Raw genomic sequence first — 227,336 nt, 5'->3', positions numbered from 1 at the left:
GTCAACGTGGCCAATCGTGCCAATGTTGACGTGCGGCTTGTTGCGCTCAAACTTACTCTTTCCCATTTGAATGCTTCCTGTGAACGAAAATGGTGGCCCCGGCGAACCGGTTTAGTGCCGCCGTTTAAGGCTTTCAGCGACATTGCGCAAGACTTAATTGCAGACGCCAAACTTGGCCTGACAGCGCATATGGGAGACAATTCGCCGCCTGCAAGGCGATTCGCCAAAGCCCCCTCGAAAATCGCTGAAATCTTAGAGAAAATCGCATTGACCGCCGGAGACGCGCTATAGACGTTCGGCGTAGAGCGCCCTTCCCCACCAGTCGATAATCGCAATCGTCAGCTTCTTCGCCAGCGCCGGAGATATCTCGGGGACTATCACAGCAGCGGTCGAATAAAGTAGCGTAACGGAAACTGGAGCGGGTAGCGGGAATCGAACCCGCGTATTCAGCTTGGAAGGCTGCTGCTCTACCATTGAGCTATACCCGCGGGGTGGTCCGATCCGATGACGAATGGTGGAGAGAGTTGGATTTGAACCAACGTAGGCTGAGCCAACGGATTTACAGTCCGTCCCCTTTAACCACTCGGGCATCTCTCCAGTTTTCGTCCGGATCGCAAGACCAAGTTCGTCAGACTTCGAAGCGTTGCTGCCCGTCGTCTGCGCCGCGTATATGACCGGAGCATTTCAGTCTGTCAACACGATGACAACGGAAAAAACACGAAAAATTTCATTCACCACCGAAAGCCGGCATATGAAAGAAAGCCTATGCGGCAGCGAGCGCCATGGCTATAAAGCTGCATGAGCAAAGACAACAAATCCGGCGGCAAGACCGCGACAGACCCATCTGCCAAGGATACGCATTACGCCACTCTGCGGCGCGCCCACCGCGACGCCAAGCGCGAACGCGGGGAGATTCCGACACCTCAGCCGCAGAAGCGAAAGCGCGGCGGCGAAGACTGGAAGCCGCCGGCGCTTGCGCCCGACCAGGTGCATCTCTATGGCCTGCATACGGTGCGCGCAGCGCTCGACAATCCCGAGCGCAAGAAGATCAAGCTGTTCGTGACTCAGAATGCGCTGGCGCGCCTCGAAGTCGACCTCGAGGCGCTCGGCATTCCCTTCGAGATCGTTTCGCCGCAGGAGATCGACAAGGTGCTCGGCCCCGAGGCGATCCATCAGGGCGTCATGCTGGAAACACGGCCGCTTCCGGTACGCCGGCTCGAAGCACTGAAGGAAAGTCCTCTCCTGCTCGTCCTCGATCAGGTGACCGATCCGCACAATGTCGGCGCGATCATGCGCTCGGCCGTCGCCTTCAATGCCGGCGCGGTAATCACCACGCAGCGACACAGCCCGACCGAATCGGGCGTGCTCGCCAAGTCCGCCTCCGGCGCGCTGGAACTGATACCTTATATACAGGTCACCAATCTCGCCGATGCACTCGGTGAATTGCACAAGCTCGGTTTCTCCACCATCGGCCTTGATTCGGAAGGGCCGGCGCCACTCGAAGGCACCTTCTCGGGCCAGAAGGTGGCGCTCGTGCTCGGCTCCGAGGGCAAGGGACTTCGGCAGAAGACGCGGGAAACCGTCAACGCACTTGCCCGTCTCGACATGCCGGGCTCGATCAAATCGCTCAACGTCTCGAATGCGGCAGCAATCGCGCTTTATGCGGCGCGGCTTCACCTGAAGGCATAGGCTGGCCCGCAGCAAGGGCAGCCGGTCGATCCGTCCATCGGCCTGCGCGCCGTATCGCCTGCATAGGCCACTTCGACGGGATAGACGATCATCCGTGACGTACAGCGCCGCGCGTCTTTTCAGACGCGCTATCGATTCGGATTTAAGGAATTATGCAGGAGTTCGATGCGGCGCGACAAATGGAAAAGGACACGGACAACGCTCGTGCAACGCCCGACCGATGCCGGAAAAATCCACTTTTGCCTTGGAATGACGCCCTGGAGCACTATGATCGGGCGACGACCGGTTGTTGCGACCGGCTCACAAGCAAGAAGGAACGATCCCTATCATGGCCATTCGACCGCTGATTTTCGGTATCCTCTTCATCGCGGTCTTCGTCGTGATTATCATCAGCATCATTTGGGTGGACACGTCGCACCCCATCCACCAGCCCGATCCTCTCTCGCCGACGGCGCCTGGCCCCGCGACGCCGGGCCAGGTGCAATAATACTTGCAGGAACGCGGACGGAGATCATGCGTTAATCCCGGAATCGAACGAGGATTGAACGCTTATGCGCATAATGATCGCCGTCGTCGCCTTCATGATCGCCTCCGTACTCAGCATCGCGATGATGTCGCCCTCCGGCGCCGGACAGACCGGCAATGGCGACAGGATCGAGGCGAGCGTCAACGAACCCCTCACTCATTAGAACAGGATGACTTTAGGCCGGCTCGGCCTAAAATCTGAATCCTGTTCTAAAAATAAATAGTGGGAGCATGATGTCGTCCGAAAACCGATCACACTTTTCGGCATCATGCTCTAAAATAACGGCCCGGATGATCCGGGCCGTTATCGTCAGCTGCGGTAGAGCCAGAACGGCATGCCGCGATCGCGATGGCGCCAGTCGCGGCGTTCCTGCCAACGCTCGGCACGCCACCGCCGCCCGTGACGGCGATCATCGCGCCAGTCGGACCGGCGCCAATCGCGCCCATCGCGCCAGCCACGATCATCCCGGTCGCGATCACGTCGCCAGCCACGGTCGTCGTGGTCGCGATCACCTCGCCAGCCATCACGAATTTGAACGATGTCGCCCTGCGCCGTCACCGCCGGCCGCTCGGCCGGCATGGCGGCCGCCGGTGCGACGGACGCGAAAGCCGCGCCGACGGAAATGGTTGCGGCGAGAAAGAGATGTGCGAGCTTCATGGCTATTTCCTCATTGATGATGAGGCGAAGATAAGCGGGCGCGGCTGAATTGGCGGTGAAGCAGCCCTTCACGCGCGGTTCATCGAGCGATATGAACCTTCTGAAAAGTCTGCTGGTGCGATTGAGCGCAACAGCGTCGAACCCAGACTATGGACTAGCAAACGGTATCGCGCGGAAAAGAATGGTGCCCCCGGCAAGGTTCGAACTCGCGACCCCCTGATTACAAATCAGGTGTGAAATCCTTATGTAACAGCGCTTCTGCGGCTTCATGCGCCATTTGTGCGCCATCGCCGAAAATGGACGTCGAAATCTGATCCATGATGTTACGGTGAGTATCGCTCGGAAACATGTGCCCATACCGGCTCATGGTGACGGCGAGTGAGGAATGACCGGCAAACGTTTGAACCGTCTTGGGCTGCATATCAGCTTCGATCCATGTGCTGATTGCGAAGTGGCGGAGCGCATGCCAATTGAACGGTTTGAACTTCCTGCCTTCATCTGTAGCCTTCTTGGCGGCAGCGATAAGCAGCGGCCGGAACTCGCGTTTCAGGATATTCTTATGATCGAGAAAACCGCCCTTGGCATTTGGGAAAATCAGATCTTCTGCTTCCGAGCTCTTGGCTGCTTCTTTCCATGCTCGCAACTCGGCCAACATAGCTGAGGAGAGTGGCACGCGCCGGATGCCTGCTGTTGACTTGGTGGTGTCCTCATTTTTGTAAGCGTCGACACGACCGTCGACGGTGAGCTCGCCAGCGTTGAACGCCGCGTGTTTCCAGCGAAGTGCATAGAGTTCCGAGGCGCGGACGCCGGATGAAGCCGAGAGCCGCATACGAACCCTCAAGCTTCCCGCCGCTTCGGCCAGCGCTGCGGCAAGATCCGCCTTGGATGGCGGTACAACCTTCTTAGACCCCTCGCCTCGCTTGCCGGTGACGCGGATGCTTGCCGCCGGATTGATCGCCATCAGGTCGTTGCCAACGGCGTTTTGTAGCGCGCGAGATAGACTTCCAAGAATGCGCCGAGTCGTCACCACGCCGACGCCAGCCGCCCGCAAACGATCGCGGAAATCCCCGATCACCTTCGCGGATGCTTGGGAAAGTTTCATGGCACCAATACCTCCATCGAAGATAATCCTGGTCTTCTCCGGTTGCTTTGCTCGGTGCTCTTCGGTCGGCGCCACATAATTGCGGAGCTGTCCTTCGACGGTTCGATAATAGTGCTCGGTCACATGCTCGCCACGGTCTCTCCTATCAGCCAGAAGCTTCAGATAGTCGGTTACGGCGTCATCTACGGTGGTGCTGGCCGCATCAGCTCGGAACGTGCCAACGGCGACCTGGTGCGTAACTTCGGTGCGGTGCGCTTCGGCATCCCGCTTTTTGTCGAACTGCTTCTTATGGCGCTTGCCGGATGCATCTGTCCAGGCGAGTACCCACGCCTCGTGGTCGCCGCTCTTGTTCGTCCATTTTCGTTTTGTGATAGTTGCCATTCATGACCCCCTGATTGGATGGAACATGAAAGCATGGCACGGGGCGGCAAGCAAGGTAAACCTTGCAAAAAATGTATGTTTACGCTATTGTGGGAATTGTCGATAGGGCACACCTATCCACGTTCAGAATTAGCATGTTTACAAATATTCTGTCAACCCTTGAGAGGAGAAAAAATGAAAGCAGATAACGACAACTTCAGCGGCGACCTCCTTATCGGCGCCAACGCCATTGCGAAATTCCTAGGGGTATCGAGTCGGCAAGTCTATCGACTCACCTACGACGGGATCATGCCGCATTTCAAACTAGGCGGAAGCGTTGCGGCTCGCCGCTCCTCTTTGACCAAATGGATGGTCGACGCGGAAAGGGCAGCAGCATGATCTTTTCGCCCGTTACGTAACGCTTAGCGCCCTCCCCTCAATCACAGACTTAACCACCTGCCGGCAGCGCCGGCAGGCGCGCGCCGCTGTGCGCGAGAAAGGAACCGATGAGAATCATTGACTTCGAAATGTCCGGCGGCTTCGCCGGAGAAGGCACCCACGTGCTTGCTCGCTTCAGCGTGCAGGTAACCGACGACCTCCGCCTGTGCGGCTTGAAGCTTGTCGACACACCAAAAGGGCGCCGGACCTTCTTTCCGTCCGTATCCGGCGGCGGACGGTCGGTGACCGCTTCTACTTCGCTTTCCCGCCAGATCACCGCAGCAGCTTCCATATTTTTCGAGGGGCACGAAATCGCCAATGACCGCAAAAAAGCAGCCTAAGCCAGATCCAAGACCACACCGCGATGCATTTTACGAGGTCAACAAGGCCGCCCTCTGGCAGCTGTCAGGCGACGTTGTACTGGTGCCGGACCCTGATAACCTCGCGGGCCTGACACGGGATGCACTCACGAAGATATCTCACTGGTCAGACATGACCGATGAAGACATCCCGCGGCTCGGTATCATCACCGACAGCTTCTTTCGATTCATCGAGGAAGGTCAGGATGCGACCGTCCTAACGCTCTGGCGCGGTGGAACTCCGATCGTCCAACAGATCGACGGCGAGCCGTGCGAAGCGGCCGTAGATCTAGTAATGGACGCGATCACCGCTATGAAGCCGTTGCAGGAGAAATGGCACGGCCTGCCGCCGCTTGAAGCCGAGATTGAGATCCTGGCGTACAGCAAAGGCTTCGTGGCCGGCCATCGCCCCAAGTGGCTTGAGCGCACGGCGCGCGCGAACCTTGCCGAGCGCGATATCGACGTGGAACAGTCCGAACCTGCGCCGGTCGCCACGAATGATAACGCGCAGCATGACGAGCGCCTAGTGCCCTATCTGGCCGCTTTCACCGGCCCGGACGCCTTCATCAGCGGCAACACGGTATTTGGCGCAGTCGTCGGCGGTCTCACTGGCAAAATCCAGATTCTCGCAGATGGTCGGGCCTTGTTCACGAGTCGACTTTCGAAGAAGTTTGTAGAGTTGCCTGTGCAGCCCAAGTCGCTGGCCGCGTCCCCCTTTACTCTAGGCGACCCTGCCAGCCTCCCAGAGCGGGACTGGCTATTCGGTCGGCACTACATCCGTCGTTACGCTACGGCGTCCGTGGGACCTGGCGGCGGTGGCAAGACCGCACACTCGATATCAGAGTCGCTCGCGATGGTAACTGGCCGTCCGCTGCTCGATCCTCAGGGCGCCCTGACCAAGCCACTTAAGGTATGGTGGGTCAACGCGGAGGATCCGCAGGATGAGATCAATCGGCGATTCCATGCCGCTGCGAAGCACTTCGCCGTTTCTAATGAGCAGATCGGCGGACGGCTCTTCACAGACTCTGGACGCGACCAGGAGTTCGTTATTGCACGACAGGAAGGGCGTGATCTGAAAATCGTCGAACCCTTCATAACCAATATGGTTGCCGAGATTCGTCGGCGCGAAATCGACGTTGTCATCGTCGATCCATTCGTCAGCACTCATGAGGCACAAGAGAACGACAACAGCGCGATGCAGCGTGTTGCGGCAGCGTGGGTCCGGGTTGCCGACGAAGCGAATTGTGGCATTGAGCTCGTCCACCATGTCGCAAAGAACCAAGGCGAGGTCACAGCGGATAGCGCGCGTGGCGGTGGCGCGTTCAAAGACAAGGTCCGCTCTATGCGCGTCTTCAATGTGATGACGCCGGCAGAAGCGGAGAAAGCTGGCGTCGATGATCCTCGCGCCTACTTCCGCGTCGACTTCGGAAAGGTGAACATGGTGGCGTCGGGCCAGTCGCAATGGCGCAGGTTCGTATCGGTGCCGCTGGGGAACGGCCGCGGTCTGGCCAAGACTGGCGATGAGATCGGCGTGGTTGAGCCTTGGCGCTGGCCGTCACGCGAAGCCATTGAGGAGCGGGCCGCCTCGGCTCGTGCTGCCGTTGTTGCGGATGTTCCGGCAGAAAACCTGGCTGGCGTCAAGGTCCGGCTCGAAGCCTCCGACTATAAGGCAGACCAACGCGCCAAGCATTGGGCTGGCAATCTATTGATCGAGACTGGAATTGCGGATGGCAGGGAGCAGGCCAAGGCAATGCTCGCCGCTTGGATTGACGCCGGTGAGCTCGAAATAGTCCGTATGAAGGACGCCAGCCGGCACGAAGCAGACTTCATAAAACCCATTGCGGGGGTCTAGTTTCAACCCCCGCAAACGGACTTCCGCACTCCCGCAAAACAGTGCGGCGGCGGGGGTTATTCCTTTTATGGAATACCCCCGCACCCTGCATGTGTTAAAAAATTAGACCCCCGCAGATGACGACCCCCGCAGGCAGAATGAACACTAGCCAACAAATTGTCCGAGTAAGGACTTCTGGTGCTGCTGGTTTTGATAGTTGGCGCCAAGGCCAAACAAGCCACCAAAAACAGCGGCACTGTTCTGACGATTGAGCGGAGCGTTGTGCCCATTCCGTAAATCGGTTTCTATTGCGAAACGCTCGGCCTCGGTTTTCGCCAGTAGGTGAACATGGAGTTCGTTGCCGCCGAGGCGAATGGCCTGCAGCACCTTATCATGCAGGTGTTCTTCCATCCGCCGCGCAGTGTCGGACGTCTGTCCAATGTACAATGGGTGGGCACGGCCAGTGTCATCTCTGCGAACCATCACGTAGACAGATGCGCCTGTGATGTGTGAGGAAAATAATGGAAAGACTGTAGTAATCCACCATTGGCCCGATCGTCCTTGCCAACGATGGAATTGATCGTGCGATGGTGCCGCGAGAAGTCCGAAGATGCCAGTGCTCATTTCAAGCTCCGATGGTTCGAATCAAACCCTCCGTAAAAGATGATGACAGAACATTAGGGAAGCACAATAGAAGGCGCTTTCCAGACTCTCATACTAGATGTAGAAGGCCGGCATTCGCGCCGGCCGACTTAGCTTCATTGCTATTGGTCTGTTCTACGACTACGCCGTTTGATCGCGGCATGTATCTTCAGAGACGTGTAGACGAAGGCAGCCGCCGCCGCAGCGGCCTGTAACCACTGAACCACATTGTCCATAAATACCGACCCTTGGCTTGCGCGAGATGGCCATCGGCGCTATCACGGTGTTGCTCAGACTACCGTTGCTGCGGTAGCAATCTTGCCTACGGGCCAGCCTAGCACCGCAACAATTCTTGCTACCGATGGGCTTCAGATTTGCATCTGGAGCCCTTCATTTATCCCATGGAATGATGCGGCCGGGAAGAGTATGCGGAAATGCATAGAATCGATTTCCGAGTTTTCCCCAACTTGCAACTGTGTTGTTGCATTCCTGCAATAACATCTGTGGACTGACCAGGGGTCGGCTAGTCGGTTATTACCAATATCCACAGGTCGATGCTGTTGACATCGCCACGTTCTTGAAAATCAACAGTTATCGTCTATCAGGGCGATCCATCACTTCGCCGGACACCACATTTTTCTCGCTAAGAACAATTCGTTTCCGGAGCGGCCGTTCTTACAATTGTTTCGTAAGGATGGCGTCCAAACGAGCCTGTTGCGCGGCAATCTCACTTGCTGAAGATGTTTTCCCAATCATAGCGCTACCGTTCTGTAAACCTAGTATGGCTAGTTCCACAATCCGCGGCACCGTCGTAGCTCCCTCCCACTTTAGGATGCTGTGCCGAGAAACGTCCAACTCCTCGGCAAGCTCCTTCTGAGTTTGCCCCCGCTCCTCGCGCCAGCGCTTGAGATCGCCACCCTTCATTTTAAAGCCGTCCGACTGAATAAAGCTTTCAGCCTACCCTTCCATAAATTGAGGTCGATCGCGAGAGACGTTCTCGAAACCAATTGCCCGGCGTTATCACTGCACGCTGGTAAATTGTCGGGCATGTCGATATCTGCGACCTCAATGATAGTTTTCTTTGTCATGTCTTGGACTCCTTTGCCTGTCGACCCAAGGAAGCGTAGCGATCAATTGTTAATAATTCGTTCTCGCGGCGTAGATTTTGACAACATCGAACAGGAGGGGAGCACCTCCAATCTCTCCGCCGCCCGCCACAGCGTACCGGCCGCCTCGCTTCGCACTAACGCTAACTCAGGAATTCTCAGGGGCGTGCGCAGTGCGCGCACGAGAAAACGTTGAGCTTTTTGGGATGCGGAGGGGCTTATCCAATAGCTAGAGACACCTCGCGGCGCTCAACCCGCGTCCCCCTCACGTGGGCACAATTTCGGATTCTTTGATTTTCGCGAAATCAAAATGCAGTGGATATTTTTGGTTGTTTACACTATATCTTGTTACTGCAGCCATCATCACCACACGGAAACTTTAGCCGACCGCGCAAGCGGTCAGACGTCCTCGATTCATGGGTGATAGCATGACGACGAGAATAACTTTCGCGCGCAAGAATACCGACGGCCAGATCTGGGAGGCGCCACCTAGGCTACACGCGCCGGCTAACGACAATTTCCGCCCGATCGCCACCGGCTGCGGCGATGAACTCGAATTCATCGATCGCGGCAAGGCTTGGTACTCCTCAAATTTCTACAGAGACCAGCACGCGAACGACCGACGGGACTGGCCGCTCGAGAAACTTTTGAATACCGAACAGAACGATCATTGCCTTCGACTGGCAAGGCGCTATCGGCACCTCCACGACACCGCCACCCTGCCCACCGAGCTCATCGGTACCGATGCGGCAGACAATGTGTACATCCTCCACAAAGAAGACGCGGAAGGGAAGCCGAAGGAGATCAAGATTGTTACGGGAAGGCGAGCGAACGTGGACACGGCTCCGACACGCGCCGCTGCAATGACCAGTGAAACGAAGAGGCGGGCCACTCCCGTACCCAAGAAGTGGCAAGGCGACATGCCACAAATTGCGAAGCTCGATGCTGGCCGCGAACTCGCATATCTCAGAGCGCGGCTATCCGTGACCGACAACATCATATCGGCATTCGAGATGGCCGTCTTAGACGGCGATACTCTTGAAGCAATCGGCCGGGCATTGGGTGCTGGAAGCAAGGGCGCGAAAGGCGCGGCGCGCGCGTGGATATTCGACGGTTTTCAGATCGTCGATCGCTTCTGGCTACGACGGGCTGCGTGAAGGGGTACCTCATTCTCGAATCCCAAGAGCTATAGGCAGGAATTAGGGTCGCTTCGGCGGCCCTTTTTGTTTGCAAGCCGCCTATCACCGGCTTGCCGGTGGGCTGCCCCGCGGGGTGTCTCACCGTCAAATCTCGGTGCTCTGCACCGATCGATCGAGCCGGTCACGCCATACCACGCGTGACCGGCTTACGCATTTGCCCCCATTGGTGCGGAAACCGCACAGATTAGGAAAACACATGGCCCTCTCCGGCCTTCATGTCGTCGCCGGCTATTCCGGCTCGTATCTTAGACACCGCACACAAGCATTGCTCGCCCGACCGGTATGGTCGGAAGCGCCGTCGTCCGGCGTCACCACGACTAATTCAGCTCCTGCCGATCTGGACAGTTACGGCCAGCCGCTCTTTCGAATTCGCGCCGCGGCCGACTCGTTCGTGTCAGTTGGCAAGTCTCCGAACGCAACGAGCGGCACGAGATTTTTCGTGCCAGCCGGATCTGACTACGATCTGTTCGTCGAGTTTGGCGACAAGCTCCAGTGGGTCGCCGCGTAATCCAGTTGGCGTGGCGCTCCGTCCTGCGCGCCTGCCATGGCCCGCGTCGTCGAGCCAAAGCTCCGACGCGGGCACCCCACCTAAGAGGAGATCATCATGCGCGAATCGCGCCACCTGGGGCAAATAGCCCGGCTATTTCACCAACCGATATCCAGGGTGCGCCAAACTTTACGCGCCCTCCGCGAGGCCGGAATGCTGCCTGGCAAACGTGGCGGAGACCTGCGGCCGAGCCACATCGCCGACGTCGTTTTCGGCTTGTGCGCCGAAGGTATTCAGGCCTCTCCGCGGTGCGTCCGCGAACTGCGCCTGGCTCGGCTTCAGGATGCTGCGGACCTGCCGGCAACCGCCGGCGAGATGTTGCGCGCCGTGATCGAAACGCTGCCGAAGTCGCCGGTGCTCGGCGATCTTGACCTCGACGATGGGTTCCTTTCCGTGTCCGACGAGAGCGTCATTCTCGAGTGCCTTTCCCTCTCGGGGAAGCGCGCGGTTGTTCGATACGGCACAGCCGACGAGACCGCTTCACCAACCTACCAATTCAAACTGAACGAGATCCGCGAACTGGCGGAGATCGTGGAGGCCTTCAACTGTGAAAATCGAAAAACTAAAACATACTGAGCGGCATGACGAACTCGCAGCCAAACGCAAGGAGATCGGCGAGCAGCTTGCAAAAACAATTGCCGATCAACTTGCGCTCGCCCGAAACGACGAGCCAGAATTCGGCACTGCAGTAGACAGTGCGGAGGCGCTCCGCGTCGCCGAGCTAATCGGACAGCCGCCTGCACAAACGCCACCGAGCAAGCGGGATAGACTTGCTGTCATGGCGAACGAGATTCGCGCCCTTCGGGCCGCAGGCGCCGTGCTTGACGGACAAATCGCCGTTGAGCGCCAGCGCGCCCAGAGCGCGTACAGGTCGGGAATTGCGCCGACGTATCGCGGCAAGCTACGGGCCGTGGTTGATGCCATGCGCAATGTGCACGCCGCGACACTCGATCTGCATGGTCTGGCGACGGTGGTGGAGGACCAGGGCATCTCCATCGAGTCGCTCGGGTTCTTCTCTCCTTCGCTTCTCGGCAGCCCGATCGATCCACATAGCTCGATGGCACGCTTCTTTCGTGAATCCGTCGAGATTGGCGTCATCGACAAGAAGGATATCCCGGCGGAGCTGCAGTACCGATGAGAGCGCCGGCAATTTACACAGGCGGCAGACCACGAAGCGTCGAGCGTTTCATCGATCGTGCTCGCGGTACGGCCCGGCAGCCCGCCGAGCCAAAGCCCAGATTCTACGGCAGTGACGGCCGAGAGCTCAAGCGGCCAGGCATCCAGGGTTTCGCCTGCCTGACGGAAAAAGCATTCGAGCACCAAGGGCGCCTCGTCTATTTCGAGGCCGCGGCATTCGTCGACACGCTTCACGACGGCAAGGATAAATCGCTGTTGTTCGATCACAATGCTTCCCGCCAATACGGCGGTATTGCCGGCGGTCTGGAGTTCGCGAACACAGTTCGCGGCCTTGCGTTCAGAATGCCTATTGCCAGCACGACCGATGGGCGTGCCGTATTTGACAACGTGAAGGACGGGCAACGGGCGTGCGTATCGGTCGGCGTCGCCATCGAGGACTTCAAGACTCAAACTGTCGGTGGATATGACGTCGACGTCATCGCTCGGGCGACACTGAAGGAAATCTCGCTCTGTCGGCAGGGTGCCGTTCCCGAAACCTTCGCGACCATTGTCGACCTGGAAGACGAGGAGCCCGACCTATGGCTGGCTGCGCGTGCGCCGCGGTTCGCTGCGATGAAAACGGCCAGCAACGTAGACGCGCGCGTGAAACGGATCACGGAAGCCTTGGCAAAGCTGAAGGCATAGCCCCGGGGCATCGAGATCGCTGGGGCGCCTAATCTCACGTAACGACGGCGGAAGCGACAGCGCTAGGCCGCCCGCCCTTCGATCCAACCGGAGGTAATCTTGCCCCGCAAAAGACGGAAATCAAAAGCCCACCCCGATGACATGATGGCGTGGGAAATGATCTTTCAGGCCGGTCGCGACTATTTCGACGATGCGAAAGACGCCGGCATTGAGGTGGATGAATACCGCCGAGCTGACGACGCAACCGTTGCGGAAGCCTGGCAACGCCTCGGCGCTGAATATCTAGAATCTTGGATCGACAAGCAGTCAGAGCCGTGGGCTCTGAAGGAATTCGGGCAGCCGGCCGTTCGGCATCGGAGGCGGCGACGCTAATTGGTGACCCCCGTCATTGCCAAGAACGTTCCTATCGATTCTCTCGCACCGTCCTCTTTACCGAAAGCTACGACACTTGCCATCGAACCCCGACCGGCATTTTCGCCGTAGCAACTCGCCAAGATCAGTGCTCCGTCCTTCTCCCCTGAGAACAGTTTTTCGCTCTTATCGAAGCGGGATAACTGCATGGCCTTTAGCGCTTCTCTAAGGTCGATCTCGCAACTTGCGTCCGTTTCCCAAACTCGATCGGGAGTTCTCCACTCGAAATAAGCGTTACGCAGATCGAGATTTGGGGCGTCGTTCGTCCCTTCATCCGTTTTACCGCTACCGCCGTCAGGTATCGCGCCGATGTCTAGCCCCCATACATTAATCGGGGCATTATTAGATCCTCGGTGAACCGCAATCAATAGTAAAGCGACCAAGTATACCACGAGTAGACTCAGAATAACTTGTATCGCGAACCGAAAGTAACGCCTGCCTTCTGGCGTTTCAAGAATTGCCGACATCGCATCTTTAATCATCAGCCCCACCCCAGAGATCGCATTAATCATGCGCGCTCATTCTAATCTTCGCAAGACAGCGAACACCCGCAAGCCAAAGGGTGGCTTTGAACAAGGAACTCCAATGACAATCACCATGGCGTCATCGGGCGCGCGGAGGCCTCTGCATGGCTGACAATACCGATGACCTGATTATCAGCATATCGACAGATCAGGCCACGCTCCGCCGCAGCATCAAGCGTATTGAACAAGATCTCGGCACACTTGCCGGAAGTGTCCAGAAGCAATTCTCAGCGGTCGGCAAGTCGATCGACAATTCCGTTTCTTCGACGCTGCAAAACCGCATCAACAATATGGTTGGCATCGGCAAGGCTGCTTCCAAGGAGTGGGCCGGCGCGCTTGCCGATCAGGGCAAGGAGCTAGAGCGCTTGCGCGCTCGCTACAGCCCGCTGTTCGCTGCTCAGCAGACGTACACGGCCAGTCTCAAGGAAATCAAAACTGCCCACGCCATCGGTGCAATCTCCTCCGCGGAGATGACGTCGGCGCTCGACCGGGAGAAGGCCGCGTACACGTCGCAGATTGCTGCCATCAAGGGTCGCAATGCAGCATTGGCTGCCACGCCGTCGCAGCGCAATGGCGGTGGCTTCCAGACCGCCAATATAGCGGCACAGTTTCAGGACATCGCAGTAACATCTGCGATGGGCATGAACCCGCTGCAGATCGCTCTGCAGCAGGGCACGCAGCTTTCATCTGTGCTCGCCACGATGGGCACCGGCAAGCAGGTAATCGGCGGCCTCGGCGCTGCATTCGCTTCGCTGCTATCACCCATCTCGCTGGTGACAATCGGCCTTGTCGCGGGGTCCGCGGCGCTGGTGCAATATTTCACAGCCGGCGAAGACGGCGCCAATAAAACCACGCCTCTGATCGAGAAGCAGAACGAGGTCATCAGGGATGCTGCGGCAGCCTGGGGTGATGCTCTTCCTTCCGTGACGAAGGTCGTCGATCAGCTCGACCGGGCGAAGCAGATCAGCACGGGCCGCGAAGCCGGCGACATTCTCGGCGCGAAGGCGCTTGATGGTCTCGGTGAGAAGCTTGAGGGCATCAACCGGCAATTCACCGAGGCCATGCGCGGTCTTCGCGGCATTCAGGCGGATCCGGCATTCATTCGTGATTTCGGCAAGGCGTTCAGTGACCTAAAGGAGCGGCTGGACAACGGCACGGCTTCGATCGCCGACATCAACGCCGCCCAGCAGATCCTCGCCAGCGCTGTCGACCAGTACGGCGTTAAGTCGGTTCTGGGCTTTCGCGACGCGTTCGACAAGATCACCGAATCTATCCAGAAGTCTATCGAGGCATCTAAGGCGGCGCGCGAGGAGTGGGTGAAAGCTTTGGCCGGTGCCACGAGCGTTCAGGACATCACCGCCGGCGCCACATTCCGCGATGAGAACGGCAAGACCCACCAGACCGGCACATTCACGCCGAGTGTAGGTCCGACTCCACAAAGACGCCCCCTCATCGAGCTCGAGGGGTTGCCGGGGGCCGACAAGGCCGAAAAGCAGACCGAAACAGCCGCCACGAAGGCCGCCAACGCCTACCGTGACCTGCTCAAATCGGCAGACGACCGTCTCGGCCAGATGCTGCAGGAGATCGACCTACAGGGCAAGTTCGGGGTCGCAGCCGATACGGCTCGCTTCCGCCTCGACCTGCTTCAGCAGGCGGAAGACAAGGGCAGATCGCTTTCAGCCACGCAACGTGCCGAGATCGAGAAGAAGGTTGAGCTCTACGGTAGATACGCAGACGTTCTGTCGAAAACGAAACTGCAGCAGGATCTAACTAACGAGGCGCGTTTCAACTCGCTGTCGAAGGAAGATCAGAAGATCACGACAACGCTCCGTCAATACGGCAGGCCGGATGATTTGAATAGCGAAGACGCGGGACAGATCCGCCAGTTCCTGCGGACTGAAGATCTGCGTGGCGACCTCAAGGACTTTGCTTCCGACTTCAAATCGGCCCTGCTCAACAATGGCGGCGATATCGGCAAGGCTTTTGCTGACTCTATTCAGCGCGTGCTCTGCGGCGTCGATCGCAACATCGATATCAATCTGGAGGGACTCGTGTGAGTGCTTTTTTCGCGATTAAGGCCGGCGATCGGTCTTTCATGTTCACAGATGGCGCCGGCTATACGGCCGATGGTGTCATTCGCAGTTTCGGGACGAAAGTGACTGTCGCCGCTACCGTGCCGTTTGCTGCTACAAGTTTGGGAAATGCCGATCTCGGCGAGCGCACCCGCACCTTCCTTTTGGCGCAGGCGGAGAAATTTGGTGTCGACAATTTCGTCGACGTTTTCATGCCGTCGTTTTTGGCCGAATTGAAGGAAACCTACCAAGCACTGCCAGGCAATCGCCATAACAACCTCATGGTGGCCATGGTGCTCTGGTCGGAAACGCGTGGAATTCAGCACCTGGGCTTCCAGACCGCAGCCGAGCAGGATCGCGACGACATCGTGCCATTCGCACTTCGCGACCTCGGCAATACCGCCATGCGCGGGCCGGAATTCCCGATCGAGCGAATGTCGACGGTCCGCCAGCCGCTCGTGGGTGAGAGCCAAGAGCAGTATCTGCGCCATGTTGGTCTCGAGGTCATGACGTTCATGCGCCAACGGGCCGACGTCACCCAAAACCGCCGAGGCACGGCAGACGAGCCGCAGTTTTTTGTCGGCGGGCACATCGATCTCACTACCGTCGATAGCGCAGGCGCCCGCATAGAGCGGATCCATGTCTGGCCGGATAAAATAGGCGAGCGGATCAACCCGTTTGCCGCGGTCGAGACAGTCGTTCCGTTCGGCAACCGCGCCCAGCGTCGTGCTGCCGGCAAGCTCCACTCGGCCGACTTCAGACGGCGGTTGGCGTGATGGCCGTTCGAAAAACAACGACAGGCAATAGGAAACCAATGACAACCGAAAACCCCAAACCGGTCGAAGACGAAACCGACTTCTTCGGCACCGACAGTTATTTCGGCAGAGATCGTTTTTTTAGCGATCAGCCAGCCGAGGACGACGAGAAGGAAGACAACGCATGACCCAGGCCACCACATGGTCGGTCCCTCTCGTCGGCCCGGCTTCGCCGACCGCCATGACACAGAGAATCGACGATTCATTCGACGCGCTGCTGTCTGGCCACTCTGGATCCTCGCGGCCGACCTACGCCGTCGCTGGGACGGTCTGGGAAGACACCTCGGTAGCAGGGGCAGTCAAATATTACCACTATGACGGTTCAGACGACATTCTGCTTTGGACCGTCAACACTTCTACGAATGTTGTGTCCTTCCCAGCCGCGACTGTTGGCTTGCAGAACGCTGGCGGCTTTCGCTGGCTCTTTGATGCGACAGCGCTCACGGCCAATCGCACGCTCAAGATGCCGGATGCCGATGTAGACTTGAGCAAGGTCGGCATCAAGGCGACGCAGACGTGGCGCTGTCCGGAACCAGCCAGGACATCACCGGCATCCCGGCGGGGGTGCGCCGCCTGACAATTACCCTAAACGAGGTGACGGTTAGCGCTGCGGCGCAGCTTTACATCCAGCTCGGAACGTCCGGCGGCATGGTAACAACCGGATACCTGGCCTCGAACGGTGCGGTATCGAGTGTCGGCGCCAACGCAGGCACATCAACGGTTGGCATCCCAATTGCCTACACCGCTACAGGCGCCGTTGGCCCGTATCGCGGGCACGTTATCCTGACGCGCTTCGGCTCGACTAACCGCTGGATCGCTTCAATCGTGGTCCAGTATGCGAGCGGCATTCTCGCATTGGCTGCGGTGGGCGTAACCCTGTCAGGAGCGCTCGACCGCATCCGGCTCACTACGGCGGCCGGAACCGCGACACTCGGCGGCGATGTCGAACTTATAAGGGAAATGGACGTCTGACATGGCGACACGATCAATCTTTAATATTGCGACAGGCGAGACCACGACAGAGGAATACGCGCCGGCGCCGTATACCCCTGCGATGGGTGACTATCAGGTCGCTATCCAGGCTGTTGTCGACGAGACGGCACGCTCCAAAGAATTCAACGACGGCGTGACACTCGCAAGCTATGTGGCTTCAACCGTCGGGTCTTGGGCAGCGCAGGCGCAGGCTTTCGTAGCGTGGCGCGACGCCGTCTGGTCGCATTGCTACAGCGAGCTCGCGAAAGTGCAGAGCGGTGTTCGGGAGCAGCCGACGGTCGATGCGTTCCTGCATGAACTTCCCGAGATAGTCTGGCCATGATCCTCCGCTATCTGCTCTATTGGTTGCCAAACATCATCCTCGTGTTTGCCTCCTATGCCCTGTCGCCTTTGCTGGCCGCTCTGTCGCTCATGACCGGCCCAAGGCTCCCCGGCATTCTGCAATGGTTTTCCACGCTCGACGCCAATCTTGACGGCGGCATATCGCAGCGCGTGAAAGGCTATCGCGCCGGCCTTTCTGGCTGGCGTCTCTGGTGGCAACGCACATGCTGGATCTGCCGAAACCCAGCACATGGCTGGCAGTCGGAACTTCTAGGCATGCCGGCTGCCGGCAGCATCATCGTCCGACAGGTGATCAGCGATACCCCTAAAAATCAATGGTACGTCATGGAGACGGCCAAAGGTGTCCGGTTCTTCTGCTTCAAGCGCGATCAGCCGCTGTTCGGCGGCTTCTACCTGAAGCTCTGGTTCGGCTGGGTCAACAAGGCCTACGACGGCCGCAACCATCACTACGCCTTTCAGATCGGCCCTAAGCGGGCCTAACCCCCAAAACAAACCGGAGCCCATCATGCTTCGCACGCTTTTCTCAGGCGCGCGTGACGCTGTCGCGCGCGTGCTGATCCCCGATGCGTCAGGGGTCGTTGCTTTCTCCGAGAAGTCCAAGGCGGCACTGGCGGCTTACCGGGACGCAAGGCGCCACTTTATGCGCGACTGGGAGGACGAGGGGCGGGCTTCGGCCCGCTCAATATTCCGGCGATTCGTTTCGCGGTACCGTCCGTCTGACCACAAAAAGAACGCAAACGGAACGAAACTGTGGATTTCTTGCAATGCAGCTATGTGTAAATGTAAATCATGATAAGCTGCTGTTTTCACGAGGAAATTCAAAATATTTTGTACTTGACTTTTTCTTACATCTGCGGATAATAAGGCATCCGCACGAGGGTAGATATTATAGCTATAGACAAAGGAAATTTTTCCATTAAAAAAGGGCGTGCTGATTGTCAGCACGCCCTTTCGTTGAAGTGGTCTTAGTTTTGAAGGCTGGGCCGCCAAAACCAGAGAATACACCTCGGTTGGCACTGGGTTTGTACCTCTGTGGGGCTTTTAACGCAACCCTATGAGGTTACCATGTCTACTCGTAAGACCCATGATGCATCCCGCAGCTCCGAGTCGGGGCGTTTTGTTACTCCCGAATATGCTGCCAAGCATCCTAAGACGACACAGAACGAACGTGTTCCCAATCCGGGCCGCGGTGATACCAAGGGTGAGCCGCCGCGCAAGAAGTAGCATGGCTCATAGTTTGGCGGCGCTCCGTAAGGGGCGCCGTTTCTGATATTGCGCTGCTTCAGTGGTCTGGATGCTCTCGCATCCACTTGTCGTACGGATCTTCCCTATCCGCCGGCCATCAGGCGGGGTTTGGCGCTCATTTCTTGACAAACCGGCGGTAGCTTTCATTGACGACATCGAATAAGTCGTCTGCTTCCGGCAGGTCGACCGCTTGAACTATGATGAACCAAGCAATCCACTCGGAATCGGAGGTCTCGTCGTAATGGCGCACAAAGTGGCGGCCGACGACCTCCATGATTGAGATGCCAACATCATGAATGGTAAGGGTGATGCGGTCTCCGATCGCGGGGATTGTGTTGCCGAGATCGGCCAATAGATGCTCGCCTTCGACCTGATACTTTCCGTCGCCTTGCCGCTCTAAAAAGTACAGCAACTCATCAATAATTTTCGGCATGAGGGGCTATCCCTGACCATCCCGGAGGCGAACGCCGGGGCCGCCAGAACCTGCATAGTCGCCATCGATGAACGCGATGCCGGCAGCCTCGAGCGCGCGGACGACAGCGGCCACGTTGTTTGTCATGCCCGGCACGGATCCAGATGCGCCCTCCATCCGTTTCAATGTCGGAATAGAGACGTTTGCAGCCTTGGCGACGTCGGCCTGGCTCAGTTCGGCAAGTGTCCTGGCAGCGGCCAGTTGCCGCCCGGTGATTGATGAGTGATCCATAAGTATCAAAGTTATCCAAAGGTGTTGACATAGGGTTCGCGGTGATCTAAAGGTATCACGTCGACCCTTTCGAAGCAACGAGGAGCACAACAATGACCATTCATGCACCGATAGGCCACGCCGATAGAAGCTTACTGCCACGCTCTTTGCTTGGCAGACGACAGACAAGAGTTTACCTCGCCACTGATTTCCAGTTCGCTCCAGGCGACACGGTCGCTTTCCACGACCACGTCGCGATCGTAATGACGCGCTCTCGGTCGGCGTTCGGAAGAGAAATCTACTGCATCCAACTCATAACAGGTGACATCGCTGGCCGCCCGTTTCGCACGGTCGAAGGAAGCCATCTCACCGCCTGCGAGAATCCATATGAAGACCGGGGTCAAACGCGAACTGCTTCGTAGGCTCTTCCAAAAGCAGGATGGGAAGTGCTGCTACTGTGATCGACCCATGGTCATCCTGCCTCGCGGCGGCGGCCGAAGCCGACCGGACGCCGCTACGATCGAGCATCTTCTGACGGGCCGCGTTCATGGCTGGACCAAGTGGGACAACATTGCCGTGGCTTGTCGCGAATGCAACGGAATGCGCGGATCCGGAATGGATTGGCTGACGTTCAAAACCTATCGCCGGGGCGAGTTCTGGGAGCTCATTGGCGGAGGAAAAGATTTCTAATCGGCCCGCCCTGGCCGATACGCGCTCGACCGCAGTCGCCGCATGATGCGGCTGGCCGCCACCAATTACCAAGACCACCACAGCGCGCCGCCGGCCTCACCAGCCGGCGGTTTCCTCACTTAACGGAACCTTATGTCTCGGGCCGGGTTTCCGTATCTCTAGGAAAGGAATAACCCGTGAAAAAAATTACGAAAATACTCTCCGCCGGTTCGCTTGCGGTGGCTATGAGCTTCACGTCTCTTACGACCGCATTCGCTCTTCCCGTCGCAACTCCAAATGTTCCCGTAGCCACCTCGCAGGTGGATCAGGTGCAGTATCGCGGCGATAATCGTGATCTCCGCCGCCATCGCAACGGTTACTACCACGGACAGCGCGGCTACCGGGATCGTCGACCGGGGTATCGCCGGCATTCTGACGGTTACTGGTATCCGCTAGCTGCGTTCGGCGCTGCTGCAATTATCGGGGGAGCAATAGCCAACCAACCCCGCGCCAACTACGGTGGCTCGCGCCACGTACAGTGGTGCGCGGACCGCTACCGATCATACCGCGCCTATGACAATACCTACGTCCCTCGGGCTGGGATGCGTGCGTACTGTAATTCTCCGTACAGCTGATTGTAGCTCATAAGCGATCCGCCAGCCTCATCAGCTGGCGGTTTTTTCGTGTTTAGATGGCGGTGCCTACGCGGAATTCGTCGGGCCGCTTCACGTAGTCGTCAGCAGTTAGCCAAAGGGTGCCAACTAAAAGCGGTGTCTTAGGACCAAGTCGATCGTCGTCGGTAGGATAACGGATTGGGAAGACCCTGGTCTCGGCATGCAATTCACCTAGCGCTGAGCGATATTCCTCGAATAGCTCACGCGGATTGTTGATGTTCTCGGCGCCAGGAAACATGCCCGATGCAACAGCCTCTCGGTGCGTGATGTCCGCATTACGCCCGGCGGCCAGTCTGAGTGGCTCAACGAGATCCACCGCCCACATCTCATTGATTCGGTGACCGAACCCTACTGCCCTGACCTTCGTTTGGCCGTTGTGAATAAGGCATCCCTTCAACAGCAGTTCAAGACCGTGCCCAGCGAGGTGAAGCGCAGGAGCAAAAAGCATATGGCTGCGCCCATCGACCATTTTGTTATCCAGGACACGGGCGGCTTCGAGGAAGCATTTCGCTCTACTAATAAACCTGCCCGCGTCGGTTTCCTGGAAATCCTCATTCATGCGCGCCCCCATACCATGCGCCATCCATGCTCCACGGAATCCCCGCTACTCTCGGTGAAAGCCCGGAAAACATGGTAATTCTGGCTAAACCAGCGGCGCATGAAAAGCCCGCCTCAAAGGGCGGACTCTTCTTTAAGTCGTTGACTTAACTGTGAAATTTTGGTGCCCCCGGCAAGGTTCGAACTCGCGACCCCCTGATTACAAATCAGGTGCTCTACCAACTGAGCTACAAGGGCAATAATTGCCCAACTAACAGATTCTGTGATTCTGTAAAGGGAAAATCCGCGTCTGCGTGGACTGGTCGGCTGCGGCTCAAAACGCTTCGCGATAGAAAACGTCCTTGTCGCACAAGGCCTTTATCCTTTAGCTAGGGCAGCATCATAAAGGGCATTGCATGGGCCGTTCATTTCAGACGCTTTCCTTTCTCGCCTCACCAACGACGGAGGCGCTTGCCGCGCGCGAGGAGTTGATTGGTCTCTATGGTGACGTACCGGCTGACGAAGCCGACGTCATCGTCGCGCTTGGCGGCGACGGTTTCATGCTGCAAACGCTGCACAACACCATGAACTCCGGCAAGCTGGTTTACGGCATGAATCGCGGCTCGGTCGGCTTCCTGATGAACGATTATCGTACCGATCGGCTTCAGGAGCGCATCTGTGTCGCCGTCGAAAACGTCTTCCGGCCATTGCAGATGACGACGGCCAACGCCGACGGCACCAACTCGACGGCGCTCGCCATTAACGAGGTCTATCTTTTTCGCCAGTCCTACCAAGCCGCGAATCTGAGGGTCATGGTGGATGGGCGCGTGCGTCTGGAGGAACTGATCTGCGACGGGCTGATGGTCGCGACACCCGCCGGATCGACGGCTTATAATCTTTCCGCCCATGGCCCGATCCTGCCGCTCGAGGCGCCGCTGCTCGCCATGACGCCGGTCAGCGCTTTCAGGCCGCGGCGCTGGAGGGGCGCTCTGCTGCCGAACAAGGTAACCGTCGATATCGACATTCTCGAGCCGGAGAAGCGGCCGGTGAATGCGGTGGCCGACAATACCGAGGTCAAGTCGGTGCTGCATATTCGCATCGCCCAGTCGGAGCATGTCACGGCGCGCATTCTGTCTGATCCCGACCGCTCCTGGTCCGACCGTATTCTCGCCGAGCAGTTCAAGGATTGAGACGATGGCAATGCGACGGATATTGATGACCAGCCTCCTGCTTGCGGGATGGAGCGTCACAGCAGAGGCCGCGCCGGCGCAGGATGCCCTCCTGCCGGCATCGGTGATTTTCGCGACCAGCACCGGCTATTGGGAGGACGACGGCAACGCACCTGATGTCGAGCGGGCGCCGACGGGCGCCGAGAGCGTTGCCAATCCCGAGGGAGAGGCCGCGCAGCGCCGCGGCTATTACAAGCTCTTTGCCGTGCGCCAGCCGGACAGGACCTCGAAGGTCTATCTGCAGCAGATTGCCCAGACCGAGACCGGCCCGGCGATCGCCTCGACCATCGAGTTGCAGGAGTTCAGCGACCTGAAACCTTACGTGACCGATATACGCCCCGAGAATTCGAACGGCATCATCAAGCAGCCGGGGCTCTTCGCCACAGTCTATCTGAAGACCGACCCTGCGGCGGAGCCGGATGGCTGGACCGTGCTGATCGACGAATTCGGCGACATCACCGTCGAGAAGGCGACGAATTAACGGCTGGGACGTGTTCAAAGGGGCATCCAAGAGATGACACTGGGCTTTCGCGACGGCGTCCTCTACGACGAGAAGAGGTCGAACTGGGACGCCGCCGGCCCCAGACCCATCCGTTGGTCCCTCTGGTATCCCGCCGCCGATGACGCGCAAAGCGACGTCCCGGAAAGAAGCTGGTTCCAGAAGGCGGCCGTCGCCCGCAATGCACCCATCCGATCGGAGGCCGAGCCCTATCCTCTCTTGCTGTTGTCGCATGGCACCGGCGGATCCGCGGCCGGACTGGAGTGGCTGGCGCGACGCCTGGTCGATCGCGGATTTGCGGCGCTCGGCGTCAGCCACCACGGCAATACCGGCATCGAGCCCTATCGCGCCGAAGGCTTTGCCTGCCTTTGGGAGCGGGCGCCTGATCTAAGCTACATGCTCGACCACCGCGACGAGTGGCTCAGCGATCTCTCTGGCCATATCGATACGAACAGCGTCTTCGCAGCCGGGTTTTCGGCCGGAGCTTATAGCGTGATGCTGCTTCTTGGGGCTGTCGCCCAGTTCTCGCAGTTCGAACCGTCCAGGATGAAACCGGGTGGCGCGCGCGGACCAAGGGAGTTTCCCGACCTTGCCGATCATATCCCGGCATTGCTGCGCACCAGCGATGTGTTTCGCGATTCGTGGGGCCGCATGTCGAAGTCCTACCGAGATGACAGAATCAAGGCCGCCCTCATCTGCGCGCCGGGCCGGTCCGTTCTCGGCTTCAGCGAGGAAAGCCTGAAAGCTGTCGATGCGCCTGCCCTTGTCCTGGTCGGCGATGCCGACACGGCGGCACCGGCCGAAGAATGTTCATCATGGCTGCATGCGCGGCTCCGGCGCAGCGCTCTTAAAATCTTCGGCGGCGGCCTTGGGCATTATGTCTTCGTGCCAGAGGGTACGGCGCTGGGCCTTGCCTTTGCGGCAGAACTTTTTACCGATCCCCCGGGCATCAAGCGCACAGCAGTTCATGACGAGATTGCCGATCTGTCGGCAGCGCTGTTTCAAGACAGCAGCCTCATCGCGGAAAAGGTCACGAATTGAGGATGCCCTCGGAACGAAGACGTATTTGCACCGCGCAGGTAACCCTGCATGTGAATCCTGTCGCCGCTCCTACTCTTTCACCCTGTCGCCGGCGAAGGTTTCCTTCATCGCGCGCAGGATGATGACTGCCGAGGCCGCGCCTGGATCGATGTGTCCGAGCGACCTCTCGCCGAGCCGGGCCGCCCTCCCCCGAGTTGCAACCATCGAACGGGTCGAATTCGCGCCGGTTTCGGCCGCCGCCAATATGCTGGTCCACATTTCGAGGCTACCGGCCGCCCGCGCCCGTGCAGTGACGGCGGCTTCCGTCGCGGGAATCCAGGCATCGAGCATCGTCTTGTCGCCGCGCTGGCCCTTTCCACGCTCCCTGATGCCGGCCGTCATCGCTTCGACGATCGCCGCCTGATCGGCAGTTGAAAGGTGTTCGTCCTCTTTCAGGACCTGGGCGGCCCTGCGAAATGCCGTGGCGTAAAGCGGTCCCGTGGATGCACCGACGGCATTCAGAAAGGCTGTCGCCGCCGACGTGAACACCTCTGATGGAAGCATGTGGTCGAGGTCGAGTTTCGCGAGTTCCCCGTTCACCGCCGTGAAGCCGAGCACCATGGTAATTCCATGATCGGCGTCACCGATAGCCCCGTCCAGATCCGAGAGACGGTCCTTCTCCGCTGCGATCGCAACGGAGATGCGATGAAACATCCTGCTGAGGTGGCGCGCCGCGCTTTCCGACATCATGATCCTCCCAGTTCGAGCAGGATGCGGCCCGTGTCAGCCGGGCGCATCTCTTATACCTTCAGTTCGCGACCCGCAGGAACGCGGTATCGCAAGGATGATGCAACAATTCCGTCAATTCCTGATCGAGGTGCAAGATCGATATGGATGCACCGACCATATCGAGCGAGGTGCAATAGTGTCCCACCCAATTCGCTTCTATCGCGATGCCTTTCGCACTCAGCCGCTGCTCGACACGCCGGAAGAGAATATAAAGCTCCATCAGCGGCGTTGCGCCGAAGGAATTGACCAATACTGCGACGCGGTCGCCCGATGCCGGCTTCATTTCCGCGAATATGCGATCCATCACCCGATCGGTGATTTCATCGGCGGTCATCATCTTTTCGCGAATGACGCCAGGTTCACCATGGATGCCCATGCCGATCTCGATGTGGTCGGGGCCAATTTCAAAGTTGTGGCGACGGGTCTGGGGAAGCGAGCACGGTTCCAATGCAACGCCCATCGTAAATGTCCGTGCGTTGGCCTTGCGCGTCGCCGTTTCGCAGGCGGCAAGCGACAGGCCGCGGTCGCAGGCCGCTCCGGCGACCTTGAAGATGAAGAAATTGCCGGCGACGCCGCGCCGGCCCTCCCTGTCTTCCAGCGGCGATGAGGCGATGTCGTCCGTCGTCACGACCGTGCGGACCGCGATGTTTTCCTCCGCCGCCATCTCGGCTGCCATTTCGAAATTCATGACGTCGCCGGCGTAGTTGCCGTAGACGAAAAGCACACCCTCTCCGCCGGACGCCGCCCTGGTGCATTGAAGGATCGGGCCGGGAGGCGGCGACGAGAAGATATTGCCGACAGCAACGGCATCGGCAAGACCCTTCCCGACATAGCCGAAGAACGCAGGCTCGTGTCCCGTGCCGCCGCCGATCACAAGACCGACCTTGCCGGCGCGCGGTCCCGTCCGGGCAACGAGCGCACGGCGAGAACTGTCGACCGGCTCGAGATAGGCAGCGTGCGCCTTCACTGCCCCGTCGAGCATTTCCTCGACGACCTCGTCGGGATTGTTCAGAAATTTCTTGATGTGAGTGCGAAAACCGGTCGCTGGCGGCGGCGTGCCAATTTCGACCCTCGGGCGTTGCAAAAGCTTCTGGTCGACCTCCGTCACACCGTCCGCATGCAGGATGCCACGGCCCGTCGCGGCATCGGTGATCAGCACGTTGACGTAGCCGCCGCGAAGGGCTGCCAGGATTGCCGGTACCTTGTCGAAACCGCCGGCGACAGCGATACGCAGACCGATCCTCTTCAGCATGTCGAGTGATATTCCGATCGTGCGGTCGTCAAGCGGCCCGGCGACCGGGCGGCCCTGCCCGTCGATGAAACGTCCGGCGACGATGCCTGCGGCATCCTTCGCCAGATATTGCTGCAACGATACCGACTCGAAGAATCCGCTGGTATGGATGGTCGAATTCGGGCGCATGGAGGCGATACCGAAAATCACCTTGTTGGCGCGTGAAAGCGCCTCGAACTGACTTTCGATCAATGGCTCACGCAACAGGATATTACGGACATCCGGAGCGGATACGATCGCTGGAGATGCGATATTGATCAGCCGCGCGTCCACGGCATCGGCAAAGGCCGCTGCGCAAAGTTCGGGTGTATAGGCGAATGTCGCACTGGTTCCGCCGGTTGCCTGGACCACCGTGACGTCCTGCAGGCCGCTTATCGAGGCCTGCTCACCGACCGCCATGACCGTGCGGCCCCAGACGACGGCCAGCGTATCACCGGATTTCAAAAGCCTCTGCAGCGCCTGAGCGCCTGCGCGCCCGAGACGGTCGATGAGCGGGCGGGTATTGTCGTCGCTCGGAACGACGAGACAGTCCTGCAGACCGAAATGCCGTTTCAACTCCTGAGCAATCGTCAGCGAACTCAGGCGCGACGGCTCGATGGAGATATTGACGATACCGCGGGCGCGCGCATCGGCGAGATAACTGTTCACGGTTGCCCGCGAAATCCCCATGGTATCGGCAATGTCGCCCTGCGTCATGCCGTCCTCATAATAGAGCCAGCAGGCCCAGACATAGGGATCATCGCCAAACCGCAGCGGGATGGGCTCAGACGCATCGTCGGCGCTGTTTCGCACGCTACCGTTCTTCCGCGCTGATGATGTCTTGACGGTCATCCTGTCTGGCTTCCCTGCGAGGTTCAAATCGCCCGCGAAGATGAGCGTAAAGGCTCCGGTTTTCAACATTCTCCCGCACAATGATTTCCGGCCGCCAAAGCGGCCGGAAGGTGATGCTCGGGAGGATCACGGGCTCTCACCAAAGCCCGCTGTTTTTATGCGGATGGCCGAAGCTTTGCCTCGACGCCAAGTGCGAGCGACTGGAGGATAAGCGCGCAGGAGGTGGCGCCAGCATCCAGAACGCCAAGCGAACGTTCGCCGAGCCTGCTTGCCCGGCCGATTCTGGCCACCAGGTCGCGGGTGCTGTCGCGGCCGGCCTCCGCGGCGGAAACGAGAATATTCAGCGATTCCGCAAACGACTTTCCATCGCTATTGGCCAGATCGAACGCCTCTATGGCGGGCACGAGCGTATCGAGAAGGGTCTTGTCGCCGACTTTCGCGGATCCGATCGCCTGAATACCTTCAAGACCATTGTGCAGCATTGCGCTGAACATCCCCGCATCGATCTGTACAGCCTTTTCAATCGTTTCAGCGAACTGAATGAACATGACGCCGTAGAGCGGTCCCATGGAGCCGCCGATTTCCGTCATCAGAACTGTGCCGAGCGTGTCGAGAGCTTCTGCGAGCGACATGTCTGCGCCCTTGATCCGTTCGGCTGCCATGCCAAATCCCTTGGCCATGTTAACCCCGTGATCGCCGTCGCCGATCTTGCCGTCGATCTCGCTGAGATAAGCGCGATGCTCGATGATCCGATCCGCGAGCGAGAAAACGATGTCGCCCGAGGACGCGTTGTCAAATTGCTGCATTCGCCTGTCTCCCATCAAGGCATTGCCGGGCAGTGGACATCGACGTCGAGTAGCGTCTTCAACTCATCGTCAAGCGCCATGACGGTCAGCGTCGCACCGACCATTTCCAACGAGGTGAAGTAATTTCCGATATAGGTCTTGTAGATTTTCAGTCCGCGCCCGGTAATCTCGGTTTCGATGGTGTCGTGAAGGATATAGAGCTCGTTCAAGGGCGTCGCGCCAAGGCCGGAGACGATGACGGCCACCTCGGTTCCGGATGCCAGGCCGTGATCGTCCAGAACGATCCTGGCCATTTCGCGTGCGACCTCGGCGGCAGGCTTCAGCGGCTCGACCCGGACCCCCGGCTCGCCGTGATGGCCAATGCCGACCTCCATCGTGCCCGGCGCAATCTGGAAGTTGGGATGCCCGACGGCGGGCAGCGTGCAGGGACCGAGGCCGATGCCGATGGAGCGGCAATTGTCGATCGCTCTTTGCGCTGTCGCCTGCACTTCCTCAATGCTAGCCCCCTGCTCAGCTTTGGCACCCGCGCACTTCCACATGAATATTTCGCCGGCGACGCCGCGTCGCTTCTCACGCTCATCGGGTCCGGCCGAACATACGTCGTCATTGGCGACGACGGTCGCGATCGTGATGCCTTCCTTGGCGGCGAGCTTGATCGCCATCTTCACATTCATGTTGTCACCGGCATAATTGCCGTAGAGGCAGACAACGCCGTTGCCGCCATTGGCTTCGCGCGCGGCATCGAGAAAACTCTTGGCCGTCGGCGACGAAAAGAGCTCACCCACCGCGACGGCATCCAGCATGTTGCGTCCGGTATAGCCGATAAAGGCAGGCTCATGGCCGGAACCGCCACCGGTGATGACGCCGACCTTGCCCGCGACGGGCGCATGGCGCGCAACGATGACGCGCGGATTGCCGTTGCCGAGCCTGACCATATCGGCATGCGCCTTGACGAAGCCCTTGACCGTATCCTCGACGACCTCGTCCGGATTGTTGATAAACCGCTGCATGGTTCCTCCTGTTTTCCGCGTGTCAGACAATGGTATAGCCGCCATCGACCAGAAGATCCGCGCCGTTGATCATCTCGGCGCCGCTCGATGCCAGAAACACCGCCGCCGCAGCAATCTCCTCGGGATAAGCGAAGCGTCCCGTCGGGATGCGCTTCTTCAGCTCCTCGCCGCGCGGGTTATCCCAGGCCTTTCTTCCGAGCTCGGTCAGAACCACCGTCGGCGAAATCGTATTGACGGTTATGCCGTGTTTGCCCCACTCGGCGGCGAGCGTCTTGGAAAGACCGATGACGCCGAATTTGGAGGCGCAGTAAGCCACGTGCTGATCGATCGCGACCGTGCCGGCCTGCGAGGCGATATTGATGATCCTACCGCCCTTGCCGGCCTTGAGCATGACCCGGCCTACAGCCTGAGAGACGAGGAACGTTCCCTTAAGATTGATGTCGATGGTTCTGTCCCAGGCCTCCAGGGTGAGATCCTCGGCGGGGGCGAGCATGGCGACACCGGCGCTGTTGACGACGATGTCGATATGGGCGAAGGCCGCCTGCGCCGCAGCGATGACGGCTTCCACCGATTGCGGGTTGGAAACGTCGCAGACGAAGGATTTCGCGCCATTTCCGAGGGCGTCGGCCTTGGATTTCGCGACCGTTTCATTGATGTCGATGACGCCGACGACCGCGCCCTTGGCGGCAAATGCCGATGCGATGGCATCGCCGATACCGGAGGCGCCGCCCGTTACCAGGGCGACCTTGCCGCCCAGCGAAAAATTCAGATCAATCTGTTTTGAATCGGTCATGGATCTTTTCCCGGCTTGTCTGAGAAATGGGGCGGGCGAACCCGCCCCACCAAATGGATTATTTACGTGTCGCGAGCAGCTTGTCGACGTTTTCGGCCGTCACCGGCGTCCACGGCACGTTGTAGTTCTTGTCCTTGCCGTCGTTCCACGGCATGTCCTTGTAGGTCGCCCAGATATCGGACTGCGGCTTGTAGTCGCCCTTCCTGGCGTGGAAGATGGCAAGATCGAGAGCGCCCTGAGCCTGTGCCCGTGCGTCCTGCAGGATCGACGTCATCTCGCCGGCCTTGACGGCGCGAAGAGCGTCGGTGATGCCGTCGATGCCCGCGATCGCAAAGCTCTTCTCATCGAGCCCCGCAGCCTTGATCGCCTCGATGGCGCCAAGCGCCATCTCGTCGTTCTGGCCGATCACGCCGTTGATCTGTTTCGGGTGCGCGGTCAACCAGTTCTCCATCAGCGTCTGCGCTTCGGCACGTGACCAGTTCGCCGTCTGGTCTTCGAGGACCTTCACGTCAGGGCATTCGGCGAGCGCCTTCTTATTGCCTTCCAGGCGCGAGATCTGAGCGGACTGACCGACCGGGCCTTCGAGGATGACGACATTGCCCTTGCAGCCAAGCTTGTCGAGGACGGTCTTGGCTTCCATATAGCCCGAGATGGTATCGTCGGAACCGACATAGGAGGTCAGCAGGTCGGAATTGACGCGGGTGTTCGAACCGATCACCGGAATGCCGGCATCCACCGCCGACTGTACGGCTGCTGCGCCCGCATCGACGTCGATCGGTGCAAAGATGATCGCATTGTATTTCTGCGTGACCATCGTCTTGAACTGATCCTGCTGAACCAGCGCGTCATAGCGACCGTCGAAAACAGTCAGCTCGACCTCGCCGCTCTTGACAGCCGGATGCTCCTGCATCGCTGCCGCCCAGATCTGCATGAACTCCGCATTGAGGCCGTAAGGAGCTGCCCCGATCTTGATCTTTTCCTGGGCCACGGCCGACGAGGCCAGCAAGGCAGTTGCCGAAGCAAGCGCAATCATAAGCTTTCTCATTTCAATCTCCTCCACTTTAAGTTTTAGCGGCCGACATGGCTCGCCTCTGCAACGGGCCGGCAAGGGCCGGCACGGTTTCCGATGGGGCTCAGGCCCCGTAAGTTCGCTTCTGGTCGAGCATCACGGCGCCGACGATCAGGGCACCTTTCAACACCTGCTGGTAGTAGGATTGGATCCCCATCAGATCGAGGCCGTTGTTCATGACGCCGATGATGAGCGCACCGATCAGCGTGCCCGTCACCCGGCCGACACCGCCCGACAGACTTGTGCCGCCGATGACGACCGCCGCAATCGCGTCCAGCTCATAGGCGATGCCCGCCTGCGGCAAGGCCGAGCCCGTACGGGCGCTGAGCAGCATGCCGGCCAGACCGGCAAGACCGCCGGAAATGACATAGACAGTGAAGCGGATGCGGCCGATGTCGATACCGGAGGTCTTCGCCGCATGCGGATTGCCTCCGACGGCATAGATGTAGCGGCCGAAGCGCGTCCGGCTGAGGATCCACCACGAAGCCGCGAAAACGACGGCGAGAATGATGACGGGTGCAGGGATGCCGAAGACATCGCCGGTGCCGATCCACCGGAAGGCCGGCGTCAGGGCGGGAACAGGGCGACCGCCGCCATAGATCAGCGTCAAGCCGCGCGCGGCCGAAAGCATGCCAAGGGTGGCGACGAAGGCCGGAACGGAAAATCGCGAGACGATCGCCCCCGATATCGCGCCGCAGGCAACGCCGACCAGGATGCCGACCGCAAGCCCGATGGCCACCGGATAGGGCGCACCGGCGATCGCCGCCGTGGCAGAGGTCGTCGAGAAGCTGGCGCTGACAATGCCGGCAAGCGCCACGACAGAACCGACCGAAAGATCGATGCCGCGGGTCAGGATCACGAAAGTCATGCCGATGGCAAGCACGCCGTTGATCGAAGTCTGCAGCAGCACATTGGAAATATTGCCGCCGGTCAGGAAGAACTCGTTCGAGAACGAAAGGACCACTACGAGAAGCAGAAAAGCGAGAAAGATACCGTATTCCTGAATCAACAGTCGCCGCCGATCCGAACTGAACCAGCCGCCGGCATTGCTATCGTCGCTCTCTGACACTCTTGCTTGCTCCTCTGGCGCCGTAAGGATGACCTGATCCTGATCAGGTCGATAGGTGGACGAGTGATTGGGCATCCGTTTCCTCCCGGCTGTAAATTCCCGCGCTCCTACCGGCGCGCATCACCATGATACGGTCCGACATGCCCAGAACTTCGTCGATTTCCGATGAGATCATCACGACCGTTCCGCCGGCCGCGGCAAAATCACAGATGATGCGGTAGATTTCGCGCTTGGCGCCGACATCGACGCCACGTGTCGGCTCATCAAGGAGCAGCACCTTCGGATTGCGCAGAAACCATTTTCCGAGCACCACCTTCTGCTGATTGCCGCCTGACAGTCCCGAGACCGGCATGGTGTCCCGGGCGGCCTTGATCTGAAATTGCGCCTGTATCCGGCGGCTGGCCTCGGCCTCGCGGCGGCGGCTCATGGCAAAGGAAGGGCTCATCTCCGGTAAGCTTGCCATGCAGATGTTGGCACGAACGGAGTCAGAGAGATTGAGGCCCGTGAGCTTGCGATCCTCCGTCACCAGCGCCAGGCCACTTGCCATCGCATCCGCCGGCTTCGACACCGAGATGCGGGCACCGTCGACGATGATCCTGCCGTCGGAAGATTTTTCGAGGCCAAAAAGGCAATTGAAGATCTCGGTTCGCCCCGAGCCCATCAGCCCGTAGATGCCGAAGATCTCGCCCTTGCGGGCGGAGAAGGAAATGTCCTCGATCTTGTTCGGGCAACTCAGCGCCGTAACCTCGAGGCCGGTTTCGGATGTCGGCGTGTTGGTCTTGACATATTCCTCGGCCAGTTCCCGGCCAACGATCATCCGGATGAGATCCGGACGGCTGATCTGCTTGAGATCTCCGCTGCCGACATAGGCGCCGTCGCGAAACACGGTATAGGAATCGGCGATCTGGAAGATTTCCGAAAGCCGGTGCGAGACATAGACGATGCCGCGTCCCTGCGCCTTCAGGCGCCGGATGGCCGCGAAGAGCTGCTGAGCCTCTTTCTCACCGATTGCCGAGGTTGGCTCATCCATGAAGATGACCTCAGCATCGTGGCTTAGCGCCTTGGCGATCTCCACGAGCTGCATCTGCGCAACGGAGAGGTTCATCATGTATTGGGTGGCGCGGATATCGAATTCGAGATCGTCGAGAAGCCCTTGGGCGGAGCGGTTCATCGTCCGGAAATCGATACCGCCGAAACGTGTCGAGGGCTCGCGGCCGAGATAGATGTTTTCCGCCACCGTCATGTGCGGAACCGGGCTCAGCTCCTGCTCGATGATGGCAATGCCGGAGGCGAGCGCGTCGGCGGGACCGGCAAAGTCCACGTCCTTGCCACGACGGCGGATCGAGCCAGCATCGCGATTATGGATACCCATGAGGATCTTGAGAAAGGTCGACTTGCCTGCGCCGTTACCGCCGCAAAGTGCGTGGACCGAGCCGGCGCGAAGTTCGAAGCGGCCGTCGCGCAATGCCGCGACACCACCAAAGGACTTCTTCAGCCCTTCCACATCCAGCAAAAGCTCCACCCTCTTCTCCTCCACACATGCACCGGCAACCGATTGGCGGGAGCCGATCGACATCGGTGATCTCCAGCCCCGATATCGACAATGACATTATTCGACGTCGACTCGACAAATGTCAAGTCAGTGTCAAACTTATAAATGCGAGGGCGGCTCAGCGGACCTTCCGCCGAAAACGTCAAGGCGATCGATCGTCTCGATGAGGTGAAATGATAAGTTCTTACGCCGAACCAGAGCTATGATCGCCTCGACGATCGAGCCGCTGAAGCGGGCAGGACTGCAGCCTTCCGAAACAAAAAAAGCCCCGTCTCCGGGGCTTTGTTATTTCAATCCATCGTCAATCCGATCAGTCGACATCCTCGACAACCGCGTCGGCGGCGCCGCTGATGCGGTGAGCGAGTGCTGCTTCCATGAACTCGTTCAGGTCGCCGTCGAGAACGTCGTCCGGTGCGCTGCTGGCGACGCCGGTGCGCAAGTCTTTGACCATCTGATAGGGCTGCAGCACGTAGGAGCGGATCTGGTGGCCCCAGCCGATCTCCGTTTTGGAAGCGGCTTCGGCGCTGGCAGCGTCCTCACGCTTCTTCAATTCGGCTTCATACATGCGGGCACGCAGCATGTCCCAGGCCTTGGCGCGGTTCTTGTGCTGCGAACGCTCCTGCTGGCACTGCACGACGATGCCCGTCGGGATATGCGTGATGCGCACGGCCGAGTCGGTGGTGTTGACGTGCTGGCCGCCGGCGCCCGACGAACGATAGGTATCGATGCGGCAGTCGCTTTCGTTGATCTCGATCTGGATCGAGTCGTCGACAACCGGATAGACCCAGATCGACGAGAAGGACGTATGGCGACGCGCATTGCTGTCGTAGGGCGAGATGCGCACTAGGCGGTGCACGCCCGATTCCGTCTTCAGCCAGCCATAGGCATTATGGCCCTTGACGAGCAGGGTCGCGGACTTGATGCCGGCCTCTTCGCCATCATGGACTTCGAGAAGCTCGACCTTGAAGCGCTGGCGTTCGGCCCAGCGGGTGTACATGCGCAAAAGCATGTTCGCCCAGTCCTGGCTTTCGGTGCCGCCGGCGCCGGAATGGACTTCGAGATAGGTGTCGTTGCCGTCAGCTTCGCCGGAGAGCATGGCTTCCACCTGGCGGCGCGCGGCCTCGGCCTTCAAGGCCTTCAGCGTATCCTCGGCTTCCTTGACGACGCTCTGGTCGCCCTCTTCCTCGCCAAGCTCGATCAGCTCGATATTGTCGTTCAGCTGCTGCTCAAGCTGCTTGACGCCGTTGATGCCGTCATCGAGCTGCTGGCGCTCGCGCATCAGCTTCTGCGCTTCGGAAGCGTCGTTCCAGAGGTTCGGATCCTCTGCCTTGTTGTTCAACCAGTCCAGCCGTCTTATCGCCTGGTCCCAGTCAAAGATGCCTCCTCAGCAGGGTGATAGCCTGCTTGGTTTCATCGACCACGTTTTCGATTTCCGCTCGCATTTTCCTGCTTCTCTGTCTCGGTCTTCTTCAGGTGCTGGTGACATAGAGACGCCCGCCGCGGATGTAAAGGGCCGCGGCGGGCGTGCAAAATTCAGGCCTCGGTCAGAACAGGCCGGGCGTGCCGGTCTGGACGGCCTGGTTCGCCTGCGGCGAGGTCTTCAGGATTTCCTCCGGCGCCATGGTGCTGTCCATGCCGATCACGGAGAAGCTGTCGGCCGGGCCGGTGCCGGGCTTGAAGGCCTCGATGATGGTGTTCGGATCGCCTTCGCCAGCCGCCATACCGGTCTTACGGTCGATCGAAATCAGGTTCATTCCTGATGGAATGACGAACTTCGATTCCGGCGTGTCCTTGACGGCAGCCTGCATGAATTCGTTGAAGATCGGGGCGGAGAGACCGCCGCCGGTGCCGCCGCGGCCGAGCGGGCCCGGCGTATCGAAGCCCATATAGAGGCCGGCGACCAGATCCGGGGTGAAGCCAACGAACCAGGCATCCTTCTCGTCATTGGTGGTGCCGGTCTTTCCGGCGACGTCGCGACCGCCGAGATCGATCTTGCCGGCAGCGGTGCCGCGCTGGATGACGCCCTGCATCATCGAGGTGATCTGGTACGCGGTCATCGGATCGAGAACGGTTTCGCGATTGTCGACGACATTCGGCTCTTCCTGGTTCTGCCAGTCACCGGCATTGCAGCCCTCGCAGAGACGCTCCTCATGCTTGAAGATCGTCTTGCCGTAGCGATCTTGGATGCGGTCGATCAATGTCGGCTTGATCTGCTTGCCGCCATTGGCGATGACCGAATAGGCCGAGACCATGCGCAGCACCGTCGTGTCGCCAGCGCCGAGCGACATGGAGAGAACCGGCATCATGTGATCGTAAATGCCGAAGCGCTCGGCATATTCCGCGACGATGTTCATGCCGAGGTCGTTGGCGAGGCGCACCGTCATCAGATTGCGCGAATGCTCGATGCCCGAACGCAGCGTCGACGGGCCGCCGGATTCGCCGCCGTAGTTTTCCGGCCTCCAGACTTGGCCGCCCGAAACGATTTCGATCGGCGCGTCCATGATGACCGAAGCCGGCGTATAACCATTGTCCATCGCCGCCGCGTAGACGAAAGGCTTGAACGAGGATCCCGGCTGGCGCATCGCCTGGGTGGCGCGGTTGAATTCGGACTGGGCGTAGGAGAAGCCGCCGACCATGGCGAGCACGCGGCCGGTCTTCGGATCCATGGCGACCAGGCCACCTTGCACCTTCGGCGGCTGCTGCAGGCGATAGGAGGTCGACGCGTCGTCACCGAGCTTTGCGACATAGACAACGTCACCGGGGGACACAGCGCCGACCGGCGATTTCGTGGTCTTGCGGGCGCCGTCGGCCGAACGGAAGGCCCACTGCATGTTCTTGGCGTCGATCGTGCCGCGTTGACGGTCGGCCGCAACCTTGCCGCTGCCATCCTTGGCCGGCTGCAGGCCGATGTCGACGGTGCTGTCTGACACGGCGAGTACCACGGCAAGCCGCCATTCCGGCACATCGGACAGTGCGGGAATATCGGCAAGCGCCTTGCCCCAATCACCGCTCGCATCGATCTGCTTGAGCGGGCCGTGGAAACCGCGGCGCTCGTCGTAAGTGACCAGACCGTCCTGCAGCGCCTTGCGGGCAGCGATCTGCATCTGCGGATCGAGCGACGTGCGCACCGAAAGGCCGCCCTCATAGAGGACCTTTTCGCCGTACTGGTCGATCAGCTGGCGGCGCACGGCTTCGGCGAAATAATCCGAAGCAAAGAGCGAGGGGCCGGTGGTGCGGGCGGTGACGCCGAGCGGCTGCTTCTTGGCTTCCTCGCCGTCAGGCTGGCTGACATAGCCGTTCTCGACCATCCGGTCGATCACCCAGTTGCGACGCTCGAGCGCAGCTTCCGGATGGCGGAAAGGATGGTAATTGGCAGGCCCCTTCGGCAGCGAGGCGAGATAGGCGGCCTCGGCGACGGTCAATTCTGTTACGGATTTGTTGAAATAGGTGAGTGCGGCGCCGGCGATGCCGTAGGAATTCATGCCGAAGAAGATCTCGTTCAGATAGAGCTCGAGGATCTTGTCCTTGCTGTAGGCCTGCTCGATGCGGAAGGAGAGGATCGCTTCCTTGATCTTGCGGTCGATCGTCTGGTCCGAGCTCAAAAGGAAGTTTTTGGCCACCTGCTGGGTGATTGTGGAGGCGCCGACCGGGCGGCGGCCGGAACCGAAATTCTGCAGGTTGACGAGGATTGCGCGGCCGAGACCGGTGAGATCAACACCCGGATGATTGTAGAAATTCTTGTCTTCGGCCGACAGGAACGCGGCCTTGACGCGGTCGGGGACGGCCTGGATCGGCAGGAAGAGACGCTTTTCCTTGGCGTATTCGGCCATCAGCGCGCCGTTGCCGGCATGGACACGGGTGGTCACCGGCGGCGCATAGCTGTTCAGAACGGCATAGTCCGGGAGATCCTTCGCGACGTTGGCGAGATAGATGGCAACACCCGCCGCCGCGACCAGAAACAGGACGCAGGCCATTCCGAAGAAATATCCAAAAAGTCTAACCATATTTCAGCTACCGGTCTTTTCGATCTTCAATCGGCGCAGCCGCAACGATTGCACAGATCAAGGCAATTTGCACGTTGCGCGGCTTACTCTATGAGCGCTACCGCCACAAGCCGATTCCGCGCTCAAGGCTTACGAAACATAAGCCGGAGTAACGGCGCGAATGTGAGCAAAATAGGGCTTCCTGCGCCGCATTCACCGCTGCGGCCGCGTTTCATTAGAACTGTCACATCCAAGCAACGCCCGTCGCCGCCGCCAATCTGAGGTATCTTGCTCAGAATTTGATTCATGCGGCGCACTTAAATATTTGTTTTTATGAATCTTTGTTTTTATGCGGCCGCCGTGCCGCAGCCGCTACAGATTTTTGGGCGGCCGTCAGCCGCCATTCGCCATGACTGCGGCGCGGTATCGCTTGACTGCGTCGGTCAAGAGACCGGCGATCTTGCCGCGCCAAGCCTCGTCGAGCAGCAGTTTCTCGTCCTCGGCATTCGAGAGGAACCCGATCTCGAGAAGGATCGACGGCACGTCGGGCGCCTGCAGCACGCGGAAGCCGGCATGACGGTGCGGATTGTTGATAGTGCCGACCTGATCCTTGAAAGAATTCAGCACACTCTCGGCCAGCGAGATAGAGAAGGCCTGGGTCTCGCGCCGCGTCAGATCGAGCAGGATGTCGGCAACCTCGGGCGGCTCGGCAACCGTCTCCTTGCCGGCGATCTGGTCGGAGAGGTTTTCGCGTTCGGCAAGGTCGGCGGCGAGCTTGTCGGATGCCTTGTCGGAGATCGTGTAGACGGTGGCGCCGCGGATATCCTTCTGCTTCAGCGTATCGGCATGCAGCGAAATGAAGAGGCCAGCATGGTTCTGGCGGGCGATCAGCACACGCTGCGAAAGCGACAGGAACTCGTCGTCCTCGCGCGTCAGGAAAGCCTTGATGCCCGGTTCCTTGTTCAAGCGGTCGGTCAAAGCCTTGGCGAAGGCAAGCGTCACCTGCTTTTCCTCGGTCTTGGTGTCGACGCCGATCGCGCCGGTGTCGATGCCGCCATGGCCGGCGTCGACGGCGATGACGAAATCGCCGGGAGCAGCCTTTTGCGGTGCCGGAATGGCGCTCGTCGTCTGCGCTGCCTCGGTCCGATCGCTCCAGGATTGCGTCTTCACCAGTTCGGCAAAGGCCTTCTTGTCGATCATCTCCGCATCGAGCACCAGGCGATGGCCGTTGCCCGTCTCATCGGCCTGCACCTTGGCAAGCGCCAGCTTCACCGGCCCTGCCGTCGTCAGCACGATGCGGGCGCTCTCTTCGTCCATCTTGCCGTAGCGGATATCCTTGAACAGGCCGCGGGCGGCAAGATCTTTCGCCGGAAAACCGAAGGCTGTCGCCGGCAGGTCAACAACGATGCGTTCCGGATTGGCGATATAGTGGACTGAGAAACGCGGCTCGCGATCGAAATCGATGACGATGCGGGTCCTTGCGTCGTCACCGACGATGCGCGCACCGTAGGCAAGCAGCGGATCCCTGGCTTCGACAGAGCTGGCAGCGGCCGGCAGCAGACTAGCGGCCAAAAGCGCCGCCAGAACCCGCCTTGCGAATGTCGATCGCCGCGCTGCGGATTTCGCCGCGATCCGAGCCCTCTTAAACAATAAACCGCCACATCCTATCTGTATTGCAATGGACCCGACGCGGCTGCGGCCAACGTCCTGTGACGAAACACCCGCTGCAGCCTGCCGAATCGCGATCACTTTATCCCCAGTTTGTATGCGTTGCGAAATCCATCAATATTATGGCACATTTGGCTTTTCCCTTGCTATTGTGACACAGAAAACATACAACGAATTTCAGGGTAAAGTGTTGACGGGATAGAGTCGCCGCAAAGGCTGCCAGCCAGATCAGGACCTGGCGCCACACCGGTCATCGTCCGCCGTCTCATGCGCTTAATCCTTAGAACTGGATCCTGATTTTCCGGCTTATTGTCGGAATTCATTGGTGGATCAGCCACCACGCTCTCAGGGAGCAAACTCATCGGACCCGAACGGGTCTTCGTATTTGTCGATCACGCTTGGTTGTTGATGGTTTCGCAGCAGGTTTTATCTGAAGTGTACAGGCCCCGGACCGAAATGGTTCCGGCTGCGGTCTGGCTGCTGCCCTCCCCCTCGCATCAGGCGCGACTTTCATTATCCGGCGCGGCCACAGTGGACCGCATTCTTTCTGTTTCAACAGCAGTCGGGAATGCGCTCTCGCGGCCACGCCGAGGAGCACAGCTTACATGGCAGACAAAATGCTTATCGATGCGTCTCACGAGGAAGAGACGCGCGTCGTTGTCGTTCGCGGGAACCGCATAGAAGAATTTGACTTCGAGTCCCAGCACAAGAAGCAGATCCGCGGCAACATCTATCTTGCAAAGGTAACGAGGGTTGAACCCTCGCTGCAGGCCGCCTTCGTCGATTACGGCGGCAACCGGCACGGCTTCCTAGCCTTCGCCGAAATCCATCCCGACTATTATCAGATACCGCTTGCCGACCGTCAGGCACTGCTTCGGGCCGAAGCCGAGGAGCATCGCCGCGACGAAGACGTCGAGCATGTCGAAACCGCGCCGATGGTCGATCTTTCCAAGCAGGATCAGCCGGATGTCGGCATCGTGCCGGCAGAGACCCCGGAAACGGCTGCCGTAACGGAAGAGACCGCAGCGGTAGAGGCCGCGGCATCACCCGAGGCCACCGAGGAAGCGCCGGCCAAGAAGGCCAGGCCGCGCCGCAGCCGCAAGAAGGTCGTAGAACCGGTTGCCGAGACGACCGCGACCGAGGACGCCGAAGCCGAAGGCGCTTCGAGCGTCGACAATGAGGATGACGGTTCGACCGGCGGCGCGATGGCCGCGATGGTGGAAACTGACTCGATCTCCGAGGACGTCGATACCAGCAAGCGTCGCCACGATGACGACGACGACGATGACGATCACGGTGAAGAGGAAGTCATCGAATCCGTCGGCGCCGAAGACGCGATGGAAGAAGTGCCGGACCGTGTGCAGCGCAAGCCGCGCAAGCAGTACCGCATTCAGGAAGTCATCAAGCGCCGCCAGATCCTGCTCGTGCAGGTCGCCAAGGAAGAGCGCGGCAACAAGGGTGCAGCCCTTACCACCTATCTCTCGCTCGCCGGCCGCTATTCCGTGCTGATGCCGAACACGGCGCGCGGCGGCGGCATTTCCCGCAAGATCACCAATCCTGCCGACCGCAAGCGCCTGAAGGAAATTGCGCGCCTGCTCGAGGTGCCGCAGGGCATGGGCGTCATCCTTCGCACCGCCGGTGCCAACCGCACCAAGGTCGAGGTCAAGCGCGACTTCGAATATCTGATGCGCCTCTGGGAGAATGTGCGCACGCTGACGCTGGCGTCCACCGCTCCCTGCCTCGTCTATGAGGAAGGCTCGCTGATCAAGCGTTCGATCCGCGACCTCTACAACAAGGATATCAGCGAAGTCATCGTTTCCGGCGAAGAAGGCTATCGTGAAGCGAAAGACTTCATGAAGATGCTGATGCCGAGCCATGCCAAGGTGGTGCAGCCCTACCGCGACATCCATCCGATCTTTTCGCGTTCCGGTATCGAGGCTCAGCTCGACCGCATGCTGCAGCCGCAGGTGACGCTGAAATCTGGCGGCTACTTGATCATGAACCAGACCGAAGCGCTGGTCTCGATCGACGTAAACTCCGGCCGCTCGACCCGCGAACATTCGATCGAGGACACCGCGCTGCAGACGAATCTGGAGGCTGCCGACGAAGTCGCCCGCCAGCTTCGCCTTCGCGACCTTGCCGGCCTGATCGTCATCGACTTCATCGACATGGAAGAGAAGCGCAACAACCGCGCCGTCGAGAAGAAGCTGAAGGAATGCCTGAAGAACGACCGTGCCCGCATCCAGGTCGGCCGGATCTCGCATTTCGGCCTGCTCGAAATGTCGCGCCAGCGCATCCGCGCTTCGGTTCTCGAATCGACCACGCAGGTCTGCTCGCATTGCGGCGGCAGCGGCCATGTGCGTTCGCAGTCCTCCGTCGCCCTGCATGTCCTGCGCGGCATCGAGGAATATCTGCTCAAGAACACCACGCACAACATCACCGTGCGCACCACACCTGACATCGCGCTCTACCTGCTCAACCACAAGCGCCAGACGATCGTCGATTATGAGAGCCGCTTCGGCGTCGCGATCATCATTGATGCGGACGGCTCGGTCGGCGCGCAACATTTCGCGATCGATCGCGGCGAGCCGGTGGAAAACCCGGTCAAGATCGAAACGCTCTTCAACTTCGCTGCCATTCCCGAGGATGATGACGACGACATCGTCATCGAAGTGGATGAGGAGGAAGACGAAGAGCTCGAGGAAAAGCCGGCCGTTGCCGAGCGGCCCGTCGCGGCACGCGCGGAAGGCGAAGCTGACGGCAACCGCAAGCGCAAGCGCCGCAGGCGCCGCCGCGGCCGCAACGGCAATGCCGAACAGCCGCTATCGGCGGCAGGCGAAGCCGGCGACGAGGATGAGGACGGCGACGACGAGGGCGGCGAAGGTGATGAAAACACCGAGGTCACGCCCGAGACACGCGCTGAAAGCGAGGAATCGCAGCGCCGCAAGCGCCGCCGTCGCGGCAAGCGTGGCGGCCGTCGCAATCGCGCCGAGGATGGTTCCGAACTGACGGCTGGCGAAGCCGGTGAAGACAATGGCGGCGACGAGGACGAAGGCGACGACGTTTCGAACGACGGCGCTCCGAGCGAAGCCGTAGCGGTCGAAGCGATTGCCGAACAGGCCGACGAAGGCCAGGCCGCGATGGCAGCCGTCGAGAGCGCGCCTGTCATAACCGAAGAAGTGAAGCCCGCCCGTGCCCGCGGCCGCCGCAAACCGGCCGCAGCGCCGGTCGAGGAACCGGTTGCAGAGACGGTACCTGTGGCCGAGGCCGAACCGGAATTGGTGGAAGCCTCCGCCGATCTCGAAACATCAGTTCAGGAAGAGGCAAAGCCGGTTCGCGCCAACCGCGAATCCAATATCTCCTCCTCCGAGCCGACGGTGAAATCCACCCGCGTCGAGAATGCCGAAGGCGACGACGGCAAGCCGAAGAAAGCTGGCTGGTGGCAACGCCGTGGCTTCTTCTGAACGCTGATATTCGGACGTAAACACTGAAATCCGGCCGTGGTGACGCGGCCGGATTTTTGTTTATGGGAACGATATCGTCAGTAGTCTTGAACCCCGTCGCGTTGATGTGTATATTTTACGAAGACTATACACATGGAGTAAAAATGCGGACTAATATCGATATCGATGATGCCTTGCTCAACGCGGCAATGACCGCCACGGGATTGGCGACGAAAAAGGCCACGGTCGAGCAGGCCTTGCGAAGCCTCGTTGAAAAGCATAGCCGGCGCAATGCGATCGCAAATCTTGCAGGAATAGGCTGGGAAGGTGACCTCGACGAGATGCGTAACGACCGGCCGGACGAAAAACGGTGATCGTTGTCGATAGTTCGGTCTGGATAGCGCATATGCGTGGGATAGAAAGCGCCGCCATGCGGCGCCTGCAGAACATCGAGGATCCATCAGATGTTATCGTCGGTGACCTGATCCTTCTGGAAGTGCTCCAAGGTGCGCGCAGCGAACGCCATGCAGCCATCATCGAACAGAGCCTGCGCAAGTTCACCATCCGCCCGATGCTTAACGATGACCTCGCGGTCCAGGCGGCTCGCAACTACCGCCTGCTACGGGAGCGTGACGTCACGGTGCGCAAGACCATCGATGTGATCATCGGCACCTTCTGCATCCATGAAGGCCATGCACTCCTGCATGACGATCGGGATTTCAATCCGATGGCCGAGCATCTCGGCCTCAGGATCGCCTGATCTCAAAGCGACCGGACGAACCAGACAGTCGTTTCGGATGGGGGAATGAGCGGCGGCTCCAAACGAACGCCCTCCGCGCCACCCAGGAGCGCAACCCACCCTGATTACCGACTGCGATCAAGCCGCCGGCGGGTAGAGCAGGTCGACGATGTAGCTGGCGTCGAAGCGGGAATCGAGCATGCCGTAGGTGGAGCGCCAGCCGCCGGCAAGACGCGTCTCGATGAAGGCATCGGCAATGCGCCCTGCCCCCAGGCGATAGAGCTCAGCGGCACCGGCGGCGAGCGCCAGCTGCTCGACGAGCAGGCGCGCGGCGCCCTCATCCTGTTCGCACAGCGCGATTGCGGCGCGCAGCACGTCGATGGTCTTCTTGCCGGCAGGGCCGAGATCGCGGGCAAGGCCGGCGAAGACCGTTTCGAACAGATCCTTGCCGCGGTTGAGCACGCGCAGCACGTCGAGCGCCATGACGTTGCCGGAGCCCTCCCAGATGGCGTTGACGGGAGCCTCGCGGTAATGGCGGGCGATCGGGCGCTCTTCGATGTAGCCGTTGCCGCCGATGCATTCCATCGCCTCGTAGATCAGCGCAGGCGCGATCTTGCAGCACCAGTATTTGGCGACCGGCGTCATGACGCGGGCATAGGCCGCCTCCTCGGCGTTGCCGCGCGCCTTGTCGAAGGCGTCGGCTAGACGGAAGGACAGTGCCGTCGCGGCGGCGACATCGAGTGCCATGTCGGCGAGCACGCGCGTCATGATCGGCTGGTTGACGAGCATCTTGCCGAAGACGCTGCGGCCGCGGGTGTGGTGCACGGCTTCGGCGAGCGAGGCGCGCATCATGCCTGACGAGGCCAGCGCGCAGTCGAGCCGGGTCAGCGTCACCATGTCGAGGATGGTGCGGATGCCGGCATCCGGCCCACCGAGCAGGAAACCGAACGTGTCTGTAAACTCGACCTCGGAAGAGGCGTTAGAGCGGTTGCCGACCTTGTCCTTCAGCCGCTGGAATTGCAGGCCGTTGGCGGAACCATCCTCCAGAAGGCGCGGCACGAGAAAGCAGCCCATGCCCTCCTTCGTCTGCGCCAGCATGATGAAGGCATCGCTCATCGGCGCCGACATGAACCACTTGTGCCCGGACAGCCGGTAGATGCCCTCGCTGACCTTTTCGGCAGCGCTCCTGTTGGCGCGCACATCCGTGCCGCCCTGCTTTTCCGTCATGCCCATGCCGATGGTCACGGCGGATTTCTGCATGGCGGGCTTGTTCGACGAATCATATTTGCGCGAGAGGATTTTCGGCGCCCAGTCCTTCTGGACCGCGGGCGAAGCCGAGAGCGCCGCAACGGAGGCGCTCGTCATCGTCAGCGGGCAGAGATGGCCGGATTCCAGCTGCGACGTCAGATAAAACCGCGCGGCACGAACCTTGTGGGCCTCGTCCTTGGCTTCCGTATCGGCCTGGGGATCCCAGACGGAGGAATGCAGGCCGACCGACATGGAGCGGCGCATGAGCGCATGCCAGGCGGGGTGAAACTCGACGACGTCGACGCGTTCACCACGCGGACCGTGGGTGCGCAGCTGCGGCGCGCCCTGGTTTGCCATGCGCGCCATCTCCTGCGCCTCCGGCGAGGTGACGTAGCGGCCCATGTTTTCCAGGTCTTCGCGGATGCCGCGCGGCAGGGCCGCCGTCAGGTCGACGATCAGCGGATCGGACCGATAGGCGTTGATGCCGGACCACAGGCTCGGCTGGTTGAGTTCTGCGAGTTTGTCGTCAGTCCGGTTGGCGGAGGTCATAATTCGCTTCTAGTGTAAGAGCCCGGCAAAGGGAAACCGGAAGTTATGATTCGGTTCATTCTGCTCTATCGGAATTCGGGCGAAAATGCATGGGGACATAAGCCTTTGCCCACAGCACATGCTTGCCCCGGCGGGCAGCACTCTTTATAGACCCGCCAGACACAGCAAGAGGCAGGGTCATGGTCTTTTTCCCCCACCGCCACCTCATCGGCATCAAGGGCCTCACCGAGCAGGATATCACCTATCTTCTCGACAAGGCGGACGAGGCCGTCAAGATCAGCCGCCAGAGAGAGAAGAAAACGTCGACGCTGCGCGGGCTGACGCAGATCAACCTCTTCTTCGAGGCATCAACCCGCACGCAGGCCTCCTTCGAGCTTGCCGGCAAGCGGCTCGGCGCCGACGTCATGAACATGTCGGTCGGCAACTCCTCTGTGAAGAAAGGCGAAACGCTGATCGATACGGCAATGACGCTGAATGCGATGCGCCCCGACGTGCTGGTGATCCGCCATTCGAGCGCCGGTGCGGCCGCCCTTCTTGCCCAGAAGGTCTCCTGCTCGGTCGTCAATGCCGGCGACGGGCAACACGAACATCCGACCCAGGCACTGCTCGACGCGCTGACGATCCGCCGCGCCAAGGGCAAGCTGTCGCGCATCATCGTGGCGATCTGCGGCGACGTGCTGCATTCGCGGGTGGCGCGCTCCAATATCCTGCTGCTCAACGCCATGGGCGCCCGCGTGCGTGTCGTTGCGCCCGCGACTCTCCTGCCTGCGGGCATCGCCGAGATGGGCGTCGAGGTCTTCCATTCGATGAAGGAAGGGCTGAAGGACGCCGACGTGGTGATGATGCTGCGGCTGCAGCGCGAGCGCATGTCCGGCGCCTTCGTGCCTTCAGTGCGCGAATACTATCACTTCTACGGGCTCGACGCCGAAACGCTGAAGGCGGCCAAGGAGGATGCGCTGGTCATGCATCCCGGCCCGATGAACCGCGGCGTCGAAATCGCTTCGGAAGTGGCGGACGGGCCGCAGAGCGTGATCGCCGAACAGGTGGAGATGGGGGTCGCGGTGCGCATGGCCGTCATGGAGACGCTGCTCGTCTCGCAGAACCAGGGTCCCCGAAGCGATGGAATGATGGCATGAGCAACCCGATCGTCCTCAAGAACGTCCGCATCATCGACCCGTCGCGCAATCTCGACGAGGTCGGGACGATCATTGCCGAAAACGGCGTGATTCTCGCCGCGGGCCACAAGGCGCAAAACCAGGGTGCACCTGATGGAGCCGTCATCCGCGACTGCACGGGCCTTGTCGCGACGCCCGGCCTTGTCGATGCGCGCGTCCATGTCGGCGAACCCGGCGGCGAGCACCGTGAGACGATCGCCTCGGCGAGCCGGGCGGCGGCGGCCGGCGGCGTCACCTCGATCATCATGATGCCGGACACCGATCCCATCATCGATGACATCGCGCTCGTCGAATTCGTCAAGAAGACGGCGCGGGATACGGCCGACGTCAACGTCTATCCAGCAGCCGCCATCACCAAGGGCCTTGCCGGCGAGGAGATGACGGAGATCGGCCTGTTGATGCAGGCGGGCGCCGTTGCCTTCACCGATGCCCATTCCAGCGTCCACGACACGCAGGTGCTGCGCCGGATCATGACCTATGCGCGCGAATTCGGCGCCGTCGTCTCCTGCGAGACGCGCGACAAATATCTCGGCGCCAACGGCGTCATGCATGAGGGGCTTTTTGCCAGCTGGCTCGGGCTCTCCGGCATTCCAAAGGAAGCCGAGCTCATCCCGCTCGAACGCGATCTCAGGATCGCGCAGCTGACGCGCGGCCGTTATCACGCCGCGATGATCTCGGTGCCGGAATCGGTCGAGGCGATCGAGCGTGCCCGCAGCCGCGGCGCCAAGGTGACCTGCGGCATCTCGATCAACAATCTGGCGCTCAACGAAAACGACATCGGCGAATACCGCACCTTCTTCAAGCTCTATCCGCCGCTGCGCCCGGAAGACGACCGGGTGGCGATGGCCGACGCCGTTGCGAGCGGTGCGATCGATATCATCGTCTCCTCACACGACCCGCAGGATGTCGATACGAAGCGCCTGCCCTTCGGCGAGGCAGAGGATGGCGCGATCGGCCTCGAAACCATGCTGGCGGCAGCGCTCAGACTTCATCATGGCGGCCAGGTGAGCCTAATGCGCCTGATCGACGCTATGTCGACCCGCCCCGCTCAGATTTTCGGCCTGAATGCCGGCACGCTGAAGCCGGGCGCTGCGGCCGATATCGCGCTGATCGATCTCGATGAGCCTTGGCTTGTCGCCAAAGACATGCTTCTCTCCCGCTCGAAGAATACGCCGTTCGAGGATGCGCGCTTCAGTGGGCGGGCGGTCGCGACATACGTCTCGGGAAAGCTTGTCCACGCAATTTAGAACCGACACGATCGCCGTCCATCCCGCAACGGGAGAAGGCTGACTCGAGGATAGGCCACGGAGAGGCTGAGGGGACATATGTTATCCAATCTCATGTCATGGCAGATCACGCTGCCGATCGCGCTTGCCGCCGCCGTTATCGGTTATCTCTTCGGCTCGATCCCGTTCGGACTGATCCTCACGCGCGCCGCCGGCCTCGGCGACGTGCGCAGCATCGGCTCCGGCAATATCGGCGCGACCAATGTGCTGAGAACAGGAAACCGAACGCTCGCCGCGGCGACGCTGCTGCTCGATGCGCTGAAGGCATCGGCCGCGGCCTGGGTCGTCGGCTATTTCCTCGGTGAGGAGGCCGCGATCATCGCCGGCTTCTTCGCCTTTATCGGCCATCTTTTCCCGGTCTGGATCGGCTTCAAGGGCGGCAAAGGTGTCGCCACCTATATCGGCACCCTGCTCGGCGTCGCGCCGATCATGGTCGTGCTCTTCGCCGCCGTCTGGCTGGCGGTCGCCTTCACCACCCGCTACTCCTCGCTTTCGGCGCTGGTTGCCATGCTTGTCATTCCAGTTGCCCTGTGGATATTGGGCAATGAAAAGGTTGCGGCTGTCATGGCGATCATGACCCTCATCTCCTACTGGAAGCACAAGGCGAATATTTCGCGCCTGATGGGCGGGACGGAAAGCAAGATCGGGGCAAAGGGATAATGGATACGCTGAGCGCCGGACCAAAAGGCGTCGTGCTGACCGAACGGCAAAGAATTGCCTGGCTGCGTCTCATCCGTTCCGACAATATCGGCCCTGCCACCTTTCGTGACCTCATCAATCATTTCGGTTCGGCCGAGGCAGCACTTGCCGCACTGCCGGAGCTTTCGGCGCGCGGCGGCGCCACGCGGGCAATCCGCATCGCCAGCGAGGCCGAAGCGCATCGGGAGCTGGAGGCGGCGCGTCGCTTCGGCGCCCGCTTCGTCGGCATCGGTGAACCGGACTATCCGCAAGCGCTGAAGCAGATCGACGGCGCGCCGCCGCTTCTGGCCGTCAAGGGCGCGCTGGCCGCTGCCAAACGACCGGCCGTCGGTATCGTCGGCTCGCGCAACGCCTCGATCGCAGGCGCGAAATTCGCAGCGATGGTGGCGCGTGACTGCGGCCGGGCGGGTTACACCGTGGTCTCCGGCCTGGCACGCGGCATAGACACCGCTGCCCAACGGGCAAGCCTTGACACGGGCACGATCGCAGCACTCGCCGGCGGTCTCGACCAGCCCTACCCGCCGGAGAATATCGGCCTGCTCGAAGAGATAACCGGTGGCAATGGCCTGGCGGTGAGCGAGATGCCCTTCGGCTGGGAACCCCGCGCCCGCGACTTCCCACGCCGAAACCGGCTGATCGCCGGCATCGGACTCGGCCTCGTCGTCATTGAAGCGGCGACGCGTTCGGGCTCGCTGATCACGGCGCGGCTTGCCGGCGAGTTCGGCCGCCTGGTGTTTGCCGTGCCCGGCTCGCCGCTCGATCCGCGCTGCCATGGCACCAACGGCCTGCTGAAGGACGGCGCTTCGATCGTCACCGCACCCGACGATGTCATCGAGGCCCTGGCGCCGCTTGCGCAATTCGAGCTGTTCCCGTCATCGATGGCGGAGGATCCGGCGCCTGACGGCAAGGCAATGTCGGTGCCACCCGGCGATTCCGATCGAAACAGCATCATCGATGCACTTGGGCCGACGCCGGTCGAGGTCGACGACGTCATCCGCCATACCGGCCTGTCGGCATCCGCGGTCTATCTCATCCTTCTGGAACTCGATATATCAGGCAGGCTGCACCGGCATCAGGGTGGCCTCGTCTCGCTTTCCGATTGAACCTGGGTACACATGAGGCGGCGGCTTTGCTAATTGCCGAACCCTGAGTCGACGACCTTCTGCAACCAATCTGGAATTGTATTTTCCAAGAACTCTCCCTTCGGCTGCAGCAGACGCAAGAGGTAAAATTGTAGCAAACCCCTTGACCGCGGCGATTTCCCTGTCCATGTCGGAGGGCCGATATCCATGTTGCGGTGTGTGTCGCGCTGGCTTCAACGCTGGCGTCGTTTCCTTTTTAGAGAATCATCATGAATGTTGTAGTGGTGGAATCGCCTGCCAAGGCCAAGACGATCAATAAGTATCTGGGTCCGGGATACAAAGTGCTCGCCTCCTTCGGCCATGTGCGCGATCTGCCTGCCAAGGACGGCTCAGTTCTTCCTGATCAGGACTTCGAAATGCTTTGGGAGGTCGACAGCGCCTCCGCCAAGCGCATGAAGGACATTGCCGACGCGTTGAAATCCTCGGACGGCCTCATTCTCGCGACCGACCCGGATCGCGAAGGCGAAGCGATTTCCTGGCATGTTCTCGACATGCTGAACAAGAAGCGCGCGCTCACCGGCAAGTCGGTCAAGCGCGTCGTCTTCAACGCGATCACCAAAAAGGCAGTGCTCGACGCGATGGCTGCGCCACGCGATCTCGATGTGCCTCTGGTCGACGCTTATCTCGCTCGGCGCGCACTCGACTACCTCGTCGGCTTCAACCTTTCACCGGTTCTCTGGCGCAAGCTGCCCGGCGCGCGTTCGGCCGGCCGCGTCCAGTCGGTGGCACTGCGCCTCGTTTGCGACCGCGAATCCGAGATCGAGCGCTTCATCTCGGAAGAATACTGGAACATCTCGGCGCTGCTGAAGACGCCGCGCGGCGACGAGTTCGAGGCGAGGCTGGTTTCGGCGAACGGCAAACGGCTGCAGCCGCGCGCAATCGGCAACGGCGAAGATGCCGGCCGGCTGAAGGCATTGCTCGAAGGTGCGAGCTACGTCGTCGACTCAGTCGAGGCGAAGCCGGTCAAGCGTAATCCCGGACCGCCCTTCACGACCTCGACGCTGCAACAGGCCGCCTCCTCCAACCTCGGCTTCTCGGCCTCGCGCACCATGCAGGTTGCCCAGAAGCTCTATGAGGGCGTCGATATCGGCGGCGAGACGGTCGGTCTCATCACCTATATGCGAACCGACGGCGTGCAGATGGCGCCCGAGGCGATCGACGCGGCGCGCAGCGCCATCGTCGACCAGTTCGGCGAGCGCTATATGCCGGAAAAGCCGCGCTTCTACTCGACCAAGGCGAAGAACGCCCAGGAGGCGCACGAGGCGATCCGACCGACTGATTTCTATCGTTCGCCCGACCGTGTGCGCAAATTCCTCGATGCCGACCAGATCCGGCTCTACGAGCTGATCTGGAAACGCGGCATCGCCAGCCAAATGGCGTCGGCCGAGATCGAGCGCACGACGGCTGAAATCACCGCCGACAACAAGGGCGAGAAGGCCGGTCTGCGCGCCGTCGGTTCGGTCATCCGCTTCGATGGTTTCATCGCCGCCTATACCGACCAGAAGGAAGATGGCGAGCAGAGCGACGACGGCGACGAGGATGGCCGCCTGCCGGAGATCAATGCGCGCGAGGCGCTCGCCAAGCAGAAGATCAATTCGACGCAGCATTTCACCGAACCGCCGCCGCGCTATTCGGAAGCCTCGCTGATCAAGAAGATGGAAGAGCTCGGCATCGGCCGCCCCTCCACCTATGCCGCGACGCTCGCGACACTGCGCGACCGCGACTATGTGACGATCGACAAGCGCAAGCTGATCCCGCAGGCCAAGGGCCGGCTGGTGACCGCTTTCCTCGAGAGCTTCTTCACCAAATATGTCGAATACGACTTCACCGCCGATCTCGAAGAGAAGCTTGACCGGATTTCCGCCGGCGAGCTGAACTGGAAGCAGGTGCTGCGCGATTTCTGGAAGGATTTCTTCGCCCAGATCGAGGACACCAAGGAACTGCGCGTCACCAACGTGCTCGATTCGCTGAACGAGGCGCTGGCACCCCTCGTCTTCCCGAAACGGGAGGACGGTAGCGATCCGCGCATCTGTCAGGTCTGCGGCACCGGCAACCTGTCGCTGAAGCTCGGCAAATACGGCGCCTTCGTCGGCTGCTCGAACTATCCGGACTGCAACTACACCCGCCAGCTCTCTTCCGAAAACGGCGGAGAAGCGGACGGTGCGGCACTCAACGAGCCGAAGAACCTCGGCACCGATCCGACGACAGGCGAGGAGCTGACGCTGCGTTCCGGCCGCTTCGGCCCCTATATCCAGCGCGGCGACGGCAAGGAAGCCAAGCGCGCTTCGCTGCCGAAGGGCTGGAAGCCCGAGGACATCGATTATGAAAAGGCGATGGCGCTGATCTCGCTGCCGCGCGATATCGGCAAACATCCCGAATCGGGCAAGATGATCTCGTCCGGCATCGGCCGCTATGGGCCGTTCCTCCTGCATGACGGCTCCTATGCCAATCTGGAAACCGTCGAGGACGTTTTCTCGGTCGGCCTCAACCGCGCCGTGACTGTTATCGCCGAAAAGGCGAAACAGGCCCCGGGCCGGGGTGCGCGCGGCACGCCGGCAGCGCTGAAGACGCTCGGCGATCATCCTGATGGCGGCGCCATCACCGTTCGCGACGGCAAGTACGGCCCTTATGTCAATTGGGGCAAGGTCAACGCTACACTGCCGAAGGGCAAGGATCCCCAGGCGATCACCGTCGAGGAGGCGCTTGCGCTGATCGCCGAGAAGGCCGGCAAGGCCCCTGCGGGCAAGGCGGCCAAGGCGAAAGCCAAGCCGAAGGCGGCCGCCGCCGAAGCCAAGAGCACCAAGACGGCTGCCAAGCCGAAGACAACGAAGGCGAAAGCGCCCGCGAAATCGAAAAAGGGCTGACGTGAGCAGAATACCGCGCGAGAGAACGAACCCTGCGGGCAAGCGCCCGGGCAAGACCGGCCGCGCCGGCAAGGATGCTCCCGCCGTCGAGCCGCTGAACATCGTCCACGGCGCGCTGCCTTCGCGCGAGGTGATCCTGCGCTTCATCGCCGATCATCCGCAGAAAGCGTCCAAGCGTGAACTCGCCAAGGCTTTCGGCCTGAAGGGCGACAACCGCGTTGAGCTCAAGCACATGCTGCAGGAGCTCGAGCAGGAAGGCATGCTGCAGAAGAACCGCAAGTCGCTGATCCGGCCCGGTGCGCTGCCGCCTGTCATCGTCCTCGATATCACCACGCGCGACAAGGACGGCGATCTGATCGGCCGGCCGGCGGAATGGCCGGAGGACCAGGGCGTGGCACCCGCCGTTTCCATCCGCCAGCAATCGCCGGCAGGCCGCCAGGGCAAGGGCAAGGCGCCCGTCGCCGGGCTCGGCGACCGCATCCTGGCGAAGATCTTCCCGGCTGTCGATCGCGGCGGGCCGGCCTATACGGCGCGGATCATCAAGGTGATCGACAGGCGCCGCGGCGCCTCGATGGGCGTTTTCCGCACTGCACCCGGCGGCGGCGGCCGGCTGCTGCCGATCGAACGGCGCGGCGAGGAGATGGTGATCGATCCCGACTTCACCGGCGGCGCCACGGACGGCGACCTGGTCGAAGTCGAAATCGCCCGTCTCGGCCGTTTCGGCCTGCCGCGCGCCAAGGTGCTTTCCGTCGTCGGTTCCGTCGGTTCGGAAAAGGCGATCTCGATGATCGCGATCCATGCGCACGGCATCCCGCATGTCTTCCCGCCGGCCGTCATCGCCGAAGCGGAGGCCGCAAAGGCTGCGACCATGTCGCATCGGGAGGATTGGCGCGACGTGCCGCTGATCACCATCGACCCGGCCGATGCCAAGGACCATGACGACGCCGTCTATGCCGAGCTCGACCCCTCGCCCGACAATCCCGGCGGCGTCATCGTCACTGTGGCGATTGCCGACGTCTCCTGGTATGTCCGCCCCAATTCACCGCTCGACCGCGAGGCGCTGAAGCGCGGCAACTCGGTCTATTTCCCGGATCGCGTCGTGCCGATGCTGCCGGAGCGCATCTCCAACGATCTCTGCTCGCTGAAGGAAGGCGTCGACCGTCTGGCGCTCGCCGTGCGCATGAGCTTTTCCGGGGAAGGCCGCAAGATCGGCCATACTTTCCATCGCATCATGATGAAGAGTGCCGCCAAGCTCTCCTACCAGCAGGCGCAGGCAGCCATCGACGGGAAACCGGACGATCAGACCGGACCGATGCTCGAGCCGATCCTGAAGCCGCTCTGGCACGCCTATGAGGTGATGAAGCGCGGGCGCGACCGGCGCCAGCCGCTGGAACTCGATATGCCGGAGCGCAAGATCCTGTTGAAGCCCGATGGCACGGTCGACCGGGTTGTCGTGCCGCCACGCCTCGATGCGCATAAGCTGATCGAAGAGATGATGATTCAGGCGAACGTCTGCGCCGCCGAGACCTTGGAAAAGAAGCGTCAGCCGCTGATCTACCGTATCCATGACGGCCCGACGCTTGCCAAGCAGGAGATCCTGCGCGAGTTCCTGGCCACGCTCGGCATCTCGCTTGCCAAGGGCGGCAACATGCGCGCCAACAACTTCAACGGCATTCTGGCGAAGGCGGACGGCACGCCGCATCAGACCATGGTGAGCGAGATGGTGCTGCGTTCGCAGAGCCAGGCGATCTACGGCCCGGAGAATATCGGCCATTTCGGCCTCAACCTGATGAAATACGCCCACTTCACCTCGCCGATCCGCCGCTATGCCGACCTCATCGTCCATCGAGCCCTTGTCGGCTCGCTCGGCTTCGGCGAAGGCGGCATCACGCCCGAAGAAGAGGCGGCACTCGACGATATCGCCGCCGAAATCTCGACCTTCGAGCGCCGGGCTATGGCAGCCGAGCGAGAGACCGTTGACCGGCTGATCGCGCATCACCTCAGCGGCCGTGTCGGTGAGGAATTTGCCGGGCGGGTCTCGGGCGTGACAAAATCGGGACTTTTTGTTTCCCTGCCGGACTATGGCGCCGACGGTTTCGTCCCTATATCTACGCTCGGCAGCGATTATTTCATCTATGACGAGGCGCATCAGGCACTCTCGGGTGAACGAACAGGGCTCGGCTATCGCCTGGGCGATAGCGTCACCGTGAAACTTGCCGAAGCGATCCCGCTTGCCGGTGCACTGCGTTTCGAGATGATTAGCGAGGGCCGAGAAATGCCGGCTGCGGTGCGTTCCTTCCACAAGGCGGGGCGCCGCGACAGGGGCCAGGTTCGTAAGAAGCCCGGAACGAGGCCGCCGCGCGGACGGCACTAAAGCGCGTCGCAATCTTTCAGATTGGCTCCCCCGCGCTGTAGGTCCTTGTTTTTACGCGTGTCGTTATCGCGAAACCGCTGCACAGTTTGCGCGACATGTTTTAGATCCGAAGAGGAACATGCGATGAGCACACCGACCGATCCGGCCGTCCGCTACGGCGATACGCCCGAGGTCGAGCGTCCGCTTGGGCGCTCCATCATGCGCGGGCTGATGAACCGCTGCCCGGCCTGCGGCAACGGCAAGCTCTTTCGTGCCTTCCTGAAGCCGGCCGATCATTGCGCGGCCTGCGGCGAGGCGATGCATCACCAACGCGCCGACGACCTGCCGCCCTATATCGTCATCCTGGTCCTCGGCCACGTCGTGGTCGGCGGCTATATGCTGACCGACCTAACTTTCGTGCTGCCGGTCTGGGTGCATCTCGCCATCTGGGCGCCGATCACCGTCATCACCGCGCTTGCCTCGATCCAGCCGATCAAGGGCGGCGTCATCGGCCTGCAATGGGCGCTGCGCATGCACGGCTTCGGTGGCGAGAGTGACGGTCCGGACGATTATGACATCCCCGGCCGGCCGAATTAGCGCCTTCACCTTCCAGACATATTTAACGTGTAGTGCCAGCCCTCCACCGACCACCACCCAAATGCGGGAGCCGACGATCCTCAAGACCTGACATGGTAAGCATTTCTTGCCCGAACGGGCTTTACATTCCGCAGATGGTCACTCACATCGGAAATACTGCGAAGCGGCATCCGTCACCTGGATTTGGCACGTCCGTGTCTATCTATCTGACGGGATCGGTCGATTCGTTCGCGCACCTCTCTAAGGATGGATAAATGTCTCAGCCGAGAACCGGCACACCGGGCGATGTCGAAGAAATCCATTGGCCTTCTCTGGTGGCAGCCATCTCGTCCATCTCAGCCGTTGGCATAGCAATCGGCCTCGGTCTGCCCCTCCTCAGCATCATCCTCGAAAAACGCGGTATCTCGTCCACCCTGATCGGGCTCAACACGGCGATGGCCGGGGTCGCGGCGATGGCCGCCGCACCGATCACCACCAAGCTCGCCCATAAATACGGCGTTGCGCCGACGATGATCTGGGCTGTGCTGATTTCGGCGCTGAGCGCGCTTGGTTTCTATTACGCCCAGGATTTCTGGATGTGGTTTCCGCTGCGTTTCGCCTTCCACGGCGCGACGACGACGCTGTTCATCCTCTCCGAATTCTGGATCAACGCCGCTTCGCCGCCTTCCAAGCGCGGCTTCGTACTCGGCATCTATGCGACGGTGCTTTCCCTTGGCTTCGCGGCCGGACCGCTGCTGTTTTCGATCCTCGGCAGCGACGGCATCTTCCCCTTCCTGATCGGCGCCGGCGCCATCCTGCTTGCCGCCATCCCGATCTACATCGCCCGCGACGAAAGCCCGGTGCTCGAGGAAAAACCGGAGCTGCATTTCATGCGCTACGTTTTCCTGGTGCCGACTGCGACGGCGGCGGTCTTCATCTTCGGCGCGGTCGAAGCCGGTGGGCTGTCGCTTTTTCCGATCTTTGCCGTGCGCGCCCATTTCACCGAATCGCAGGCAGCACTTCTGCTCACCATGATGGGCGTCGGCAACGTCATCTTTCAGATCCCGCTCGGCCTGCTTTCCGACCGCATCGCCGACAAGCGGCCGCTTCTGGCCGGCATGGCGCTGATGGGCTTCATCGGCTCGATGATGTTGCCGCTGTTGCTCGACAACTGGCTGCTGATGGCCGGGCTCCTGCTTTTCTGGGGCGGCTGCGTCTCAGGCCTCTATACGGTCGGCCTCAGCCATCTCGGCTCGCGGCTGACGGGCTCCGATCTTGCTGCGGCCAATGCTGCCTTTGTCTTCTGTTATGCGATGGGAACCGTGGCCGGGCCGCAGGCGATCGGCGCAGCGATCGATGTCGCTGGAAATAACGGTTTTGCCTGGGCGATTGCGGCTTTCTTCGGTCTTTACGCCCTACTTTCCGGCATCAGACTGATGTTCATTCGAAAACGGGCTTGACTTTTCGGGCGGGATTCGTAGTTTCGCGCCAGGATTTGCCGTGGAGCCCATCCGGCTTCCACGGCTTTCATTTTCTTAGAGGCAGGACGACCATGGCCAAGGCTACAACAATCAAGATCAAGCTGCTGTCGACGGCTGACACCGGTTTCTTCTACGTCACCACGAAGAACAGCCGCACGATGACGGACAAGATGACGAAGACGAAGTACGACCCGGTTGCGAAGAAGCATGTCGAGTTCAAGGAAACCAAGATCAAGTAATCACTTGGCCTGACGGATTTCAAAAAAGCGCGCGCCTTCGGGTTGCGCGTTTTTTATTGCCCGGATTAATCGTCTTTAAAAAATGATAGCGCAAACAGACAAAACGCCGCCCTTCCATCTTCGGGAAGTGGCGGCGTTTTCGTGAAAGGGGGTCGGCCAGCATGCAAAACGGCACGAGGAACCGCTATAACTTGCCTACTAGCCGACCGACCCCACGACCCAGGAGATGCGGCGGACCTGAGCATCATGGGGTATCGACAACTCCTCAACGGGAGCGCTTCTCTTATGAGCGATAATTTGCGCAAAAATGAAAGAAAATCAACAAATTCTTAATGATGAATTTTCTCATCTTGATTCTATGGTTAAAAGTCCAGATTTGGGACATACAAAGATTTGTCGCCTCTGCTTTGGATCGAAGCGTAGCGCCTGCTCTTTCCAAGAAATTCGACAATATAACTTAATAACTTACGCCACCCTTCCCCTTACGTGAGGTGACGCCGCCGCAATCTATTTGACCCCGTCGGCGATAGGCATTTTTTATAGTCTTCATTTCATATTGAGCTACGGCCTGCCGCTCTCAAGACTATCGCGCGGCAACACATCCGCGGCAACGCGGCGAGTCCAATTTTGGGCTATTGGGCTGCAATTTTTTCGCCCCGCAGTGCACAGGCGGAGATTAAAAATCGGTAACAATTCGCTTACCGCAGTGGAAAACCCGCAAATGGCGCCTAATGGCGGCAAATGATTCGTCACGCGGCCGCGGCGACCACGCGGTTGCGGCCGGTATTCTTTGCCTCGTAAAGGGCCAGATCCGCCTGTTTCATCAGTTGGTCCGGGGTCAGCACCGACGTAATGCGCGAGGCGATGCCGAAGGAAGCAGTGACGTTCAGTGCTTCCCCGGCGTGTTTCAGCATGAAGGGAGCGTTTTCGATTGCCGCACGAAGGCGCTCGGCGACGGCGGCGGCAATTTCCGGCGAGGTGTCGGGCATCACGACGACGAATTCTTCACCACCGTAGCGGCAGGCGAGATCGGCGCCGCGGATGGTCGAACGGACGCGATTTGAAAATTCCCGCAGCACTTCGTCGCCGCCATCATGGCCGTAGGTGTCGTTCACGTGCTTGAAGCGGTCGATATCGGTGATCAGCACCGAAAGCGGCCGGCCCCGCGCCATCGAACGGTTGAAGAGCACGTTCAGGTGGTTGTCGAGATAGCGCCGGTTATAAAGGCCGGTCAGCGCATCGGTCACGGCAAGCTCGATCGTCTGCTTGACGCTGGCGCGCAGCCGGTCGTTGTAACGCTTACGGCGGATCTGCGTCAGGCTGCGGGCAACCAGTTCGTTGGGATCGACCGGGCGGATGATGTAGTCGTTGACGCCGAGATCCAGCGCGCGCACGACCATTTCGTCAGCGCCCTGCTCGGTGATAATCAGGATCGGCAGAAAGCGGGTGCGCTCCAGCGAACGCAGCTGCGAGCAGAGGCGAAGCGGATCGTAATCGTCGAAGTTGGCGTTAACGATGACGAGATCGAACGCGCTTTCGGCCGCCTCGAAGAGGGCGGCCTGCGGATCGGAAAGGGCAAGCACGTCGGCGACGGGCTTCAGCGCCTTGATGATGCGCTCCTGCGAATTGGCGCGGCCGTCGACGAGCAACACTTGTGCGGTTTCGTCGGCGCGGCCCTCGCCTGCCCGTGTGAGGTCGTCAATGCCCATCGTATGGGCGGTGTCGGCGCGGATGCGCAGCTCATCGCTCAACGTCTTCAGCCGCAGCAGGCTCTTCACCCGGGAGATCAGTTGCAGATCGTTGACCGGCTTGGCGAGAAAATCGTCAGCGCCGGCCTTCAGGCCGCGCACGCGATCGGTCGGCTGGTCGAGCGCGGTGACCATGACGACTGGAATATGGGCGGTCTTCTGGCTGGCCTTCAGCCGCTCGCAGACCTCGAAACCGTCTATGCCGGGCATCATGATGTCGAGCAGGATGAGATCGACCTGGTTGCGCTCGCAGATCGCCAGTGCCGTGTAGCCGTCGGCTGCGGTCATCACGTCGAAATACTCCGCAAGCAGCCGCGCTTCGAGCAGCTTCACGTTGGCCGGAATATCGTCAACCACCAGTATTCGCGCAGTCATCAGCGTCTTTCCGATGCGTCAGGCATCGCCCAGATAGGTCTTGATCGTCTCGATGAATTTCGGAACCGAGATCGGCTTGGAAACATAGGCCTCGCAGCCGCCCTGGCGGATCCGCTCCTCGTCGCCCTTCATCGCGAAAGCCGTAACGGCGATGACGGGAATCACGTGCAACTCGTCGTCTTCCTTCAGCCATTTCGTGACTTCGAGGCCGGAGACTTCGGGAAGCTGAATATCCATCAGGATGAGGTCGGGGCGATGCTTGCGCGCCAGATCGAGCGCCTCCATACCGTTTCTGGTCTGGATCGTCGTATAACCGGACGCCTCGATGAGGTCGCGAAAGAGCTTCATGTTGAGCTCGTTATCTTCTACAATCATCACCTGTTTGGGCATGACAAGCTGTCCCTACGTCCGTTCGCGCAGCGGTTCGTCCCATGAGAAAGGCACATGCGGACAAATAGCTCGTGAAACCGATAGCGCACGCTACCGGTATTTGGTTGAAGAAAAGGTAACTTACCCAGCGAAATGCAAAGCAACTTCAAGACTTCGAAACAACAGGCCGCCGACCCGCACGAGACAGCGATCGCCGTGCTCGGCTGGCTTGCCGACGATCCCGACATGTTCGGCCGCTTTCTTTCCCTCACGGGTGTAGCGCCCGGCCAGGTGCGCAACGCCGTCAACGATCCCGGATTCCTCGCCGGCCTGATGGATTTCCTGATGAACCACGAACCGACGGCGATGGCCTTCTGCGCGGCGAGCGGGATCAGCCCGGAGACGGTGACCGCCGCCTGGCGGCATTTCTCGTCACCGGGCCTCGATTCCGGAGAATACTGACCGTGACCTCCGGGGAATTCGACATCTCGCATATCCGCCTCGGCGAACGGCCGTTGATCGTCTGCGACGTCGACGACGTCGTGCTGCAGTTCATCGGTCCCTTCCAGCTTTTCCTTCAGAGCCAGGGCCACGCGTTTCTGCCGCGATCGTTCCGGCTTCACGGCAACATCGTCTCGCAAGCGGACGGCGTGGAGATCGAGGATCAAGAGGTCAGCCGGCTGATCGAGGAATTCTTCGAGGCCCAAGAGCTGTGGCAGACGCCGCTCGACCGCGTGGTCGAAACGCTCGACCGACTTTCGGAAGAGGCCGATGTGCTTTTCCTGACAGCCATGCAGCCGCGGTTCCAGGACCAGCGCCGACGCCTGCTGGACAGGATGGGCCTCGTCTTTCCGCTGCTTGCCACCGAACAACCCAAGGGGCCGATCGTTCACGCATTGCATGCCAGCCGCTCCCTTCCCGTCGTCTTCATTGATGATATGGCGCGCAATCTGCATTCCGTTAGGGATCACGTCGCCGATTGCCTGCTGATTCACCTGATGCCGAACTCGCCCGTCCATCGTTTCGCACCGGCGGTTGCCGACGAGATCACCCGCGCCACCGACTGGACGCATGCGGCCGAGCTGATCGAGGCGCATTTTCTTTCCGGCACCTTCACGCACGCAGTTCCAGCCGCATGAGCGGCCGGCCGTCCTTGCGCCGTGCTATCGTCTCGAAACCGGCGGCATCGAAGATCGCCGTCGAGCCGATGCAGAGCGTCACGGATTTCGACTGCTTCACATGATCGATCGGACAGGCTTCGAGCAGCCGCGCTCCCTGGCGCCGCGCATGGTCGATCGCGCCGGCGAGCAGACGGTGGCTCATTCCCTTGCCGCGCAGTTTGGGCAGCAGGAAGAAGCAACTGACGGCCCAGATGGATGGATCATGCGCATCGCTCTCCTCCAGCGGCCGCGAGACGGTGCGCGGCGAATTGAACTGCGACACGTCGTGGCGCGGCCCGACCTGCACCCAGGCGACCGGCGCGCCGTCGGCATAACAGAGGATGCCAGGCGGCGGACCCGCCTTGATCCGCTCCCGCATATGCGCCTTGCGCTCGTTGGCCGCCATCTTGGTCCTCACCGCATGTGGCAGGCGCAACGCGACGCACCAGCAGTTATAGAAGCCACCCTGTGGCCCGAACACGATTTCGAAGTCATCCCAGCGTTCTGGCGTTACCGGCTCGAAACGAAGATCGTTATCCAAAGGCAAAGCTTCCACCCTATCTTGTGACTCGGAAGCTTAAGGCGTAACCTCACAATGTTCAATCTTTGTTCCCATGATGACGCCCACGCCTGACAAGACACCCGGCTTCTGTCGCGACTGCCTTGCCGAGCAGAAGGGCGAGGCGCGCCGTTGCGTTTCCTGCGGCAGCCCGCGCCTCGTGCGCCATCGCGAACTCTACGCGCTGACGCTCGCCCATATCGACTGCGACGCCTTCTACGCAGCCGTCGAGAAACGCGACAATCCCGAGCTTGCCGACAAGCCTGTCATTATCGGCGGCGGCAAACGCGGCGTCGTCTCCACCGCCTGCTATATCGCCCGTATCCATGGCGTGCGGTCGGCCATGCCGATGTTCAAGGCGCTGGAAGCATGCCCTCAAGCGATCGTCATCCGTCCCGACATGGAGAAATATGTCCGGGTCGGACGGCAGGTGCGCGCCATGATGCAGGATCTGACGCCACTGGTGCAGCCACTGTCGATCGACGAGGCCTTCCTGGAACTCGGCGGCACCGAGAGGCTGCATCACGATCCGCCGGCACGCACGCTCGCCAAATTCGCCCGTCGCATCGAAAGGGAGATCGGCATCACCGTTTCGGTTGGGCTTTCCTATTGCAAATTTCTCGCCAAGGTCGCCTCCGATCTGCAGAAGCCACGCGGCTTTTCGGTCATCGGCCGCGAGGAAGCGGTCGAGTTCCTGGCACCGCGTCCCGTCACCACGATCTGGGGCGTCGGCAAGGCCTTTGCGGCGACGCTGGAGGCGGACGGCATCCGCACCATCAGCCAGTTGCAGCAGATGGAGGAAAACGACCTGATGCGCCGCTACGGCAGCATCGGCCAGCGGCTCGCACGGCTGTCGCGCGGCATCGACGACCGCGAGGTGCATCTCAATGATGCCGCCAAGAGCGTATCGGCCGAGACGACCTTCTTCGACGACACCTCGCGCTACGACGATCTGGTGCCGATCCTGCGCAACCTTTCCGAAAAGGTGTCCTGGCGGCTGAAGAAAAACGGCATTGCCGGCCATACCGTCGTCCTGAAGATGAAGACCGCCGATTTCAAATCGCGCACCCGCAACCGCAAGCTCGAAGACCCGACCCAACTTGCCGACAGGATCTTCCGCACCGGGCTCGAACTTCTCGAAAAGGAAACGGACGGCACGAAATTCCGCTTGCTTGGCATCGGCGTCACCGATCTCGGCGATGCCGGCCGCGCCGATCCGCCCGATCTCATCGACCAGCAATCAGGGCGGCGAGCGGCTGCCGAAGCGGCGATGGACAAGCTGCGCGACAAGTTCGGCAAGAAGACGGTCGAGACCGGCTACACCTTCGGCAGCAAGCGCGATCACTAAGGCGTGAAACCTGCGGGTGATCCAGCCTATAAAATCTTCCTTAAACTTCGTCCCATAATGTGCCGGGCAAGTATTGCGTATGGTTGGGTATCATGTTCTCGCGTCTCGTCTTCGGCCTCGGCTTGCTGTCGGCCACCGCACTCGTGCACCCCGCTCTTGCCGCGGATGTGCGCACGCTGCAGATCATCGTCTCGAAGGACAAGCAGTCGCTTGCGGTCTATGATGGCACCGAGGTCGTCGCGACCTCGAAGGTCTCGACCGGCAAGGACGGCCACACGACGCCGAGCGGCATCTTTTCGGTGCTGGAAAAGCAGAAATACCACGAATCCAATCTCTATTCCAACGCCCCGATGCCGTTCATGCAAAGACTGACATGGTCAGGTATCGCGCTGCACGAATCCAATTCGGTGCCGCGTTATCCGGCATCGCATGGCTGCGTGCGTATGCCCGCCGCCTTCGCAAAAATGCTCTATGGGATGACCGACCGCGGTGTCCCCGTCATTATCAGCGACGGTGAACTGGCGCCGCAGCCGATCGAGCATCCGACACTTTTCCATCCGGATGCACCGGCGATGCCGCTGCTGTCAGACGTCGAACTGCGGCCCTCCATGCCCGACAGCCCCGAGAAGCCTGTGCAGGTGGCGATGAACGACACGGCTGCGATGCCGATGCCGGCAGCGCCGCCGATTGCAGCGCCCGAACCCGAGCCGCCGTCCGAGCCGATCAGCATGCTCGTTACGCGCCGGACCCTTCGCGAGACGGTGATCGACATCCAGACCCTCCTCAACCAGCTCGGCTTTTCCGCCGGCAATCCGGACGGCTTCCTCGGTCCGTCGACCGTGCAGGCGATCAAGGCTTTCAGGACATTGCGGCCGGCGGAATTCGCCGCCGACAGGAGCCTGGTCTCCGACACGCTCCTCAGGGAAGTCTATGCCGCGGCCGGCAAGGGCGAGCCGCCGAACGGCGTCATCATGGTGCGGCAGGCCTTCAAGCCCCTCTTCGAAGCGCCGGTGACGATCGCCGATCCGGGACTGGCGCTCGGCACGCATTTCTTCACGTTGCATGCCGTCGATGCAAAGGCCGGCAGAGCGGACTGGCTCAGCATCACCCTCGAGAACAATCTTTCCCGCGAAACGATGAAGCGGCTCGGCATCATCAATCAGGAAAGCTCGATCATCACAGGCAAGCCGATCGCCCGTTCGCTCAGCCGGATTACCATCCCAGATGAGACCCGTCGCAGGATCGACGCCCTCATCGCGCCGGGCTCGACGCTGACGATCTCCGATACCGGCCTCGGCCGGGAGACCGGCGAAGGCACGGATTTCATCACAATCACGCGGGGCTGATCAGACAAGCTCGACGTCGACGACGCCGGGGGCGGCGCGAAGGGCGGCGGCAATCTCCGGCGTGATGCGGTATTTCTCCGGCAGCGCCACTTCCACCTCGCGTTTGCCATCCTCCTTGATGACGATGAAGGAAACGAGGCCATCGCCCTTGGCGTTCAGATGGCCGGCAACCATTCTCAGCGGTCCTGAATCGCGGACATAGACGCGCAGCGCCTTCTGCATCTGCAGCGACTTTTCCTCCAGCGACTGGATCGTCTGGATGCGCAGGCCGATGCCCTCCGGCCGCTCCTCGCCCGTCGCGGTCAGCACGAAAGATTTTCCCGATTCGAGCACATCGCGATACTGGTTCAGCATTTCCGAAAACAGCACCGCTTCGAACTGGCCTGAAGAATCCGAAAAGACGATGATGCCCATCTTGTTGCCGGTGCGGGTCTTGCGCTCCTGCTTCGAGATGACGGTGCCGGCAAGGCGCGCATTGGCCGCGCCCTGTTTGATGGCGGCGGAAAACTCGGCAAAGGTTTGCACCCGCATCTTCTGCAGGATGTTGTTGTAGGAATCGAGCGGGTGGGCTGTCAGATAAAAGCCCAGCACCTGGAATTCCTTGAGCAGCCGCTCGGAGGGGAGCCAGGGCGAGAACGGCGGCAGGGAGATCTTCTCAGGCCCCGACGTCAGCGTGCTGCCGAAAATGTCTGACTGGCCGCTCAGCTTGTTCTCCTGGGCGCGCTGGGCATAACCGAGAACACGGTCGAGGCCGGCTGCCAGCTGGGCGCGGTCCATGTCGAAACAATCGAAGGCGCCGGCATAGATCAGGCTTTCGAGCACGCGACGATTGACCTGACGCGGATCGATGCGCAGGCAGAAATCCTCGATGCTGGCAAAGGGCTTGTCGCCACGCACCTCGACGATATGGTCGACGGCGGATTCCCCGACGCCCTTGAGGGCGGCGAGCGCGTAATAGATGCGGTTGTCGCCGGTCTCGAAATGGCGAAAGGAGCTCTGCACCGAGGGTGCGATCACCTCGATGCCGAGGCGCTTGGCATCCTGGCGGAAATCATTGACCTTTTCGGTGTTGGACATGTCGAGCGTCATCGAAGCGGCGAGGAATTCGACCGGATAATGCGCCTTCATGTAGGCCGTCTGGTAGGAGACGATGGCATAGGCGGCGGCATGCGACTTGTTGAAGCCGTAATTGGCGAACTTCGCCAGCAGTTCGAAGATATTGTCGGCCTGCGGTTTCGATACGCCGTTCTTGACGGCGCCAACGACGAAGCGTTCGCGCTGCTGGTCCATCTCGGCCTTGATCTTCTTACCCATGGCGCGGCGCAGAAGGTCGGCTTCGCCCAGCGAATAGCCGGATAGTACCTGGGCGATCTGCATCACCTGTTCCTGATAGACGATGACGCCCTGGGTTTCCTTGAGCAGGTGGTCGATCATCGGATGGATCGATTCCAGCTCTTCGTCGCCGTGCTTGCGGGCATTGTAGGTCGGGATGTTCTCCATCGGGCCGGGACGATAGAGCGCCACCAGCGCGATGATGTCCTCGATGCAGTCCGGCTTCATGCCGATCAGCGCCTTGCGCATGCCGGCACTTTCCACCTGGAACACGCCGACCGTCTCGCCGCGCGACAGCATCTCGTAGGTCTTCTTGTCGTCGAGAGGAATGGCTGCGAGATCGACCTTGATACCGAGCTTGGCGACGAAATCGACCGCGACCTTCAGCACGGTCAGCGTCTTCAGGCCGAGGAAGTCGAATTTGACCAAGCCCGCCTGCTCGACCCATTTCATGTTGAACTGGGTGACCGGCATATCGGAGCGCGGATCGCGATACATCGGCACCAGCTTGGAAAGCGGCCGGTCGCCGATGACGATACCGGCGGCATGGGTCGAGGCGTGGCGGTAAAGCCCCTCGATCTTCTGGGCGATATCGAGCAGCCGCGCGACAACCGGTTCCTTTGCCGCCTCCTCCTGCAGCTTCGGCTCCTCCTCGATCGCCTTGGACAGCGGCGTCGGATTGGCGGGATTGTTCGGCACGAGTTTGCAAATCTTGTCGACCTGGCCATAGGGCATCTCAAGCACACGGCCGACGTCGCGAAGGGCGGCGCGTGCCTGCAGCGAACCGAAAGTGATGATCTGCGCCACCTGCTCGCGACCATACTTGGCCTGGACGTAGCGGATCACCTCTTCGCGGCGGTCCTGGCAGAAGTCGATGTCGAAGTCCGGCATCGAGACGCGTTCCGGATTGAGGAAGCGCTCGAAGAGCAGCGAAAAACGCAAGGGATCGACATCGGTGATCGTCAAGGCATAGGCGACCAGCGAACCGGCGCCCGAACCACGGCCGGGACCGACCGGAATGTCATGCTGCTTGGCCCATTTGATGAAGTCGGCAACGATCAGGAAGTAGCCGGGGAAACGCATGCGCTCGATGACGCTGAGCTCGAAATCAAGCCGTTCGCGATAATCCTTTTCCTCGTAACCCGGCGACATGCCGAGCGTTGCAAGCCGCATGTCCAGCCCTTCGACCGCCTGGCGGCGCAGCTCGCTCGCCTCGGCGCGTTCGGCCTCCTCGGCATCATCGGTCGCACCGGTGAAGCGTGGCAGGATCGGCTTTCGCGTCTTCAGCACGAAGGAGCAGCGCGTGGCGATCTCGATCGTATTTTCCAGCGCTTCCGGCAGGTCGGCGAAGAGCTTGACCATCTCGGCCCGGCTCTTCAGATAGTGATCCGGCGTCAGGCGAAAGCGGCTGTCATCGGAGACGATGGCGTTGTGCGCGACCGCCATCAGCGCATCATGGGCGTCGTAATCGTCGCGTGTCGGAAAGAAAGCCTCATTGGTCGCAACCAGCGGTAGGTCGTGGGCATAGGCGAGCCCGATAATCTTCTGTTCGTGCCGCTTGTCGTAGGTGCCGTGCCGCTGCAGCTCGACATAAAGCCTGTCGCCGAAGAGACGCTTCAGCGTGAGCAGCCGGACTTCCGCCTGAGCGGGATGGCCTTCCTTGATCGCCACGTCGACCGGCCCGGTCAAGGCGCCGCTCAATGCGATCAGCCCTTCCGTGCCCGCCTCCTCCAGCCAGGAGGCGCTGATATGAACGGCCTGGTTGCTCTCGCCGCCGAGATAGGCCCGACTGACGAGATCGACCAGCCTTTCATAACCGGCATCCGTCGCGGCGAGAAGAACGATCGACGGCAGCTTGACCAGTGCCTGCTGGCCGCCGCGCTTCTCCGTTTCCAACCCATCTTCCATGTCGATCGAGACCTGGCAGCCGATGATCGGCTGCAGGCCGTCTTCCATCGCCTTCTGCGAGAATTCGAGGGCGACGAACAGATTGTTGGTGTCGGTAATCGCAATCGCCGGCTGACTGTCGCCGGTCGCCTTGTAGAGGATCTTCTTCAGTGGCAGGGCGCCCTCGAGAAGCGAATAGGCGGAATGGACCCTCAGGTGGATGAAGCCTGGCGTGCCGCCGGTCGCCTCACCCGTTGAACCCTTTGCCGTATCCGCCATGATATGCCTTTCCAATCACCCGAATGAATCGGACGCATTGTCGGCATAGAGGGCGATGATGTCCAGAAGAAGTCCCGCGTCCGGACCGCATGATTACCATGCGGTCCCCTGAAAACTTTAGAGCGCCATGACGATGAGCGAGAAGCTTGCAACGAACATTGCGATGGAGGTGAATGCTGCGATATCACGGATCATGTCAGTCATCGGGCTCTCCTTTACTCGTTATGTTTTCAATTTGTTCCATGTATGTTCCGTTGTCAACAGGAATCTTTTCCTCCTTTCTTGTGTTTGAAAATCCCAGGAAATAGGCGACGAATCGGCTAAAGGGCCGGCGCTCGATGTGATCGGCAGCAGCCTTGCCCTTTCCCGATCCGCCGCAGATTGGTCATGGTACTCAGGCGGCAGACCTCCTCAGGGCGACTCTTTATTTCCGGCATATGTTCTTTTTTTGTTCTTTACATGCCGCGGCATATTTGCCAGCATCGGGCCGAGAGGAGAATGACATGGTCGATATTGCGATGCTGAACGAATTCGTCGTGGAGGCGAAGGCTGCGACCTATGTCGGCGGCGGCGTGGCGCGCGTGCCCTGCCGGCCGGGTGCCCACGATATCGGTTTCGAACGCGGCGACTGGCGCTATCTCGACAGCTATTTCGGCGGGACCGATTTCGCCGGACAGGAAGTGGTGTGGCTTGCCGACGAGCCCGTCTGGGCGATGAATTATTTCGGCTGCATCATTGCGCCTGAGCTTATCGACGGCGCAGCAGCGGGAACGGTGATCAAGACGGCACTTTCTGCGATGTATCGCGAGGGCCGGTTTCTTGGCGGGATGGAATTCGACCATCCGTTCGGCCGCTATATCGACAGCAGCGAAGGCGGCTGCGAGCGGTTCAGCGGCCACGAATGCATCATGGTCGATGGCCAGAAGGCCTATGTGCTCGACTATCGCGGCGGGCTGGTCATCCCCTGATCGTGGCCCGCTACACCTTCCCCGCTCGCGGGGCGAAGGGACATGCCGCACCGGCTTTCTCTAACCTCGACGCTGCGTTTGGCACGTTCCCTCGCCCCGCTTTTACGGGGGTCCGAAGGACAGGGCGAGACGAGTGGCTCGACCCCGGTAGGTTAGGGTGAGGAGCAGCCATCGGCGTTAACCGGACAGCCATGGACCGCGGTCTCAGAAATCGACGATCTTGCCATCGGAGATCGTCACGCGCCGATCCATGCGGCGGGCGAGCTCGTGATTATGGGTGGCGATGAGGGCAGCAAGGCCGGATTGGCGCACCAGCGCTTCCAGCGCGTCGAAGACGTAGCTTGCCGTTTCGGGGTCGAGATTGCCGGTCGGCTCGTCGGCAAGAAGCAGGGTCGGCGCATTGGCGACGGCGCGAGCAATCGCAACGCGCTGCTGCTCGCCGCCGGAAAGCTCGCCGGGGCGATGCGAGCCACGATGGCCGATGCGCATATAATCGAGAAGCTGGCCGGCCCGCTCTCCGGCTTCCTTCCAGGAAAGCCCGGCGATCAGCTGCGGCATCATGATATTTTCAAGCGCCGAGAATTCCGGCAGCAAGTGGTGGAACTGATAGACGAAGCCGATTTCGCTGCGGCGGATGGCGGTGCGTTTCTCGTCGCTCAGGCCGTCGCAGGCATGGCCGTTGATGTTGACCTCACCGCCGTCCGGATGCTCCAGGAGGCCGGCGACATGCAGCAGTGTCGACTTGCCGGTGCCGGAAGGGGCGACGAGAGCGACAATCTCCCCCTTCGATATCGAAAAATCCGCGCCCTTCAGGATCGAGAGCAGCGTACCGCCCTGCCCGTAATGGCGCTCGACGCCGGTAAGCTGGAGAACGACGTTGCGTTTCATGAAGGCGGCATTCCTTATTCGTAGCGCAGGGCCTGCACCGGATCGAGCCTGGAGGCACGCCAGGCCGGGAAGATGGTCGCGATGAAGGAGAGCGTCAGCGCCATGACGACGATCGAGATCGTTTCGCTGAGATCCATCTCGGCCGGCAGCTGGCTGAGGAAATAGACCTGCGGATTGAACAGTACGGTGCCTGAAATCCACGAGAAGAACTGGCGGACGGATTCGATGTTGACGCAGACGAGAACGCCGAGCAGCACACCGGCAATGGTGCCGACGATGCCGATCGCCGCCCCAGTCATGAAGAAGATGCGCATGATCGCGCCGGCGCTGGCGCCCATGGTGCGCAGGATGGCGATATCGCTGCCCTTGTCCTTCACCAGCATGATGAGGCCGGAGATGATGTTCAGCGCCGCGACAAGCACGATCAGAGTCAGGATCATGAACATGACGTTGCGCTCGACCTGCAGCGCCGAGAAGAAGGTCTGGTTGCGCTGGCGCCAGTCGGTGATGGCGATCTGGCGGCCGGCCGCTTCCTCCACCTTGGGCCTCAGATCGTCGATATCGTCGGGGTTGTCGACGAAGAGCTCGATCGACTGCACCAGTCCCTCGGCATTGAAATAGAGCTGCGCTTCCTCGAGCGGCATGAAGATGATCGAGGAGTCATATTCCGACATGCCGATCTCGAAGAGACCGGAAATCTTGTAGGACTTGATACGCGGGCTGACGCCCATCGGCGTAATGTCGCCATCCGGTGACGTCAGCGTAATGAGATCGCCAACACGCAGACCGAGTTGGTCGGCCATGCGGGTGCCGATCAGCACGCCGTCGCCGGATGCATACCCCACCATATCGCCTGATTTGATGTTGTCGGAGACCGTCTTGAGCTTGGTCAGATCCTCGGCGCGGGCGCCGCGCACCAGAGCGCCGGTGCTGCCGCCGGCCTGGGCGGAGGCGAGCACCTGGCCTTCCACTAGCGGTAACGCCATCTTGACGCCGGGTACGGCGGCGAGTTTGCTGCTGAGGACCGGATAATCGGTGAAGGGGCCGTCGACCGGCTGGACGATCATGTGGCCGTTGATGCCGAGGATGCGCGAGACGAGTTCGGTGCGGAAGCCGTTCATCACGGCCATGACAATGATCAGCGTCGCAACGCCAAGCATGATGCCGACGAAGGAGAAGCCGGCGATGACCGATATGAAGGCTTCCTTACGGCGGGCGCGTAGATAACGCCACGCCACGAGGCGTTCAAAGGTGGAAAATGGCTTGCCAGCCGGACCCAAGCCGGATTTCGAACTCCGGTCCACTGCTGCCTCTGCCATTTCGCCTCCGTTTCCTTAAGCCACGAACCGATTGATCGCCGCTTCGATGGTCATCGTTTCGCGGGCGCCGGTCTTGCGGTCCTTCACTTCCACTTCGCCGTTTGCGACCGCACGCGGGCCGGCGATAATCTGTACGGGTACACCGATCAGATCGGCGGTCGCGAATTTCGTGCCGGCCCGGTCGTCGGTATCGTCATAGAGCACATCCTTGCCGGCCTTGCTCAGCGCGGCATAGATCAGCTCGCAGGTATCGTCACAGGCCTGATCGCCCGCCTTCATGTTGATCACAACGATATCGAAGGGCGCGACCGATGCCGGCCAGATGATTCCGTTATCATCATGCGATGCTTCGATGATGGCGGGAACAAGGCGTGTCGGGCCGATACCGTAGGAACCCATGTGAACGAAGTGTTCCTTGCCGTCAGGCCCCTGCACTTTCGCGCCCATCGGCTCGGAATATTTCGTGCCGAAATAGAAGATGTGGCCGACCTCGATACCGCGCGCCGACAGCCGGTCGCCCTCGGGAACGGCGTTGAAGGCCGCCTCGTCGTGCATTTCCGAGGTCGCCGCATAGAGCGAGGTCCAATTGTCGAAGATCGCCTGCAGGCCCTCGACACTGTCGAAATCGGTGTGTTCGCCAGGAATATCGAAGTCGACGAAATCCTTGTGACAGAAGACTTCGGATTCGCCGGTATCGGCGAGAATGATGAATTCATGGCTGAGCTTGCCGCCAATCGGGCCGGTATCGGCGCGCATCGGAATGGCGCGCAGGCCGAGCCGGTCGAAGGTTCTGAGATAGGCGGCGAACATCTTGTTATAGGAATGCTCCGCCGCTTCGCGCGTCAGATCGAAGGAGTAGGCATCCTTCATCATGAATTCGCGCGAGCGCATGGTGCCGAAGCGCGGACGGATCTCGTCACGGAACTTCAGCTGGATATGATAGAGATTGAGCGGCAGGTCCTTGTAGGACTTGACGGAGGAGCGGAAAATATCCGTCACCATCTCCTCGTTGGTGGGGCCGTAGAGCATCGGCCGATCCTGACGGTCCTTGATGCGCAGCATCTCCTTGCCGTAGGCGTCGTAGCGGCCGCTTTCCTGCCAGAGCTCGGCCGATTGCAGGGTCGGCATCGACAGCTCGATGGCACCGGCGCGGTTCTGCTCGTCGCGGATAATGGCGTTGACCTTGTCGAGCACACGCTTGCCGAGCGGCAGCCAGGAATAAATGCCCTGCGACTGCTGGCGGATCATGCCGGCGCGCAGCATCAGCCGGTGGGAGACGATTTCCGCCTCCTTGGGGTTTTCCTTGAGGATGGGCATGAAATAGCGGGACAGACGCATGGCGGATTCCGGAGCAGTTGAGATCCCGCAGCAGGCGGAATCGAAAGACCATTGTTAATGTCGGGAGCGTTCATAGCCGCTTCGCGGCAGGAAGGAAACCCGCAACGGATGCCGGCAACCTCCCGGAAGCGCATGTTCGCACCCGCAAAATGAAAGGGCATGAAAAAGCGCGTGTTTATAAGGGCTTGAACGAAAATCTTGTCAACAGAAAAATTTTGCTAGAGTGTAGCAAAAATGCAAAAAAAGCTGATGACAAAGCCCAATGTTTGAGCTAGTTTTAGCTCACAAAACAGGCAGGAAGTTAAATTCTTGCCGAATTCGCGGTCAAGTCTTGGGAGGATCAGATCTTAGGCGCGCTCGTCGCAGCCCCGGCAACGGTTACAGATCACGCGATACTTAAAACAAGGCTTTTAGCCTTGTTTTTTTTTGGCTTTTCGGCCTCCACCCCACCCAGAAATCCAACCGGCTTCCGTAAGGGGATGGCCATCATTCCGTTACGAGAGCTCTTTGCCGCAACAGTATGACGCTGGTATGACGAAATTCGCTTTCAATAGGGTTACATCTGCTCAAAGTTTGAGCAAAAGCCACACTCAATAGAAGCTGGGGCCGAGTTGCGGCAGGGCATCGAAGCCCCAGCCGAAATAGGTGTCGCAGAGGTACCAGAGGCCGTAGACCAGGGCCGAAATCAGCGTCGTCAGCGAAAACACGAAAGCGGCGCGAAACCGGGTGGGCGCGCTCGGAACGGTGCCGAGCACGACATCATTGTCGTCCGCCTGGGTGCGCAGGCCGATCGGCAGGACGGCGAAAAGCGTCATCCACCAGATGATGAAGTAGACGGCAAATCCCTGAAGAAAGATCTGGAGCATTCTGGTTCCCGTTGGTGTGGCGCTGCTGCATTCCTTAAATCGGAATCGATTTAAGGAATGCAGCAATTTAAATTGTTACAGCGTCCTTTGCGCGTCTTAGAAGACACGCGGCGCTGTAATATCGCGTCCTTATACGGTGGAATGGCGACCAACTCAAAGCGGACGAAAGGTTTTGCGGTCTTCGGGTCACTCTGCCGCAGCAGGGCTCAGGCCTGTTCGAGTTCGATCAGCGTGCCGAAGAAATCCTTGGGGTGCAGAAAGAGCACCGGCTTGCCGTGCGCGCCGGTCTTCGGCTGGCCATCGCCAAGCACCCTTGCGCCCGCCGTGACCAGCCGGTCACGGACGAGAAGGATATCGTCCACCTCGTAGCAGATGTGATGCATGCCGCCGGATGGGTTCTTTTCGAGGAAGGCTGCGATCGGCGAAGTATCGCCGAGCGGTTGCAGCAATTCGACCTTGGTGTTCGGCAATTCGACGAAGACGACGGTGACGCCGTGTTCCGGCAGAGCCTGCGGCTGCGATACGGCAGCACCCAGCGTATCGCGATAGGCCGCCGTCGCTGCGGCCAGATCGGGCACGGCGATGGCGATATGGTTGACCCGGCCGAGCATGGTCAGACCTTGGTGACGAAGGCGGTGACAAGAGGTTTCTTGCCCCAGGTGTTGTTCGCGGCCGAGCGGATGGCGCGGCGCACGGCCTCCTGCAGCATGTCGATATCCTTGCGGCGGGCGCGCGGAATGCTCTCGATGGCGCTGACCGCCGCGTCGAAGAGCGTATCCTCCATATCCTCGCCCTCATCATCGTAGGTCGGCAGGCCGATCGAAATGAGGTCGGGTTCGCCGACGATGTCATAGCGGGCGTCGAGCAAGACGTTGACCGCGACATGGCCGACATAGGAGAGCTTCTTGCGCTCGCCGATACCCATCTCGTCGAAATCGCCGATCAGCGTACCGTCCTTATAAATCCGGCCATGCGGCGCCTCGCCGATCACCTCGACGGGACCGGGCGCCAGCCGCAGGATATCGCCGTTGCGCACCCGCGGCACCAGTGCGATGCCGGATTGCTCGGCAAGTTCCTTATGCGCCGTCAGATGTGTTGCCTCGCCATGCACCGGCACGACGATCTTCGGCCGTGTCCACTCATACATCCGCTGCAACTCGTTGCGGCGCGGATGGCCGGAAACGTGGACCAATGCCTCGGTATCCGTGATGATGTGCACACCCTGCTCGACGAGGCCGTTCTTGATGTCCTGGATCGCCTTCTCGTTGCCGGGAATGGCGCGCGAGGAAAAGACGACGATATCGCCTGCCGTAAACGCCACATTGCGCATCTCATCGCGCGAGAGTTTGGCAAGGGCTGCCCGCGCCTCGCCCTGGCTGCCGGTCAGGATGACGACGACCTTGTCGCGCGGGATATAGCCGTATTCGTCCTCGGAGATGAAGGGCTTCACACCTTCCATCAGGCCGATGTCCTGGGCAACGTTCACGACGCGCTTCAGCGAACTGCCGAGCAGCAGCACTTCGCGGCCTGCCGCCTCTGCAGCCTCGGCAACAGTACGGATGCGCCCGACATTCGACGAGAAGGTGGTGATCGCCACCCGGCCCTCGGCATTCTCGATGATCTTACGCAGGCTTTCGGACACATCCTTCTCGGAGGGCGAAACACCGTCGCGCAGCGCATTGGTGGAATCGCACATCAGCGCCAGCACGCCCTCGTCGCCGAGTTGGCGGAAACGTGTCTCGTCGGTCAGGGGCCCGAGCGAAGGCTCGTGGTCGATCTTCCAGTCGCCTGTATGAATGACATTGCCGACCGGCGTGCGGATCATCAGCGACATCGGCTCGGGGATCGAATGGTTGACGGCGACACCTTCGATGCTGAACGGGCCGACATTGATCGTATCGCCGGCCTTGAACGGCGTCACCGGCACTTCGCCGATCGTCGCCTTCTCGAAATTGCGCTTGGCTTCGAGCAGACCTGCGGTAAAACCAGAGGCATAGACCGGCACGTTGAGGCCGGGCCAGAGATCGGCGAGCGCACCATAATGGTCTTCATGCGCATGGGTGATGATGATCGCCTTGAGGTTCTTTCGTTCGCTGGCGAGGAAGCGGATATCGGGCAATACGAGGTCGACGCCCGGCAGGTCAGGCCCGGGAAAAGTGACACCACAATCGACCATGATCCACTGGCGATGCTCGGGCGGGCCGTAGCCATAGAGAGCGAGATTCATGCCAATCTCACCGACACCGCCCAGAGGCAGGAATACCAGTTCGTCGTGTTTCGCCATAATTTTCGTTTTTTCCGCTATCCAAAAAACACATCACCGGCAGCAATGGGCATTATCCTGCCAGCGCCGGTATCGAGCATCAACAAGCCATTATCATCAATTCCGGCGAATTGTCCGGAAATCGATCGGTCCGGCAAATTGACCGTAATCTTTTCGCCGATGCCGCAGGCGATCGCGCGCCAGAGCGCCGTGATCTCGCCGATGCCGCGGCCCTCGTCCCATATTTCAAGCACTTCCGCCGTGGCGGCGAAGAGATGCGCGAAGAGTTCCTCCGGCGACGCCGCACTTCCCTGCTGGCGCAGGCAGGTGACCGGGTAGAGCGGATTGTCCGGCATGACAGAGATATTGATGCCGATGCCGACGATCAGCGCGTAACGGCCGTCCGGGAGCCCCTCGCCTTCGACGAGAATGCCGCAGGTCTTCTTTCGGCCGATGAGGATATCGTTCGGCCATTTGACCTCGAGCGGTTCGGCGCCCAGTGGCAGCACCCTGCGGATCGCCTGGTGCACCGCAACGGCGATCGCCAGCGGCAGAGAGCCCAGACGCTCCATCGGCGCCGGGTCGATCAGAAGAAGAGAAGCGTAGAGATTGCCGCGTTCGGAAACCCAGAGCCTACCACGGCGGCCGCGGCCGCCCGTCTGCCTTTCGGCGGTCACCCAGAGATTGCCGCCATCGCCCGCCCGAGCCCGGGCGAGGCATTCACTGTTGGTGGACGATGTTTCCGACAGAGCCTCGTGCCTGAAATCGCCGAGCGATATCCGGCGCCGTCCGTCGGAAGCCATCAAAAGAGCGTCGCAGCAGCTAGCTCTGCCGCACCGCCGATCGGGCCGCCGATGAGGACATAGGCGGTGACGAAGAGACCGGAGAGACCGAAGACCAGACGCAGAGAACCGGAGACACGGGCGAATTCGCCGGTCGCCTCATCGAACCACATCAGCTTGATGACACGCAGATAATAGTAAGCGCCGACGACCGAGGCGAGAACGCCGATGATGGCGAGCGCATAGAGCTTGGCCTCGATGGCGGCAACGAAGACGAAGTACTTCGCGAAGAAGCCGGCGAGCGGCGGGATGCCGGCGAGCGAGAACATCAGCGCCGTCAGCACCACGGCCATGAACGGGTTGGTTGTGGAGAGGCCGGCGAGATCGTCGACATTCTCGACGACGGTGCCGTCCTTGCGGCGCATCGACATGATGATCGCAAAGGTGCCGAGCGTCATGACCATGTAGATGACCATATAAAGCATGACGCCGGTGACGCCGGTCTGGTTGCCGGCGGCAAGGCCGACCAGCGCATAACCCATGTGGCCGATAGAGGAATAGGCCATCAGTCGCTTGATGTTCTTCTGGCCGATCGCGGCAAACGAACCGAGCAGCATCGAGGCGATCGAGATGAAGACGACGACCTGCTGCCAGTCCGCCAGAACCGGCTGGAAGGCGGTAATGACGATGCGGGTCATCATCGCCATGGCAGCAACCTTGGGTGCTGCGGCAAGGAAGGCGGTCACCGGCGTCGGCGCGCCCTCGTAAACATCCGGCGTCCACATATGGAAGGGAACAGCGGAGATCTTGAAGGCGATGCCCGCGAGGATGAAGACCAGGCCGAAGATCAAGCCGAGCGAACGCGCACCCTCAACGGACAGCGCCTGGGCGATTTCGGAGAAGTGGGTGTGGCCGGTGAAGCCGTAGACCAGCGACATGCCGTAGAGCAGCATGCCGGAGGAAAGCGCGCCGAGGACGAAATATTTCAGGCCGGCTTCGGTCGACTTCAGGCTGTCGCGGTTGATCGCGGCGACGACATAGAGCGCCAGCGACTGCAGTTCCAGCGCCAGATAGAGCGAGATCAGGTCATTGGCCGAAATCATCAGCAGGATGCCGAGGGTCGCAAGTACCAGGAGAACCGGGAACTCGAACTTGTCGAGCTGATTTTCGCGGGCGTGGCCAATCGACATGAACATGGCGACCAGCGAACCAATGAGCGCCACCAGCTTCATGAAGCGCGAGAAGCCGTCGGCCATGTAGACGCCGCCATAGGCAAGGCCTTCTGCGGGCACGAAGAGCAGCCACAGGCCGGAGGCCAGGAGCAGGACGATGGCCAAGCCGGTGACGACAAGGCCCGACCGCTCGCCTGAGAAGACGCCGACCATCAACAGGACAAGGGCGCCGACCGCGAGGATGAGCTCCGGCGCGGAAAGATGCAGACTGAGGAGAATTGTTTCAGCGGTCATGTCCAATAAGTCCCGTCATCATTTCATAGACAGCGCAACATTCTGCGCTGCGTGCACGGCGGCCGTGTAGTTGTTGACCAGCAGATCCACCGAGGCGGCCGTCGCATCGAAGACCGGAGCCGGATAAACGCCGAAGAAGATGGTCAGCGCGACTAGCGGGTAGAGGATCAGCTGTTCGCGTCTGGAAAGATCGAGCAGCGCCTTCAGCTTCTCCTTCTCCAGCGCACCGAAGATCACCCGGCGATAAAGCCAGAGCGCGTAGGCGGCCGAGAGGATGACGCCGGTGGCGGCAAAGAGCGCCACCCAGGTGTTGACCCGGAAGACACCGATCAGCGTCAGGAATTCGCCGACGAAGCCGGACGTGCCGGGAAGCCCGACATTGGCCATAGTGAAGACCATCATCGCCACGGCATATTTCGGCATGTTGTTGACGAGGCCGCCATAGGCGTTGATCTCGCGGGTGTGGGTGCGGTCGTAGACGACGCCGACGCAGAGGAAGAGCGCGCCGGAGACGATGCCGTGCGAGAGCATCTGGAAGATCGAGCCTTGGACGCCCTGCATATTGGCGGCAAAGATGCCCATGGTCACGTAGCCCATGTGGGCCACGGAGGAATAGGCGATCAGCTTCTTGATATCGTCCTGCATCATCGCCACCAGAGAAGTGTAGATGATGGCGATGACGGACATGGCAAAGACGAGCGGCGCGAAATAATCGGACGCGACCGGGAACATGCCGAGCGAGAAGCGGATGAGACCGTAGCCGCCGAGCTTCAGCAGTACGCCGGCCAGGATCACCGAGCCAGCCGTCGGCGCCTGAACGTGGGCATCGGGAAGCCAGGTATGGACCGGCCACATCGGCATCTTCACCGCAAAGGAGGCGAAGAAGGCAAGCCATAACCAGGTCTGCAGCGCCGGCGGGAACTTGTAGGCGAGCAGCGCGGTGATGTCGGTCGTGCCGGCCTGCCAGTACATCGCCATGATGGCGAGCAACATCAGCACCGAGCCGAGTAGCGTATAGAGGAAGAACTTATAGCTCGCATAGACGCGGTCCTTGCCGCCCCAGACGCCGATGATCAGGAACATCGGAATAAGGCCCGCCTCGAAGAAGACGTAGAAGAGCACGATATCGAGCGAGACGAAGACGCCGATCATCATCGTTTCGAGGATGAGGAAGGCGATCATGTATTCCTTCAGGCGCTTCTCGATCGAGAGCCAGCTCGCCAGCACGCAGAAGGGCATAAGGAAAGTCGACAGGATGACGAACAGCATCGAGATGCCGTCGATGCCGACGTGGTAGCCGATGCCGGTGCCGAGCCAGTTATGCTTCTCGACCATCTGGAAGCCGGGATTGGCATTGTCGAAGCCGATCCAGATGAAGAGCGAGACGACGAAGGTGAAGACGGTGGTGATCAGCGAGATCCACAGCACGTTCTTCCGGCCGGTTTCGCTCTCGCCGTTCATCAATAGCAGGAGCACCACGCCGACGAGCGGCAGAAAGGTGACCGTTGAAAGAATAGGCCAATCGGTCATCAGAAGGAACTCCCGAGCATCATCCAGGTAACGAGCGCCGCAACGCCGATCAGCATGGCGAAGGCGTAGTGATAGAGGTAACCGGTCTGCAGGCGGACCACGCGATCGGTGACGGCGACGACGCGAGCGGCGACGCCGTTCGGGCCGTAGGTGTCGATGACGCCAACATCACCCTTCTTCCACAGGAAGCGGCCGAGCGCCTTGGCGGAGCGGACGAAGAGGAAGTCGTAGAGTTCGTCGAAATACCACTTGTTCAACAGGAACTGGTAGAGCACGCGGTGCTGCTGCGCGAGGATGCGCGGCGTCTGCGGCGAGCGGATATACATGTACCAGGCAGTGACGAAGCCGAGCACCATGGCGATGAACGGGCTCAAAGCCACGAGCGCCGGAACATGGTGAAACTCTTCGACCAGTTCGTTCTCGGTGCCGGTAAAGAGCGCACCCTTCCAGAACTCGGCATATTCCTCGCCATAGAACCGGCCTTCGAAGATCACGCCTGCAAGCACCGCGCCGATCGCCAGGAGATAGAGCGGCACCAGCATGACCTGCGGCGACTCGTGGACATGGTGCATCACCTCATGGGAAGCGCGCGGCTTGCCGAAGAAGGTCATGAAGATCAGGCGCCAGGAATAGAAGCTGGTGAACAGAGCCGCAATGACCAGCAGCGAGAAGGCGAAGCCGGCGACCGGCGAATGCGATGCATAGGTCGCCTCGATGATCACGTCCTTGGAGAAGAAGCCGGCAAAACCGATCGGCGTGAAGGGAATGCCAAAACCGGTGATCGCCAGCGTGCCGATGATCATCAGCACGGCAGTAACTTTAATGTGCGGCCACAGGCCGCCCATGTAGCGCATGTCCTGCTCACCATCGACGGAGTGGATGACCGAGCCCGCGCAGAGGAAGAGCAGAGCCTTGAAGAAGGCATGGGTGAAGAGATGGAAGATGGCTGCGCCATAAGCCCCGGCTCCGAGTGCCACGAACATGTAGCCGAGCTGTGAGCAGGTGGAATAGGCGATGACACGCTTGATGTCGTTCTGCACGAGAGCGACGGTTGCCGCGAAGAAGGCGGTGATCGCGCCGATCACGGTGACGACAACCAGCGCATCCGGCGACAGTTCGAAGAGCGGCGACATGCGGGCGACGAGGAAGACGCCGGCGGTGACCATGGTGGCGGCATGGATCAGGGCCGAGACCGGGGTCGGGCCTTCCATCGCGTCCGGCAGCCAGGTGTGCAGCAGGAACTGCGCCGACTTGCCCATCGCGCCCATGAAGAGCAGCAGGCAGATACCCGTCAGCGCATGCGCCTTGTCGAGCTGCATGCCGAAGAGATTGAGGATCACCTCGCCCGCTTCGCCGGCGCCTTCATGCGGGGCGAAGTTCGAGGCATTGGCGAAGATCGTGTCGAGGTTGATCGAGCCGAACAGCACGAAGACGCCGGCAATGCCGAGCACGAAGCCGAAGTCGCCGACACGGTTGACGATGAAGGCCTTCATCGCCGCGGCCGTCGCCGACGGCTTCTTGAACCAGAAGCCGATCAGCAGATAGGAGGCGAGACCGACGCCTTCCCAGCCGAAGAACATCTGGGCAAGGTTGTCAGCGGTCACCAGCATCAGCATGGCGAAGGTGAAGAGCGAGAGATAGGCGAAGAAGCGCGGGCGATGCGGATCGGTATGCATGTAGCCGATCGAATAGACATGCACCAGCGTCGAGACCGTGTTGACGACGATCAGCATGACTGACGTCAGCGTATCCACGCGCAGCGACCAGGAGACGTCGATGCCGCCGGACTGGATCCAGCGCAGCACCTCGACCTTGATCGGACCGCCTTCGGCATGGCCCATGCCGACGGTGAAGAAGACGACCCAGGACAGGATGGCGGCGATGATCATCAGGCCGCTGGTGACATATTCCGAAGCCTTAGCGCCGATGGCGCGGCCGAAAAGGCCGGCGACGATCGCACCGATCAAGGGAAGAAAGACGATAGCCTTATAGAGGAACATGAGCCACTCAGCCCTTCATCATATTGACGTCTTCGACCGCGATCGAGCCGCGGTTGCGGTAGAAGACAACGAGAATTGCAAGACCGATCGCCGCTTCGGCAGCCGCGACCGTCAGGATGAACAGCGCGAAGACCTGGCCGACGATGTCGTTCAGGAAGGAGGAGAAGGCGACCATGTTGATGTTGACGGCGAGCAGGATCAGTTCGATCGACATCAGGATGACGATGACGTTCTTCCGGTTCAGGAAGATGCCGAAGACGCCAAGCGTGAAGAGGATGGCGCTGACCGTCAGGTAGTGGGAAAGTCCGATGACCATGTTCTTTGTTCCTTGACCTGCCTTTAGACGCCCTGCCCGGGCTTGACCGAAACCACCTCGACGGCGGTGGCGGGCGTGCGGGCAACCTGCCTGGGAATATTCTGCCGCTTGATGTTGGTGCGGTGTCTCAACGTCAGCACGATCGCGCCGATCATGGCGACCAGAAGCACCAGACCGGCGATCTGGAAGAAATAGACGTAGTTGGTGTAGAGCACGTCGCCGAGGGCGGCCGTATTGGTGCGCTCGCTCAGCGCCGGGATCGGCATGGCGACTGATTTGGCGATCTCAGGCGAGATGACGCTGCCGCCGATGACGACGATCAGTTCGGCTGCGAGGATCACCCCGATCAGCCCGCCGATCGGGGCATATTCGAGAACGCCGGCCCTCAGTTCGGTGAAATCGATATCGAGCATCATCACCACGAAGAGGAAGAGCACGGCGACGGCGCCGACATAGACGACAAGCAGGATCATCGCCAGGAATTCGGCACCGAGCAGCAGGAAGAGGCCGGCCGCATTGAAGAACACCAGGATCAAGAAGAGAACCGAGTGAACCGGGTTCTTCGCCCAGATGACCATGAACGCCGACGCCACCGCGACAAAGGCGAAAAGATAGAAAAATAGAGCCTGCAGACCCATGTTGGTGCCTTTTTCATCTTCCCCCGGGCAGCCGGGAGTTTCCCTGCCCGATGGAGCTCTCCCTGGCGTTAACCGGAAAAGCTCCTGTGCATATTGACCGCGACAGGAGCAACTGCGCTCCACCGCGGCATTTCAAAATCTCAATCAGCGGTACGGCGAGTCGATCGCGATGTTGCGGGCGATTTCGCGCTCCCACCGGTCTCCGTTATCCAGAAGCCGTGCCTTGTCGAAGTAGAGCTCTTCGCGGGTTTCCGTCGCAAATTCGAAATTCGGGCCTTCGACGATCGCGTCGACCGGGCAGGCTTCCTGGCAGAAGCCGCAATAGATGCACTTCACCATGTCGATGTCGTAGCGCACCGTACGGCGCGTGCCGTCATTGCGGCGCGGACCGGCCTCGATGGTGATCGCCTGGGCAGGACAGATCGCCTCGCAGAGCTTGCAGGCGATGCAACGTTCCTCGCCGTTCGGATAACGGCGCAACGCATGCTCGCCGCGGAAACGCGGGGAGACCGGACCCTTTTCGAATGGATAGTTGATCGTCGCCTTCTGGCGGAAGAAATAGCGCATCGATAGAAAGAACGCGCCGACGAATTCCTTGAGAAACAGCGAGCTGATGGAGCCGGACAAGCTTGCCATCTTCAACCTCCAATTTTGCCGAAAACGAGAGCGGGCACCATCATGCCCAACCCATCAGTTTCAGCACGAATGCAACGATGACGACCATGGCGAGCGACAGCGGCAGGAAGACCTTCCAGCCGAGGCGCATGAGCTGGTCGTAGCGGTAGCGCGGAACGAAGGCTTTTACCATCGCGAACATGAAGAACACGAAGCAGGCCTTCAGCGTGAACCAGATGATGCCTGGGACCCAGTTGAGGATCCAGATATCGACCGGGGGCAGCCAGCCGCCGAGGAAGAGGATCGTCGTCAGCGCGCACATCAGGCAGACGGCCGCATATTCGCCGAGCATGAACATCATGTATGGCGAGGAGCCGTATTCGACCATGAAGCCGGCGACGAGTTCCGATTCGGCTTCCGGAAGGTCGAAGGGCGGGCGGTTCGTTTCGGCGAGCGCCGAAATGAAGAAGATGATGAACATCGGGAACAGCGACAGCCAGTGCCAGTCGAGGAACGACGCCGGCAGGCCGAGCATGGTGCCGAGGCCGGTATGCTGCGCATTGACGATATCGGTCAGGTTCAGCGAACCCACACAGAGAAGCACGGTGACGATGACGAAGCCGATCGAGACTTCATAGGACACCATCTGCGCCGCCGAGCGCAGCGCGCCGAGGAACGGATACTTCGAGTTCGAAGCCCAGCCGCCCATGATGATGCCGTAAACCTCGAGCGAGGAGATGGCGAAAATATAGAGGATGCCGACATTGATGTTGGCGATCACCCATCCGTCGGCCAGCGGTACCACCGCCCAGGTCGACAGCGCCAGAAGCACCGTCACCAGCGGGGCAAGCAGGAACACCGCCTTGTTGGCGCCGGCCGGAATGATCGGCTCCTTGAAGACGAACTTCAGAAGGTCGGCGAAGGACTGGAACAGGCCGAAGGGACCGACGACGTTCGGGCCGCGGCGCAGCTGCACGGCCGCCCAGATCTTGCGGTCGGCGAGCAGCACGTAGGCGATGAAAACGAGCAGGCAGACGAGAAGCAGCAGCGACTGACCGATCATGATGATCGCCGGCCAGACATAGGTCGAAAAGAAAGAATCCATAGTCCCCTGCCCTTACTCTGCCGCGACTTTGAAGTTGTTGCGGGCCAATGCCGAGCACTCCGCCATGACAGCCGAGGCACGCGCTATCGGGTTCGTCAAATAGAAGTCTTTCACCGGCGACGCAAACCCGGATTTGTTCATCTTGCCGGCTTTTTTCGCAACTGCGGCAATTTGGGCGCTATCGGTTTCAGCGATCTCGTCGATGGCAGCGAAATGCGGGAAAGCGGCATAGAGCCGGACACGCAATTCGCTGAGCGAATCGAAGGGAAGCTTCTTGCCAAGCACGTCGGAAAGGGCACGGATGATCGCCCAGTCCTCGCGGGCATCACCCGGCGCAAAGCCTGCGCGGTTGCCCATCTGGACGCGGCCTTCGGTGTTGACCCAGGTGCCGGACTTTTCGGTATAGGCTGCCGCCGGCAGGATGACGTCGGCATGGTGCGCGCCGTTATCGCCATGCGAGCCGACATAGACCGTGAGCTTGGCCTTCTTGGCGGTGAAGTCGAGTTCGTCTGCGCCGAGCAGGAAGAGCACGTCCATCGCCGTCAGCATCTCGGCGGCATTGACGCCCTTGGCGCCCGGCACGAAACCGAGGTCGAGTCCGCCGACACGCGAGGCAGCGGTATGGAGGACGGCAAAGCCGTTCCAGCCTTCGGCGACCGCGCCGACCGAGCCGGCAAGCTTGGCAGCGCTGGCGAGAACGCCGGCGCCGTCGGTGCGCGACAGCGCGCCCTGGCCGATGATGATCATCGGCTTGGCGGCATTCTTCAGCACGTCGGCGAAGGCGTGGGTGCCGTCGACCAGATCCTTCAGCGTGTCGGGACCGCCGCCGAGGTAATCATAGCTGTAGCGCAGCTCGCCCGGCTCGCCGATCACGCCGATCGGGAACTTGCCGCGGCGCCAGCGCTTGCGTATGCGGGCGTTGAGGATGGCTGCCTCGAAGCGCGGATTGGCGCCGATGATCAACAGCGCGTCGGCCTGGTCGATGCCCGATATGGTCGGATTGAACAGGTAGCTTGCACGGCCGAGCGACGGATCGAGTGCCGCCCCATCCTGGCGACAGTCGAGATTGACCGACCCCAGCGACTTCACCAGTTCGGAGAGCGCATACATTTCCTCGACGGAAGCGAGGTCGCCAGCGATCGCGCCGATCTTGTCGCCCGAGGTGGCGCCGACGGCGGCCTTGATGGCGCCGAAGGCTTCGGCCCAGGTGGCCGGCTGCAGGCGGCCGTCGCGGCGGACGTAGGGCCGGTCGAGGCGCTGGGTCTTCAGGCCGTCCCAGATGAAGCGGCTCTTGTCGGAGATCCACTCTTCATTGATCGCCTCGTTGACACGCGGCAGGATGCGCATGACTTCGCGGCCGCGGGTATCGACGCGGATCGCCGAACCGACGGCATCCATGACGTCGATCGATTCGGTCTTGTTCAGCTCCCAGGGGCGCGCGGTGAAGGCGAAAGGCTTCGAGGTCAGCGCGCCGACCGGGCAAAGGTCGACGACGTTGCCCTGAAGCTCGGAGGTCATCGCCTGTTCGAGATAGGTGGTGATCTCGGCATCCTCACCACGGCCAATCAGGCCGAGTTCGGAAATGCCGGCGACCTCGGTCGTGAAGCGGACGCAGCGCGTGCAGTGGATGCAGCGGTTCATCACCGTCTTGACGAGCGGGCCGATATACTTGTCCTCGACGGCGCGCTTGTCTTCCTGATAGCGCGAGGTGTCGATGCCGAAGGCCATCGCCTGGTCCTGCAGGTCGCATTCGCCGCCCTGGTCGCAGATCGGGCAATCGAGCGGATGGTTGATCAGCAAGAATTCCATCACACCTTCGCGGGCCTTCTTGACCATCGGGGTGTTGGTGAAGACCTCGGGCAGTTCGCCGTTCGGGCCGCCGCGGATATCGCGCACGCTCATGGCGCAGGAAGCCTGTGGCTTCGGCGGGCCGCCCTTCACCTCGACAAGGCACATGCGGCAATTGCCGGCAACCGACAGGCGCTCATGGAAGCAGAAGCGCGGAACCTCGGCACCGGCATCCTCGCACGCCTGCAATAGCGTGAAATGATCCGGAACTTCGATCTCGTTGCCGTCAATCCTCAGTTTTGCCATCGTCGCTCAGTCCTGTTTCCCGTTTGCCTGATGACGGCAAACAAACCTATTTTTGCAGCACTCTCATTGCCAAGCCGGATCTTTCGTCCTGCCGACATCTGATGTCGCCCAAATTCTCTATCGCGCGTTCCAGACCCGGAACCCGCACCGGCATCTTCAGGCCCCCGCCCGTCCGCCGACCTGCCCATCTTTCCGGCCGATCGACACGGCCGGACAGTTCATTTCTTTCTGCGGCCCCGCCCTGCCAGAACGTTTGCCTGACCGGTCCAGTCGTCACGGCCGATGCGGCCATTGAAGCCGAGTTCAGCGTCGAACCGGGCGATTTCCTCGTCGGTCCAGGCAGCGATGTCGGCGAAGCTGCGAATGCCCTTGGCGTTCAGCACCTGCTCCAGCTTCGGGCCGATGCCGGCGATCAGCTTGAGGTCGTCGGTCTTCCCCCGCGCAACCGGTTTTGCCTTCACGGCCGGCTTTGGCTGGCTGGCCTTCGCTTGGCTGGCTGGCTTGGCTTGGCCGGCCGGCGTCGGCTCGCTGACCGGCTTGACGACAGTCAGTGTCGGCTTTGCCTTCTTCTCGGCCGGCGGCTTGGTGAAAGCCTTGACCTCCGAGCGAATATTCTCCGGCCGGATATCGACATCGGGCTTCAGTTCGTCCGGAGGCGTGTCATCGAGGGCGGCCGCGACCTTGCCGGTGGTTTCCAGGGCGCTCTGCCAGGCACCGAAGAAAGCGCCGGCCATCTGGGTCGAGAAACCAAAGCCGATCGCCGTTGCGGCGGCAAAGGCTGCCGCGGGCTGCGCCATCAGCGGATGCACCGGCATCGCCCGTGCATTTTCCAGCATCTCGGCGGCTAGACGGCCGAAACCGGCCGCGAAATCGGCGACTTCTTCCTTCTTCCCACTCTTGGATGCGTTGTCCGCCATGATTATTCAGCCGCCTCCAGAACCGCACCGTGATCAAGCGCGCTCGCGGTATACTGGTCGATGCGCTTTTCGATCTCGGGACGGAAGTTACGGATCAGACCCTGCACCGGCCACGCGGCGGCGTCGCCGAGCGCACAGATGGTATGGCCTTCGATCTGCTTCGTTACCTGGAACAGCATGTCGATTTCGCGCTTCTGGGCATTGCCCTTGGCCATGCGTTCCATGACGCGCCACATCCAGCCCGTGCCTTCGCGGCAGGGCGTGCACTGGCCGCAGCTCTCATGCTTGAAGAAGGCGGAGATGCGGGCAATCGCCTTGATGACGTCGGTGGACTTGTCCATGACGATAGCGGCGGCCGTACCGAAGGAAGAGCCGACGCCGCGCAGGCCGTCGAAATCCATCGGGCAATCGATGATGTCCTTGGCCGGAACGATCGGGCAAGATGCTCCGCCTGGAATGACGGCAAGCAGGTTGTCCCAGCCACCGCGGATGCCGCCGGCATGACGGTCGACCAGTTCGCGGAAGGTGATGCCCATTTCCTCTTCGACCGTGCACGGCTTGTTGACGTGGCCGGAGAGCATGAACAGCTTGGTGCCCACATTGTTCGGACGGCCGATGGCCGAGAACCAGCCGGCGCCGCGGCGCAGGATCGTCGGCGCGACAGCGATCGATTCGACGTTGTTGACCGTCGTCGGGCAGCCGTAAAGGCCCATATTGGCCGGGAACGGCGGCTTCAGGCGCGGCTGGCCCTTCTTGCCTTCGAGGCTTTCGAGCAGGGCAGTTTCCTCGCCGCAGATATAGGCACCGGCGCCGTGATGGACGAAGATGTCCATGTCCCAGCCGAGCTTGTTGTTCTTGCCGAGCAGGCCAAAATCATAGCATTCGTCGATCGCCGCCTGCAGCGCTTCGCGCTCGCGGATATATTCGCCGCGCACATAGATGTAGGCCGCATTGGCGCCCATCGCGAAGCTCGCGATGACACAGCCTTCGATCAGCGTATGCGGATCGTGGCGCATGATGTCGCGGTCTTTGCAGGTGCCGGGTTCCGATTCGTCGGCGTTGACGACGAGGTAATGCGGCCGCCCGTCGCTTTCCTTCGGCATGAAGGACCATTTGAGGCCGGTCGGGAAACCGGCGCCGCCGCGACCGCGAAGGCCAGACGCCTTCATCTCATTGATGATCCAGTCGCGGCCCTTTTCGAGGATCTGCTTGGTGCCGTCCCAGTGGCCGCGGCTCATCGCGCCCTTCAGGGATTTGTCCTTGAGGCCGTAGATGTTGGTAAAGATGCGGTCTTTATCTTGTAACATGCTTCACCTCTTACCGCGGCTTCTTGCCGAAGACCTTGATATATTCCGCTTCCCCGCCCTTGGCGAGCGCCTTGGCCTGCTTGACCCAGTCATCGCGCTCGATGCGGCCGCGGAAATTCAAATAGCCATCGACCCAATCGCGTTCGGCCTTCTTCCAGCCTGCGACCTGCGCGAAGGTGAAGATGCCGATTTCGTTCAACGTCGCCTCGATCTTCGGGCCGACACCCGAGATCATCTTCAGATCATCAGGTGCGGCAGGCTTTTCGATGCCGGCCGGCCGATTCTTGTCGGTCAGAGCAGGCTTTGCCGCCGGGGCGGCTTCAGCCTTGACGGCCGCTTTCGGCGCCGGTTCGGCAGCCGCAGTGCCTGATATCGGCTGCTGCTCGGCTGCCTTTGCGTTTTTCGCAGCCGCCTTCGGCGCCGTCGCCGGCGTCTTCAGGGCAGCATTGGTCTCGGCATCGGTGCTCTTCGGGCGGGCGGCCTCGGAGGGCGGAACCGGGGCGGCGTCGACTGGAGCCGATACGGTTTCGGCATCGGCCTTCTTGGCGCGGGTCCTTGCCTTCGGCTCTTCCGTCGTCAGCGAGGTCAGGCCGCCTTCGGGCGCCGAAAACACCCGGTCGATCTGGGTGCCGGGCTTGATGCTGGCGCCATTGCCGGCGGCAAAGACGTCGATGATCTCTTCGAGACGCGCGGGCGTCAGGTCTTCATAGGTGTCCTTGCCGATCATCACCATCGGGGCGTTGACGCAGGCCCCGAGACATTCGACCTCTTCCCAGGACAGAGTGCCTTCGGCATTGCGCTCGAAGGCATGGGCATGGATCTTGCTCTTGCAGACCGACATCAGCGCTTCCGAGCCGCGCAGCATGCAAGGCGTCGTGCCGCAGACCTGCACATGGGCGCGGGTGCCGACAGGATGCAGCTGAAACTGCGTATAGAAGGTCGCGACCTCGAGCACGCGGATATAGGCCATATCCAGCATGTCGGCGATCTTTTCGATCGCCGCGCGCGTGACCCAGCCGTCCTGCTCCTGCGCCCGCATCAACAGCGGAATGACCGCCGATTGCTGGCGGCCGGCGGGGTATTTCTGGATCGTCTTGTCCGCCCAGACCGCATTCTCATCGCTGAAGGCGAATGCGGCAGGCTGAAATTGATCTTCGGCTAATCGACGAACGGACATTCTTTCTCACGCCTTGTCAGTTTAGGGTTCCACACCGCGAAGCGGTCAAAGACTGCATTTCGCAGGCATAGGCCGACTGGTCTTTTTGCATAAACACTACGAATTTGCTGCCGTTCGGAATGGCAGCCTTGATCTGATAGCCCTTGGACAAAAGCTCACCCATGGACGATTGCTGCGCCGGCGGCGTCTCTTCCTTGTGGCCCAGCGGCGTGCCGAGGCTATCGGACTCCTGAGCCGAAACCCCGGATGCCGAAAGAAGAATAACGACGGCCAGCGGCAGAAGCTGCATCAGCGATCCACCTCGCCGAAGACGATGTCGAGCGAGCCGAGGACGGCCGCGACGTCGGCAAGCTGGTGGCCGCGGCACATGAAGTCCATCGCCTGCAGATGGGCATAACCGGGGGCGCGGATCTTGCAGCGATAGGGCTTGTTGGTGCCGTCGGAGACGAGATAGACGCCGAATTCGCCCTTCGGCGCCTCGACAGCGGCGTAAACCTCGCCGGCCGGCACATGGTAGCCTTCGGTATAGAGCTTGAAGTGGTGGATCAGCGCTTCCATCGAGCGCTTCATCTCGCCGCGCTTCGGCGGCACGACCTTGCCGTCGATCGACGAGAAAGGACCGGTCCTGGCATCCGAGAGCAGGCGGTTGACGCATTGCTTCATGATGCGGACCGATTCGCGCATCTCGATCATACGGATCAGATAGCGGTCGTAGTTGTCGCCATTCTTGCCGATCGGGATGTCGAATTCGAGATCGGAATAACATTCATAGGGCTGGGCGCGACGCAGATCCCAGGCCGCACCCGAACCGCGCACCATGACGCCGGAGAAGCCCCAGGCCCAGCATTCCTCCAGCGAGACGACGCCGATATCGACGTTGCGCTGCTTGAAGATGCGGTTGCCGGTCAACAGGTTGTCGATGTCATCGAGCGCCTTCAGGAACGGGTCGCACCAGGCGCCGATATCCTGCACGAGCTGTTCGGGCAGATCCTGGTGGACGCCGCCCGGACGGATATAAGCGGCATGCATGCGTGAGCCGCTGGCGCGCTCGTAGAACACCATCAGCTTTTCACGCTCTTCGAAGCCCCAGAGCGGCGGCGTCAGCGCGCCGACGTCCATGGCCTGCGTCGTGACGTTCAGAAGGTGCGACAGGATGCGGCCGATTTCAGAATAGAGAACGCGGATCAGCTGACCGCGAATCGGGATCTCGATGCCGAGCAGCTTTTCGACGGCCATCGCATAGGCATGTTCCTGGTTCATCGGCGCGACGTAGTCGAGGCGATCGAAATAGGGCACGGCCTGAAGATAGGTCTTGGTCTCGATCAGCTTCTCGGTGCCGCGATGCAAAAGGCCGATATGCGGATCGACACGCTCCACAATTTCGCCGTCAAGCTCCAGGACAAGACGAAGAACGCCGTGCGCCGCCGGATGCTGCGGTCCGAAATTGATATTGAAGTTGCGGACGTTATGTTCTGTCATGGCGATGGACTCGCGTTCTCAGATAACCAGTGAATGGCGGGCTAAGCCCACCAGCCGCCTTGAATTTATTGCTTCGCTTTTTCGTCGCCGGGCAGCACATACTCCGTGCCTTCCCAGGGCGACATAAAATCGAAGTTGCGGAATTCCTGCTTCAGCTCGACCGGCTCGTAGACGACGCGCTTTGCCGCGTCGTCGTAGCGAACCTCGACGAAGCCGGTGGTCGGGAAATCCTTGCGTAGCGGATGACCTTCGAAGCCGTAGTCGGTCAGGATACGGCGCAGGTCCGGATGGCCGGTGAAGAGCACGCCATACATGTCCCAGGTCTCGCGCTCGAACCAGTCGGCACCCGGATAGACGGGGCAGGCCGACGGAACCGGCGTATCCTCGTCGGTCGCGACCTTGACGCGGATGCGCAGGTTCTTCTCCGGCGACAGCAGGTGGTAGACGACGTCGAAACGCAGCTCGCGCTGCGGCCAGTCGACCCCGCAAATATCGATCAGGTTGACGAAGCCGCATTTGGCGTCGTCGCGCAGGAAGGTCAGAAGCGCAACCAGGTTTTCACCCGTCGTCGTCAGCGTCAGCTCGCCATACTTCATCTGCGATGCGGCGATCAAGTTGCCGCGCGCTTCGCCAAGGTAGGACGCAAGCTCAGTCAGGGCTTCACTCATATGCCTTGTCCTTAACCCTTAGCGTTCGATCGTGCCGGTACGCCGGATCTTCTTCTGCAGCAGAAGCACGCCATAAAGCAGCGCTTCGGCCGTGGGGGGACAGCCCGGCACGTAGATGTCGATCGGCACGATGCGGTCGCAACCGCGCACCACCGAATAGGAATAGTGATAATAGCCGCCGCCATTGGCGCAGGAGCCCATCGAGATGACATAACGCGGCTCGGGCATCTGGTCGTAGACCTTGCGCAGAGCGGGCGCCATCTTGTTGGTCAGAGTGCCGGCGACGATCATCACGTCGGACTGGCGCGGCGAAGCGCGCGGCGCAAAACCGAAGCGCTCGACGTCGTAACGCGGCATCGACAACTGCATCATTTCGACGGCGCAGCAGGCAAGACCGAAGGTCATCCACATCAGCGAGCCGGTGCGGGCCCAGTTGATCAACTCGTCGGTCGAGGTAACGAGGAAACCCTTATCAGCAAGCTCGTTGTTGATCTCACCGAAAAATGGGTCGTTGCTGCCGATCGGCTTGCCGGTCGAGGGATCGATGATCCCCTTCGGCTGCTGGGCGACGAGCGGCTGATTGCTCACAGGGGCTACTCCCATTCCAGGGCTCCCTTCTTCCATTCATAGATAAAGCCGATGGTCAGCACGAGAAGGAAGACCATCATGGACCAGAAGCCGAACCAGCCGATGGCGCCGAAAGATACGGCCCAGGGAAAGAGGAAGGCGACTTCGAGGTCGAAGATGATGAAGAGAATCGACACGAGATAGAAGCGGATGTCGAACTTCATGCGGGCGTCGTCGAAAGCGTTGAAGCCGCATTCGTAAGCCGAGAGCTTTTCCGAATCAGGCGCTTTGAAAGCCACGGCGAACGGCGCAATGAGCAGCGCCAGGCCGATAACGAGCGCAATAGCAATGAAGATAGCGATCGGAATATAAGAACTGAGCAGTTCAGTCATCATGTTCATCCCTGCTTGCCGGAGACGCCAGGGGGCGCATTTGGGCAAATGCCCGGCAAGCGAACGTGCGTTGCAACAAGCCGTGGTTAGCGCAGCCGAAGCCCCGGCGCAAGACTTTTACAGAGGCAATTCGACGCGTGTCGCGCGGACATTATCAAGCAGATGCAACGATGTCGCGACAAATCCGTGCAAGCCGTTTGAACCTGCATGCCTGACCATCGGAAACTGCATGGCTTTCGGAAGAAATGGCGCGAGTGACGGGGCTCGAACCCGCGACCTCCGGCGTGACAGGCCGGCACTCTAACCGACTGAGCTACACCCGCGCATTGATCGGCCATTTTGCGGCCGCGAGGATAAAGAGAACCGGACAAACGACAAATCGCATTTGCGTTTTACAAGACTTGAAATGGCGCGAGTGACGGGGCTCGAACCCGCGACCTCCGGCGTGACAGGCCGGCACTCTAACCAACTGAGCTACACCCGCAATTCATTTCAAGCAGTCCGGATGCCTTCGCACCCTCTCCAAAACGGCTGCCCGTTTCGATGAGCGGCTAACTACGGGGTTCGCCTTTTAGTGTCAAGCAGGTTTGGAGACAAAACCATGACAGTTCGTGAATTGTTTCGGCGACTTGGGCCCCGGACGAACAAAAGCCGGCACTTCCGTCTTCCGCAGCGATGCTCAGGCGCAGACGCAGCGCCTTCGAAACGGAGATGCTCGCCACCCTCCCCTCACTTTTCCACAGCCGAGCCGGAGCTAAGCGGCATCGCAAGACACGGGACCACCACCAAAAAAATCAAAAAATCTTCACAAACACTCTTGCGGTTTTGCCGCGATCCGCATAGATCACGGCCACCAACGCGGCAGGCCGATCCGGCTTCGTTTGCGATGGGCGATTAGCTCAGTTGGTAGAGCGCCTCGTTTACACCGAGGATGTCGGCGGTTCGAGTCCGTCATCGCCCACCATTACCAAACTTTCCCGCAACTTGTTCATCAGAGTTAGGCTCCCGAATTAGCTCGCTAATCCGGTCACGATCTGCGCAAGGTGTTTTGTCAGGAGACACCTCATGAAAACCGTTGCCATCATCTCTGCGCTGCTTCTCGCCAGCGTGGCTGCGCCGCCGTGCATTGCCAGAGAGCCGGCGCAAGAGGTGTTCCTGTCTACCGGGGATCAGGCTATTACAACCTCGGGAGAAACCCCGGCGCGTCAAGCCAGAACATATCTCCTGAGAATGCAGGCAGATCGGCCGATTGTCTTTTCGGTCGATGCCGACAATTCAGCCTGCAGCCTGGAAATCATGAAAACCAGCCAGCGCGGCGTCTTAAGCACAATCAGCCGATTCCCCGCATCTTTCAGAGACAGCGGTCAAAGTGGCGATGAATATACGTTTTCGTTTTTCCAAAACCGCGTTTCATTTATGAGCGGCGCCCGATGCGCCTTCTCATTTTCTCTCACTCAAATGTGACTGTGTGATGGGGGTAATGGTCACGCCTTGCCGTTTTGGAGGACGCCCATCGTCTGCCATTTCATGGTGATTACATCCACGCCGTAAACTCACCGCTGCCTATCGGTTCGTTACGACTCTTCGTATCCGGTGAACCGGCTGGCCGATGCCCCGCGCGGCGGCACACCACGATCCGAGTTGTGGGCAGGTCTGCGTTCTTCAGGTGGCATTCGGCGAAACGTTCCGGCGCAGCAAGGCGTTGCGCCCGGCGGCTTCAGCTGCGCGCCGTCCGAAAGCCAGCGCTCCATAAAACGGACTACTCCCAATCGCCGCGCCACCTCCTATTGGGCGAATGGATAGGGGCCGGCAAAAGTGGGAATATTCGTCGCCCGGAAAGTCTCCGCGCTTGAAGGTTCATCACGCCTGGAGGTGTCCCATGAGGACCCTGCGCTCCACATTGACGCTGTGCATCGCGATTGCACTTGGCACGCCAAGTGCCACATACATCGCCCTGCCCGGATATGCATTCAAGACGAATCCGCAATGCCAGCGCCACGAACCAAAGACGAAATTCGACAAGAGGTGCGACTGGCCGAGAGTGGGCTTCAAGGACTTTACGCCCCCGCTTGTGACCGTGCTTGGGATCTGAGGATCTTGGAACGGCGCCGGATGCGCTTTCTCATTTTCTCCGACTGAGATGTGAGAGCGTGATCGGGGTAATGAGCATCCCGCTGTCTGGTGGGTGCTCATCGCCCACCATTCATGCCTTCGCCAGTTCTTTATCCACAGCGGAAACCAGCCGCGAATCGTCCGCCGTCACATCGGGCGCGAATCGGGCGGCGACTTTTCCGTCGCGGCCGATCAGGAATTTTTCGAAGTTCCAGAGGATATCGTCCTCATCGCCGCCTGTCATGCCATGGGATTTCAGGCGTTCGCGCATCGGGCCGTCACCCGTCGTCGCGACACCCGACTTGGTCAGTTGCCGGTAAAGCGGGTGTTGGGCCTCGCCCTTGACCGAGATCTTCGAGAAGATCGGGAAGGTGACGTCGTAGGTGCTGGTGCAGAAATCGAGGATTTCGGCGTCGGTGCCGGGCTCCTGGCCCTTGAAGTCGTTGGCGGGAAAGGCGGCGATGACGAAGCCGCGCTCGCGCTTTTCCCCGTAGAGCTTTTCCAGCCCCCCATATTGGACGGTGAGCCCACATTTCGAGGCGACATTGACGACCAGGAGCACCCTGCCCTTGTATTCGTTGAGCGTGGTCTCACGACCATCCACAGTCTTGACCGGGATATCCAGCACATTGCCCGTCACGGGAACCTCCAATTCGTAAGGATATGTTTCGCCAAGCTTAGCGATATCGCCGCTGTTGTCATCAGCGTCGGGATCAACTTGGCTTCCACAGGACACCGGTGCGGCTTCCGGCCGCACCGGGCCTCAGCACCTCAGGCGGGAGACGTTTCCTTCACGTCGTCGAGCAGGAAGTGCACGACGAGATAATCCGTCTTGTAATGGCGGCCGCTGTCCGACTCGGAATCGACGCTGCCGCCGTCCTTCGGGTGCCAGGCGTGGTAATGGGGATTGGTGGTGATCAGCGTGATGGCCTTGCCATCTCTTTCGCCAAGCCGGAAGCGCATCTCGGCGAGCGGCCAGATCCGCTCGTAATCCTGCATGGTGATTCGCGCCTTCAGCGCCTTGCGCTGCAGCGGCGCTTCGCCGGCCTCGGCTGGTGTTTCCAACATCACCTCCTCAGCTCCGCTGATGATGGCGTTGAATTCTTCAGGCCACATGCGTCTCATGAAATCGCTCCTCCCGAGGCTTTTTCGTCAGTTCACAGATGGAACTTAGCGGTTTGTTCGAAAGAAGCAAATTCCTGTCATGCGGTTGTCATCGGTGCCGGCTGCTCCTACCTTCCCGTCAAACCGCATCAGGGCCGTCAGTCGCCCGCAATCCCGAGATCAGAGATGAAGACACGTGAAGAAAGGCAGGCGCTCCGGGCGAGCATGCCGCGCACCCCGCTCAGCGCCCACCACATGGAAAATGCCCGTCTGCTGCCGGATCGCGGCGAGCTGCTCTATCGGATTCCGAACGGCGGCATCGGCGTCGAGGTGGGAGCAGCCTTCGGCGAATATACGGCCGAGATCCTGGAAAAGAATCGCCCGGCAGAGCTCTACCTCATCGATCCCTGGTCGATGGATCGCTACAGCTCCGGGCTCGACTCGATCCACACGAATTTCGCGGCCGAGATCGAGGCAGGCCGGCTGCACCTGATGCAAGGCACATCACTCGAAAAGCTTGCCGAATTCGAAGACGATTTCCTCGACTGGGCCTATATCGATACCGATCATTCCTTCGAGCTCACCTGGCAGGAACTGCTGCTCTGCGAAAAGAAGGTGAAGCGGACGGGGCGCATTGCCGGGCATGATTTCTGCACCGGCAATACGGTCAAGCCGATCGTCTATGGCGTCGTCGAGGCGGTCACCAAGTTCTGCAAGGATTACGGCTGGCAATTCGAGTTCCTGACGGTCGAATCGCACGCGCATTTTTCCTATTGCCTGAAGCGGCTCTGATCAGGCCTTGCCGGAATATTGCTCGTCGCCGACCTTTTCCATCCAGTCGACGTGATTGCCGTCCAGCGCCTCATGAATGGCGATGTGCGTCATCGCCGTATCCGGGGCAGCACCATGCCAATGTTTTTCGCCCGGCGCGAACCAGACGGTATCGCCGGCACGGATCTCGCGGATGTCCCCACCCCAATTCTGGGCGAGGCCCTTGCCTGATGTCACGATCAGCGTCTGGCCGAGCGGATGCGTATGCCAGGCCGTGCGGGCGCCGGGTTCGAAGGTGACGGAGACCGCCCTCGCCCGTGCCGGCGCCGGCGTTTCCATCAGCGGATCCTGGCGAACGGCGCCGGTGAAATAGTCGGCCGGTGGCTTCGTTGACGGGCGAGAGCCGACGGGTTTGATCTCCATGATCTTTCCTTTTCCATCCATGCGGTTGAAGCCTTGTAGCAGAACGATATTTCATCGGGGCGACCAATCAAAGCCGGATCGACAATTGCCGCAAAGTCACTCGGCTGATAGTGCCAGTGTCTTTCATCAGCGCGTCGCATCTTGCTTGAATCATGCGACGCGCTTTGGCTTTTTGTTTTTATGCATGCCGTTGTCCCCGCACACTTCCGGGCGACATGCAGTAGGGAGGATTTTTCATGAAACACCACGCTTTTGGCCGCATGCCCTTCACCGTCACCAATGTCGGCTTCGGCGCCTGGCAGATCGGCGGCTCCTGGGGTGATATCAGCGAGGCGGACGGACGCGCGGCGCTGAATGCCGCGCTCGATGCCGGCATGACATTCATCGATACAGCGGATGTGTATGGCGACGGCCGCTCGGAAAAGATCATCGCCGACGTGCTGAAGACGCGTGGCGGCGAACGGCCGATGGTCGCCACCAAGGCCGGCCGCCGCCTCAACCCGCATGTCTCGGAAGGCTACACCAAGGCCAATCTCGAAGGCTTCATCGACCGCAGCCTGACGAATCTTGCCGTCGACAGCCTCGACCTCGTGCAGCTCCACTGCCCGCCGCGCGAGGTGCTTTACCAGCCTGAGGTCTTCGAGGGCCTGAACGCGCTGCAGAAGGCCGACAAGATCAAGGGTTACGGCGTCAGCGTCGAAAAGGTCGAAGACGGGCTGAAGGCGATCGAATATCCCGGCGTCGTCAGCATCCAGATCATCTACAACATCTTCCGCCAGCGCCCCGACCATCTGTTCTTCCAGGAAGCGCGCCGCAGGAATGTGGCGATCATCGCCCGCGTACCGCTCGCCAGCGGTCTTCTCTCCGGCAAGATCACCCGGGACACACATTTTGCCAGCGACGACCACCGCAATTTCAACCGCAACGGCGAAGCCTTCGATGTCGGCGAGACCTTTGCCGGCGTGCCCTTCGAGGTCGGTCTGCAGGCGGTGGAAGAGGTGCGCAAGCTGGTGCCCGAGGGCGCGACCATGGCTGCCTTCGCGCTCCGCTGGATCCTGATGAGCGATGCCGTCACCGTCGTCATCCCCGGCGCCCGCAATGGCGAGCAGGCCAGGGCCAACGCGGCTGCCGCCGACCTTGCGCCCCTTTCGGCCGATGTCATGGCGGCCACGCGCGAGATCTACGAGCGGCTGATCGCGCCGCATGTGCATCAGCGCTGGTAGGGATGGAACGCTGATTCTCCGTCCGACGCCGACCTTTCGCAGGGCACGTCCCCTCTCCCCGTTTTTACGGGGAGAGGGCTAGGGTGAGGGGCAGCTTTCAGTTTGTCGCGCTCAGCTCGACCGGGAAGAACAGGGTCTCGCCGGAGGAGTCGCTGACGCCGTCATTGTCGGTGACCGCGTAGGGTTTGCCCGACGCGTCGAAGGTGAAGCCTTCGAGCTTGTCCAGCACATAGCCATTGGTCGCGGTCTTGAGCTGACCGAGGAAGTCATGGGCTTCGGTTTTCTTGACGACCGGCAGCTCGCCGCCGAGCTTGGCGGGCTTCAGCTCCGATATCGCGACCTTGTAGAGCTTCTTCAGCCTGGCGGCATCGCCGACAAGGTTGTCGCGCTCGATGATGTAGACGCTGTCGCCCTGAGCCGATATTTCCGACAGACCGACCCAGCCGCTTTCCGTCTTGTCGAGCGGATAGCGAACGGCACCCCATTCCTTCTTCTTCGGATTGTAGGAGACGAGCTTGACGAAGCCCTTCTCGTCGTCGCTCCACTCGCGCTGGACCGCCATCCAGAGCGTGGTGTCGTCGCCGGTGCCGACAATGGTCACGCCTTCGAAGCCGTAGCGGATTTCGTTGGCGACGAGCTCCTTCGGCAGGGCGATCTCGGCTTTGATGTCACCCTTGGCATTGACGTTGTAGAGGGCGTGCGGAACGAGACGCTCGCTATAGCCCTCCGAGGCGAGCCAGAAGGAGCCGTCAGCGGCAGCCGCAATGCCTTCGATGTCGAGCTTCTGCGCCGGAGCGCCGTCACGCTTGACGACGAGGGCGTCGGTGATGACGGCCGGCTTCTTGCTGGCATCGATCGTGTAGATCGTCGGCTGTGAACCCAGAACGCTGTCGCTGACGGCGTAGAGCATGCCCGGCTTGCCCGGAACGGCAGCGAGACCCGAAAGGGCTGCGAAGCCGATCGGATTGCCGTCCTTCTCGGCGGAGACGATCTGCGGATAGGCCTTCTCGCCTTCCGAGCGCTCGTAGATCATCACATGGAGCGCGTGCCGCCGTCCTTGCCGAGATCGACCTCGTTGGCGGTCGCAAAGAGATTGCGGGCGGGAATGGCGATCGCGCCTTCCGGCGAAATGCCTGATGGCAGCAGTTGGACGAGTTCGGGATCGGCGCCGGTATCTTTGAAAACGCCGACCACCGAGGCGCGCTCGGCGAGCAGGAAGAAATACTTGATGTCACCGAACTTGGCGGCTTCGAGGCCTTCCGGCTCGACGCCCTTCGATCCCGAGCGGCTTTCCGGATAGTGGCCGATATGGGTGACGGCGCGTTCGAAGGAGGCGCCCGATTCGTAGAGAAGCTTGCCCGTCTTATCGAAGATGGTGAAGCCGCGCGAGCCGCCCTGGTAGTCGCCTTCATTGGCAACGACGAGGCGGTTGTCGTCCAGCCACTTCACGGCGTCGGGCTCGCGCAGCACACCTTTGGCTTCGCCTGAGAATTTCAGGGCGCCGTCACGCTTGGTGTCGATACCGGTGAGATCGACGCTGCCGGCGGAGAAATGCGTCTTCACTTCAGCCGTGTTGGCGTCGATGATGACGATCTCGTTGTTTTCCTGCAGCGTCAGGGCAATCTCGTTCAGGCCGTTGAAGGCGACGAATTCCGGCTCCGGATCCTCCGGGGCGACGCCGGTAAGCCCGGTCAGCGTCACGTGCTTGATGGTGCCGCAATCGACGGTGCCGTTCTTGACCTGGAAGACGACGAGATCGCCGGCCGGCATCTGCGGGATCTTGCCGTCATTGACGTCTTCGTCGCGCTCATTTTCGATTGCGATGGTGCCGAGCGTCTTGTCCTTGTTGAGGGCGATCGAATCCGGCTGACCACCGAGATCGCACGTGTTTTCGATCTTCTTGGTCGCCACGTCGACGATCGCCAGACGGCCCGAGGGCTTCGCCTTGCTTTCGGAGGTGTTGACGGCAACCAGCGCCTTGCCGGCGCTCGAGGTGACCGAAGTCGGCTCGCCGTCCATCATCAGCGCGCCGCCTGCCTTGGGGGCCTTGGCATCGGTAATGTCGATAAAGCCGATCGCGCCGAGCGGGCTGTCGCTATAGATCAGCGTGTTGCCGTCGTCGGTCGCGGTGATGATCTCGGCGGAGCTCACCGAAAGCTTGTCCTTGTCGGCCGGCAGGTTCTCTGCGACCGGGAAGGAAGCGATGCGGTTGAAAACCGGCTCGGCCGCGGCCGGAAAGGCTACCGATGCGAGAAGCACGGCAGCAAGCGCTGCGCTGCGCGATGAAATTGTCATGAAATCCCCCATGTGTCGAACATTCGAAACATGAGTTTTCTGCGGGAGCCGCATGACAGAGGCATGACAGATGCGGCATTTTGCGTCAAATCATGTCAGGCAAGTTTCCGCTCCCGGCGCATCTCGTTTCGCATGATGAACAGCGAAGCAGACAGGATGAGAGCCGCTCCCAGCCAGAGGTAACCCGCCGGCGCATAGCCGAAGAACAGCCAACCGGCCAGCACGTTCAACGGCAGCTTCAGATCGTCGAACGGCTGGACGTAGGCGGCATCCGCTGCGGCATAGGCAAGCGTCAGGAAATACTGCGCTACGGCAGTCAGCAGCCCCGCCAGCAGGAACAGAGCAAGGGTTGCGCCCGTCGGCACTGCAAAGCCTGCCGCAAGCGCCAGCCCGCCGTTTATCGGCGTCAGCAGAACGAGCAGCCAGACGGTGATCGTCTCCGGCCGTTCGATGCCTGTCAGGCTCTTGGTGATCAGCGACGAGGCGCCCCACAGCAGCGCCGAAAGCACAGGCAAGAGAGCCGCCCAGCCAAAACCATCAGACCATGGCTGCAGAATGATCATCGCTCCGGTGAAGCCCGCCGCCGTCGCTGCCCAGCGGGCCGGGCCGACGCGCTCACCCAGAAAAAGCCGGGCGCCCAGAATGATGAAGAAGGGCGAGGTCATCACCAGTGCGATCGCCTGCCAGATCGGCACCGCGGCAAGGCCGGCGACCCAAGCCTCGACGCCGAGCGCGGCAAGCACGACGCGCGCAAGGTGACGCCAGGGATAGCGCGTGCGCATCGCCGCAAGGCCGAGCCTCTTCAGGAACGGCAGCGAAAACAGGAAGGCGAAGCCATATTGCCAGAAGGCTGCCGACGCCGAGGGAAAGGCAAGCTTCATCGTCAGCCATTGGGTGACGACGTTGAGAAGCGAAAAGGCAATGCCGGCAAGGACCATCCAGAGTGCCCCGACAACGGCGCGGGATGGCTCGACGGCAACGGAAGTCTGATTCATGTCTTTCATCCATAAAAGGGACCAACATAAATCAGGACGCATGAACCCCGACAGGCGACACAGGGCAACCCCCGCCCTTCGCACGGCCGACGCTCATTCTCTTCCATCCGGACTTTAACCGTCGGCTCCGGAATCGCACCGGATCTGCTGACCCTTCCCCCGCTTGGACACGAGAGAAGGCGCTCGCGGGCTCAGGCCGAAACCCTCACCGCCGGTGGGGAGTTTCACCCCGCCCTGAGAACAGAAACGTCGTAGATTAAAGCCCGGGCGACAGCAAGGCCCGCCAAAGCAAAAGGGGTCCGGCAAAGCCGAACCCCTCTTAAATCCTGCACAACCGGTCTCGTTTCCGGCTGGTGGGATAATCTCAGATCAGCCGTTGACGGCGTCCTTCAGGCCCTTGCCGGGCGTGAATTTCGGCACGTTGCGAGCCGGAATGTCGACTTCAGCGCCCGTCGACGGGTTACGGCCCTTCGATGCGGCACGATGAGAAACGGTGAAGCTGCCGAAACCCGCGAGGCGAATGTCGCCCTTGTTCTTGAGTTCAGCCTGGACAACGTCGAAAACCGCGTCAACAGCGGAAGCCGCGTCAGACTTCGTCAGTCCTGCCTTTTCGGCTACTGCGGACACGAGTTCATTCTTGTTCATGTTTCCACCCCTTTCTAAATGGTATGAAACGACTCAAAAGTAAGCTAGGCGCAGAATAGGTTTCATCAGGCCCGCCGAAAACCCAAAAGCCCTGCAAATCAAGGAAAAGCAAGCGTCTACATGACGTTTTCACAAAAAAGGCTGGCGTTTCCGCCAGCCTTTTTCCGTGTTTTGGGCCAATTGGGCATAAATGTGGCAAAGGCCACTCAATGCGCTATGGTTGCGCCTGTCTCATCGAGGCCTTCGACCGATGTGATGACCGGCGTTTCCACCGTGCCATCCCATTCGATCGGCTCCGGCCGCCGGATCAGCGCATGCTTGATCACCTCGCCCATGCGGGATACCGGGATGATCTCCATGTTGTTCTTCACGTTGTCAGGAATCTCCGCCAGGTCCTTGGCGTTTTCCTCCGGAATCAACACCTTCTTGATGCCGCCGCGAAGCGCTGCGAGCAGCTTTTCCTTGAGACCACCGATCGGCAGCACACGGCCACGAAGGGTGATTTCGCCGGTCATGGCCACATGCCTGTCCACTGGAATGCCGGTCATGATCGAGACGATCGCGGTTGCCATGGCGACGCCTGCCGAGGGGCCATCCTTCGGCGTCGCGCCTTCCGGCACGTGCACGTGGATATCGCTCTTGTCGAAGCGCGGCGGCTCGATGCCGAAATCGACAGCGCGCGAGCGGACATAGGAGGCCGCTGCCGAGATCGATTCCTTCATGACTTCCTTCAGATTGCCGGTGACGGTCATGCGGCCCTTGCCCGGCATCATCACGCCTTCGATGGTCAGCAGTTCGCCACCGACTTCCGTCCAGGCAAGACCGGTCACGACGCCGACCTGATCCTCGCCCTCTGCTTCGCCATGGCGGAAGCGCGGGACGCCCAGATAGTCGGAGATGTTGGCAGCCGTCACGTGAACGGCCTTCGTCTTGCCCTTGATGATCTCGGTGACCGCCTTGCGGGCGAGTTTCATCAGCTCGCGCTCGAAGTTGCGGACGCCGGCTTCGCGGGTATACTGCTGGCTGATCGACATCAGGGCGTCGTCGCTGACCGAGAATTCTTCCGGCTGCAACGCATGTTCCTTGATGGCCTTCGGCAGCAGGTGCCGCTTGGCGATTTCGCGCTTTTCATCCTCGGTGTAGCCGGCGATACGGATAATCTCCATGCGATCCATCAGAGGCGCTGGAATATTCAGCGTATTTGCCGTCGTGATGAACATCACATCCGACAGGTCGTATTCGACTTCCAGATAGTGGTCCATAAAGGTCATGTTCTGGGCCGGATCGAGCACTTCGAGCAGGGCCGAGGACGGATCACCGCGATAGTCCTGGCCGAGTTTGTCGATCTCGTCGAGAAGGAAGAGCGGGTTGGACTTCTTCGCCTTCTTCATCGACTGGATGACCTTGCCGGGCATCGAGCCAATATAGGTGCGGCGGTGACCGCGGATTTCGGCTTCGTCGCGAACGCCGCCAAGCGCCATGCGGACATACTCACGGCCGGTCGCCTTGGCGATCGACTGGGCGAGCGAGGTCTTGCCGACGCCCGGAGGACCGACGAGGCAGAGGATCGGGCCTTTGATCTTGGTGGCACGGGCCTGCACGGCCAGATATTCGACGATGCGCTCCTTGACCTTGTCGAGACCGAAGTGATCGGCTTCGAGGATCTTCTCGGCATTGTTGAGATCGGCCTTGATCTTCGACTTCTTGCCCCAGGGAATGCCGAGCAGCCAGTCCAGATAATTGCGCACGACGGTGGCTTCCGCCGACATCGGGCTCATCTGGCGCAGCTTCTTCAGTTCCGCATCGGCCTTTTCACGGGCTTCCTTGGACAGCTTGGTCTTGGAGATGCGCTCTTCCAGTTCGCTCATCTCGTCGCGGCCTTCCTCGCCGTCGCCGAGTTCCTTCTGGATCGCCTTCATCTGTTCATTGAGGTAGTATTCGCGCTGGGTCTTCTCCATCTGGCGCTTGACGCGCGAGCGGATGCGCTTTTCGACCTGCAGGACCGAGATCTCGCCTTCCATGAAGCCGAGGGCCTTTTCGAGGCGCTGTTTGACGCTGGTGGTCTCCAGCATCTCCTGCTTCTCGGTGATCTTGATCGACAGATGCGAGGCGACCGTATCGGCGAGCTTGGAATAGTCGTCGATCTGGCTTGCGGCGCCGACCACTTCGGGCGAAATCTTCTTGTTGAGCTTCACGTAGCTCTCGAATTCGGAGACGACCGAACGCGACAGGGCTTCCAGTTCGACCGGATCGTCATGCGGCTCCTCGAGCACATGGCCGAGCGCCTCGTAAAAATCCTCGCGGCTGGTATAAGTGTCGATCTCGGCGCGGGCGCGGCCTTCGACCAGAACCTTCACGGTGCCGTCGGGCAGCTTCAGGAGCTGCAGCACGTTCGCCACGGTGCCTACATTGTGGATCGCGGAAGGATCCGGATCGTCGTCGCTGGCGTTGATCTGCGTCACCAGCATGATCTGCTTGTCGGAACCCATGACCTCTTCGAGCGCACGGATCGACTTTTCCCGTCCGACGAACAGCGGCACGATCATATGCGGGAAAACCACGATGTCGCGCAGGGGCAGAACAGGGTAGGCAGTGCTGCTCGCTACAGACGTTTTCTTCGTCATTTTATGTCCTTTCCATCGTCCCGTTGCCGGGCTCTCTGCACGGCCGCTTGGGACCGGCCGGCAATCTCACTTGTTGCTACAAGTGGAGGTTCTGACTACGCTTTTCAAGCCACGCTAACGCCCGCGTCCCTCGGATGTGACAGCTTTATTACAACGGAACGCCAACACTATGAAGCGCGTGGCTGGACCGGCGCTTACCACTTCCGACCCGGCTAAAATGCAAACGCCAGCAAGAGGCTTACGGATCATTGCATCATTGCCAAGCACTACCCCTTGCGCAACATCGGCAAAGGCAATTTCGGTTCCCACCGGCAAATACTAACAGCGCTTCGCATGGTTTTTCAAATAGAAAGGGGCCTGCCTATGGCAAGCCCCCAAAATAATCACACGAAAGCCTAAGCTCACGCCGAAGCGTTGGCCTTTTCTTCCTGGCGATCGGCATAGATGTAAAGCGGACGGGCCGAACCGCGCACCACTTCCTCGGAGATAACGACCTCGCGAACGCCTTCCAGCGTCGGCAGTTCGAACATCGTGTCGAGCAGGATCTTCTCCATGATCGAGCGAAGGCCGCGGGCGCCGGTCTTGCGCACGATCGCCTTGCGGGCGATTTCGCGAAGAGCGTCCTCGTGGAAATTCAGTTCCACATCCTCCATCTCGAACAGGCGCTGATACTGCTTGATCAGCGCATTCTTCGGCTCGGACAGGATCTGGATCAGCGCGTCCTCATCGAGGTCCTCGAGCGTCGCCAGAACCGGCAGACGGCCGATGAACTCGGGGATGAGGCCGAACTTGACCAGGTCTTCCGGCTCCAGTTCGCGCAGGACCTCGCCGACGCGGCGGTCATCCTGCGACTTGACGCTAGCGCCAAAGCCGATCGAGGTCTTCTCGCCACGGGCAGAGATGATCTTGTCGAGGCCGGCAAAAGCGCCGCCGCAGATGAACAGGATGTTCGTGGTGTCGACCTGCAGGAATTCCTGCTGCGGGTGCTTGCGGCCGCCCTGCGGCGGAACGGAAGCGACCGTGCCTTCCATGATCTTCAGCAGCGCCTGCTGCACGCCCTCGCCCGAGACGTCGCGGGTGATCGACGGGTTGTCGGACTTGCGCGAAATCTTGTCGACTTCGTCGATGTAGACGATGCCGCGTTGCGCACGCTCGACATTGTAGTCGGCCGACTGCAGCAGCTTCAGGATGATGTTTTCGACATCCTCGCCGACATAACCGGCCTCGGTCAGCGTCGTCGCATCGGCCATGGTGAAGGGAACGTCGATGATGCGGGCGAGCGTCTGGGCAAGATAGGTCTTGCCGCAGCCGGTCGGGCCGACGAGCATGATGTTCGACTTCGCCAGCTCGACTTCGCCGTTCTTGGAGGCGTGCGCCAGGCGCTTGTAGTGGTTGTGAACGGCAACCGACAGGATCTTCTTCGCCTGCCGCTGGCCGATGACGTATTCGTCGAGGACCTTGATGATGTCCTGGGGCGTCGGAACGCCGTCGCGGGACTTGACCATCGAGGACTTGTTCTCCTCGCGGATGATGTCCATGCACAATTCGACGCATTCATCGCAGATGAAGACGGTCGGTCCGGCAATCAGTTTCCGGACTTCGTGCTGGCTCTTTCCACAGAACGAACAATACAGAGTGTTCTTGGAGTCGCCGCCGTTGCTGCCGCTGACCTTGCTCATATCACTTTCCTTCCAGCACGCCGCATTTCAAGGCGAAATCGCGGTCCACTCTATCAGCTCCTGGCGGCACTCCGTTTCCGGAGCCTTTGCCGAGAAGGGCTTCAGGGGCTACGAACCGGGCCCAACCAATCATGTCCTGGCCCCGGCGGCAACGAATTCCCCTTCGAATGCCGAATGCTATGTCACAAAAATTCAACATAGCATTAATAGTTACTATTAGCGTCTTCGTCGCCGGATGAAAGCCCTTGTTCAATCACAAATGGGATAGAACTGTGGCGAGGAAAACACCATCCCTATTAATTACTAGGCCTGTTCGCCTTCCATTTCGAGGCGCGACGTCAGAACCTTGTCGATCACGCCCCAGCTCTGGGCTTCGTCCGCATCCATGAAATGGTCACGATCGAGCGTCTTTTCAACTTCCTCGTAGGTGCGGCCGGTGTGCTTGACGTAGACCTCGTTCAGGCGGCGCTTCATCTTGAGGATGTCGCGGGCGTGGCGCTCGATGTCCGAAGCCTGGCCCTGGAAGCCGCCCGAGGGCTGGTGCACCATGATGCGGGAATTCGGCGTGGCAAAGCGCATGTCCTTGTGGCCGGCCGCGAGAAGTAGCGAGCCCATGGATGCGGCCTGGCCGATGCAGAGCGTCGAAACCGCGGGCTTGATGAACTGCATCGTATCGTAGATCGCCATGCCGGCGGTGACGACGCCACCGGGCGAATTGATGTAGAGGGCGATTTCCTTTTTCGGGTTTTCGGCCTCGAGGAAGAGCAGCTGGGCGCAGACGAGCGTCGCCATGTGGTCCTCGACAGCACCTGTCAGGAAGATGATGCGTTCCTTCAACAGGCGGGAATAGATGTCGTAGGAGCGTTCACCGCGGTTGGTCTGTTCCACGACCATCGGAACGAGGGCCATTGCGGTATCGACTGGGTTTCTCATGTGCGTCCTTTGTCAACGTCTCGCCGGCCGGCGCCGGGAATCAAAGAAAAATGTCTTACCCCTACATAGAGTGTCCCGGCCCTCCTCTTCAAGACACGCATGAGGATAACGTTAAGAAGGCGGGGCAAGGCGGCTCCTGGTAGCCTCTTTCCCCCAAACGCCTGTTAACGGCGAGCCCTTGGTACGGTCTCCCCCGGCTTTTCTCCATGACAGGATGAAGGAAGGCTTACTCTATTCGACTGTGCTCATACACGTTTACCCAACGGAAAGCCTACCGGCAGATATCGGCCTGAAACAATGCCGCGGCGCAGCAACATTAAGGAAGTGGCGAGCTTCCTCGGCAAGGATGTGAACGGACAGACAAGGGGTTGCTGCCGTGTTCAATTTCGCTACAGGTCTCGCCATCTGGTGTTCCGAGGCCATGACGCTCGCTTTGGTGCTGTTCGTCGCCTGGCGCCACAACGTCAGGAACGAGGCCTATCTCTATTGGGGCCTGGGCTTCCTGCTGACCGGCATCGGCTTTGCGATGGTCGCGCTACGCGGCGAAATCCCCAGCGTGCTTTCAGTAGAGACGGGCAATGCCATCGCCCTGCTCGGCCAGAGCGCCTGGGTGGCGGGTTTTCTGGCACTCGACCGCAAGCGGATCGAATGGTGGGCACTGCTGCCGCCGGCAATCTGGCTCGCCGGTGTCTTCCTGCCCTGGGTCAACAGCGATTATTCCAACCGGGTGGTGCTCTACAACCTTGCTTCGGCGACGGGTGCGACGGCACTTGCCATGGCGGTCGCCGCCGGCGACATGCGCCGTGAGCGTACCCGCATCAAGCTGATGGGTGTGTTCATCCTCCAGGGCTGCCTGTGCTTCGGCTCGGCGCTGACGATGGCATTGACGATGCCAAGCGATATCGAGGCGACCAATCTCGGCGGTGCCTCCGCCATGGCCAGCGCCTTCCTGCTGACCATCGCCTTTGCGTTCACCTGCCGTCTGATCATGGAGCGCTCTGAACGGCACCTGCGTGCCCTCACCCTGACTGACTCGCTGACCGGCGTGCTCAACCGCCGCGGCCTGCTCGGCTATTTCGACGGCATCCAGGAACGGGCTCATAACGAGCAGCGCCAGGTCGCGGTGATCCTTTTCGATCTTGACCATTTCAAGCGCGTCAACGACCGTTTCGGCCACCAGTCCGGCGATGCCGTGCTGACCGCCTTCGCGCGCATGGCCCGCCAGTATATTCCGAACAACATCTTCGGCCGCATGGGCGGCGAGGAATTCGCCGCCTTCGCCGCCGTCGCGGACCAGACGGAAGCCGAGGCGATCGCCGAAGCGATCCGCACCGAATTCTGCCGTCTTCCCGTCAGCACCGGCGAAGCGATCGTTCCGGTCACCGTCAGCATCGGCATCGCGCTCGCCTCCTCGATCGAAGCCAATATCGACAAGCTGATCTCGGCCGCCGACCGGGCGCTCTATGCGGCGAAGGCCGCCGGCCGCAACTGCACGGTCACCTTCGGCGAAGCGGAGGCCGCAGCCCCTGCACCGGCCACGCCGAGCGGCAATGCCGGCGAACTCGTGCCGACGGTCGACGACCAGGTCGACGCGCTGCGACGCATGGGTACGCTGTCACGAGCCGGGTAGTCCGGGATCGCTTGCCCCGCATCTTCCCGAGGCCCGGCAAATCCGCTAAGCCTCGGGGCATGATGATCCCATCCTTTCTCTCGATCGACCGCGCCAACCGTCATGTCTCGCTGGACGGCCGCAACCCGGCCTTCTACGGCGACCCGAATGCCGTCTATGCCGCACTTCATGCCCATTGCCCGACCTTCTACTGGAGCGAGCAGAAGCAGTGGTTCTTTACGGGTTACGACCATGTGAACGGCCTGCTCCGCGACCGCCGCTTCGGCCGGCAGATCCTGCATATCGCCAGCCGCGAGGAGCTCGGCCTTGCCGAGCCGATGCCGCATCTTGCCAGTTTCGATCTCTCGGAACGTTATTCCCTGCTCGAACTCGAACCGCCGGAGCACACGCGGCTGCGCACGCTCGTCAACCGCGCCTTCGTTTCCCGCCATGTCGAGAAGATGAAACCTGAGCTTGCCGAACTCGCCAACCGGCTGATCGACGGCTTCGCGGAGAAGCGCGAGATCGAGCTGCTCTCGGCCTTTGCCGACATCATCCCGGTGACGATGATCGCCCGGATGATCGGCATTCCCGAAGAGATGGGGCCACAACTGCTCGCCTGGTCGCACGCCTATGTCCGCATGTACATGTTCGGCCGTACGCGCGAGCAGGAGGAAGAGGCCGAACGGGCGGCGAAGGAATTTTCCGACTACGTCAAGACGGTGATCGCCGAACGCCGTGCGACCCCACGCGACGACCTGCTCACCCACATGATCCATACCGAACACAAGGGCCAGTATCTGACCGAAGAGGAGCTGGTTTCGACGACGATCGTGCTGCTCAATGCCGGGCATGAGGCGACCGTGCACCAGATCGGCAACTCCGTGCGCACCATTCTCGACAGCGGCTGCGATCCGGCGGACCTCTTCCGGGACGAAGCGACGACGGGACGCACCGTCGAGGAAACCCTGCGCATCTGCGCGCCTGTCCACATCTTCCAGCGCTGGGCCCTGGAGCCTGCCGAAATCGACGGCGTCTCCTTCAAGCGCGGCGACAAGGTCAGTCTCATCCTCGCCGCCGCCAATCTCGATCCGGCGAAATTCGCCGATCCCCTCACCTTCAAGCCCGACCGCAACGAGGCGGCGAACCTCTCCTTCGGCGCCGGCATCCATTTCTGCATCGGCGCGCCACTGGCGCGGCTGGAGCTCAACGTCGTGCTGCCGATCCTGTTCGAGCGGCTGGCCGGCCTCAAGCTGGCAAAGACACCCGTGGTCAAGGATGTCTACCATTTCCACGGGCTGGACCGGCTGGATTTGCAGTGGTGATCCATTCCTCTCCGGCGTCGCAGATCAGCCGTAGCGGCCGGTGATGTAGTCTTCCGTGCGCTTGACCTTCGGCGACTGAAAAATCTCGGCTGTCGGGCCGTATTCGACCAGTTCGCCCAAATACATGAAGGCGGTGTTGTCGGAGATGCGGCTTGCCTGCTGCATGTTGTGGGTGACGATGACGATGGTGAAATCCGTCTTCAGCCGGGCGACCAGCTCTTCCACCTTGGCAGTCGAGATCGGGTCCAGGGCGGAGGTCGGCTCGTCGAGCAGAAGCACCTCGGGGCGAAGTGCTACGGCACGCGCGATGCAGAGACGTTGCTGCTGACCGCCGGAAAGGCCGAGGCCACTGCCCTTCAGCTTGTCCTTGACCTCTTCCCAGAGCGCTGCCGAGCGCAGCGCCTGCTCGACGCGGACATCCATCTCGGCCTTGGAGATGCGCTCGTGGTGACGGATACCGTAGGCGATGTTGTCGTAGATCGACATCGGGAACGGCACCGGCTTCTGGAAGACCATGCCGACCCGGGCGCGCAGTTCGTTCATCGAATAGCCGGGGTCAAGGATATTCTGGCCGTCGAGCGTGACGGAGCCGGTGGCACGCATCTTCGGGTAGAGCATGTAGATGCGGTTCAAGATGCGCAACAGCGTGGACTTGCCGCAGCCGGACGGACCGATGAGAGCCGAGACCTGGCGCTCGGGAAAGCTCAGGGTGACGTCGCGGATCGCGTGGGCATCGCCGTAGTAGAAGTTGACGCCGGTCAGCGCCATCTTGTCGACTGTTATGGCCGAGTGGGCCGGGCGAGGTTCGAAGGCTTTGTTCTCAAGCATCATTTCGCATTCCTGCGGTTGAGGATGGCGCGGGAGCCCACGCTGAGGAGAAGCACGATCGCCGTCATGACGAAGGCGCCGGCCCAGGCGAGATTCTGCCATTGCTCATAGGGGCTCATAGCGAACTGGAAGATGACGACGGGAATATTCGCCATCGGCTGCGACATGTCCAAGCTCCAATACTGGTTGTTCAGAGCCGTAAAAAGGAGTGGCGCGGTTTCGCCCGAAATGCGGGCGATCGCAAGCAGGATACCCGTCAAGATGCCTGCGGAGGCGGCGCGGTAGAGTATGTTGACCGTTACCTTCCAGCGCGGGATGCCCAGCGAAAGTGCTGCCTCCCGCATGACGTCCGGAACCAGCCGCAACATCTCGTCGGTGGTGCGCACCACGACCGGCAGGAAGATGAAGGCGAGCGCGATGCCGCCGGCAAAGCCGGAAAAGCGTGACGTCGGGCGGACGACCAGCTCATAGACAAACAAGCCGATGATGATCGACGGCGCCGAAAGCAGGATATCGTTGACGAAGCGGATTGCTTCGCCGATCTTCTTGCCGCGGCTGAACTCCGACAGGAAGGTGCCGGCCAGTACGCCGATCGGCGTGGCGATGATAACAGCCAGAACGACCATCAGCAGGCTGCCCATGAAGGCGTTAGCGAGACCGCCGCCATCTTCGCCGGGCGGCGGCGTCATTTCCGTGACGAGACTAGGGCTGAGCGCAGACAGGCCGTGTATCAGCGTCGTCCAGAGGATCCAAACCAGAAAGACCAGGCCGACCACGGTCGCGATGCCACAGAGCGACAGCGCGATCATGCTGCCGATCTGGCGGCGGCGGTAAATGGAACCCGAATGGGTGGCCATGACTACTCTCCCCTCTGTCTTGCCATGCGCACCAGCATGAGCTTGGCGGCCGCCAGAACGATGAAGGTGACAACGAAGAGGATGAGACCGAGCGCCGAGAGCGACGACCTGTAGAGATCATCCGAAGCTTCGGCAAACTCGTTGGCGAGCGTCGCAGCGATCGACGTGCCGGGCTCCATCAACGACACAGCGATGTTATGGGTGTTGCCGAGTACGAAGGTGACCGCCATGGTCTCTCCGAGCGCGCGGCCGAGACCAAGGAAGATGCCGCCGACGACAGCGGTGCGGGTGTGCGGAATGACGATGTCGCGCACCACTTCCCACTTGGTCGAACCAAGCGCATAGGCCGATTCCTTCAACTGCGCCGGGACGACCAGGAAGACGTCGCGCATGACCGAGGAGACGAAGGGGATAATCATGATCGCCAGCACGATGCCTGACGTCAGCATGCCGATGCCGAGCGGGGCGCCGGTGAACAATGCGCCGATTATCGGGATCGGGCCTAGCCAGTCGATCAGCACCGGCTGAACGTAGTCCGACATGAAGGGAGCAAACGTGAAGAGACCCCACATGCCGTAGATGATCGAGGGAATACCGGCGAGAAGCTCGATGGCGCCGCCGATCGGACCGCGAATGGAGCGCGGCGCAACTTCGGTAATGAAAACGGCGATACCGAGGCTCACGGGAACGCCGATGATCATGGCGAGCGCCGAGGTGACCAGCGTGCCGTAAATCGGCACAAGGCCCGAGAACCGCTGGGCAACCGGATCCCATTCCATGCCGGTCAGGAAGCCAAAGCCGAAGGTCCGGAACGCGAGAAACCCGTCCCAGACCATGGAGAACGCCGCTGCGAACAGTGCGACCAGAACAAACAGGCCGCAGCCCAAAACTATCCAATAAAAAATACGATCGCCTGCCGCGCCGTCGCGGCGCTTGACGCCCGCGGTTGTGGCGGGCAGCGATGCCATTGCTTCGCTCATATCCGTCCGCTCTGCTGCTTTGAGGATGTCAAAGGATTCGGGGCGGAAAGCTTGGCTTGCCGCCCCGGCCGCAGTTTCGTCAGGATCAGCCCTTGAAGGAGGCCGTCCAGTAATCTTCGATCTGCTTCACCAGAGTTTCCGGAAGCGGAACGTAGTCGAGCGAGGAAGCTTCCTTCTGGCCGTTTTCGAGCGCCCATTTGAAGAAGGCGAAGGCGGCCTTGGAGCGCGCCGCATCCTTCGGCTCCTTGTACATGATCGCCCAGGTCGTGGCAGTCACCGGCCAGGCCTTTTCGCCCGGAGCATTGGTCATGATCAGGTAGAAGTCCTGAGCCTTGGTCCATTCGGCGCTCGCAGCTGCAGCCGAGAAGCTTTCGGCATTCGGCTTCGGATACTGGCCTGCGGCGTTCTGGATCAGCACGTAAGGCAGCTTGTTCTGCAGGGCGTAGGCGTATTCGACATAACCGATCGAATCCTTGACGCGGGTGACGTATGCGGCAACGCCCTCATTGCCCTTGCCGCCGATGCCGACCGGCCAGTTGACGGCCGTGCCTTCGCCGACCTTGCTCTTCCAGTCTTCGTTGACCTTGGAGAAGTAGTTGGTCCAGTTGAAGGAGGTGCCCGAACCGTCCGAACGGTGGACGACGGCGATCTGGCTGTCGGGCAGTTTCAAACCGCGGTTCAGATCGGCGATGGCCTTGTCGTTCCACTTGGTGACGTTGCCGAGGTAGATGTCGGCGAGAACCTTGCCCGTGAGCTTCAGTTCGCCCGACTTGATGCCCTTGACGTTGATGACGGGCACGATGCCGCCGACGACGAGCGGGAACTGACCGAAGCCGCCAGTCGTCAGGTCTTCCGGCTTCATCGGGGCGTCGGACGCGCCGAAGTCAACCGTTGCAGCCTTGATCTGGGCGATGCCGCCGCCCGAACCGATCGACTGGTAGTTCAGCTTGTCGCCGGTCTGCTTGTTGTAGTCCGCAGACCACTTGGACAGGACGGGGTAGACGAAGGTGGAGCCGGCGCCGGTGATATCGGCGGCGGAGGCCGAAACCGCCAGCGCGGCGACCAGGCCCGCACCGAGGCAGGCCGAAAGAAGTTTCTTGGTGAGCATATGAGCGCTTCCCTAATGGATTTGAAAAACAATGAGGCCAGCGCCATGGAGGGGGTGTCCATTGTCGGGGCGCTGAAATTCTCGTCACATCAGGCGGGCTAGGCGCGTTTTATTACAGTTTGATGACGGTTTTTGACCGCCGAAACCGAATGCAGGGCCGTGCGTCAAACGCGGCAGTTACGGCCTTTCGATTGAATCGCGGATTTAACAAAGCCTTAGCAAAAACATTGGGATAGATTGACGCATGGCTGTGGTGGATTGCCGCAGCGATGCCTGCAAATGTCGTTTTCAGGATTTCGAAATACCGGGCGGCTCGTGGCCGATACCGAATTCGTGCGATGGCCTTTACGAGATCACGCGGCCGACTCTTCTCGCAGCCTGCTGGATATGTCGCATGCCGACATGGGTTTTCCGAGCATATACCCTTGAAGCTGGTCGCAGCCGGCGTCTCGCAAGATCGCCGCCTGACGGGTATTCTCAATACCTTCGGCGGTCACGGGTATCTGCAGAGCAGTCGCCAGGGAGATGGTTGCCCGAAGAATATCGGCGCCATTTGCGGTTACATCGAGAGCGGACACGAGCGAGCGGTCGATCTTCATGCGATCAAACCCAAACTGCCGCAATGCACCGATGCTGGCGTAGCCGCAGCCAAAATCATCAAGAGCAAACTTTATGCCGACGCGCTTGAGTTGGTCTATCGACCGACGGGCCTGATCCGGATTTGTCATCAGAACGCCTTCGGTGATTTCCAGTGTCAGGCGGTTTGGATCGAAATCCAACTCCTGCAGGATCGCGATCACCTGGGCAGCAAATTCCGGATTGCAGAGCTGGATCGGCGAAACGTTCACCGACAAAGTCAGACCGGGCCAGCTCTTGGCATGCCCGATCGACGTTCTCAGCATATGGACGCCAAGGGCATCGATGAGGCCACACCTTTCAGCAAGCGGGATGAATATTTCCGGGCTGACGTTTCCCGTTGCAGTTTTCCAGCGCGCCAGTGCTTCAAGACCGGTGACAGCGCCGGTCGAAGCAGAGACGAGAGGCTGGAAAACAGCTTCGATTGCGCCGCTGCCGATGGCGTTTTTCAAGAGACCTTCCAGCTCGGCGACCCGTATGCGTTCCCGGTCCAGTTCGGGATCGTATTCAACCGCCTGACCTTTACCATTTGCCTTGGCTCGATAGAGGGCCATGTCGGCTCTGCGAAGAAGCTCCAAAGGCGATATGTCTCCATCGTGCGCCGCAGCTCCGATGCTTGCGCCAACTTCGATCGTTCGCCCGTCAATTTTGAAGGGCTCGGCAAACAGCGCCAGAATCGCCTCTTCCATCTCTTCGCGTGCAGTGGCTCCAACGTGCACCAACGCGAATTCGTCGCCTCCCAGCCGGGCCGCGGCTAGGACTTCGGGATGACTGGTCATCAGCGCGTTCGAGACGATCCGGATCAAATCATCCCCAACCGCATGCCCCCAAGCATCGTTGACCGCCTTGAAGCCGTCGAGATCAACCAAGTAAAGCCGCGGTGACGAAGGTTCCGGGCTCTCCAGATCCTCCAGCAGGCGGAGAAGACCCTGTCTGTTCAACAAGCCACTCAAGCTGTCATGGCTCGCTTCGAAGCGAGCTGTTTGCGCCAGTTGGCGCAGGCGCCGCGCTTCGGATGCGCCAACCAACAGAACGCCGATCAAGAATAGCGAAAGAACGACGGTAGAAGCTGCAAGATAAGGATAGACCTGCTGAAACACGGCACTTCCGGGCGCTTTGCTCGGCCAAACGAGGTAGCCGATCACGCCTCCCTTGATGTCGGTGATCGGCGTGTTCAGGAATCCCGGCTTGGGCGTCGTCTCAAGGCTCAGCCCCTCGAGTTCATGTTCGTTGGAGAGAGTGTCGAGTACCTCCGACGTAAAGGCCTTGTAGAAACTCAGCACGCTGAACTTCGGAACCTCGGCGGCGGCCTCGAACGGCTGGATCGCCTGCGAGGCGATGAGTGCCATACCGCTTTCGGTCTTGATGAAATTGACCACCGGCGCCTTGGCCGGAGCTGCAGCCGCATTGATCTGCTGATAAAAGGCTTCCCCGAAAAACGTGCCCGGCTGGAAGGGCTTGCCTTTGGCGTAGGCCGAGACGATCGAAGACCCGTCAGGGCCGGTCACGATCGCGCCGTCATAAAGCGCATAATCCTCGCTGGTTTTTCCCCAATTCTCATAGGCCCAATCCGCAGCGGTCGGAGATGAGACAGCACTGTAGGCATCGTCCCATATGGCATTGTCCGTCGTTGTCCCGCTCAAGCGAGCCACAAAGGCTGCGACCGCCGCGCGGGCGGCGCGACTGGCCCTGGCATCGTCGATCTCGTTCGCCGACCGGGTCATCGTGGCGACGACATGTGCCATAAGGCCGGTCAATACGAGAGCGACGACAAGGAAGCAGACGGTTGTCGCAATGATGGAAGACGTTTGAGTCCGAACGTGCCCGGCTGCAAGATTCGACGACATGCAAATTCCGCAAAGATTAATTGCAAGGCCATGTCTGGGGGACGGCAGGAGACATCATGTCCGCAATGCGCTGCAGATAAGGGTTTAGCATTTGCCGATGTAGGCACGATTAATGGGATTGGTTAAAAGCATTCAAATCCGGGATATGAGGCCACAAGCACCGTCTTTGCCCGCTTGCCGTTTCGGATCATCGCTGCGACTGCGACGACAAAAGGCGAAGCCGAAAACGGGGAAAGGCCCGGCTTCGTCGCGCCCCATTTGCCGGCCCGCTCAAACCTTGATCACGTAGTCCTTGCGATTCGTTTCAACGACTTCCCACGTTCCCTTGAAGCCGGGTCTGAGGATCATCCGGTCACCTGCCTTCAGATGAACCGGCTCACCGCCGTCCTCCGTCACGATCGAATGGCCGGCCAGCAGGCTGAAATATTCCCATTCCTCGTAGACGATCCGCCACTTGCCGGGTGTCGCCTCCCAGACGCCGGAATAAAGGCCACCTTCTCTCTCCTCTAGGTTCCACGTACGGAATTGCGGATCGCCGGAGATGATCCGGCCGGGCTCCGGGGCGCCGAACTCGGGTTCGACGCCGTCGATGCTGAAGGTGATGAAATTTGCCATCGTCGTCATGGACCTCTCTGATGTCAGTCTCCTTCGCAGCCAATGCCTGCGTGGGATTATTTGAAATCATTAGCGATTTTGTATCCCGTCGCATAGATCTTCGTGCTGGTGTTGCCGTGCTCCCCGTTTTCGCCGATAAAAATGCATGCCGGAGTATTTCTCGTGGAATCTCTAATGCAAACTCGTTGACCCCTGTTCGAGCCGCTTCAGTTGCCTTCTACTTTCCTGGAGCAAAATCCGCCTCCGACAGGTCCGGACGCGGACCCTATTTCCTCGAATTCGCAAAACGCGCGCGCTATGACTGCCAAGCCTCTTATGCTGACAGGCTGCTTCAAGGAGCGCGCTCAGGCCGAAGACGCTGTGGCAAGCGGTGCAGTCGACATCGTCGGCCTCGCACGTGCGCTCGTCCTTGAGCCTTCACTTCCCAATCTCTGGAAAGACGATCAGAAACCCAAGGTTCTCGCAAGCCCCCGAGGGTGGGATCACCGCGTGGTACACGATGCAGCTGGCAGAGATCGGCGCGGACGAGGACAGCCCCGTTTTCGGCGACCTCGCACAGGCAATTCACGACTACGCAGCACGCGACAAATTGCGGACGAAGGTCTGGCTATCTCACTTCGCTGGTAATGCCCTCATGCGTGACCGCACAGTCTCGTTTCAGACTAACCGCGATCCATCGTTGAAAGGAGCGCCGTTGCCATTCGTTTAGCCTGACCGGCAGGCTCCGCTGAGCGAACCATTTGGGCTACCGCCGTTGCTCCTTCATGGAGAAGATTGATTTCATCCGCCACACGCCGAGGGTCGCGGAATCGCACAGCATGAGCCAGTTCTTCGAAGTAGGCGAGCGCCAAGCGTTTGTGCATCTCCGCCGCTCGGAACACGGGATCAGCGATGTCCTTGTGTTCTCCAGCAGCAGCCATAAATCCACAGCCTCTAAAATCCTTGTCCTTGAACCAGAGTTCCAGAAAATCGAACGTCGACAGAATTCGCTCCATCGGATCGGTCGCACGCTTCTCGACAAACTCGCGCATCTTACGGCGATCCTCTTCGTCGCGCCGCTCGAGCGCCTTGAGGATCAGGTCCTCCTTTGTCTCGAAGTGTCGGTATAGGGTCGTTTTCGCTACGCCACTTTCCGCGATAATCAAGTCAATGCCAGTCGCATGGTAACCATGCTTGTTGAACAGGCGCAAAGATGTTTCGAGCAGATGGTCCCTGATTTCCGATCGCCGCATTATCCCTCACCGAAAAATACTGATCTGTAGTGATACTTAATCACTCGTCGGATGGTAAGCAATGGCTTGTTGGCTGGGAACAGAATACGGCTGCAGCTGACAGTTACGCGCAAGTCGCCATGCTGCACCGTCAATCGGAAGCGACATGGATCGCGATTTCGTGATTTGAAAACGATACAGATCAGCAGTATTAACTCAACATCGATACAGATCTGTATCGTTCTGGATTTGGGTCGTCGAACTGACCGCAAAGGCCAGACATCAATGGGAGAAGGAAATGACCCAATTTATCGATCATGTCGGCATCCAGCCGAAATCGAAACGCATCGCAGGCATCCTGCATCTAGCAGAGACCTATGGCCGCACGGCAACCACCGGTGGCCTCTATGTATCAATCATCGTGATCTATGCCTGGTTTGGCGGCATGAAATTCACAGCCTACGAGGCCCAAGGACTGGTCGATCTGGTCAGCAACAATCCTCTTGTAAGCTGGATGTACTCCATCTTGAGCGTGCGAGGCTTTTCGAGCTTCCTGGGAGTCCTCGAACTCAGCATCGGCGCACTTATAGCCGCAAGACTTGTCAACCCGATTTATTCGCTTGTGGGAGGCGTCCTGTCGTCCGGACTGTTTGTCACCACTATCAGCTTCATGATTACGACCCCTGGCGTGATTGTTCCCGAACTCGGGTTCCCGGCCATCTCGGTCGCTCCTGGCCAGTTCCTGCTCAAAGACGTCGGCCTTCTGGCGCTATCACTCTGGATTGCAATGGATTCCCTTACCGCAATCCGCTTCACGAGAACCTAAATCCGGAAGCTCGGCACATCTGCCATTCGTGCGAACGCCCCGATCCAAGCCTGGATCGGGGCGTTCGCCATTCACTAAGTTCCAAACTCGTGTCATTGTGCCCGCGATCTTCTTCACTGAACGTACGGAGGATTGGTGCCGTGAACGGGTTCTCCCACGGCATTGGGGTGGCAGACTTCGAGACGTGGGCCAGTTTCGGTTTGATTGGAGGGCTGGGCTTCGTCCTCGGCTTCGCGATGAACCACGGGTCGATCTGCACCTTCATCGCTACGACGGAATTGATTTCCGAACGCAGACCCGCGCGATTTCTCGCTCTGGCCGAATGCGCAGTGTGGGCCGCGATCGCCTATATCATCCTCGACAAGTTGCCGACCATGAATGGTGGATGGTCGCCTTTGGTTCACATGGTCGGCGCAGCCATCCTTTTTGGTGTCGGCGTATATGTAAACGGTGCCTGCATTTTTGGATCGGTAGGGCACTTTGGTAACGGAGAGATGGATTTCGGTTTCACCTTCCTCGGGATTCTTGTGATCCTGTCCCTCGATTCTGTGTTCAATCTGCGCGCGGAGCCGATGCCAATCAGCGCTTCACCGCCGCTTGCGCTAGAAGCCTTGTTGGTGGTTTTGTTCGTGTTCCTACTCCTGAGACTCGGCGTCTCGATCAAATCGGAGACCAACTTCCGTCGGCTGACATTGGCAATGGGTACTATTGGCATAACTTCGGCCACCTTATCGGCGTTCGCCCCTCGCTTCTCAGTCACGACCTCGGTCGGATCGATGCTTTCGATCCCGGTGACGAGTTCACTCATCTTTGTCTGCATGTTTAGCGGCAGTCTCGTCTCGGCGAGAATTCGCCGGCATCAGTTTTCACTGAGCTGGCCGCCGACATGGAAGAGCGTGTCGCGAAGAACAATTGGAGGCTTGCTGATGGGCTTTGGGGCGCTCCTTATCCCAGGTGGAAATGACACTCTCCTGCTTGTCGGTCTCCCAATGGGAGCGTGGCAGGCCTTCGTCGCCTATCTTATCATGGTGGCAGCGCTTGCCGTGCTGATCGCTAGATTTGGTTCAACAGCGCGATCGTGGTCTTGAACCCTTCCCCAAAGTCCGAGCGCGCTCACGCTTGATCGTTACGACCGTATGGCTGCGCGATCGTCGCCTCGGCGCTGATTTTATGGCTGTATGCCGACAAACATCATCTGCGAAATTAAAAAACGTTTGTTGCGAACCACATCAGATCTTCGAGAGTGCCTGTTCGAGATCGGCGATGATGTCCTTGACGTCCTCGATGCCGACGGAGAGGCGCACCACGTCAGGGCCTGCGCCGGCAGCGATCCTCTGCTCGTCTGTCAACTGCCGGTGCGTCGTCGAGGCCGGATGGATGACGAGCGAACGGGTGTCGCCGATATTGGCAAGATGGGAGAAGAGCTCCAGCCCCTCGACCAGCGTCTTGCCCGCCTCATAGCCGCCCTTGACGCCGAAGGTGAAGACGGAGCCGGCGCCCTTCGGCGAGTAGCGCTGCTGCAGGGCGTGGTTCGGGTCGTCGTCGAGGCCGGCATAGTTCACCCAGGCAATCTTGCTGTGCGCCTTCAGCCACTTCGCGACGGCGATCGCATTGTCGCTGTGGCGCTGCATCCTGAGCGGCAGCGTCTCGATGCCGGTCAGGATCAGGAAAGCGTTGAAGGGCGAGATCGCCGGCCCGAGGTCGCGCAGGCCGAGCACACGGGCAGCAATCGCAAAGGCGAAATTGCCGAAAGTCGCGTGCAGGACCATACCGTTATATTCCGGCCGCGGGCTCGACAGCATCGGATAATTGCCGGATTTCGACCAGTCGAAGGTGCCGCCGTCGACGATGAGGCCGCCCATGGAATTGCCGTGGCCGCCAAGAAACTTCGTCAGTGAATGCACGACGATGTCGGCGCCGTGCTCGATCGGACGGATGATATAAGGCGTTGCCATCGTATTGTCGACGATCAGCGGCAGGCCGTTGCGATGCGCGACGTCGGCGATGGCGGCGATATCGACGAAAGTGCCGCCGGGATTGGCGAGGCTCTCGATGAAGATGCCGCGCGTCTTGTCGTCGATCTGGCTTTCGAAGCTTGCCGGATCGGCGGCATCGGCCCAGCGCACCTGCCAGCCAAAATTCTCGAAGGCATGGCCGAACTGGTTGATCGAGCCGCCGTAGAGCTGGCGGGCAGCGATGAAATTCTCGCCGGGGCGCATGATATTGTTGAAGACGATCACCTGCGCCGCATGGCCGGAGGCGACGGCAAGGGCTGCGGTGCCGCCCTCGAGCGCTGCGACACGCTCCTCGAGCACGGCCTGCGTCGGGTTCATGATGCGGGTGTAGATGTTGCCGAAGGCCTGCAGGCCGAAAAGGGCGGCGGCATGATCGGAATCACTGAAGACGAAAGCGGTCGTCTGGTAGATCGGCGTTACCCGCGCCCCAGTCGTCGGGTCGGGCTGCGCACCGGCATGGATCGCCAACGTGTTAAATCCCGGATCGTTCTTGGCCATGTCGTCCTCCAGTTGTTGCTGACGGGCAGGATCATAGCCGGTCGCTTGCGAAAGTTAATCGCGATCCGTTTCAACCCGTGGGCGTTCGGTGGAAAATCCGTCTCAGTGCACCGCAACTCAGGCAATAAGACGGGGATACTCGATCGCCGGGCAGCGGTTCATCACCACCTGGATGCCGGCGGCCTCCGCCTTTGCCGCAGCCGCATCGTCGCGCACACCAAGCTGAGACCAGATGATCTTCGGCAGCGGCCTCAGCGCCAGCGCCTCCTCGACGACCCCGTCCAGATATTCGGAGGCGCGAAAGACGTCGACCATGTCGATCGGCACGGGAATGTCGGCGAGCCGGGCATACACGGTACGGCCCTGGATCTGTTTGCCCGCCTGCCCCGGATTGACAGGAATGACCTCGTAGCCGCGCGACAGCAGATAGCCCATGACGCCGTTGCTCGGCCGGGCCGGATTGGGCGAAGCGCCGGTCAGCGCGATGGTCTTTACAGAATGCAGGATTCCGGCGAGGTAATCATCCGTGTAGGCGTCGTGATTCATGTCCATTTCTCCACTCCCGAAAGCCCTTCGGCGCGGCCGGCATATTTTTTTGCGTGTCCGTGAAACCGACTGGGCATCTTTTCCGTATATATGAATTGGATACTCCCTGAGGATGATTCGATGAAAAAAGTCGCTCTTGCCCTCATGCTCGTGCTGGCCGCATCGCCGGCGCTGGCGATCTCGCGCTACAATCCGCTCACCATGAGCTGTGCCAGCGTGCGTGCCGCCATCCACAATCAGGGCGCGGTCATCTTCCGCTACCAGTCTCCCCGTGGCTTGCCGCTCTACGATCGCTATGTCCGCAACAGCAATTATTGCGACGCGACCGATTATGCGGAATGGACATATATCCCTTCAAAAGACACTCCCCGCTGCCAAGTGCTGAACTGCCAGAACATCGACAACCTTGACGGGATGCTCTTCGTTCCGCATCATCAGCTCTGATGTTTTTCGCCGTCATGTCGGGCGCAGGAACAGTACGCCTTTCGCGGTTGCGAAAGGTTTGAGATCAATCCCGCGCTGCGATTTCGCGATGATTGCACAATCAGAAGCTTTAATTTTCCCTTATGTCAAAGTTATAGAATAATATCTATATTTCAGCACCATAGAATAATCAGTTGTCGAATTCCTGCAGGTATTTTCTCTTTTTGTTCTCGATAACGCCACGATTTGTTCCCGCATCCATTAGAAACATCTCATAGTTGAAAGGATCGCGTGGATTGAACGCATGTCGCGCGCACGTAAAAATTGCTCCAATGGGTCGCCATTGTTCACCTCCTGAAAGGATGCTATTCGTCATATGGACACGTAAGCGACCGCCGCCATGCAATTTCGTGCAAATCCCAGTTGTCTTTTCACGAATTTGAAACGCCGAAGGCGAGGCGTGTTCCGCTTCCTCTCATCCTTTCCGGATTACTCCCTTGCCTCTCGACGTCATCCTGCTCGTTCTCTTCGGCGCACTGCTGCACGCGACATGGAACGCCATCATCAAGGCGGGGAGCGATAAGTCCCTCGATGCGGCGCTGATCTCGGCCGGCGGCGCGGTTTCGGCATTGCCGTTCCTGCCATTCCTGCCGTTGCCGCACGCCTCGGCCTGGCCGTTCATCGGCGCCTCTGCCATCCTGCAGTTCGCCTATTTCCAGCTGGTCGCCGCCGCCTACCGGGCCGGCGATATCGGCCTTGTCTATCCGCTGATGCGTGGCTGCGCGCCGCTGCTGATCGCTGCGACAAGCGGTTTCATCCTGAAGGAAAATCTTTCCGGCGGCGCCCTTGCCGGCACGATGACGATCTCGGCCGGCGTGCTGACACTCGCCCTCGAGGCGCGGCGCGGCAGCAGCCGCGCCGTCATCCTCTCGCTTGCCAATGCCTGCGTCATCGCCAGCTACACCTATGTCGACGGAATCGGCGCGCGCATCTCCGGCAATGCGGTTTCCTACACTTTGTGGATGTCGCTGCTGCCGCCGCTGCTGCTGTTTTCCTGGGCAGCATCCCAGCGCGGCGCTTTCGCGGTCGTGCGTCACGTTCGCCGCAACTGGTGGCGCGGCCTTATCGGCGGCGCCGGCTCGATCGCTTCCTACGGGCTGGCACTCTGGGCGATGACGAAAGCCCCGGTCGCGACCGTCGCAGCCTTGCGCGAAACCGCAATCCTGTTTGCACTGGTGATCTCGATCACCGTCTTCAAGGAAAAAGCCAGCATCTGGCGCTACGTCGCCGGCGTCGTCATCGCGATCGGCGGGCTGCTTCTGAAACTGGCGTGATCACTCACCTGTCCATTCGGCCTTGCGCTTGCCGAGGAAGGCGCCGATCCCTTCCTGCGCATCCTCAGTCAGCATGTTCTCGACCATCACCCTGGCGGCATAATCATATGCCGCCTCCACCGGCAGTTCGAGCTGCCGGTTGAAGGCTTCCTTGCCGATCTTCAGTGTCAGTGGCGACTTGCTGGCGATCACAGCCGCATATTTGGAAACCACCTGCGCCAGATACTGCTTTGGCACGATACGGTTGACGAGGCCGAAGTCCTTGGCGGTCGAGGCGTCGATCGTCTCGCCGGTCAGCAGCATCTCCATCGCCTGCTTGCGGTGCGCGGCACGGGAAACGGCCACCATCGGCGTCGAACAGAACAGGCCGATGTTGACGCCCGGCGTACAGAATGTCGAATTGTCCGTGCAAATCGCCAGATCGCAGGAGGCAACGAGCTGGCAGCCCGCAGCCGTTGCAAGCCCGTCGATCTCGGCGATGACAGGCTTCGGCAGATGCGCGATCTTCAGCATCAGATCGGCGCAGAGCCGGAAGGACCTTTCGAAGAAACCGCCCCCCTGATCTTCATCGGCGCGATGGGCGGTGAGTTCCTTGAGATCATGCCCGGCGGAAAAGACATTGCCGGTCGACGCGATGACGACGACGCGCACATCCGGCTCCGCCCCGGCCGTCTCGAGTTCTTGCATCAGCGCTTCGAGAAGCGCGATCGAAAGCACATTGGCCGGTGGGTTGTTGAGCACGAGCCGCAGCACGCCGTCGCGCAGCGAGCGGGTCAGCATGCCGCCCTCTTCCGCTCCGGCGGCGTCCTTCCGGAAGGATACGATTTCGGCCATGATGCTGCTCCCTGCGCTCGATTCCAGGCAGACGTTTTGCCACAAGGCGCCGGAAATTTCGAGCAGGATCCACACTCCCCGCAGAGACCGTTGCCGTCAGGACCAGAACCACGACTTCGATGTTTCTGCGCTCGCCTGCGCACGGGTCAGACCGACATCGCAAAGCTCGTCGTCGGTGAGTTCCAAAAGCGTGCGGCGGCTGCGGCGCTTTTCGAGGTGATGTTCGATCGTCATCAGCAGCCGCAGGCTCCAGCGCGCCATGCCGCGAAGTCTCGACCGAACGATATCGCGAGGTGTGTCAAGGATCCCGCTTAATTCCAGGGCCATCTCTTCTTCCTTTCTTCAACGGATGAAAGATGCGCTGGAAGATGCCGCGAAAGAAGCTTATGGATATTATGATATGCATAAGGATCTCTTTTGTATGCCTCTCCACCTCGATCAGCTTGCCGCCTTCGTCAATGTCGCCGATCTCGGAAGCTTTACGGCTGCGGCCGACAAGGAGGGCCTGACGCAGCCGGCCGTCAGCCTGCAGGTGAAGGGGCTCGAACAGCGGCTTGGCGTCCGGCTGATCGAGCGTGTCGGGCGGCGGGCGCAGCCGACCGCGGCAGGCCTCGACCTGCTCGTGCATGCAAGGCGACTGCTTCAGGAATCGGCCGCCGCGGAAGAAGCGATGATGCCGTATAGAGATGGCGCCAGCGGCCGTGTGCGCATCGGCAGCGGCGGCACGGCGTCGATCCATCTGCTTCCTCGCGCCATCGCCGTTGCTAGAAAATCCATGCCCGGCCTCGAAATCACCGTGCGCATCGGCGATGCCGATGACATTCTGCGCGATCTGGAGGCCAACAGCCTCGATATCGCCGTCGTCGCCCTGCCGGCATCGGGACGGAACTTCGAGATCGAGCCGTTCTACGAGGAGGAATTGCTGGCCGTCGCGCCTGCGGGCAGCCTGATGCCCGAAGGCGGGCCGGACGCCGCCTTCATGCGCGACAGGACGCTGCTGCTTTATGAGGGCGGCAATACCAGGCGGGCGATCGACGCGTGGCTGGCTGCACCGGATACCAGGATCCGACCTGCGATGGAGTTCGGCAGCATCGAGGCGATCAAGGAGCTGGTGGCCGTGGGGCTCGGCTGGTCGATCCTGCCGGGGCTGGCGCTGAAGCGCGACCGCGCCGGCCTGGTGACGACTTCATCGCTAAACCCGCGGCTCACGCGCCGCCTCGGCATGGTTCTGCGCCGGGACAAACATCTGACACGCGGCCTTCGCGAAATGATGAAATGCCTGCGCGCGTTCAAAGGTTGAGAACCGCTTTGGACCAGGGGACGCGATTTCAAACCGGCAGAAATGACGTGAAAAACGTCAGACGCAACAGTTCGCGACCGCAGAAATATGAGGTATCCAAATACCACATATCTAAGTATTTGTTTTTGCTTCAAAATTTTTCCAAACCTTCGGGAAATCGATATTGACCCAGTGTCACATTGCCTTTATACACCGCCCCAGAACGCAGCCTGTCCGGGCTGCTTTCTTTTTGGCATGCCTAAAGCCTGCCAATCCAAGCAACAAGAAACGCCCTTCAAGCCCTCGGGCCAAGGGTCCCAAAAGAGAGTATTCACTATGGCAACCTTCTCCCAGAAGCCTGCAGAGGTGGAGAAGAAGTGGGTGATCATCGACGCCGAAGGGCTGGTCGTTGGCCGTCTCGCTTCCATCATCGCTATGCGCCTGCGCGGCAAGCACAAGGCAACCTTCACGCCTCACGTTGACGACGGCGACAACGTCATCGTCATCAATGCCGAAAAGGTCGTTTTCACCGGCAAGAAGTATTCCGACAAGGTCTACTACTGGCACACCGGTTATGCCGGCGGCATCAAGGAACGCAGCGCACGCCAGATCATCGAAGGCCGCTTCCCGGAGCGCGTCCTCGAAAAGGCCGTCGAACGCATGGTTCCGCGTGGCCCGCTCGGCCGTCGCCAGATGAAGAACCTGCGCGTTTACGCCGGCTCCAACCATCCCCATGAAGCCCAGCAGCCGGTCGCCCTCGACGTTGCCGCGCTCAACAAAAAGAACGTAAGGAGCGCCTGATATGGCTGACCTCTCCTCCCTGAAGGATCTCGGCACGGTTTCCGAAGCTGCTGCTCCGGCCCACGTCCGCAAGGTCGATTCGCTCGGCCGCTCCTACGCGACCGGCAAGCGCAAGAACGCCGTCGCCCGCGTCTGGGTCAAGCCGGGCTCCGGCAAGATCACCGTCAACGGCAAGGAATTCGCGGAATATTTCGCCCGTCCGGTGCTGCAGATGATCCTGCGCCAGCCGATCGTTGCGGCTGCCCGTGACGGCCAGTTTGACATCGTCGCAACCGTTGCCGGCGGCGGCCTCTCCGGCCAGGCCGGTGCCGTTCGCCATGGCGTGTCCAAGGCGCTTACCTACTTCGAACCGGGCCTGCGCGCGGTACTGAAGAAGGGCGGCTTCCTGACCCGCGACAGCCGCGTCGTCGAACGCAAGAAGTACGGCAAGGCAAAGGCCCGCCGCTCGTTCCAGTTCTCCAAGCGTTAATCGCTTCGGACAGATGGAATTTACGAAGGCCGGGGCAACCCGGCCTTTTTTGCGCTGTTTAAACCAATCGGAAGCGTGCCGGTATGCCATTGTCGCATTCCCGCTCTGCTGGTAGAAACTTGGCAAAGCGCTTCGGAAATGAGCAAAGCCGCAGTCAGGGTCGAATCATGGGAACAACCAAGTCCGCAGACAAATAAGCCGCAACAACTCTGCCCTGTTGTTGCGGCGTCTGTCCGGTCAATCCCGATACTGATGAAGAGACAGATCGCCGCCGAATGAAATCATTTGAGCGGGTTCTTTCCCATGTCTTATCCCAAAATCCAGCAATGGACCTATCCCCTGCCGGCAGCCTTGCTGCTGATGGCACCGTTCGACATCCTGGCCTCGCTCGCCATGGATATCTATCTGCCGATCGTGCCGGTCATGCCGGAGGCGCTCGGCACTTCGCCGGCGGTCATCCAACTGACCCTCAGCCTCTACATGCTCGTGCTCGGTGTCGGCCAGATCGTCTTCGGCCCAATTTCCGATACTGCCGGACGACGGCCTGTCCTGCTTGGAGGTGCTGCACTCTTTGCCGCTTCATCCTTCCTGCTTGCCGGCTCCTCGTCGGCGCCGATCTTCGTGGTCTTGAGATTGCTGCAGGCAGTCGGCGCGTCGGCGACCCTCGTTGCAACTTTCGCAACCGTGCGTGACGTCTACGCCGGGCGTCCCGAAAGCAGCACGATCTATAGCCTTCTCGGATCCATCCTCTCCTTCGTGCCCGCACTCGGCCCGATCATCGGAGCCTTGATCGCGGATCGCTTCGGCTGGCGCGCCATCTTCCTCGTCATCGGCCTCCTTGCGGTTGCCGCCCTTTTCAACGCCGGCATGCGATGGCACGAAACCCGCCCTGCCGTTACCGCGAAGATCGCTCTCCGCCCGATCCTTACAAGCCTTCCCTTCTGGGTTTATACGGGCGGCTTCAGCACGGCGATGGGCGCCTTCTTCGTCTTCTTCTCGACGGCACCCCGTATCCTGATCGACAAAGCCGGTTTTTCCGGCATCGCCTTCAGCTTCATCTTTGCCACGGTGGCGCTGGTGATGATCGTGACGGCGCGTTTCGCCAAGCGTTTCGTCATGCGCTGGGGCATTGCAGGCAGCCTTGCCAGAGGCATGGCAATGCTGCTTCTCGGCGCCGTGCTGCTTACCTTTGGACAGCTGTTTCTGCAGCCTTCCCTCGTCAGCTTCGTCGTGCCGATGTGGATCATCGCGATCGGTATCGTCGTTGCGACGGCGGTCACCGCCAACGGCGCGCTCGACGCCTTTGGCGATACGGCCGGGACGGCGGTCGCGCCCTATTCCTGCGTCGCGAGCATCATCGTCGGCTTTGCCGGAACCTTCTTCGTGATTCTGCTCGGCAGTGACAGCGCCTGGCCGCTCGCGGGCTATGTCTCAGCGACCGCGCTGACAACGCTGGCTGGATTGTGGTGCCTGCGGGAGCCGGCCGGATAGGCAGCGGACAAATGACGGTCGCTCGACGATAACGAGCGGCCGTCGTCCGAACGATTGCTTGAAATCCGTCCGCACCTCGCCTACCCCTTTCTGCGCGCGGGGGATCGGCCAATTCCTTCGCGAGAGACCCGCCGCCCGACGCTCTGGCATCGTGCGGAGATCCTACAATGCAGCGTCCGTATCGAACGCGACTATGATTTTGCGACCGAAAAAGGAGCATGATTTGGCGAACAGATCGATTGACCACGCCTTCACGGCGACCAGCCTCACCTCCGCTGCCAGCGATCCGACCTTTGCCGGCGCGCTGTCCTTCATGCGCCGCCGCTTCACCAAGGAGCTCGCCGGCGTCGACGTCGCCGTCTGGGGCATTCCCTTCGATGCTGCGACATCGAACAGGCCGGGCACACGCTTCGGGCCGCAGGCGATCCGGCGTGCCTCGGCGATCTTCGACAATGATGCGCAATATCCCTTCAACCGCGAACTCTTCGCCGAAATGGCCGTGATCGACTACGGCGATTGCCTGCTCGACTATGGCAATCATCAGGACACGCCAGCCGCCATCGAACGACAGGCGAATGTCATCCTCGACAGCGGTGCCTTCCTGCTGACGCTGGGCGGCGATCATTACGTCACCTGGCCGCTGCTGAAAGCCCATGTGGCAAAACATGGCCCACTCGCGCTCGTGCAGTTCGACGCGCACCAGGATACCTGGTTCGACGAGGAACGGCGCATCGACCACGGCTCTTTCGTGGCGCGGGCAGCGCGCGAAGGTATCATCGATCCCGACCGCTCCATTCAGATCGCCATCCGCACCCATGCGCCTGAGGATTGCGGCGTCAATATTCTCTACGGTCATCAAGTCGAGGAGATGAGCGCCAGCGATATCGCCTCGGCGATCATCTCCCATACGCGCGGGGCGCCGGCCTATCTCACCTTCGATATCGATTGCCTCGATCCAGCCTTTGCGCCGGGCACCGGCACGCCGGTTTCAGGCGGACCATCGAGCGCCAAGATCCTCTCGGTGCTGCAGCGTCTGCACCAGCTCGATATCCGCGGCGCCGACGTCGTCGAGGTATCGCCGCCCTACGATCATGCCGATATCACCGCCATTGCGGGGGCAACAGTGGCGATGTATATGCTGGGGCTTCATGCCGAGAGACGCGCCATCGCCGTGTCACAAGGCTGACCTATCATCTTCAAACTGAATCCGGAAACCTTCAGAACCCATTGAAAGCGCAGGTTTAACATGGCACCGAAAATCTTCATCGACGGCGAACACGGCACGACGGGTCTGCAGATCCGCACGCGCATGGCAGGCCGCCGCGATGTCGAACTTCTGTCCATACCCGAAGCCGAGCGGCGCAACGCCGCCATGCGCGAGGACATGCTGAACGGCGCCGACATCGCCATTCTCTGCCTGCCCGACGATGCGTCGAAGGAAGCGGTGCAGATGGTTTCGGCCAACAACAATGTGCGCGTCATCGACACCTCGACCGCCTTCCGCGTCAATCCCGGCTGGGCCTATGGTTTTGCCGAAATGGACAAGCAGCAGGCCGACAAGATCGCTGCCGCCCGGTTCGTCGCCAATCCCGGCTGCTATCCCACTGGAGCGATCGGCCTCATCCGGCCGCTGCGCGCCGCCGGCATTCTGCCGGACGGCTATCCGATTACGGTCAACGCGGTCTCCGGCTATACCGGCGGCGGCAAGCAGATGATTGCGCAGATGGAAAATCCGGATCACCCGGATGCGATCACCGCACCGCATTTCCTCTACGGCCTGCCGCTCACCCACAAACACGTGCCCGAGATGACCGTGCATGGCCTGCTCGACCGCGCGCCGATCTTCTCGCCGTCGGTCGGCAAGTTCGCGCAAGGGATGATCGTGCAGGTGCCGCTGCATCTCGACGATCTCGCCGAGGGCACGACGATGGAGAGCATCCATGCCGCCCTCGTCGCTCATTATGCCGGCCAGGATATCGTCAGTGTCGTACTACTGGCCGAAAGCAAGACCCTGCCCCGTATCAACGCCGTCGAACTCGAAGGCAAAGACACGATGAAGCTCTTCGTCTTCGGCACCCCGGGCGCTTCGCAGGTCAATTTGGTGGCGCTGCTCGACAATCTCGGCAAGGGCGCCTCGGGCGCTGCGGTGCAGAACATGGACCTGATGCTCGCCTCGTAAGGCGTGAGCGGCGGCATCGACCTGATGCCGCTCAAGCTTCGTGTCGATCTCATCATCATGATCTCGCGGCCGCCTGCCTCGGCGGCCGCAGCATCGCTTTCGCGCTCGATCATCGATGGCGATTGGGCTATGAAACCGCATCCTTTCTCGCTGCCCATCCCGAATCACGGAGCCGATGTCATGACGCTGGATGCACTTATCGCTGGCGTCGGCGTATGGTTTGCCGCCGCCTTGCCCGATCATGGCATCTATGCGCTGATGGCATTTGCCTTCATCGCCGGGCTTGCCCGCGGCTTTTCAGGTTTCGGCGCCGCATTGATCTTCATTCCGCTCGGCGGCGCGATCGTCGGGCCGAAGCTGATCTCACCGATCCTGCTCGTCATTGACGGCATTGCCACACTCGGGATGATTCCGCCGGCCTGGCGCGGCGCCAATCGACCCGAGGTTTTCGTCATGGCGGCGGGTGCGGCGCTCGGCGTCCCGGCCGGCACGGCGATGCTGGCGCTGCTCGACCCGCTGCTCTTGCGCTGGAGCATCACGATCATCGCTATCTCCTTGCTTGCGCTGCTGGTATCGGGATGGCGCTATCACGGGGAGGCGTCCGCACCGCTCACCAGCGGAGTCGGGCTGATCGCCGGGCTTTTCAGCGGCGCTGCGCAGCTCGGCGGGCCGCCGGTCGTCGCCTACTGGCTCGGCGGCAAGAGCGACTTCATCCGTGTCCGGGCGAATGTGGTGCTCTATTTCTCGATTTCGTCCGTCTTCAGCGCTATCAGCTACTATTTCGGCGGACTGTTCGTGCCTGCCGTCTTTGCGCTCACAGTCGTCATTCTGCCGAGTTATGCGGTCGGGCTCTATGGCAGCTCGAAACTGTTCGGGCTTGCCGAGGAGCGGACCTTCCGCATCGCCTGCTACGTCCTGATCGCCGCCGCCGCGATCATCGGCATGCCGCTGCTCGATGGGGTGTTGCGCTAGTTCCGTCCCGAAGCCTCGGCCGCTCGCTTCAATCGCGTTCCGCGATCATCGTCCCGTGCGGATATTCGCCGTAAAAGCCGCGCCAGTTGGCGACGGCGAAGCCGAAAACCACCAGCGCGCCGGCTTGATGCAGCAGGCCCCAGTGAAGCGGCACCTGCATCAACAGCGTCGCTATGCCGATCGCCGCCTGCAGCGTCACCAGCACGAAAAGCAGGATCGCGCGACGTGCATGGGTGGTCCAAGGTGCTGCGCGAAGGGCGATCACCATGTTGATCAGCGTCAATGCGAAGAGCGTATAGGCGCCGATGCGGTGAATGAACTGCACCGTCTTCGGGTTCTCGAAGGCATTGATCCAGAAGGGCTGCTGGATCAGCAGATCGGAAGGGATAACGGCGCCATCCATCAGCGGCCAGGTATTGTAGGAGAAACCGGCATCAAGCCCCGCTACCAGCGCGCCGAGATAGATCTGGAACAGCGCGAAAATGGCGATCGCGGCGGCAAAACCGCGCGAGCTTCGTGCCGGCGGCGCATCGTCGGAATGCGGTGAGAGACCACGCATGATCCACATGCAGCCGGCAAAGATCAGGCAGGCCATGACGAGATGCGTCGCCAGCCTGTACTGGCTGACGTCGGTGCGGACGGAAAGGCCCGAGGACACCATCCACCAACCAATAAACCCCTGCAGGCCGCCGAGCGCCAGGATGCCGACGAGCGGCCAGCGCAGACGCTTCTCGATCCGGCCCGTCAGCCAGAAATAGATGAGCGGCAGCGCGAAAATTACGCCAATGGCACGCGCGATCAGCCGGTGCGCCCATTCCCACCAGAAGATGCCCTTGAACTCATCGACGGTCATGGAACTGTTCAGCTGCTGAAATTCGGGAATGCGCTGGTAGAGGCGGAATTCCTCCTCCCATTCGGCAGCCGACAACGGCGGGATGACGCCGTGGATCGGCTTCCACTCGGTGATCGACAGGCCGGAATTGGTCAGCCGCGTGGCGCCGCCGACGAGTACGAGACAGAAGAGCGCCAAAAGCACGAAGCCGAGCCAGAAGCGCAAGGCGCGGCGGTCGCGATTCTGCTTGCGCATTTCGCTCAGGATCGCCTGTTCCGTGGTCGGGTTTGCGACGGCCATGATGTCTCCTTCTATCCGGCAGTTGATTTGCCCCACCGGCTCATGCAAAACAAGCCCCGAACCTTTGCGGCATGCCGTCGCGCCGGTTCGTCCCCTCCATGCCGAGAGATAACCGATGCCCGTCCGCCTCCGCAAATTCATCGGCACGATCCTCATCATCGTGCTCGTGGTCGTCTATGCGCTAGTGGCGAATACGATCGCGGTGGCAACGCTCGGCAACGCGCCCTGGTGGGGACATCTGCTCTACTTCCTGCTCACCGGCCTGCTCTGGGTCTTGCCGGCAATGGTGATCATCAAATGGATGGCCGGACCGCGGCAGCAATAGGCCATTAACGGCCGAATAACCGTGATACGCGGAAAACCTCGCCCATCACCTGCGGTTAAACCAAATATACGTCTGCCATACCTACCTTCCCGTTCAGCATTCTTGACCGGAGAAAACCGTGCAGACGCAACCACTCGATGTCCATGAACAGCCGTCCGACGACGTGGCGCTGGCCGATACGGCCATTTCGCGCCTGCGCCAGCTGAGCATGAAACTCGCCATGACCCAACTCGACATCGAAGTCTTCGACGCGATGCAGCCGCTGGAGGATGAATGGCGGGCGCTGGAGCGCGACAACCTCCAGTCCCTGCATCAGAGCTACGACTGGTGCGCCGCCTGGGCGAGCGCCTTCCAGCGGCCGCTTGCGATCCTCAAAGCCACTCATGCGGGGCAGACCGCCTTCATTCTGCCGATCGAGATCGTCAAGTCTCGCGGCCTCAGGACGGCGAAATTCATTGCCGCCGATCACAGCAATATCAATACCGGCCTGTTCGCCGAGAGCTTTGCCGAAGCCGGCAGGACCATCGCCCCCCATGAGTTCGCCGGCCAGCTCCGGCATGCGCTGAAGGGCCGCGCCGATCTGCTGCTGCTGCAGAACATCCCGCTCGAATGGCGCGGGCGAGAGAGCCCGCTCGCCGGGCTGCCGATGGTGCAGAACCAGAATCATGCCTATCAGCTGCCGTTCCTTCCCGCTTTCGAGGACACGCTGAAGCAGCTCAACGCCAAGAACCGACGCAAGAAATTCCGTGTTCAGTCGAAGCGCCTCGAGGCGGCCGGCGGCTTCGAATACGTCATTCCCGGGACATCGGCAGAACAGCACGGCCTGCTCGATATCTTCTTCCGCCTGAAAAGCGCCCGCTTCGCCAGCCTCGGCCTGCCCGACGTCTTTGCCGACGGGGAAACGCAGACCTTCCTGCATGGTCTCATCGACAAGCAGGACGACAGCAGGCAGTACTTCGGGCTGCAGATGCATATGCTCCGGCTCAAGGGCGAGCATGAGGGTAAGATCGCCGCGATTTCAGGGATTTCGCGCAAGGGCGACCATATAATCTGCCAGTTCGGCGCGATCGATGAAGAGCTCGTGCCGGATACGAGCCCCGGCGAATTCCTCTATTGGCAGACCATCTCAGGATTGCATGGCAAGGGCGTCGAGCTGTTCGATTTCGGCCTCGGCGACCAGACCTACAAGCGTTCCTGGGCGCCGGTCGAGACCGCGCATTACGACGTGGTGCTGCCGGTATCGCCGTTCGGCGTCGTCGCCGGCGCCGCCCACCGGCTCGTCACCCGCGGCAAGGCGCACATCAAGGTGCGCCCGAAGCTCTATAAATTCGCCCAGGGCATCCGGGCACGGGTCGGTTAAAGCGCGTCGCGATCTTTCAGATTCGCTCCTTGCGCTTTAGCTTTTTGTTACGCATGTCGTTGCCGCAAAACCGCTGCACACGTTTGCGCGACATGCTTTAACCGTTCAAGCGGCCCGGCCGAGCGTCTGCTCGGCCCCTTCGCCGCCCGACATCAGCACGACGCGCTCATAGCCGGCCGCCTGGAATTCCGTCATCAATGCAACGAAAATGGTCTCCTCGACCTCAGGCAGCGAGAGGATGATCTCGACGTCCCGGCTGCGCGTCAGCCGCGAGACGCCGGCGACATCGGCCGAACCGCATTCGACCACCACGAGATCGTAGGCGGCGGCGAGCGCATCGAGCAGCAACGACAGCCGGTCGACACCGCGCATGGCGCGGCGCACGTCGCTCTGGCCCTGGGGAATGAGATGGGCGTCGGAAAGGCGGTCGCCGTGGATCGTGTCGCCGAAGGCGGCCTCGCCGCAAAGCAGATCGGTGACGCCAAGGGCGGCCGGGTCCTCGGCCATCAGTTCCGTGGGGTAGCCGGAGCCGGTCATATCGATCAGGATGACGCGGTGGCCGGCATCGGCGAGCATGCGGGTCAGCGAAACCGTCGCCATCGAGCCATTGTCACCAGTCGGAGATATGGCGATTGCCAGCGGCGCGCGGCTGCCGGTGAGATAATCCGCAACTGAGGCGACGGAGAATTCATTGTCATCCTCCGGCTCGTCCTCTGGCCCCTCATCGGCAACCTTCACGTCCTCGATCGTATCCTCTTCGTCCGCGACGACGGCGAGCATGCTCGGCTGAACGGGTTTTCCGGCGGCGGCGGCGATCGGAGCGGCCTGCGGCACATGTTTCTCCTCGACGACTGCTTCTGCCTCGATTGTCTCTGAAGCCGCATCTGTCGGGCGGAGCGCCCGGCCACTGAAGAGTTCGGCCAGCATGATGACGATGGCGCTCATGATCAGCGTCGCGACGGCAGCGACGACGACGATCGGCACCACCTTCGGGAAATAGGGATCGACCGGCTCAACGGCCCTGGAAACGATACGGGCATCGGCCGGGCTCGAATTGCTGTCGGCGCGGGACGCGGCTTCGCGGTAGCGCACCAGATAGGTTTCGAGCAGTTGGCGCTGGGCGTTCGCCTCGCGCTCCAGCGCATTGAGACCGACCTCGTCCTCACCGGCGCGGGCGCTGTTGGCCTGCACCGTCTCCGACTGGCGCTCGAGCTCGCTCGCCCGCAGATCCGCGACCTTCGACTCGTTCTCGATGCTCGCCAGGATCTTCTGCGTTTCCTGGCGGATCTGGCTGCGGATATCGGAGAGCTGGGCACGCAGGCTTTTCAGCCGCGGATGGCTGTTGAGAAGGCTGGTCTGCAGATCGGAGATCTGCGACTGCAGGCCGGATTCCGTCGCCTTCAGCCGCTGGATCGCCTGGGAGGACATGATGTCAGGCAGCGTATCGGAGGCTTCGCCCGAAGACAGTGCATTGCGCACCGCCTGCGCCCTCGCCTCGGCATTGGCCTTGTCGCCCCGCACGCGGGTCAGCTCAGCGGAAATATCGTTCAGTTGCTGGGCCGGAAAAGTCGTCGTGCCGTTCGTCTGCAGCAGCCCGTGCGAGGTGCGGTATTCGGCGACCTTCTTCTCGGCTTCGCTGACCTTCTGGCGCAGACCTTCGATCTCCGGCTCCAGCCAGCGGGTCGCTTCGGAATTGGAATCGAGCTTGGCGCCGCTCTGGGTTGAAAGATAGACATTCGCCATGGCGTTCGGAATGGCGGCGGCGAGCTTCGGGTCCTTGGAGGTGAAATTGATGCCGATGACGCGTGAACCCGGCACCTGATAGACCTGCAGGCGTTCGACGAAGGCGTCGATGACGCGCTCTTCTGGCGGATTTTCCAGCGGGTTCTTCTTCAGGTGAAGCTTCACCAGGATACTGCTCATCGCCGAGCCGCTGGCGGCATCGTCGAATTCCGGCAGGTTATAAAGCTTGAGGTCGTTGATGACCTTCTTGAGGAGATCGGCCGATTGCAGGAGCTGCACCTGGCTGGCGATGTTCAGTTCATCCATCAGCGGGCCGGCGCTGGCGTCATTGATCTGCTGCGTACTGGCGAAGGCCGGCGCCCGGGGTTCGATGAGGATGCGTGTTTCGGTGCGATATTGCGGCGACATGATCTTGGCGCCGACAAAGGCGACGCCCGCCCCCACGAGGGTGATTGTCAAAATCCGCAGACGGCGCGCCCAGACCGCACGGACCAACTGGCCGAGGTCGATGTCCACATCCTGATCACGAGCTACGCCGGACATGCTCTTACTCCACAACAAAGGTGCCGTAAGCGTAAACGACCATGGTAACTCAACGGTTAATGGCGATCTCGCCGAGAAATGAGTGACGATCGATGAAGGAACCAGGAAATTGCAAGCGCCCTTTACCGGGCATTAACCCTAACGGATCGATAACGACTGCACCGAGTTCATTTTTGTGAGCACAAGCGGATGTCTGTCGTCCAGCCCAAGATCCTTTTGGCCCTGAGCCTTGCAGCCATGACGGCAGCATTGGGCGGCTGCACGACGTACAGGCCGGCGCCGAAGGCCTTCAACGAGGCGACCATTCAGCCTTATACGCTGGACAGCGGCGATCGACTGCGCATCACCGTCTTCGACCAGCAGAGCCTGACCAACACCTATACGGTGGATCAGGCCGGCTATGTCGCCTTCCCGCTCATCGGCCAGGTCCCTGCCCGCGGCCGAACTCTGCAGCAACTCTCGGGGCAGATCGCCCAGAAGCTGCAGCAAGGCTATCTTCGCGATCCCGACGTCACCATCGATGTCGATCGCTACCGCTCGGTCTTCATCATGGGTGAAGTCGGCCAGCCCGGCCAGTATGCCTATGTTCCCGGCATGACGGTGCAGAATGCCATCGCGGTTGCCGGCGGCTTCACCAGCCGCGCCAACCAACGCATGGTCGATGTGACCCGCAAGATTAATGGGCAGGTGCTGACCGGCCGCATCAATATATCGGGGCCGATCATCGCAGGTGATACGATCTACGTTCGCGAACGGCTCTTCTGAGCGATGGCTGAACAGAAGCCTCTCCGCATTCTTCATTGCTTCAGGTCGCCGGTCGGCGGAATCTTCCGTCATGTCCGCGATCTCGTCGAGGAGCACAGCAAGGCCGGCCATGAAATCGGCATCCTCTGCGACAGCTCGACCGGCGGCGAATACGAGGACAGACTGTTCGACGATATAAGACCCTATCTCTCGCTCGGCCTGACACGCGTGCCGATCCGGCGCTCGATCAGCCCGTCCGATATTGCGACGATGTGGGATACATATAAGAAAATCAAAAGTTTGCGGCCGGATGTGCTGCACGGACACGGCGCCAAGGGCGGCGTGCTCGCGCGACTTGCCGGCTCAGCGTTGCGGGTGAACAGGTATCGCGTAGCCCGCCTCTATACCGCGCATGGCGGAAGCCTGCATTATTCGCGCTCCTCGCTCAGCGGACAGTTCGTCCTCCGGATGGAGCGCCTGCAGGAATATTTCACCGATGCGCTGGTCTTCATCTGCGAATATGAGCGCGACACCTATGCGCGCAAGGTCGGCCGCCCCAGGACGAAGACGAGACTGATCTACAACGGCATCGGCGAGCGCGATTTCGAGCCGATCCCCACCCGCTCGGATGCCGTGCATTTCATCTATGTCGGAATGCTCCGGGACCTCAAGGGTCCCGATCTGTTTGTCGATGCCTTCGCCAAGACCGAACGGCTGCTCGGCAGGCCGCTGTCGGCACTGATGATCGGCGACGGTCCGGATCGCGACCGCTACCGTGAAATGATGGTGGAACGCGGCCTTGGCAAACGCATCGGCATGCTGCCGGCCATGCGGGTCCACGAAGCCTTCTCCATGGCGCAGAACCTCGTCGTTCCCTCGCGCGCCGAAGCCATGCCCTATATCGTGCTCGAGGGGCTCGGCGCCGGCAAGACGATCATTGCAAGCCGTGTCGGCGGCATTCCCGAGGTGCTCGGTGCGGACAGCGCAGCACTGGTGGAGCCCGGCAATTCCGAGGATCTCGCCCGCGTCATGGCGGAAACGCTGAGCACGCCCGGCTGGCACGCCCGGACGATGCCGCAGCCCGAGGCGGTGAAGGCGGTGTTTTCTTCCGCCGTCATGGCACGGGATGTCCTGAAATTGTACCATGAACTCGTCAATCCCGCTGCCGGCCAAGCAATGCCCGTCGCCTCGTAAATATTTCTTAGGGGCTTTCTGGTAATCGCTTGGTGACAACGAGCGAAAAGCCCCCATGAACAAGCTGGAAAAAGGCGATCAATTCGACGTGGAAGCCCTGCGCAAGCAGGTCTCCGACATCGAGGCGCGCGGCGGCGCGGGTCAGGAGAAGCCTTCCGACCCGACCGAAATCAACCCCTATGCCCGGCAGATCGCCGAACAGTTCCGCGACGGAACCAATTCGCCGGTGATCATCATCGGGCAATTGCGGCTGCTGGAATTCCTGGCGCTCTTCGCGATCGCCCTGATCGTCCACTATTTCTGGCCCGGTGACGGCAGCGATTCCACCTGGATGCGGACGGGCATGGCAGCGATCGCTTCGGCTCTCACCGTCATCGGCCTGCAGCTTGCCGACACCTACACCATTCCCGCCCTGCGGGCGAAGCTCCGGCCGATGCCGCGCATCGTCGCCGCATGGACGATCGCGCTTCTCCTGACCGTCGGCCTGTTCGCGCTCATTCGCGGCACCACATGGGCGATGGTCGATGCCTATATCCCGTGGTTCGTCGCAGGCGCGCTCTTCCTTGCGGCAGAGCGCTTCCTCGTCGCCTATGGCATCCGCAACTGGGCGCGCAACGGCATCATGGAACGCCGCGCCGTCATCGTCGGCGGCGGCGAGCCGGCCAAGGACCTGATCCGCATCCTAGAACAGCAGGCCGACAACGACATCCGCATCTGCGGCATCTTCGACGACCGCGGCGAGAAACGCTCGCCGATCATGGTCGCCGGTTATCCGAAGCTCGGCACTGTCGCCGAACTCGTCGAATTCGTGCGGCTGACGCGCATCGATATGCTGATCATCGCCCTGCCGCTGTCGGCCGAGGCCCGTATCTACGACCTTTTGAAGAAGCTCTGGGTTCTGCCGGTCGATATCCGCCTTGCCGCGCATGCCAACCGGCTGCGTTTCCGGCCGCGCGCCTACTCGCATGTCGGCTCGGTGCCGATGCTCGATATTTTCAAGAAGCCGATCCGCGACTGGGATTCCGTCGCCAAGCGCGGCTTCGACATCTTCTTCACTTTGGTTGCGCTCGCGCTGCTCTGGCCGCTGATGATCGCAACCGCGATCGCCATCAAGGCGACTTCAGAAGGCCCGGTCTTCTTCATGCAGAAGCGCCACGGCTTCAACAACGAAATCATCAACGTCTTCAAGTTCCGCTCGATGTACACCAACATGGCCGACCCCACCGGCAAGGCCGCGGTGACCAAGGGCGATCCGCGCGTCACCCGCATCGGCCGCTTCATCCGCAAGACTTCGATCGACGAATTGCCGCAGCTTTTCAACGTTTTGAGGGGCGAGCTCTCGCTGGTCGGCCCACGCCCGCATGCCGTTCTCGCCCAGGCGCGCGATCGCGCCTTCGCCGATGTCGTCGAGGGTTATTTCGCCCGCCACCGCGTCAAGCCCGGTGTCACCGGCTGGGCGCAGATCAACGGCTGGCGTGGCGAAGTAGACAATGACGAGAAGATCAAGTTCCGCACGGCCTACGACCTCTATTACATCGAGAACTGGTCGCTCTGGTTCGATCTCAAGATCCTGTTCCTGACGCCGATCCGGCTGCTCAACACGGAAAACGCCTATTGACCGCGATCGAGGCGACATATCCGCGTGTCGCCCAACCGCAGCGGATGACGCTGCGCCTGATCGGCTCGGCCTTCGTCGCCTTCGGCGTCTTTCTTTCCGGTTTCGTGATCGACGAGCCGGCGCCATATGAACTCTGGATGGCGGGGCTGATCGGCCTCTGGTTCATCCTGGGCCTCAGGATTTCGCGCAGCGTGGCGCCGCTGCTCGCCCTGCTGCTGACCTTCAATATCGGCGGCATGCTGTCGCTGACGCAGATGAAGGACCTGGCAACGGCGCCGATGTATATCGCGGTGTCGACCTTCCTGGCGCTGACGGCGGTCTTCTACGCGGCAATCATCGAGGACAGCCACAAGCGGCTGCCGCTGATCTTCAACGCCTGGACCTTCGCCGCCGTCGCCACCTCCGCGCTCGGCATACTCGGCTATTTCCACGCCTTCCCGGGCGCGGAAATCTTCACGCTCTACGACCGCGCCAAAGGCGCCTTCCAGGATCCGAATGTTTTCGGCCCCTTCCTGGTGCCGCCATCGCTCTATCTGGTCCACGGTATCCTGGTCGGCGACCTGAAGAAATCGCCGCTGAAGGCCGCCGCCCTGCTCGTGCTTGCGCTCGGCATTTTCCTCTCCTTTTCCCGCGCCGCCTGGGGGCTCTTCGCGCTCGGCGTGGTGCTGCTGATCTTCATCATGCTGCTGAAGGAGCGCAGCGGCGCCTTTCGCTTGCGCGTCCTGGTCCTGTCGCTGGCGGCGATCATCATGTTGGTCGCGTCGCTGCTGGTGGCGCTGCAGATCCCAAAGGTCGCCGAACTGTTTTCGGCGCGCGCCCAGCTTGTGCAGCAATATGACGGTGAACATCTCGGCCGCTTCGAGCGCCACCGGATCGGCTTCACGATGATGATGGAGCGCCCGCTCGGCATCGGCCCGCTGGTGTTCGGCACGATGTTTCCCGAGGACGAGCACAATATCTGGCTGAAATCGCTCACCTCCTATGGCTGGCTCGGCTTTGTCAGCTATGTCGGCATGCTTCTCTGGACGCTGGCTCTCGGTTTCCGAAACCTGCTGCTCGACCGGCCGTGGCAGCCCTTCCTGATGATCGCCTGGATCTCGGTTCTCGGCCATGCGACAATCGGAAACGTCATCGACATCGACCACTGGCGCCATGTCTATCTGCTGCTCGGCACGGTCTGGGGCTGCGCGGCGCTGGAAGTGCGCCACAAGCGCGAGCGAAGACTGAGGCGCGCGGCGTGAGGTCTTGCCGCCGACCGCATCGGCTGTCTATTTCGTCGCTCCTGCCGTCAAGCCAGCAATAAACCGCCGCTGGAAAATGAGATAGGTCACGATGAGCGGGAAAATGACAATCACCGCGCCGGCGGTCAAAACGGGCGTGTTGACGGTATAGCGCCCTTGGAAAAACAGCATGCCGAGGGGCAGCGTCCGATAGTCGTCGTCGTTGACCAGGATGAACGGAATCAGAAACTCGTTCCAGGTCCATATGAACAGGAACAGCGCCAGTGTCGACATTGCCGGCACCATGAGCGGGATAACGATCTTGCGCAGGATATGGAAGCGTCCGGCGCCATCGAGAACCGCCGCTTCGAGAACTTCTTCCGGCAGTTGCTGCATCGCGCTGGCGAGGAAGATCGTCGAGAACGGTATCGACATCGCGATCTGCGGCAAAATCAGAGCCGCATAGGTATTGATCAATCCCAGATACCGCATTTCGTAATAAAGCGGGATGATGAAGGCTTCCGCCGGCACCATCATGCCGAGCGTCAGGATAGCGAACAGCGTGCGCCGGAACGGAAACGACAGGTAGGCGAAGGCAAAACCAGTCAGCAGGCCCAAAAAGACGCTTGCAGCAACGACGGGTATGACAACGATGATCGAATTCCAGAAGTAAATGTTGAAATGTCCGGCATTCCAAGCATCGACGTAATTTTCGAAATGCGGATATGCCGGCAGCGCGAATGCACCCTGCAGAACGTCGGCCTTGCTCTTTATCGAGGTTAGAAGCAGAAGCAGGAACGGCGTGATCGTTACGAAAGCAAGAAGCCAGAGGACAAGGCGAAGGAATAGCGTACCGGGGGAGATGTTAGACCAACGGCTCATCAAGCCCGTCCTTTGTTCTGCGATCCCACAAATCGGTGAATTGCATAGTTGATGACAAACGTGAGGACCGCGCCGACAATGGCGATGGCCGCTGCGGCGCCGAATCGATTAAGCTCGAAGCCGAGCTGATACATGTAGATGTTCGGCACGAGCGTCGCGTTGGCGGGTCCGCCCCTGGTCATTGTAAAAATCAGGTCGAAGCTTTTGATTGACGCTATCACCGTCAGGAGCAAAACCACCCTTATTTCAGGTAAGAGAAGCGGCAGCGTTATCCAGAAAAAGGTTTTTCGCGCCGAAGCGCCATCGACCTTGGCAGCGTCGAAAAGAGACGGGTCGATACGCTGAATTCCGGTCAGGAAGATGACCATGCAAAAACCGAAGAAATACCAGGTGGCAACGATCCCGACCGCGGGAAGCACAAAATTGAAATTTCCCAGCCACGGGAGTGCGAAGGCGCCCAACCCCACTGCTCTCAGAAACTGATTGAACGGGCCAAATGCAGGATTGTAGAGCCATGCCCAGATGATGCCCAACACGGCGGTCGGCATGATGTAAGGCAGGAACAAGAAGGTGCGCAGTGCAAGTTGTTCGCGCTGCTTCAGATTCCAGACGCAAGCGGCGAGAGTTATGCCGAGCACGAGCGGCAGGACACAGTAGAAGATCATGAGCTCGGCATTGTTACGCAAGGCAATATAAAAACGGCTGTCAGAAAAGAGATCGACGTAATTGCCGAGACCAACCCACTTGGGCATGCTCAGGCCGTCCCAGCTGGTCAGGCTCAAACCCAAAGCCGCGACGATCGGTCCAAAGACAAAAGCCGCGTAGAACAGCAATCCAGGCAATAAATAGATAAAATTGGTCTGTTGCGAGCCATCAAGTGCGGAGCGTTTCATCCATTACTCCATAAAGCTAAAGCTGTGGTCGTCGCGCAGCAAGCCGATCGCAGTGCTCATTTATTTGGATCGACGAGACTGAGTTCACGGCCGCAGGGGACGGCCGTGACCAGCGCCTGCAGTCTTTATTTCTTATCCTTCAGGTACGCCTGATAATCCTTGTCCATAGCATCGACAAAGGCTTCGGGCGTGATATTGCCGGACAGAAGAAGCGGCGTGTTGTCGTCTATTGTCTTCAGCATCGTCGGGCTCGACCAGTCGGGGTAATGGCCGAGAGCGTCGTTTGCGTTGAGTGTCTTCCACATTTCGATGCCGGAGCTGAGGAGCGGCGTGAGCTTTGGCTTTGCGTCAGCCGCGAGCGAAGTTGCCGGAAGATAGCCGGCATTGGCCCAGGTTTCAGCAGCCTTTTCCGAGACCATATAATCGATATATGCGCCGGCTACGTCCTGTGTCGGCTTCGTTTTGGCAAGGCTCGTTATCGCCCAGGCAAGATCCACGCCCCCGACACTCATGGGCTTGGAAATACCTTTCGGGGCGGGAATTGCCATGAAGCCGATATCCGGATTGTGTTGCATGTCACCGAAATACCAGGTCCCGGAGATCAGGAACGCGCCCTGCCCGGAAATGAAAAGCTGAACGGCGTCGTCACCCGAGATGCCTTCGTAACCGGGGAAAAAATAACCGCCCTGTGCCCACTGCTGCACGAGTTTGGCGGATTCGATGTTCCCCTTGGTGTTCCAGGAGCCGCCCCGGCCGTAGATCAGATCGTCAAGCTCGGCACGATTGCTCGCGTCGATATGAGCCTGCTCGATGGCGCCGATCATGTGCAGGGCCAGATGCTGTTTTGCCGAGCCCATCATGAAGGGCGGGACGCCCTTTTCCTTCAGCTTGTCGAGATCGGCTAGAAGCTCCTCGAAGGTTTGCGGCAGCGCTACTCCTGCATCGCTGAGGATCTTTTTATTGTAGAAGAGGCCAACGATCTCGCCGAGGCCGGATATGCCGTAGGTCTTACCGACCCCAAATTTTCCATCCTCCCAGCGGTCTCGAGCAAGCACGGAATCCGACTGGCGCTTCTCCCAGCCATATTGTTTGATGTAGTCGTCGACCGGCAGGAGCAATCCTTCCTTGACCATCGCCCCCATGTCACCGGCACCCTGATTGACTTTCGTGATGACAGGGCCATCGCCTGCCGAAACCGCAAGCTTCAGCGTCAGCTTCATGTCATCAAAAGTGCGGGCGGTGCGTTTGATCGTGACGCCGGGATGGGCAGCTTCGAAGTCCTTGTTGAGCTGCTCTATGACCGCACTCTGGCCTTCATAGGTTTGGTCATCCCACACAGCCAGGTCGTCGGCGCGCGCGGCTGCCGAAAGGCCAAAACAAAAAAGCGCCGCGCCAGCAAACGCGACAGCTGCTTTCAATCCGTATGCCGGCAGTATGCTGATCGATTTCATAGTTCTTGTCATCTGCTCCACCTCATCTGGTTTATTCTCACTCCCCGCTCAGGCCATGCGCCAAGCACCGGCCGAACGTTTTCTTCCCCCAGAGCTTTGCCTGGCTGGCGAATCTGAGGTAATCGTCAATGCATCCGCTCCTCTCGCGACCTAAAAAGACAAAGCGCCACGCTGGAGGTGGCAAAGTGATGGACACCAGCTGCTTCATCCGCCCCGCGATTGAAGCGGATATCGACGCCCTTTTCGACATCTGCCTGAAAACCGCAAATGGCGGTGAGGATGCCAGCGCGCTTTATAGCGACCCGCATCTGCCCGGCTACATCTGGTCGGTACCCTACCTCAAATTCGCCAAGGACTTTGCCTTTGTTCTCGTTCAGGACGACCGGCCGGTCGGCTACGTTGTAGGGGTGCCGGACACCGGCGGGTTCGACAGAGACTTGCAGATGAACTGGTGGCCGTTCGTCCGCCAGCAGATTACAGGACTGGCACCCAGCCGCCCGCGCGACGCCGACGTGATGGAACGAATTCAAAATCCGCGCAGCGGAACGGGGTGGCTTCAAGACCAGTACCCGGCGCATCTCCACATCAACATCCTTCCCGGACTTCAGGCAAGCGGTTGGGGACGCAGGATGATCGGCACGGAGCTTCAGGCGCTTCGAAATCACGGGGTCGGCGGCGTGCATCTCGGGGTTGACCCAAACAACGAACGCGCCAAGGGTTTCTACCGTCACCTTGGCTTTTCCGAATTCGAGCAGGATGGCTCCGTCGCCTTCGCAATGCGGATCCATGCGGGATTGGGTTGAAGCATTTCCTGGCTTCTCCGAGGCAGGGAAAGGCCTTGCCTCATCGGTATAAGAACCCTTGATTGGAGAAAATCTCACACGCCCAGAGCTGCCTGCTCCCCACGAGGCGAGATCAGCGTGCCCATCCGGATGAACGTCCGCCTGAAGGCGTAGTGCTATTGTCGGCAGTAAAACAGATTGCTCGGCGGAAAGCTGTCCATCAATCGAGGGCTTCATCATGAGCAAATCCTCGGCAGCCAGGTTCAAGGGATCGGCGGGGCGCAAAAAAGGAAATAGCCAGGGAAGCCTAGGCCGGTTCCTCTTTGGGCGATCTTGGCGAGCGCACGGCTAACCAGACGATACGTATGGCGCATACTTCTACTCGACCCTCTTTATTTCATCGCGCATTTTTATCGCGCGTTGATCCAAAGCCTACAGCTGGCCTCCCATTTGTCAAGGACATAGACAAATTGCGTGCTTCAGTGTATTGAATTCCAGTTAGTCGCGATAGTTGTGAACCCAATATCGCCCTATTAAGTATGCGCTCCGAACTAATTGACTGAGCTCGCCGGATGGCAATGACATCTTCTGTCGCACAGACTCCGATCGCACGAAAAATTTCAACCAATGCCGTCATTCGAACCGTGTTCGCGAATGGATCAATCTCTCGCGCCGATATTGCCAAGCTAACCGGCTTGTCAAAGCAGACGATTTCCGATGTCGTGCGCGACCTTGAGGATGACGGATGGCTGAAACCAGTCGGGCAGACCGATGGTCGCCCGGGCCGGAATGCGATCACCTATGAAATCAATGCCAAGGCGGGACTGGCCGTCTCCATCGATCTCGGGAGCACCAAGATTGCTGCGGCTATCTGCGATCTGTTAGGGAACGTGGTTGCTGAAACCAAAGTATCCACCGATCCGCGCGGCGGAATGCATCTCGTCAATCAGTTCAGTGATCTTATCGTGGAACTCGCGCTTGCGGCCGGGACGACTGCCGACAAACTCCGTCTGGTCGTTCTGGGCAGTCCCGGTGTGCTCGATCCGGCCACCGGACATATCAACGTAGCGCCAAGCATCCCCGGCATCGACGCAATAAATCTGCGGCAAGTCTTCAGCGACAGAATGGGGATACCGGTGATCGTTGAAAATGACGTCAACCTGGCCGCCCAAGGGGAGAGATGGCGGGGACACGGTGTCGAAACCAGCAATTTTGCTTTCGTTGCTCTCGGCACGGGCGTCGGCATGGGCATCATCGCCAACGGAACTCTGTTGCGCGGCGCGCGTGGGGCGGCCGGCGAAATCGCCTATCTTCCGATCGGCGGAGATGCTTTTGATCCTGGCGGATTTACGCTTGGAACCTTTGAGAGTGCGGTCGGCAGCGTCGCGATGTTGCGCCGCTACGTCGGTTTCGGCGGCCGCAACGCATCCACCGTGGCCGATCTCTTCGCCGCGTTTAATGCAGGAGAAACAAGTGCTGCGGCTGCCATCGAAGAGACGGCAAGGCTGGTCGCAGTCGCTATCGCTGCAATCGGAGCGGCTCTCGATCCTGAACTGGTGATCACCGGCGGCAGCATCGGCGCAAGACCGGAACTCGTAAACGCCATCCGCGGTTTCCTGCCGCGTTGTACGCCTTACCCGCCGCGCATCGAGATCAGTCGCTTTGGGAACCGGGCCGCCCTGATGGGAGGAATGGGGATCGCGGTCGAGCGCATGCATGACGATCTATTTGGTGTCAAATTGAGGGAAGTTTGAAGAGCGCATACCATAGGGCGAACGTGCAGCGTCGCCACTTGAGAAGCGCTGGAAATGCGCTAGATTTTCCATCATGATAACAGCAACGCAGATCCGCGGCGCGCGCGCCATGATTGGAATGAGCATCGAAGAGCTCGCCGCCGCCAGCGGCCTGCCGGTCGAGACCCTGATGGCGCTGGAAAATGGCGAATTCGCCGGCGAGCCGCACGCGCTGTTCGACGTACGCAGCACGCTCGAGGCGAACGGCATCATCTTCCTGTCCAGCGGCAATCAGGATGAAGGCGGCCCCGGCATCCGGTTACGGGCACGCACCTCCAGCGATGACGGCATCCGGCCGGAAAACCTCAACGCCGCCAACGACGACTGACGGAACCAATCGCTCGCCCGGGCGTTTCGCTGTCCCAGAACATATCGGGGCCCATAACATATCGGGGGCAGTCTCTTGAACCGCAGCAATGGTCTCTACGTTATCATCGGCGTTCTTGTCGTCGCCGTCATCGGCCTCGGCGCCTATATCTTCCACGAGGAAAGCAAGCCGCAAGGCATCGAGATGAGCATCGGTAAGAACGGTGTCTCGATCGAGCAGAACTGATCTTTATAAATAGGTTTTTGCAAGGTCGGCAAGTTTGCCGCCGTCCTTCACGCCCTGTCTGTAGAGCTGAATGATGACCGCACCGATCCGTTCGGCCTCCGGCGTCGTCCTGGCGAGGCCGCGTTCGTCGCAGACCTTGTCGAGGACCTGCGAAAGCAGATCGAGATCTTCCGAAAATAACGGCAAATCATGCGGATGAATTGATGATCGTAACATCACGCCGCATCTCCTCCGAGGGCAAACGCATCCACGCTTGCATCGCCGGCCGCCCTCCGCAACCGACCATAAAGTGATTATGCGCGAGGGTCTGAACTTTAGCAACTACGCAAATTCTTGTGGAACAAAATTATGGAACAAAATTTTATCCTGCGCGTTCTGGCCGCGTTTGGTAGCAGGAATCAGTGAGTGCAGACGTGAGTGAAAAACGCTTTCCCTCCCCCGTTCGGGTCGTTTCTCCAAACAGCAGCCTGATCGTTTCCACCGTCTGGGAGGCCGTCGAATATCTGAAGCGGTGGCCGAGCAAGCGTGGGCGCGATTATCGCGTTGCGCGCCAGCACTGCCTGGATGCGCTCGATGGACTGCGCAGCCCGCGTGCAGCACAGGCTTCCTTCATCACGGCAGCGAAAACGGCGGGATTGCTGGTGTAAGATCGTCAGCTGTTGCGTCCACCGCCGGCAGCGATGAGCTGAGGATGGACGGAGCCTTCCATGATCACCTTGGCGGTAACCTCGATCACCTGCTCCTCGGCGAGCTCGGCAAGCGCGAGAGCGACATCGCCTTCCGACCAGCCGGCTTTGACGGCCTCGTCCGACAGAGCCTGGAACGCGCTGGCGAGACTCTGCCTGCAAGTTAGATTGTGCTTCATATCCGCCATGCTCGACTAGGCTATCTGTGACAGGGATAATGTTAATCTACACATATTCACGAGAATGCGAAGAGGCTTCAGGTTTTTTTCAATCCAAATTTGGGTTGTTAACTTCCAAACTGGGTATAACCTCAACAAAAGACAACAAATACCACCTCTCCCAACTGAGGCAGTACCAAAAAGAACTAAAGGATTTATTTGCGATGCACCTTCAAAGTGTATTTCATCGCGTTATTTAGTTTAAATGGTCGAACCGGTCGGAGCCGGATGCAGCGGCCCTTTGAACCACGAGAATGCGGCAAACCTGAACGCGGGCCGTTTTCAGCATCTTCAGGGCACCCTGTCAATCAGCTTCGGGATCCGGCGGGCGAGCGTCGGGCGTGCTGGAGAATGTCTCGCGCTGTCGGTGCTGCCAATCGGCAGTGACGCTTAGTCGCCACGAACGCCTTCGGCGTTAATCACCGTAATACCACAACGACACCACACTCCCGTCAAAGTCCGCCGTACCATTGGCGGCTCACTTCTTCAGGTTTTCAGGAGGTAAAATGTCTATCGAACTGGACGCTACTACATATATACACGCCAAACCGGCGACCGCCCATTCCTATATTCTGCCGGCCGTTGTCGATGTTCTCGAGAACAGTTTCCAGGAGGCAAAAGAAACGGCGGTCTTCGACCTCGGTTGCGGCACCGGCGGTGCTGCCGCCGTGCTTGCCGAAAAAGGGTATGACGTCGTCGGCGTCGATCCCTCGAAGGACGGCATCGCCAAAGCGAGAACGGCCCACCCCGATCTTCCATTGGAAATCGGTTCCGGTTACGAAGATCTTTCCAGTCGGTACGGGACCTTCGATGCGGTGATCAGCCTCGAAGTGGTGGAACATGTCTATGATCCCAAGGCTTTCTCGACGACTATTTTCGACCTGGTGAAGCCTGGCGGCATCGCGGTCGTATCGACGCCTTTCCACGGCTACTGGAAAAATCTGGCTTTGGCCGTGAGCGGAAAGATGGACGACCACTTTATGCCTCTGAAAGACCATGGCCATATCAAATTCTGGTCTCCCGAAACGCTCAGCACGCTGCTCGTCGAAACAGGCTTCGAAGACGTCGACTTCGAATATGTCGGGAGGATTCCGCTGCTGGCGAAATCGATGATCGCGATCGCTCAGAAACCGCACTGAAAGCGGTCGAAGGACCACCATCCCTTTGCAACGGCGGCGCTATAGCTCGCCTGCAACATTAACAATGACATTTTCGTTCGGGACGTTCGGCTCCCGCTTCAGCATTGCTGCCAATGCCTCGTTCCGTTTTCCGCCGCTAGCGGGACGAAGAAAACTGACATTCTGACTGGGATTTCAAGGGGATAAATGGTCGGGGCGACTGGACTCGAACCAGCGACCCCTTGACCCCCAGTCAAGTGCGCTACCGGGCTGCGCTACGCCCCGACCTGCCGAAACGGCTTGTTTCGTTTAGTTTTTCAGCGCGTGCAATGCAAGCGGAAAAACCTTACCTTCAACAAAAAGGAGGCGGTTTGCGCGAATGGTCAGATCGCCGCGAGCGTCAACCGGCCTTCGGCGGTTTGACTCGGCTGCCAGGCCTGGTAGTTGGCGATCGAAAAATGCGGTGTTTCGAAGGGCGTAGCGTGGGTTTCGGTGATGACGGTGACGTCGGCGCCGGCGGCCTCGCTGGCGAGGATGCCGGCGACCGCATCTTCGAAGACCAGGCATTTTTTCGGATCGACGCCGAGGCGACTTGCGCCGAGCAGATAACCTTCGGGGCTGGGCTTGCCTGATTTGACCTCTTGGCCGCTGACGATGACCCTCGGCATCGGGATGCCGGCGGCTTCCATGCGGCGCCTGGCGAGCTCGATCGGCGCCGAAGTGACGATTGCCCATCGGCCCTCAGCGATGGCGGAGAGGAAGCGGACGGCGCCGGGGATCTCGACGATGCCGGAGACATCCTCCATTTCCTCGGCGAGCAGCAGATCCGCCTCATGGGCAGGATCGACGCCGGGCAGGCCGAGCCCGCGGATCACATCGGAGGCGCGGATGCCGTGGATCGTCTTCAGGAAGACCTCCGGCTCGAAGCCGTGGCGCCTTGCCCATTCGCTCCAGACGCGTTCGACGACCGCAATGGAATTCAAGAGCGTTCCATCCATGTCGAAAAGGAAGGCGTCATAGGATCTGTCGAGGATGTTATGGAGAGCGGGCACGGGCGTTTCCTTGCGTGTCCACAGCGCCGCGCGTCTTTAAAGACGCACAAAGGGACGCTGCGGTATTTTGAAGCTACGCAGGCGACTAGCGGAGAGCGGAAGCGGCGTCAACGTCAGTTGTTGGTGTCTGGATGCGTGACGTTGCGGACGTCGGCAAGACCGCGGGCCGCGTCGCGGCTGCCGGTCGCGGCAGCGGCTTCGAAGATACGGGTCGCATCGCCGTACATTTTGAGATTGAGGTAGCAGTAGCCGCGCAGAACCATCAGGTCGATGCGTTCCTGCTGCAGCTGGGCGCGCTGATCGAGATAGATGAGGGTTTCGCGGTAACGTCCGGCGTCGAATGCTGAAAGCGCCCGGTCGGCGAGGATCGCCACCTGAAGCTCGGCGGCCCGCTGGCGGTTCTGCGGCGCCTTGGTGGCCGCGACGGCGGCATTGCCGGAGAGGCCGGCGCGGAGATAGGCAAGGCTCTGGCCGTAGGCTGCATCTTCACGGACCTTGCGGGCCGGGCTCTGCAATGCCGCCTCGAAGGCCGAGATCGCCTCCATCGGCCGGTTGATATCCATCAGGCACCAGCCGCGCGACAGCGCGTCGGCCGGCTTAAGCTGCCCCGCATCGATGGTCGTCGAGCAGCCGCGCGTCTGGCGTGGACCGCGCGGGACGGTCACCGTGTCCATCGCCGGTCTCGCCGCACGAACGACCACTTCCGCACCCGGCTGCAGGGTCACGCGGCGTTCTGCCGGAAGCGGCTCGGCCGGGGGACGCTGCGTCGGCTGAGCCGCCGGTTGCGGTGCGGTAAGCGCCCCCTTCTCCGGCGGCGGCGTAACGGCATTCGGTATCAGGGAGGACGTGTCTTCGAGATTGGTGATTCGGCTCGACCGGCCGGCCCAGGCGCGCTGGAGGTCGAGCACGCCCTTGCGGTCGCTCAGTTGCTCGCGGGTGATGACAAGGCCATAGGCGGACGGTTCGTCGTCGGGTTTCCAGGCAAGCGCCGTCTCGAACCAGCGCGCGGCGGTCTGGAACTGGTTGAGGGAGCGGGCATACCAGCCGAATTGCTGCGCCGTCGGCACATATTTCCGGGCGATGACCTCGCCAGCGATGCGGTGCAGTACGTCTTCGGCCAGATCGGCCGGCGGCTGCAGCGCCATCAGGTTGGCGGTGGCGGCGAGATAGGTTGATGTCGCATCCTCGGAATCTGTGCGCCAGCGAAACATCACCTCTTCGGCTTCCTCAGGCGCCTTGCGGGCGATCAGCGCCAGCGCCAGCCCCTGCGAGGCGGCCGCCGAATCTTGCTTGGCTCGGGCGGCGCGGAACCATTTCTCGGCATCGGCATCATTGTTGCGGCGAAGCTGGTACCAGCCGAGCAGCAGCGCATCGGAGGCAAGCCCTTCCGTCTCGGCGAGTTTTTCGAGGCGGGCGAGATAATCTGGCGCGATGGCGAGATTCGGATCGTCATCGCCCTCGGCCATGAAGCGTCGGGCGAGGTTGTCGCGGATCGCGTCGAATTCCTTGCTGCCGTCTGCGGCAGGCCTTTCCAGCGCGAGCAGCGCCTGCATCGGCTGGTAGGCAAGCAGCGTCGAAGCCTTCTCGACCGTCGCCTGCCGCTCGGCCGGATTGGTGCAGTTCTTCAGGATATAAGTGTAGGCGTCCTGGCCGCGCTGCGCCCTCTCCGTCTGGATGAAGGCTTCGGCGACGCGCCAGAGAACATCGACCTCGCTGCAGGTCAGCAGGCTCGGTGTTGCAGCAGCGATATCGACCACAGTCGCATATTGCTTGAGGTCCGAAGCATTGACGAGGCGGGCACGGCCCTCGGCGACGTCAAGCCGGTCGAGCAGATCGGCCGGCGGCTGCCATCCGGCATCGGCTGCCTGGCGGTCGGCGACAACCTTGCGCAGTTCCGCATAGCGGCCATCGGAATAGAGCTGCCACATGGCCTCGAGCTGCTTGTCGCCATTCTGCGGCACGGCGAGCGGATCGGCCGGGGGAACCCAGTTAGGATAGAGCGCCTGAAGGCGGGAGATCTCGGCCTGCAGGCGCACCTTGTCGCCGCGGCGGGCGAAATAACGAAGCGCACTTTCATCGACGGCAGGCTGCGGCGCCGCGGCCGCCTGTTGTGGTGCCGGCGGCTCGGAAACGATGGGGGGTGTGACTGGTGCCGGCTGAGCGACCGTCTGAGCCGGCGGAGCAGCCGTCTGAGGTGCCGCAAGCTGCGGTGCTGCAGGCTGCGATGCAGCGGCATCCGGCTCGGACGTGTCCGGTGTTGGCGGCGGCGGGGAAGTGATCGCCTCTATCTTGTCGGCGACGAGTTGCGCATTGAATTCGGGATTGCCGGTAGGAGCATCGGCCGGCTTGATGCGGCCCATCATCATCAGCTCCGGCGCCGGCTTGCCGGCGGCCCCAAGGCCGAACTTTTCCTGCAGAGCGGCGCGATCTTTCAGCCCGGTGACGAGGGTCGCCACCACGACTGCCGCTGAAACCGCCACGAGAGAAGACTTCACAGACACTCCGGATGCTTCTCCCCGATATAGGCCAGCCCCAGCAGCTGGAGCGTGGACGGATAATAGAGTGCGGGCGCAAATTGCAGGGCCGAGCCCGGCAGCTTGGTCCCATCGACAACACAGGCCACAACATCGTTAACAATTCGATAACCGGGATCCTGCAACACAGTCTTCGGCCGGCCGGTGGTCAGATCGATGGTGGCGGGAACACCGTCTTGCGACATCCCTTGTTGCAGGCGGGTCAACAGCGCCTTGTCGGTGACGCCGCCACGAGCGAGATAGAGCGGGATACGGATGGCGTTGTAGGCAAACTCGGCGTCGAAACCCTGCGCCGGCTGCGGCTGGCCGCTAAGACTCACCCATTCGGCGGGAAGCTTGCGCGGGCCGAACTGCATCGTCTTCAACAGCGTTAGGCCATCGTCCGACAGTTTTTGCCAGGCATCCGACGGAGCGAGCGCAGCCATCACCGGGATCGCCTCATAAATCCAGTAGGACGGGTTGACGACGGGACCGTCCTCACGGTCGCCAGCGGCAAAACCCTGGCTCCCTGGCAACAGGAGCGTGTGGCCGGCCGAGTGCACAACGGTTTCGGCAAGCAGCGCCTGCGCCATGCGGGAGGCGGCGAGGATATAGTCGTTGCGTTTCCACGCCGTGCCGGCAAGCGCCAGCGCATAGGCGATCAGCATGTCGCCATCCGAGGCGTTGTTGGTGTCCGTGACGTGCGGCTTGCCGTTCGGATCCCACTTCCAGACGGCCAGGCCATCGTCGCGCAGCAGCAGCTCGGTGCGGGTAAAATACCAGATCTGTTCGAAGTCGGCGGGGCTGGCTGCGAGATAGGCGAGCAGCATGCCATAGCCCTGCCCTTCGCTGTGGCTGATATTGCCGTTGCCGTTATCGATGATGCGGCCGGTCCCATCGAGAAACTTCGCCTTGTAGGCACTCCATGCGCCGGCATTGATCATCGGCTGCTGCGCAACGGCGGGCGCTCCCCCGGGAGCGAGCGCGACCGATGCCGCAAGCAGGAGTGCGCGCCACCGCCTCATTTCGACCGACCCAGTCTTCTGAGCATGCTTGACGTGGTGACCCCGATCAGCAGCACGAAGACGACCAGCAGGGAGGCATAGGAGAGGATATTCGTCGACAGCCAGTTGGCGGCGATCAGGCGGTAATTGGAGATCGACCAGGGTGTGGACGGCACAAAATCGAAACGGGTGACGGGCACGGTCTCGATCTTGCCTGTCTTGCTCGAATAGGTGGTGATGTGGCCTGATATCTGTGGCCAGTTCAGCTGCGCGGTCAGAACCTCCAGCCCTTCGCGCAAATCCTTTGCCGACGGCGCCGTCACCACCGTCCATGCACCGGCTCCCGCAGGGCTGGAGCCCTGGGCAACCAAGATCGTGTCGACATTGGACGGCGTGAAAACCTCCTCCGCGCCGGGCACGAATTGCAGCGAACTGCGGGAGATATCGAAATTGCGCGACACCCACTCGCGGAAGGCAGTGATCCGGTTGCGCAAGACACCGCCGCTGACCTTGGAATTCCACTCCTCGAAGGCCGTACCGGTATCGACGACGCCCGCCTGCGTATCCGCAACGGGACGCCACGAGGCCTGGCTCGCCGTGGCGATATTGGTCTGCGTCAACGCGGTTGCCGGCATCTGCGAGACGGAGCCGATGAAGATGGCATCGCGATCGCCGATCATATTCGGCGAGGCGACGGTTTCGACGTCGATCGGATGGCCGGCGGTGATCGCCATCTGGCCGAGCAGCGTGGCGGCGGCTGAAAGCGTATCGGCATCGACGCGGTCGATGAAGAGCGGCGTCGGCTCCGTGGCCCGGCCATAGGGATAGGCGGTGCCGGCCATTGCGGCCAGGTTCGGACGCTGACCGACGCGGGCGAAATCCGGAATCTGCAATTCGGACGTATCGAACAGGGCAAAGCGCGGGGTCGCGCCGGCGGTCGCGCCCGGCGCGCAAGCCGCATCATCCTTGGTCATCAGGATCGCCTCGATCGCCACCGAATTGAGACCGGGCTTGAAGTGCCGCATCGTCACGCGGATCGGCAGATGACGGAGAATGCCGCCTGATGTCGTGGTGATCGGCACGGTGGAGGCGATGTTGTCGTTGACGTAGATATCGATGTGGCTGCCGGGCATCACGTTATCGGTATAGGCGGCGTCGAGCAGCACCTTCGCCTCGCCATAGGCATTGGCATAAAAATCGGCCGGCACGGCGATATTGAAACTGGTCCGCAGCCGCCGGCCGGAGAATTCGGTGGTCTTCACGCCGAGTTGAGACAAGGCGATGTTGGTATCGGAAAAGACCAGCGGCGCGTTCGGCGCGCTCCAGCGCTCGGTGGTCAACACGTCGCGGCGGATATCTGAGGACCGGTCTGTCGGCGAGACGATGGTATCGATCGCCGAGGAGACCGCCTGCCAGGAGGGGCCGCTGATCAGAAGCACCGGCGAGCCGCTGCGCGGATCGGTGGCGAAAGCGGCGAATGCCGCGCTTTCGGCACCGGGCGGCAGGCCGGGAAAGAGCGGCCGCAATTCCGCTGCGGTACCGACGAGCACGCTGAGCTTGCCGGGCCTGACGGCCGGAAGCGAGGTGGTGCTGAAGGCAAAGATCTGGTTCGGCATACTGCTCAGCACCGACAGGCCCTGCGCCAGTCGCAACAGCGGCTTGGTGGTTCCCGGCTGCTCCAGCGCCGGGACGACGATGTCGAACTCGGTCTTGCCAGCGCCGTCAACGCCGATGGCGCGGATTGCATCGGCGCTCGACAGCTGCGCGGCATCGCTGCCGGCAAAGCTCAGATAGGTTCCGGCCGGATCAATGTTCGACCACAGCTCATAAGTGGACTGGATGCTGCAATCGGTGCGGTGGCGCTGGTTGGCTTCAAAGGTGACAAGATTGGCGCCGGGCTGCAGCAAACCGGACGGAACCTCGAAGGTGACGGTCGATGGGCCATCCGGCGAGCCGACACGCTGCTGGCCGATCGGGCGGTTGTTGAGATAGACGGTCAGCGCCGAGGCCTCAGGCGCGACGACGATCGCATTCTGGTAGGCGAAGGTAAAGCTTGCCTTGGCCGCCGCCTGTTCCGGCGTCAGATAGACCGACCATGACCGGCGATCGTATTCGCCGCCGAGACCAAGTTTCGAAAAGGGCACGACATAGCGACGGACATCGCCGGAGCGCGGCGGCGCAGCGGTATTTGCCGCCGCGGCTGGCTGGAGCGGGGGCGCCGCCGGTTGCGGCTGGACGGCGATCGTCGGAGGAACAGGAGCAGCCGGAGCTGCAGGTGCGGGTTTGACGGAAACCGGAGGCGTGATGGGAGCCGGCGCAGGGGCTGTCGGCGGCGTCGGTGGTGTCAACCTCGGGGTAACGGATGCCCCGGGCGGCCGCTCGCCGGACATGTCGAAGGGCGCCGTCTGCGCCTGGGCGAAGGCGGAGGCATTCAACAGGAGAAGCGAGGCAGCGACGATCTTTCTCATCCGGCGTTGACCTTTGCCGCCTTCTGCTGGGCTTCCCTCTCCGGCCGCATGCTGCGGAAGAAGTAAATGAGGCCGCGGCTCGTCTGGTAGAGCGACAGGCCGAGGAACCAGATGGTGCCGCGGATCAGGCCCGGATTGCGACGGCGCGAGGCCTGGAACTCTGTCCACTGATCGGAATTGGCAAACATCAGGTCGGCGATCAGGCGATGGTCGAGCGCGCTTTTCGGCACGTACTGGCAGCCGACATTGCTGATGTCGCCCGACGGCTCGATGTTGCGGACGATGAGCGGCAGGGTTTCCAGTTCCGCGCCGCTATAGGGCCGGAAGCGGATCTCTCCGAGTGCGCCAACCAGCATCTCGTCGAGCTGCTTGTTGAAGATGTGAAGCCTCGCACCGTGGACGGAAACGTCCTCGATCGAGGCCGCGTACCACTTGCCGCTGACGCCGAATTCGCAGCGCCGGTTGACGCGGACGCGGCGGGACAAGGCGCGCTCGCCGCGCTCCGACACGACGCCCAGCGCGCAACCGGCCATGATCAGGTTGATGACATTCCATCCGCCGACGACGAGCGTGACGTCGGCCTTATAGGGCTCTGCATAGATCTTGTAGATGGTGATGATGAGCGCGACGATCTGCACTGCAAAGATGACGAAGAACGGACGGCTGATTTCCGACAGACGGCTGACGGCGATCGATTCGTCCTTGGCGGTGACCTTGAAGGTCGGTTTCCTCGGATTGAGCATGACGGAGACGACGGCCGGCAGCAGATGCACGGTCTGGACATATTCGTAGAGCTCGGAAATCCAGGGCCAGCGGAACGACCCGTAGAGGTAGTTCTGCATCATCAGATTCACCAGCATATAGGCCAGCGTATAAGCGAGGAACTCACCGCCCGAGGCGGTGAAGATTTCCAGATCGAAGAACAGGTAGAAGAGCGGCGCAAACAGGAAGATCGTGCGCGGGAATGGGAAGAGCCAGAAAAGCGTGGAGGACATGTAGCAAAAGCGCTGCGGGATCGTCAGGCCGCGCTTGAGAAGCGGAAAGCGGAAGCGCAGGATCTGCATCATGCCCTGCGCCCAGCGGCTGCGCTGGCCGATGAAGCTTGCGAAAGTGGCTGGCTGCAGGCCGGCGATCAGCGGCTTGTCGACATAGATGCTGTTCCAGCCGCTGCCGTGGAGCGCCAGCGCCGTCTCGCAATCCTCGGTGATGCTGATGCCGGAAAAGCCGTTCTGCGATTCGAGCGCCTTGCGGCTCAAAACTGCGGCCGAGCCGCAGAAGAAGGCGGCGTTCCATTTATCGAGGCCGCGCTGGATGATGCCGTAGAACATCTCGTTCTCGCTCGGCATCTTGTCGAAGGTGCGCAGGTTGCGCTCCAGCGGATCGGGATTGATGAAGAAATGCGGCGTCTGGACGAGGAAGAGCTTCGGATCGTCTTCGAAGTAACCGACGGTCTCCAGCAGGAAATCGCGGGCCGGCGCGTGGTCGGCATCGAAGACGGCGATGAGTTCGCCGGTCGAATGTTTCATGCCGTTGTTGAGATTGCCGGCCTTGGCGTGCTCGTTGCGGTCGCGCGTGAGGTAGTGGACATCGAGATCGTCGCAGAGCTGCTTCAGCTCGATATGGCGGGCAGCCGCCGCCTGGGCTTCGAGCAGCTTGCCGGAATTGCGCTTCTGCAAGGTGCCGCCGTCGTCGAGCAGCCAGACATGCAGCTTCTCGGCCGGATAATCCATGGCCTTGGCGGCGGCCAGCGTGTTTCCCAGCAGGCCGGCATCCTCGTTGTAGGATGGGACGAAGACATCGACATGAGGAAGGCGCCCGGGATTGGCGGCACGCGAGGGGCGCGACGGCAACGGTGTGGCGACGATGAACAGGCTGAGCGCCAGCATCGCGACGCTATACATTTCGGCAAGATAGAGCAGCAGGCCGGGAATGAAGTTTTCCAACTGATTCAGAGGCGGCAGCGTATTGGTGGTGCGCCAGTAAACATAGCGCAGCACGATCGACGTGCCGAAGGCGAGCGCCACCAGGCGCCAGGTCCCCTCGCCCTTCAGAATCTTGATCAGCGCCATGACAGTCACGACCGTGATGCTGGTGATGAGCTGAGTCTGCAGGTTAACCGGCAGCGTGATCAGCACGATCATGCAGAGCGAAACCACGGCCCATATGATGACACTGCGGGCTTTGCGCATCGACGTTCCTTCGAAATTGCTCAACCGGTGCCAATCAGGCCCCGGGTATGCTCACTAGAACAGGATGATTTTAGGCCGGGTCGGCCTAAAATCTGAATCCTGTTCTAAATTAAAGAGTTAAAGCATGATGTCGTCCGAAAACCGCTCACACTTTTCGGCATCATGCTCTATCTCCGGCAGGCGGCCGTCATGGCCGCGTCGCCTACGCAGTCGGGCGAAGGCACGGTGACGCCGATCGCCCTTACCGATTGTTCGATTGGCGCAGCGGCCACAGCCGGCCTTGCGCTCGTCTGTGGCGCCTCACCCGGCAGCGGCACGCGCGGGCCGATGGGTGCCGGCACCGCTGCCACACCTTGAGCCGGTTGCGCGGCCGAGGCGCTGCGAACGGCAGCGGCCCGCGGCCGGCTGACAATGGCAGGCGCCGGCTCGTAGCCGATCGGCATCGGGCTGGCGCGGTAACCGCCCTCGTCGGGATAGATCGGCACACCGGTGCGCCCGAGTGCAGCATCGGCGGGCGGCGGATTGCCGTAAGGGTTCCAGATCTCGCCGTCGAAGGTGCCGGTGACGGTGTAGCCATAGACGATGCCAAGCAGCTGGCGCTCGCTCGCTCTCGCATCGCAAAGGCGCAGACGCAGCTGGATCATGCCGAAATTACGCGCCTGGGTATTGGCGTTGGTGCTCGAGCGGATCTGCTGCCAGGCATAGAGGCAGGTGTCGCCGGCACGGCTGCGGCCGGAGGCATAGCCGAAGGGGCCATAGGCGTTCTGCAGGAAGGTCGCCGAGGTCGCCATCGGCACGCCCGGGGCCGAACGGGCCACCTCGCGGGCAATACCGCTCTCGTTGATCATGCTGAAGCCGGCATTGCCAGCGCCGGGATTGGCTCCGGAACCGCCGAAGAACTGGACCTTCAGCGAATTCTGACCGGGCACGGAGGATGAGGTAAACAGCGAGATCGTCTGCTCGACGCCGTTGCCACGTTTGCGCTCGACGACGCTGACGATCGACGGGCCGCCCGGCGGCGGCAGGACCAGCGCCTTTTCAGGTGCCACGGTTTCCGGCGCGGAAGGCTGGCGCACACCGCCTGTCGATGTGCAGCCGGCCATCATGCCCGCCACGGCCACCAGCAATATCGTCTTTCGCAAGCGCATGTATCGAGCCGCCGCAATCGTCTTTCTAGAGATCCATTCGCAAGCCGAAACGCGACGGATCGTCGAATCAACGACCGGTTGGTCGTCCGTTCAGAATAAACGTCCAACATGGTTAGCGAAAAGTAAACAAGCGAGCTCTAACATCGCCATCTGGACTCTTTTCGAACGCTGTTCAGACAGCTCAACCGTATGATGCAAAAATTAATTTAGTAACAACTTAAATGCTCTCATTGCGTCTGTTACTGCTGTCGCGAAAAGCCCGCGGGGAACTATGCCGCATGGCCAGCGTTGCCTTGATGTCTCAGGTAGGAAAAGGAGAAATCCCATGCGCAAGACCATGCTGGCTGCGGCCGCCATGCTGACCATCAGCTCCGCCGCCTTCGCGCAGAGCACCGTCATCATCACCGATCCCGCACCGACCGGCTCCGTCGTATTGCCCGGCGAGGTGCGCACCTATGTGATGGAGCAAAACACACCTTCCGTCGTCTATGATGGCGATATCGCGGTCGGCGCGACGCTGCCCGATACCGTCGAAGTGCATACCGTGCCTGATATCGACGGCTACGGCTATACGGTCGTCAATGAGCGGCGCGTGATCGTCGAACCGAAAACCCATCGCATAATCCAGGTCCTGGAATAACGCGGATAGAGAATTGCGGACGTGCGGCTGTATCCCGGCTTCACGTCCGCTCGTCTCCCACCCTCACCGCGACATTCAGAAGTTCGCGGATCTTGTGAGCGAGCTGCTCCAGGCTGAAGGGCTTGGCAAGCAGGGAAACGCCGTGATCGAGCACACCATTATGGACGATGGCGTTGCGGGTGTAGCCCGTCGTATAGAGGATCCGGATCGCCGGCCATTTTTCCTGGACGATATCGGCAAGCTGGCGTCCGCTCATCTGCGGCATGACGATATCGGTGAAGATCAGGTCGACTGCCGCATTCTGCTCCAGAAGCATAAGCGCCTCCATGCCGCTAGCCGCCTGCAATACTGTGTAACCGAGTTCATGCAGGCTTTCGGCAGTCATGGTGCGGACGTTCTCATCGTCCTCCACCACCAGGATCGTATCTTTGACGCTACCCTGAGGGAGCGGCTGGGCGCCAGCGGCGTTCAACCGGGCATCCGCCATGCCGACATGACGGGGAAGATAGATCTTCAACGTCGTGCCCCTGTCGATCTCTGAATAGATCTTGATGTGGCCGCCGCTCTGCTTGATGTAGCCGTAGACCTGGCTGAGGCCGAGACCGGTGCCTTTGCCGGGTCCCTTGGTCGTGTAGAACGGGTCGAAGGCGCGGTCGATCACCTCCGGCGACATGCCGGTGCCGGTGTCGGTGATGCTGATCATCACATATTGGCCTGCCTCGACCTCCGAATGCATGCGCGAATATCGCTCGTCGAGTTCGGTATTGGCGGTCTCGATCGTCAGATTTCCACCGCCCGGCATGGCATCGCGAGCGTTGACGGCAAGGTTCAGGATGGCATTCTCGAGCTGGCTCAAATCGGCAAAGCTCGGCCAGAGACCGCCGGCAAGCACGGTCTCGATCCGGATGTGCTCGCCGAGCGTGCGCCGCAGCAGCTCCGACATACCGCCGACCAGTTTGTTGAGGTCGACCACCTCCGGGGCGAGCGGCTGCTGGCGCGAGAAGGCGAGAAGACGCGCAGTCAGTACCGCCGCTCTCTGCGCACCATCTCTGGCGTTCTGGATGGAGTATAGCAGGCGAGGATCCTCGCTGCCGGTCAGGCGTCGCTGGGCGAGATCGAGATTGCCGATGATGATTGCCAGCATGTTGTTGAAATCATGGGCGACGCCGCCGGTCAGCTGGCCGATCGTCTCCATCTTTTGCAACTGGCGGACCTGCGCCTGAGCGGCGGCATTCTCTTCCATCTCGTGCCTGAGCTCGGCAGTACGCTGGACCACTGTCTGTTCGAGGCGCGTGTTGAAGCTGTTCAGCTCGCTGCGAAGGCGGCTCTGTCTGCCATGGGCGATGATGATCATCTCCATCAGGCCGACGATGATCACGGCATTGATGAGATAGGTGGAAAGGCCGACCCATTGGCCGGCGCTGGCCGGCCAGAAAACATTGTGCGGCTCGACAAAAAACTGCTGGACAATGAAACCGGCAACCAAGGTCGCGACAAATCCCGGCCCGGCGCCGCCTATGAAACTCGCGAGCAATATCGCCGGAAGGAAGCTCAGGAAGGGAAACCCGGAGAGAGTGTCGCTGGCGGCAAGCCTCAGAAGAAACGTCAGGCCAACGAAGGCAATGGCCAGCGGATATGTATAACCCGGCCTGTGACGCAGCCAATCCGTGGCACTCAGCAAATCCATTCGACACCCCTTCTTACAGCGCCGCGCGTCTTTCGAGAGCCGCAAAAGACGCTGCAACACTTTGAATTGCTGCATAATTTTTTCCATAAATCGATTCCGATTTAAGGAATTATCCAGGAGCCGTTGCAAAGACGGCATTCCAGCTTTTGCACATCGAATTTCAACCGGCAATATGCTGTTTCTCGCACTGCCGACCACGACGTCTTGACGAGCCGTGCAAGCAGTCCACATAAACCTCCATGCCTAAAGCGTGTCGCAATCTTTCAGATTCGCTCCTTGCGCTTTAGGTCTTTGTTTTTACGCATGTCGTTATCGCAAAACCGCGGCACACTTTTGCGCGACGTGCTTTAGCAAGGGGGCAATGGGTGAACCGGATCATGAAAGACATATTCATCGTCGAAGACGACGCGCTGATTGCCATGCTGCTCGAGGACATGCTCGCCGATCTGGGCTACCGGGTCTGCGCCAGCGCGCCCGACTTGGAACGGGCGCTGAAAGCCGCCAGGGATACGGAGTTCGATGCTGCCATACTCGATGTCTCGCTTGCCGGGCAGAGTTCGCTGCCGGTCGCAAAGCTGCTCGACGAACGCGGAAAACCCTATCTCTATGCGACGGGATACGGTACCGCACCTGATGGCAGCAGCCCAAGCACGCTGCCCGTGCTGCAAAAACCCTTCCAGCTCAGCGAACTTGAACAGGCGATGAAGCGGCTTACCGAAGCCTGATTTTCCTATTCAGCGCACCTGATCGAGCAGACGCTTGCATTCCAGGAGGTCGTAGAGCGCCTCCTGCAGCAGCGCCCTGTCTTCCTTGCCAACGCTCGATTTGCCGATCGAGACTTCCTGCTCGTCGTCTCCGGCGACAAAATTGAAGAACCGGCGGGTGATCGGCGGCTTGGCGCGGCCGACGATCTGGTCTTCATCGGCCATGCCGACGCGCGGTTCCCCGGCACCCATGTCCTGCACGCCCGACGCAAGCGCCTCGACGCTGGCGAGATCGCCATGACCGACCGATATGACGAACTTGTTGCCGTTGGTCTTCAGAAGCTTCTGCACACCCTTGATCGTATAGCCATGATCATAGAGCAAATGCCGGATTCCCTTGAGGAGATCCACATCCTCCGGCCGATAGTAGCGACGGCCGCCGCCGCGCTTCATCGGCTTTATCTGGGGGAAACGCGTCTCCCAGAAGCGCAGCACATGCTGCGGCAGATCAAGATCGTCTGCGACTTCGCTGATGGTGCGAAAGGCATCGGGGCTCTTGTCCAACGTCATACTGCTACGCGACCTCGCGGCTCGATCCTACGGCGACTCATCATATTTCAACGGTTTGGCGCCGACAATTCAAGTCATGTCTTGACGTTGCGCACAAGGATGGAGAGCGCGAGGGAGAAAAAAAGCCGTTTCCGAAACGGGAAGCCGATTATCAGGGAGCCGGATTCAGCGGCTTCAGCTTGATCTTGCGAGCGACATGCGACTTGAGGATGCGTGTCTTCAACACGTTCGACGCCTTGAAGGTCATGACCCGGCGGGGGGAAATCGGAACCTCCTCGCCGGTCTTCGGGTTGCGGCCGATCCGCTCGTTCTTGTCGCGCACCTGGAAGGTGGCGAAGGAGGAAAGCTTGACGGTTTCGCCACGCACGATGGCGTTGCAGATCTCGTCGATGACGGTTTCGACCAGTTCCGCAGATTCGGTCCGGGAAAGCCCAACCTTTCGGAAAACGGATTCCGCCAGGTCTGCTCGCGTCACTGTTTTTCCGGTCATGGTTTCCCCGCCCATACAAAATATTTTGTGAAATCGCACGAAGAGTATTTGTCTTGCGCCTTACGGTCAAGCTCTTGTTCGCCGCCAGTTTTTTAGGATTCGTGCCTACCAGCGCAGCAGAACCGCACCCCAGGTAAAGCCGCCACCCATCGCTTCGAGCATCACTAGGTCGCCCTTCTTGATGCGGCCGTCACCGGCAGCGGTCGCAAGTGCCAACGGGATCGAGGCAGCCGACGTATTGCCGTGCAGGTCGACGGTGATAACGACTTTCGCGGCATCGATGTTCAGCTTCTTCGCCGAACCGTCGATGATGCGGCGATTGGCCTGGTGCGGTACCAGCCAGTCGAGGTCATCGGCTGTAGTGCCGGTCGAATCGAAAGCCGCCTGAATGACATCGGTGATCATGCCGACGGCATATTTGAAGACCTCGCGGCCCTCCATGCGCAGCTTGCCGACAGTGCCCGTCGTCGACGGCCCGCCATCGACATAAAGCTTTTCCTTGTGCGAGCCGTCGGAACGCAGATGTGCGGTCAGCACGCCGCGATCGGCAGTGGTGCCCTCGCCTTCGGTCGCTTCGAGTATGATCGCGCCGGCGCCGTCGCCGAAAAGCACGCAGGTGGTGCGGTCGTTCCAGTCGAGAATGCGCGAAAAAGTTTCGGCGCCGATGACGAGAACGCGCTTGGCAAGCCCGCCGCGGATATAGGCATCCGCGGTCGTCACCGCATAGACGAAACCGGTGCAGACAGCCTGGACGTCGAAGGCGAAGCCGTGGCTCATGCCGAGCCGGTTCTGGATGTTGACCGACGTCGCCGGAAACGTGTTGTCAGGCGTCGAGGTGGCACAGATGACAAGATCGATATCGGCAGGCGTCAGGCCGCCATTGGCAAGCGCTGCGCGCGCGGCCGCCTCGCCCAGCGACGCCGTCGTTTCATCATCACCGGCGACATAACGCTGGCGGATACCGGTGCGCTGGACGATCCATTCGTCTGATGTGTCGACGATGGCCTCCATGTCACGATTGGTCATCACGCGCTTCGGAAGTGCGGCTCCGAACCCGCGAACCACTGAACGGATCATCTTTGATTGAACCCCATCGCTCATGCTGCTTCCGGGCCCATCGGGGGCAGCCGCTTGGCATGATATTTCTTAAGATCGTTTTCTATTTTCTGATTGAGGCCGTTCTTGGCCATGTCGTAGCCGACCTCGATGGCGGCTGCGATGCCTTCGGCATTCGCCCCGCCATGGCTCTTGATGACGATGCCGTTCAGGCCGAGAAACACGCCGCCATTGACCTTGCTCGGATCGAGCTTCTCGCGAAGCATGTCGAAGGCGCTTTTGGCGAAGAGGTAGCCGATACGGGCGAGCAGCGTGCGCGACATGGCGGCACGCAGATATTCGCCGATCTGCTTGGCGGTGCCTTCGGCGGTCTTGAGCGCGATATTGCCGGAAAATCCCTCGGTGACGACGACGTCGACCGTGCCCTTGCCAAGGTCGTTGCCCTCGACGAAGCCGGAATATTCGAGCGAATCGATGTTCGCCTCGCGCAACAGACGGCCCGCCTCCTTGACCTCTTCCTGGCCTTTCATCTCCTCGACGCCGACGTTGAGAAGGCCGACCGTCGGACGTTCGACCTCGAAAAGCGCGCGCGCCATGGCGCCGCCCATCAGGGCAAAATCCATCAACTGCTGCGCATCGGCGCCGATCGTTGCCCCGACATCGAGCACGATGCTTTCACCCTTCAGCGTCGGCCAGATCGCGGCGATCGCCGGACGCTCGATATTGGCCATGGTCCGCAGACAGAATTTCGCCATCGCCATCAGCGCGCCGGTATTGCCGGCCGAGACCGCGACATCGGCGTCACCCGTCTTCACCGCCGCGATCGAGCGCCACATGGTGGAGATGTAGCGGCCACGGCGTAGCGCCTGGCTCGGCTTCTCATCCATGGCGACGGCAAGCTCGCAGTCGTGAAAGATCGATTTTTCCCTGAGCTTCGGAAACTTGGCGAGAACCGGATCGCACTGTTCCTTGAGACCGTAGAGAACGAAGGAAATATCCGGATGCCGATCCAACGCCTTGGCGGCGCCGGGGATGACAACCTGGGGACCAAAGTCGCCACCCATGAGGTCGAGAGATATTCTGATCACGCGTCCCTGATCCTTCTTTTCGCCGAGGGCGAAATTTCGGCCAAAATACCGGTTTTGGCGTCGCTTACAACTGAATTGTGTCAAATGCCAGAGGGGCTTCAGTCCTTTTTCCAGTCCTTGAGGGCTGCGAAAGCGGAGGGCTTTTTGTCGTCCTCGCCGCTGTCTTCGACATGGCCTGAGAATTCGATACCCTGCTTGCGCGGATAGGGATCGATCGCCAGAGCGGCGAATTCGGCAACCACCTCGCCGGCGTCGATCGTATCGCCGACAAAGTTCTCGGGCAGATCAGGACCGTCGGGATCGAGCAGCATCTCGCCGGCGTCGTTGCCGGCCTGGCGGGCAAGCTTGGAGCCTTCCGGCACGAAGATCTGCTCGAAGCTCTCGTCGATGGCGGATTCGACCGGTTCCAGCGTCACGACGCAGGACTGGACGATCTTCGCCTGCACGCGGCCCTTGATGCGCACGCCGTCGCGCTTCCAGCGGGCAATCTGCAGATCGGCGCTGAGATCATCGACGGAGACGACGTTCCAGGTCCGGGCCAACGCCTTCAGTTCGCTGGCGTCGGCCTCGACATGGACCTCGACGGGGTTGGCCGAGATGTGGCCGACCTTGACGTGATAGGAGAAGGGAACATCGTCCCGATCATTCTGCATCGTTTCCTCCTTCAGATGACCGGTGGGCAGGCGACCGGCGGGAGCGTTGCCGAACCGGTGGCGATTACCTCTTCGGCAACGGCGGACAGATGCGATTCTGCGGCCATCATCCATCCGGCGAGACCGGACATATCGGCCGGCGTCGCGGTTTCGGGGTAAATATTGCGCTGAAGGGCAAGAGCGAGGGCTTCGGCATCGCCCGTGTCCATCGCCTTCGAATAGGCTTCGAGCCGGCCGTAAAACATACCGGCGAGCTTTTTCATGCGCTTTGGCACGCTGTTGTCGCCGATGCCGAGTTCACGGATCGAATAGTCGATATCCTGGAAGAAAGCGTCGACGATCTCCTGGGCGATTTCCTGGCCGCTGGTGGCGGAAGCACGGGTGCGGCGAAAAAACAGAATCATGGCGATCGAGAGCATCTCGAAACGGCCCATGACCGTATCCGGCACATTGAGCCCCTCGTAGAGTTCCGGCATGCGCGCAGCCGCCGCCAACGCCGCATATTGCCTGTCGACGATCGCCTGATTGTTGTTTTTCTTGCGGAAGAGCCCGAGGATCATTGTTTTTTCCGGAAATGCCTCATTCTTCATGCCGGCTGGCGTATGGCCTTGTTGCATGATTTCGAAAGCTGGTTTACCGAAGCAGGCGCGAATTGCAATGCCGATCATGGCCAGTTTCGGGACGACGCCTTCGATGCGTCAGCGAAGCGAATTCGGGAAATTCGACCCGGAATGGCCACAATGGTTTTGCAGGAGGAAAGCGTGCAAGGCCCAGAATGGCTGCTATCGACACTCACAGGGAGTAGATGTCGTTGAAGAAACGGTATTTCAAGTCTGACATGAAATTCTTCAGCAGTGCGGCCATTGCCCTCATAATTGCCTCCACTACCGCTCTCTCCGGTTGCCAGACCAGCACCGTTCTCAACGGCGGCTACGTCGCCGACCAGCAGTCGCTGAACCTCGTTCCGGAAGGCTCCAGCCGCGAGCAGGTGCTGCTTTCGCTCGGCACCCCGTCGACGACGGCGACCTTCGACGGCGAAGTCTTCTATTACATCTCGCAGCGGCGCACGCGTGCGGTCGCCTTCCAGAAACTGAAGGTCGTCGATCAGAGCGTTCTGGCGATCTATTTCGACAAGGACGGCGTCGTCAGCCGCCGCGCCAACTATGCGCTGCAGGACGGCAAGGTGTTCGACACGATCGGACGCGTCACGCCGACCGGCGGCAAGGAACTCACCTTCCTGCAACAGATGCTTTCCGGCGGCAGCGCCGCGAGTGCTGCCCGCAGCCTGTTCGGCGGCGGCGCCGGCGGCACGCCGCAGAACCCAAGCAGCCTGCGCTGATCGGACACGCCTTATACGAGGAACCCGCCGGATCGCTCCGGCGGGTTTTTTAATGGTCGCTGCGTCAGCTTGAAGTGTGCCAAGCCGGCGCCGTTGTTTATCCGGCGAGAACGGCCAGCAGCAGAAGTGCGACGATATTGGTGATCTTGATCGCCGGGTTGACGGCGGGGCCGGCGGTATCCTTGTAGGGATCGCCGACGGTATCGCCGGTGACGGAGGCCTTGTGCGCATCCGAACCCTTCATGTGACGCACGCCGTCCTTGTCGACAAAACCGTCCTCGAAGCTCTTCTTGGCATTGTCCCATGCGCCACCGCCCGATGTCATCGAGATGGCGACGAAGAGGCCGTTGATGATGACGCCGAGCAGCGATGCGCCGAGGGCGGCAAAGGCGGAGGCCTTGGAGCCGGAGATGAGAAGCACGCCGAAATAGACGACGATCGGCGCCAGCACCGGCAGCAGCGACGGCACGATCATCTCGCGGATGGCGGCCTTGGTCAGAAGGTCGACCGCCCTGCCGTAATCCGGCTTTTCCGTGCCCTGCATGATGCCGGGCTTTTCCTTGAACTGACGGCGGACTTCCTCGACGATCGCGCCGGCCGCACGGCCGACGGCGGTCATCGCGATGCCGCCGAAGAGGTAGGGAATGAGACCTCCGAAGATCAATCCCGCCACTACATAAGGGTTGGAAAGATCGAAGGAAATTTCGCCGATACCGGCGAAATAAGGGAACTTGTCGCCATTCGCCGCAAAATATTTGAGGTCGTAGGAGTAGGCAGCGAAGAGAACCAGTGCGCCGAGACCGGCAGAACCGATGGCGTAGCCCTTGGTCACGGCCTTGGTCGTATTGCCGACGGCATCGAGCGCATCGGTGGATTTGCGCACCTCCGGCGGCAGATGCGCCATTTCGGCGATACCGCCGGCATTGTCCGTCACCGGTCCGAACGCGTCGAGCGCGACGATCATTCCGGCGATGCCGAGCATGGCCGTGACCGCAATACCGGTGCCGAACAGGCCGCCGAGCTGGTAGGTGGCGAGAATGCCGCCAACGATGACGATCGCCGGCAGTGCCGTCGATTCCAGTGAAACGGCCAGGCCCTGGATGACGTTGGTGCCGTGACCGGTGACCGAGGCCTGGGCGATCGAGACGACCGGGCGCTTGCCCGTGCCGGTATAATATTCAGTGATCACGACGATCAGCGCGGTGACGACGAGGCCGATGATGCCGCAGAAGAAGAGGTTCGCGCCTGATATGTCGGCGCCTCCAACGGAGCCGATCGACCCCCAGCCGATGGTGAGCGAAGTGGCAGCGCCAAGACCGACGATCGACAGCAGGCCGGTGACGATGAGGCCCTTGTAGAGAGCGCCCATGATCGAGCCGTTTGAGCCGAGCTTGACGAAGAAGGTGCCGATGATCGAGGTGATGATGCAGGCACCGCAGATTGCCAGCGGATAGACCATCGCAGACTGGAGGATCGGCGCCCCGGCAAAGAAGATCGCGGCGAGAACCATGGTGGCGACGACCGAGACCGCATAGGTTTCGAAGAGGTCGGCCGCCATGCCGGCGCAGTCGCCGACATTGTCGCCGACATTGTCGGCGATCGTTGCCGGGTTGCGCGGATCGTCTTCGGGAATGCCGGCTTCCACCTTGCCGACCAGATCGCCGCCGACATCGGCGCCCTTGGTGAAGATGCCGCCGCCAAGACGGGCGAATATCGAGATCAGTGACGCGCCGAAGCCGAGCGCCACCAGCGCATCGATGACTTCGCGCGAGCCGCTCTCATGGCCGAGCCCGACGGTCAAGATCGTATAATAGATGGAGACGCCGAGCAGCGCCAGGCCAGCCACCAGCATGCCGGTGATCGCACCCGACTTGAAGGCGATGTCGAGGCCGGCGGAAAGGCTGACGGAAGCCGCCTGAGCGGTGCGCACATTGGCGCGGACGGAGACGTGCATGCCGATGAAACCAGCAGCACCGGAAAGCACGGCGCCAATCAGGAAGCCGATCGCGGCCTCGCCGGAAAGAAGCAGCCAGGCTAAAATGAAAACAACAACGCCGACAATGGCAATGGTTCTGTACTGGCGCGTCAGATAGGCTTGCGCACCCTCGCGGATATAGCCCGCGATCTCCTGCATGCGGCTGTTGCCCTGATCGGCGGCAAGCACCGACCGGGTTGCCCAGGCGGCATAAACCACCGAGAGCAGACCGCATGCGATTACGCATAAAAGAATCGTCATTTCGCTCTTTCCTCCCATAGGCCGGAGCTCACTCCTTCTCCGGCAGATACGCCGCCGAATCGCCTTCCTCTCCACAGAAATGCCACAGCTAAGCGGTGCGGAGATTGCTTGGTCGATCACGTGGCGTCAAGACCGCAACGGGCGAAAACCATTGCGGTACGAAGAAAGACGTAGGGGGATTGTTTGGCGGCTAAAGACTTATTTCTTCGCCTCGCCGCGAACCTGCTTTGCGATGCGGTCGAGCACGGCGTTGACGAGCTTCGGCTCGTCGTCATCGAAGAACGCCTGGGCGATCTCGACATATTCGGTGACGATGACCGCCACCGGAACGTCCTTGCGGTCGGTGATCTCGAAAACGCCGGCGCGCAGGATGGCGCGCACTGTGCTGTCGAGGCGCGACAAGGCCCAATCATCCTGCAGAGCTGCGGCAATCAGCGGATCGAGGCGGACCTGATCGCGCACGACACCGGAGACGATGGAACGGAACCAGGCGGCATCGGCTTTCAGATAAGTCTCGCCATCGATTTCCTGACCAAGACGGTGCGCCTCGTATTCAGCCACGATCTCCAGAACGCCCGTGCCGCCGACATCCATCTGATACAGTGCCTGAACGGCAGCAAGACGGGCAGCGCCCCGCTGGTTCGCAGTCTTGACCGGCCGTTCCGTCTTGTCGTCGTTCATTCGTTATGCACCCAGTTTCTGCTTCAGCTCGATCATGGTCAGAGCTGCACGAGCGGCAAATCCGCCCTTGTCCTTTTCCGAGCGGCGCACGCGCGCCCAAGCCTGCTCGTCGTTTTCGACGGTCAGGATGCCATTGCCGATGGCAAGGGACTCGCTAACCGCAAGATCCATCAAGGCACGCGAGGATTCGTTCGACACGATATCGAAGTGATAGGTCTCGCCGCGAATGACCATGCCAAGGGCGACATAGCCGTCATAATGCGTTCCGCCATTGTCGTCTCCATCGAGCGACATGGCAATCGCCGCCGGAATTTCCAGTGCGCCGGGAACGGTGACGACCTCGAAGGTGGCGCCGGCCTCCGTCAATGCGAAGGTCGCGCCTTCGAGCAGGGCGTCGGCCATGTCGTCGTAGAAGCGGGCCTCAACGATCAAAATATGGGGAGCGGTCTCTCTCGACATGGTTCACCTTCGGTTGGCGGGACATTTACCCGCTCGGCAGCCCGCGGTCAAAACATGCCTTCGTCCGAATGGCAAGCAATTTCGCCCGATGCCGCAATGGGAAAGAGGAAATATCTGCAAGGGGATAGCCGCGCCCTGTATGCACGGCTGGGCAGGCCTCTGAAATCAGCTTTCCCGGACGCCTGGAAAGCGGCAATTCGAAGGCAGTTTTCATGAACAATTCTTAATGGATTTTCAGTGGCTTAACCCATTGAATCGCGAATGGGAGAACGCCAATTCCAGGTCGTGACGCAGACGATCCCCTGCAACGACAGCCGACCGTCTAAGCAGATGAAAGGATACAAATCATGCACCGCGTTCTCACCATCACTATCGCTGCAACCCTCTCCTCCCTCGCCTTTGCCGGCGTCAGCCGGGCCGAAAGCCTTGGGATGAACACCCCTCAAGGCATCGAGCAGACGCTCAGGAGCTACCAGGGCAATGACTTCAATGTCCAGGAGGTTTACAACTGGCGCAACTTCGACGACGAGACGAGCGGCCCACACTCCGCACCGCAACGCTCCGGCCAGGCTATCCGCGGCATCCAGGCCTCGATCGACGCCAACAAGTCGCTTGCCCACCGGCTCAACAATGAGGGTGTCAATATTCGCAATGTCGTCAATGCCGAGCAGGCGGCCGATGGGAGCTTCACCTTCTACGTTCGTTGACGGCTCCAGCGCATACCCCGAAAATCGGATCGATTTTTGGGCTATGCGTGGGATTGGAAGCGATAGAGCGTCTTAGCGTATTGCACGCTCGGCGCTCAAAGCATGGGCGGCGGGCTCCTCTCCGCCCATGCCGGGGATTTCCGAGATAAGCATTGAATTTTCCGGCGCGATGATAGTTTCTCCTCCTGCAACAGGAGGACCATCATGACGACGGAAGCAAAAGCGGTGATCAATACCGCCGATCTCAAGCTCGACCACTGGAAACAGGGCGAATTTTATGAAAGCGCCGACACCTCGTTCGGCAAGCTTCTAAGCCTTGCCGGCCTTGGCATCAGCTACAACGAAGTGCCATCAGGCAAATCGAGCTGCCCCTTCCACAATCACCATGTTGAAGACGAGCTTTTCTATGTGATCGCAGGCGCCGGCGAATACCGCTTCGGCGATGCGCGCCATGCGATCAAGGCGGGCGACGTGCTCGGCGCGCCGGCGGGCGGACCGGAAACGGCGCACCAGATCATCAACACCGGCACGGCCACACTCGTCTATCTCGGCATCTCGACCATGGCGAAGACCGAGATCGTCGAATATCCCGATTCCGGAAAGTTCCTTGCCAAGACGAATAGAGACGGTACAGAAGCCAGGCGCTTCCGCCACATCGGGCGACCGGAAGGCGACCTCGACTATTGGGACGGCGAGCCCGGCGCCTGAGGACGCGTTTATTTCACAAGGACCCATCGTGATCGACATTCCGACCCTCGAAACGGCGCGTCTGACGCTTCGCCCTCACCGCCTCGACGATTTCGACGCGCATGCAGCGCTGTGGGCGGACGAGGATGTCGTGCGCTTCATCACCGGCGCCCCATCGACGCGCGAGCAGAGCTGGAGCCGCATGCTGCGCGTTGCCGGCATGTGGCACCATATGGGCTTCGGCTTTCTGGCGATCGTGGAAAAGGACAGCGAACGGTTCATCGGCGAAGCGGGCTTCCTCGAAGCCCGCCGCGAGATGGAACCGTCTATCGAGGGGACGATGGAGGTCGGCTGGGCGCTGATGCCTTCGGCACACGGCCGCGGTTATGCCACCGAGGCGCTGACCGTCCTGATCGGCTGGGCGGAAACGCATTTTCCCGGAAAACCGATGAGCTGCATCATCAGCCCCGAGAACCAGGCCTCGCTGCGGGTCGCAGCCAAGCTCGGCTTCCGCGAGACGGCACGCACGCAGTACAACGGCGAGATCATTCAGTTTTCGCGGTAGGGGCCCGTGCGTCCGACAGGTCGCGCCATCACTTTCAACCCACGCATAACCTTTTCCGAAATCGACCGCGATTCTCTGTGTTATGCGTTCGGGGATTCAGCCAGCCGGGAGCGTGCCACTTTTCTCCCAGAAATTCATCTATCTATCGGGCCAGATCAGCGGCCTTCTGCACAAGCCTCGCGTAACGTCCGCGCTCTATGATCATGGCAAGTAGTCTGCTTCGGTCGTTCGGAGCGCCGATCACCGCTCTCGCCGACGGAGGCTGGAGGGGCGTCTCAAGGGGAGAAACATTTGCCGCGCGTATCGATCTGTATACCGGCCTACAAGCCCGATTTCTTTGAGCTCGCCCTGAAGAGCGCAATCGCGCAAAGTTTCGATGACACGGAAATCATTGTCTCTGACGATTGCCCGACGGATGCAATCGAGAAAATCTGCGAGAGATACTCAGGCGTTATCCAGTACAGCCGCAATCCGGATCCTGCCGAGTACAAAAACGTCATACGGCTCGCCGGGCTCGCCAGCGGCGAGTACATCAAATATCTCTTCGACGACGACGTCCTTAATCCGTTCTGCATCCAGTATCTGCTCCAGGCGCTTGAAGCCACACAGAACAGAGGAACGAAACTCGCGTTTTCCCCGCGCTATTTCATTGACGAGCGGAACCAGGTTACAAATCTCGGCAACGGATTGATGGTCGAAGGCTCGCTGAAGGTGATCGAGGGCCGCGACTTCATACGCATCACCGCCGTCAAGCATCATAATCTGCTTGGCGAGTTCTCATCGGCGCTCTTGAGAACGGCCGATTGCTTTGATGAATCCGGCCGTTTCAGTCTTTTCAAGGTCGTGGACGGCATCATTTCCGGACCGCTCGATCTTTCATCTTGGGTTGGGCTCTCCCTCCGCGGAGCGATCGTCGGGCATCCCATGCCCCTCTCCTATTTCCGCCAGCATTCCAATTCGCAGTCCAATCCAGCGGCCAACCGCTATTTCATCTACTCGATCACCTACTACGAGGAAGTGCTCGATCTCGCGATCGAGAATGGCTACCTGCAGCCCTCCGATCTGCCCATCGCCTATCGGAACCTCATCAATCACTATTCCTACTGGAGAGGATCGTTCCCGGAACTGGATGAACGGATCGCCCGCATCAGCACACGTCTCTAAGTCCCATGCAGGCGCAATAGAAATCGCAAAGGATTAAATCACGATGGACGGAATCACGGGATCAGAGATGCAGAAGCTCATTGAAAGTGCCGCGGCGTTGCGCTCCGCGCGTGTCGCGAAATCGGGAATTTACGAACTGAAATTGCGAGCGCTTTTGGAACTCGCCGACGAATTGAAAATTGCGAAAGAGTACACTGCCAGTCTGCCGCCGATTGATATCGGCAGCATCACGCTTGTCGACCAGGTTGTCCTGGTGTTGCTCGCCAAGATCGTGAAGCCCCGAAAGATCATCGAGATCGGCACGTACAAAGGTTTCACCACACGCCTCTTCATCGAAAACACGCCGGAACACTGCGACGTGGTCTCCATCGACCTGCCGAAGGGGCTCACGGCGCATCTAGCCGAGACTGACGAGCGCAGCGCTTTGTCGTCCGCCGAGCAGAATGACGACTATCTCCGCAAGCGCCAGGAAATCGATGGCGAGGCCTATCTGGCGTCGATCACCGAGGCGCAAAGGAAGCGCCTCACACTCGTCAAGGAAGACTCGACGACGATCAATTTCAAGGAGGCCTTCCAATCGGCCGAGATGATCTTCATCGATGGCGGACATGAGCACCAGATCGTCCGGGCGGATACGGAAAACGCATTCGGCATCGTCAAGCGCGGCGTCATCGTCTGGCATGACTACAATTCCAAGATCCACGGGGACGTCACCGAGTATTTGGCGGAGTTCTCGAAATCGCAGGTGGTCTTCCATGTCGCAAACAGCCTTGTGGCCTTTGCGTTGGTTAACATAGAGCTCTGATCATGGGTGCTAGCGAGATCAGAATCGGCAGCCTGTTGACGAAGGACGAATTCCGGGAACTCACGGCATCGAACGACCGGATCGCTTACTCCCACCTCGTGCTCAGGATCGGCATCCACGCCGGCCTGCTTTTCGCTATGGTCCGCGCATGGGAAGGCGGCTATCCCGCGCTTGCTTTCGCAGCCTTTTATCTTAACGCCGTCCTATGGCAGTTCGCCGGCTATGCCGGCATCGGCCATGAGCTGTTTCACAAGAAGGTCTTCAGCAGGAAATGGCCGAACACTCTGTTCTTCAAGCTGTTTTCCTATGTGACCTGGAACAATCCGAGCTTTTTCGAAAAAAGCCATCAGTTCCACCACGCTTCCACTTTCCATGAGGATGACAGCGAAATCTATCGCGATTTTCCGCTCGACTTGCTGGGTGCAGCGCGTCTCGTCCTGCTTGATTATCAAAGCCTTTGCAGGCGGATCCTCTATGCGCTCTGCAATGCCTTCGGCTACGAAGCGTATTTCGGCAAGGGCATCCGATTGAAACTGATGCCCGCCGAACGACGCGCGGCCCAATCCGATGCGATCTTCATGCTTGCGCTGAACGCCATCTGCCTGGCGCTGTTTTTCCTTGCGACGCGGTCGCCTGTCCTGACGTTCATGTTTTTCATCACACCTTTCGTCGGATCGCTCCCAAATCGTGTTCTGGCGCTGGCGCAGCACGTCGGCCTCGAAGATCACAAGGACGAAAGCGCGCTTCTTTTTTCAAGAACGGTCAATCTGCCGACACCGATTGCATTCTTCTATGCCAACATGAATTATCACGCCGAGCACCACCTGCTGCCGTCGGTTCCCTATTACAATTTGCCGAAGCTGCACGATATCTTGAATGCCAAACTCAAGGTGGAGCGCGAGGAAAAGGAATTCGGCTACCTCTTCACCCGGGACTTCTGGAGCTCGGTGGGAATATCGGCAAGATTGGAAGGCAATGCGGTGCCTGAATGACAGGCTGGAGCGCTTGTGTGCGCACCAACCTGTCGACGCAATCAGCCTTTGGGCGTCAAGAGCATGAAGCGCATAATATTTGGCCGACCCTCGGAGCAAATGAGGTAGCGGTTGTCGTCGGTGAAATCGTTCAATTCCGGAAATTGCGTCAGATCTCTGATGGCGGGCGCAATGAATTCGACATTGAATAACGCTGAAGCCGAGGTGAGGAGACGGGTGTACTTGTCCCAGAAACCCTCGACCCAGTTGTGAATCTCGATGACAATCGTCGCCTGTTTCAATGCCGATAAGGAGCCATCGTCAAGGATTTCGAACTCCGCACCCTCGGCGTCAACGAGGACGACTGTTTTCGCCAGATCAAGATGGCTGAGCTTTTCATAAAACAGCCTGTCTGCGGCGCCGAATATTTCGATCCTGTCCGACGCGGAATTCGCCTCGGCGTTCGATGCAATGGTGCGCTGCCCTTCCTCGCTCAGTTCAAAGCAGACGGCGTTTTTCGCCCGACCCGACCGAACCATGCCGATCGCGTAATATCCGTCGGCGGCGCCGACATCGACGAAGCTCTCAACGGCATCCAATCTTTCGGAGAACAGGAAATCCAGTACTTCCTTCTCATAGAGGCCCAAGAACATCGACCCGAAGTCGCCACCGCCCCACCAATTGTTCTTCGCAAGCGACAGCCCCTTGAACGGACCGTATTTCACGACCCCACCAAGCAGATCGTAGATCTCAGACGACACGCGTCTTCTGCGCTGAAGAATCGTTTCCGCGCGCCATTGCTCCCGCATCTCCATTGTCGCGCGGGACTGCCGTTCGAACACCTTTTGGAAGAAAATACGCTCGCCTTCAATCAGATCAGGCAGTTTTTCGTTCATTGCGCGGTGTCTCTTTTTGCAGCTGCAGTCTGCATCTTTGTCCGATGCCGACGTTGGAATCACAGCCGAAAGCGTATGAGATGGTACTCGGCTTAACAAGGCGGCCGGTCTGCTTCCCACAAGCAAGGCAGCGGCGCGGGGATGAACACAGACGCCGCCCAGACCTCCAGGCGGCAAGCCTCGGGTAACGCCCGCATCCTATGACTCTCGCTATCGCGTCCGTTTCGGTCTTTCGCATATCGAAAACGGACGAAGTGGGACTGCACACCCTGTTTCGGGCTGTGCCGTTCCAACAGGCCAGCCCGGGATGCATGGAATGGACTTGAGAATGACCAAGAGAGCATTGCTCGTCGGCAGTAACTTCAGCGCAGTTCCCCTTCTATTCGCTTTGAAAAGGCGCGGCCTGCAAATTTCCGTTTGCGGAAACCGGCCGGATGAACCCTGCCATGCGCATGCGGATCAATCGCATTTCATTGACTACAGCGATCCGAACGCGCTGCTTGCCCTCGTCGAGAACGGTGATTTCGATTTCATCGTGCCGACGGGCAATGATGTTGCCTATATGTCGACCAGCTTCGTTGCCGAAAAACTCGGATTCCCACGCTTCGATTCGATGGAAACTGCGACCATCATTCACACGAAGCAGGCATTCCGTCGCTTTACCGAGCAGCACGATATCCCTGCCCCGCGTTCGGTGCGCCTGCATGGCGACTCGCCGGTCGAGACCGGGGCGCTGCGTTATCCGCTGTTGGTGAAGCCGAGCGACAGTTTCAGCGGCCGCGGCGTCACGAAGGTTTTCGACCGGACTGAACTTGCCGGCGCCATAGCCGATGCCCGGCGAAACTCGCGCGCGGTGGAGATCGTTATCGAGGAATTCATCGAAGGCAGCCTGCACAGCCATTCCGCCTTCATCAAGGACCAGGAGATCGTCTTCGACGTCTTCGTCGACGAATATTGCACGGTCTATCCATACCAGGTCGACTCATCGAACCATCCCTCGCGCCTTTCCGAAACTGTCCGCTCGAAGACGCGGGCCATTATGGCGCGCGTCGTCAAGCTGCTCGGACTGCAGGACGGTCTCATTCACACGCAGTTCCTGTCGAATGGCGACGATGTCTGGATCGTCGAATGCATGCGGCGCTGCCCGGGCGATCTTTACGGCTCACTTGTCGATCAGTCTCTCGGCATCGATTATGCCGACCTCGTCATAACGCTGCTGCTGGGTGAGGAATTTTCGGCCAAACCGCGCTTCGATCCGCCGCTGTTCTTCGGGCGGCACACCATCACCTCCGACACGCCCTCGACGCCGTTTTCCTTCTCGCATTCCATTCCATCATCCGATGTCCGCATCGCGCAGCTCAAGACCACCGGCAAACCAATGAATGCGGCACCGCTCGACAAGCTCGCCATCCTCTACGCCCGTTTCGAGTCGCGGGAGGAGATGCTGCAGGTGGCGCCGGATTTCAAAACGTTCATTTCGCTCCAAACGATGCAAGGAGATCTCGCATGATCCGCTCAAGCCAGGAAGTACCGGAGAAGCTGCGCCTCGCCTTTCTAGGCGGTGCCGTCAATTCCGCTGTGGGTCGCGCTCATCGCGATGCAATCGAGCTTGATCAGAAATTCGATCTTGTCGCCGGCTGCTTCAGCCGCCATGACGACATCAATCGCGAAACTGCGGGGCAGTACCGCATTTTGCCGGAGCGCTGCCACGCCGACTTCGATACCTTGCTCTCGAAAGAGGCCGGCAACATCGACGCTCTCGTCGTGCTGACGCCGACGCAGCAGCATACGAAACAGGTTGTCGCCGCACTCGAGGCAGGTGTTTCGGTGATCTCGGAAAAGGCGCTCGCCGGTTCGAGCGCCGAGACGCGCATGATCGGCAATGCGCGCAGTAGCGGGGCCTTTTTGGCCGTAACCTACAACTACACGGGATATCCCATGCTTCGCGAAATCCGCAGCATGGTCGAGCATGGTGTTTTTGGCGAATTGCAGCAGATCCATATTGAGATGCCGCAGGAGACCTTCCTCCGTTTCCGCCGTGACGGAACGCCGATGACGCCGCAGGACTGGCGCCTACACGACGGCGCCGTGCCGACAGTTTCGCTCGATCTCGGCGTTCATGTGCACTCGCTGCTTCATTTCCTCACGCAGCGGGAACTGGAAGAAGTCTGCGCAACCAGCCAGAGTTTCGGTCACTTTCCGCAGGTGCTCGACAATGTGCAGGCGCTCGTGCGCTGCGCCGGCGGCCTGCATTGCAGCATGTGGTATGGCAAGACCGCGCTTGGGCAACGCAATGGCCTGCGTGTGCGGCTCTATGGCTCCAAGGCATCGATCGAATGGCTTCAGGAAACCCCCGAGCTTGCCTATTTCTATGACTGCAACGGCCGCAAGCAGATCCTCGATCGCGCCAGCCCGGATATCATGATCGCTAACAATACCCGCTACGAGCGGTTCAAGGCAGGCCATCCGTCGGGCTTCATCGAAGCCTTCGCGAATTATTATGCCGACCTTGCCGACGCCCTGCTGCAACGCAAGATCAATACCGCACGCCTGCCCCATCCCTACGTGCTTGGGCTCGAGGAGGCGGAGGAAGGACTACGGCTGCTGGAAGCGATCGAATGCTCGCGGCTTGAAAACCGCTGGGTCGAGATTGAGCCGCGAGGCGTACAGCGCCCGGTGACGGAGCGGCTCGAAATCCGACCTCCGCAACTGGCGCTTTAAATCTGGCGTCTATGAGATGACGAAAGCGGCGTGATCGATGGTCACGCGGCTTTCGTATGAGCAGCCAGCTGCAACGCGCCGGCTCGCGATTTCTTATCTGGCAGGCAGAGCTCGCGCTTCAAGTCTTTGCTGACAAGTGAGGCGGCTAGAACAGGATGTCGCCCGAAAACCGCTTATACTTTTCGGCATCATGCTCTGACCGGCCTATTGGCGCACGATCTCGTACCGCAGATACTTTCGATCTGCGGTACGAGATGACAGTCGAAATACCTTTTTTTAAGCCGACTCGATCAGCGCGCAGACCTTGTCGACGATCTCCATCTCCATGTCCGGATAGATGGGAAGGCAGAGCACCTGTTGTGCGGCTTCGGTTGCGACCGGCAGATTCGAGGGCTGCGAGGAAGGCAGGCTGCGGTACATCGAGAAGCTTGAAATCAGCGGATAAAAATAACGGCGCGGATGAATGCTGTTTTCCTTCAGCCGTTCATAGAGCCCATCGCGTGAAATGGGATAGCCAGGGCGGACGAGGATCGGGAAATAAGAGAAGTTGGAGACGGTCTCGCCGGAACGGTCCAGGCATTCTATGCCCGCAACGCCGCGGAGCCGCTCACGGTATGCACCGTCGATGAACTCACGCCTTTCGATCGCGAACTTGATGTATTTCAGCTGCAACAGGCCGAGCGCAGCGTTGAACTCGCTCATCTTGCCATTCGTGCCTGGCGCCACCACGGTCACTTCGTCGACGTAACCGAAGTTCTTCAGCTGGTCGATGCGGGCCTTCGTCTTAACATCCGGGCAGATGATGGCCCCGCCTTCGAATGTGTTGAAAACCTTCGTCGCATGGAAGCTCAGGATGGAAAGGTCGCCGTGATTGAGAACGCTTCCCCGCTCGTCTTCCACGCCGAAGGCATGGGCAGCGTCATAAATAACCTTGAGATTGTAGAGATCGGCGATCTTCTGGATCGCATCGACGTCGCAAGGGTGGCCGTAGCAATGCACCGGCATGATCGCCGTCGTCTGCTGCGTGATCGCCGCCTCGATCTTCGCTGGATCGAGATTGAGCGTCACCGGGTCGACGTCGACGAAGACGGGCTTTAAGCCGTTCCAGAGAAGCGAATGAGAAGTGGCCACGAAGGAATAAGGCGTGGTGATGACTTCGCCCGTGATGCGGAGCGCCTGAAGCGCCGTCAGCAGCGCGACGGTGGCGTTGGAAAAGAGGCTGATGTGCTTCACGCCGAGATGGTTGCAGAGCTCCTGCTCCAGCTGCTGGTGGAATGGCCCGCCATTGGTCAGGATGCGATTGTTCCAGATTGCTTCCAGCGAAGGAATGAATTCTTCGAGCGGCGGCAGGCTGGGCTTCGTTACATAGATCTTTTCGTTTTTCATGACGCCGTCCGGAGGTTGGGCACTATCGCGCAATTAGGCCTGGTGCGAACATCCCGGCTTAACCTGTTCCCAGGCTGACCAGCGAAACTCCCGCCAACAGTGTGGCGCAAGCTTCACGTCCAATAGTCGGCACCCAAACAAGCCCGAATGCCGTTTCGTGAATCACGGAGTCGGCGACCATGTGCACGAAGGACGATGCCTTGACGATCAATCAGCTCATTTCCGCTCTGCCGGCCGGTCTTCCTGATCTGGCGCTTCTCACGGAGAAAGCTGCCGGCACGGGGTCCGTCATCATCTATCAGCCTTATCTCGATCCTTCGCAGCGCAGCCAGCTCGACGCGGCTGCCGTGCCGCTCGACATCTCGTTCAACACGCAGGCTGCGACCCGCGAATACGAGCTCTTCCGCATCCTGCATGCGCATCACGAGGCGATCGGCCTCGGCGAGGACGTGTTCTGGGGGCTGCTCTCCAGCAAATTCGAGATGAAGTCGGTGACGAGTTTTCCGTCTTTTGTCACGGAGGCGGAAAAGGCCAGGGCAGAAGGTGCGGACGCCTATCTTTACAACCCGCTGATCGGCCACGCGGCGATCTACAGCAACGTCTGGGAACATTCGCTGCTTGGCGGTCATCCCGGCATGGACCCGATCTTCCTGCATATCCAAGAGCTCGGCTATCCGATCGCGCCGCCGCAAGACAAAACCGCCTTCGCGTTCTGCAACTATTTCTGCGGCAACAGGAAGTTCTGGTCCGGATATTTCGCCTTCTGCGAACGCATTCTGGAATCGCTGGAAACTGAAGCGCGCATCGGGACGCCGGCGGGCATTGCCTATGCCGGTGCGGCGCAGTATTCACGCGACGCCAACGCGACGATGCGCCCCTTCGTGATCGAGCGTCTGCTTGGGCTCTATGTCCAGCAGGCTGCTGCCAACGGATTGAAGATCGCCGCCTTCGTGCCTGCGCCTGCCGATTTCGAGTGGAAGTTCGGCGTCCGCCTCGGCCGGATGTTGCATGGTCTTTTCGCCGCCAAGGAGGCTTTTCTTCAGAGCCGCGACCAGGCCCACTTGACCTCCTGGCAGGAGGGCCGTCAACCACTGATCAAGCAGCCGCACCTTATCTGGGGCACCGATGACCCGCCGGCCTGGATGCCGCGCAGCCAGTTCACGGGCGGCCGCGAACTGATGCGTGCCTATGCTCCGCAGGCTTTCGGCGCCTCCCCGGCGCCGCAGCAGGCTGTACGTACCGAGATACCCGCCGCCCAGAAGGTCGAGCAGCCGCTTCGCAACGCATTGCAGCCCTTTGCCGGCGGATGGCAGGCCCACAAGGATCGCCATTGCATCTGGATCGTGACGCCCGACAACTACAATCACAGCCACGCCTTCGACGAAGTCGCGCTTGGCCTACAGGGTGCCTTCGAGGAACTCGGCGGCTCGGCACCGATCACCCGGGACATTGACGCATTCGCCGGCCGTGCGCCGATCATCTATGGCGGCAATCTTCTGGCCCCGGAAGTCCTCCGTCATCTGCCGAAGGATAGCGTCGTCATCAATCTCGAGCAGGTGTCCGAAGAAAGCGTCTGGATCAATTCGCGCTACACCTCGATCCTGAAGTCGCTTCCGGTTCTCGACTACAGCCCGCGCAACCGCGAAAACCTTGCCGCCAAGGGTATCGATCACGCCGGTGTGCTCGAAATCGGTTATAACAGTTGCCTGAGCCAGATCCAGCATGCCGTCGTCAAGGATATAGACGTGCTCTTCTATGGCTCGTTGCCCGAACGCCGCCACCATATCCTGAATACGCTTGAACAGGGCGGGCTCAAGGTCGTGCATCTCTTCAACGTTTATGGTGCGGAACGCGACGCGGTGATTGCCCGCGCCAAGATCGTCATAAACATCCATCATTATGCGAGCGGCGTCTTCGAAATCGTCCGCATTTCCTATCTGCTTGCCAATCGCGTTTGCGTGCTGACGGAAGGCGACATCCGCGATCCGGACCTCCAGCCCTTCATCGGCGGCTTGGCAATTGAGCCCTATGACGACATGATCGAGCGCTGCTACAAGCTGATCGCAGATGCCGACGAGCGCGATGCCATTGCCGCGAAGGGCCTTGCGGCCATGCAGAGCCGCTCGCAGGCGGACATGCTGATGAGCGTCATGAGGGCGGGCGCTTGATAAAAGCCGCAAAAAGGTAAGTCATGCGTATTGAGACCACGGCCATCGAGGGCATCGTTGCGATCACGCCGCCACGCTTCGGCGATCACCGCGGCTACTTCTCCGAGGTATTCAAGGATGCCTGGTTCCGGGAAAATGTGGCCGACGTCACGTTCATCCAGGACAATGAATCGCTTTCGGCGCAGACCGGCACCGTCCGGGGGCTGCATTTCCAGATACCACCCTTTGCACAGGGCAAGCTGGTGCGCTGCCTTGCCGGCCGGATCATGGATGTCGTCGTCGATATCCGCGAGGAATCACCGAGCTTCGGCAAATGGCTCTCTCAGGAGCTCTCGCCGGAAAATGGCATGCAGCTCTGGGTACCGGCCGGTTTCGCACACGGATTCGCAACGCTCGAGCCGAACAGCGTCATCAGCTACAAGGTAACCGCACCCTACAGCCCGCAGCATGATCGAGGCATCGCGTGGAACGATCCGACGATCGGTATCCGCTGGCCCTTCTATGAGAGAGACATGGTATTGTCCGACAAGGACAAGACGCTGCCGCGGCTCGCCGATCTGCCAGGCCATTTTTCCTGTTCAGCACAGCAACCCAGGGATTGATCGATGATGCGCATACTGGTCACGGGCGGAGCGGGCTTCATCGGATCTGCATTGGTGCGCCATCTCGTCAGCGAGATCGGCGCCGAGGTGCTGAATGTCGACACGCTGACCTATGCAGGCAATCTGGCATCGCTGAAATCCGTCGAATCGGCGCCGAACTATCAATTCCTGCAGGCCGACATCTGCGACCGCGCCAGGATGCAGGAAGCATTCGCGTCCTTCCGCCCTGATATCGTCATGCATCTCGCGGCAGAGAGCCATGTCGACCGCTCGATCTCGGGCGCAGCCGATTTCATTCAGACCAACATCGTCGGCACATTCAGCCTGCTGGATACCGCACGGCACTATTGGGATGAGCTTGACGCTCGCCGCAAGAGCGCCTTCCGCTTTCTGCATGTCTCGACGGACGAGGTCTACGGCTCGCTCGGCGACGAGGGCCTCTTCGAGGAAACGACGCCTTACGATCCGTCCTCGCCCTACTCTGCCTCCAAGGCCGCCAGCGACCATCTGGTGATCGCCTGGCACCGAACCTACGGTCTGCCCGTCGTCGTCTCCAATTGCTCCAACAACTACGGCCCGTTCCATTTCCCCGAAAAGCTCATTCCGCTAATGATCCTGAACGCACTGGAGGGCAAGCCTCTTCCGGTTTACGGCAATGGCGCGAATGTCCGCGACTGGCTCTATGTCGAAGACCACGCCCGCGCGCTCTTCACGATCGCATCCAGAGGGCGCCCCGGCGAAAAATACAATGTGGGCGGCCGCAATGAGCGCAGGAACATCGATGTCGTTCATCGCATCTGCGTTATTCTCGACGGCGTCTACAGTGACAAGGGACCGCATGCACGTCTGATCACCAACGTCACGGACCGCCCCGGACACGACGCACGCTATGCGATCGACGCCTCCAAGCTCGAAAGCGAACTCGGCTGGAAGGCGCAAGAGACCTTCGAAACCGGCATCGAGAAGACAGTGCACTGGTACTTGGAAAACGAATGGTGGTGGAGGCCGCTGCGCGAAAACGTCTACTCCGGCGAACGCCTCGGCGTTTTCAAGGGACGATAAACGATGCGCATTGCCGTCACCGGCAAACAGGGCCAGGTCGTTCAGTCGTTGCTCAGACGTGGCGCCGAAATGGGCGTCGAAATCAGCGCGGTCGGGCGTCCGGAAATGGACCTCGCGGATCCTGCAAGCATCGCAGCCGCCTTCTCGGCTCTGCGGCCGGATGTGATCGTCTCGGCGGCGGCCTATACGGCGGTCGACAAGGCCGAGAGCGAACCCGGGCTTGCTTTTTCCGTCAACGCAGCAGGCGCCGGGGCGGTTGCCGAGGCTGCTGCGCGGATCGGGGCCCCGGTCATCCACATTTCGACCGACTACGTCTTCAGCGGCGACAAGGCCTCCGCCTATTCCGAAGAGGATGCGACGGCGCCGATCTCCGTCTATGGGCGCTCGAAGCTCGCGGGCGAGAAGGCCGTTGCGGCGGCGAACCCGAACCATGTCATCTTACGCACCGCCTGGGTCTATTCGCCCTTTGGCACCAATTTCCTGAAAACGATGCTGCGGCTTTCCGAGACGCGCGATCATCTTCGCGTTGTCGCCGATCAGACAGGATGCCCGACCTCTGCACTCGACATCGCCGACGCGATTCTTGCGATCGCATCCCGTATCGTAGCGGACCCTGAGCCATCGCTCCGCGGGACCTTTCACCTGACCGGCAGCGGCGAAGCAAGCTGGGCTGACTTCGCCGAAGAGATATTCACAGAGCTTCCTAAATCCGGAGGCAGAAACGTCGGCGTCGAGCGCATCCCGACGGCGGACTATCCGACACCGGCGAAGCGTCCCGCCAATTCACGTCTCAACGGCAACAAGCTCGCCAGAACATATGGAATCCGGCTGCCGGAGTGGAAGCAGTCAATGAAGATTGTCATGCAAGACCTTTTGAATAAGGGTCTTTAGGGAGATGGGCATGAAGGGGATTATTCTCGCCGGCGGCACGGGCACGCGTCTGCATCCGATCACGCAGGCCGTCTCGAAACAGTTGATGCCGGTCTACGACAAGCCGATGATCTACTATCCGCTGACGACGCTCATGCTCGCCGGCATCAGGGAGTTGCTGATCATCACCACGCCTCACGACGTCGAAGCCTTCAAGCGCCTTCTCGGCGACGGCTCGCAATGGGGAATTTCGCTGACCTATGCCGTGCAGCCGAGCCCAGACGGCCTCGCCCAGGCCTTCATCATCGGCGCCGAGTTCCTGCACGGCGACAGCTCAGCACTCGTTCTCGGCGACAACATTTTCTACGGGCACGGACTGCCTGAAATCATGAAATCCGGCACGAATCGGCGGGAAGGCGCGACAGTATTCGCCTATCATGTCACCGATCCGGAACGCTATGGCGTTGTCGGCTTTGACAAAAAGATGAACGCGCTGTCGATCGAGGAGAAGCCGAAGAAGCCAAAATCGAACTGGGCGGTGACCGGCCTCTATTTCTACGACCAGCAGGTGGTCGATATCGCCGCCAACCTGAAGCCGTCGCCGCGCGGTGAATTGGAAATCACCGATGTCAACCGCACCTATCTTGAGCGCGGCCAGCTTTTCGTGGAGCTGATGGGCCGGGGCTATGCCTGGCTCGACACCGGCACGCCGGACAGCCTGCTCGATGCAGCAGGTTTCGTCAGCACGTTGGAGAAACGCCAGGGCTTCAAGATTGCCTGCCCCGAAGAGGTCGCCTGGCGCATGGGTTACATCTCGCAGGACGACCTCGCCAAGCTCGCGGAGAAGCTCGGCAAGAGCGCCTACGGCCAGTATCTGACGAAGCTGTCCCCGGATTGGTGAGCTATTGGGCCGCGCCGCGTCACAGACGTACAGTTGGATGCATCGACGAGCGCCTGAGGATGTTTCGCGCCCAGCATGCCAGTCGTGGTGTGACCGTGGAAACCGTTACAGGTTTTTGATTCAGGTGCTCGGGAATTCCGCCAGCCGGGCGGCGTAACGCGCCATGGTGTCGACTTCGAAATTGACGAAATCGCCGGTCTTGCGATCGCCCCAGGTGGTGACCTCGAGCGTGTGGCGGATGAGCAGCACGTCGAAATCCGTGCCATTGACGGCATTGACCGTCAGCGAGGTGCCGTCGAGTGCGATCGAACCCTTGGGGGCGACGAATTTCGCCAGATGTTCGGGCGCGCGCAGGCGGTAGCGCGTGGCGTCGCCCTCTGCTGTCACCGAGAGGATTTCCGCCTTGCCGTCGACATGGCCGGAAACGATGTGGCCGCCGAGTTCATCGCCGATCTTCAGCGACCGTTCGAGATTGATGCGGCTGCCCTCCTGCCAGGCACCGATCGTCGTCAGCCGCAACGCCTCTTCCCAGGCCTCGACCTCGAACCAGCGACCATTGCTGCCTTCCTGCGGCAGGCCGGTGACGGTGAGGCAGATGCCGGAGTGAGCGATGGATGCGCCCATATCGATGGTCGCCGGGTCGTAACTCGTCGCAACGCGGAGCTTGATGCCCTCCTTCAGAGGCGAAACGGATTCGATCGTACCGATATCGGTGACTATTCCGGTGAACATCAAAGCCCTCTTTCGTATTCGTCCAGGCGATCTTCGCCGAACATCAGCGTGCCCGTATGGGCAAAACCCGATGGTATGTCGGTTGCATCAAGCGGGGATTCAATACCGCCCTCGCCGATCACAACAGGCGCCTGATAAAGCTGGATGCGGTCGACGAGGCCAGCTTCGAGAAAAAGCCGTGCCGTCTTTGCGCCACCCTCGACCAGAAGCGAGGAAATACCGCGCGTCGCGAGTGCCGGCAACAGGACTTCCGGATGATAGGGATTGCAATGGACGACCTCGACGCCGGCGGCTTCGAGGGCTGCGCGGCGGGAGTCCATGTCGGTGGCGTCGGCGGGTAGGTTACCCCCCTCTGCCCTGCCGGGCATCTCCCCCAGAATGGGGGAGATTGGGTCGGAGCCAGCGCCCTGCGCTGCATTTACCGAAGGCGATTTATTGCTAACAGAAACGGGGGAATTCGGACCGCGCTCCTTGCCGATCTCCCCCCTTGTGGGAGGTCCGAAGGACGGGTCGAGACCCGTGGCTCGACCCCGGTAGTCCGGCAGGGCAGAGGGGGGTAACCCCTCCGCATCTGCCGACAAAGGCCAAACTTCCTCGCTCGCCACCACGATGATCGGCACTTGCCGCGCCGTCTCGACGAGCTTGCTGGTCAATCGCAAAGCCAGCGAGGGATCAAGTACGATGCGGATCGGCGATTGCGATTCAAGACCTGGCGAACGCACAGTCAGAAGCGGATCATCCGCAATCGCGGTACCGATGCCGACCAGGATGGCATCGGTTTCAGCACGCAGCGCCTGTACCTGGGCGCGGGCCTCCGGGCCTGTTATCGCCACCTGCCCTGCCCCCTCGCGGCCGATCATGCCATCGGCGGAAACGGCAAGTTTGAGAGTCACATAGGGCCGGTTCTTCGTCTGGCGGGTGAGATAGGCGGCAAGCGAATGCCGGCCCTCGGCCTCCAGCACGCCGGCATCCACTTCTATGCCGGCTTCGCGCAGAATGGCGATGCCGCGGCCGGAGACCCGCGGATCGGGATCGGTGACGCTGATCACGACGCGGGCAACGCCATAAGCGATCAGCGCCTCGGCGCAGGGCGGCGTCCTGCCGTGATGCGAGCAGGGTTCGAGCGTCACATAGACGGTGGCGCCACGGGCGAGCACGCCTGCTTCAGCGAGCGCCTGCGTCTCGGCATGCGGGCGGCCACTGAGCGCCGTCACCGCACGGCCGACGATGACGCCGTCCCTGACGATCAGGCAGCCGACGGAGGGGTTGGTGGCGGTGCGGCCGAGATGCCAGCGCGACAGGCGGATCGCCGCTGCCATGAAACGTTCGTCATGCGGCGTGATGGTCATGGCTCACCTGTCCAGCGGGTCGCGGGCGATCTTGGCGTTGATTTCGGAAATGACCTTCTCGAAATCCTCGGCAAGCGAGAAATCCCGATAGACCGAGGCGTAGCGCACGAAGCCGACATCATCGAGGCTCTTCATGGCTTCCAGCACCTGCAGGCCGATCTGCTCGGAGGAGATCTCGGTTTCGCCGGAGCTTTCAAGCCGCCGGACGATGCCCGAGACGGCGCGCTCGATGCGATCCCGCTCGACCGGGCGTTTGCGCAGCGCCACTTCGAAGGAGCGCACCAGCTTGTCGCGGTCGAAGGGCACCTTGCGGCCGGTCTTCTTGATGACCATCAGCTCGCGCAGCTGCACACGCTCGAACGTGGTGAAGCGGCCGCCGCAATCCGGGCAGATGCGCCGCCGGCGGATGGACGTGTTGTCCTCCGCCGGGCGCGAATCCTTGACCTGAGTATCTTCCGAACCGCAATAGGGGCAGCGCATCCCTACTCCTTATCCCATGTAGCCGTACATGGGGAAGCGGTCGGTGAGGCTGACCACCTTGCCGCGCACAGCGGCTTCGACGGCGGCGTTGCCTTCATCGGAATTGGCGACCTTCAGACCGTCGAGGACCTCGACGATCAGATTGCCGATCTCGCGGAATTCCGCTTCCTTGAAGCCGCGGGTCGTGCCGGCCGGCGCGCCGAGGCGCACACCCGACGTGACGAAGGGCTTTTCCGGATCGAAGGGAATGCCGTTCTTGTTGCAGGTGACGTAGGCGCGGCCAAGCGCTGCCTCGGCGCGCTTGCCGGTGGCATTCTTCTTGCGCAGGTCGACCAGCATCAGGTGGTTGTCGGTGCCGCCGGAGACGACATCGAGGCCGCCGGCGACAAGCGTTTCAGCCAGTGCCTTGGCATTCTTGACGACCTGTGCGGCGTATTCCTTGAATTCCGGCTGCAGCGCCTCGCCGAAGGCAACGGCCTTGGCGGCGATGATGTGCATCAGCGGGCCGCCCTGCAGGCCGGGGAAGACAGCCGAATTGAACTTCTTCGCCAGATCCTCGTCATTCGTCAGAATGACGCCGCCGCGCGGGCCGCGCAACGACTTGTGGGTCGTCGTCGTGGCAACATGGCAATGCGGGAACGGCGACGGATGCACGCCACCGGCGACAAGGCCGGCGATGTGGGCCATGTCGACCATCAGGTAGGCGCCGACGCTGTCGGCGATCTCGCGGAAGCGCTTCCAGTCCCAGATGCGGGAATAAGCAGTGCCCCCGGCGATGATGAGCTTCGGCTTGGTTTCCTCGGCCTTGCGGGCGACTTCATCCATGTCGAGCAGGTTGTCGCCTTCGCGCACGCCGTAGGAGACGACGTTGAACCATTTGCCGGACATGTTGACCGGCGAACCATGCGTGAGGTGGCCGCCCGAATTCAGGTCGAGCCCCATGAAGGTATCACCCGGCTGCAGCAGCGCCAGGAACACGGCCTGGTTCATCTGCGAGCCGGAATTCGGCTGAACGTTGGCGAAATTGACGCCGAACAGCTTCTTGGCGCGCTCGATCGCCAGTTCCTCAGCGATATCGACGAATTGGCAGCCGCCGTAATAACGCTTGCCGGGATAACCCTCGGCATATTTGTTGGTCATGATGGAGCCCTGGGCTTCCAGCACGGCGCGGGAGACGATGTTCTCAGAAGCGATCAGTTCGATCTCGTGCCGTTGGCGACCGAGTTCCTTTCCGATCGCGCCGAAAATGTCCGGATCGACGTCCGCAAGCGAGCGATTGAAGAAGGATTCGGTGGAAGCATTGGTCATGGGCGGGCTCCTCAACTGGAATGCGCTGAGGTATTAGCCTTCCGCCGTGGCGAGGGCAATACGAAGAACGACATTTGCTGAGCAAAGCGCGCGCTCACGCTCTTTTGCGGTCGCGCCGCGCAGCATCTCCGACATAAAAAAACCGCGCCGGAAAAAGCGCGGTTTTCAAATAGCAATGCAGAGGTCGCCGCTTACTGGACCGGCTGTTCCATTCCCGCCGTGGTGTCGAGCGCCAGCTCGGCATTGCCGTCCATCTGATAGATGTCGTCGCGGAACTGGACGATGCCGTCGGGCATGCCCCAGGCAGAGATGTAGACGAAATAGACCGGAACTTCCGTGGCGAGCTTGACCGGCGTGTTGACGCCGGTTGCGATCACCTGCTCCATCTGCTGGCGGTTCCAGCCGGGGGTCTCGCGCAACAGCCAGTTCGACAAGTCGCGCACGTTCTGGACGCGGACACAGCCCGACGATTCAAAGCGCATCAGCTTGTTGAACAGGCCCTGCTGCGGCGTGTCGTGCATGTACTCGCCGTTTTTATTGTAGAAGTTGATCTTCGTCGACGCCATGGCGTTGGTCTTGCCGGGGTCCTGACGGAACATCAGGTTCGGCGCCTCGCCGTTCCAGTCGATGGTCTCGGGGGCGACTTCATTGCCCTTGCCGTCGAGCAGACGAATGGCATTCTTTTCGAGATAGGTCGGATCCTTGCGCATCAGCGGCATGATGTCCTTCTCGACGATCGAGCGCGGCGCAGTCCAATAAGGATTGAGGATGACCTCGTAAATCTTCGAATTGACGAGATGCGTCGGGCGGCTGAGACGGCCGACAACCGCGGTGTGGCGCGTGGCGACACTGCCGTCTTCAACAGCCTCCACATAGGCTGCCGGGATGTTGACCATCAGGTGACGGCGGCCCAAGTCTTCAGGGAAGGTCTGCAAACGGACGACATTGGTGTTCAGCTGCTGCAGGCGGACATCGGCGGGGATGTTCATCGCCTTCAGCGTGAATTCGCCGAGAACGCCATCGGCCGGCAGGCCGTGACGCGCCTGGAAGCGCTTGACGGCGCCGTCGACATAGGAATCGAAGGCGTTGGACAGGCCGGCCTCGCGCGGCAGATCGCCGGTGATCGCAAGGCGCTGGCGCAGCGCCTGAACGGCGGGAGAGCTGACGCCGAGCTGCAGACGCTGGTCACCGGGATTGACCTCAGGCCAGCCACCGGCTGCGGCGATCTGCTGATACTGCATGATTGCCTGCTGGGCGCTTGCGACCGATTGGGGCCCAAGGATCGGCGTGTTGGAAACCATGGCGGTCGCCGTGCGCGACGCCGCCTTGGCGTCGAACTGGTCGTCCCAGTTGCCGCGGCGCGGCGCGTTGATCAGCGTATCGAGCGCCGATTGCGCGAATGCCGGCGCGGCAAGCGCGCTGGCGCCAACCGTTGCCGCGGACGCAAGGAAGGCGCGGCGCGAGAGAGCTTCAATTCCGTTTTTCTTCGACATAGTCCCAACCACTGAATGCCGCTATAAAGAGAACCTGCGGCCTTTTGCGATATCACTGCGCTTTAACGCAGATCCCAGTCCATTCGTTGTCCGGCGCATCAAAAAATTCCGCTTGCCCCATCACAAGATTGCGATGCGGCAGCCTGAACATTCCTGGTCGGTCTATTGAAAGCGCCGGTTGTTAAGCCTTCCGCTGCCACACCAATATGGCCAATTCGTGTTGCCGGGCCGGAAGACGGACTTGCCGACTGCGGGAAACAGGACACAACGAACCATATGACGGGGTAAAGCGTGCCGGTTAATAACGGCTAAAAAACGGCTTGAATACCGGGCTTTGCGCTTGCCTGCCATGCGTTGCAAAGATGCCACGCGAGAGCAAACGGCAAAAACCGGACGCGCAGGGACGCATCCGGTTTTGATCAACCCTGAAATGAGGTCAGGGGTCTCAGAGGCGATACAGGATCTGGTCGTTCCAGAAACGGTCCAGGCGCTGGAGCAGTTTGTTCATCTGCGTGAACTCGTCGGTGCCGATGCCGCCGACCTTGTCGATCGAGGCGATGTGGCGTTCGTAGAGCTTGGCCACCGTTTCGGCGATGTCCTGGCCGGTTTCGGTCAGGCTGATGCGGACCGAGCGGCGGTCGATGCGCGAGCGCTGGTGGTTGATGAAGCCGAGATCGACCAACTTCTTGACGTTGTAGGAGACGTTGGAGCCGAGATAGTAGCCACGCGAGCGCAGCTCGCCGGCGGTCAGCTCGGAATTGCCGATGTTGAAAAGGAGCAGCGCCTGGATGGCGTTGACATCGCTGCGACCCTGGCGGTCGAATTCGTCCTTGATGACGTCGAGAAGACGACGGTGCAGACGTTCAACGAGATGAAGGGATTCCATGTAAAGATCACGGATGTCGTGGTCCTGCTGGTCACGGAAGGTCGATACCGCCTGCGGCTTGATTTTCGTGTTCATGTTAACTGCCTCACTGTTTGTTTGGCGGTGTGTTTTCTTCCCGCCTTGAGTGAGACCCTATCGAATACATATAAAATTCGACTTAAACCGCAGGCTTAACGGAGCCTTACCGGTAACTCCACGTTGTCTCAGGGTAAATCAACACTTACCTGGCGGCGATGCCGGCGCTTTTCCAGCCAGAGCAGCAGGCGGAAAATCAAGTAGACCACGGCGACAATGACATGCAGCAGGATGATCAACTGGTTGGGGCCGAAAATATTCGGCAGCAGGCCATACATGAGGATTTGTCCGCCGGCGGCCAGCACCCAGATGACCGGTCCCCAGGAGACGGTGAGCCAGAGGCCGAGGGAGGCGACGGGGAAGAGCACGGCGAGGCTGGTGCTCGCCACTTTCCATGGCAGGCTCAAAAGATCGAAGCGGCCGGCGCCGACCAGCGAATAGCCGACGAGCATGGCCCAATATTGCAGGCCGAACCAGAAGCAGGATAAGGCAACCAGTCTCAAGAAGAGAATGAAGAGGATATCCGCCAGTGTGCGTTTCGGTATCGTCGGGGATTCGGTTTCCATAGCGCAGACATCGGTTTGGGGTTGCATCTTCGCAAAAGCGCTACGCGTCGGACAAGACGCGCCAAGGACGCTCTATAACATTGCGTTTGCGCATTACCTCGAAAATCGATTCCAGATTCGGGATTATGCGCCACCGGTTTTCCGCCGCGGCCAATCGTCCGGTTTGGATTTTCCAGGCGCCATGATAATGAGCGCTCCGATAAATGGAATGGGCCAGGGACAGATATCATGCAGGACAGGACTCATCTCGTCGACGAGATCACCGGCCATCGCCGCATGCGGCGCAACCGCAAGGCGGATTGGACACGCCGGCTGGTGCAGGAGAACCGGCTGACGGTCGACGACCTGATCTGGCCGATCTTCATCGTGCCAGGTTCCGGCATCATCGATCCGATCCCGGCCATGCCGGGCGTCAACCGGATGAGCATAGACAAGGCCGTCGAAGCCGCGCGGGAAGCGGCCGGCCTCGGCATTCCGGCCCTTGCCACCTTTCCGAATATCGAGATGGAGCTGCGCGACGAGACCGGCTCCAACAGCCTCGAAGCCAACAACCTGATCAATCAGGCGACGGCGGCGATCAAGAAGGCGGTGCCTAATATCGGTATCATTACCGATGTCGCGCTCGATCCCTTCACCAGCCACGGCCATGACGGCATTCTCAGAGGCGGCGAGATCGTCAATGACGAGACGGTCGACCAGGTGGCGCGCGCCGCCGTGATGCAGGCAGATGCCGGCGCCGATATCATCGCGCCGTCTGAGATGATGGATGGACGCATCGGCGCGATCCGCATGGCGCTCGATGCGGCCGGCCACCAGAGCGTCGGCATCATGAGCTATGCGACGAAATTCGCCTCCGCCTTCTACGGTCCCTATCGCGAGGCGATCTCGACGGGCGGGCTGCTGAAAGGCGACAAGAAGACCTATTATATCGACCCCGCCAACGGCACCGAAGCAATCCGCGACGCGGCCCTCGACGTCGAGGAAGGCGCCGACATGCTGATGGTCAAGCCCGGCCTGCCCTATCTCGATATCTGCTGGCGGATGAAGGAGGCCTTTGGCCTGCCGACCTTCGCCTACCAGGTGTCCGGCGAATATACGCAGATCAAGGCGGCGGCGATGAATGGCTGGATCGATGGCGAACGGGCGATGCTCGAAACGCTGCTGTCGTTCAAGCGGGCGGGATGCGACGGTGTCCTCACCTATTTTGCGGTCGAAGTGGCGAAAATTCTCGCAAAGCGGTGACTGCATAATTCCTTAAATCGGAATCGATTTAAGGATAAAATTATGCAGCGATTCAAAGTGCTACAGCGTCCTTTGCGCATCTCAAAAGACGCGCGGCGCTGTAGTGCATGATGCCGAAAAGTGTCCGCGGTTTTCGGACGACATCATGCTCCATTTCTTTGATTTAGATGCGGGTGGCTTTAGGCCGATCCGGCCTAAAACCACCCGCATCTGGGGCAGATTATTGCATTTTGCCCTGCCGATACCATATCAGCGGCATCGCTTTTCCTGAGGAGATTGAGATGAGCTACAACCCCAATCCGCTTTATGCCGCACCGGAGGACTGGCGCGCCTATAGCGGCGTGTTGAGCCGCCGGGTCTTCGCCTTCATCCTCGATTACGTCATCGTGGCGCTGCTCTGCATTCCCGCGGCGATCGTGCTGTTCTTCCTGTCGATCGTTACGCTGGGGCTTGGCTTCTTTCTCTACCCTGCCCTCTTCGTCATCGTCGCCGGCATTTACTTCGGCCTGACGGTGGGCGGGCCGAGCCAGGCCTCGCTCGGCATGCGCGCCATGGGGATCGCAATCGTGCGCGTCGATGGACGGCCGATGGATTTCATGACAGCGATCGTGCATCTGGCACTGTTCTGGATCCTCAACTCGGTGCTGACGCCGCTCATTCTGCTTGCCGGCCTGTTTATCGAACGCAGCCGTCTCGTTCACGACCTGCTGGTCGGCACGGCGACGGTGCGCACGGCCTGAGACTTTGGCTGAGACCTTGGCTGAAATCCTAACTGCGATCCTGGGCGGAGACGAAATAAAGTCTCCGCCTTCTCTTTGCCGGCGGGCGCCAGCGCTCCATATCTAAAATTAGAAGACTGATATGAAGGGCGAAAAGCGCCCCGCTGTTGACGTTTTTTATTCTTAGGTCATGCTGTCAGGAAACGGCACGGTCTCGACAAGGAAATTTCCGCGACAAATGAATACGCAGACGACGCCATCACCGCAGTTTTATCTGACGGCTCCGGCTGCGTGTCCGTACCTGCCGCATGAGATGGAGCGAAAGGTGTTCACCCATCTGGTCGGCCCGCGCGCCGCCGAGATGAACGACATCCTGACGCAGGGCGGTTTCCGCCGCTCGCAGAACATCGCTTATCGCCCGGCCTGCGAATCCTGTCGCGCCTGCGTTTCCGTGCGAATTCTCGCCCAGGAATTCGAGCCGACGAAGTCGATGAAGCGGGTGCTTGCCGAGAATTCCGACGTCATCGCCACCGAATTCGCAGCCCAGCCTTCCAGCGAGCAATATTCGCTGTTCCGACGCTATCTCGATTTTCGCCACCAGCAGGGCGGTATGTCCGACATGACCGTGCTCGACTATGCCATCATGGTGGAAGACACGCATGTGAATACGAGAATCATCGAATACCGCCGGCGTGAGGAAGGCTCAGGACTGGAGCAGCGTCCGAAGGGCGAGCTGCTCGCCGCCGCGCTCACCGACACGATGAGCGACGGGTTGTCGATGGTCTATTCCTATTTCAATCCGGCGCTTGAACGGCGTTCGCTCGGCACCTTCATGATTCTCGATCATGTCAGACGCACGAAAGCTCTGGGACTGCCGCATGTCTACCTCGGCTACTGGGTTCAAGGGTCGCGGAAAATGGACTACAAGACGCGCTTCCAGCCGCAGGAGCATCTGACCCCGCGCGGCTGGGAACGCTTCGATCCCTCGTCCATGCCCGAGAGCACCCACGACTGAATGTTCCCCACCGCACTTTCCGACCATCGGAAGGGCCTGCTGCTGACGGCGATCGGCGGGCTGGCGCTTTCCGTGGATATCCCCCTGATGAGGCTCGCTGACGGCGAGCTTTGGTCGATCCTTGCCGCGAGAAGCATCGCGACCCTTGGCGTGACGCTGCTGGTGGCAACGGCGCTCAGGATCGCCAAGGGGCGATGGCCAGTGCTCGTGCCGGGCTGGCCTGGCCTCGTCACCGGTCTGCTTTACGGCCTGACCACGGTGGTCTTCCTTCTCGCCGTTTTCAACACGTCGACAGCCAATGTCGTTTTTATCGTCGCCTTCAATCCGATGTTCGCCGCGCTTCTTTCCTGGATTTTCCTCAAGGAGCGGCCGGCGCTGGCAACGCTGATCGCCATGGCGGCGATGATCTTCGGCGTCGGCCTGATCGTCCGGGACGGGCTTTCGGGCGGCCATCTCTTCGGCGATACCATGGCGCTGCTTACCGCCTTCATCATTGCCGCCGCCATCACCATCAGCCGCGCCTCTCGCCGGGAGATGGGCTTCGTCTCGCTGCTTTCGACGGTGCTGCCGGCGGCGGTCGGCCTGATCTCGGTCATGCCGGCAGGCGGTTTTTCGATCGAGCATCCGGCCTGGATCCTCTTCAACGGCGCGGTGATGATGCCACTTGCCTTCTGGTGCCTGGCGACCGGGCCGCGTTACCTCTCCGCGCCGGAGGTGGGCATGTTCTACCTGCTCGAAACCGTGCTCGCACCGATCTGGGTCTGGCTGATCTTTGCGGAAACACCGGCGCCGATGACGCTGGTCGGCGGCGGCATCCTGGTGGCGGCGATCGCAGCCCATTCCGTCTGGATCGTGCGGAGGAAAAGCATCGTTCAAATGGCAGGCTAGGACATTGTCGCCTGCTCGACCTCATGTTATAACTCCGTTACCACAGAGGACAAAACGATGAACGTCACAATCCGCAAGATCGGAAATTCCGAGGGTGTAATCATCCCTAAAGAGGTGCTGCAGCGGTTGGGCCTGAGCAGCGGCGACAGCCTGGAACTGCGAGAGATCGAGGGTAATATTCAGCTTGTACCGGAATCGGCCGATCTTGCCGAGCAAATGCGGGCAGCCCGCATCGGCATGGAAAAATATCGGGTGGCGCTCCGCGAACTCGCGAAATGATACGGCTTAAGTGGCTAAGCCGCCAAGCAATTGAAAATATGCACGATGAGCAAATTGCCGAGCATGGCGGTCTGGCTGGCCTGCGGGATGCCAATGCATTGGAAACCAGCTTGGCATGCCCGCTTAACAAGGCTGCATACGGCGAGACAGACATCTTCGTACTCGCCGCAGCCTCTCTCTATGCCATTGTCAGAAACCACCCATTCGTGGATGAAAACAAGCGTACCGGCTATCTTGCGGCGTTTACCTTTCTCTACATCAACCGCTACGTCATCAATGCCGACAACGCGCAGGTCATTGCATTTGTACTAGACGTAGCCGCCGGCGAGATCGACGAAGAAGGTGCAACCCGCTTCCTGCGGGATTTCAGCATACCCCTCAGCCCGTAGCCTTGAACTGCTGCTGCTCCAATTCCCTGCCAAGACCTTCGACCACATGCGCCCAGCCTTGCCGGGTCTTTTCCTCGTGTTCGGCCCATTCGGCGCACATTTCATGGGTCAGCGTCAGACGGCTGCCGCCGCCGAGAGGCTCGATGTTGATCTCGACGCGGTCGCAATTGTGATCGTGCTCCTCGACGGAGAAACTGAAGACCATACGTTGCGGGCGCTTCAGTTCCAGGAAGACGCCCTGATGAAAAGCGTCGCCGGTCGGGCGGCGGTCGACGACGAAGAAACGGCCGCCGACATGCGGATCGATTTCGGCGCGAATGACATGACCGTCATCGGTCGCAAACAGGAAGCGGCGGGCGATTTCGGGGTTGAGCCAGGCGTCGTACACGGCAGCGGGCGGCACCCTATAGGTGTGGCTGACATGCAGTTTGATGGTGCTGGCGGGCATCGATTTTCCTCCGTTAAGGGCGCGCGCACTTTCCCCAAGCACACGGGCCGCGGCCATTCCGTCCGCCTCGGAGCCGGCCTGTTCATATTTTTGGTAACAGGGAAGAGATAGAGGAGTTGTCGCGCCCGCCAAGAGTCGGGCGCGGAATTTACTGGATAATTCCTTCAAACAGAATCGATTGAAGGATAAATTATCCAGCAATTCAAAGTGTTACAGCGTCTTTGCGCGTCTGAAAGGACGCGGGACGCTGTTATGCTTTAGCCGGCGAATTTGCCGCTGCGCGGGAAGCCCTTCGGCACGGTGCGACCGGCAGTGGCGCGATCGGCCAGCCACTCGGCGAGTTCGTCCTTGTTCTTCGTGAAGGTGCGGCCGGCGCTGTCTTCCCAGATGAGGCCGTCTGATATCGCGAAGCAGCGGACGTCGGAAATGCCGCCATCCTTGTAACGCTGGAGACGCACGCCCTTGCCGCGCGACATTTCCGGCACCTGCGCCAGCGGGAAGACCAGCAGTTTGCGGTTTTCGCCGACGACGGCGACATGGTCGCCGCTGACGGGCACGAGCAGCTGTGTTTCCTCGGGCAGCCCGACGTTCATGATCTGCTTGCCCTTGCGGGTATTGGCGACCAGCTCGGCTTCGGGAACGACGAAGCCGTTGCCGGCGGTCGAGACGATCAGCTGCTTGCGCGAGGGATCGTGGACGAAAGCGGTCAGCACCGCCTGGTCGTTATCCATATCGACGATGATGCGCAGCGGCTCGCCGTGACCGCGGCCGCCCGGCAGCTTGTCACCGCCGAGCGTAAAGGCCTTGCCGCCGGTGGTGACGATCAGGATCTTGTCCGTGGTCTGCGCCGGGAAGGCGATCTTCAAGCCGTCGCCCTCCTTGAAGGTCAGCGCCGCCGTATCGGCGATATGGCCCTTCAACGCGCGGATCCAGCCCTTTTCGGAAATGACGACGGTGATCGGTTCCTTCTCGATCATCGCCTGCTGGATTGCTTCCTCGTCGGTCTCGGGCGCGTCGGCAAACTGGGTGCGGCGCCGGCCGACCTCGGTCGCCTTGGCAAATTTCTTCTTCACTTCGCCGATTTCCCAGGCGACCGTCTGCCACTGCTTGTCGTCGGAGGAAAGCAACGCCTCGATCTCGCCCTTCTCCTTGGTGAGTTCGTCGAATTCCTTGCGGATCTCGAACTCTTCCAGCTTGCGCAAGGCGCGCAACCGCATATTGAGGATCGCCTCGACCTGATTGTCGGTGAGATCCCAGCGCGCCATCATCACCGGCTTCGGCTCGTCCTCCTCGCGGATGATGCGGATGACCTCATCGATGTTGAGGTAGGCGACCAACAGGCCGCTGAGGATTTCGAGGCGTCTGTCGATCGCCGCCAGACGGAAGCGCGAACGGCGCTGCAGAACTTCACGGCGGTGGTCCAGCCACTCCTTCAACACCTCGTTCAGCGCCATGACCCGCGGGATGCGGCCCATGGAGAGCACGTTCATGTTGAGCGGGAAACGGCTTTCGAGTTCCGTCAGCTTGAACATCGATTCCATCAGGATTGTCGGATCGACGCTGCGGGTCTTCGGCACCAGCACGACACGAATGTCTTCGGCCGATTCGTCGCGAATATCCTCCAGCAGCGGCAGCTTGCGGGCGATGAGCAGCTCGGCGATTTTCTCGATCAGCCGCGATTTCTGCACCTGGAAGGGAATTTCGGTAATGACGATCTGGTAACCGCCGCGGCCGAGATCTTCCGTCTGCCATTTCGCCCGCACGCGGAAACCGCCGCGCCCGGTGCGGTAGCTCTCGATGATGCTGTCGCGGTTGTCGATGATGATGCCGCCGGTGGGGAAATCCGGGCCGGGAATGAATTCGACCAGCTTTTCGACGGTCGCATCGGGATGTTTGATCAGATGCAGGGCGGCGTCGCATAGCTCGTGGGCATTGTGCGACGGGATCGAGGTTGCCATGCCGACGGCGATGCCGGAGGAGCCGTTGGCGAGCAGGTTCGGGAAGGCGCCGGGAAGGACGACCGGCTCGGTATTCGATTCGTCGTAAGTATCACGGAAATCGACGGCATCCTGATCGATGCCTTCGAGCAGCAGTTCCGAGACCGCCGTCATCTTCGATTCGGTGTAACGCATGGCGGCGGGGCTATCGCCGTCGATATTGCCGAAATTGCCCTGGCCGTTGACCAGCGTGTAGCGCTGCGAAAAATCCTGGGCGAGACGAGCAAGCGCATCGTAGATCGACTGGTCGCCGTGCGGATGGTAGTTACCCATCACTTCGCCGACGATCTTGGCGCATTTCCTGAAGGCTGTATTCGGCCTCAGCCCCATCTCGTTCATCGCATAGACGATGCGGCGATGGACAGGCTTCAGCCCGTCGCGCACGTCAGGCAGGGCGCGGTGCATGATGGTCGACAACGCATAGGCAAGGTAACGCTGCTCGAGCGCCGCCTTGAGGTCGACCGGCTGGATGTGATCGTCGTCTCCGCCTGAAGGCGGCAAAATCTCTTGTCCCATAGGTTCTGACTAGCTCAGAAGAGGCCGGCGGGCAAGGAATCGGGGCCATTGCAGCTGTGGATGAAGTCTTGGGACCGACATCAAAGGATGAGACAAACGCTCCGCCGCAATTTGGACTTCGTTTGCCGTTCCTCTCAACAAAAATTTAGAGGTCGGCAAATATAAAGCAGGCCCAATCCGTAGTAGCGTCACTGCAGATTTCCAACCGCCACCACGCCACCAGAGGAATCACCCCATGAACTTTTACCGGACAACGCGGCTGATGCTATCGAGCGCAGCCTTTTTATCGCTTGCCGGCTCGGCTTTCGCTCTCGACGGCGCCGATCTGCTGAAGAAGCTCAATGCCGCCTATGCCGCACAAGGCGGAACGATTTCGGCTGACAGCGTCGATATCGACGGCACGACCGCGACGCTGAAGAATGTCAGCGTCAAATCTGCCGGCGGCGAAAGCCTGGCCGTTGGCGAAGTCACCCTTTCCGGCGTCGAAGAAGACGAGGATGGCGGCTATTACATCGAAGAGGCCGCCTTCCCCGATATCGACACCACGAAAGACGGCGTCACGGTCACGGCGCAGGAGCTGACGCTCGGCGGCATCTCGATCCCGGCAACGCCGGGCGGCGACACGCTCGATACCATGATGCTCTACGAAACTGCCCATACCGGCCCACTGAAGGTGGTCAAGGATGGGGCGGAATTGTTCTCGGTGCTCGAAAGCGACGTCAACCTGACCCTGCGCGAAGACGAATCCGGCTTCGATTTCGACGGCGCCTTCAAAAGCATGAAGGCCGATCTCAGCAAGGCTGAGGATCCGCAGAGCAAGGACGCGATCGAGAAGCTGGCCCTGCAGCACATCCAGGGCGACATCACCATGAAGGGCGCCTGGGAACTGGCCCCCGGCACGATCGACATTTCGGAATTCGCCTTCGACTTCACCAACATCGGCAAGCTGAACCTTGGCTTCAAGATCTCGGGCTACACGATGGCCTTCGTGAAGTCGCTGCAGGATGCGATGAAGCAATCTGAAACCAGTGCGAACAAGGAAGAATCGCAGCAGGCGCTCGGTCTTGCCATGCTCGGCCTGATGCAGCAGCTGTCCTTCGAGGCCGCGCAGGTGCGCTTCGAAGATGCCTCGATCACCAAGCGCGCGCTCGATTATGCCGGTTCGCAGCAGAACATGTCGGGCAAGCAGATGGCGGATTCACTGAAGGCGATGACGCCGATCATGCTGGCGCAGCTCAATATCCCGGAACTGCAGAACGCCGTTTCGGCTGCCGTCAACACCTTCCTCGACGATCCGAAGAGCCTGACTGTCAAGGCAGCTCCTGAAAAGCCGGTACCGTTCCCGACGATCGTGGGCGCCGCCATGGGCGCTCCGAACACGCTGCCGCAGGTGCTCGGCGTCAAGGTTACCGCCAACGACTAATCGCTTCGATCTCGCGACGAAAGGCCCGGCAGTAGTGAACTGCCGGGCCTTTTCGTTTTCAGGCGCGATGACGGGCGACCTCGGCGATGGCGAGGACTGCGATATCAAGCAATTCCTCTAGAGATGCGCCGTCCCTCGCCTGCACCGACATGCCCTGGATGATGGCACCGAGGAACCGTGCAAGCGCGCGGGGGTTCGTCTCTGGCTTCATGTCGCCCTCGCGGATGCCACGCTCGATCCTCGCCGTGAAAGCGTCCAGCGACCGACGGCGCATCGCTGCGACATGGTCAGCGATCACCTCGTTCTCGCTGGCGCAGTTCAGCACGGCCGTCGAGATCATGCAGCCTTTCGGATGCTCCGGAGCCGAGAAAATCGCCGCCGAACCCCTCAATATGCGCTCGAAGGCGGAGACGGTATCGATCGGCTCGCCGAGCGCGGAAAACGTATCGGAGCCCAGCCCTCGGTATTGCTCCAACGCGGCGCGGTAAAGATCGGCCTTCGAGTTGAAGGCGGCATAAAGGCTTTGCGGCGTGATGCCCATGGCGGCGGTGAGATCGGCGATCGAGGCGCCCTCGTATCCATGCGCCCAGAATGTCTCGCGCGCCGCCGACAGCACCGTCTCGCGGTCGAAGGCCGGCGGACGGCCGCGGCGGCGGGCGGTAGATTTTTCCACGTCTCGGCTATTTTTCACAATGATCACTCTAGAAATTTGAAGCGGCTTTCTATATTCAGGAACGGTCATTGTGATTATAGAAGGTTTAATCTGATGAGTCTTCCCCTTGAAATGGCAGACGCCGACAGGAATTCATCGCTTGCAGCTGCAGTCGATGCGGCCATCACAAGTGCTCTCGACGACAAACGGCTTGTGGGAGCGGTGGTGCTTATCGCCCGTGACGGAGAGATCGTCCATCGCCGCGCCGCCGGCCTTGCCGACCGCGAATATGGTCTAGCGATGCGCGAGAACACCATTTTCAGGCTTGCCTCCATCACCAAGCCGATCGTCACCATCGCCGCGATGCGGCTCGTCGAGCAGGGAAGAATCGGGCTCGACGACCCGGTGACGAGGTGGCTGCCGGACTTCCGACCGAGGCTGCCTGACGGCAGCGAAGCGATCATTCGCATCCGCCACCTGCTGACCCATACGTCCGGCCTCAGCTACAGCTTCTTCGAAGGGGACGATGCTTATGCCCGCGCCGGCGTTTCCGACGGCCTCGACGAACCGGGACTGCCGCTGGCCGAGAACCTGCGGCGGATCGCCAGCGCGCCACTGCGCTTCGCGCCGGGCAGCGACTGGCAATATTCCGTTGCCATGGATGTTCTGGGCGGCGTCATCGAGGCGGAAACCGGCGTGCGGCTGGGCGAGGCCATCGCTGATCTGGTGACGAAACCGCTTGGACTTGCCGATACCGCGTTTTCGGTTCGCGACCGCAGCCGGCTGGCAGCGGCCTATATGGACGCTTCACCCGAACCGGCGCTGATGGGCGAGACTGCGCTGGTGATGTCGCTGATGGGTCCCATCCGCTTCGCGCCGAACCGCATCTTCGACCCCACCTCCTATCATTCTGGCGGCGCCGGCATGGCGGGAACGGCGGGTGATATCCTGGCCATACTCGAAACCATCCGTAGGGGCGGCGCACCGCTGCTCTCGACCGAAACCGTAGGGATGATGATGACGGACCAGGCCGACGGCCAGCGCCAGCAGCACGAACCCGGCTCCGGCTTTGGCTTCGGCTGGTCAGTCATCACCAATCCGGCCGAGGCAGGCGTCCCCTTCCCCGAGGGCACGCTGAAATGGGGCGGCGTCTACGGCCATAGCTGGTTCATCGATCCGGTCAACGGGCTGACCGTCGTTGCGCTGACCAACACGACGCTGGAAGGCATGTGGGGCAAGTTCACAGTCGATCTTCGCGAAGCAATCTACGCGGCATTGTGAGCGACCGAACCAACAGAAAAGCCCGGCGATTTGCCGGGCTTTTGCATTCGGGATCAGACGATCTCAGTCTTTCTTGACCGGCGGGATCGGCCGGATCGAGAGTTCGCGCAGCTGTGTCGGCGCTGCCGGGCTCGGCGCGCCCATCAGCAGGTCCTGGGCCTGCTGGTTCATCGGGAACAGCGAGATTTCGCGCAGGTTCTTCGCGCCGACGAGCAGCATGACGATACGGTCGATGCCGAAGGCGGCGCCACCATGCGGGGGCGCGCCGTACTGGAAGGCGCGGTAGAGGCCGCCGAAACGATCCTCGACATCCTGCTGGCTGAGGCCGACCTTCTCGAAGGCGGCGACCATGGTTTCCGGCGACTGGTTGCGGATCGAGCCCGAGGCGATTTCGAAGCCGTTGCAGACGGCGTCATACTGGAACGCCTTGATGGTCAGCGGATCCTGGTTCTGAAGCGCATCGAGGCCGCCCTGCGGCATGGAGAAGGGGTTGTGGGCGAAATCGACCTTCTTTTCTTCCTCGCTCCATTCGAAGAACGGGAAGTCGACGATCCAGCACAGTTCGAAACGGTCGCGATCGACAAGGTTCAGCTCTTCGCCGGCCTTGGTGCGGGCTTCACCGGCAAACTTGTAGAACTTCGCCGGATCGCCGGCAACGAAGAAGCAGGCGTCACCGTCATCGAGGCCGAGCTGGGTACGGATCGCGTCGGTGCGCTCCTCGCCGATGTTCTTTGCAAGCGGGCCGGCGCCCTCGAGCTTGTCACCTTCCTTGCGCCAGAAGATGTAGCCGAGGCCAGGCTGACCGGTCGACTGCGCCCAGGCATTCATGCGATCGCAGAACGCTCTTGAACCGCCGGTCTTGGCCGGAATAGCCCAGATCTCGACCTTCGGGTTGGAGGCGATCATGCCCGCGAAAACCTTGAAGCCCGAGCCGGCAAAATGCTCGGTCACGGCCTGCATGACGATCGGGTTGCGCAGATCCGGCTTGTCGGAGCCATATTTGCGAATCGCTTCGTCATAGGGGATGCGCGGCCATTCCTTGGTGACCGGCTTGCCTTCGGCGAATTCCTCGAAGATCGAGGTCATCAGCGGGCCCATCGTGTTCCAGACGTCTTCCTGGGTGACGAAGCTCATTTCGAGGTCGAGCTGGTAGAATTCGCCCGGCAGGCGATCGGCGCGCGGGTCTTCATCGCGGAAGCACGGCGCGATCTGGAAGTAACGGTCGAAGCCGGCAACCATCAGCAGCTGCTTGTACTGCTGCGGCGCCTGCGGCAGCGCGTAGAAAGTGCCGGGATGGATGCGCGACGGCACGAGGAAGTCGCGCGCGCCTTCCGGCGAGGAGGCCGTCAGGATCGGCGTCGTATATTCGGTGAAGCCGACATTGCTCATTTCGCGGCGCATGGCCGAGATGACCTGGGTGCGCTTGACGATGTTCCGGTGCAGCGTTTCGCGGCGAAGATCGAGGAAACGATACTTCAGGCGGACGTCTTCGGGATAGTCCGGCTCGCCGAAGACCGGCAGCGGCAATTCCTTGGCGGCGGAGAGGACTTCGATCTCCTGTGCGTAGAGCTCGATTTCGCCGGTCGCCATGGTCTTGTTGACCGTGTCTTCGGTACGGGCCTTGACGAGGCCGTCAATACGGATGACCCATTCGCCGCGCACGGTTTCCGCCATCTTGAAGGCCGGGCTGTCGGGATCGGCAACGACCTGGGTGATGCCGTAATGGTCGCGAAGATCGATGAAGAGAACGCCGCCATGGTCGCGAACGCGGTGAACCCAGCCGGAGATACGGACGGTCGAGCCGACATCCGACTTGCGGAGGGCGGCGCATGTGTGGCTGCGATAGCGATGCATGATCTCAAATCCTGGCATGTGGCTTAAGACGGCAGCAAGGGTTCCAAGACCCTCAAGCGCCGACAAGAAAATCGGGCGGAAAAGCGCATGGACGCTCCGATTTGTCAAGGCTTGGCGCACGCAGCCCGGCGTTTGACACGCGTTTATGGCGAGGCTGCGACCGGTATGCTGCGGCAGTTTGGCCGCGCTTCCTGTATTGATGAAGATGCCGGTCAACTTTAAAAGGATCGGCATTCTCACCGTGGAGCATCCGCATGCCTCTCCTTAGCCGCCGAAACCTTCTCAAGGCATCCGCTGTGGCGGGTGCCTATGGCGTCGGCATCGGCATTGCCGGTAAATTCGGATTTGCCGAGGCGGCTCCCGAGCCGCAGCTGCTGACGGCGGTGAAGACCGAGGCCATGCTGACCGAGGCGGGACCGACCAGGGATATCATGAGCTGGGGCCATGACAGCATGCCGCCGATTCTCAGGATGAGGAAGGGGCGACCCTATGCGGCGCGGCTGAAAAACGGGCTCGACGAGCCGACGACGATCCACTGGCACGGGCTTCGCATCGACAACCGCATGGACGGCGTGCCGTTCATGACGCAGCCCTACGTCTATACCGGCGACAGCTTCGACTATGCCTTCACACCGCCCGATGCCGGCACATTCTGGTATCATCCACATTGCAACACGCTGACGCAGATGGGGCATGGGATGACCGGCGTCATCGTCGTCGAAGATCCGGCCGATCCGGAATTCGATGCCGAGGTGGTGCTGAACCTGCGCGACTGGCGGCTCGGCGGTGACGGGCAGTTCATCGCCGCCTTCCGGCCACGCGACGCGGCCAAGACCGGCACCTACGGCACGGTGCGCACCGCCAACTGGCACCAAGAGCCGCGATATGACGCGCCGGCCGGCGGGCTGGTACGGCTGCGCATTGCCGTGACCGATGTGACGCGGATTTTCTCGCTGAAGATGGAAGGCGCCGAGGCCATCGTCATCGCGATCGACGGCAATCCGGTGCCGAAGCGTTTTCCCCTCGACCTCCTGCAGATCGGGCCGGGCCAACGGCTCGATCTTGCCGTGCGCATGCCGGATGATGAAGGCGCGGTCGCGACGCTCGAGGATATCCGCGGCACGGCGCCGAAGGTGATCGCCAGCCTGCGCGCGGTCGGATCATCGTTGAAGCGCGCTATCGGCGATCTCGGGCCGCTTGTCGACAATCCCGTCCCGAAGGCCGATCTAACCGCTGCCGAGCAGATCCCGCTGGTGCTGAGCGCCACGGCCGAGAATGCCGCCGTCGAAAGCATCTGCGGCACGCTCGGCTACGGTTTCTGGGCCATCAACAAGGTGCCGTGGCCGGGCGACACGCCCGATCCGACGGCGCCGCTTGCGGAATTGAAGCTCGGCAAGAGCTATATCTTCAATCTGGAGAATACCACGCCGCATGCGCATCCGATCCATCTGCACGGGATGAGCTTCACGGTGATCTCCTCCTCGACGCGGGAGGTGATGCCGCTCACCTCCGATACCTATCTGATTCAGCCGGACGAGAAGGTGCAGCTTGCCTTCGTCGCCGACAATCCCGGCGACTGGCTGCTGCATTGCCATATCATCGAGCATCAGAAGACGGGGATGACAAGTTATCTTAGGGTCAGCTGAGGCCGCCTGCACTTTCACCGCGATTGCGGCCATGCATCGTGCCTTGCCTCAGTTTGGACGTGATTCTTAGCCAGCAATGCTCGAAGCGTATGCTGTTGTATTGACATATCGAACCGAAAGGAGAAGGAAGGTTTAACCGACCTTTTCCTTGCGAATGAAATGATATGATCGAAACCACCGCCGATTTGGCGGCCGCCTGCAAAGAGCTGGCCAAGTCCGACTTCATCACCATCGACACCGAATTCCTGCGCGAAACGACCTTCTGGCCGGAGCTCTGCCTGATCCAGATGGCAAGCCCGACGACGGAAGTTCTCGTCGATCCGCTGGCCAAGGGCATCGATCTCGCCCCCTTCTTCGAGCTGATGGCCGATACGAAGGTGCTGAAGGTCTTTCATGCGGCCCGCCAGGACATCGAAATCATCTTCAATCGCGGCAATCTCATTCCGCATCCGATCTTCGACACGCAGGTCGCCGCCATGGTCTGCGGCTTTGGCGACAGCGTCTCCTATGACCAGTTGGTCAGCCGCATCAAGAACGTCCATATCGACAAGTCGTCGCGCTTCACCGACTGGAGCCGCCGGCCGCTTTCGGACAAACAGCTGGATTATGCGCTGGCCGACGTCACCCACCTGCGCGACGTCTACCTGTCGCTGAAGGCGGAACTTGATCGCGAAGGCCGCACCTCCTGGCTCTCCGAGGAAATGGACATTCTCGAGTCGCGCGAAACCTACGACATGCATCCAGACGATGCCTGGCAGCGGCTGAAGATGCGCCTGCGCAAACCGCAGGAGCTGGCGATCCTGAAATATGTCGCCGCCTGGCGCGAACGCGAGGCGCGCGCCCGCAACGTGCCGCGTTCGCGGGTGCTGAAGGATGATGCGATCTACGAGATCGCCCAGCAGCAGCCCAAGGACACCGAGGCGCTCGGCCGTCTGCGCACCATTCCGAAGGGTTGGGAGCGCTCAACCTCCGGCGCCGCGGTCATCGAGGCCGTCACAACGGCGCTTGCTCTACCGAAGGCCGATATGCCGCATGTACCACGCCAAGCGCAGGCGCCCGAAGGGGCCGCTGCTGCCGTCGAATTGCTGAAGGTGCTGCTGAAGCTGATTTCGGAAAAACACGGCGTGGCGCCGAAAGTGATCGCCAATAGCGAAGATCTCGACAAGATCGCCGCCGAGGGCGAGAAGGCCGAAGTCGCTGCCCTGCACGGCTGGCGGCGCGATCTTTTCGGCGAGCCGGCACTGCAACTGATCCAGGGCGCGATCGCTCTGCGCTTCGTCGACCGGAAGGTCGAAACCGTCAGCCTCAGAGGCGGCTGCATCACGCCTTAAATCGGCATCGATTTAAGGATAGATTATGCAGCCATTCAAATGCTACAGCGCCGCGCGTCTGAAAAAGACGCGCGGCGCTGTAATTTCGAATTCGCTTGACGGTTTTTTCCCGCCTGAAACAATGGCGGGAAGAAAATCACGGCGCAGAGGCGGCATGCGGGAAATATCTCCGACACAGAATTGGATCCTGATCACGATCGTTCTTGCGGCCAGCGGCGTCGTCTATGATCTGATGTTTTACTCCAATCAGACGCCGATCATCGGGGCGATCTTCGCGCTCTTCATCGGCATGCCGATCCTCGCCTTCGAGCGCAAGGTGCTATTTCGAGCACTCTACAGGCGCATCCAGAAGCTGCCGACCTTCGCCTTCATCATCACCGAGCTGCTGATCTACGAAATCCTGATGAGCATCGGCTTTGCCTGCGCCGGCCTGCTGCTCTGGTCGCTCGGCATGGTGAAGCCGGTGTCGCTCCTCGACCTCGTCATCATGCCGTTCGAAGTCTTCCTCTATGCCCTGGCGGTCTGCACGATGCTGATCTTCGTCTTGCGCGTGAGAGAACTGCTTGGTCGTGAAGTTTTCCTCAGCATGCTCATCAGCCGCTACCGCAATCCGGTCAAGGAAGAGCGCGTTTTCCTGTTCATCGACCTCGTCGATTCGACGGCTTTTGCCGAAAAGCACGGCGACCTCAGGGCGCAACAGCTGCTGAGCTCGCTGTTTGCGACCTTCGCCGAGCCCGTCAGGCGCCACAAGGGCATGATCAACGACTATGTCGGCGATGCGGCGATCATCACCTGGCCACTTGCCCGCGGCGTCAAGAATGCGCGCTGCGTACGCTGCATCTTCGATATCCTTGCCGATATCGAAGCCAATGCCGCCGGCTGGCGGAAAAATTATGGGCAGGTGCCGAAGCTCCGCGTCGCCCTTCACGGCGGCGAGATCATCACCGCCGAAATCGGTGTCGATCATCATAAGATCAGCTATTTCGGCGATACAGTGAACACCACCGCCCGGCTGGAGGCGCTCTGCCGCAGTCTAAACCGATCGGTTTTGATCTCCACCGAGCTTGCTCGGCGCATAAATTTTCCCGACGACATATCCTGCGAGGATCTCGGCACCCATGCCGTGAAGGGACGCGGCCAGGCGCTCGGCGTCATGGCGCTTTCCTCGCGCGCGGTCACCGTGCTGAACACGCCGGCGGTCATTCTGCACGGCTGAGAAGGACGTCACCAAAGCTTCACCCAACCGTCAATTCGCTGACACGGAAGCCCTGCTAAGCGGAAGGCCTTTGCAATCCGTTCCACGGGGATATTATGAAGAACGTCCTTTTTGCTTCCGTATCGCTTTTCATCCTGGTCGCGGGCGCCGCTTCGGCCGACCAGCAGCAGTTCCCGGCCAAGCTCGCCGGCCAGGCGATCCTGCCTGCCAACACCTTGGTTCCGGCGCCGGCCGATGCCCCCGAATTCCTCAAGCATTCCGGCAAATTTACGACGCCGGACCGCAAGCGCACCGAAGCGTTCGGCACCGTTCCCGGTAAGGACGGCGCCCGCGTCACCGATCTGAAGCTTCCCTTCGACGGCCAGCCGATCCAAGGCTTCTCCGGCGTCAAGACGATGGCCGACGGCACCTTCTGGACGCTCTCCGACAACGGCTTCGGCTCGAAGTCCAACTCTTCGGACTCCATGCTCTTCCTGCACCAGATGAAGTTCGACTGGGCCGGCAACAAGGCCGAAGTCGTCAAGAACCTCTTCCTCTCCGATCCGAACAAGATCGCTCCGTTCCCGATCGTTCTCGAAGGCACCGACACGCGTTATCTTACCGGCGCCGACTTCGACATCGAATCGATCCAGCCGGTTGCCGACGGCTTCTGGATCGGCGACGAATTCGGTCCCTACATCCTGAAGTTCGACACGTCAGGCCGCCTCACCGACGTCATCCCAACGACGCTCGACGGCAGGCCGGTGCTTTCCCCCGACAATCCGCTTGTCTCGGTTCCGGCCAATCCGGCCGCCAAGATGCCCGTCTTCAATCTGAAGCGATCCGGCGGCTTCGAGGGCCTCGCCATGTCCAAGGACGGCGCCAAGCTCTACGGCCTGCTCGAAGGCGCCATCTACAAGGATGACGGCACGGTGGAAACGGTCGACGGCCACACCGCCATCCGCGTCATCGAGTTCGATGTCGCGTCCAAGAAGTGGACCGGCCGCAGCTGGCTCTATCCGTTCGAGGACAAGGGCGTGTCGATCGGCGACTTCAACGTGCTCGACGAGACGACCGCTCTCGTCATCGAGCGCGACAACGGCGCCGGCACGACGGACAAGGCCTGCGCCGACCCGAAGCAGCCAAAGCCGGATTGCTTCGAAGCTCCGGCCGTGCTGAAGCGCGTCTACAAGATCGAGTTCAACGATGCCAATGTCGGCAAAGCCGTCCGCAAGATCGGCTATATCGACCTGCTGAACATCCAGGACCCCGACAACAAGAAGAAGGCCGGCAGCAAGGACGGCGTCTACGACATGCCGTTCGTGACGATCGAAAACGTCGACCGCGTCGACGCCACGCATATCATTATCGGCAACGACAACAACCTGCCCTTCTCGGCCGGCCGCGCCGTCGACAAGGCCGACAACAACGAGTTCAGCCTGCTTGAGGTTGGTGAGTTTTTGAACGCGAAGTAAGTTCGGAATTCTCGGGTTGAAAATGCAGAGGGCGACGCGAAGGCGGCGCCTTTTTCGTTGACGCTGTGCCGTGTGTGCCCCCTCTGCCCTGCCGGGCATCTCCCCCACAGGTGGGGAGATTGGCTGGGCGCAGGGGCTTCCCCAAACAATCAGCGATTCAACTCGGCTTGACGTTCAAGATGCGGGAAGGTCATGCCACTTGTAATCTCCCCACCTGTGGGGGAGATGGCCGGCAGGCCAGAGGGGGGCCTCCTCGGCACAAGTCTGGTTGTAAATCAGACCTACTCGAACCGAAACGCCAACCGCTTGTTCGTCAACTTCGAAAGCTGCTGCAGGCGGCCGTCCAGGCGTTCGCCGGCGAAGTCGCGATACTCGGGCGGCACGACAAATTCGAGGTCGATGTCCGGGCTCGACGACTTGCGGAAGGTCAGGTTCTTGACGATGCCGGGCATCGAGGCCGAGAAGAGGTAGACGACGCGCAGCATGCCGCCGAGCAGCTTGGCGCGCTCGATGAGCTGCGGCGTGGCGATCTGCGCCAGTTGACCGGTGGCGCCGTCGTCATGCAGGCCTTCGAAACGGTAATAGTTGGAAAGCGCGATAAAGGCGCGGCCGGGATGACTGATGCCGACGAAGGAAGAGTGGGCGATGACGTTCAGCGCCTGCAGGCCGCGATAGTCCGGATGGGCGCGCCAGCTGATATCGGCCAGCAGACAGGCCGCCTGACGGTAGCGGCTTTCCTCTTGGGTTTCCTGGATGCCGAAGAGGGGCATCATGCGGCCGGTCCATTCCGCCAGCTCGCGGGCATGCTCCGGCGAACGGGCACGCAGGATCGCCAGTTCGCCGGCGGCGGCAAGCAGCGGATCCAGGCGGCGCTCGGACTCCGACAGCAGCGAATAGAGATATCCCTCGCGCACACCCTGCGCCGAGAAGGAAATCACCGACGGCTTCATCGCGCTCAGGACTTCCTTCATGGCGATAGCGCCGAAGGGCAGCAGCGAACGGCGGTGCTTGGAAACGGCCTGCAGCGCCGGCTCCCTGGAATCGCGCGCGGTCACCTGTTCGAGGAACAGCATCATCGCTTCGAGCGACACCTCATAGCCCTGCATCATATGCAGCGGATAATGGGTGATTTCCATGTGCAGCTTGGCAATGTTTCTCCAGGTGCCGCCGACGGCGTAGAAGGTGCGCCCCTCGCCTTTCGACAGCAGCTTTGCCGTCTTCAGCTGCTTTCGGGCAAAGGTCTGGGCCTTGGAAAGCGAGCCGCCGGCATATTCCGACAGGCGCAGGCCGCCGAGCGGCAGCGTGATGCCCTTGCCGAACTCCTTGCCCTTGATATCGATCAGTTCCAGCGAACCGCCACCGAGGTCGCCGGCAATGCCATCAGGATTGTAGAAACCGCTGATGATGCCGAGCGAGGCGAATTTTGCCTCTTCCTCGCCCGAGAGCACGCGAACCTTGCGGTTAAGGATGGTTTCTGCCTGATGGATGAAATCAGGACCGTTGCTCGCCTCGCGCGCGGCCGCCGTCGCCAGCACATACATGGTGGCAGCGCGCGCCTGGTCGGACAGAGCCTTGAAACGGTGCAGCGCCGCCAAAGCCCGCGCGACGCTGTCTTCATCCATCTTGCCGGTAAGGGCGACGCCCTTGCCGAGGCCGCAGAGGACCTTTTCGTTGAAGAGGACGGTCGGCGAACGGGACATGCCTTCGTAGACGACAAGACGAATGGAATTCGATCCAATATCGACGACGGAGACCGGGGCGATCCCCGGAAGGCGCCCCTGGGCTTCAGATTCAACCATTTAGGTCCAGTATTACTTGTTGTTGCGGCCTTCGAGCAGGCCGGCGATCAGCTTCGGCGCACTGGACTTCAGAGCTTCACCACGGCCGGACAGGCTCGGATTGGTCATGAAATACTGCTGCGCGTTGAACGGTTCTTCGCCCCTGCGCACTTCCATGCGACGCGACGTACCGTCGGGCAATATCTCGTAGCTTTGTTGATTGTCAATCACGTTGCCAAGCATAATCTGTGACAAGACCTGCTCGTGAACGGTGGGATTCGTCAGCGGAACCATGGTTTCGACGCGGCGATCAAGGTTTCTCGGCATCATGTCGGCCGAGCCGATGTAAACCAGCGCCTTGTCGGACGGCAGGCCGTGGCCGTTGCCGAAGCAGAAGATGCGGCTGTGTTCGAGGAAGCGGCCGACGATCGACTTGACGCGGATCTTTTCCGAAAGGCCAGGCACCTGCGGACGCAGGCAGCAGATGCCGCGCACGACGAGATCGATCTCGACGCCGGCATGGCTGGCGCGATAGAGCGCGTCGATGATGTCGGGATCGACAAGCGAATTCATCTTCATCCAGATCGCCGCCGGTGCACCGTTCCTGGCGTGCTGGACCTCTTCCTCGATGTGACGCAGGATGCGCGAGCGCATCGTATAGGGCGAGATGGCGAGCTGCATGCCCTCTTCCGGCTCGCCGTAGCCGGTGATGAAGTTGAAGATGTTCGCCATGTCGTGGGCGATGACGGGATTGCAGGTGAAGTAGGAGAGATCGGTATAGATCTTCGCGGTGATCGGGTGATAGTTGCCGGTGCCGAGATGGCAATAGGTACGCAGTTTGCCATCCTCGCGACGGACGACCAGCGACATCTTGGCGTGGGTCTTGAGCTCGATGAAGCCGAAGACGACCTGGACGCCGGCGCGTTCGAGGTCGCGCGCCCAGCGGATGTTCGCCTCTTCGTCGAAGCGGGCCTTGAGCTCGACCAGCGCCGTCACCGACTTGCCGGCTTCGGCGGCATCGATCAGCGCGCGAACGATCGGGCTGTCGTTGGAGGTGCGGTAAAGCGTCTGCTTTATCGCCAGGACGTCAGGATCGCGCGCAGCCTGGAGAAGAAACTGGACCACCACGTCGAAGGATTCGTAGGGGTGATGGACGACCATGTCCTTTTCGCGGATGGCGGCGAAGCAGTCGCCGGCATGTTCGCGGACGCGCTCGGGAAATCGCGCATTGTAGGACGGAAAGCGCAGATCGTCGCGGGGCGCCTTGGTGATCTCAGACAGGGTGTTCAGCGCCAGAAGACCAGGCAGAACGGCAACGCGATTATCAGGGATATTGAGCGCCTGAACGACGAACTGACGCAGCGAGGCCGGCATTTCCGAGTCGGTCTCGATGCGGATGACCTTGCCGCGGCGGCGGCGTTTCAGCGCCGTTTCGAAGAAGCGGACGAGATCCTCGGCCTCTTCCTCGACTTCGATATCGCTGTCGCGGATGACTCGGAACGTACCGGAGCCCTGCACCTCGTAACCCGGGTAGAGCCGATGGATGAAGATGTTGGCGACATCTTCCAGCGTGATGTAGCGGATTGTGTTTCCCTCATCCGGCAGGCGGACGAAGCGGTCGAGCGCCACCGGCAGGCGCAGCAGCGCCGTCATCGGCTCGCGGCCGTTTTTGCTGACGAGCTGCAGACCGATCGAAAAGCCGAGATTCGGAATGAACGGGAACGGATGGGCGGGATCGATCGACAGCGGCGTCAGCACCGGGAAGATCGCCTGTTCGAATTCGGCGGCCAGCCACTGGCGGTCGCCCTCGCTCAGGGCGCCGGGGCGCACGATCAGGATGTCTTCCTTGGCGAGATATTGCTGCAGCACGGCGAGCGAGGCCTGCTGCTCCATCTGCAGATGGTCGATCTCCTGCAGGATCGAGTCGAGCTGCTCGGCCGGCGTCTTGCCGTCCGGGCTGCGGATGGCGATATTCTGGCGTACCTGGCCCTCGAGGCCGGCGACACGCACCATGAAGAATTCATCGAGGTTGGCGGCCGAGATCGACAGGAAGCGGACACGCTCGAGCAACGGATGCTCGGTATTCAAAGTTTCTTCCAGGACACGGCGGTTGAACTGCAGCCAGGAGAATTCTCGGTTGATGAAGCGCTCGGGGCTCTTGAGCAGCTCTTCCAGCGGGGGGGTGTTGTCGTTGATTTCCGGAGTGAGTTCCTGATGTTCTGCGACTGCACTATCCATGGTCCGCTTACCCCGTTTTCAATCGCCAAAGGCAATTATATCAGTTTGACGACGGAACTGTGACAGTCAATCGGCCGGTTCCGAATTTCCCAATTCATTCAATACTTCGGCAGCAAGAGACCGGGTGATTTTCGTGCCCCGCGACAGGGCCAGCCGATCAAGCCTTTCGACGATTGTCTGGGCCGCGTTTAGCGACCGCTCCATCCTGACAACGATATAGAGCACGAGTTTGTCATCTATATAAAGCTGCCGGTCGGCAAAGAGCTTGACGATCACCTGCGACAACAGCGCCTCATCGGGTTCGCCGATCTCGACGACGGTTGCCGCTTTCAGGCGCGAGCGCAGATCGGGCAGCAAAACCGGCCACGACATCGGCCAGAGACGGCTGGTCATCAACAGGCTGGTACCGTTTTCGCGGACGCTGTTGATGACGTGGAAGAGCGCATTGTCGTCGAATCCGAGGCGGTCGGCGTCCTCGAACAGCACCGGGCCGGCAGCGGCGGCAACCGCGGCGTCCGAGCCAAGCTCGGGATGGATATCGACGGCGCCGCTCAATTCCCGCCAGATGCGGGCGAGATGCGATTTTCCCGAACCGACGGGGCCGGCGAGCACGACGACCGGCGATGGCCATGCCGGCCAGGCATCGACGATCGAAACGGCGGCGGCAAGACGCTCCGAGATCAGGAGGTCGTCGCGCCCGCTTGCGGCATCGTGCGAAAAGACCAGCGGCAGCTGCTCTCCGGCCTTGCGCTTCGGATCAGCGTTTTTCACGTCATTCATTGGGAACTGATTTCGTCTTCCGGGCGCGGCCACTGGGCGACCCGCCAAAATAAAGATCACTCTGAAGGTAGCGTGAAAGCGCGAAACGAACAAGGACGCCGACGGCCGCCGCCGCCGGCACGGCAACCAGAAGCCCGACGAAACCGAAGAGCGCGCCGAAGGCAAAGAGCGCAAACATCAGCCAGACCGGATGCAGGCCGACACTGGAGCCGACGAGCTTCGGCTGCAGAATGTTGCCTTCCAGGAACTGACCGCTGAAGAAGACAACGAGCACCAGGCCGATCCACGGATAATCGGGCCAGAACTGCACAAGCGCGACGCCGACCGCCAGCACGAGGCCAACCATCGAGCCGACATAGGGAATGAAGCTGATCATGCCGGCGAAGAGGCCGATCAGCAGGCCGAAATTCAGCCCGACGAGAGAAAGGCCGACGGCATAATAGATGCCGAGGATGAGGCAGAGCGAGCCCTGGCCGCGGATGAAGCCGGCAATCGCCTGGTCGATCTCCTTGGCGATCTGGCGAACATCGCTGACATAATCGCGCGGGATCCATTGGTCGACCTTGGCGACCATGCGGTCCCAATCGAGCAGGATGTAGAAGGCGACGACGGGGGTGACGACGAGCAGCGATATGACGTCGACGATCGCTTTGCCGGAATTCCAGATCTGCGCAAAGAGCCCGGTGAGGAAGCCCATGCCCTCCGACAGGATGCCCGAGAGATTGTCCTTGATCGTGCCCATCTGGTTCTCGACCCAGTCCGGCAGCAGCGAATTCTGCGCCTGCGCGATAAACTGCTGTAATTGGCTGATATAACCCGGCAGACGTTGAGCGAAATCGTTGAACTGGCTGATCAGCACCGGAATGAGGATCATCAGCGCCAGCGCGAAGACGATGACGAAGGCAACGAGAATGCCGATGGTCGCCATCATGCGGCTTAGACCCAGCCGCTCCAGCCGGTCGGCCACCGGATCGAGGAAATAGGCGATCGCCATGCCGGCGATGAAGGGCAGCAGGATCGAGCTGAAGACATAGAGAAAGGCGATGAAAAAGACGAGCGCCGCCAGCCAGAAGAAGATCTGACGCTTGAGAATGTTCCCACTGACTTGCTGTGGCATTGCCTTCCCCGCTGATCGCTCGCCGCCGCCGAACGCCGCATGCGATCCGAAGCGGCCATTCAGCACATAGGATGCAGGCGCAAAGATGGTCAACCCTGTCGCGCCGAATCCCGGAAAGGCCGGAAGAAGACGCGGGAAATTGGGGGCTTTTGCCATGCAGCGCTTGCATAAAAGCCCCTGTCATGCAATTGCGACCGGCAGATGACGCGGCACGTTTGCCGCCTGAAATAGCCATCGGAGACCAGCATGAGCCAGTCTGGGAAAAACGGCCTGACATATAGCGATGCGGGCGTCGACATCGATGCCGGCAACCTGCTCGTCGAGAAGATCAAGCCGGCGGTGCGCTCGACCCGCCGTCCCGGCGCCGACGGCGAGATCGGCGGCTTCGGCGGGCTTTTCGACCTCAAGGCGGCAGGCTTTACCGATCCGGTTCTGGTCGCCGCCAATGACGGCGTCGGCACCAAGCTGAAGATCGCGATCGATGCCGACTATCACGACACCGTCGGCATCGACCTCGTCGCCATGTGCGTCAACGATCTTGTGGTACAGGGCGCCGAGCCCCTGTTCTTCCTCGATTATTTCGCGACCGGCAAGCTCGACCCCGACCAGGGCGCGGCCATCGTCGGCGGCATTGCCGCCGGTTGCCGCGAGGCCGGCTGCGCGTTGATCGGCGGCGAGACGGCCGAGATGCCCGGCATGTATTCCTCCGGCGACTACGATCTCGCCGGCTTTGCAGTCGGTGCGGCCGAACGCGGCAAGCTCCTGCCATCCGGCGATATTGCCGAGGGTGACGTGATCCTCGGCCTTGCCTCCTCCGGCGTCCATTCCAATGGCTTCTCGCTGGTGCGCAAGATCGTCGAATTGTCCGGCCTCGATTGGGATGCACCGGCGCCGTTCGCCGAGGGCAAGAAGCTTGGCGAAGCCCTGCTCGAGCCGACACGCATCTATGTGAAGCCGCTTCTGAAGGCGATCCGCGAGACCGGCGCCATCAAGGCGCTGGCGCACATCACCGGCGGCGGCTTCCCGGAAAATATTCCGCGCGTGCTGCCGAAGCATCTGGCGGCCGAGATCGATCTTGCCGCCGTCAAGGTGCCGCCGGTGTTTTCGTGGCTCGCCAAGACGGGCGGCGTCGAAGCCAAGGAAATGCTGCGCACCTTCAACTGCGGCGTCGGCATGATCGCCGTCGTTGCCGGCGAGAATGTCGCGACGGTTTCCGCCGCACTCGAAGCCGAGGGCGAGACAGTTATCAGGCTCGGCCGCATGATCGCCCGCGAAGAAGGCGCTGCCGGCACGGTCTACAAGGGCACGCTTGCCATATGAGCTCGCCGCGCAAACGCGCCGTCGTCTTCATATCAGGCAGCGGCTCCAACATGATGGCGCTGGTTGCGGCGGCAAAGGCAGCCGACTATCCGGCCGAGATCGTCGGGGTGATCTCCGACAAGGCGGATGCCGGCGGGCTTGCCAAGGCCGCCGCCGAAGGCATCGCCACCTTCGCTTTTCCCCGCAAGGACTACGCCAGCAAGGATGCGCATGAGGCGGCGATCTTTTCGGCGCTCGACGAGCTTAAACCCGATATTCTTTGCCTGGCAGGCTACATGCGGCTGCTGACGGCGACATTCATCCAGCGTTACGAAGGCCGGATGCTCAACATCCACCCTTCCCTGCTGCCGCTGTTTCCCGGCCTGCATACGCATCAGCGGGCCATCGACGCCGGCATGCGGATCGCCGGCTGCACGGTGCATTTCGTCACCGAAGGCATGGATGAGGGGCCGGTGATCGGCCAGGCGGCCGTGCCGGTTCTTTCCGGCGACACGGCCGAAAGCCTTGCCGCGCGTGTGCTCACCATCGAACACCAGATCTATCCACAAGCGCTGCGGCTCTTTGCCGAAGGCCGTGTGACGATGGAAGGCGGCAAGGCCGTCGGCGCGGAGGCTTCGACCGCCGCACCCAAGACCCAGCTTATTTCGCTGATCGGCGACCGCGCTTAAGCCGCCAGCGCCCGCAACGGATGCAGCGTGCCGTCGCTGTAGACGAAGCGGCCGGCGCGGAAGGTGGCGCGGATGCGATTGATATCACCCGGCTCGACCACGACCAGATCGGCGCGTTGGCCGATGGCGATCTCGCCACGATCCGACAGACCGGCGGAACGGGCCGCATTGCCGGTCGCCATGGCGACGCCTGCCGGCAGGCCGCCTTCCACCATGTCGGCAAGCTTGAAGATGCCGGGCACGAAGGCAGCCGGATGATAATCGGCGGCGATGATGCTCAGCAATCCGGCCCTTGCAGCATCGAGCGCGCTGAGATTGCCCGACATCGACTGGCCGCGCAGCGCGTTCGGCGCGCCCATCAACGTCCAGAGGCCGCGACGGCGCGCCTCCTCCGCCGCAGGTGCAGTGACCGGAAACTCGCTGATGGTGACGCCGAGATCGTGCATCTCGGCGACTTTTTCGGCGCTGTCATCGTCATGCGAGGCAAGCGACAGCTTGTGCTTCAGCGACAGCGCGACAATCTCCTTCAGCTTGGCCTCGATGTCTGGATTGCTGCGCATGGCGATGCGCTTGGCAACGATCTCCGCCGCCATTTCCTCGGAGATGGCGCGGCGCTCGGAAATGCTGAGGATGTAGCTCTGCAGGTTGTTGTACTGTCCCTGGCCCGGCGTGTGGTCGGTGAGCGAGACCATGTCGATCTGATCGGCATTCAGCAGGCGCTCGAGCGCAGGAGCTGCACCAACATTGGTGATTTCGTAGCGGGCGTGGACGCGGTGGTCGATCAGCAGATCGTCGCGCAGGCGATTGATGCCCTCGATCACCGCTGATGTCGTCTCCAGCGAACGGACGTGGCCGTAGACGCTTTCGGTCGCAAAGGAGACGGCGGCAAACGCCGTGGTGACACCGGCGGCGGCAAGCTTCTTGTCGAGTTCGTGGATACCGAAATCGATCGGCATCGTCGCGTTCGGCCGTGGGGCGATCTCGCGCTCGATCATGTCGCCGTGGAGATCGACGAATCCCGGCATCAGCAGCCGCCCGCCGCCATCGATGGCAGCGCCGGCGACCGGCTCCGGCCTGATCTCGGCGATGGCGCCACCCTCAACACGCACGGAACCTTCACTCACCACCTCGTTTGGGAGAACGAGGGTGAAATTGCTGAGCCACATGGGCTTTCTCCTGACCGCATTCGATGATTGACAGACCGCAGCGGATAGAACCGCTTCGTGACAGTCGTATGAAATTTTGCGCCGTATCACCTTAAAGCGGAAACTTGCGCTTTGGAAATGATCCGATGCGGTCGCCCCGCAGATTCAGGCCGTCAGCCTTGCCCTATTCAACATGGCCCATTGCAGAAGCACGATCGTTTTGACGTCGAAGATCTCGCCGGTTTCGATCATCGCTGCCGCCTCGTCGAGCGGGATCTCAAGGACTTCGATATCCTCGTGTTCCTCGTCCAGGCCACCGCCTTCGGCCACGCGGTCGGCGATGTCGACGAGGGCTGCGAAGAAATGCACGACCTCGGTGACGGCACCCGGCGATGTATAGGATCTGAACAGGAAGCGCGCATCGCGCAGGCGATAGCCGGTCTCCTCCATCGCCTCGCGACGGATCGCCGCTTCGGGATGGTCATCGTCGAGAAGGCCGGCCGGCACCTCGATTATCCAGGCGGCATCGCCGTTGAGATGAACGGCGAGGCGGAATTGGCGGACGAGAACGACGAGGTCGCGCTTGGGATCATAAAGCAGGATGCAGGCGGCCGGCGTGCGGTGGTAGACCTCCCGCTTCAACCGTTGGGTTGCGCCCTTGCGGTCGATATAGTCGAGGAGGTAGCTGCTCAGCCGCGTCCACCCATTCGACAGTGTTTCTTCGCTGACGATCTTCACGCGTGATTTCGGCTGCATCATGCTGCGTCCCTGCGAAGCCAGACCTTGTTGTCATGGACGGCCGCCCCGCCATAAGGCGCGACAGGGTCGGCGCCGGTCAAGACGTTGATGCCCTCGCCGTCAACATGCGCCTTGTTCGGCCAGAGGCCCTCGGCAATCAGCACGCCTGACTTCACTTCGGTAGTGATACGGGCGTGGATGCGCAGATCGCCGCGGCTGTTGCCGATTCGGACAAGATCGCCATGGACGATTCCGTTGGCTTCGGCGTCGGCCGGATTGATCATCACCTCGGGGCGGCCTTCCTTCTGGCGGGAGGTCTTGGTCTCGGAAAAGCTCGAATTCAGGAAGTTGCGCGCCGGCGACGTGGCGAGCCGGAAGGGATGCTCGGAATCGGCGACTTCGATGACATCGACCTGATCGGGGAAGGCCGGAAGCGCGGCGTGCGGCCCAAGCGCGCCGATCGCCGCTGGCGGCTTATTCGGCGCCGGCTGATTGATCCAGTCCGGGCGGAAATGGAACTTGCCATCCGGATGGGCAAAGCCGTTTAGGTAATGCGCTTCCTCGAAAGCAGGCTGGCGATCGAACCATTTATGTTCGAGGAAATGGTCGTAGCCCGGCAGGCCGCTCGATTCGAGGATGCGGTCGACCATCTCTCGGGCGGTGAAGCCGAAGCCGGGGCGATCGGCGACGCCGAGGCGTTTGGCAAGCTCCTCGATGACGAAGAGATTGGTGCGCACGGTCGGCGGCGGTTCGACCAGCTTCGGCCCCAGCAGGATATGGTTCTGGCCGCCGGCGCGGTAGATGTCGTCATGTTCGACGAACATCGTTGCCGGGATGACGATATCGGCGATCTCGGCCGTTTCGGTCATGAACTGCTCATGCACGGCGACGAAGAGGTCGTTGCGGGCAAAGCCGCGTCTGACGAGGCGCTGCTCGGGGGCGATGTTTGCGGGATTGGTGTTCTGGATCAGCATAGCCGTCACCGGACCGCGGTGGCGCAGCGCCACGGCATCGCCGGTCAGCACGCGGCCGATCTGCGACTGGTCAAGCATGCGGATATCGGCATCCTTCATCGACCGGCCGGTCAGTTCCGCGCCGTTCATGCGGAAGATATCGCTGTTCGAATGGAAGGCGCCGCCGCCCTCATATTGCCAGGAGCCGAGAACGGTGGCGATCGAGGCGGCCGCATGCATGGCGACCGCGCCGTTGCGCTGGCGGGTGAAGCCGTAACCCAGGCGGAAGAAGGTCTTCTTCGTCGTGCCGACGAGGCTGGCGAAGGCTTCGATCTCCTCGACCGAAAGGCCGGTGATGGCAGCGGCCCATTGCGGCGTCTTCGTTTTCAGATGCGCTTCGAGACCCTCGGGATCATCGGCGTATCTCGCCATGTACGCGCGGTCGGCGTAACCGTCGCGGAAGGCGATGTGCATGACGGCGCAAGCGAGTGCGGCGTCGGTACCCGGCCTGACGATCAGCGCCATGTCGGCCTGCTTCATCGTCGGATTGTCGTAAATATCTATGACGACGATCTTCGCGCCGCGCTCCTTGCGCGACCTGATGGCGTGGGTCATCACATTGACCTGGGTCGACACCGCGTTGGTGCCCCAGATGACGACGCAATCGGTGCGGCCCATCTCGCGCGGATCGGGACCGCGCAGCGTGCCGGTCGCCATGGTGAAGCCGGTCCAGGCGGGGTTGGTGCAGATCGAGGAGAAGAAGCCGGAGTAGCGCTTGGCATGACGCAAGCGATCGATGGAATCGCGCTGCACCCAGCCCATGGTGCCGGCGTAGAAATAGGGCCAGATCGCCTCGCTGCCGTCCCTTGCCTCGGACTTCACAAAGGCTTCGGCGATCTCATCCAGCGCATCGTCCCAGGAAATCTGCTGCCACTGCCCTGCCCCCTTGGCGCCGGCGCGGCGTAGCGGATGCATCAGGCGGTCGGGATGGTAGAGCCGCTCGGCATAACGGGCGACCTTGGCGCAGATGACGCCCGACGTGTAGGAATGGTCGCCCGCGCCGCGCACACGGCCGATGCGGCCATCCTCCGATATCTCGACCTCCAGCGCGCAGGTGGAGGGACAGTCATGCGGACAGGCCGTGTGGCCCACCCTGTTGTCCGGCTTTTCTGATTTGGCTTGGATGGGGGTCGCAATGTTCATGGCATTTGTATATTCCAAGGCTTGCACGGCCAAAAGCCACAAAAATTTCCCATGACGCGAATTCATACGGACATCAGCGAAAATGAACTACCGCCACATCTATCACGCGGGCAACTTTGCCGATGTGCTGAAACATGTCGTGCTGACGCGGCTGATCCGTTACATGCAGAAAAAGGATGGCGGGTTCCGCGTGCTCGACACGCATGCTGGCATCGGGCTCTACGACCTCTCCTTGGAAGAAGCGCAGAAAACCGGCGAATGGCTCGATGGCATCGGCAAGCTGATGGAGGCAGACCTCGGCCCTCAGGTTTCCGAACTGCTGGAGCCCTACCTCTCGGCGATCCGTGAACTCAATCCTGAGGGCGGCATCCGTTTCTATCCCGGCTCGCCGAAACTTGCGCGCATGCTGTTCCGGCCGCAGGACCGGCTGTCGGCGATGGAACTGCATCCCGAGGACTATGTCAGGCTGCACCGGCTGTTCGAGGGCGATTACCATGCCCGCATCACCGAGCTTGACGGCTGGCTGGCGCTCGGCGCGCATCTGCCGCCGAAGGAGAAGCGCGGCATCGTCCTCGTCGATCCGCCCTTCGAGGAAGAGGACGAATATCAGCGGCTGGCCGAAGGGCTGGAAAAGGCCTATCGGCGCTTTCCCGGCGGCACCTATTGCCTGTGGTATCCGCTGAAGAAGGGCGCGCCGATCAAGGAATTCCACGAGACCCTGCAGGCGCTCGACATCCCGAAAATGCTCTGCGCCGAACTTGCCGTCCGCAGCGACCGCGGCATTACGGGACTGACGGGCTCAGGCCTCGTCATCGTCAACCCGCCCTTCACGCTGAAGGATGAGTTGCACCAATTGCTGCCCGCATTGAAGGACCATCTGGCGCAAGACCGTTTTGCCTCGCACCGCGCCTTCTGGCTGCGCGGCGAGAACAAGGCGGTCAAGGACGATTGACCGGGCAACCCGCTTCGGGAATAGTCCGCGCCGCAGTTCCACAATCTCATCAGGTGTCCCATGAAGCTCCTTTGTTCGCCCGCCTCGCCCTATTCCAACAAGGTACGGATGGCCGCGCATTTTCTGGGCCTGGAGGTAAACGCCATCCGGGTCGACACCAATACCGGACCGGCGATCCTGGTGGACAACAATCCGCTCGGCAAGATCCCGACGCTTCTGACCGATGACGGGATCTCGATATACGACAGCGTGGCGATCATGCATTATTTCGACCGGCTGACGAAGGGCGGGCTCTACCCTTCGAAGAACGGCAAGCGCACGGATGCGGAAATCCTCGAGGCGCTCTGCGACGGCATCTGCGACTGCCTGCTGGCGATCGTCTACGAGCGGCGCTTCCGCGACGAGGAAAAGGTTCATCAGCCGTGGATAGACCGGCAGTGGAAGAAGGCGACGAGCGGGCTCGCTCATCTCAGCGCCAATCCGCCGAAAACAGGCAAGAAGCTCAATGGCGGGCATTTCGCGCTGGCCGCGACGCTCGATTATCTCGAGCTGCGCTTCAAGGACCAGTGGGAAGCCGATCATGCGCCGCTGATCGACTGGCAGCGGCAGTTCGACAAGAAATTCCCGGCCCACAGCGAGCTCAAGTCTGAGGGCTGAGCGGGCTCAGCATCTGGAGCAACGAGCAGACAGCAAAAAGCCGGGCGACGTGCCCGGCTTTTCCATGTTCGGATATTCAACCAGCTTAGAACTTGACGCCGATACCGAGCTTGACGCTGTTCTCGTCGTAACCGCGCGAGAAGCTGCCGGAGTCGAGGTCGTAATCCTTGCTCTGGTAGTCGGTGTAGCGATATTCGAGGCGCGTCGTGATGTTGTTGGTCACGAAGGCTTCGACGCCGGCGCCGACCGTATAGCCGAAGTTCGTCTTGCTTTCGTCCGAGGTGTCGTCGGAAACCTTGACGTCGCCGATGGCAAGACCGGCCGTGCCGTAGAGCAGGAATGGGTTCATGTCGTAGCCGACGCGGCCACGGACGGAGCCGTTCCAACCGTACTTGTTCTTGACGCCGCCTGAGGAGACGTCGTCGCCGCTGTAGCCGAGATCGGATTCAACGCCGTAGACGATCTGGCCCTGCTGCCAGTTGTAGCCGGTGAAGACCTGGCCGCCGAAACCATAGGTGTGGCGGTCGGAACCGAAGTCACCCATGTTGTAGGTGCCGGCGCCGCCGAGGTAGAAACCTTCCCAGTTGCCTGCCGGCTTGACTGGTGCGTCCTGGGCGACCGGTGCTTCCGGAATCTGGTCGACGGCATCGGCCGCCTGAGCTGCCGAGACGCCCGCAATTGCAAAAACGGAGGCCATGAGGCCAGCAATGAGTACACGCATACTTAATCTCCTTTCAGTCCCGCGCCGCTTGTCATCTGTCTATCAGTGAAGCATTGGCGGGATATTGCCAGATGTCCCTTCCGGATCGAGACTGAAATTGGAACTCAAATGCGGATTTGAAAGAGCCAAATTGTGATATCATTGTGGCTGCCGCATGGCTGAAATTCGATGTTGCTTTAGCGCAACATACATTTCATTAACCCTACCGAAGTGTTAAACTTAAAATACTTATTTTAAGAAATCGCATTCTTAAATAATACATAGAATACCCCCTCCCCGACGCAACCGCAACGGCCTATTTATATAATCTCGGCCGGCGCCTATATAGTCTGCAGACAGACTCGCGGGATCAGAAGGCACGATTTTGAACCACAAAAGACTTCGCTCGGCCCTCATAACAGGGGCTGCTAAAAGAATAGGCCGGGCAATCGCCGAAGACCTTGCTGCAAATGGCTTTTCCGTTGCCATCCACGCGAACGGCTCCATCCGTGAGGCCGAAGAGCTGGTGGCGCAATTGCGGCAGAAGGGATATCGGGCAATCGCCCTTCAGGCCGATCTCACCAATACCGGCGAAACGGCAGAGCTCATTGCCAAGGCGTCGGAAGCGCTCGGCCCCCTCGATCTGCTCATCAATAATGCGTCGGTCTTCCAGCATGATTCCGCGCGTAGTTTCAATGCCGCCACATGGGCATTGCACTTCGACCTGCATGTTCGTGCGCCCTCTATCCTTGCGGCGGCCTTCGCGCAGCAGATGCCCACTGAGGCAGCGGGGCTGATCGTCAATATCATCGACCAGCGGGTCTGGGCGCTGAGGCCCAGCTTCTATTCCTATACCCTCTCCAAATCCGCGCTGTGGACGGC

Annotated in this window: 213 protein-coding genes, 7 tRNA genes, 2 pseudogenes and 1 riboswitch (1 of these 223 running past the window's edge); of the genes and pseudogenes, 104 read left to right on the top strand and 118 right to left on the bottom strand. The window is 60.6% G+C overall.

Annotated features, from left to right (window positions below; all coding sequences use genetic code 11):
* The 3 genes and pseudogenes from G9X67_RS34745 to G9X67_RS20200 all read right to left on the bottom strand — a co-directional run.
* A pseudogene (locus G9X67_RS34745) lies at nt 1–66 on the bottom strand (elongation factor Tu); the annotation flags it as partial.
* A gap of 348 nt (nt 67–414) precedes the next feature.
* A tRNA-Gly gene (locus tag G9X67_RS20205) sits at nt 415–488 on the bottom strand.
* A gap of 24 nt (nt 489–512) precedes the next feature.
* Nucleotides 513–597 (bottom strand) — tRNA-Tyr (locus G9X67_RS20200).
* Nucleotides 598–798: 201 nt separating this feature from the next.
* Here G9X67_RS20200 and rlmB point away from each other — a divergent pair.
* The 3 genes from rlmB to G9X67_RS20185 all read left to right on the top strand — a co-directional run bounded on the left by rlmB (nt 799) and on the right by G9X67_RS20185 (nt 2,378).
* A complete protein-coding gene (rlmB, locus tag G9X67_RS20195) occupies nt 799–1,689 on the top strand; it encodes a 23S rRNA (guanosine(2251)-2'-O)-methyltransferase RlmB (protein WP_138328198.1) in 891 nt (296 codons plus the stop codon).
* A 328-nt stretch (nt 1,690–2,017) separates the two neighbouring features.
* Nucleotides 2,018–2,176 (top strand): hypothetical protein, encoded by a 159-nt coding sequence (locus tag G9X67_RS20190; protein WP_003558513.1) that lies wholly within the window; start codon nt 2,018–2,020, stop codon nt 2,174–2,176.
* Nucleotides 2,177–2,240: 64 nt separating this feature from the next.
* On the top strand, nt 2,241–2,378 hold the full coding sequence (locus G9X67_RS20185) for a hypothetical protein (RefSeq protein WP_171599488.1): 138 nt from the start codon (nt 2,241–2,243) through the stop codon (nt 2,376–2,378).
* Between the two features lie 146 nt (nt 2,379–2,524).
* On the opposite strand, the gene G9X67_RS20180 is transcribed toward G9X67_RS20185, so the two are convergent.
* Both G9X67_RS20180 and G9X67_RS20175 read right to left on the bottom strand, forming a co-directional pair.
* A complete protein-coding gene (locus G9X67_RS20180) occupies nt 2,525–2,944 on the bottom strand; it encodes a hypothetical protein (protein ID WP_171599487.1) in 420 nt (139 codons plus the stop codon).
* Between the two features lie 148 nt (nt 2,945–3,092).
* Nucleotides 3,093–4,355 carry a site-specific integrase gene (locus G9X67_RS20175; protein WP_171599486.1) on the bottom strand — a complete coding sequence of 421 codons (1,263 nt, stop codon included), beginning with the start codon at nt 4,353–4,355 and terminating at the stop codon, nt 3,093–3,095.
* A gap of 174 nt (nt 4,356–4,529) precedes the next feature.
* Here G9X67_RS20175 and G9X67_RS20170 point away from each other — a divergent pair, with 174 nt between their 5' ends.
* The 3 genes from G9X67_RS20170 (at nt 4,530) to G9X67_RS20160 (ending at nt 6,983) form a co-directional block, all read left to right on the top strand.
* Nucleotides 4,530–4,733 carry a helix-turn-helix domain-containing protein gene (locus tag G9X67_RS20170; RefSeq protein ID WP_171599485.1) on the top strand — a complete coding sequence of 68 codons (204 nt, stop codon included), beginning with the start codon at nt 4,530–4,532 and terminating at the stop codon, nt 4,731–4,733.
* A gap of 128 nt (nt 4,734–4,861) precedes the next feature.
* Complete coding sequence (locus G9X67_RS20165; RefSeq protein WP_210258904.1) at nt 4,862–5,113, top strand: hypothetical protein; 252 nt, start codon at nt 4,862–4,864, stop codon at nt 5,111–5,113.
* Nucleotides 5,091–6,983 (top strand): AAA family ATPase, encoded by a 1,893-nt coding sequence (locus tag G9X67_RS20160; RefSeq protein WP_171599483.1) that lies wholly within the window; start codon nt 5,091–5,093, stop codon nt 6,981–6,983. Before G9X67_RS20165 ends, G9X67_RS20160 begins: the two co-directional genes overlap by 23 nt.
* Before the next feature lie 144 nt (nt 6,984–7,127).
* Here G9X67_RS20160 and G9X67_RS20155 read toward each other — a convergent pair whose 3' ends face one another.
* Nucleotides 7,128–7,586: a GIY-YIG nuclease family protein gene (locus G9X67_RS20155; RefSeq protein ID WP_171599482.1), complete on the bottom strand. Its 459-nt coding sequence runs from the start codon at nt 7,584–7,586 to the stop codon at nt 7,128–7,130.
* 1,552 nt (nt 7,587–9,138) lie between these two features.
* Here G9X67_RS20155 and G9X67_RS20145 point away from each other — a divergent pair.
* The 6 genes from G9X67_RS20145 (at nt 9,139) to G9X67_RS20120 (ending at nt 12,649) form a co-directional block, all read left to right on the top strand.
* A complete protein-coding gene (locus G9X67_RS20145) occupies nt 9,139–9,867 on the top strand; it encodes a hypothetical protein (RefSeq protein ID WP_171599480.1) in 729 nt (242 codons plus the stop codon).
* A gap of 238 nt (nt 9,868–10,105) precedes the next feature.
* A complete protein-coding gene (locus tag G9X67_RS20140; RefSeq protein ID WP_171599479.1) occupies nt 10,106–10,417 on the top strand; it encodes a hypothetical protein in 312 nt (103 codons plus the stop codon).
* A gap of 96 nt (nt 10,418–10,513) precedes the next feature.
* Nucleotides 10,514–11,032, top strand: coding sequence for a hypothetical protein (locus G9X67_RS20135; protein WP_171599478.1), 519 nt, complete (start codon nt 10,514–10,516; stop codon nt 11,030–11,032).
* Complete coding sequence (locus tag G9X67_RS20130) at nt 11,004–11,594, top strand: hypothetical protein (protein ID WP_171599477.1); 591 nt, start codon at nt 11,004–11,006, stop codon at nt 11,592–11,594. Before G9X67_RS20135 ends, G9X67_RS20130 begins: the two co-directional genes overlap by 29 nt.
* Nucleotides 11,591–12,277 carry an HK97 family phage prohead protease gene (locus tag G9X67_RS20125; protein ID WP_171599476.1) on the top strand — a complete coding sequence of 229 codons (687 nt, stop codon included), beginning with the start codon at nt 11,591–11,593 and terminating at the stop codon, nt 12,275–12,277. The genes G9X67_RS20130 and G9X67_RS20125 overlap by 4 nt, the downstream gene beginning before the upstream one ends.
* Nucleotides 12,278–12,376: 99 nt before the next feature.
* Entirely contained in the window at nt 12,377–12,649 is a 273-nt protein-coding gene (locus G9X67_RS20120; protein WP_171599475.1) for a hypothetical protein, read from the top strand.
* Here the strand turns inward: G9X67_RS20120 and G9X67_RS20115 are convergent.
* Nucleotides 12,646–13,200: a hypothetical protein gene (locus G9X67_RS20115; RefSeq protein WP_171599474.1), complete on the bottom strand. Its 555-nt coding sequence runs from the start codon at nt 13,198–13,200 to the stop codon at nt 12,646–12,648. The genes G9X67_RS20120 and G9X67_RS20115 overlap by 4 nt on opposite strands.
* Before the next feature lie 302 nt (nt 13,201–13,502).
* Here G9X67_RS20115 and G9X67_RS20110 point away from each other — a divergent pair, with 302 nt between their 5' ends.
* The 7 genes from G9X67_RS20110 to G9X67_RS20085 are packed head-to-tail and all read left to right on the top strand — an operon-like array spanning nt 13,503 to nt 17,914.
* On the top strand, nt 13,503–15,269 hold the full coding sequence (locus tag G9X67_RS20110) for a phage tail length tape measure family protein (RefSeq protein WP_246705430.1): 1,767 nt from the start codon (nt 13,503–13,505) through the stop codon (nt 15,267–15,269).
* Nucleotides 15,266–16,060, top strand: coding sequence for a hypothetical protein (locus G9X67_RS20105; protein WP_171599472.1), 795 nt, complete (start codon nt 15,266–15,268; stop codon nt 16,058–16,060). The genes G9X67_RS20110 and G9X67_RS20105 overlap by 4 nt, the downstream gene beginning before the upstream one ends.
* 38 nt (nt 16,061–16,098) lie before the next feature.
* Nucleotides 16,099–16,227 (top strand): hypothetical protein, encoded by a 129-nt coding sequence (locus tag G9X67_RS35320; protein WP_281412510.1) that lies wholly within the window; start codon nt 16,099–16,101, stop codon nt 16,225–16,227.
* Nucleotides 16,224–16,676, top strand: coding sequence for a hypothetical protein (locus G9X67_RS20100; protein ID WP_171599471.1), 453 nt, complete (start codon nt 16,224–16,226; stop codon nt 16,674–16,676). Before G9X67_RS35320 ends, G9X67_RS20100 begins: the two co-directional genes overlap by 4 nt.
* Complete coding sequence (locus tag G9X67_RS20095) at nt 16,616–17,071, top strand: hypothetical protein (RefSeq protein WP_171599470.1); 456 nt, start codon at nt 16,616–16,618, stop codon at nt 17,069–17,071. Before G9X67_RS20100 ends, G9X67_RS20095 begins: the two co-directional genes overlap by 61 nt.
* Nucleotide 17,072: 1 nt before the next feature.
* Entirely contained in the window at nt 17,073–17,414 is a 342-nt protein-coding gene (locus G9X67_RS20090; RefSeq protein WP_210258903.1) for a hypothetical protein, read from the top strand.
* Entirely contained in the window at nt 17,411–17,914 is a 504-nt protein-coding gene (locus G9X67_RS20085) for a hypothetical protein (RefSeq protein WP_171599469.1), read from the top strand. Before G9X67_RS20090 ends, G9X67_RS20085 begins: the two co-directional genes overlap by 4 nt.
* Before the next feature lie 880 nt (nt 17,915–18,794).
* Here G9X67_RS20085 and G9X67_RS20080 read toward each other — a convergent pair.
* The 3 genes from G9X67_RS20080 to G9X67_RS20070 form a co-directional block, all read right to left on the bottom strand.
* On the bottom strand, nt 18,795–19,112 hold the full coding sequence (locus G9X67_RS20080; protein WP_171599468.1) for a hypothetical protein: 318 nt from the start codon (nt 19,110–19,112) through the stop codon (nt 18,795–18,797).
* Nucleotides 19,113–19,118: 6 nt separating this feature from the next.
* Nucleotides 19,119–19,382, bottom strand: a complete 264-nt coding sequence (locus G9X67_RS20075; RefSeq protein ID WP_171599467.1) for a helix-turn-helix transcriptional regulator — start codon at nt 19,380–19,382, stop codon at nt 19,119–19,121.
* A gap of 131 nt (nt 19,383–19,513) precedes the next feature.
* The gene (locus tag G9X67_RS20070; protein WP_171599466.1) at nt 19,514–19,726 is read right to left on the bottom strand and encodes a hypothetical protein; all 213 of its coding nucleotides are present in this window, start codon (nt 19,724–19,726) and stop codon (nt 19,514–19,516) included.
* A 22-nt stretch (nt 19,727–19,748) separates the two neighbouring features.
* On the opposite strand from G9X67_RS20070, the gene G9X67_RS20065 reads away from it, so the two are divergent.
* Together G9X67_RS20065 and G9X67_RS20060 are read left to right on the top strand one after the other, a co-directional pair.
* Nucleotides 19,749–20,051, top strand: coding sequence for an HNH endonuclease (locus tag G9X67_RS20065; RefSeq protein WP_171599465.1), 303 nt, complete (start codon nt 19,749–19,751; stop codon nt 20,049–20,051).
* A 224-nt stretch (nt 20,052–20,275) separates the two neighbouring features.
* Nucleotides 20,276–20,665 (top strand): BA14K family protein, encoded by a 390-nt coding sequence (locus G9X67_RS20060; RefSeq protein WP_171599508.1) that lies wholly within the window; start codon nt 20,276–20,278, stop codon nt 20,663–20,665.
* A 52-nt stretch (nt 20,666–20,717) separates the two neighbouring features.
* Here G9X67_RS20060 and G9X67_RS20055 read toward each other — a convergent pair whose 3' ends face one another.
* Nucleotides 20,718–21,263: a hypothetical protein gene (locus G9X67_RS20055; protein WP_171599464.1), complete on the bottom strand. Its 546-nt coding sequence runs from the start codon at nt 21,261–21,263 to the stop codon at nt 20,718–20,720.
* A gap of 160 nt (nt 21,264–21,423) precedes the next feature.
* Nucleotides 21,424–21,499 (bottom strand) — tRNA-Thr (locus G9X67_RS20050).
* Between the two features lie 158 nt (nt 21,500–21,657).
* Between G9X67_RS20050 and G9X67_RS20045 the strand changes: the two genes are divergently transcribed.
* The 3 genes from G9X67_RS20045 to G9X67_RS20035 are packed head-to-tail and all read left to right on the top strand — an operon-like array spanning nt 21,658 to nt 24,010.
* Nucleotides 21,658–22,431 carry an NAD kinase gene (locus G9X67_RS20045; RefSeq protein ID WP_017993642.1) on the top strand — a complete coding sequence of 258 codons (774 nt, stop codon included), beginning with the start codon at nt 21,658–21,660 and terminating at the stop codon, nt 22,429–22,431.
* Between the two features lie 4 nt (nt 22,432–22,435).
* Nucleotides 22,436–22,951: a hypothetical protein gene (locus G9X67_RS20040; protein ID WP_171599463.1), complete on the top strand. Its 516-nt coding sequence runs from the start codon at nt 22,436–22,438 to the stop codon at nt 22,949–22,951.
* A gap of 33 nt (nt 22,952–22,984) precedes the next feature.
* Nucleotides 22,985–24,010, top strand: coding sequence for a dienelactone hydrolase (locus G9X67_RS20035; RefSeq protein ID WP_171599462.1), 1,026 nt, complete (start codon nt 22,985–22,987; stop codon nt 24,008–24,010).
* Between the two features lie 69 nt (nt 24,011–24,079).
* Here the strand turns inward: G9X67_RS20035 and dhaL (G9X67_RS20030) are convergent, their stop codons facing one another.
* The 11 genes from dhaL (G9X67_RS20030) to G9X67_RS19980 all read right to left on the bottom strand — a co-directional run bounded on the left by dhaL (G9X67_RS20030) (nt 24,080) and on the right by G9X67_RS19980 (nt 38,832).
* Complete coding sequence (dhaL, locus tag G9X67_RS20030) at nt 24,080–24,736, bottom strand: dihydroxyacetone kinase subunit DhaL (RefSeq protein ID WP_138387531.1); 657 nt, start codon at nt 24,734–24,736, stop codon at nt 24,080–24,082.
* A 61-nt stretch (nt 24,737–24,797) separates the two neighbouring features.
* The gene (locus G9X67_RS20025; RefSeq protein WP_138328224.1) at nt 24,798–26,900 is read right to left on the bottom strand and encodes a bifunctional sugar-binding transcriptional regulator/dihydroxyacetone kinase subunit DhaK; all 2,103 of its coding nucleotides are present in this window, start codon (nt 26,898–26,900) and stop codon (nt 24,798–24,800) included.
* 155 nt (nt 26,901–27,055) lie between these two features.
* Nucleotides 27,056–27,706 carry a dihydroxyacetone kinase subunit DhaL gene (gene dhaL / locus G9X67_RS20020; protein WP_138328225.1) on the bottom strand — a complete coding sequence of 217 codons (651 nt, stop codon included), beginning with the start codon at nt 27,704–27,706 and terminating at the stop codon, nt 27,056–27,058.
* Between the two features lie 14 nt (nt 27,707–27,720).
* The gene (locus G9X67_RS20015) at nt 27,721–28,716 is read right to left on the bottom strand and encodes a dihydroxyacetone kinase subunit DhaK (RefSeq protein ID WP_138328226.1); all 996 of its coding nucleotides are present in this window, start codon (nt 28,714–28,716) and stop codon (nt 27,721–27,723) included.
* A 22-nt stretch (nt 28,717–28,738) separates the two neighbouring features.
* Entirely contained in the window at nt 28,739–29,509 is a 771-nt protein-coding gene (locus tag G9X67_RS20010) for an SDR family oxidoreductase (protein ID WP_011651407.1), read from the bottom strand.
* 58 nt (nt 29,510–29,567) lie between these two features.
* Complete coding sequence (locus G9X67_RS20005) at nt 29,568–30,554, bottom strand: substrate-binding domain-containing protein (RefSeq protein WP_138328227.1); 987 nt, start codon at nt 30,552–30,554, stop codon at nt 29,568–29,570.
* An 88-nt stretch (nt 30,555–30,642) separates the two neighbouring features.
* Nucleotides 30,643–31,647 carry a sugar ABC transporter permease gene (locus tag G9X67_RS20000; RefSeq protein WP_011651405.1) on the bottom strand — a complete coding sequence of 335 codons (1,005 nt, stop codon included), beginning with the start codon at nt 31,645–31,647 and terminating at the stop codon, nt 30,643–30,645.
* 43 nt (nt 31,648–31,690) lie between these two features.
* Nucleotides 31,691–33,169 carry a sugar ABC transporter ATP-binding protein gene (locus tag G9X67_RS19995; protein WP_138328958.1) on the bottom strand — a complete coding sequence of 493 codons (1,479 nt, stop codon included), beginning with the start codon at nt 33,167–33,169 and terminating at the stop codon, nt 31,691–31,693.
* Between the two features lie 340 nt (nt 33,170–33,509).
* Nucleotides 33,510–34,641 (bottom strand): peptide chain release factor 2 gene (gene prfB, locus G9X67_RS19990; RefSeq protein WP_012756997.1). Its coding sequence is split into 2 segments (ribosomal slippage): nt 33,510–34,571 and nt 34,573–34,641, totalling 1,131 coding nucleotides; the frame shifts between segments, so codons are not numbered across the junction.
* Between the two features lie 102 nt (nt 34,642–34,743).
* A complete protein-coding gene (locus tag G9X67_RS19985) occupies nt 34,744–37,203 on the bottom strand; it encodes a penicillin-binding protein 1A (RefSeq protein WP_171599461.1) in 2,460 nt (819 codons plus the stop codon).
* 372 nt (nt 37,204–37,575) lie between these two features.
* A complete protein-coding gene (locus G9X67_RS19980) occupies nt 37,576–38,832 on the bottom strand; it encodes an N-acetylmuramoyl-L-alanine amidase (protein WP_011651401.1) in 1,257 nt (418 codons plus the stop codon).
* A 623-nt stretch (nt 38,833–39,455) separates the two neighbouring features.
* Here G9X67_RS19980 and G9X67_RS19975 point away from each other — a divergent pair.
* The 3 genes from G9X67_RS19975 to G9X67_RS19965 all read left to right on the top strand — a co-directional run bounded on the left by G9X67_RS19975 (nt 39,456) and on the right by G9X67_RS19965 (nt 43,053).
* On the top strand, nt 39,456–42,314 hold the full coding sequence (locus G9X67_RS19975; protein WP_171599460.1) for a ribonuclease E/G: 2,859 nt from the start codon (nt 39,456–39,458) through the stop codon (nt 42,312–42,314).
* A 143-nt stretch (nt 42,315–42,457) separates the two neighbouring features.
* The gene (locus G9X67_RS19970; RefSeq protein ID WP_138328959.1) at nt 42,458–42,667 is read left to right on the top strand and encodes a type II toxin-antitoxin system VapB family antitoxin; all 210 of its coding nucleotides are present in this window, start codon (nt 42,458–42,460) and stop codon (nt 42,665–42,667) included.
* Nucleotides 42,664–43,053 carry a PIN domain nuclease gene (locus G9X67_RS19965; RefSeq protein ID WP_138328230.1) on the top strand — a complete coding sequence of 130 codons (390 nt, stop codon included), beginning with the start codon at nt 42,664–42,666 and terminating at the stop codon, nt 43,051–43,053. The genes G9X67_RS19970 and G9X67_RS19965 overlap by 4 nt, the downstream gene beginning before the upstream one ends.
* 117 nt (nt 43,054–43,170) lie before the next feature.
* On the opposite strand, the gene G9X67_RS19960 is transcribed toward G9X67_RS19965, so the two are convergent.
* Nucleotides 43,171–44,829: an acyl-CoA dehydrogenase family protein gene (locus tag G9X67_RS19960; RefSeq protein WP_028741374.1), complete on the bottom strand. Its 1,659-nt coding sequence runs from the start codon at nt 44,827–44,829 to the stop codon at nt 43,171–43,173.
* 179 nt (nt 44,830–45,008) lie between these two features.
* Between G9X67_RS19960 and G9X67_RS19955 the strand changes: the two genes are divergently transcribed.
* From G9X67_RS19955 to rpmG, 9 genes are all read left to right on the top strand, one after another.
* A complete protein-coding gene (locus tag G9X67_RS19955; protein WP_007626148.1) occupies nt 45,009–45,965 on the top strand; it encodes an aspartate carbamoyltransferase catalytic subunit in 957 nt (318 codons plus the stop codon).
* Nucleotides 45,962–47,251 (top strand): dihydroorotase, encoded by a 1,290-nt coding sequence (locus tag G9X67_RS19950; protein ID WP_138328231.1) that lies wholly within the window; start codon nt 45,962–45,964, stop codon nt 47,249–47,251. Before G9X67_RS19955 ends, G9X67_RS19950 begins: the two co-directional genes overlap by 4 nt.
* Before the next feature lie 78 nt (nt 47,252–47,329).
* A complete protein-coding gene (gene plsY, locus G9X67_RS19945; RefSeq protein WP_072638785.1) occupies nt 47,330–47,950 on the top strand; it encodes a glycerol-3-phosphate 1-O-acyltransferase PlsY in 621 nt (206 codons plus the stop codon).
* A complete protein-coding gene (gene dprA / locus G9X67_RS19940; protein ID WP_171599459.1) occupies nt 47,950–49,092 on the top strand; it encodes a DNA-processing protein DprA in 1,143 nt (380 codons plus the stop codon). Before plsY ends, dprA begins: the two co-directional genes overlap by 1 nt.
* A gap of 248 nt (nt 49,093–49,340) precedes the next feature.
* A complete protein-coding gene (gene topA, locus G9X67_RS19935) occupies nt 49,341–51,995 on the top strand; it encodes a type I DNA topoisomerase (protein WP_171599458.1) in 2,655 nt (884 codons plus the stop codon).
* A 1-nt stretch (nt 51,996) separates the two neighbouring features.
* Nucleotides 51,997–54,369 (top strand): ribonuclease R, encoded by a 2,373-nt coding sequence (gene rnr, locus G9X67_RS19930; RefSeq protein ID WP_171599457.1) that lies wholly within the window; start codon nt 51,997–51,999, stop codon nt 54,367–54,369.
* Nucleotides 54,370–54,492: 123 nt separating this feature from the next.
* Nucleotides 54,493–54,945: a DUF983 domain-containing protein gene (locus G9X67_RS19925; RefSeq protein WP_138328235.1), complete on the top strand. Its 453-nt coding sequence runs from the start codon at nt 54,493–54,495 to the stop codon at nt 54,943–54,945.
* Nucleotides 54,946–55,199: 254 nt separating this feature from the next.
* Complete coding sequence (locus tag G9X67_RS19920; RefSeq protein ID WP_029872828.1) at nt 55,200–56,384, top strand: MFS transporter; 1,185 nt, start codon at nt 55,200–55,202, stop codon at nt 56,382–56,384.
* A 92-nt stretch (nt 56,385–56,476) separates the two neighbouring features.
* A complete protein-coding gene (rpmG, locus tag G9X67_RS19915) occupies nt 56,477–56,644 on the top strand; it encodes a 50S ribosomal protein L33 (protein WP_003547442.1) in 168 nt (55 codons plus the stop codon).
* A gap of 749 nt (nt 56,645–57,393) precedes the next feature.
* On the opposite strand, the gene G9X67_RS19910 is transcribed toward rpmG, so the two are convergent.
* Together G9X67_RS19910 and G9X67_RS19905 are read right to left on the bottom strand one after the other, a co-directional pair.
* Entirely contained in the window at nt 57,394–58,767 is a 1,374-nt protein-coding gene (locus G9X67_RS19910; RefSeq protein WP_171599456.1) for a PleD family two-component system response regulator, read from the bottom strand.
* Between the two features lie 18 nt (nt 58,768–58,785).
* Entirely contained in the window at nt 58,786–59,157 is a 372-nt protein-coding gene (locus G9X67_RS19905; RefSeq protein ID WP_003547430.1) for a response regulator, read from the bottom strand.
* A gap of 132 nt (nt 59,158–59,289) precedes the next feature.
* Between G9X67_RS19905 and G9X67_RS19900 the strand changes: the two genes are divergently transcribed.
* Both G9X67_RS19900 and G9X67_RS19895 read left to right on the top strand, forming a co-directional pair.
* Entirely contained in the window at nt 59,290–59,598 is a 309-nt protein-coding gene (locus G9X67_RS19900) for a DUF3572 domain-containing protein (RefSeq protein WP_138387543.1), read from the top strand.
* Between the two features lie 2 nt (nt 59,599–59,600).
* Nucleotides 59,601–60,275, top strand: a complete 675-nt coding sequence (locus G9X67_RS19895; RefSeq protein ID WP_138328238.1) for a hypothetical protein — start codon at nt 59,601–59,603, stop codon at nt 60,273–60,275.
* On the opposite strand, the gene G9X67_RS19890 is transcribed toward G9X67_RS19895, so the two are convergent.
* A complete protein-coding gene (locus G9X67_RS19890) occupies nt 60,250–60,837 on the bottom strand; it encodes a GNAT family N-acetyltransferase (protein WP_138328239.1) in 588 nt (195 codons plus the stop codon). The genes G9X67_RS19895 and G9X67_RS19890 overlap by 26 nt on opposite strands.
* Before the next feature lie 76 nt (nt 60,838–60,913).
* Between G9X67_RS19890 and G9X67_RS19885 the strand changes: the two genes are divergently transcribed.
* Nucleotides 60,914–62,203 carry a DNA polymerase IV gene (locus tag G9X67_RS19885; protein ID WP_171599507.1) on the top strand — a complete coding sequence of 430 codons (1,290 nt, stop codon included), beginning with the start codon at nt 60,914–60,916 and terminating at the stop codon, nt 62,201–62,203.
* A gap of 92 nt (nt 62,204–62,295) precedes the next feature.
* Nucleotides 62,296–63,549, top strand: a complete 1,254-nt coding sequence (locus tag G9X67_RS19880) for a L,D-transpeptidase family protein (RefSeq protein WP_171599455.1) — start codon at nt 62,296–62,298, stop codon at nt 63,547–63,549.
* Here G9X67_RS19880 and dnaE read toward each other — a convergent pair whose 3' ends face one another.
* The gene (gene dnaE, locus G9X67_RS19875) at nt 63,550–67,047 is read right to left on the bottom strand and encodes a DNA polymerase III subunit alpha (protein ID WP_171599454.1); all 3,498 of its coding nucleotides are present in this window, start codon (nt 67,045–67,047) and stop codon (nt 63,550–63,552) included.
* Between the two features lie 503 nt (nt 67,048–67,550).
* Here dnaE and G9X67_RS19870 point away from each other — a divergent pair.
* Entirely contained in the window at nt 67,551–68,015 is a 465-nt protein-coding gene (locus G9X67_RS19870) for a DUF5680 domain-containing protein (RefSeq protein WP_138328242.1), read from the top strand.
* Nucleotides 68,016–68,219: 204 nt separating this feature from the next.
* Here G9X67_RS19870 and G9X67_RS19865 read toward each other — a convergent pair whose 3' ends face one another.
* From G9X67_RS19865 to G9X67_RS19745, 25 genes are all read right to left on the bottom strand, one after another.
* Entirely contained in the window at nt 68,220–68,903 is a 684-nt protein-coding gene (locus G9X67_RS19865; RefSeq protein WP_025394108.1) for an ABC transporter ATP-binding protein, read from the bottom strand.
* A gap of 14 nt (nt 68,904–68,917) precedes the next feature.
* Nucleotides 68,918–70,222 (bottom strand): lipoprotein-releasing ABC transporter permease subunit, encoded by a 1,305-nt coding sequence (locus tag G9X67_RS19860; protein ID WP_062943872.1) that lies wholly within the window; start codon nt 70,220–70,222, stop codon nt 68,918–68,920.
* Between the two features lie 15 nt (nt 70,223–70,237).
* The gene (gene proS / locus G9X67_RS19855) at nt 70,238–71,560 is read right to left on the bottom strand and encodes a proline--tRNA ligase (protein WP_171599453.1); all 1,323 of its coding nucleotides are present in this window, start codon (nt 71,558–71,560) and stop codon (nt 70,238–70,240) included.
* Nucleotides 71,561–72,150: 590 nt separating this feature from the next.
* Nucleotides 72,151–72,426 carry a DUF1467 family protein gene (locus tag G9X67_RS19850; protein ID WP_028741386.1) on the bottom strand — a complete coding sequence of 92 codons (276 nt, stop codon included), beginning with the start codon at nt 72,424–72,426 and terminating at the stop codon, nt 72,151–72,153.
* 206 nt (nt 72,427–72,632) lie between these two features.
* A complete protein-coding gene (mce, locus tag G9X67_RS19845) occupies nt 72,633–73,037 on the bottom strand; it encodes a methylmalonyl-CoA epimerase (RefSeq protein WP_171599452.1) in 405 nt (134 codons plus the stop codon).
* A 2-nt stretch (nt 73,038–73,039) separates the two neighbouring features.
* On the bottom strand, nt 73,040–74,710 hold the full coding sequence (locus G9X67_RS19840) for a ribonuclease J (protein ID WP_171599451.1): 1,671 nt from the start codon (nt 74,708–74,710) through the stop codon (nt 73,040–73,042).
* 17 nt (nt 74,711–74,727) lie between these two features.
* Nucleotides 74,728–75,492 carry a biotin--[acetyl-CoA-carboxylase] ligase gene (locus G9X67_RS19835; RefSeq protein ID WP_029872842.1) on the bottom strand — a complete coding sequence of 255 codons (765 nt, stop codon included), beginning with the start codon at nt 75,490–75,492 and terminating at the stop codon, nt 74,728–74,730.
* On the bottom strand, nt 75,492–76,937 hold the full coding sequence (gene nuoN, locus G9X67_RS19830) for an NADH-quinone oxidoreductase subunit NuoN (RefSeq protein ID WP_138387550.1): 1,446 nt from the start codon (nt 76,935–76,937) through the stop codon (nt 75,492–75,494). The genes G9X67_RS19835 and nuoN overlap by 1 nt, the downstream gene beginning before the upstream one ends.
* A gap of 18 nt (nt 76,938–76,955) precedes the next feature.
* Entirely contained in the window at nt 76,956–78,467 is a 1,512-nt protein-coding gene (locus tag G9X67_RS19825) for an NADH-quinone oxidoreductase subunit M (protein ID WP_130667953.1), read from the bottom strand.
* The gene (gene nuoL / locus G9X67_RS19820; protein ID WP_171599450.1) at nt 78,467–80,467 is read right to left on the bottom strand and encodes an NADH-quinone oxidoreductase subunit L; all 2,001 of its coding nucleotides are present in this window, start codon (nt 80,465–80,467) and stop codon (nt 78,467–78,469) included. The genes G9X67_RS19825 and nuoL overlap by 1 nt, the downstream gene beginning before the upstream one ends.
* A 7-nt stretch (nt 80,468–80,474) precedes the next feature.
* Nucleotides 80,475–80,783 (bottom strand): NADH-quinone oxidoreductase subunit NuoK, encoded by a 309-nt coding sequence (gene nuoK / locus G9X67_RS19815; RefSeq protein ID WP_003547388.1) that lies wholly within the window; start codon nt 80,781–80,783, stop codon nt 80,475–80,477.
* A 23-nt stretch (nt 80,784–80,806) separates the two neighbouring features.
* Nucleotides 80,807–81,421: an NADH-quinone oxidoreductase subunit J gene (locus G9X67_RS19810; RefSeq protein ID WP_003547387.1), complete on the bottom strand. Its 615-nt coding sequence runs from the start codon at nt 81,419–81,421 to the stop codon at nt 80,807–80,809.
* 144 nt (nt 81,422–81,565) lie between these two features.
* Complete coding sequence (gene nuoI / locus G9X67_RS19805; protein WP_003547385.1) at nt 81,566–82,057, bottom strand: NADH-quinone oxidoreductase subunit NuoI; 492 nt, start codon at nt 82,055–82,057, stop codon at nt 81,566–81,568.
* A 40-nt stretch (nt 82,058–82,097) separates the two neighbouring features.
* Entirely contained in the window at nt 82,098–83,141 is a 1,044-nt protein-coding gene (gene nuoH / locus G9X67_RS19800) for an NADH-quinone oxidoreductase subunit NuoH (protein WP_003547383.1), read from the bottom strand.
* Between the two features lie 12 nt (nt 83,142–83,153).
* Nucleotides 83,154–85,235, bottom strand: coding sequence for an NADH-quinone oxidoreductase subunit NuoG (gene nuoG / locus G9X67_RS19795; protein WP_138387552.1), 2,082 nt, complete (start codon nt 85,233–85,235; stop codon nt 83,154–83,156).
* A gap of 218 nt (nt 85,236–85,453) precedes the next feature.
* Nucleotides 85,454–86,152, bottom strand: coding sequence for a 5' DNA nuclease (locus G9X67_RS19790; protein ID WP_171599449.1), 699 nt, complete (start codon nt 86,150–86,152; stop codon nt 85,454–85,456).
* A 2-nt stretch (nt 86,153–86,154) separates the two neighbouring features.
* On the bottom strand, nt 86,155–87,459 hold the full coding sequence (gene nuoF, locus G9X67_RS19785) for an NADH-quinone oxidoreductase subunit NuoF (RefSeq protein ID WP_138328252.1): 1,305 nt from the start codon (nt 87,457–87,459) through the stop codon (nt 86,155–86,157).
* A gap of 10 nt (nt 87,460–87,469) precedes the next feature.
* Nucleotides 87,470–88,636 (bottom strand): NADH-quinone oxidoreductase subunit E, encoded by a 1,167-nt coding sequence (locus G9X67_RS19780; protein WP_138328253.1) that lies wholly within the window; start codon nt 88,634–88,636, stop codon nt 87,470–87,472.
* A gap of 16 nt (nt 88,637–88,652) precedes the next feature.
* Nucleotides 88,653–88,925: a hypothetical protein gene (locus G9X67_RS19775; protein WP_012756961.1), complete on the bottom strand. Its 273-nt coding sequence runs from the start codon at nt 88,923–88,925 to the stop codon at nt 88,653–88,655.
* Nucleotides 88,925–90,115 (bottom strand): NADH-quinone oxidoreductase subunit D, encoded by a 1,191-nt coding sequence (locus G9X67_RS19770; protein ID WP_012756960.1) that lies wholly within the window; start codon nt 90,113–90,115, stop codon nt 88,925–88,927. Before G9X67_RS19770 ends, G9X67_RS19775 begins: the two co-directional genes overlap by 1 nt.
* Before the next feature lie 65 nt (nt 90,116–90,180).
* A complete protein-coding gene (locus G9X67_RS19765) occupies nt 90,181–90,783 on the bottom strand; it encodes an NADH-quinone oxidoreductase subunit C (protein WP_171599448.1) in 603 nt (200 codons plus the stop codon).
* Between the two features lie 18 nt (nt 90,784–90,801).
* Nucleotides 90,802–91,386 carry an NADH-quinone oxidoreductase subunit B gene (locus G9X67_RS19760; protein ID WP_003547368.1) on the bottom strand — a complete coding sequence of 195 codons (585 nt, stop codon included), beginning with the start codon at nt 91,384–91,386 and terminating at the stop codon, nt 90,802–90,804.
* Entirely contained in the window at nt 91,377–91,742 is a 366-nt protein-coding gene (locus G9X67_RS19755; RefSeq protein WP_010055493.1) for an NADH-quinone oxidoreductase subunit A, read from the bottom strand. The genes G9X67_RS19760 and G9X67_RS19755 overlap by 10 nt, the downstream gene beginning before the upstream one ends.
* Before the next feature lie 246 nt (nt 91,743–91,988).
* Nucleotides 91,989–92,065 (bottom strand) — tRNA-Asp (locus G9X67_RS19750).
* Nucleotides 92,066–92,149: 84 nt separating this feature from the next.
* Nucleotides 92,150–92,226 (bottom strand) — tRNA-Asp (locus tag G9X67_RS19745).
* Nucleotides 92,227–92,630: 404 nt separating this feature from the next.
* Between G9X67_RS19745 and G9X67_RS19740 the strand changes: the two genes are divergently transcribed.
* From G9X67_RS19740 to G9X67_RS19730, 3 genes are all read left to right on the top strand, one after another.
* A tRNA-Val gene (locus tag G9X67_RS19740) sits at nt 92,631–92,706 on the top strand.
* Between the two features lie 101 nt (nt 92,707–92,807).
* A complete protein-coding gene (locus G9X67_RS19735; protein ID WP_138328254.1) occupies nt 92,808–93,206 on the top strand; it encodes a hypothetical protein in 399 nt (132 codons plus the stop codon).
* Between the two features lie 415 nt (nt 93,207–93,621).
* The gene (locus G9X67_RS19730; RefSeq protein WP_171599447.1) at nt 93,622–93,834 is read left to right on the top strand and encodes a hypothetical protein; all 213 of its coding nucleotides are present in this window, start codon (nt 93,622–93,624) and stop codon (nt 93,832–93,834) included.
* 111 nt (nt 93,835–93,945) lie between these two features.
* Here G9X67_RS19730 and G9X67_RS19725 read toward each other — a convergent pair whose 3' ends face one another.
* Nucleotides 93,946–94,494: a glutathione peroxidase gene (locus G9X67_RS19725; protein WP_138328256.1), complete on the bottom strand. Its 549-nt coding sequence runs from the start codon at nt 94,492–94,494 to the stop codon at nt 93,946–93,948.
* Nucleotides 94,495–94,625: 131 nt separating this feature from the next.
* Nucleotides 94,626–94,979, bottom strand: coding sequence for a hypothetical protein (locus tag G9X67_RS19720; protein WP_138328257.1), 354 nt, complete (start codon nt 94,977–94,979; stop codon nt 94,626–94,628).
* A gap of 165 nt (nt 94,980–95,144) precedes the next feature.
* Here G9X67_RS19720 and G9X67_RS19715 point away from each other — a divergent pair, with 165 nt between their 5' ends.
* Entirely contained in the window at nt 95,145–95,750 is a 606-nt protein-coding gene (locus G9X67_RS19715; protein ID WP_138328258.1) for a class I SAM-dependent methyltransferase, read from the top strand.
* Here the strand turns inward: G9X67_RS19715 and G9X67_RS19710 are convergent, their stop codons facing one another.
* A complete protein-coding gene (locus G9X67_RS19710) occupies nt 95,751–96,152 on the bottom strand; it encodes a cupin domain-containing protein (protein WP_246705429.1) in 402 nt (133 codons plus the stop codon).
* Between the two features lie 236 nt (nt 96,153–96,388).
* Between G9X67_RS19710 and G9X67_RS19705 the strand changes: the two genes are divergently transcribed.
* On the top strand, nt 96,389–97,375 hold the full coding sequence (locus G9X67_RS19705; RefSeq protein WP_171599446.1) for an aldo/keto reductase: 987 nt from the start codon (nt 96,389–96,391) through the stop codon (nt 97,373–97,375).
* Between the two features lie 97 nt (nt 97,376–97,472).
* On the opposite strand, the pseudogene G9X67_RS19700 reads toward G9X67_RS19705, so the two are convergent.
* From G9X67_RS19700 to clpP, 6 genes and pseudogenes are all read right to left on the bottom strand, one after another.
* A pseudogene (locus G9X67_RS19700) lies at nt 97,473–99,682 on the bottom strand (esterase-like activity of phytase family protein).
* A gap of 83 nt (nt 99,683–99,765) precedes the next feature.
* Nucleotides 99,766–100,665, bottom strand: coding sequence for a DMT family transporter (locus tag G9X67_RS19695; protein ID WP_138328262.1), 900 nt, complete (start codon nt 100,663–100,665; stop codon nt 99,766–99,768).
* Nucleotides 100,666–100,756: 91 nt separating this feature from the next.
* Nucleotides 100,757–100,911, bottom strand: a riboswitch (FMN riboswitch).
* Nucleotides 100,912–101,034: 123 nt separating this feature from the next.
* Complete coding sequence (gene hupB / locus G9X67_RS19690; RefSeq protein WP_003547346.1) at nt 101,035–101,310, bottom strand: DNA-binding protein HupB; 276 nt, start codon at nt 101,308–101,310, stop codon at nt 101,035–101,037.
* Nucleotides 101,311–101,516: 206 nt separating this feature from the next.
* Nucleotides 101,517–103,934, bottom strand: coding sequence for an endopeptidase La (gene lon / locus G9X67_RS19685; protein ID WP_029872855.1), 2,418 nt, complete (start codon nt 103,932–103,934; stop codon nt 101,517–101,519).
* 401 nt (nt 103,935–104,335) lie between these two features.
* Nucleotides 104,336–105,613 carry an ATP-dependent Clp protease ATP-binding subunit ClpX gene (gene clpX / locus G9X67_RS19680; protein ID WP_003547337.1) on the bottom strand — a complete coding sequence of 426 codons (1,278 nt, stop codon included), beginning with the start codon at nt 105,611–105,613 and terminating at the stop codon, nt 104,336–104,338.
* A gap of 303 nt (nt 105,614–105,916) precedes the next feature.
* The gene (clpP, locus tag G9X67_RS19675; RefSeq protein WP_003547334.1) at nt 105,917–106,546 is read right to left on the bottom strand and encodes an ATP-dependent Clp endopeptidase proteolytic subunit ClpP; all 630 of its coding nucleotides are present in this window, start codon (nt 106,544–106,546) and stop codon (nt 105,917–105,919) included.
* 376 nt (nt 106,547–106,922) lie between these two features.
* On the opposite strand from clpP, the gene G9X67_RS19670 reads away from it, so the two are divergent.
* Both G9X67_RS19670 and G9X67_RS19665 read left to right on the top strand, forming a co-directional pair.
* Complete coding sequence (locus tag G9X67_RS19670) at nt 106,923–108,176, top strand: GGDEF domain-containing protein (protein WP_138328263.1); 1,254 nt, start codon at nt 106,923–106,925, stop codon at nt 108,174–108,176.
* 59 nt (nt 108,177–108,235) lie between these two features.
* Nucleotides 108,236–109,480: a cytochrome P450 gene (locus G9X67_RS19665; protein WP_171599445.1), complete on the top strand. Its 1,245-nt coding sequence runs from the start codon at nt 108,236–108,238 to the stop codon at nt 109,478–109,480.
* A gap of 24 nt (nt 109,481–109,504) precedes the next feature.
* Here the strand turns inward: G9X67_RS19665 and pstB are convergent, their stop codons facing one another.
* From pstB to G9X67_RS19630, 7 genes are all read right to left on the bottom strand, one after another.
* Nucleotides 109,505–110,311 (bottom strand): phosphate ABC transporter ATP-binding protein PstB, encoded by an 807-nt coding sequence (gene pstB / locus G9X67_RS19660; protein WP_138328265.1) that lies wholly within the window; start codon nt 110,309–110,311, stop codon nt 109,505–109,507.
* Entirely contained in the window at nt 110,308–111,165 is an 858-nt protein-coding gene (gene pstA / locus G9X67_RS19655; RefSeq protein ID WP_171599444.1) for a phosphate ABC transporter permease PstA, read from the bottom strand. The genes pstB and pstA overlap by 4 nt, the downstream gene beginning before the upstream one ends.
* Nucleotides 111,166–111,167: 2 nt before the next feature.
* Nucleotides 111,168–112,145, bottom strand: coding sequence for a phosphate ABC transporter permease subunit PstC (pstC, locus tag G9X67_RS19650; protein WP_138328267.1), 978 nt, complete (start codon nt 112,143–112,145; stop codon nt 111,168–111,170).
* 85 nt (nt 112,146–112,230) lie between these two features.
* A complete protein-coding gene (gene pstS, locus G9X67_RS19645; RefSeq protein ID WP_138387560.1) occupies nt 112,231–113,253 on the bottom strand; it encodes a phosphate ABC transporter substrate-binding protein PstS in 1,023 nt (340 codons plus the stop codon).
* Nucleotides 113,254–113,606: 353 nt separating this feature from the next.
* Nucleotides 113,607–115,736 (bottom strand): EAL domain-containing protein, encoded by a 2,130-nt coding sequence (locus G9X67_RS19640; RefSeq protein WP_171599443.1) that lies wholly within the window; start codon nt 115,734–115,736, stop codon nt 113,607–113,609.
* A gap of 270 nt (nt 115,737–116,006) precedes the next feature.
* Nucleotides 116,007–116,360, bottom strand: coding sequence for a cupin domain-containing protein (locus G9X67_RS19635; protein WP_171599442.1), 354 nt, complete (start codon nt 116,358–116,360; stop codon nt 116,007–116,009).
* A gap of 653 nt (nt 116,361–117,013) precedes the next feature.
* On the bottom strand, nt 117,014–117,583 hold the full coding sequence (locus G9X67_RS19630) for a TetR/AcrR family transcriptional regulator (protein WP_171599441.1): 570 nt from the start codon (nt 117,581–117,583) through the stop codon (nt 117,014–117,016).
* A 277-nt stretch (nt 117,584–117,860) separates the two neighbouring features.
* Between G9X67_RS19630 and G9X67_RS19625 the strand changes: the two genes are divergently transcribed.
* Together G9X67_RS19625 and G9X67_RS19620 are read left to right on the top strand one after the other, a co-directional pair.
* Nucleotides 117,861–118,388, top strand: coding sequence for a DUF417 family protein (locus tag G9X67_RS19625; RefSeq protein ID WP_138328271.1), 528 nt, complete (start codon nt 117,861–117,863; stop codon nt 118,386–118,388).
* A gap of 140 nt (nt 118,389–118,528) precedes the next feature.
* Nucleotides 118,529–119,476: a YeeE/YedE thiosulfate transporter family protein gene (locus G9X67_RS19620; protein ID WP_348649128.1), complete on the top strand. Its 948-nt coding sequence runs from the start codon at nt 118,529–118,531 to the stop codon at nt 119,474–119,476.
* Between the two features lie 141 nt (nt 119,477–119,617).
* On the opposite strand, the gene G9X67_RS19615 is transcribed toward G9X67_RS19620, so the two are convergent.
* On the bottom strand, nt 119,618–120,901 hold the full coding sequence (locus tag G9X67_RS19615) for an O-acetylhomoserine aminocarboxypropyltransferase (protein ID WP_171599440.1): 1,284 nt from the start codon (nt 120,899–120,901) through the stop codon (nt 119,618–119,620).
* 117 nt (nt 120,902–121,018) lie between these two features.
* Entirely contained in the window at nt 121,019–121,447 is a 429-nt protein-coding gene (locus tag G9X67_RS19610; RefSeq protein WP_033180348.1) for a CoA-binding protein, read from the bottom strand.
* A gap of 120 nt (nt 121,448–121,567) precedes the next feature.
* Here G9X67_RS19610 and G9X67_RS19605 point away from each other — a divergent pair, with 120 nt between their 5' ends.
* Nucleotides 121,568–121,891, top strand: a complete 324-nt coding sequence (locus tag G9X67_RS19605; RefSeq protein WP_138328273.1) for a hypothetical protein — start codon at nt 121,568–121,570, stop codon at nt 121,889–121,891.
* A 476-nt stretch (nt 121,892–122,367) separates the two neighbouring features.
* Nucleotides 122,368–123,204 (top strand): EamA family transporter, encoded by an 837-nt coding sequence (locus tag G9X67_RS19600; protein WP_138387564.1) that lies wholly within the window; start codon nt 122,368–122,370, stop codon nt 123,202–123,204.
* Here G9X67_RS19600 and G9X67_RS19595 read toward each other — a convergent pair whose 3' ends face one another.
* Both G9X67_RS19595 and G9X67_RS19590 read right to left on the bottom strand, forming a co-directional pair.
* Entirely contained in the window at nt 123,205–124,038 is an 834-nt protein-coding gene (locus G9X67_RS19595; protein WP_138387565.1) for an enoyl-CoA hydratase, read from the bottom strand. It abuts the gene before it with no gap.
* Between the two features lie 96 nt (nt 124,039–124,134).
* The gene (locus G9X67_RS19590) at nt 124,135–124,365 is read right to left on the bottom strand and encodes a DUF1127 domain-containing protein (RefSeq protein ID WP_138328276.1); all 231 of its coding nucleotides are present in this window, start codon (nt 124,363–124,365) and stop codon (nt 124,135–124,137) included.
* Between the two features lie 73 nt (nt 124,366–124,438).
* Between G9X67_RS19590 and G9X67_RS19585 the strand changes: the two genes are divergently transcribed.
* The 7 genes from G9X67_RS19585 to G9X67_RS19550 all read left to right on the top strand — a co-directional run bounded on the left by G9X67_RS19585 (nt 124,439) and on the right by G9X67_RS19550 (nt 131,229).
* The gene (locus tag G9X67_RS19585; RefSeq protein WP_171599439.1) at nt 124,439–125,338 is read left to right on the top strand and encodes a LysR family transcriptional regulator; all 900 of its coding nucleotides are present in this window, start codon (nt 124,439–124,441) and stop codon (nt 125,336–125,338) included.
* Nucleotides 125,339–125,653: 315 nt separating this feature from the next.
* Nucleotides 125,654–126,118 carry a 50S ribosomal protein L13 gene (gene rplM, locus G9X67_RS19580; protein WP_003558420.1) on the top strand — a complete coding sequence of 155 codons (465 nt, stop codon included), beginning with the start codon at nt 125,654–125,656 and terminating at the stop codon, nt 126,116–126,118.
* A 1-nt stretch (nt 126,119) separates the two neighbouring features.
* A complete protein-coding gene (gene rpsI, locus G9X67_RS19575; protein WP_003558419.1) occupies nt 126,120–126,587 on the top strand; it encodes a 30S ribosomal protein S9 in 468 nt (155 codons plus the stop codon).
* A 303-nt stretch (nt 126,588–126,890) separates the two neighbouring features.
* Complete coding sequence (gene cml / locus G9X67_RS19570) at nt 126,891–128,078, top strand: CmlA/FloR family chloramphenicol efflux MFS transporter (RefSeq protein ID WP_171599438.1); 1,188 nt, start codon at nt 126,891–126,893, stop codon at nt 128,076–128,078.
* A gap of 223 nt (nt 128,079–128,301) precedes the next feature.
* On the top strand, nt 128,302–129,264 hold the full coding sequence (speB, locus tag G9X67_RS19565) for an agmatinase (protein ID WP_171599437.1): 963 nt from the start codon (nt 128,302–128,304) through the stop codon (nt 129,262–129,264).
* A 60-nt stretch (nt 129,265–129,324) separates the two neighbouring features.
* Entirely contained in the window at nt 129,325–130,257 is a 933-nt protein-coding gene (gene argC, locus G9X67_RS19560; protein ID WP_171599436.1) for an N-acetyl-gamma-glutamyl-phosphate reductase, read from the top strand.
* Nucleotides 130,258–130,437: 180 nt separating this feature from the next.
* A complete protein-coding gene (locus G9X67_RS19550) occupies nt 130,438–131,229 on the top strand; it encodes a sulfite exporter TauE/SafE family protein (protein ID WP_171599506.1) in 792 nt (263 codons plus the stop codon).
* A 28-nt stretch (nt 131,230–131,257) separates the two neighbouring features.
* Here G9X67_RS19550 and G9X67_RS19545 read toward each other — a convergent pair whose 3' ends face one another.
* On the bottom strand, nt 131,258–132,361 hold the full coding sequence (locus G9X67_RS19545; RefSeq protein WP_171599435.1) for a COX15/CtaA family protein: 1,104 nt from the start codon (nt 132,359–132,361) through the stop codon (nt 131,258–131,260).
* A 115-nt stretch (nt 132,362–132,476) separates the two neighbouring features.
* On the opposite strand from G9X67_RS19545, the gene G9X67_RS19540 reads away from it, so the two are divergent.
* Both G9X67_RS19540 and G9X67_RS19535 read left to right on the top strand, forming a co-directional pair.
* A complete protein-coding gene (locus tag G9X67_RS19540; protein ID WP_138328282.1) occupies nt 132,477–132,686 on the top strand; it encodes a DUF2842 domain-containing protein in 210 nt (69 codons plus the stop codon).
* A gap of 118 nt (nt 132,687–132,804) precedes the next feature.
* A complete protein-coding gene (locus tag G9X67_RS19535) occupies nt 132,805–134,046 on the top strand; it encodes a GNAT family N-acetyltransferase (RefSeq protein WP_138328283.1) in 1,242 nt (413 codons plus the stop codon).
* Nucleotides 134,047–134,151: 105 nt separating this feature from the next.
* Here G9X67_RS19535 and G9X67_RS19530 read toward each other — a convergent pair whose 3' ends face one another.
* Nucleotides 134,152–136,332 (bottom strand): exopolysaccharide transport family protein, encoded by a 2,181-nt coding sequence (locus G9X67_RS19530; protein WP_171599434.1) that lies wholly within the window; start codon nt 136,330–136,332, stop codon nt 134,152–134,154.
* A gap of 189 nt (nt 136,333–136,521) precedes the next feature.
* On the opposite strand from G9X67_RS19530, the gene G9X67_RS19525 reads away from it, so the two are divergent.
* The 4 genes from G9X67_RS19525 to G9X67_RS19510 are packed head-to-tail and all read left to right on the top strand — an operon-like array spanning nt 136,522 to nt 141,129.
* Nucleotides 136,522–137,097, top strand: a complete 576-nt coding sequence (locus tag G9X67_RS19525) for a polysaccharide biosynthesis/export family protein (RefSeq protein ID WP_003547282.1) — start codon at nt 136,522–136,524, stop codon at nt 137,095–137,097.
* A gap of 3 nt (nt 137,098–137,100) precedes the next feature.
* On the top strand, nt 137,101–138,270 hold the full coding sequence (locus tag G9X67_RS19520) for a glycosyltransferase (RefSeq protein WP_138328285.1): 1,170 nt from the start codon (nt 137,101–137,103) through the stop codon (nt 138,268–138,270).
* A gap of 55 nt (nt 138,271–138,325) precedes the next feature.
* Nucleotides 138,326–139,888: an undecaprenyl-phosphate glucose phosphotransferase gene (locus G9X67_RS19515; protein ID WP_138328286.1), complete on the top strand. Its 1,563-nt coding sequence runs from the start codon at nt 138,326–138,328 to the stop codon at nt 139,886–139,888.
* Nucleotides 139,885–141,129: an O-antigen ligase family protein gene (locus G9X67_RS19510; protein ID WP_171599433.1), complete on the top strand. Its 1,245-nt coding sequence runs from the start codon at nt 139,885–139,887 to the stop codon at nt 141,127–141,129. The genes G9X67_RS19515 and G9X67_RS19510 overlap by 4 nt, the downstream gene beginning before the upstream one ends.
* Nucleotides 141,130–141,156: 27 nt before the next feature.
* On the opposite strand, the gene G9X67_RS19505 is transcribed toward G9X67_RS19510, so the two are convergent.
* From G9X67_RS19505 to G9X67_RS19495, 3 genes are all read right to left on the bottom strand, one after another.
* A complete protein-coding gene (locus G9X67_RS19505; RefSeq protein ID WP_003547275.1) occupies nt 141,157–141,990 on the bottom strand; it encodes a carbohydrate ABC transporter permease in 834 nt (277 codons plus the stop codon).
* A complete protein-coding gene (locus tag G9X67_RS19500) occupies nt 141,990–142,883 on the bottom strand; it encodes a sugar ABC transporter permease (protein WP_077976210.1) in 894 nt (297 codons plus the stop codon). Before G9X67_RS19500 ends, G9X67_RS19505 begins: the two co-directional genes overlap by 1 nt.
* A 125-nt stretch (nt 142,884–143,008) precedes the next feature.
* Nucleotides 143,009–144,346 (bottom strand): extracellular solute-binding protein, encoded by a 1,338-nt coding sequence (locus G9X67_RS19495; protein ID WP_138328289.1) that lies wholly within the window; start codon nt 144,344–144,346, stop codon nt 143,009–143,011.
* A 176-nt stretch (nt 144,347–144,522) separates the two neighbouring features.
* Here G9X67_RS19495 and G9X67_RS19490 point away from each other — a divergent pair, with 176 nt between their 5' ends.
* The 4 genes from G9X67_RS19490 (at nt 144,523) to G9X67_RS19475 (ending at nt 147,462) form a co-directional block, all read left to right on the top strand.
* Nucleotides 144,523–145,137, top strand: a complete 615-nt coding sequence (locus G9X67_RS19490) for a GNAT family N-acetyltransferase (protein ID WP_138328964.1) — start codon at nt 144,523–144,525, stop codon at nt 145,135–145,137.
* A gap of 551 nt (nt 145,138–145,688) precedes the next feature.
* Entirely contained in the window at nt 145,689–146,870 is a 1,182-nt protein-coding gene (locus tag G9X67_RS19485; RefSeq protein ID WP_171599432.1) for an ROK family transcriptional regulator, read from the top strand.
* 73 nt (nt 146,871–146,943) lie between these two features.
* The gene (locus G9X67_RS19480) at nt 146,944–147,237 is read left to right on the top strand and encodes a helix-turn-helix domain-containing protein (RefSeq protein ID WP_138328291.1); all 294 of its coding nucleotides are present in this window, start codon (nt 146,944–146,946) and stop codon (nt 147,235–147,237) included.
* A 75-nt stretch (nt 147,238–147,312) separates the two neighbouring features.
* Entirely contained in the window at nt 147,313–147,462 is a 150-nt protein-coding gene (locus tag G9X67_RS19475) for a hypothetical protein (protein WP_012756918.1), read from the top strand.
* 3 nt (nt 147,463–147,465) lie between these two features.
* Here G9X67_RS19475 and G9X67_RS19470 read toward each other — a convergent pair whose 3' ends face one another.
* Complete coding sequence (locus tag G9X67_RS19470; protein WP_029872887.1) at nt 147,466–147,678, bottom strand: hypothetical protein; 213 nt, start codon at nt 147,676–147,678, stop codon at nt 147,466–147,468.
* Nucleotides 147,679–147,875: 197 nt separating this feature from the next.
* On the opposite strand from G9X67_RS19470, the gene G9X67_RS19465 reads away from it, so the two are divergent.
* The gene (locus tag G9X67_RS19465) at nt 147,876–148,109 is read left to right on the top strand and encodes a DUF982 domain-containing protein (RefSeq protein WP_017990989.1); all 234 of its coding nucleotides are present in this window, start codon (nt 147,876–147,878) and stop codon (nt 148,107–148,109) included.
* 5 nt (nt 148,110–148,114) lie between these two features.
* Here the strand turns inward: G9X67_RS19465 and G9X67_RS19460 are convergent, their stop codons facing one another.
* Entirely contained in the window at nt 148,115–148,336 is a 222-nt protein-coding gene (locus G9X67_RS19460; protein ID WP_138387575.1) for a hypothetical protein, read from the bottom strand.
* Nucleotides 148,337–148,872: 536 nt separating this feature from the next.
* Between G9X67_RS19460 and G9X67_RS19455 the strand changes: the two genes are divergently transcribed.
* Nucleotides 148,873–149,505, top strand: a complete 633-nt coding sequence (locus G9X67_RS19455) for a methyltransferase domain-containing protein (RefSeq protein ID WP_028741417.1) — start codon at nt 148,873–148,875, stop codon at nt 149,503–149,505.
* A gap of 187 nt (nt 149,506–149,692) precedes the next feature.
* On the opposite strand, the gene G9X67_RS19450 is transcribed toward G9X67_RS19455, so the two are convergent.
* The 7 genes from G9X67_RS19450 to bcsN form a co-directional block, all read right to left on the bottom strand.
* Nucleotides 149,693–149,769: transfer RNA gene (locus tag G9X67_RS19450), tRNA-Pro, on the bottom strand.
* Between the two features lie 98 nt (nt 149,770–149,867).
* Nucleotides 149,868–150,536 carry an HAD-IA family hydrolase gene (locus tag G9X67_RS19445; RefSeq protein WP_171599431.1) on the bottom strand — a complete coding sequence of 223 codons (669 nt, stop codon included), beginning with the start codon at nt 150,534–150,536 and terminating at the stop codon, nt 149,868–149,870.
* 113 nt (nt 150,537–150,649) lie between these two features.
* Nucleotides 150,650–153,031, bottom strand: a complete 2,382-nt coding sequence (locus tag G9X67_RS19440) for a cellulose synthase (RefSeq protein WP_138328294.1) — start codon at nt 153,029–153,031, stop codon at nt 150,650–150,652.
* Nucleotides 153,028–154,074, bottom strand: a complete 1,047-nt coding sequence (locus G9X67_RS19435; protein WP_138328295.1) for a glycosyl hydrolase family 8 — start codon at nt 154,072–154,074, stop codon at nt 153,028–153,030. The genes G9X67_RS19440 and G9X67_RS19435 overlap by 4 nt, the downstream gene beginning before the upstream one ends.
* Nucleotides 154,071–156,521 (bottom strand): cellulose biosynthesis cyclic di-GMP-binding regulatory protein BcsB, encoded by a 2,451-nt coding sequence (locus G9X67_RS19430; protein ID WP_138328296.1) that lies wholly within the window; start codon nt 156,519–156,521, stop codon nt 154,071–154,073. The genes G9X67_RS19435 and G9X67_RS19430 overlap by 4 nt, the downstream gene beginning before the upstream one ends.
* Nucleotides 156,518–158,710, bottom strand: a complete 2,193-nt coding sequence (gene bcsA, locus G9X67_RS19425) for a UDP-forming cellulose synthase catalytic subunit (protein ID WP_138328297.1) — start codon at nt 158,708–158,710, stop codon at nt 156,518–156,520. The genes G9X67_RS19430 and bcsA overlap by 4 nt, the downstream gene beginning before the upstream one ends.
* A gap of 167 nt (nt 158,711–158,877) precedes the next feature.
* Entirely contained in the window at nt 158,878–159,858 is a 981-nt protein-coding gene (gene bcsN, locus G9X67_RS19420) for a cellulose biosynthesis protein BcsN (protein ID WP_062940695.1), read from the bottom strand.
* A gap of 325 nt (nt 159,859–160,183) precedes the next feature.
* Between bcsN and G9X67_RS19415 the strand changes: the two genes are divergently transcribed.
* Nucleotides 160,184–160,498, top strand: coding sequence for a DUF1236 domain-containing protein (locus tag G9X67_RS19415; protein WP_138387580.1), 315 nt, complete (start codon nt 160,184–160,186; stop codon nt 160,496–160,498).
* 40 nt (nt 160,499–160,538) lie between these two features.
* Here the strand turns inward: G9X67_RS19415 and G9X67_RS19410 are convergent, their stop codons facing one another.
* Nucleotides 160,539–162,185: an ATP-binding protein gene (locus G9X67_RS19410; protein ID WP_171599430.1), complete on the bottom strand. Its 1,647-nt coding sequence runs from the start codon at nt 162,183–162,185 to the stop codon at nt 160,539–160,541.
* 377 nt (nt 162,186–162,562) lie between these two features.
* On the opposite strand from G9X67_RS19410, the gene G9X67_RS19405 reads away from it, so the two are divergent.
* The gene (locus G9X67_RS19405; RefSeq protein ID WP_138328300.1) at nt 162,563–162,910 is read left to right on the top strand and encodes a response regulator; all 348 of its coding nucleotides are present in this window, start codon (nt 162,563–162,565) and stop codon (nt 162,908–162,910) included.
* Nucleotides 162,911–162,919: 9 nt separating this feature from the next.
* On the opposite strand, the gene G9X67_RS19400 is transcribed toward G9X67_RS19405, so the two are convergent.
* The 6 genes from G9X67_RS19400 to G9X67_RS19375 form a co-directional block, all read right to left on the bottom strand.
* Nucleotides 162,920–163,459, bottom strand: a complete 540-nt coding sequence (locus G9X67_RS19400) for a MerR family transcriptional regulator (RefSeq protein ID WP_020049428.1) — start codon at nt 163,457–163,459, stop codon at nt 162,920–162,922.
* A 151-nt stretch (nt 163,460–163,610) separates the two neighbouring features.
* Nucleotides 163,611–163,949, bottom strand: coding sequence for an integration host factor subunit alpha (locus G9X67_RS19395; protein WP_003547228.1), 339 nt, complete (start codon nt 163,947–163,949; stop codon nt 163,611–163,613).
* Nucleotides 163,950–164,054: 105 nt separating this feature from the next.
* The gene (locus tag G9X67_RS19390; RefSeq protein ID WP_029872898.1) at nt 164,055–165,026 is read right to left on the bottom strand and encodes a beta-ketoacyl-ACP synthase III; all 972 of its coding nucleotides are present in this window, start codon (nt 165,024–165,026) and stop codon (nt 164,055–164,057) included.
* 20 nt (nt 165,027–165,046) lie between these two features.
* Nucleotides 165,047–166,093, bottom strand: a complete 1,047-nt coding sequence (plsX, locus tag G9X67_RS19385; protein WP_011651316.1) for a phosphate acyltransferase PlsX — start codon at nt 166,091–166,093, stop codon at nt 165,047–165,049.
* 98 nt (nt 166,094–166,191) lie between these two features.
* Nucleotides 166,192–166,746, bottom strand: a complete 555-nt coding sequence (locus G9X67_RS19380; RefSeq protein WP_033180378.1) for a DUF177 domain-containing protein — start codon at nt 166,744–166,746, stop codon at nt 166,192–166,194.
* A gap of 11 nt (nt 166,747–166,757) precedes the next feature.
* Entirely contained in the window at nt 166,758–167,414 is a 657-nt protein-coding gene (locus tag G9X67_RS19375) for a ubiquinol-cytochrome C chaperone family protein (RefSeq protein ID WP_138328302.1), read from the bottom strand.
* A gap of 137 nt (nt 167,415–167,551) precedes the next feature.
* Here G9X67_RS19375 and G9X67_RS19370 point away from each other — a divergent pair, with 137 nt between their 5' ends.
* On the top strand, nt 167,552–168,085 hold the full coding sequence (locus G9X67_RS19370) for an outer membrane protein assembly factor BamE (protein WP_020049423.1): 534 nt from the start codon (nt 167,552–167,554) through the stop codon (nt 168,083–168,085).
* 97 nt (nt 168,086–168,182) lie between these two features.
* Here G9X67_RS19370 and G9X67_RS19365 read toward each other — a convergent pair whose 3' ends face one another.
* The 3 genes from G9X67_RS19365 to ribH form a co-directional block, all read right to left on the bottom strand.
* Nucleotides 168,183–170,321, bottom strand: a complete 2,139-nt coding sequence (locus tag G9X67_RS19365) for a sodium-translocating pyrophosphatase (protein WP_138328303.1) — start codon at nt 170,319–170,321, stop codon at nt 168,183–168,185.
* 198 nt (nt 170,322–170,519) lie between these two features.
* Nucleotides 170,520–171,002 (bottom strand): transcription antitermination factor NusB, encoded by a 483-nt coding sequence (gene nusB, locus G9X67_RS19360; protein WP_003547217.1) that lies wholly within the window; start codon nt 171,000–171,002, stop codon nt 170,520–170,522.
* A gap of 3 nt (nt 171,003–171,005) precedes the next feature.
* The gene (gene ribH / locus G9X67_RS19355; RefSeq protein WP_064653893.1) at nt 171,006–171,461 is read right to left on the bottom strand and encodes a 6,7-dimethyl-8-ribityllumazine synthase; all 456 of its coding nucleotides are present in this window, start codon (nt 171,459–171,461) and stop codon (nt 171,006–171,008) included.
* A gap of 347 nt (nt 171,462–171,808) precedes the next feature.
* Between ribH and G9X67_RS19350 the strand changes: the two genes are divergently transcribed.
* From G9X67_RS19350 to G9X67_RS19325, 6 genes are all read left to right on the top strand, one after another.
* Nucleotides 171,809–172,168 (top strand): hypothetical protein, encoded by a 360-nt coding sequence (locus tag G9X67_RS19350; protein ID WP_072638854.1) that lies wholly within the window; start codon nt 171,809–171,811, stop codon nt 172,166–172,168.
* 204 nt (nt 172,169–172,372) lie between these two features.
* Nucleotides 172,373–172,876: a cupin domain-containing protein gene (locus G9X67_RS19345; RefSeq protein WP_062940701.1), complete on the top strand. Its 504-nt coding sequence runs from the start codon at nt 172,373–172,375 to the stop codon at nt 172,874–172,876.
* 28 nt (nt 172,877–172,904) lie between these two features.
* Nucleotides 172,905–173,420, top strand: coding sequence for a GNAT family N-acetyltransferase (locus tag G9X67_RS19340; RefSeq protein ID WP_138328304.1), 516 nt, complete (start codon nt 172,905–172,907; stop codon nt 173,418–173,420).
* A 291-nt stretch (nt 173,421–173,711) separates the two neighbouring features.
* The gene (locus G9X67_RS19335; protein WP_138328305.1) at nt 173,712–174,584 is read left to right on the top strand and encodes a glycosyltransferase family 2 protein; all 873 of its coding nucleotides are present in this window, start codon (nt 173,712–173,714) and stop codon (nt 174,582–174,584) included.
* 67 nt (nt 174,585–174,651) lie between these two features.
* Nucleotides 174,652–175,389, top strand: a complete 738-nt coding sequence (locus tag G9X67_RS19330) for a class I SAM-dependent methyltransferase (RefSeq protein ID WP_171599429.1) — start codon at nt 174,652–174,654, stop codon at nt 175,387–175,389.
* A gap of 2 nt (nt 175,390–175,391) precedes the next feature.
* Nucleotides 175,392–176,381, top strand: a complete 990-nt coding sequence (locus G9X67_RS19325) for a fatty acid desaturase (protein ID WP_138328307.1) — start codon at nt 175,392–175,394, stop codon at nt 176,379–176,381.
* A gap of 41 nt (nt 176,382–176,422) precedes the next feature.
* On the opposite strand, the gene G9X67_RS19320 is transcribed toward G9X67_RS19325, so the two are convergent.
* Nucleotides 176,423–177,433: an FkbM family methyltransferase gene (locus tag G9X67_RS19320; RefSeq protein WP_138328308.1), complete on the bottom strand. Its 1,011-nt coding sequence runs from the start codon at nt 177,431–177,433 to the stop codon at nt 176,423–176,425.
* A 151-nt stretch (nt 177,434–177,584) separates the two neighbouring features.
* On the opposite strand from G9X67_RS19320, the gene G9X67_RS19315 reads away from it, so the two are divergent.
* Nucleotides 177,585–178,766, top strand: coding sequence for an ATP-grasp domain-containing protein (locus G9X67_RS19315; RefSeq protein ID WP_246697244.1), 1,182 nt, complete (start codon nt 177,585–177,587; stop codon nt 178,764–178,766).
* A complete protein-coding gene (locus G9X67_RS19310; protein ID WP_171599428.1) occupies nt 178,763–179,977 on the top strand; it encodes a Gfo/Idh/MocA family oxidoreductase in 1,215 nt (404 codons plus the stop codon). The genes G9X67_RS19315 and G9X67_RS19310 overlap by 4 nt, the downstream gene beginning before the upstream one ends.
* Before the next feature lie 276 nt (nt 179,978–180,253).
* Here G9X67_RS19310 and G9X67_RS19305 read toward each other — a convergent pair whose 3' ends face one another.
* Nucleotides 180,254–181,363, bottom strand: a complete 1,110-nt coding sequence (locus G9X67_RS19305) for a DegT/DnrJ/EryC1/StrS family aminotransferase (protein WP_138328311.1) — start codon at nt 181,361–181,363, stop codon at nt 180,254–180,256.
* A gap of 200 nt (nt 181,364–181,563) precedes the next feature.
* Here G9X67_RS19305 and G9X67_RS19300 point away from each other — a divergent pair, with 200 nt between their 5' ends.
* From G9X67_RS19300 to rfbA, 5 genes are read left to right on the top strand one after another with little or no spacing between them, the layout of a single operon-like run.
* On the top strand, nt 181,564–183,531 hold the full coding sequence (locus tag G9X67_RS19300; protein ID WP_171599505.1) for a glycosyltransferase family 1 protein: 1,968 nt from the start codon (nt 181,564–181,566) through the stop codon (nt 183,529–183,531).
* 23 nt (nt 183,532–183,554) lie between these two features.
* Nucleotides 183,555–184,133, top strand: a complete 579-nt coding sequence (rfbC, locus tag G9X67_RS19295; RefSeq protein ID WP_138328312.1) for a dTDP-4-dehydrorhamnose 3,5-epimerase — start codon at nt 183,555–183,557, stop codon at nt 184,131–184,133.
* Nucleotides 184,134–184,139: 6 nt separating this feature from the next.
* Nucleotides 184,140–185,195 carry a dTDP-glucose 4,6-dehydratase gene (rfbB, locus tag G9X67_RS19290; protein WP_138328968.1) on the top strand — a complete coding sequence of 352 codons (1,056 nt, stop codon included), beginning with the start codon at nt 184,140–184,142 and terminating at the stop codon, nt 185,193–185,195.
* 3 nt (nt 185,196–185,198) lie between these two features.
* A complete protein-coding gene (rfbD, locus tag G9X67_RS19285) occupies nt 185,199–186,086 on the top strand; it encodes a dTDP-4-dehydrorhamnose reductase (protein WP_138328313.1) in 888 nt (295 codons plus the stop codon).
* Nucleotides 186,087–186,096: 10 nt separating this feature from the next.
* Entirely contained in the window at nt 186,097–186,966 is an 870-nt protein-coding gene (gene rfbA, locus G9X67_RS19280) for a glucose-1-phosphate thymidylyltransferase RfbA (RefSeq protein ID WP_138328314.1), read from the top strand.
* A 120-nt stretch (nt 186,967–187,086) separates the two neighbouring features.
* On the opposite strand, the gene G9X67_RS19275 is transcribed toward rfbA, so the two are convergent.
* The 7 genes from G9X67_RS19275 to G9X67_RS19245 form a co-directional block, all read right to left on the bottom strand.
* On the bottom strand, nt 187,087–187,698 hold the full coding sequence (locus G9X67_RS19275) for a riboflavin synthase (protein WP_138328315.1): 612 nt from the start codon (nt 187,696–187,698) through the stop codon (nt 187,087–187,089).
* A complete protein-coding gene (gene ribD / locus G9X67_RS19270) occupies nt 187,698–189,047 on the bottom strand; it encodes a bifunctional diaminohydroxyphosphoribosylaminopyrimidine deaminase/5-amino-6-(5-phosphoribosylamino)uracil reductase RibD (protein ID WP_138328316.1) in 1,350 nt (449 codons plus the stop codon). Before ribD ends, G9X67_RS19275 begins: the two co-directional genes overlap by 1 nt.
* A gap of 3 nt (nt 189,048–189,050) precedes the next feature.
* Nucleotides 189,051–189,527 (bottom strand): transcriptional regulator NrdR, encoded by a 477-nt coding sequence (nrdR, locus tag G9X67_RS19265; protein ID WP_003547190.1) that lies wholly within the window; start codon nt 189,525–189,527, stop codon nt 189,051–189,053.
* 9 nt (nt 189,528–189,536) lie between these two features.
* Entirely contained in the window at nt 189,537–190,835 is a 1,299-nt protein-coding gene (gene glyA / locus G9X67_RS19260; protein ID WP_029872910.1) for a serine hydroxymethyltransferase, read from the bottom strand.
* Between the two features lie 191 nt (nt 190,836–191,026).
* Entirely contained in the window at nt 191,027–192,328 is a 1,302-nt protein-coding gene (locus G9X67_RS19255) for a L,D-transpeptidase family protein (RefSeq protein WP_012756884.1), read from the bottom strand.
* 445 nt (nt 192,329–192,773) lie between these two features.
* Nucleotides 192,774–193,289 (bottom strand): MarR family winged helix-turn-helix transcriptional regulator, encoded by a 516-nt coding sequence (locus tag G9X67_RS19250; protein WP_003547156.1) that lies wholly within the window; start codon nt 193,287–193,289, stop codon nt 192,774–192,776.
* Nucleotides 193,290–193,417: 128 nt separating this feature from the next.
* On the bottom strand, nt 193,418–193,855 hold the full coding sequence (locus tag G9X67_RS19245; protein WP_064653904.1) for a DUF6163 family protein: 438 nt from the start codon (nt 193,853–193,855) through the stop codon (nt 193,418–193,420).
* A 228-nt stretch (nt 193,856–194,083) separates the two neighbouring features.
* On the opposite strand from G9X67_RS19245, the gene hemB reads away from it, so the two are divergent.
* From hemB to G9X67_RS19215, 6 genes are all read left to right on the top strand, one after another.
* On the top strand, nt 194,084–195,097 hold the full coding sequence (hemB, locus tag G9X67_RS19240; RefSeq protein WP_138328319.1) for a porphobilinogen synthase: 1,014 nt from the start codon (nt 194,084–194,086) through the stop codon (nt 195,095–195,097).
* A gap of 281 nt (nt 195,098–195,378) precedes the next feature.
* Nucleotides 195,379–195,837: an RDD family protein gene (locus tag G9X67_RS19235; protein ID WP_003547150.1), complete on the top strand. Its 459-nt coding sequence runs from the start codon at nt 195,379–195,381 to the stop codon at nt 195,835–195,837.
* Between the two features lie 217 nt (nt 195,838–196,054).
* Nucleotides 196,055–196,831, top strand: a complete 777-nt coding sequence (locus G9X67_RS19230) for an arginyltransferase (protein ID WP_003558295.1) — start codon at nt 196,055–196,057, stop codon at nt 196,829–196,831.
* The gene (locus tag G9X67_RS19225) at nt 196,832–197,719 is read left to right on the top strand and encodes a DMT family transporter (RefSeq protein ID WP_138328321.1); all 888 of its coding nucleotides are present in this window, start codon (nt 196,832–196,834) and stop codon (nt 197,717–197,719) included. It begins immediately after the preceding gene.
* Nucleotides 197,720–197,776: 57 nt separating this feature from the next.
* Nucleotides 197,777–197,998, top strand: a complete 222-nt coding sequence (locus G9X67_RS19220; RefSeq protein ID WP_018070513.1) for an AbrB/MazE/SpoVT family DNA-binding domain-containing protein — start codon at nt 197,777–197,779, stop codon at nt 197,996–197,998.
* Nucleotides 197,995–198,387 carry a type II toxin-antitoxin system death-on-curing family toxin gene (locus G9X67_RS19215; protein WP_138328322.1) on the top strand — a complete coding sequence of 131 codons (393 nt, stop codon included), beginning with the start codon at nt 197,995–197,997 and terminating at the stop codon, nt 198,385–198,387. The genes G9X67_RS19220 and G9X67_RS19215 overlap by 4 nt, the downstream gene beginning before the upstream one ends.
* Here G9X67_RS19215 and G9X67_RS19210 read toward each other — a convergent pair.
* Both G9X67_RS19210 and parC read right to left on the bottom strand, forming a co-directional pair.
* Nucleotides 198,377–198,835, bottom strand: a complete 459-nt coding sequence (locus G9X67_RS19210; protein ID WP_138328323.1) for an SRPBCC domain-containing protein — start codon at nt 198,833–198,835, stop codon at nt 198,377–198,379. The two genes, G9X67_RS19215 and G9X67_RS19210, sit on opposite strands and share 11 nt — an antisense overlap.
* Nucleotides 198,836–199,092: 257 nt before the next feature.
* Nucleotides 199,093–201,348: a DNA topoisomerase IV subunit A gene (gene parC / locus G9X67_RS19205; RefSeq protein WP_138328324.1), complete on the bottom strand. Its 2,256-nt coding sequence runs from the start codon at nt 201,346–201,348 to the stop codon at nt 199,093–199,095.
* A gap of 235 nt (nt 201,349–201,583) precedes the next feature.
* Between parC and G9X67_RS19200 the strand changes: the two genes are divergently transcribed.
* Nucleotides 201,584–202,771 (top strand): DUF945 domain-containing protein, encoded by a 1,188-nt coding sequence (locus G9X67_RS19200; RefSeq protein ID WP_138328325.1) that lies wholly within the window; start codon nt 201,584–201,586, stop codon nt 202,769–202,771.
* 58 nt (nt 202,772–202,829) lie between these two features.
* On the opposite strand, the gene G9X67_RS19195 is transcribed toward G9X67_RS19200, so the two are convergent.
* Nucleotides 202,830–203,471: a TetR/AcrR family transcriptional regulator gene (locus tag G9X67_RS19195; RefSeq protein ID WP_138328326.1), complete on the bottom strand. Its 642-nt coding sequence runs from the start codon at nt 203,469–203,471 to the stop codon at nt 202,830–202,832.
* A 66-nt stretch (nt 203,472–203,537) separates the two neighbouring features.
* On the opposite strand from G9X67_RS19195, the gene G9X67_RS19190 reads away from it, so the two are divergent.
* Nucleotides 203,538–204,704 carry a serine hydrolase domain-containing protein gene (locus tag G9X67_RS19190; RefSeq protein WP_171599427.1) on the top strand — a complete coding sequence of 389 codons (1,167 nt, stop codon included), beginning with the start codon at nt 203,538–203,540 and terminating at the stop codon, nt 204,702–204,704.
* Nucleotides 204,705–204,767: 63 nt separating this feature from the next.
* On the opposite strand, the gene aspS is transcribed toward G9X67_RS19190, so the two are convergent.
* Nucleotides 204,768–206,558 carry an aspartate--tRNA ligase gene (gene aspS / locus G9X67_RS19185; RefSeq protein ID WP_138328328.1) on the bottom strand — a complete coding sequence of 597 codons (1,791 nt, stop codon included), beginning with the start codon at nt 206,556–206,558 and terminating at the stop codon, nt 204,768–204,770.
* Between the two features lie 254 nt (nt 206,559–206,812).
* On the opposite strand from aspS, the gene G9X67_RS19180 reads away from it, so the two are divergent.
* The 4 genes from G9X67_RS19180 to G9X67_RS19165 all read left to right on the top strand — a co-directional run bounded on the left by G9X67_RS19180 (nt 206,813) and on the right by G9X67_RS19165 (nt 212,205).
* Nucleotides 206,813–208,204 (top strand): multicopper oxidase family protein, encoded by a 1,392-nt coding sequence (locus tag G9X67_RS19180; protein ID WP_138328329.1) that lies wholly within the window; start codon nt 206,813–206,815, stop codon nt 208,202–208,204.
* Nucleotides 208,205–208,368: 164 nt separating this feature from the next.
* A complete protein-coding gene (gene rnd / locus G9X67_RS19175) occupies nt 208,369–209,535 on the top strand; it encodes a ribonuclease D (protein ID WP_171599426.1) in 1,167 nt (388 codons plus the stop codon).
* A gap of 154 nt (nt 209,536–209,689) precedes the next feature.
* Nucleotides 209,690–210,751: an adenylate/guanylate cyclase domain-containing protein gene (locus tag G9X67_RS19170; protein ID WP_138328331.1), complete on the top strand. Its 1,062-nt coding sequence runs from the start codon at nt 209,690–209,692 to the stop codon at nt 210,749–210,751.
* A 95-nt stretch (nt 210,752–210,846) separates the two neighbouring features.
* Entirely contained in the window at nt 210,847–212,205 is a 1,359-nt protein-coding gene (locus G9X67_RS19165; RefSeq protein ID WP_138328332.1) for an esterase-like activity of phytase family protein, read from the top strand.
* Between the two features lie 281 nt (nt 212,206–212,486).
* Here the strand turns inward: G9X67_RS19165 and ppx are convergent, their stop codons facing one another.
* From ppx to G9X67_RS19145, 4 genes are all read right to left on the bottom strand, one after another.
* Nucleotides 212,487–214,004 (bottom strand): exopolyphosphatase, encoded by a 1,518-nt coding sequence (gene ppx / locus G9X67_RS19160; protein WP_138328333.1) that lies wholly within the window; start codon nt 214,002–214,004, stop codon nt 212,487–212,489.
* 12 nt (nt 214,005–214,016) lie between these two features.
* Nucleotides 214,017–216,221 carry an RNA degradosome polyphosphate kinase gene (locus G9X67_RS19155; RefSeq protein WP_138328334.1) on the bottom strand — a complete coding sequence of 735 codons (2,205 nt, stop codon included), beginning with the start codon at nt 216,219–216,221 and terminating at the stop codon, nt 214,017–214,019.
* Between the two features lie 66 nt (nt 216,222–216,287).
* The gene (hdaA, locus tag G9X67_RS19150; RefSeq protein WP_027665286.1) at nt 216,288–217,001 is read right to left on the bottom strand and encodes a DnaA regulatory inactivator HdaA; all 714 of its coding nucleotides are present in this window, start codon (nt 216,999–217,001) and stop codon (nt 216,288–216,290) included.
* Complete coding sequence (locus G9X67_RS19145; protein ID WP_138328336.1) at nt 216,994–218,118, bottom strand: AI-2E family transporter; 1,125 nt, start codon at nt 218,116–218,118, stop codon at nt 216,994–216,996. The genes hdaA and G9X67_RS19145 overlap by 8 nt, the downstream gene beginning before the upstream one ends.
* 246 nt (nt 218,119–218,364) lie before the next feature.
* Here G9X67_RS19145 and purM point away from each other — a divergent pair, with 246 nt between their 5' ends.
* Both purM and purN read left to right on the top strand, forming a co-directional pair.
* Nucleotides 218,365–219,438 (top strand): phosphoribosylformylglycinamidine cyclo-ligase, encoded by a 1,074-nt coding sequence (purM, locus tag G9X67_RS19140; protein WP_171599425.1) that lies wholly within the window; start codon nt 218,365–218,367, stop codon nt 219,436–219,438.
* Nucleotides 219,435–220,106, top strand: a complete 672-nt coding sequence (gene purN / locus G9X67_RS19135) for a phosphoribosylglycinamide formyltransferase (protein ID WP_029872931.1) — start codon at nt 219,435–219,437, stop codon at nt 220,104–220,106. The genes purM and purN overlap by 4 nt, the downstream gene beginning before the upstream one ends.
* Here purN and G9X67_RS19130 read toward each other — a convergent pair.
* The 3 genes from G9X67_RS19130 to G9X67_RS19120 form a co-directional block, all read right to left on the bottom strand.
* Entirely contained in the window at nt 220,103–221,272 is a 1,170-nt protein-coding gene (locus tag G9X67_RS19130; protein ID WP_171599424.1) for an alpha-D-ribose 1-methylphosphonate 5-triphosphate diphosphatase, read from the bottom strand. The genes purN and G9X67_RS19130 overlap by 4 nt on opposite strands.
* 144 nt (nt 221,273–221,416) lie before the next feature.
* Entirely contained in the window at nt 221,417–222,010 is a 594-nt protein-coding gene (locus G9X67_RS19125) for an NUDIX domain-containing protein (protein ID WP_138387607.1), read from the bottom strand.
* A complete protein-coding gene (locus tag G9X67_RS19120) occupies nt 222,007–224,211 on the bottom strand; it encodes a molybdopterin oxidoreductase family protein (protein ID WP_171599423.1) in 2,205 nt (734 codons plus the stop codon). The genes G9X67_RS19125 and G9X67_RS19120 overlap by 4 nt, the downstream gene beginning before the upstream one ends.
* Nucleotides 224,212–224,227: 16 nt before the next feature.
* On the opposite strand from G9X67_RS19120, the gene G9X67_RS19115 reads away from it, so the two are divergent.
* Together G9X67_RS19115 and G9X67_RS19110 are read left to right on the top strand one after the other, a co-directional pair.
* A complete protein-coding gene (locus G9X67_RS19115; protein ID WP_171599422.1) occupies nt 224,228–225,097 on the top strand; it encodes a 23S rRNA (adenine(2030)-N(6))-methyltransferase RlmJ in 870 nt (289 codons plus the stop codon).
* A gap of 60 nt (nt 225,098–225,157) precedes the next feature.
* Nucleotides 225,158–225,754 carry a glutathione S-transferase gene (locus G9X67_RS19110; RefSeq protein WP_171599421.1) on the top strand — a complete coding sequence of 199 codons (597 nt, stop codon included), beginning with the start codon at nt 225,158–225,160 and terminating at the stop codon, nt 225,752–225,754.
* Nucleotides 225,755–225,839: 85 nt separating this feature from the next.
* Here the strand turns inward: G9X67_RS19110 and G9X67_RS19105 are convergent, their stop codons facing one another.
* Complete coding sequence (locus G9X67_RS19105) at nt 225,840–226,475, bottom strand: outer membrane protein (protein WP_138328343.1); 636 nt, start codon at nt 226,473–226,475, stop codon at nt 225,840–225,842.
* A 364-nt stretch (nt 226,476–226,839) separates the two neighbouring features.
* Here G9X67_RS19105 and G9X67_RS19100 point away from each other — a divergent pair, with 364 nt between their 5' ends.
* Nucleotides 226,840–227,336: the 5' portion of an SDR family oxidoreductase gene (locus G9X67_RS19100; protein WP_171599420.1), read on the top strand. It continues 271 nt past the right edge of the window; 497 of the gene's 768 nt are visible here — the first part of the coding sequence; the start codon lies at nt 226,840–226,842; the stop codon falls past the right edge of the window.

The organism is Rhizobium sp. WYCCWR 11152 (assembly GCF_013087615.1).
Lineage (GTDB): Bacteria > Pseudomonadota > Alphaproteobacteria > Rhizobiales > Rhizobiaceae > Rhizobium > Rhizobium indicum.
Note: the sequence above shows the minus strand (reverse complement) of the source record. Positions and strands in the feature narration are given on the sequence as shown.

Coding starts and splice junctions, on each gene's coding strand:
- G9X67_RS19530 (WP_171599434.1), bottom strand. CDS start 136,332: ATGTCCGGCGTAGCTCGTGATCAGGATGTGGACATCGACCTCGGCCAG.
- G9X67_RS19610 (WP_033180348.1), bottom strand. CDS start 121,447: ATGAATCACGACGCCTACACGGATGATTACCTCGCCGGAATCCTGCAT.
- cml (WP_171599438.1), top strand. CDS start 126,891: ATGTCTTATCCCAAAATCCAGCAATGGACCTATCCCCTGCCGGCAGCC.
- dprA (WP_171599459.1), top strand. CDS start 47,950: ATGGATACGCTGAGCGCCGGACCAAAAGGCGTCGTGCTGACCGAACGG.
- G9X67_RS19480 (WP_138328291.1), top strand. CDS start 146,944: ATGATAACAGCAACGCAGATCCGCGGCGCGCGCGCCATGATTGGAATG.
- G9X67_RS19380 (WP_033180378.1), bottom strand. CDS start 166,746: ATGCAGAATGATCGGGACGATGTTCCCTTCTCCTATCACGTCAAGGTC.
- G9X67_RS19665 (WP_171599445.1), top strand. CDS start 108,236: ATGATGATCCCATCCTTTCTCTCGATCGACCGCGCCAACCGTCATGTC.
- G9X67_RS19230 (WP_003558295.1), top strand. CDS start 196,055: ATGAATACGCAGACGACGCCATCACCGCAGTTTTATCTGACGGCTCCG.
- pstB (WP_138328265.1), bottom strand. CDS start 110,311: ATGATGCTTGAGAACAAAGCCTTCGAACCTCGCCCGGCCCACTCGGCC.
- G9X67_RS19455 (WP_028741417.1), top strand. CDS start 148,873: ATGTCTATCGAACTGGACGCTACTACATATATACACGCCAAACCGGCG.
- G9X67_RS20140 (WP_171599479.1), top strand. CDS start 10,106: ATGGCCCTCTCCGGCCTTCATGTCGTCGCCGGCTATTCCGGCTCGTAT.
- G9X67_RS20115 (WP_171599474.1), bottom strand. CDS start 13,200: ATGATTAATGCGATCTCTGGGGTGGGGCTGATGATTAAAGATGCGATG.
- G9X67_RS19525 (WP_003547282.1), top strand. CDS start 136,522: ATGTCTGTCGTCCAGCCCAAGATCCTTTTGGCCCTGAGCCTTGCAGCC.
- G9X67_RS19520 (WP_138328285.1), top strand. CDS start 137,101: ATGGCTGAACAGAAGCCTCTCCGCATTCTTCATTGCTTCAGGTCGCCG.
- mce (WP_171599452.1), bottom strand. CDS start 73,037: ATGCTCGGCCGGGTCAACCATATCGCCATCGCCGTGCCCGATCTGGCC.
- G9X67_RS19315 (WP_246697244.1), top strand. CDS start 177,585: ATGACCAAGAGAGCATTGCTCGTCGGCAGTAACTTCAGCGCAGTTCCC.
- G9X67_RS19900 (WP_138387543.1), top strand. CDS start 59,290: ATGCAAAGCAACTTCAAGACTTCGAAACAACAGGCCGCCGACCCGCAC.
- G9X67_RS19960 (WP_028741374.1), bottom strand. CDS start 44,829: ATGACCTCCGCCAACCGGACTGACGACAAACTCGCAGAACTCAACCAG.
- G9X67_RS19860 (WP_062943872.1), bottom strand. CDS start 70,222: ATGGCAGAGGCAGCAGTGGACCGGAGTTCGAAATCCGGCTTGGGTCCG.
- G9X67_RS20035 (WP_171599462.1), top strand. CDS start 22,985: ATGACACTGGGCTTTCGCGACGGCGTCCTCTACGACGAGAAGAGGTCG.
- G9X67_RS19350 (WP_072638854.1), top strand. CDS start 171,809: ATGCACCGCGTTCTCACCATCACTATCGCTGCAACCCTCTCCTCCCTC.
- G9X67_RS20025 (WP_138328224.1), bottom strand. CDS start 26,900: ATGACCGTCAAGACATCATCAGCGCGGAAGAACGGTAGCGTGCGAAAC.
- G9X67_RS19835 (WP_029872842.1), bottom strand. CDS start 75,492: ATGGCTTCCGACGGACGGCGCCGGATATCGCTCGGCGATTTCAGGCAC.
- G9X67_RS19460 (WP_138387575.1), bottom strand. CDS start 148,336: ATGGCGGATATGAAGCACAATCTAACTTGCAGGCAGAGTCTCGCCAGC.
- G9X67_RS19120 (WP_171599423.1), bottom strand. CDS start 224,211: ATGAATTCGCGTCATGGGAAATTTTTGTGGCTTTTGGCCGTGCAAGCC.
- G9X67_RS19105 (WP_138328343.1), bottom strand. CDS start 226,475: ATGCGTGTACTCATTGCTGGCCTCATGGCCTCCGTTTTTGCAATTGCG.
- G9X67_RS19275 (WP_138328315.1), bottom strand. CDS start 187,698: ATGTTCACCGGAATAGTCACCGATATCGGTACGATCGAATCCGTTTCG.
- G9X67_RS19310 (WP_171599428.1), top strand. CDS start 178,763: ATGATCCGCTCAAGCCAGGAAGTACCGGAGAAGCTGCGCCTCGCCTTT.
- G9X67_RS19975 (WP_171599460.1), top strand. CDS start 39,456: ATGGCAGACAAAATGCTTATCGATGCGTCTCACGAGGAAGAGACGCGC.
- G9X67_RS19430 (WP_138328296.1), bottom strand. CDS start 156,521: ATGAGAAAGATCGTCGCTGCCTCGCTTCTCCTGTTGAATGCCTCCGCC.
- G9X67_RS20080 (WP_171599468.1), bottom strand. CDS start 19,112: ATGCCGAAAATTATTGATGAGTTGCTGTACTTTTTAGAGCGGCAAGGC.
- G9X67_RS20190 (WP_003558513.1), top strand. CDS start 2,018: ATGGCCATTCGACCGCTGATTTTCGGTATCCTCTTCATCGCGGTCTTC.
- rfbD (WP_138328313.1), top strand. CDS start 185,199: ATGCGCATTGCCGTCACCGGCAAACAGGGCCAGGTCGTTCAGTCGTTG.
- hupB (WP_003547346.1), bottom strand. CDS start 101,310: ATGAACAAGAATGAACTCGTGTCCGCAGTAGCCGAAAAGGCAGGACTG.
- G9X67_RS19985 (WP_171599461.1), bottom strand. CDS start 37,203: ATGGTTAGACTTTTTGGATATTTCTTCGGAATGGCCTGCGTCCTGTTT.
- G9X67_RS19780 (WP_138328253.1), bottom strand. CDS start 88,636: ATGTCCGTTCGTCGATTAGCCGAAGATCAATTTCAGCCTGCCGCATTC.
- G9X67_RS19505 (WP_003547275.1), bottom strand. CDS start 141,990: ATGAGCCGTTGGTCTAACATCTCCCCCGGTACGCTATTCCTTCGCCTT.
- G9X67_RS19215 (WP_138328322.1), top strand. CDS start 197,995: ATGATACGGCTTAAGTGGCTAAGCCGCCAAGCAATTGAAAATATGCAC.
- purN (WP_029872931.1), top strand. CDS start 219,435: ATGAGCTCGCCGCGCAAACGCGCCGTCGTCTTCATATCAGGCAGCGGC.
- G9X67_RS20170 (WP_171599485.1), top strand. CDS start 4,530: ATGAAAGCAGATAACGACAACTTCAGCGGCGACCTCCTTATCGGCGCC.
- hemB (WP_138328319.1), top strand. CDS start 194,084: ATGCAGGACAGGACTCATCTCGTCGACGAGATCACCGGCCATCGCCGC.
- G9X67_RS19950 (WP_138328231.1), top strand. CDS start 45,962: ATGAGCAACCCGATCGTCCTCAAGAACGTCCGCATCATCGACCCGTCG.
- pstA (WP_171599444.1), bottom strand. CDS start 111,165: ATGGCCACCCATTCGGGTTCCATTTACCGCCGCCGCCAGATCGGCAGC.
- G9X67_RS20070 (WP_171599466.1), bottom strand. CDS start 19,726: ATGGCTTCCTTCGACCGTGCGAAACGGGCGGCCAGCGATGTCACCTGT.
- G9X67_RS20015 (WP_138328226.1), bottom strand. CDS start 28,716: ATGCAGCGGTTTATCAACAATCCGGACGAGGTCGTCGAGGATACGGTC.
- G9X67_RS19615 (WP_171599440.1), bottom strand. CDS start 120,901: ATGGCCAAGAACGATCCGGGATTTAACACGTTGGCGATCCATGCCGGT.
- rfbC (WP_138328312.1), top strand. CDS start 183,555: ATGCGTATTGAGACCACGGCCATCGAGGGCATCGTTGCGATCACGCCG.
- G9X67_RS20155 (WP_171599482.1), bottom strand. CDS start 7,586: ATGAGCACTGGCATCTTCGGACTTCTCGCGGCACCATCGCACGATCAA.
- G9X67_RS19220 (WP_018070513.1), top strand. CDS start 197,777: ATGAACGTCACAATCCGCAAGATCGGAAATTCCGAGGGTGTAATCATC.
- clpX (WP_003547337.1), bottom strand. CDS start 105,613: ATGAGCAAGGTCAGCGGCAGCAACGGCGGCGACTCCAAGAACACTCTG.
- G9X67_RS19920 (WP_029872828.1), top strand. CDS start 55,200: ATGTCTCAGCCGAGAACCGGCACACCGGGCGATGTCGAAGAAATCCAT.
- G9X67_RS19470 (WP_029872887.1), bottom strand. CDS start 147,678: ATGTTACGATCATCAATTCATCCGCATGATTTGCCGTTATTTTCGGAA.
- G9X67_RS19235 (WP_003547150.1), top strand. CDS start 195,379: ATGAGCTACAACCCCAATCCGCTTTATGCCGCACCGGAGGACTGGCGC.
- G9X67_RS19395 (WP_003547228.1), bottom strand. CDS start 163,949: ATGACCGGAAAAACAGTGACGCGAGCAGACCTGGCGGAATCCGTTTTC.
- argC (WP_171599436.1), top strand. CDS start 129,325: ATGGCACCGAAAATCTTCATCGACGGCGAACACGGCACGACGGGTCTG.
- hdaA (WP_027665286.1), bottom strand. CDS start 217,001: ATGAATGACGTGAAAAACGCTGATCCGAAGCGCAAGGCCGGAGAGCAG.
- G9X67_RS19115 (WP_171599422.1), top strand. CDS start 224,228: ATGAACTACCGCCACATCTATCACGCGGGCAACTTTGCCGATGTGCTG.
- G9X67_RS19410 (WP_171599430.1), bottom strand. CDS start 162,185: ATGGATTTGCTGAGTGCCACGGATTGGCTGCGTCACAGGCCGGGTTAT.
- G9X67_RS19130 (WP_171599424.1), bottom strand. CDS start 221,272: ATGTGGCTCAGCAATTTCACCCTCGTTCTCCCAAACGAGGTGGTGAGT.
- G9X67_RS19850 (WP_028741386.1), bottom strand. CDS start 72,426: ATGCTCCAGATCTTTCTTCAGGGATTTGCCGTCTACTTCATCATCTGG.
- G9X67_RS19415 (WP_138387580.1), top strand. CDS start 160,184: ATGCGCAAGACCATGCTGGCTGCGGCCGCCATGCTGACCATCAGCTCC.
- G9X67_RS19255 (WP_012756884.1), bottom strand. CDS start 192,328: ATGTCGAAGAAAAACGGAATTGAAGCTCTCTCGCGCCGCGCCTTCCTT.
- G9X67_RS19370 (WP_020049423.1), top strand. CDS start 167,552: ATGTCGTTGAAGAAACGGTATTTCAAGTCTGACATGAAATTCTTCAGC.
- G9X67_RS20085 (WP_171599469.1), top strand. CDS start 17,411: ATGATCCTCCGCTATCTGCTCTATTGGTTGCCAAACATCATCCTCGTG.
- G9X67_RS35320 (WP_281412510.1), top strand. CDS start 16,099: ATGACAACCGAAAACCCCAAACCGGTCGAAGACGAAACCGACTTCTTC.
- G9X67_RS20165 (WP_210258904.1), top strand. CDS start 4,862: ATGTCCGGCGGCTTCGCCGGAGAAGGCACCCACGTGCTTGCTCGCTTC.
- G9X67_RS20090 (WP_210258903.1), top strand. CDS start 17,073: ATGGCGACACGATCAATCTTTAATATTGCGACAGGCGAGACCACGACA.
- G9X67_RS19705 (WP_171599446.1), top strand. CDS start 96,389: ATGAAACACCACGCTTTTGGCCGCATGCCCTTCACCGTCACCAATGTC.
- G9X67_RS19200 (WP_138328325.1), top strand. CDS start 201,584: ATGAACTTTTACCGGACAACGCGGCTGATGCTATCGAGCGCAGCCTTT.
- G9X67_RS19490 (WP_138328964.1), top strand. CDS start 144,523: ATGGACACCAGCTGCTTCATCCGCCCCGCGATTGAAGCGGATATCGAC.
- nuoI (WP_003547385.1), bottom strand. CDS start 82,057: ATGGCAAGCTTGTCCGGCTCCATCAGCTCGCTGTTTCTCAAGGAATTC.
- nuoN (WP_138387550.1), bottom strand. CDS start 76,937: ATGACCGCTGAAACAATTCTCCTCAGTCTGCATCTTTCCGCGCCGGAG.
- G9X67_RS19155 (WP_138328334.1), bottom strand. CDS start 216,221: ATGGATAGTGCAGTCGCAGAACATCAGGAACTCACTCCGGAAATCAAC.
- G9X67_RS19400 (WP_020049428.1), bottom strand. CDS start 163,459: ATGACGTTGGACAAGAGCCCCGATGCCTTTCGCACCATCAGCGAAGTC.
- G9X67_RS19545 (WP_171599435.1), bottom strand. CDS start 132,361: ATGGCCGTCGCAAACCCGACCACGGAACAGGCGATCCTGAGCGAAATG.
- G9X67_RS19515 (WP_138328286.1), top strand. CDS start 138,326: ATGAACAAGCTGGAAAAAGGCGATCAATTCGACGTGGAAGCCCTGCGC.
- G9X67_RS19775 (WP_012756961.1), bottom strand. CDS start 88,925: ATGCAGCTTCTGCCGCTGGCCGTCGTTATTCTTCTTTCGGCATCCGGG.
- G9X67_RS19225 (WP_138328321.1), top strand. CDS start 196,832: ATGTTCCCCACCGCACTTTCCGACCATCGGAAGGGCCTGCTGCTGACG.
- G9X67_RS19630 (WP_171599441.1), bottom strand. CDS start 117,583: ATGCGGCGATCGGAAATCAGGGACCATCTGCTCGAAACATCTTTGCGC.
- parC (WP_138328324.1), bottom strand. CDS start 201,348: ATGGGACAAGAGATTTTGCCGCCTTCAGGCGGAGACGACGATCACATC.
- G9X67_RS20160 (WP_171599483.1), top strand. CDS start 5,091: ATGACCGCAAAAAAGCAGCCTAAGCCAGATCCAAGACCACACCGCGAT.
- rplM (WP_003558420.1), top strand. CDS start 125,654: ATGGCAACCTTCTCCCAGAAGCCTGCAGAGGTGGAGAAGAAGTGGGTG.
- G9X67_RS19695 (WP_138328262.1), bottom strand. CDS start 100,665: ATGAATCAGACTTCCGTTGCCGTCGAGCCATCCCGCGCCGTTGTCGGG.
- G9X67_RS19720 (WP_138328257.1), bottom strand. CDS start 94,979: ATGAGACGCATGTGGCCTGAAGAATTCAACGCCATCATCAGCGGAGCT.
- nuoF (WP_138328252.1), bottom strand. CDS start 87,459: ATGTTACAAGATAAAGACCGCATCTTTACCAACATCTACGGCCTCAAG.
- nuoK (WP_003547388.1), bottom strand. CDS start 80,783: ATGGTCATCGGACTTTCCCACTACCTGACGGTCAGCGCCATCCTCTTC.
- G9X67_RS19190 (WP_171599427.1), top strand. CDS start 203,538: ATGAGTCTTCCCCTTGAAATGGCAGACGCCGACAGGAATTCATCGCTT.
- G9X67_RS19970 (WP_138328959.1), top strand. CDS start 42,458: ATGCGGACTAATATCGATATCGATGATGCCTTGCTCAACGCGGCAATG.
- nusB (WP_003547217.1), bottom strand. CDS start 171,002: ATGAACGACGACAAGACGGAACGGCCGGTCAAGACTGCGAACCAGCGG.
- clpP (WP_003547334.1), bottom strand. CDS start 106,546: ATGAGAAACCCAGTCGATACCGCAATGGCCCTCGTTCCGATGGTCGTG.
- G9X67_RS19375 (WP_138328302.1), bottom strand. CDS start 167,414: ATGATCGGCATTGCAATTCGCGCCTGCTTCGGTAAACCAGCTTTCGAA.
- G9X67_RS19110 (WP_171599421.1), top strand. CDS start 225,158: ATGAAGCTCCTTTGTTCGCCCGCCTCGCCCTATTCCAACAAGGTACGG.
- G9X67_RS20005 (WP_138328227.1), bottom strand. CDS start 30,554: ATGAGAAAGCTTATGATTGCGCTTGCTTCGGCAACTGCCTTGCTGGCC.
- G9X67_RS19925 (WP_138328235.1), top strand. CDS start 54,493: ATGAGCACACCGACCGATCCGGCCGTCCGCTACGGCGATACGCCCGAG.
- G9X67_RS19790 (WP_171599449.1), bottom strand. CDS start 86,152: ATGGCGGACAACGCATCCAAGAGTGGGAAGAAGGAAGAAGTCGCCGAT.
- nrdR (WP_003547190.1), bottom strand. CDS start 189,527: ATGCGCTGCCCCTATTGCGGTTCGGAAGATACTCAGGTCAAGGATTCG.
- aspS (WP_138328328.1), bottom strand. CDS start 206,558: ATGCATCGCTATCGCAGCCACACATGCGCCGCCCTCCGCAAGTCGGAT.
- proS (WP_171599453.1), bottom strand. CDS start 71,560: ATGCGTCTGTCCCGCTATTTCATGCCCATCCTCAAGGAAAACCCCAAG.
- G9X67_RS19170 (WP_138328331.1), top strand. CDS start 209,690: ATGCGGGAAATATCTCCGACACAGAATTGGATCCTGATCACGATCGTT.
- rlmB (WP_138328198.1), top strand. CDS start 799: ATGAGCAAAGACAACAAATCCGGCGGCAAGACCGCGACAGACCCATCT.
- G9X67_RS19540 (WP_138328282.1), top strand. CDS start 132,477: ATGCCCGTCCGCCTCCGCAAATTCATCGGCACGATCCTCATCATCGTG.
- G9X67_RS19365 (WP_138328303.1), bottom strand. CDS start 170,321: ATGACGATTCTTTTATGCGTAATCGCATGCGGTCTGCTCTCGGTGGTT.
- rpmG (WP_003547442.1), top strand. CDS start 56,477: ATGGCCAAGGCTACAACAATCAAGATCAAGCTGCTGTCGACGGCTGAC.
- G9X67_RS19825 (WP_130667953.1), bottom strand. CDS start 78,467: ATGACCGATTGGCCTATTCTTTCAACGGTCACCTTTCTGCCGCTCGTC.
- G9X67_RS19250 (WP_003547156.1), bottom strand. CDS start 193,289: ATGAACACGAAAATCAAGCCGCAGGCGGTATCGACCTTCCGTGACCAG.
- pstS (WP_138387560.1), bottom strand. CDS start 113,253: ATGCTCACCAAGAAACTTCTTTCGGCCTGCCTCGGTGCGGGCCTGGTC.
- G9X67_RS19590 (WP_138328276.1), bottom strand. CDS start 124,365: ATGGCCCTGGAATTAAGCGGGATCCTTGACACACCTCGCGATATCGTT.
- G9X67_RS19710 (WP_246705429.1), bottom strand. CDS start 96,152: ATGGAGATCAAACCCGTCGGCTCTCGCCCGTCAACGAAGCCACCGGCC.
- G9X67_RS20145 (WP_171599480.1), top strand. CDS start 9,139: ATGACGACGAGAATAACTTTCGCGCGCAAGAATACCGACGGCCAGATC.
- G9X67_RS19870 (WP_138328242.1), top strand. CDS start 67,551: ATGGTCGATATTGCGATGCTGAACGAATTCGTCGTGGAGGCGAAGGCT.
- G9X67_RS19905 (WP_003547430.1), bottom strand. CDS start 59,157: ATGCCCAAACAGGTGATGATTGTAGAAGATAACGAGCTCAACATGAAG.
- G9X67_RS19325 (WP_138328307.1), top strand. CDS start 175,392: ATGGGTGCTAGCGAGATCAGAATCGGCAGCCTGTTGACGAAGGACGAA.
- G9X67_RS19755 (WP_010055493.1), bottom strand. CDS start 91,742: ATGACTGAACTGCTCAGTTCTTATATTCCGATCGCTATCTTCATTGCT.
- G9X67_RS19730 (WP_171599447.1), top strand. CDS start 93,622: ATGAGGACCCTGCGCTCCACATTGACGCTGTGCATCGCGATTGCACTT.
- G9X67_RS19500 (WP_077976210.1), bottom strand. CDS start 142,883: ATGAAACGCTCCGCACTTGATGGCTCGCAACAGACCAATTTTATCTAT.
- G9X67_RS19125 (WP_138387607.1), bottom strand. CDS start 222,010: ATGATGCAGCCGAAATCACGCGTGAAGATCGTCAGCGAAGAAACACTG.
- G9X67_RS19880 (WP_171599455.1), top strand. CDS start 62,296: ATGTTCTCGCGTCTCGTCTTCGGCCTCGGCTTGCTGTCGGCCACCGCA.
- G9X67_RS20185 (WP_171599488.1), top strand. CDS start 2,241: ATGCGCATAATGATCGCCGTCGTCGCCTTCATGATCGCCTCCGTACTC.
- G9X67_RS20040 (WP_171599463.1), top strand. CDS start 22,436: ATGGCAATGCGACGGATATTGATGACCAGCCTCCTGCTTGCGGGATGG.
- nuoH (WP_003547383.1), bottom strand. CDS start 83,141: ATGGATTCTTTCTTTTCGACCTATGTCTGGCCGGCGATCATCATGATC.
- G9X67_RS20060 (WP_171599508.1), top strand. CDS start 20,276: ATGAGCTTCACGTCTCTTACGACCGCATTCGCTCTTCCCGTCGCAACT.
- G9X67_RS19640 (WP_171599443.1), bottom strand. CDS start 115,736: ATGTCGTCGAATCTTGCAGCCGGGCACGTTCGGACTCAAACGTCTTCC.
- dhaL (WP_138387531.1), bottom strand. CDS start 24,736: ATGTCGGAAAGCGCGGCGCGCCACCTCAGCAGGATGTTTCATCGCATC.
- G9X67_RS20065 (WP_171599465.1), top strand. CDS start 19,749: ATGAAGACCGGGGTCAAACGCGAACTGCTTCGTAGGCTCTTCCAAAAG.
- G9X67_RS19885 (WP_171599507.1), top strand. CDS start 60,914: ATGACGCCCACGCCTGACAAGACACCCGGCTTCTGTCGCGACTGCCTT.
- G9X67_RS19635 (WP_171599442.1), bottom strand. CDS start 116,360: ATGACGACGATGGCAAATTTCATCACCTTCAGCATCGACGGCGTCGAA.
- G9X67_RS19305 (WP_138328311.1), bottom strand. CDS start 181,363: ATGAAAAACGAAAAGATCTATGTAACGAAGCCCAGCCTGCCGCCGCTC.
- G9X67_RS20125 (WP_171599476.1), top strand. CDS start 11,591: ATGAGAGCGCCGGCAATTTACACAGGCGGCAGACCACGAAGCGTCGAG.
- G9X67_RS20100 (WP_171599471.1), top strand. CDS start 16,224: ATGACCCAGGCCACCACATGGTCGGTCCCTCTCGTCGGCCCGGCTTCG.
- rfbA (WP_138328314.1), top strand. CDS start 186,097: ATGAAGGGGATTATTCTCGCCGGCGGCACGGGCACGCGTCTGCATCCG.
- rpsI (WP_003558419.1), top strand. CDS start 126,120: ATGGCTGACCTCTCCTCCCTGAAGGATCTCGGCACGGTTTCCGAAGCT.
- G9X67_RS19345 (WP_062940701.1), top strand. CDS start 172,373: ATGACGACGGAAGCAAAAGCGGTGATCAATACCGCCGATCTCAAGCTC.
- G9X67_RS19165 (WP_138328332.1), top strand. CDS start 210,847: ATGAAGAACGTCCTTTTTGCTTCCGTATCGCTTTTCATCCTGGTCGCG.
- G9X67_RS19585 (WP_171599439.1), top strand. CDS start 124,439: ATGCATAAGGATCTCTTTTGTATGCCTCTCCACCTCGATCAGCTTGCC.
- G9X67_RS19435 (WP_138328295.1), bottom strand. CDS start 154,074: ATGAGGCGGTGGCGCGCACTCCTGCTTGCGGCATCGGTCGCGCTCGCT.
- G9X67_RS20075 (WP_171599467.1), bottom strand. CDS start 19,382: ATGGATCACTCATCAATCACCGGGCGGCAACTGGCCGCTGCCAGGACA.
- G9X67_RS19405 (WP_138328300.1), top strand. CDS start 162,563: ATGAAAGACATATTCATCGTCGAAGACGACGCGCTGATTGCCATGCTG.
- dhaL (WP_138328225.1), bottom strand. CDS start 27,706: ATGCAGCAATTTGACAACGCGTCCTCGGGCGACATCGTTTTCTCGCTC.
- nuoG (WP_138387552.1), bottom strand. CDS start 85,235: ATGGCAAAACTGAGGATTGACGGCAACGAGATCGAAGTTCCGGATCAT.
- pstC (WP_138328267.1), bottom strand. CDS start 112,145: ATGAGCGAAGCAATGGCATCGCTGCCCGCCACAACCGCGGGCGTCAAG.
- bcsN (WP_062940695.1), bottom strand. CDS start 159,858: ATGCGCTTGCGAAAGACGATATTGCTGGTGGCCGTGGCGGGCATGATG.
- plsY (WP_072638785.1), top strand. CDS start 47,330: ATGTTATCCAATCTCATGTCATGGCAGATCACGCTGCCGATCGCGCTT.
- G9X67_RS19550 (WP_171599506.1), top strand. CDS start 130,438: ATGACGCTGGATGCACTTATCGCTGGCGTCGGCGTATGGTTTGCCGCC.
- G9X67_RS19210 (WP_138328323.1), bottom strand. CDS start 198,835: ATGCCCGCCAGCACCATCAAACTGCATGTCAGCCACACCTATAGGGTG.
- ribD (WP_138328316.1), bottom strand. CDS start 189,047: ATGACCATCACGCCGCATGACGAACGTTTCATGGCAGCGGCGATCCGC.
- bcsA (WP_138328297.1), bottom strand. CDS start 158,710: ATGCGCAAAGCCCGCAGTGTCATCATATGGGCCGTGGTTTCGCTCTGC.
- topA (WP_171599458.1), top strand. CDS start 49,341: ATGAATGTTGTAGTGGTGGAATCGCCTGCCAAGGCCAAGACGATCAAT.
- G9X67_RS19810 (WP_003547387.1), bottom strand. CDS start 81,421: ATGGGTCTGCAGGCTCTATTTTTCTATCTTTTCGCCTTTGTCGCGGTG.
- G9X67_RS20045 (WP_017993642.1), top strand. CDS start 21,658: ATGGGCCGTTCATTTCAGACGCTTTCCTTTCTCGCCTCACCAACGACG.
- G9X67_RS19390 (WP_029872898.1), bottom strand. CDS start 165,026: ATGATCCGTTCAGTGGTTCGCGGGTTCGGAGCCGCACTTCCGAAGCGC.
- G9X67_RS19765 (WP_171599448.1), bottom strand. CDS start 90,783: ATGAGTGAAGCCCTGACTGAGCTTGCGTCCTACCTTGGCGAAGCGCGC.
- G9X67_RS19625 (WP_138328271.1), top strand. CDS start 117,861: ATGACCCAATTTATCGATCATGTCGGCATCCAGCCGAAATCGAAACGC.
- G9X67_RS20175 (WP_171599486.1), bottom strand. CDS start 4,355: ATGGCAACTATCACAAAACGAAAATGGACGAACAAGAGCGGCGACCAC.
- G9X67_RS19910 (WP_171599456.1), bottom strand. CDS start 58,767: ATGACTGCGCGAATACTGGTGGTTGACGATATTCCGGCCAACGTGAAG.
- G9X67_RS19605 (WP_138328273.1), top strand. CDS start 121,568: ATGAAAAAAGTCGCTCTTGCCCTCATGCTCGTGCTGGCCGCATCGCCG.
- rfbB (WP_138328968.1), top strand. CDS start 184,140: ATGCGCATACTGGTCACGGGCGGAGCGGGCTTCATCGGATCTGCATTG.
- G9X67_RS19865 (WP_025394108.1), bottom strand. CDS start 68,903: ATGAAACGCAACGTCGTTCTCCAGCTTACCGGCGTCGAGCGCCATTAC.
- ribH (WP_064653893.1), bottom strand. CDS start 171,461: ATGTCGAGAGAGACCGCTCCCCATATTTTGATCGTTGAGGCCCGCTTC.
- G9X67_RS20135 (WP_171599478.1), top strand. CDS start 10,514: ATGCGCGAATCGCGCCACCTGGGGCAAATAGCCCGGCTATTTCACCAA.
- dnaE (WP_171599454.1), bottom strand. CDS start 67,047: ATGGCGGATACGGCAAAGGGTTCAACGGGTGAGGCGACCGGCGGCACG.
- purM (WP_171599425.1), top strand. CDS start 218,365: ATGAGCCAGTCTGGGAAAAACGGCCTGACATATAGCGATGCGGGCGTC.
- G9X67_RS19180 (WP_138328329.1), top strand. CDS start 206,813: ATGCCTCTCCTTAGCCGCCGAAACCTTCTCAAGGCATCCGCTGTGGCG.
- G9X67_RS19595 (WP_138387565.1), bottom strand. CDS start 124,038: ATGGCCGAAATCGTATCCTTCCGGAAGGACGCCGCCGGAGCGGAAGAG.
- glyA (WP_029872910.1), bottom strand. CDS start 190,835: ATGACCAATGCTTCCACCGAATCCTTCTTCAATCGCTCGCTTGCGGAC.
- G9X67_RS19145 (WP_138328336.1), bottom strand. CDS start 218,118: ATGCCACAGCAAGTCAGTGGGAACATTCTCAAGCGTCAGATCTTCTTC.
- G9X67_RS19485 (WP_171599432.1), top strand. CDS start 145,689: ATGGCAATGACATCTTCTGTCGCACAGACTCCGATCGCACGAAAAATT.
- G9X67_RS20110 (WP_246705430.1), top strand. CDS start 13,503: ATGGTTGGCATCGGCAAGGCTGCTTCCAAGGAGTGGGCCGGCGCGCTT.
- ppx (WP_138328333.1), bottom strand. CDS start 214,004: ATGGTTGAATCTGAAGCCCAGGGGCGCCTTCCGGGGATCGCCCCGGTC.
- G9X67_RS19245 (WP_064653904.1), bottom strand. CDS start 193,855: ATGGAAACCGAATCCCCGACGATACCGAAACGCACACTGGCGGATATC.
- G9X67_RS19760 (WP_003547368.1), bottom strand. CDS start 91,386: ATGGGAGTAGCCCCTGTGAGCAATCAGCCGCTCGTCGCCCAGCAGCCG.
- rnd (WP_171599426.1), top strand. CDS start 208,369: ATGATCGAAACCACCGCCGATTTGGCGGCCGCCTGCAAAGAGCTGGCC.
- nuoL (WP_171599450.1), bottom strand. CDS start 80,467: ATGTTCCTCTATAAGGCTATCGTCTTTCTTCCCTTGATCGGTGCGATC.
- G9X67_RS20010 (WP_011651407.1), bottom strand. CDS start 29,509: ATGACCGATTCAAAACAGATTGATCTGAATTTTTCGCTGGGCGGCAAG.
- G9X67_RS19770 (WP_012756960.1), bottom strand. CDS start 90,115: ATGACAGAACATAACGTCCGCAACTTCAATATCAATTTCGGACCGCAG.
- G9X67_RS19735 (WP_138328254.1), top strand. CDS start 92,808: ATGAAAACCGTTGCCATCATCTCTGCGCTGCTTCTCGCCAGCGTGGCT.
- G9X67_RS19495 (WP_138328289.1), bottom strand. CDS start 144,346: ATGACAAGAACTATGAAATCGATCAGCATACTGCCGGCATACGGATTG.
- G9X67_RS19955 (WP_007626148.1), top strand. CDS start 45,009: ATGGTCTTTTTCCCCCACCGCCACCTCATCGGCATCAAGGGCCTCACC.
- G9X67_RS19330 (WP_171599429.1), top strand. CDS start 174,652: ATGCAGAAGCTCATTGAAAGTGCCGCGGCGTTGCGCTCCGCGCGTGTC.
- G9X67_RS19840 (WP_171599451.1), bottom strand. CDS start 74,710: ATGGCGAAACACGACGAACTGGTATTCCTGCCTCTGGGCGGTGTCGGT.
- lon (WP_029872855.1), bottom strand. CDS start 103,934: ATGACGAAGAAAACGTCTGTAGCGAGCAGCACTGCCTACCCTGTTCTG.
- G9X67_RS20055 (WP_171599464.1), bottom strand. CDS start 21,263: ATGAATGAGGATTTCCAGGAAACCGACGCGGGCAGGTTTATTAGTAGA.
- G9X67_RS19715 (WP_138328258.1), top strand. CDS start 95,145: ATGAAGACACGTGAAGAAAGGCAGGCGCTCCGGGCGAGCATGCCGCGC.